Raw genomic sequence first — 230,686 nt, forward strand, 5'->3', positions numbered from 1 at the left:
GCGACGACGGCCTGAGTGCCGTCCCCACCGGCCACCCCCAGCAGGTCGGCGCCCTTGGCGATCGCCTCCCGCGCCAGCCCGGCCACGTCGACCGTGCCCGGCCCTTCCAGCAGCGCGACGTCTGCGCTCAGCGCCTCCGCTTTCTGCCGCAGTCCACAACGCTCGACCTTGCCGCCACCGGAACGCGGATTCATGATCAGGAAGGGCTGCCGTGGCGGGAAGGCGGGGTACTCCGGCATCGCGGCCGGCCGGTCTACGCGCACCAGCGCTGTCCGGGCGGCGACGACGGCGGACAACCACAGCACGGCCGACAGCACGGCGATCCATGTGACGTGGTGCCGCACGTACTGCACCAGCATCAGGGTCGGCGCGGCAACGGCCAGTACGACGGCGAGAATCCGCGGCACACCTCGATGCGTGAGGGCCCACCAGATGGCGGCCACCGTCACCACCACGCCGCTGGTCCCCACACCGATCAAAGCAAACGCCCTGAGCCCCGAGGACACGAGTAGCACGGTCACGGCCGCCGCTGCCGTCAGCAGCGACAGCCGTGCCCACACCGCTCCCCCGCTGCCGGCCGGGCCCTGGGCCCCGCGGGCTGTCCGCCCCGTGCCACGGCGCTCCGTGGTGACCAGGCAGTACCCCGTTGCCGAGCGATTCGGTGCCAAGCACTCATCAGCGCCTCCCCCCTGCTCCGCCCAGCTCGGCACGGAGCCCGCCGCGCGGCACCCTCCGCGATTCCCGGCACCGCCGCCTTTTTCCCGTCCGGCTATGGCCCCTTCCGTACAGTCGCCCTACTGTCAGCAACAGGGTGTCCCAGGACCGCGGCCGTGAAGACCGTACGCCGGCCGTCCGCCTTCGGAACGAACCCGCATACGTTCTTCCGCGCTGCATGTCCCTCTCACGGCTCCGCCACCGCCCCGCGCGGTCACACCGTTCCGGCGGGATGGGCGAGAGGAAGGAGAAGACCATGAGCGGTTCCGTCACCCTCGCGTACGACTATCCACTGCTCGGCGTTTTCTGGACCACGTTCTGGCTGTTCATGTGGATGCTGTGGTTCTTCCTGCTCTTCCGCGTCATCGGTGACGTCTTCCGCGACGACCGGCTGAACGGATGGGCCAAGGCGGGCTGGATCGTCTTCGTCCTCGTACTGCCCCTCATCGGTGTCCTCATCTACGTCCTCGCCAGGGGCCGCGGCATGGGCCGACGCGAAGTGAGCAGGGCGCAGGCTCAGCAGGAGGCGTTCGACGAGTACGTTCGCCGGACCGCGGCAACGGGCACGTCCCGCACCAGTCAGGCCGAGGAGCTGGCGAAACTGACCCGGATCAGGGACCGCGGCAACCTCACGGAGTCCGAGTTCCAGCAGGCGAAGGACAAGATCCTGCACTGACCGCACTGGCCGCACTGGTCTCGGTGGCATCGGTGACCACGCTGTCTTGATGGACCCTTCCGGACGGAGGCAGCCATGGCGGGAGAAGCATCAAGGCCGCGGACCGGTCCGTCCCGTGACGCAGCGGGCGCGGGTACCGCGCCGGTGAGCGAGAGCCCTGCTCAGCCACCGAGGTCCCGCAAGCACCGGGAACTGTTGTCCCTCACGCTCCCCGGCTGCTGGGGTGCGCTCCTGTTCGCCTGTCTCTCCTTCACCCCGTCGCTGCTGCCCCGCGGCGGCATCCTGCAAGGCTTGATCTGCGGCATCAACGCCGCCCTCGGTTACGGGGCCGGTGTACTCGCCGCATGGCTATGGCGCGCGTTCGCCGATCGCGAGCCACGGCCCGCACGGCGCAAGTCCTGGACGGTCTTCCTCCTCGGCGCGGTCTTCCTGTTCGGACTCTTCTTCGGCTTCGGGCAGTACTGGCAGCACCAGATCCGGCAGCTGATGGGCGTAACTCACTACAACGTCCCGCTCGCCGTGGTTTCGCCGCTGATCGCGGCGCTGGTCTTCTGCCTCCTGCTGCTGGCCGCACGCGGCATCCGCGCCTTGTACCGGCGCCTCGTGCGCCTGCTCAGGCGCTGGATCGGACCGCGCGCGGCGGCCGCCGTCGGCTGGGCCGCGGTCGCCGCCCTGGTCTGGGCGCTCGTCACCGGCCTGCTGCTCAACGGCCTCGTCACCCTCGCCAACGACGCGTTCTCACTACGCGACACCACCACCGAGGAGGGGGCCCACCGGCCCACGACGACCCTTCGCTCCGGCGGTCCCGGCTCGCTCGTGCCGTGGGACACCCTGGGCCTGCAAGGACGCAACTTCACCGGCACCGGCCCCTCGACGACACAGATCGAGCGGTTCACCGGCCGTGCGGCGCAGGAGCCGGTCCGGTCGTACGCCGGACTGGAGTCGGCCGACAGCGCGGAGGCCCGGGCCGCGAAGGCGGTCGACGACCTGACCCGGCAGGGCGGCTTCCAGCGCAAGAACCTGCTCGTGGTGACAACGACGGGAAGCGGCTGGGTGGATCCCGCGTGCGTGGATACCTTCGAGTACCTCAGTGGCGGCGACTCGGCCACCATAGCGATGCAGTACTCCTACCTGCCGTCGTGGCTCTCCTACCTGGTCGACCAGACCAAGGCCCGGGAGGCGGGCCGTGCCCTCTTCGACGCGGTCTACGACGACTGGTCGAAACTGCCGCCGCGCCACCGCCCGCGGCTGTTCGTCGCCGGTGAGAGCCTGGGGTCCTTCGGCGGGGAGACCGCCTTCAGCGGGGAGTACGACCTGCGCAACCGCACCGCGGGCACCCTGTTCGCCGGTCCGCCCGCCTTCAACACCCTGTTCCGGGAGTTCAGCGACCACCGTGATGCCGGCAGCCCCGAGATCCAGCCCGTCTACAAGGACGGCCGGACCGTACGGTTCGCCACCGATCCGGCCGCACAGATTCCGCCGTCGGACCGGCCTTGGAAGGGCAGTCGCGTCCTGTACCTCATGCACTCCTCCGACCCGATCGTCTGGTGGAGTCCGCGCCTCGTCCACAGCAAGCCGGACTGGATCGGCCAGCACCCGGGCGAGGACGTGCTCAAGCAAATGGTGTGGCTACCCCTCGTCACCTTCTGGCAGGTCACCGCGGACCTCCCCTTCGCCACCGGCGTACCCAGCGGCCACGGTCACACGTACACCACCGAATACGTCGACGCGTGGAACACCGTCATGCGGCCCCCGGACATGTCCGCCCACCAACTCGACCGGCTCAAGGACATCATCGCGGTCGGGAAGTGACGGGTCGATCACCGCAGCAGGAAACCGACCAGGTAGCCGAACGCGTTGACCGCCCAGTGCAGGCCCATCGGCGCCAGCAGACTGCCGCTACGACGGCGCAACTCGCAGAAGAGCACGCCGGCGGCCCCCGTGAACAGCACTGCGCCCACGACGGCAACCGTCGCACCGTAAGTGGAACTGCCCAACACCGAGGTCAGCACGGGTTTCACGCTCGCCAGGTGCAGCGACGGCAGAACATGCCACAGCCCGAACAGCACGCTCGACACGGTCGTCGCCCACACCGCACCCCGTGCCCTACGCACCAGGCCGTACAGCACACCCCGGAAGGCCACCTCCTCCAGCAGCACCGTGCCGAGCGGTACCGTCGCCAGGACCCGCAGCGCCACCTGACCACCCGTCAGCGCGCCGTACCGCTCGTCCGCGAACGAGCCCCGGGTCGCCGGCAACAGGGCCGCCCCCGCGTACACCACACCGACCAACGCGACCAGCAACACGGCCCAGCGCGCCCCACGCCCCAGCGTGGCAGGAGCCAGCCCCGCATCCGCCCAGGTGCCGCCGGCCAGAAAGAGCACTCCCAGCAGCACCGCACTGACCACCACGGCGGTCAGCATCCCGAACGACGGCCACCAGCGGTTGTTGGCCAGGTTGGTGACCGCCAGCACGGCGACGGTGACGCCCACGGCCGTGCCCGTACGCATCGCCCGCGGCGCGCGCCCGGTGTTTTCTGCTGTGTCAGTTCCCTCTCGGTGCATGAACCGCTCCAGGAGGAGTGTGCCGGCGGCCCGGCGTGGGCCCCGGTCGTTGCGGTCATCCTGTCCCCGACGCCCGCCGCGGTCCGCCGAACACCGGGTGGCCGAGCGATCGGCCGCATTCGCCGGGCCGCATCCGGGACGGGCCACGAGCCGGATACCCTCGGCACACCCGCTTCGAGGGGTGCCGAGCAAGCCGCACGCCGTGGGATGCTGGTGCTCGATGCAGGGGGGTGTCGGGCATGGTGTGTCAACTGCACCTTATCTGGCTCGTTGGACAGGGCGGTCCCGAGCCTCAAGGAGAGGTATGCAGGACCACCACCGCGAGCTGATCGAGGGGCGAGCAACTGTCCCCCGCGTCGGCTCCGTCGTCGGGCTGGAGACCAGGTCCCCCGGATACGCCGTCCTTGACACCTCCGGTGATGTCGTTGAGTCTGTCGTCTCGTTTCTGCGAGAGCTCGCGCTCGACGACAATCGGCCGCTCACGGGCCGCAGTTATGCCTACGACATACTGCGCTGGTTTGGCAGTGGCACTCCCGAATGAACAGATCGCCGTTGCGGAGGGCCGGTTCCCGAGGGGACGATGCGTGGAGGTGCCGGGCGGTCATCCCGGCGAAGTGTTGGAGGCGCTGCTTGTGAACACCGCACCGTGGTGCGCCTCGCTGTGCGCGCCAGACGCTGGCCACTTCGCTTCGCCCGCCGGCTGACGACACGTCGCGCGGGCGACGGTACTCGTGCGAGTAGCGTTTGATCGCCTCGCCGACCGTGGGGTCATAGACGATGGGCAGCAGTTCGGCCGGGTGGTCCCGCAGGATCTGCCGCCGTACAGCGTGGAACCGCGTGATGCGGGCACGGCAGGCCCGCATCACATCCTTCCGAGCGGCGGGGAACAGCAGGAGCCACCGCATGCCTGCCGGCAGGCACGAAGAGCTTGGCCCCGTCCCGTGAAACCGCAGGCACGGCCTGCCGCGGTCAGTCGGCCTCCACTGCCTCCTTGCCACGCAGGGAGGTGAAGGCCCACAGCGCCACGGCGAAGACGGTGACACCGAGGCCCGTGAGGCAGACTCCGGTCCACCCCGCCCGCGTCCACACGAACGACGCCACCGCCGAACCGAGCGCGCCGCCCAGGAAGTAGAAGGTCATGTAGATGCTGTTGATCCGGTTGCGCGCGGCCGCGTCGATGTCGTAGATGATCCGCTGGTTGAGCACATGCAGCCCCTGCACGCCGATGTCGAGGATCAGGATGCCGACCACGATGCCGACCAGGGTCCGGCCGGCGAACAGGAGCACCACGTACGCCAGGGCGATCAGGGCGACGGCGAGCGCGGTCGGCATGGGGTGGGTGTGCCGCTTCACGCGGCCGGTGAGGTTTGCGGCCATGGCGCCCGCCGCGCCCAGAAGCCCGAACAGGCCGATGACGGCGGGCGAGTAGTGGAACGGGGCCCGGCTGAGCTGCAGGGCGGCCGTGGACCAGAAGATGCTGAAGCCGGCGAAGCCCAGGGCGCCGTAGGCGGAGCGGACGCGGATCGCCGGGGTGGCGCGGTAGCTGCGGAGGGTGGAGCGCAACACCTCGCCGTACGGGGCGCGGTGCGGGATTTCGACGTCCATGGTGCGCAGGGCGCGGCGCAGAATGACGTTGACGATGCTCATCAGGACGGCGGCCGCGAGGAACAGCGGGCGCCAGCCGATGTATTCGGTCACCACGCCGGAAATGGTCCGCGCGAGCAGCATGCCGGTGAGCAGGCCGCTGATGACGGTCGCCACACCGGATCGCAGAAGGCCCCCCGGCCTCAGCGAGCAGGAATCAGCAAACGGTTCGGTTCCGCTCCGTCAAATGATCTACTGCGCGGAGCGCCGACCCACGAAGGGGTAGTCGACTGCGACAGCTATCCATGACACCCCATCAGGGAAGTCAGCAACAGGTCAGCATAAGCCCCGCCAAAGCCCGTCTCGGACCGCTAGGAAACGCCAAGATCAACAAAGCAGAAGATGGCTTGTGACCAGGGGAAACACAGGTAACAGCGGCAGTGCTACCACCACGGACCAGCACTCGTGAAGATGACGCACAACGGCATCGAGTACGCCGACATGCAGCTCATCGGCGAGGCGTACCAGCTGCTGCGCGACGTGGCCGGATACTCCACCGCGCAGATCGCGGACGTCTTCCGCACCTGGAACACCGGGCGCCTGGACTCCTACCTGATCGAGATCACCGCGGAAGTGCTGTCCCATGTGGACGAGGCGACGGGCAAGCCGTTCGTGGACGTGGTGCTCGACCGGGCGGAGCAGAAGGGCACCGGCCGCTGGACCGTGCAGATCGCCCTGGACCTGGGCGTTCCCGTCTCCGGCATCGCCGAGGCCGTCTTCGCCCGCTCCGTCTCCCTTCCACGAGATGGCCGCCGGCAGCGCGGAGTACGACTGGCACCTCGACCTCGGCAAGGTCGCCGCCATCTGGCGCGGCGGATGCATCATCCGGGCCGCCTTCCTCGACCGGATCACCCGCGCCTACGAGGCACAGCCCCAGCTGCCGAGCCTCCTCGCCGACAAGAGCTTCGCCGAGGAGATCGCCGCCGCGCAGGACGACTGGCGCGACGTGCTCGCCACCGCCGCCAGGCAGGGCGTTCCCACCCCCGCGTTCGCCGCCACCCTCGCCTACTACGACTCGTTGCGCGCCGAGCGCCTCCCCGCCGCCCTCACCCAGGGCCAGCGCGACTACTTCGGCGCACACACCTACCGCCGCACCGACCGCGACGGCGTCTTCCACACCCTCTGGGGCGGCGACAAGACCGAAGTCGACAGCTGACGGGCGTTCGGCTCGCAAGGGCCGACGCGGTCGGCGAGGGCCGGCACGCTGGTTCCTGCGCCGCCGCCGGAGCCGCCCGTACGGAGTACCGGGAGTACCGGGCCCTTCCGGGTGTGCGCGCCGTCCGGAAGGGCGGCGTGCGCACCGGCCGGCTTCGAGCGGCCGTAGGTCCAGGACGGCCGGTAGTGGGCGCACGCGATGGCCGCACGGCCCGAACGCTCTCGATGGCGCTGTCGGCCTCCTTACACTGGGCGCGTCCGCAAGCACGACGACCCGTGCAGCCGTGCTGACGCACCGGACATCCGGGCCGTGCACCCGCCCTGCTCCGCGTCATCGGCGCACATCCCACTGGAGGGCATCGTGTCCGTCTCGGTCGAGGAACTCTGTGCTGTCGCAAGCCATATCCTGCGCACCACTCGCTACATGACGCTGGGCACCGCTTCGACCGCAGGAGTTCCCATGGTGACTCCGCTGGCCCACGCCTGGGACGATCAGGACGCGTTCTACTGGTTCTCGGGAGCGGAATCCGTGCATTCCCTGAACATCGAGCGCAATCCGGTGGTCTCGATCGTCGTATTCGACTCCAATCCGCCCGACGGGGGCGGCCAGGGCCTCTACGCATGCGGCCGGGCCGAGGCGTTGCAGGGCGACGCGCTGGCCGAGGGATGCGAGATCTACTACTCCCGCCGTTACCCCGACCCGGCCGCGCGCTCCGAGCGGTACCGGCCGCCCGCGCAGTTCCGGGACCCCGCACCCAACCGGCTGTACCGGGCGCGGATCGAGTCGTACTCGGTACTGAGCCCCGAGGGCCACCCCGTGCACGGGGACACGGTCAGCCACCGGGTCGCCATCCCGTTCCGCACCGGGCTCCTCGCCGGGCCGAGGCCGTCCCGCCGACCGTGCCCGACCGGCTCTGACCATGGCGCAGCTGGAGGACCTCGCCCTCGATGAGGCGTGGCTCGCCCGGCGGTGAGCGGCCCCGCCTCTCAGGCGATCCAGTGGGGGCGTCGGCGGGCGGAGGTGGGACGCGCCAGGGCGGCGGGGAGGGCCGTGGCCAGGCGGTGTACGGCCTCGCGGAGGGTGTCCGGTGCGGTGGTGTACGGGATGCGGAGGCGTTGCTCGAAGAGGCCCGGGTCCGTGGCGAAGTGGGCGCCGCTCTCGATGCGTACGCCGTGTTCCCAGGCCCGTTCGGCGAGGGCCGTGGCGATCGGTTCACCCAGCTCGGCCCAGAGTGACAGGCCGCCGGGCGGCAGGTGCCAGCGCCACTGCGGGAGGTGTTCCGTCAACGCCTGCGCCAGTGCGGCCCGTTGGTCGCGGAGTTGGGCGAGGCGGTCCGGCAGGAGCGCGTCGGCCCGGTCGAGCAGGTCCAGCGCGAGGAGTTGGTCCAGCACCGAGCCGCCCATGTCGGTGGCGACGCGCTGACCGGCGAGTTCGGTGACGAGCTGGGCGGGCGCACGCAGCCAGCCGATGCGCAGCCCGGCCCAGTGGGTCTTGCTCATCGAACCGATGGTGATCAGGCGGCCGGTCCCGTAGCCCGCCGCTGCGTGGGAGGCGAAGGGCGGCGGAGCGGGCACGTCCAGGGCGAGTTCGGCCAGCGTTTCGTCGATGACCAGCCAAGTTCCGGAGCGTTCCGCGGCGCGCAGTACCCGGGCGCGTGCGTGCTCGGGCAGGAGGCAGCCGGTCGGATTGTGGAAGTCGGGGGTCAGGTAGGCGAGTCGGGGCACCGCCCGGTGGAACGTCGCTTCGGTGATCTCGATGTCCCAGCCGTCGTCGGTCACGGGGACGGACACGGTGCGCAGCCGGGCGCGGCGCATGGCGTCCAGCGCGTTCGGGTACGACGGGTTCTCGGTCATGATGCGGTCGCCGGGGCGGCAGAGGAGACCGAGGACGAGGGTGAGGGCGTGTTGCGCGCCGGCGGTCACCAGGATCTGTTCGGGCAGGGTGGGCAGGCCGCGTCGTACGAAGCGTTCGGCGACGGCGGCGCGCAGTTCCGGCAGGCCGTAGGGGTGGTAGCCGGGTGTGTGCAGCTGGGCGGCCAGGTGAGGTGCGATTCGGGCGAGTGCCTCGACGATGGTTCCCTCGGGCAGGCTCGGGGCAGCCCTGGCCAGGTCGATCGCGGTCTCCCGGGGCGCGAGGAGGCGCGCGACTCCCCTGGGCGTGCGGCCTTCCGGCAGCGTCGTCCACGTACCGGAGCCCTGCCGGCTGCGCGCGTAACCGCCCTCCCGCAGCAGGTCGTACACGGCGGTGACGGTGGGCCGGCTGACGTTCAGGGCCGCGGCCAGTTCGCGCTCGGCGGGGAGCCTGACGTGCAGTGCGATGCGTCCGTCCAGGATCAGCGCACCGATCGCTCGGGCGAGATGGCGGTAGACGGGCCTCTCCCCCGCCGGGTCGGGCAGCAGCGCGGCGAGTCGGTGCCCGCCGAGGGCGCGTTCCGCGCGGCCTGCCGTGTCCGCGCGGGGATACGTCCGGGGAGGGGTGCACCGATGCTCGGGGGAGTCGGCAGGTGCCTGCGAAGGCGGAGACGCGTCAGCCATACCATTCTTCCGGGATTGGCCATGGGAACGGAGCCGATCACTGTACAGAGTTGCCCGCAATGGCCGGCCACGAGGGCGCGGCGCACGAGACGCATTGCGGAGGCGGCAGGTATGGCACGGCAGCGGCAACGACGGGGGCAGCGACAGCGAGAGGGGCAGCGACAGCGGCGGGAGTTGCCCTCGCTCGGCTATCTCCCCCTGCGCGAGCGGCCGTTGCGTCGGCTGACCCAGCTGTTCGTCGGCCTCGCCCTGTACGGGTTCAGCCTCTCGGTGCTGGTGCGGGCCTCGTTGGGCGTCAATCCGTGGAGCGTGCTGTACGAGGGGGTGGCGGAGCGCACGTCCCTGAGTTTCGGCACGGTCAGCGCCGTACTGGGCGTCCTCGTACTGGCGTGGTGGATTCCGCTCGGGTTGCGGCCGACGTTCGGCACCGTCGCCAACATCGTCGTGCTGGCGTGCGCCGCCGACCTCGGCCTCCGGCTGCTCCCCGAGCACCTCGGGCTGGCGGTCCGGGTCGCCCTGCTGGTCGGCGGGGTGCTGCTCAACGGGCTGTCGGTGGCCGTCTACGTCGGTGCGCGCCTCGGCCCGGGGCCGCGGGACGGGCTGATGACCGGCACCGCCGCGGTGACCGGGCGCTCCCTGCGCCAGGTCCGCACGCTGATGGAGATCGTGGTGCTCGCGGTGGGCTGGCTGCTCGGCGGGACCGTCGGCGTCGGGACGGTGCTGTACGCGTGCGCGGTCGGTCCGGTCACGCAGTGCTGCGTGCCGTGGTTCGCGTACCGGGGCGCGGTCACACCTTCTGTACGGTCACGCCCGCGGCGATCAGGGCGTCCGTCTCCTCGTTCGGCGCCGACTCGTCGGTGACGACGGTGTGCAGGGCGGTGGCCGGCGCGACCAGGGCGAGCGCCGTTCGGGAGAACTTGTCCGCCTCGGCGACGGCGACGACGCGGCGGGCCGAGGCGATGGCGGCGCGCTTGACCGCGGCGTCCTCCAGGTCGTAGGCGGTCAGGCCGTTCGCCGCCGACAGTCCGCAGCAGCCGATGATCGCGGTGTCGAAGCGCAGGGCGGCGAGCGATGCCTCGGCCAGGGGGCCAGTCAGCGCCAGTTCGCCCGGTCTGGGGCGGCCGCCGGGGACGAGCAGGGTCAGTCGTGGCGCACCGGTCAGCGCGTTCACCGCGTGCAGGGACAGCGGCAGCACGGTCAGCCGCCGGGATTCCAGCGCGCGGGCGACCTCCAGGCAGGTGGTGCCGCTGTCGAGGACGATGGACTCGCCGTCGGCGAGCAGGTCGGCGACCGCGGCGGCGATCCGCCGCTTGGCGGCGACGCCCTCCTGGGCACGCAGTGCGAACGGCGGCTCCTCGCCGCGCAGCAGCAGGCTGCGGGCGCCGCCGCGGTAGCGCTCCAGGACGCCTTGGCCGGCGAGTGCTTCCAGGTCGCGGCGGATGGTCATCTCCGATGCACCGGTCAGCTCGGCCAGTTCGGCGACGCCCATCCGGCCGGCCTCGCGTACGGCCTCGGTGATGCGCCTCAGCCGGTCGGTGCTCGCTGTCGTGGTCACTCCCCGAGTGAACATCCGACATGTTCGGAAAGCAAGCTCACGCACGCAGTGGTGGTTCGGTACGTTCGCTGAGAGGTCCTGCCCCCGCTCAACCTCACCTGCGCGCTGCCCGCCGCCCTGTGCGCCGTCGCCGCCTGCACAGCCGCGGTACTGCGCACGCCGGCCCGGCAAACCGTCCGTGCGGAGGCCGGGCCGGTGTGGCGGCGGCCGGGCTCAGGCGGCCCGCTTCTCGTACCCCACGAGGCGGACGCAGACGGCGAGGCCCTCGATCGCCTGCTCCACCTCGGCCGGGCTCGGGTAGCTGGGGGCGATGCGGATGACCGCGTCGCGCGGGTCGTCGCCGTACGGGTGGGTGGCGCCGGCCGGGGTCAGCACGATGCCGGCCTCGGCAGCACGGCGTACGACCTCCTTGGCGCAGCCCTCCGGCACCTCCAGCGTCACGAAGTACCCGCCCTTGGGCGAGGTCCAGGTCGCGAGCCCGGTGCCGCCGAGCTCGGCCTCCAGGATCCGCCCGACCGCCTCGAACTTGGGCTTGAGCAGGGCGCACTGGCGCTCCATGTGGGCCCGCACCCCGTCGGCGTCCCGCAGGAACAGCACGTGGCGCAGCTGGTTGACCTTGTCCGGGCCGATCGACCGCTTGGCGTTGTGGGCGAGGAGCCAGCGCACGTTCTCCGGCGACGAGCCGAAGAAGGCGACGCCCGCGCCCGCCATGGTGATCTTGGAGGTGGAGCCGAACACGAACACCCGGTCCGGGTTGCCGGCCTCGGCGCAGGCCGCGAGCAGGTCCGCGATCTCGACGGGCTCGTCGGCGAGGTGGTGCGCGGCGTAGGCGTTGTCCCAGAAGATCCGGAAGTCGGGGGCCGCGGTGGGCATGGCGGCGAGCCGCGCCACGGTCGCGTCGCTGTAGCTGTCACCGGTGGGGTTGCTGTACTTCGGTACGCACCAGATGCCCTTCACCGCCGGGTCCTCGGCGACGAGCCGCTCCACGGCGTCCATGTCCGGACCCTCGGGCGTCATCGGCACCGGGATCATGTCGATGCCGAACCGCTCGCAGAGCGAGAAGTGCCGGTCGTAGCCGGGCGCCGGGCAGAGGAACGCGATGCGCTCCTGGTCCACCCACCGCGTCTCGGCGCCGGGGACCACGCTCAGCATGGCGTGCACGAGACAGTCGTGCATCAGCTCCAGGCTGGAGTTGCCGAGCGCGAGCAGCTGCGCGGCCGGCACCTGCAGCACCTCGGCGAACATCTCACGCAACTCGGGCAGGCCCTGCAGGCCGCCGTAGTTGCGTACGTCCGTACCGTCGGCCGCGGTGTGCCGCCCGTCGGGCAGGCTGAGCAGGTCTTCGGAGAGGTCGAGCTGCTCCGGTGCGGGCTTGCCGCGGGTGAGGTCGAGCGAGAGTCCGCGACCGACGAGGGCCTGGTAGTCCTGGCGGGCTCGTTCGAGGAGTCCGGTCAGGGCGTCGGGGCTGAGCTCGGTGGTCATGCGGTTTCCTCTCCCGGGTGGCGCGCTTGCTCACGGTGCGTGATCTTCGGCGGATGACGCCTGCCGAGGATACAAACCCGGGCGACGAACGACCGTGGCCCCCATCACCCGCACAACGTCCGGTGAGCGGTGTACCGGCCCTCCCGGCGCTCAGTACCTGCTCCTGGAGTAGACATGCCAATAGCGGGCGCCTCTTCGCCCGTGGCGGGGTGTTGAGGGCGATCAGTGAAGGGCATCTTGGTGTCTTCCGCCGTGTGGCTCTGTACGTGTCTCCGGGGCCGTTTCGAAGTGATCGAGGGAGTCGCTATCTGACCGGGGCTGTGATGTCGGTTTGTTCTGACGTCGCTCGGGGTCTTGCGGTGGAATGGTGAGGTGCGCTTGTCCGCCGGAGGGGCAACCGGCGCGCGGCGCTTTTCGCGATCCCCGCCCCGTCGTTCTTCCCGGCCGGGCTGGGCGCCATGGGCGGCAGGTCCTGGCCGCCTGATGCGGGTGCCGGGGTGGGCTGGAGCAAGGGGGGCAGTCGGGGTGGAGTTCTACAGGGCGGGCTGGGCGGCGGGTGAGGCGCCGGAGGAGACCACGAGTTTCGTCGGCCGGCGAACCGAGCTGCTCGGGACCGCCCGGGCGCTTCGGGAGGCCCGGCTGGTGACGTTGACCGGGGTGGGTGGGGTGGGCAAGACCCGGCTCGCGTTGCGCGCCGCCCGCGAGGTGCGCGCGGCCTTCCCCGACGGGGTGTGGCTGGTGGGGCTCTCCTCGCTGGCCCGCACCGAGCAGCACGCCAGCGAGCTGCTCGCTCTCACGGTCATGGAGGCCCTGCATCTGGCGGACCAGACCACCTGCCCGGCCGCCGAGGTGGTGTGCGAGTGGCTGGCCGACAAGCACCTGCTGCTCATCCTGGACTGCTGCGAACATCTCGCCCCCGCCTGCGCCCACCTGGCCGGGAACCTGCTGACCGCCGCGCCCGGGCTGCGCATTCTGGCCACCAGCCGCCAGCCGCTGGGCACCCGGGGCGAACGCGTGGTGGCGGTGCCCCCGCTGCCCGTTCCCGGGCAGGACCGCCCGCCGGCCGATGCGGAGGACGGGCAGGATGCGGTGGCGCTCTTCCTCCAGCGGGCCGCAGGCACCGCGCCCGGCCTGGCCGCCGACGCCGCAGCCCGTGAGGCGGTGGCCGAGATCTGTGCCCGCGTGGAGGGCATCCCCCTGGCGATCGAGCTGGCCGCCGCCCGGCTGCCCGACCTCACCCTCACCCAGCTCCGCGCCCACCTGAAGGCCCGTTTCGAGGTGCTCGCCACCGGCCCCGACGCGTGCGGCGCGGGCGAGCCGCGGCATCAGGCGCTGCGCACCACCATCGGCTGGAGCCACGAGCTGTGCGCCCCGCTGGAGCGGCTGCTGTGGGCCCGGCTGGCGGTGTTCGCGGACGGCTTCGGCCAAGAGGCGGCGCAGGCGGTGTGCGCGGGCGGGCCGCTGGCCGCCGCGGACGTGCCGCGGCTGCTGGACGCCCTGGTGGGCAAGTCGCTGCTGCAGCGGCGGGCGTACATGACGGGGTTGGTGCGGTACGCGATGCTGGACACGGTGCGCGAGTTCGGCGCCGACTGGCTGGCCGCCCTGGGTGAGGAGGAGGCCACCGCCCGCCGTCACTGTGACCACTTCCTGGGTCTGGCCCGGCGGGCCGCTGCCGCCTGGATCGGCCCCGGTCAGGTGGCCCGGTACGTGCGCACGGTCGCCGAGCACGCCAACTTCCGGGCCGCCCTGGACTTCTGCCTGACCCAGGACGAGCGGCAGGCCGCGCTGGAGCTGGGCGGGGCGCTGTGGTTCTTCTGGTTCGCCTGCGGATACGCGCGGGAGGGCCGCCACCACCTGGACCAGATCCTGGCCCGGTGGCCGGAGCCGGGGCCGGCCCGCAGCAAGGCGGTGTGGGCATGCGGTGCGGCCGCCATCGCCCAGGGCGACGCCGACACAACCCTACGGCGGGCCGGGGAGCTACGTGTCGCCGCCGAGACGGCGGACAGCCCGGCCATGCTCACCGCCGCCGCTTGGCTCAACGGCGCCGGCTTGTTGCTGCTCGGAAAGCACACGGAGGCCGCCGCGGTGTTCGACGCGGCCCCGGACACCCGGGATCACGGCAGCCCCTACGCCGGGGCCCGCCTGACGCTGCGGGTGGCCCGCGCGTTCGTCCACGCCGCGCTGGGGGAGTTCGCGGACGCCATCGCGGTGGCCGACACCTTGCGCGCGGAGTGCGACATACGGGGCGAGCTGTGGGCCAAGGCCTGGGCCGACTACATGCGGGCGCTGGCGGCGCGCGGACTCGGCCGGCCGGAGGAGGCCGACGTGCACGCCCGAGCCGCCCTGGAGGGCAAGGCCCTGCTCCACGACAGCCTCGGCATCGGCACGGCCCTCGACCTGCTGGCCTCGGTGGCCGCGGACAGCGGCCACGGGCAGCGGGCGGCCCGGCTGCTCGGCACGGCCCAGCAGGTCTGGGACACTCTTGGCCGGGCCCAGATTGGCGTGCCCGAGCTCGTGGCCGCCCGCGCCGCCTGCGAGCACCAGGTGCGGGAAGCCATCGGGGACGGCGCGTACGAGGCGGCCTTCCGCAAGGGCCTGGAAATCAGCATCAAAGACGGGCTCATCCATGCCCTGCGCCAGACCTGAAAGGCCGCAAGTGCCCTCGTTCGCCCATACATCGGTGTAAGCAGCCCCGACCACGCCTGTCCATGTCCACCTCGCCGGTTTCGACGGCGTGGGCGATCCAGTCGCAGGTGGCCCGCCGACGCTACCGGAATCGGCCCGGCGCACGCTCTTCCCCTCCCTCCTCAGGGAAACGGCCACCTGCTGGGAGTCGTGAACCTGTTCCATGCACGGCCCGGCCCGATAGCCGAGACACAGCTGGCGGCGGCGCAGGCTCTGGCAAACGCCGCCGTCATGGCACTGACGCAGCGCCGGAAGTACGAGACTGTCCGCCAGGAGAACGGGCAGATGCGGCAGGCCCTGTCCAGTCACGTAGTGATCGAGCAGGCCAAGGCGTGCTCTCGGCCCGCCTACAGATCCCCGTGGACGAGGCCTTCGCCGGCTGCGCGCCACGCCCGCTCCAGCCAGCAGAAGATCAACGCGCTGCCGGCCCAGATCACCGAAGGCTACCTTCCTGTTGAACTCCTAACGCAGTGATCAGCCACTCGCCGTTGGACCCGGTGATCCGCTCGTCGAGCCGGGGCCAGCAGCCGGTCGGCCCGGGCTGACGTCCCTGCGGAAGGGTGTTGTCATCCCCGCCAGAACGGCGTCATGCTGCCTGCACGCTGTTGCCCGGGCGTGGTACCGCCGCGGTGGGATAGGTGGTCCCGCGGGCCAGACGGCGGCTCATCAGCGTAATGACGGCGGTGTTCACCATCGCCTCGGCGTGGGCGGGGTTGCGCTCGTAGTCCCGGACCAGGCGCCGGGCGTGCATCCACCAGCTGATCGACCGCTCCACGATCCATCTCCGGGGCCCCCGCGCAAACGCCGTCTCATAGGACTCCAGGTGAGCGGGGTCGGCGGTGAAGAGGTAGCCGTCATCCCGGGTCCAGATCAGCGGCGGCCAGCCCATCTTGGTGATGATGTCCCGCAGCATGGCCAGCCCGTCCTCGCCTGGTGGCGGGAGAGCTCGCAGGCCCTCATCAGCTGCGGGAAGTGCAGGCCCGCAGGGCGGGCTTCCAGCAGAATCCGGCAGATGCACTCGGCATGCCGGCGGGCGGCGTCGCCCCGACTGCGTGAGCGTGGCATGGCCAGTCCCCCCGCAGCAGGCGGGCCAGCTCCTCGTCCATGTCGGTCTCGCCGGTGGACACCACGTGGGCCACCCAGTCACAGGCGGCCCGCACCCGGGAAAGGCTGGTGTCGATCACGGCTCGTGCGTCGTCCGACAGGTCCCGGTGACGGAACAGCGGCACCAGCCGGTTGACCGAGGCCACGAACTTGTGGCAGGTGCCCACCATGTCCAGGAACTCGATCGTGCGGTCGATCTGCCGTGTCAGCGGAGCCACCGGATTCTCCTCCCGGGTGAGCCCACCTGTCTCCATGATCTGGTTCGCCCGCTCGGTCTGAGCCTTGTTGAACAGGTGCCGGGCGGTGTCGTCATTCGCGGCACGGAAGGCGACCGCGGGCCGGCGCAGGAAGTCGGTCGCCACCCGCGCGGCCACCTGCTCATCGGCCGCCAGGTCGTGGATCGCCTCCACCTTCTCCTGGACCGACTGCGGGGTGTCCACCTGCCAGCCCACCTGCCGCTTCGCCGCATCATCGGTCCACCGGAACTGGCCGGTGCGGACGTGCCTGGGCGGATTCTTGATCCGCTCGAAGCGGTCCTCCAGCTTCTCCAGAATGCGGTGGATCTCAAACGGAACCCCCTCCCGCACGCTGCGCGGGCGGCCACTTGCTCGCCGTCTGCCGGGCGGTACGGACCTGGTTGTAGCTGACGCCGATGTCCTCGGCGAACATGCTCAGCGTCTCCTGGACGCTGAGCAGCTCCTCGCTGCCATTCGGCATCGAGCCGCCGTGCGGGCGCAGCGGCTCGATCTCCAAGGCGTCGTCCCGGATTTTGAACTGGATCTTCGAATCGTCCAGCACGAGCTGCTGGTCCTCGGCCACAAGCTCGTCGTACCGCTCACGCGTAACGCTGCCCACGTTGGTGGCACTTGCGGGCATGAGATCTACCCCCTGCGGCACGGGGCGTCGGCTCTCCTTGCCGGCAACAAGCCCCGGCCCCGCACCGAGCGTCGACCTGCTATCCGATCCACAGCAACCACTGGCCAAAGCTCACAAGATCAAAGGAACGGGTACTCAGGGCAGCAGGCGTTGTTCCTTGGCGACCGCGACGGCCCCGGCCCGGGTGTCGACGCCGAGCTTGTCGTAGATCCGGCCCAGGTGCGTCTTCACGGTGGCCTCACTGATGAAGAGGGCGCGCGCGATGTCGCGATTGCCGAGGCCGCGCGCGAGCTGCCCCAGAATGTCCAGCTCGCGTGCGGTGAGGACGGGGCGCGGGCTGCGCATACGGGCCATGACCCGGCCCGCGACGGGCGGCGACAGTGCGGTGCGTCCCTGCGCGGCGGAGTGGATCGCCGCGAACAGTTCCTCGGGCCGCTCGGCCTTGAGCAGGTAACCGGTGGCGCCGGCCTCGATGGCCCGGGTGATGTCCGCGTCGGTGTCGTACGTGGTGAGGACGAGCACGTACGGAGCGCCGTCCCGCGGAGCCGTGATGCGGCGGGTGGCCTCGACGCCGTCGATACCGGGGCCGAGCTGCAGGTCCATGAGGACCACATCCGGTACGAGCCGGCCGGCCAGCGCGACCGCCTCCGCACCGCTCCCCGCCTCGCCGACGACCTCGATGTCCGGCGCACTGCCCAGCAGGGCGAGCAGCCCGGCCCGTACGACGGCGTGGTCGTCGCAGATCAGCAGCCGTACGGGGGCCGACGGGGCGGTGGGTGAGGTGCTCACGGGCGCTCCGGAGGGTGCGGGGAGTTCGGGGAATTCGGGGGATGCGCGGAAGGCGAGGGGGCGAGGGGGATCGAGGCGGACAGGACGGTGCCCTCGCCGGGCGCCGACTCGATGGTCAGGGTGCCGCCGGCCTGCCGCAGGCGCGCCCGGATGGCGGGCAGCCCGTGCCCGCGCAGGCCGTCGCCGGGCGGCTGGTGGGCAGGCGCGGCTGCCCCGGTCGGGTTTGGTGCGAAGCCGCGGCCGTCGTCCGCCACGTCGAGCACGATCTGGTCGTCCAGGCAGGTCAGGGTGAGGGTGGCGGTCGTCGCGCGGGCGTGCTCGCGGACGTTGGCCAGGGCGCCCTGGGCGATGCGCAGCAGTGTGGCCTCGGTCCGTTCGGGCAGCGCGGCCGGTGTGCCCTCGATGTGGCAACGCACGGTCAGTGCGTCCGTGCTCTCCCGCGCGGCGAGCGTGCGCAGCGCTTCGGTGAGTGAGCCCCCGTCGCTCAGGTCGGCCGGTGCCAGGTCGTGGACGAAGCGCCGCGCCTCGGCGAGGTTGCGTTCGGCCACCGCTGCGGCCGCCCGGACATGACCGCGGGCCTGTTCCGACTCCGTGCGCCAGATCCGATCGGCGGCCTGGAGAAGCATGCGCTGGCTGGAGAGGCCCTGCGCGAGCGTGTCGTGGATCTCCATGGCGAGCCGCTGGCGCTCGGCGAGCGTGCCCTCGCGGCGTTCGGTGGCGGCCAGGTCGCGCCGCGTACGGACGAGGTCGTCGATCAGGGCGCGCTGGCGGGCCGACTGCCGCTGCATGTGGACGAAGACGGCGGTGGCGACCGCGGCCACGGCCGGCGGTGCGAGCAGCAGGTTCGGGTCGGTCCAGCCGGCCAGCTTCAGCTGGGCGGCGACCACGAACACGGTGAGCAGTGCGACCAGGGCGACGGCGGCACGCGTCGGCAGCGTGCGCAGTCCCGTGTACAGCAGCGGCACCGCGCACCACGCGAAGCTCGGCGCGAGCACCACCAGGACCACCCAGCCGCCGACGACGAGGGTCAGCCAGGTCAGCCGGGTCAGGCGGCGGGGCGCGAGGCGGTCCCGCAGCGCCGGTACGAGGACGTACAGCACGGCGAGTGCGGCCGACAGCGCGATGATCCACGGCGTGCGGGGCTCCCCCGGGTGCCGGATCAGGAACCGGACCAGCGAGGCGCCGAGCAGCACGAAGAACGCGGCGTGCATGACGGCGGCGAGCCAGCCGGCATCGGGATCGGGATCGGGATCGGCCACGGTGTGCCGCCGGTGCGGTACCGCCACCTCCGGGCCTCCTATCAGCAGGTCACACGCCCACGCGGACGTGCCGTACGTCCAGGGTGGCCCAGCAGGGCGGGGTGCGGGGTCAACCGATCGGATGACCCCGGTGTCCTCCGGTCCGCCCGGCGGGTGGAGCCGGTGGGCCGACGCCCTGCCGCGGGCCCCGAACCAGGATGGATGACGCCACCGCACCACACACCACTCCCCCTCACCTGCCATCCGCCACACACCGCACAACACACGAACACACACAACACACAACACACAACACACAACGGAGCCGTATCACCATGAAGCATGTGAAGACCGTTTCGAAGCGCACCCGCCTGGTCACCGGGGGTGCCGTCGCCGCCGCGCTGATCGCCGGTACCGCCGGCGCCGTCTCGGCCCAGGCCTCCCCCGCCTCCCCGGCCACCGCCGACCGGACCGCCGCCGACCGGACGGACGCCGCGAAGCCCGAGGCGAAGAGCGGTGGCCTGGTCAACTCCAGCCACCTGGGCATCGACGCCGCCGCGCGGGCGGCGCAGGGCGCGCTGAAGGCCGCGGAGAAGGAGAACCAGCACGTGTCCGTCGCGGTCGTCGACCGCAACGGCAACACCCTGGTCACCCTCCGCGGTGACGGTGCGGGACCGCAGTCCTACGAGGCGGCCGAGAAGAAGGCCTTCACCGCGGTCTCCTGGAACGCACCCACTTCCGAGCTGACCGAGCGCCTCCAGTCCGCGCCGACGCTCAAGGACATCCCCGGCACGCTGTTCCTCGCGGGCGGTGCCCCCATCGACGCGAAGAACGCCCCGGTGGCGGGCATCGGCGTCGCGGGTGCTCCCAGCGGCGACCTGGACGAGAAGTTCGCCGAGGCGGGGGCCGCCACGGTCGCCAAGTAGGCGAAAGTTACGGCCGGTTCGGCCCGGCCAGGTCGGGGGCGGACCCCTGGACCGGCAGGCCGGGCATCACGCGGTGGGGACGCCTGTCACACGGCGCTCGCCACCGTTGTGCTGCTGCCAGACCTTGAACACCTCGGTCGCGTCCTCGCGGGGCCGGTAGCGCATCGGCAGCCGCCGCTCGTCCCAGTTCTTGCCGAACTCGTCGTAGAACGTGGCGAGTTCGAAGTACTTGCGGTCGTCCACGTAGTGCGGCTCGTAGGCCTCGCGGGTGGTGAGGAAGACGACCTCGTCCGGGCTGCAGTAGTACAGCGCGCCCAGACACATCGGGCAGGGCTGCGCGAGGACGTGGATGACGGTGCCCGTCAGGTGCTCGGTGCCCAGCTTGGTGCAGGCCTCGCGGATGGCGAGGATCTCCGCGTGCGCGGTGGGGTCGTTGGTCTGCGCGACGCGGTTGGCGCTCTCGGCCAGGATTTCGCCGTCCTTGGCGATGACGGTCGCGAACGGGCGGCCCCCTTCCGCCACGTTCCGGCGGGCGACGTCGATGGTGCGCTGTACGAGGTCCACGGAGTCCTCCGGAGTGGTGGGGGCGGGTTCCGGGCGCGTACCGACCCGGGTGCCGGCCCTTTTCACTCTGCATGAGCAGCAGCTCCAGCGGCCGAGGCGCGCCATGCATCACTGCTGTCGGGGTCAGCCGTGCATCCGTACGGCCGGCCTGTAGCGAGCCGCCATGGGGGCCGGTACTGCGCCATCCGCGCCCCCGCCATCCGTCACCCGCTCGGCGCGCAACTGTTGAACCGCGCCGATGCCGGGTGTGCGGTGCCGCGTTCCGCCGAGGTAGCGGCTCAGTTCTCGGTCTCGCCGTGGCGTTGCCACGGGCGGACCAGGGTGAGCAGGCAGAGGGCCGCTGCGACCAGGGCGATCAGCATGATGAGGGCCATCGGGGCGGAGCTGCCCTCGCCGAAGGCGCCCACCAGGGGTGATGCGGCCGCGCCGAAGAGGAACTGGAGGCCGCCGAGGAGGGCGGAGGCCGCGCCGGGGGTCGCGCGTCCGAGGGTCTGGCCGAGGCTCATCGTCGCGGGGAAGGTCACGCCGATGCCGCCCAGCGTCAGGAAGAGGCAGATCCAGGTGCCGGCCAGCGTGGAGCCGATCGTGGCCAGCAGGAGGACCTGTACCAGCGCGCCCAGTCCGGCGACGCAGACGCCGGCGGTGAGCAGTGTGTTCAAGGGGACGTGGTGGCGGGCCAGCTTCCCGAAGACCGCACCGGCGATCAGCATGGCGATGGCGTTGCAGGCGAAGATCAGCGAGTAGACGGTGGCGGAGACGCCGTAGAGGTTCTCGAAGACGAAGCTCGACCCGCTGATGTAGGCGAACAGTGCCGCCGCACTGAAGCCGAGGACGAGCACGTACCCCATGAAGGCACGGTCGCCCAGCAGCGTGCCCATCGCGCGGAAGGTGCCGCCGATGCCGCCGCTGTGGCGGCGCTCGGGCGGCAGCGACTCCGGCACCTCGGCCACCACGGAGAGCAGCAGGAGCGCGCCGATGACGGCCAGGACGACGAAGACGGCGCGCCAGGTGGAGACGGACAGGATGGCGCCGCCGACGACGGGCGCCGCGACGGGTGCGACGCCGAGGATCTGGGACAGCAGGGCGAAGTAGCGCGGGATGTCGGGGCCGTGGAAGCGGTCGGTGAGGACCGCGCGGGCCAGCACCATGCCCGCGGCTCCGCATACGCCTTGCAGGAACCGGGCCGTGGTCAGCACCTCGACGTTCGGCGCGACGGCGCAGGCCAGGGAGAGCACGGTGAAGCCGATGCCGCCCCATATCAGCAGTCCGCGCCGCCCCAGGCCGTCGCTGATCGGGCCCACCAGTACCTGCCCGACGACGAGGCCGGCCAGGAACGCGGTCATGGTGAGCTGGACGGCGGAGCTGCTCGCGTGCAGGGTCTCGCCCATGGCGGGGAAGCCCGGTACGTACATGTCGGTGGCGAGCGGGGCGATGCCGGTCAGCGCGCCGAGGACCGCGATCAGTGCGCCCGTGCGCTTGCGCGGCTGGCCCGCGGCGTCGGGCGCCTGGGCGGTTGCCGCGACAGCACCCGCGTCGGTGGCGTGCGGGGACTCGCTGGAAGTATGAGGCGGAGATACCATCCGCAAAAGGTAACCAATAGTTCACCGGTTTACAAAGGAGCGTCCGTGACCCTCCCCCCGCATGCCGTGCGCGAGCAGTGGGCCGTCCACAACCCCGGTCTGGACACCTCGCCCATGGAGGTGGTGGCCCTGGCCAAGCGCATCATCGCCCTCTTCGACCAGGCGGTCGAGCCGCTGTACGACGGCGCTCCGCTGACCGCGCCCGAGCTGGACGTGCTGGTGCCGCTGCGGTACGCCGACGAACCGTCGATCGCCCGCCGCCTGGCCGCCAACATGGGCGTCTCACGGGCAGGCATGAGCAAGGCACTGGCCAAGCTGGAGAAGCGCGGCTTCATCGAGCGCGTACCCAATCCGGCCGACCGCCGGGCCGCCCTCGTCACCGTCACCCCGGCCGGTGAAGAAGCCATCGACGCGCTCTTCCCGCGCCAGCTCGCCGTCGAGGCCGAGCTGCTCGCCGGGCTGGGCGAGGACCGGGACCGGGTCGTGACCGCGATGAGCCGGCTCGCCGAGGTCATGGAGCGCCGCATGGCCGAGGGCTCCCCCGCCGTACCGGGCGGCACGCGGACCGCGCCCGTCGCACCGACCGCATGAACCGCCCCGTGCTCCACTAGCCTCGGCTCCATGCGGCACGGCGACGAGGAAGCCGGCACGGACGGACGGCCGCGGGTCGGGGTGGTGGCCTCGTTCGACTTCACCCGGCAGGCGGAGCTGTTGCGGTGGATGCCGGACGAGGTGACGTGCGCGCTGGCCTTCACGCGGCCGGTGCCGTACGAGGACAACTGGCAACTGGTGTCCCGGCTCGGCCGGCCGGCAGTGCTCGCGGAGCCGCTGCGGGAGTTGCGGAGCTCCGCCGACGGCATGCCGGAGGCCGTGGCGTACCTCTGCACGGCCTGCAGTTTTGTGGGCGGCGTGGCCGGCGAGGCGGCACTGCGGGCGGCGATGACGGAGCACGGGGTGCCGCACGCCCTGACGACGAGCGGCGCCGCCGTCGCCGCGCTGCGGGCGGTCGGCGCCCGCCGGGTCGCCGTGGTGCATCCGTACCAGGCGCCCGTGGACCGCGCGCTGGCCCGCTATCTCGAAGCGTCCGGGTGCGAGGTGGCCGGCCTGACCGCGTTGGGTTTGGAGTCGGTCGACGAGGTGTACGGCGTGCGGGCCGAGCGGGTCGAGCAGGCCGTGGCCGCCGGCGACCGGCCGGGAGCCGACGCGGTGTTCGTGAGTTGTACCGCGCTGCCGACGTACGACGTGCTCCCGGCGCTGGAGAGGCGGCTCGGCAAGCCCGTGATCAGCGCGAACCAGGCGACGGTGTGGGCGCTGTCGCGTGCTGTCGGGATGCGGGCGCGCGGTCCGGGGCAGCGGCTGCCGGCGCACTGACGACTGTCCGAGGCCGAGAACCGCACGAACCGCGTGAACAGCGCGAATACCGCTCTGCCCCCGCTCTGCCCCCGCTCTGCCCCCGCTCTGCCCGCGCTCTGTCTCCGCCCCGCCTGCTCTCTGCCTCCGCCCCGCTTCCGCTCTCCTGCTGCTAGTTGAGAACTTTTGTTTTGTTCATTGACATATCTCAACAGGAGTCGACAGACTCAGCGCGTTCGGCTGCCTCGTCACCCTCACGGATCACCGGAAGGCACACATGGCCATCTCACGACGCGCGGTTCTGGGCGGAGCCGGCGCCTCCCTCGGCGGAGTCCTCGGCGCACAACTGGCGATGGGCGCCGCGGCCTCGGCGGCCGGGCGGGCGGCGCCGGTGGCGGACGAGGCGCCGGGTGCACGACGGGAGACCGACCTCCGCCACGGGTGGCGGTTCGCGCTCGTCAACACCACGGGGGCGGAGGCGCCTCGGCCCGCGGACGACGATCCGGCCTGGCGCGAGGTGGACGTGCCGCACGACTGGAGCATCGGCCTGGACCCCGTCAAGGACGAGCGCACCACCGCCGGCTCCGGCTACCTCCCCGGCGGGCTCGGCTGGTACACCAAGACCTTCCCCCTGCCCGCGAATACCGCGGGGAAGCGCATCTCCGTCGAGTTCGACGGCGTCTACATGGACGCGCAGGTGCACTTCAACGGGAAGCCGGTGGCCACCCACCCGTACGGCTACACCGGGTTCGCCGTGGACCTCACCGACCTGGCGCACACCGACGGCCGGACGGCGAACACCCTCTCCGTACGCGCACGCAATCAGGTGCCCAGCAGCCGCTGGTACTCCGGCAGCGGCATCCACCGGGACGTCCGGCTGGTCGTCACCGACCCGGTGCACATCGTCCGGCACGGCGTCACGGTCACCACGCCGGACCTGGCGCGGAAGGCCGCGGCGGGCCACGCCGCCGTGCACGTGGCGGTGGCCGCCGTCAGCGCGGTACGGAAGTCCGTACGGGCGGAGGTCACGGCGACGGTACGGGACGCGGACGGACGACGGATCGCGTCGGGGGCAACGCCCGCGACGCTGGGCGGCGACCCGGCGACGGTCTCGCTCGACCTGCGGATCGACAGGCCCCGGCTCTGGTCGGTGCGGCGGCCCTACCTCTACACGGTCGACATCCGGGTCACCGTCGACGGCCGGACCGTGGACGAGACGAGCACGCCGTTCGGGCTGCGGTGGACCGCCTTGGACCCCGACCACGGCTTCATGCTCAACGGGGAGCGGATGAAGCTGCAGGGCGTCAACCTCCACCACGACCTGGGGGCGCTGGGCGCCGCCTTCCACCCCGCCGCGGCCCGCCGGCAGCTGGAGATCATGCGGGAGATGGGCGTCAACGCGCTGCGCACCTCGCACAATCCGCCGGCGCCCCAGGTGGTCTCGCTCTGCGACGAGCTGGGCATTCTGCTGCTGGTCGAGGCGTTCGACTGCTGGCGCACGCCGAAGAACCCGTACGACTACGGCCGGTTCTTCGACGAGCACAGCGACGCCGACATCAAGGAAATGGTGCACGCGGCCAAGAACTCGCCCGCCGTGGTGATGTGGTCGATCGGCAACGAGATCCCGGACAGCACCGCCGAGGCCGGGGTGGGCATGGCCGAGCGGCTGATCGAGGCCGTGCGGTCGGTCGACCCGACGAGGCCGGTGGTGATCGGCTCGGACAAGTACCGCGGTGTGCCGAAGGACGGTTCGCCACAGGACCGCATCCTGCGCATGCTCGACGGCGTCGGGCTCAACTACAACTCGGCCGCCTCCGTCGACGCACTGCACGCCAAGTACCCCGACACCTTCTTCTTCGAGTCCGAGAGCTCGTCGAGCACCTCGACCCGTGGCGTGTACGAGAGCCCCGGACAGCTCAACACCGGTGAGAACTACACGCCCGGGCGCCGCGGCGCCTCGTCCTACGACAACAACCTGGAGTCGTGGACGATGAGCGGCGAGTACGCCCTGAAGAAGGACCGCGACCGGGAGTGGTTCGGCGGCCAGTTCCTGTGGACCGGCATCGACTACATCGGTGAGCCGACACCGTACGACGACGTCTTCCCGGTGAAGTCCTCGTTCTTCGGCGCCGTCGACACCGCGGGCTTCCCCAAGGACCAGTTCTCGCTGTTCCGCAGCCAGTGGAGCACCACGCCGATGGTGCACCTGGTGCCCATGGACTGGACGGACCACCGCCCCAAGGACGTGGTGACGGTGTGGGCGTACACCAACGCCGACAGTGTGGAACTGTTCCTCAACGGCCGGTCGGTGGGGGCCCGCCGCTTCGACCGCAAGAAGACGGCGGACGGGCGGGCGTACCTGGAGACGACCGAGGCCACCGGCGACGACAAGACCGTCACCACGGGCCCGTACCCGGGCAGCTACACCAGCCCCAACGGGAGCGCCGGCCGGCTCCACCTCACCTGGCAGGTGCCCTTCGAGCCGGGCAAGCTCGTCGCCGTGGCGCGGCGGAACGGGCGGGAGGTCGCCCGCGACACGCTGCGCACGGCGGGCGAGGCCGCGGCGGTGCGGCTGACGCCGGACCGGAAGGAGGTGGCAGCCGACGGCAGTGCGCTGCTCTTCGTCACCGCGGAGGTGACCGACTCCCGGGGCGTCCTCGTGCCCGGCGCCGACCACGCCCTGACCTTCCGGGTGACCGGCGGCCACCTGCTCGGCCTCGACAACGGGCAGCAGGAGAGCGCCGAGAACTACCACGCGCCCGTGCGCGCCGCCTTCCACGGCAAGGCCCTCGCGATCGTACGGCCGACCGGGGGCGCCTCGGCGGTCACGGTCACCGCACGGGCCGCAGGCCTGCACTCCGGTGAGGCGCGGATCGCCGTCACGGGCGGCCGATCGGGCGCCTCCGGGGCCGTGGCGCCGACAGCGGCAGCGGTGCCGGGCGGGCAGGAGACCGCCACCGGCGGCACGTCCGCGGACGCGAGCTTCTCCGGGGCGCCGGACACCGTGCCGGCCCGGATGCTCGACGGCGACCCGGACACCGGCTGGTCGAACCACTACCGCATGGCGGCGACCGGTCTGCTGCCCGCCGTCAGCGCGGCGCGGGCCGCGGACCGGGTATCGGTGACCTGGTCGCGCCGCCGCCGGGTCGCGGGTGTCGAGGCGTCGTTCACGACGGACGACGCCACGTACGCACTGCCCGCTGCGATCGCCGTCAGCTACTGGGACGGCAGGGAGTACGTGCCGGCGGACCGCGTGCGCATCGAGTGGGCGGACGCCTCGGACTCCCCCACCCGCGTCACCTTCGATGCGGTGCGTACGACGCGGATCAGACTGGACCTGACGAGCCGTCACCCCGGCCAGGAGAACGGGTCCCTCCGTATCGTCCGGCTCGCCGCCACCGACGCGCTCCAGCCGGTGCGCCGCGTCCCGCGGTCCCGTCCCTCCCGGTAGAGGTCCGCCAGCAGGGCGACCGCGGCGTGTGTCGCCGGGTGGGGGTCGTGGCGCCGCCATATGAGGTGGACCGTGACGGGCGGGGCGTGCCGCAGCAGGCGGAAGACGACGCCATCGCGGCGGTACTGGCCGGCCGTGCTCTCGGGGGTGATGCCGATGCCGCGTCCGGCGGCGATCGCCGCGAGCCAGTCGTCGACGTCCCGGGTGTGCTCGATGACGGGACGGCCGCCCTCCGGCCACAGCTCGGCGGTGGTGGTGCCGGTGCGCCGGTCGGCGAGCACGGTGCGGGTGGCGGCGTCGGCCAGCGGGATGGCGCGGCGGGTGGCCCACGGGTCGTCCGCCGCCAGTGCGCAGTAGCGCCGCTCCTCGCCGACGGCGGCGCTCGCGAAGCGGTCGGCGTCGAACGGTTTGCGCACGACCGCCAGGTCGCACAGCCCCTCGGCCAGTCCGCCGGTGGGCGAATTGGTGCGGATCAGGTGCAGTTCGATGTCGGGGTGCAGGGCGGCCCAGCGCCGCTGGTACGCGGTGGTGTGCCGGCCCATCGCCGACCACGCGTGGCCGATGCGGAGCCGGGTGTGGCCGGTGGTGGCCTCGCGCAGCAGGTTGTCGGCGTCGGCGAGCAGCTGGCGCGCGCGGGCCAGCACCTGCACACCGGCGGTGGTGGGGGTGACGTTCCGGCTGGTGCGGTGGAGCAGCCGCACCCCGAGGACGCCTTCGAGCGCGCCGAGGGTGCGGGACACGGCGGCCTGGGAGATGCCGAGCTCGATGGCGGCGTCGGTGAAGCTCCCGGCGTCGACGATGGCCACCAGGCACCGCAGGTGGCGCAGTTCCATATCCATGACTCCAGCGTATGGATAAGACCTCGCATGCATTTTGCGTATGCGGGAGGGCGGCGCATCCTGCCGTGCATGACGCTCAGCCACAGTGGAGAGGACGTGTCCCGCGCCGCCGCCGGGAGCCCCGCAGCGCCGTCCCCGACCGGGCCTGACCGCCTGGTGGGAGCGGCGCTGATGACCGGCAGCGGACTGGCCAACCAGGTCGGCGCCGCGACCGCGGCGCTCGCCTTCCCCGTCATCGGCCCGGCCGGCGTGGTCGCCGTGCGGCAGTGGGTGGCCGGTGTCCTGCTGCTCGCGGTGGGCCGGCCGAAGCTGCGGGCCTTCACCTGGCGGCAGTGGTGGCCGGTGCTCTGCCTGGCGGTGGCCTTCGCCACCATGAACCTGTCCCTCTACACCGCGATCGACCGGATCGGGCTGGGGCTGGCGGTGACGCTGGAGTTCTGCGGCCCGCTGGCGGTGGCGCTGTCCGGGTCCCGCCGGCTGACCGACGGCCTGTGCGCCCTCGCCGCGGGGGCCGCGGTGGTCGCGCTGACCCGCCCCCGGCCGAGTACGGACTACGCCGGCATCGTGCTCGGCCTGCTCGCGGCCGCGTGCTGGGCCTCCTACATCCTGCTCAACCGGACGGTCGGCGCCCGGCTGCCGGGTACGGAGGGGTCGGCGGCGGCAGCGGGCGTGTCGGCCCTGCTGTACGTGCCGGTCGGCATCGCCGTGCTGGCGCACCGGCCGCCCGCGGCCGGTGCGGTGGCGTACGCGGCGGCGGCCGGGGTGCTGTCCTCGGCCGTGCCGATGCTGGCGGACCTGTTCTCGCTGCGCCGGGTGACGGCCCGGTTCTTCGGGATCTTCATGAGCGTCAATCCGGTGCTGGCCGCGCTGGTGGGCTGGGTCGTGCTCGGCCAGGCCCTGCACTGGATCGACTGGCTGACGATCGGCGCGATCGTGGCGGCGAACGGGGTCGGCGTGCTGACGTCCTCCCGGCCGTGAACGCGGTCACCGGCCCCCTCGCGGCAGCGGGGCCGGTGCACGCGGTGTCAGCGCCTCATGGCGCGGCCGTCAGGCCGAGCGGGTGCCGGCCGTCAGCTGGTCGGAGCTGAGGACGTCCTCACCGTAGAGGTCCTGCAGCCAGTTGGTCTGGTAGATGGTGTCGAGGTAGCGCTCACCGAGGTCAGGGGCGATGGCCACCGCGGTCAGGTCGCTGTCGTCGTGGCGCGCCAGCCATTCGGTCGCGCCGCTGACCACCGTGCCGGTGGAGCCGCCGAACAGGAAGCCGGCGCGGGCGAGGCGGTGGCAGGCGCGGACGGTGTCCGCCTCCTCCACCTGGACCACCTCGTCCACGTACGACTCGTCCAGCAGCGCCGGGCGGACACTGGTGCCCAGGCCCGGGATCATCCGCCGGCCGGGAGGGCCGCCGAAGGTGACCGAGCCGACGCTGTCGACGGCGACCACCCGCACCCTGCGGTGGTACTCCCAGAAGTAGCGCGCGCAGCCCATCAGGGTGCCGGTGGTGCCGGCCCCGACGAAGAGCACGTCCAGGTCGGGGAACTGGCGGGCGATGGCGGGCGCGGTGGTGCGGTAGTGCGCCTTCCAGTTGTCCGGGTTGGCGTGCTGGTTGAGCCACACGTACCGGTCGTCGGAGGCGCAGAGCTGGCGGACGTAGCCCAGCCGGGCACCCAGGTACCCGCTCTCGGGGTCCGGTTCGGTGACGATGTGCACCTCGCTGCCCAGCGCCTCCATCATGCGGCGGGTGGAGAGGTTGCACCGTGGATCGGTCACGCACAGGAACCGGTAGCCCTTGCTCGCCGCGATCATGCTCAATGCCACGCCCAGATTCCCGGACGAGGACTCGATGATGACCGACCCCGGCAGCAGGGTCCCCCTGCGCTCGGCTGCCGCGACCATCTCCGCCGCGGCCTTCAGCTTGATCGATCCGGCGAAGTTGAAACCCTCGCACTTCAGGAACAGTGGCTGTCCGAAGGTCGACCGCAGGTCGACGTAGAGCTCTTCCTCATTGAACTCCAGGGGAACGGATATGACTGGCACGATGACCCCCTCATTTGATGACCCCCCATGTGCGGCCGGCTGACCCGACCGCTCATCCGTACCGGCGCAGCTCGGCGAAGAAGCCGTCGATGACGTGCAGTTCTCCCGAGCGGGCCACTTCGTCGTAGACGTACTTGCCGACCGCCAGGTCCAGGACCCCCAGTCCGAACGGCGAGAAGACCAGCGGGCGGCCGGCCGGCGGCCGCGCCTTCCCCGACATCACCTCGGCCAGCGTTCCGTGCAGGAAGTCCCTGCTGCCGGAGAGCTGTTCGGCCAGGTGCGGTGAGGTGTCGGCCTTCAGGCAGTGCTCGACGTCGTCGACGATGTTGGCAGCGGCGAGCACGATCTGCGGCGCGAGGTCGCGCAGCGAGATGTGCAGCACCAGCGGATGGTGTGCGAACCACGACACGTCGCTCACGTGCGGCCGGCCGGCGACGGTGGCGAAGATGACCAGGTCGCTCAGGCGGATCAGCTGCTCGGCGCTGTCGTGGACGGTGATGTGGCCCTTGGTTCCGGACTGTTCCAGGTACGTGCGGAAGCCCGCCGCGCTGTCGGCGGACACGTCGTGCACGCCGATCTCCTCGAATTCCCAGCCGGTGGCGGCCAGGAAGGTGTGGATGTAGCGGGCGATCAGGCCCGTACCGAAGAACCCGACGCGTGTCGGGCGCGGCCGGCCGCGGCTGAGCCGGTCGGCGGCCAGCGCCGCCGAGGCGGCCGTACGGGTGGCGGAGATGATCGAGCTCTCCAGGCACGCGAACGGGTAGCCGGTGTCGTGGTCGTTCAGGATCAGGACCGCCGAGGCCCGCGGGATGCCGGCCGCCACGTTCTCGGGGAAGCTGGAGATCCACTTCAGGCCGTCCACCCGCGACGGGCCGCCCACCGAGGCCGGCAGCGCGATGATCCGGGAGGACGGGCGGTCCGGGAACCGCAGGAAGTACGAGGGCGGGTTGACCGTTTCGCCGGCGTCGTGCAGCCGGTAGGTGGCCTCCACCAGGTCGACGATCTGCCGCTCGCGTCCCTGCAGGGCGCGCTGGACCTGGGAACCGGAGATCACCGCGAACGGCGGCACGCCCGTCGGTTCCTGCCCTTCGGGCCGGGCGGCGGCGGAGTCGATGGTCGTCATCGGGCCGTCACCTCGACCGTCGGCGAGCAGTCGGCGAGCCGAACCCCGTCGGCCATCGCCACCAGCACCTCGCGCGGTCCTTCGAAGGGCTCCCTGCTGTGCGCGGTGCGGACGTTGTCCACCAGCAGCAGATCGCCGGCCTGCCACGGCTCCCGGGCGGTGTGCTTCTCGTAGACCTCGTTGAGCAGTTGCACGATGTCCTCTCCGATGGGATCGCCGCTGCCGAAGCGGGTGTTGAACGGCAGTCCGTCCTCGCCGTACTCATCCACCATGAATTCGTGCACGTCCGGATCCATCGTCCATTCGTTCAGGAAGGCGACCTGGTTGAACCAGCAGCGCCGGCCGGTGACCGGGTGGCGTACCACAGCGCTGCGACGCTGCCGGGTGCGCAGGCCGTTGTCCTTCTGCCACGCGAAGTCGATGGCGTTCGCGTAGCAGTACCGCTCGACCTCCTTGGGATTGTCGGTGCCGAACGCCTCGGCCCAGGAAGCGCCGATCTCGTCGTTGTAACTGCGGGTGAGCAGCCAGCCCTCCCGCTCGAACTTCGCGACCAGTTGGGCGGGCAGCGCGTCGAGCACCGCGGCCGCGTCCGCCACCGCGGTCGCCCCGCCCTCGGCCGGCGCCGTCAGGCAGGCGAACATCATCAGGCCGGGGAAGGTGAGGGTGTAACTGAGCTCGTGGTGCATGCACATCTGCTGGTTCGGCGGCCACTTGGTGGAGGAGTACACCCCGTCGGCGTACTTCCGCCGCGGCGCGAACGGCTCCTGCTCGCTCAGCAGGTCGTCGGCCAGCCGCCGGAAGACGGTTCCGGCCCCGGGTGCGTCCCCCAGGCCCAGTCCGCGGACGAGCAGCGAGCCGTGTTCGGCAACGGCGGCGCGCAGCGCGTCGCGGTGCTCGGCCACCCAGCTCGTCGCGTCGCCGTCGGGCTCGACCCGCAGCATCGGGGGCCTGCCGGGCTGCCGCTCCACATCGAGCAGGGACGCCGGGAATGACGACATTTCAGGGGTTCCTTTCGTTACGGTCCTCAAGAAGAAGCCAACAAAGCGGCGGCGGCCTGTACGGCTTCCGCCGCCCGTTCCGGGCGGGTGCGCAGGAAGTAGTGGCCCCCCTCGGTCAGTTCGTGCAGCTGGACGTCGTCGGCCAGCAGCTGCCATGCGGTGTGGCGGTCCCGGGCCTCGGCCGTGGCCGGGTCGTCGGCGGCCACGACGACGGTGACCGGCGCGGCCAGCTTCTCGGCGGGCGGTTCGGCCAACAGACCGGCGAAGTACCGGTGTGCGGCGACGCAGTCGTGGCGGTAGGCGGCGCCGACGTGTTCGGCACGCCGGTCGTCCAGCTCACCGAGTTCGGTGTAACCGCCCTCCGCGCTCAGCCGTGCGGCGATCTCCGCGTTGCCGAGGCCGGTCAGCTCGGTGACGGCGGCCTGCCGCGTGGCGGCGTCGCCGGGCAGTTGCGCGGCGAGGAAGAGTCGCTGCACGGTGACGCCCCGCCGCTCCAGCCGCCGGGCCGTCTCGGCGGCGAAGGCGGTGCCCGAGGAGTGGCCCCACAGCAGGACGTCGCTCAGGCCGCGCCGGACGATCTCCTCGACGGTCTGCTCGACCACCTCGTCCATCGGCGCGAACGCTTCGGTGGTCGCGGTCAGGTCGTGGCCGGGCAGCTCCACGGCGTACACCGCGCGTCCGGTGCCGCGCAGGGCGCGGGCCAGCGGCTGGAAGTTCACCGCGTTGCCGCCGGCGTACGGGAAGCAGACCAGCGCCCCGGCCGTGCTGCCGCCCGGTTCGGCGAGGGCGTGCAGCAGTCCGTCGCGGCGTACGGAGCGGCCGTCGACCACGTCGGCCAGGTCGGCCAGTACGGGGTGCCGGGTGACGTCCTTCAGGGAGACGGCGCGCTTGAGGGTGACCGCGAGCTTGACGGCCGAGAGGCTGGTGCCGCCCCGGTCGAAGAAGTGGTCGCGGCGGCCGATGCGGTCCTGCGGGATGCCCAGGACGGCCGACCAGGCGGCGGCCAGCCGCTGTTCGGTGGCGGTGCGCGGCGCGTGGTACTCCTCCTCGGCCGCGCCCGGCCGGCCGGCCAGCGCGGTGAGCGCCTTCCGGTCGATCTTGCTGTTGGCGGTCAGCGGAAGGGCCTCCAGCCAGTGGAAAGCGGCGGGCACCATGTAGCCGGGCAGCGACTCCCCCAGGCTCTGGCGCAGCGTCGTGACGTCCAGCTCGCGACCGGAGTAGAAGGCGACCAGGTGCTTGCTGCGGTCGGCCGCCTCGGCGACCACCACGGCGCCGTCGCGCACGCCGTCCGTGCGCAGCAGGGCGTTCTCGATCTCGCCGATCTCGATGCGGAAGCCGCGGATCTTGACCTGGGTGTCCCGGCGGCCGAGGAACTCCAGCTTGCCCTCGGCCTGCCAGCGGCCCCGGTCGCCGCTGCGGTAGAGCCGCTCGCCGGCGCGGTGCGGGTCGGGCAGGAACGCCTTGCGGGTGCGTTCCGGGTCGTTGATGTAGCCGCGGCCGACGCAGACGCCGGAGAAGACGATCTCGCCGGGGGCGCCGAGCGGCACGGGGGCGAGGTGGTCGTCGACGACGTAGACCCGCACGTTCTGCACGGCGGGGCCGAGGGGCACGCGGTCGCCCTCGGGCGCCTTGAGCATGACCTCGTGGTTGGTGTCGTCGGAGGTCTCGGTGAGGCCGTAGGCGTTGACCAGCTTGATCGCGGGCTGGGCCGTGAACCAGCGCTGGGCGAGCTCCTTCTTCAGCGCCTCGCCGGTGACCGACACGCACCGCAGGTCCGGCAGGTCGCGGGGCGCCGCTTCCAGGGCCGAGAGCACCACTTCGAGGTAGGACGGGACGACCTGGAGGACGCCCACCCGGCCCTCGACGACGGTGTCGACGAACCGCTGGACGTCCAGCACCGCGTCCTGTCCGATCAGCAGGGTCCGGCCGCCGACCAGCAGCGCGGAGACCAGCTGCCACAGCGAGATGTCGAAGCACTGCGGCGCGGTCTGGGCGACCACCTGGCCCTCTTCGATGCCCAGGTCGTGGATCTTGGCGTAGAGGTGGTTGAGCATGCCGGCGTGCTCGCACATCGCGCCCTTGGGCTCGCCGGTGGAGCCCGAGGTGAAGTAGATGTACGCGAGCTGGTCCGGCGTCACGGCGATGCCGAGGTCGTCCTCGGCGTGGCCCTCCTCGTACGCGGCGCCGATGAAGACCCGGCGGGCGCCGGGCACGGTGGCCAGTGCCTCGTCGAGGGTGCCGGTGCTGGCGGGCTCGGTCAGTACGAGTGTGCACTCGGCGCGGTTGAGGGTGGTGGCGATGCGGTCCGCGGGGAAGTGCGGTTCGATGGGCAGGTAGACGCCGCCGGCCTTGAAGACCGCGAGAACGGCGGCCATCCAGTCCAGGTTGCGTTCGGTGACCACCGCGACGGCGTCCTCGCGGCGCAGCCCGCGGGCCAGCAGGGCGCGGCCCAACTGGTTGGCGTGGGCGTTGAGTTCGCGGTACGTCCACCGCCGGGTGCCCTGTACGGCGGCGACGGCGTCCGGGTGGGCGCGCACGCGCTGCTCGAACAGTTCGTGGAAGCGGGCGTCGGGCAGCTCGCGGTGCGGCCCGGCGAGCCCTTCGAGCTGGAAGCGGAGCTCGTCGGCGGACAGCAGGCTCTGCCGTTCGTGCTCGGCGTCGGGCCCGGCGGCCAGCAGCGCCAGCGCGCGGCGGTGGTAGCCGGCGATCCGGGCCGCGCACCCGGCGTCCAGCACCTCGGTGCGGTACCGCAGCCGCAGTACCAGTTCCTCGCCGCGGGCCTCCGCGCCCAGCCGCAGCACGGTGCTCCCGGTCGGCTCACCGTCCCCGCCGGTCGGGTCCCACACGGTCTCGTACTCCGGCCCCGCCACGTCCAGTTCGCGCCGGAGCTCCTCCACCGGGAACTCACGGTGCGTCAGGACGGCGGCGGCCGCGCGGTCGGCATCGTATACCGCGGCGCGCCAGGTGACGCCGTCGGTCGTCAGCGGGCAGGGCAGTGGGCGGCCGCCCCGTTCGGTGACCAGACCGGTCACCACGTCCCGTTCGCCCGCCAGTGCCGCGAGGGCCTTGGCGTGCGCGGTCAGCAACAGGGAGTCGAACGGCACCGCCAGCTCCGCCGCCAGCCGGCGCAACGCCGTCACCACCTCAGCCGGAACGCTCGCCACGTGCTCGGCGACGCCCGGTACCGGTCGCCGGGTCCACCGCGGGAGTGCGGTGACGCCGCCTCCCACGAGCACCCCCCGCCAGAAGTCCCGACCGGTCTCTGCTGGCATTGCCATGGATTTCTCCCCCTCCGTGCACCGTTGCCCCGGTGCTGCGCGCCCCTGTCCGGCGCGGCGCGGTAGTAGTTCTGGATGTGGTGGCCGATGCTCCGGCCGGCCGCGGTGACCGGGCCGTGTCAGGTGCCGGCAGCGGCGGCCCTGCCGCCCTCTCCGCGTTCAAGGGCCGCTTCCCGGTCCCGTTCGGTGTGCTGCGTCGCGGTTCGTCCGGCATGCTCGGTGGCCTCTGCGTCACGCGCTCCGCTGTGGTACGGCGCGTGCCTCCGTGGCCGGGTTGCCGACCCACCGGGCCCGCTGCGGGACCTCCTCCCCCTTCATGAGGAAGGAGTCGGGTGCGATCACCGCGCCGTCGCCCACGGTCACGCCGTAGTGGACCATGGCTCCGATGCCCAGCGTGGCGCCGGCGCCGATGCTGCTGCGGTCGGATTTGAAGGTGCCGTCCTCCTGCGAGTGGCACTGGATCTTGCTGCCTATGTTGAGCGTGGCGTCGTCGCCGATCGTGGTGAGCGTCCGTTCCGTGAGGTAGCAGCCGTCGTCGAAGACGCGCCGGCCGATCCGGACGCCCATCAGGCGCCACAGCAGGTTCTTGAACGGCGTGCCGTTGAACACCATGAAGTGGGTGTCGGGCACCTTCCACAGCCGCTCGTGCCACCAGAAGTACTGCTCGTAGATGGAGCACAGCTGCGGCCGCAGCGGGCGGAACCGCAGGATGACCCGTTCCACCAGGGCGAAGTAGACGGCGGTGAAGGCGATGCTCAGCGCCATGTAGGCGGCGACGAGCAACTGCTCGGCCACGCCGTACAGTTCGATCGCCGTGAGCGCCAGCACGGTGAGCACGAAGACGTGCACCCACCGCAGGAGCAGGAAGAGGCCCATCGTCGCGATGTTGCTGCGGTTCTTCGCGGCCAGGCGCCGGCGGAACTCCTCCCCGGTGCGCAGGTGGTCGAAGCGGGTGTCGCGCTCCACCGTGCGGGGGATCTCGAAGCTCGGCGAGCCGAGCAGGCCCACGTTCTCGCGGATCTTGCCGTCGAGCGGGATCATCACCTTGGTCGCGAGGAGGCAGTTCTCCCCGGTCCGGCCGCCTGCCGGGTAGGCGATGAAGTTGCCGAGGAAGCTGTGGGCGCCGATTTCCGCTCGGGAGACCCGGAAGGAGGTGCTGGAGAAGTCGGCGTTGAGGACCGACAGCCCGTCGGCGACCATCGTGCCGCTGCCGACCTTGCTCAGGAACGGCGTCTCGTGTGCCACGCCCGTACCGAAGTTGGACCCGGTCTGTTCGACCTTGGACAGGTCGTACCCGAGGCAGCGCAGGTAGTGGACGATGTAGGAGCTGTCGCCGAAGAGCCACTTGAAGAACTTGATGTTGGTCATCCGCGCGATCGCCCGGTGCACGGAGTAGTGGAAGCCGTACAGCGGATAGACCCGGTCCGGCCGGATCAGCAGGTTCAGCAGGCGCGGGACGGTGAACAGCCAGACCATGCCCAGCAGGGTGAAGCCGAAGAACACCACGACGGAGACGAGCAGCGCGTCGGTGTAGAGCTCCGCCGAGGTGAGCCCTTCGATGCCGGGGCCGAGCCACCTGCCCAGTGCGGGCACCTCGGTCAGCAGCATGTACGCGGCGCCGACGGTCAGCGGCAGGTAGACCAGGCACACCTGCACCAGGGTGAGGAAGCCGTACCCGAAGCGGCGCAGTGTGCCGCAGGCGGTCGGCGCCACACGTACGTAGTCCAGCTCGGTCCGTTGCGCGGGCGACCCGTGCCACCGCTGTCCGGCGGGCACCGCCTCGCCGCTCTGCAGCGCGGAGGCGTGCCCGAGCTGGGCGCCGTCCCCCATCGACGTCTTGATGTCCAGCACGGTGCGTTCGCCGATGAAGACGTCCCGGCCGAGGGTGACGGGGCCGGTCTGGATCCGCCCGGCGTGCGCCCGGTAGCAGAGGAAGTACGCCTCCTTGCGGATGACCGTGCCGGCCCCGATCGTCAGCAGGTCGGTGCAGACGGGCACGGAGGGCGAGAGGATCGTGACGTTCTTCCCGATGCGCGCACCGAGCGCCCGCAGGTACAGCACGTACAGCGGGTTGCCGACGAAGAGCCGCATCGGGTTGGCGTGGATCAGCGCCTTGACCGTCCAGAAGCGCAGGTAGGCCAGGCTCCACACCGGGAATTCCGTGGTGCGCCACCGGCCGACGAGAAGCCATTTCGCCACCACCGGGAAGAGGCACAGTCCAACGAATCCGGCGCTGCCGAACAGGGCCGACCGCAGGTAGACGTCGGCGAGTCCGGAGCCGGCGGAGACCCAGGTGTAGCCGCGGATCATGACCAGGCCGGCCACGTAGGAGTAACCGAGGAAGATCAGCAGTTGCAGCGTGCCGCACAGTACGTACCGCGGCGTGCTGCCGACGGGCGCGGGCTCCTCGACGACGGCCTGCACCTGCGGTCCGGCCGCTGCGGACGGAGTGGCCGGCAGCGCGGCCGCCAGGCCGCGGACGGTGGGGTGGCGGTAGACATCCTTCATGGAGACCGAGGGAAGGTCGTCGCGCTTCCTGACCCGCGCACAGAACTGCGCCATGAGCAGGGAATTGGCACCGAGGTCGTCGAAGAAATGACCGTCGACCGGCACCCGGTCGGCTTTCAGCACACCGGCCAGCACCTCGGCGAACATGCGCTCGGTGCTGCTCGTCGGTACGGTGCCCCCATTGTTAATAGTTGAAGATTCAACCAGATCCGCTGTCGAAACCTCGACAGGTTTTCCCACCACGTGAGCTCCTTGTAAGTCAATGTCGATAGCTGTGCGCGAATTCAACGCATGCGTTCCGCGCGGTGGGGGGACTGGTGCGACGCCCGCTGCGGCCGCCACCCGGGGCAGGGCAAGGCAGCACTGCGAGGCACGAGAAGAAGGGGCTCACGACAGCCACGCGCTGCACGGCCCACCGCGAAGGCGGGCGCGGTACGCGGCCCGGTGCGCTCGTGGTGATCGCTTTCGCCGTCGTCCTCGGCGTGGCCCGGGCTCTCTGTGGGGTGACCCGGTTCCTCGGTGCGGTGGTTCAGGGCCGGAACGGCGTCCGGACCCTGCGGCGCCTCCGGGTCGGCCACCCGGCCGGTGAGTCCGGCCCTGAGCGCTGCCCGGTCGAGATATCCGCACGCCGTGAAGGAGCTGCTGCGGGCCGAAGCGGGCCCGCGGGCACACCGGCCCGCCGCACCCGCACGCCCGGCAGGCGTGGCGGCACAGGACCGGCGGTACCGGAAACGGTTCGGCGGCGCGATCGCCGTGCACGCCCCCGCGGCGCGCACGGCCGGAGCCGGCCGCTCCGACGATGTGTGATGGAGAGACACCCCCCGTTCCTTGCCTGCGCCCGGGCCCCCCGCCCTTGGCGCTTCCCCCCTACCGACCAGCTTGTCGTAACCCTGCATCGACGTCATGAGCACGGCTCCCCCTCGAGACGCGCATAGGTGGTGACAGCAGGTTAGGCACGCCTCGACTCGGGGAACCATCCGGTGGCCGAACTCGGCGAGAAGCGGTTCACCCACAGGTGTTCGTGCAGGTAGCACAAGGAAACAACGGAACCGCACGACCTCACACGCCACGGCCCGGCGGGGGCGGAGAGACACTCCTGAAGCGCACTCCCGCGTGCGCCGCTCGGTGTCAACCCCGGAGTGCGCCCCACCGCCCGCCCTCAAAAGTGCCGCGAGGGACGGTGCGCATGTCCCGGTGCTGGATCCTTCAAAGTGCGACCTTCGGACGGTGTGTGATTTAGCCGACTCCCCGCCCGAGGGAACCGAGCCGACCGAGCGGGACTCGGTCCGCACGACGAGGTGGACCCGGCCGCGGTGTGCGGTTCCGGCCGTCTTCCGCGCCGGCGCCGGCCCTCGGCCCGCCGCCACATTCCGTGGCCATTGCAGGCGTTCCTCGTCGTGGAGGAGGGGTTGCCCCCGCGGAAGGTTGTACCGCCGGACGCACTCGGCCGGAACCGTCCGCACGACGGTCGGACGGTGCCCCCTTCCCGCCGATTCCGGTGCGCACCGGAGACGGAGTCCAGCCCGTGACCGCACCGCGTACGGCATGGGATGCGCTGCTCGCGGCAGGTACCGGACGCCATCGTGACCGTGTTGCGGTGTGGCGTGTTCGCCCCTCCTACGGCAGCACCAACCGGCCGTACCGTGCGGAACCGGGGCTACCTGGGACCGCGCATTCCGGCCCCGGTCCCGCTGGCCGGATCGGCTGGCGGCGGGGGCGGGCCGCGGGCCGCGGCCGGCGAGCCGCGCCCCGCGGTACGACCTCCGGTGGGACCCGACGGCAGCACCGTGGGAGCGCTACAGCGATGACTGGAACGTGTCCCACCGGGGCATGCATCGTTGGCCTGGTACGGGTGGTGGCCATCCGGGGACCGGATTCCGCTCCCGGTGGCCGCCGGTCGTCCACCATCGCTGAGGGCAGGCGGACCGGCTACACAGGAGGGGCCTATGACAGCGGACCGGCACGGGTACCGGATGAGCCACACCGGCGCCGATGCCCTCGTCCACTACGAACAGGCCCTGGATGACCTGCTGTTCTTCCGTCCGGACGTGGCCGACTCGACCCGCGCCGCGCTCGACGCGGCACCGCGGTCGGTGATGGCCCAGGTGCTGGCCGCCTACCTCGGCGTGCTGGGCACCGAGGAGAAGGACGCGGTGGCGGCGCGCGACGCCTTCCTCCGCTTCCGCTCCGGACTGGACGAGGAGGTCCTCACCGCCCGCGAGCGGATGCACCTCGCCGCCGCCGACGCCTGGCTCGGCGGGGAGATGCACCGCGCCGGACGGCTGCTCGGCGACCTCACCGTCGCCCATCCCCGCGATGTGCTGGCGCTGTTCGCCGGGCATCAGCACGACTTCCTCACCGGGGACGCCCAGCGCCTGCGCGACCGTATCGGCGGTGCGCTGGGCGCCTGGCAGCCGGACGACCCGCACCGCGGGCCGCTGCTGGGCATGTACGCCTTCGGCCTGGAGGAGTCGGGGCACTACGAGCGCGCGGAGGAGACGGGGCTCGAAGCGCTCGCCCACCACCCGCGGGACGTGTGGGCGATCCACGGCGTGGTGCACACGTACGAGATGCGCGGCCGCTTCACCGACGGCATGCGCTTCCTCGACGCCCGTACCGACGACTGGTCGGACGGCACCCTGCTCACGGTGCACAACTGGTGGCACTACGCGCTGTACGCGATGGAACTGGGCGACGCGGACCGCGTGCTGGAGATCTACAACGCGGCGCTGCACCACGAGGAGTCGGCGGGCGTCGCGATGCAACTGCTGGACGCCGCGGCGTTGTTGTGGCGGCTGTACCTCGCGGGCGCGGACCAGGGCGTGCGGTGGGCGCGGCTCGCCGACGCCTGGGAGCGCCGCGACGACGGCGCGCACTACGCCTTCAACGACGCGCACGCGGTGATGGCGTACGTGGGCGCGGGCCGCATCGGACCGGCCGAGCGGCTGGTGGCGGACCGGGAGCGGTGGCTGGCGGGGGCGGCGCCGGCGGTGACCAACCGCGCGATGACCGCCGACATCGGACTGCCGGTGTGCCGGGCGCTGATCGCCTACGGCCGGCAGGAGTACGGCCGCGCCACCGACCTGCTGCTGCCGGTCCGGCACCGGCTGCACGAATTCGGCGGCAGCCACGCCCAGCGGGACGCCGTGCAGCGCACCCTCGTCGAGGCGGCGCTGCGGGCGAAGCGGACGGACCTGGCGCGCACGCTGCTGAGCGAGCGCATTCAACTGCGCCCGGTCTGCCCGTACAACTGGTCGGCGCAGGCCCGGCTGGAGGAGCAGCTCGGTGCTCCGGCGCGGGCCGCCGCGGCACGCCAAAAGGCCGCGGCACAGGCGGCGTGGTGAACGACGAACGACGGCGAGGGTTCCGGCCAGCGGCGAGGACCGGTCGGTAGCCCTCCGGCACCGCGCGGCACGGCCCCTGATCCAGGTCAGCGCGGCGGAGCCGACCTCCGCCGCGCGCTGCCGAGGAGTCGGCAGGGACGGACGTGACAAGGGATTCCGCCCGGTACGCCGAAATACCCGATTCCACGCGTCTCATTACGGATCCCGGCGCGCGCGCCGGCGCTTGCCTATTCAGGACAACCTGGTGAATTCGCTGACCAGGACCCGCGGGCGGCGAAAACGCTTGTCATGCCTTGGCGCCGGGCCCGGCGCCGTGGTGTGCGCCCGGCTCACGCACCGGAGTTCCGGCCTGCCGGTTTTCCGCTCCGCGCAGTGCTTTTCCGCAGGACAATGACGCTCTCCACCCCGGAGTGGAACCGGGCATGCGGAATTCAGGGCTCACGGCAATTTCCTGCCCTCTCAGTAAGTCGGCTTCTGTACTGTCCGTCCCGATGAGTGCAGAGTGCGACAGGGCACTCAGACCGTCACGCAGTCGTACCAGGGCCGTTTCCGGCGGAGGATGCATACATGCTGATCAGGCAGGGGGGCCTGACACACCCGGCAGCACCGCCCCGTACGGGCGCACCGGAATGCGCGGGCCCGTCCCGGGCGACATCGCTCCGACGACCGTGACCGCGGACCGGTTCCCTCCGGCCCGCAATCTTTCCGTTAGCAGTTTTGGCGTCGCGCTCAGCACGCACATCCACCAGGAGGGGACAGCACCATGGCACGTATTTTCATCGTGGGTTCCGGTGTCGTCGGCACAGCCACCGGTAAGGGCTTTTTACACGCCGGGCACGAGGTGACCTTCATCGACATCTCGCCCCAGCGGATCGAATACCTGCGGTCGCAGGACCTGGATGCGCGCGACGTGCTCGACCTTCGCAATGAACCGGACGGTTTCATTTTCCTCACGCTGCCCACGCCCAACGTCGGGCACCGCTACGACCTGTCCGCTTTCGAGGACGGTACCGCGTCGGTGGGCGCGGCCCTGGCCGACGCCACCGGCGACCACACCGTGGTCGTGCGGTCCACCGTGCCGCCGGGCACCACCGAGGGTCTCGTCCAGACGCTGCTGGAGAAGCACTCGGGGAAGAACGTCGGTGACGGCTTCGCGCTCGCCGGCAACCCCGAGTTCCTGCGCGCCGCCACCGCGCTGGAGGACTTCCGGCACCCGTGGATGACCGTGATCGCCTCCCGCAGCCAGCGCACGGTGGAGCGGCTGACCGAGCTGCTGGCGCCGTTCGGCGGGGAGCTGCGTACCTTCTCCAACCCGGCGGCGGCCGAGCTGGTGAAGTGCGCACACAACATCTACAACGCCACGAAGATCAGCTTCTGGAACGAGATGTGGCTGGTCAGCCAGACCCTCGGCCTGGACCTGGACCCGATCGCGCAGACCGTCGCGCGCTCCGCCGAGGGTTCCTACAACCCGCTGTACGGCATCCGCGGCGGTGCGCCGTACGGCGGTGTGTGCCTGCCCAAGGACACCCAGGGTTTCCTGGGGCTCGCCGCTTCGCTGGGCCTGGACATGCCGCTGCTCAAGGCCGTCGTGCAGGTCAACGACACGCTGATCGAGCGGGCTGACCGCGAAGCGGACGAGCTGGCCGCCGAACTCGCCTGACCCGCTCGGACACCCCCCTCAGAAGCCCCACTCCCCCCTCTGCCCGGCCTCGGCACCTTCGTGAACGAGAACGGAACCATGAGTGCCCTACTAGACACCACGCTCTATGACTTCCGGTATTACCTGGTCTACCTGCCCCTGGGCATCCTGGGGCTGGTGCGCTGGGGCTGCTGGCTCGTGCGCCGTGCGCCGGCCGCGCTGTACCGCCCGGTGCGCAACGACTTCCGGCTGCCGCTGAGCATCGTCGTCCCGGTGTACCAGGAAGACCCCGAGATCTTCGCGCACGCGATCGAGTCCTGGCTGGCCAACGACGTCGAGGAGGTCGTCCTCGTCATCGACGTCACCGACCACGCGTGCCAGGAAGTCGCGGCCCGCTACCCGGTGACCGTCGTCATCACCGACGTCCCCGGCAAGCGCGATGCGCTGCGGCGCGGTTGGGAGGCGTGCAAGACCGACCTGGTCGCGCTGGTGGACTCCGACACCATCTGGGCGGAGGACGTGGCGGCCGAGGTCTGCAAGCCGTTCGCCGATCCGGAGGTCGGCGGCGTCGGCACCCGGCAGAACGTCTACAACCCGCGCGGCTTCCTCCAGCGGGTGAACGACATGTACCTGGACTACCGGTACTTCGACGAGAACGCCGCCCAGACCGCGGTGGGCCGGGCCGTCTCGTGCCTGTCCGGCCGGACGGCGGTCTACCGGCGGGAACTGCTGCTGGAGATATCGGATGAGTTCATGCACGAGACGTTCATGGGCGTGCCGTGCATGTCCGGTGACGACAAGCGGCTGACGACGCTCACGCTGGCGCGCGGCCACCGCACGTACATGCAGCGCTCCGCGCGGGTGTGGTCGACGTTCCCGGGCACCTGGCGGATCTTCATGAAGCAGCGGCTGCGCTGGTCCCGCAACACCTGGAGATCAGATCTCAGAGCGCTGTCGTCCCGCTGGATCCGGCGCCACCCGTTCCTGGCGTTCACCATGGCAGACAAGGCGGTGAGCAGTTTCACCCTGCTGGTCGCGCCGTTCTTCATGACCTACGCGATCATTCGGCAGGACTGGTTCTTCGTGGCGTGCCTGGCCGCCTGGTGGTGGATCAGCCGGGCGATGAAGATGCTCCCGCACCTGGTCCGCAGGCCGTCCTCGTTCTTCCTCGTGCCCGGCTTCGTGCTGGTGTCGTTCGTGATGGCCGGCGTGAAGATCTGCGCACTGCTGACCATCCGCAGGCAGCGCTGGCTGACCCGGCAGGTGTCCGTCGTCAACGGTGTCGCGGTGCGGACCTCGCCGCAGGCCGCCGGTTCGGAGGCAGGAGCATGAAAACGGCATACCGCTTCGGGGCGGCGGCAGCCGCCCTCTCGGCCGTCCTGGCGCTCGGCATCGAAGCCGCGCCGCCGGCGGCGGCCATCGGTGCTCCGGAGGACACGGCCGCCTGGGAACGCACCGGGCGGCCCGACCGGCTGATCGTGCTGCGGCCGCGCAGCGTGAGCCTGCTGAGCGGCGGGTCCCTGGTGCGCCGGCTGTACCCGGGGACGCCGTCCGTGTCCCTGAGCTGGCTGGCCGCCAACGCGGGCCGGGAGTGGATCTCGCACGAGTCCGGCGCGCCGTCCACGGTGCGGGTCCACACGGCGATCCTGCTCGCCCCCGACACCATCCTGCGTATCGACGACCGCACCAAGAAGGTGCTGCTGAGCGCCGGTCGCGACGCCCGGTCGGGGACGTGGATCAGCGGCAGCCGGGCCTCGCTCGACGTCGACAGCACCACGCTGACATCGGTCGCGGCGGACGGTGCCGGCCCGGCGCCCGCCAACGCGCCGGGTCGGCCGTACGTGTCGATGGGTGCGGGCGGCCGGATGGACTTCCGCAACGCCACCGTCAGCGGGCTGGGCCGCGTCGGCGAGACCACCACCGCCGATCAGTCGGGGGTCACCTGGGCCCGGGGCAGCACCGGTTCGGCCACCGGCTCGACGTTCGAGGGGAACTACACCGGGCTGCGGCTGGCCGGTTCCAAGGACGTCACGCTGAAGAACGTCACGGCGTCGGGGGCCACCGAGGACGGCGTCGTACTGAAGGGCGACCAAGGCACCAAGGTGAGCGAGCTGTCCGCCGACTCCAACGGCCGTACCGGCATCGCCCTCGGCGGTACCGACGACCGCACGCTGACCGGCCTGACCACCCATGACAACGACGGCGCCGGCATCAAGGCGACCCTGCAGAGCGGCCTGGAGCTGAACTCCCCCACCTCCCGCTTCGACCAGGGCGGCGGCATCGACCTGACCTCCTGCCGGCAGTGCATCGTGCGGAAGGCCTCCGTGGAGAGCTCGTCGCGGGCCGCGGTGCGGGTGTCCGGCGGCGAGAGCACGGTCTCCGTCAGGGACTCCGAGCTGACCGGGCACAACGGCAGCGAGCCGGGGATCCTGCTGGGCGAGGGCATCGAGAGTGCCACGGTCTCCGGCGGTTCGGTCAGCGGCTTCGACCGCGGCATCGGCATCACCGGCTCCGGGGTGCGCATCGAACACACCTCGTTGTCCGGCAACCGCACCGGCATCGCCATCGGTGGCGACGCCGACCAGGTCGCGCTGCACGACGTGCGGGTGGACGGTGGCGAGACCGGGGTGCTCGCCTCCGCCACCACCCGCCACATCAGGCTCACCGACGTCCGGGTCACCGAGGCCAACCGCAAGGGGTTGGCCTCCAGCTCGCCCGGGCTGCGGGTCTCCGGCGGCACTCTGGCCGGCGGGACCACCGCCGTCGACCTGGGCGCGTCGGCCCACCTGGAGAAGGTGGCGGTCGGCAGTTCCCACCGCGGCATGCACCTCGCGCAGAACGTCCGCGCCACCGGTACCTCCGTGGACGTGCTGGCCGAGCGGCAGGGTGTCGTCGCCGATGCCGGGTCCCGGCTGGACCTCACCGATTCCCGTGTCCGGGCCCCGGTCGCGCTCGACGGGGACGGCGAGGTCAAGCGGCACGGCAAGACGGAGATCACGATGCCGCCGTTCCCCTGGCTGGGCTTCGCGGCGCTGGTGGCGCTCGCCCTGGCCGTCGTCCTGCAGACCCTCCACCACGTCCGGCACCGCGGCACCCCACGGCCGAAGGTCGCCGGGCACGTCGAGAACACGGCCTGACCCCACGTCAGCCGTTCCACCGATACCGGCCGCCGCCCCTCAGGGACGGCGGCCGGAGAAGGAGTGCACACCATGACCCACCGTTCAACCGGCGCCGGTCGCCGGCCCGAATCCCCGGCCGGCGGCGAACCGGTCTCGCCCGGCGACCGCACGGTACGCGGGCCCATCAGAGCCTTGCGTGCCGGCACCGTCCTGCTGTCGGCGGGAGCGCTGGTCACCGGCCTGACCGGCGTACTTGCCCCGCCCGCGCAGGCCGCCGCCTGCAGCGGCCAGGTGCGGTACGCGTCCAGCACCAACACGGTCTACCTCACGTCCGGCACGGCGACGCTCTCCGACATCGCCCGGCAGTGCGCCAGCGCACCGCTGTACGAGGTCGACGGCTCGCCCGGCACCTGGCAGCTGGACGCCAACGTGGTCGTCCAGAACGGCGCCACTCTGAGCCTGCACTCCGCCGCCAAGGGCGGGGACGTGGACAGGCTGCGGCTGAACAGCCCGGCGAGCAACAAACCCACCGAGGTCGTGTCCGTCACCGCGCAGTACGGCACCGTCGACATCGACGACGTGGACATCACCTCCTGGGACGCGGAGGCGAACGGCCCGGACACCGATGTGTCGGCCGGCGCCGGGGAACGCGGCCGGGCCTTCATACGGGTGCTGTCCTTCCTGGACACCGACGGCACGCCCCGCCAGTCCACGATGAACATCAAGGACAGCGACATCGGCTACCTCGGCTACTACGCGGCCGAGAGCTACGGCGTGGCGTACAAGGCTCGGGGCTGCGACATCGACCACCAGGACGTCTGCGACAAGCTGGACGTGCTCGGCGAGCAGACCGGCAGCCGCTTCCACGACAACTACATGGGCACCTACACCTTCGGTGCCAACGGGATGACGTTCGACCGCAACGAGTACGACCACAACATCACGTACGGTCTCGACCCGCACGACGACTCCGACCACCTGACCATCACCAACAACCACGCGCACCACAACGGCAATCACGGGATCATCTGCTCCCAGCGGTGCGACCACCTGGAGATCGTCGGCAACGAGAGCGACCACAACGGCATCCCGCCCCACGTGCCGCCGGGCGACGACGACCCGTCCGACAACCAGGTGCACGGCATCATGCTGCACCGCGGCGTCACCGACACCGTCGTGCGCGACAACAACGTCCACGACCAGCCCAACGGCGCCGGCATCGCGATCTTCGACAGCAGCAACGACGTCATCGAGGACAACACCATCACACGTGCGAAGTACGGACTGCGCTACAGCGTCGGCTCCCAGGACATCACCGCGTCGGGCAACACCGTCACCGACAGCGGGCTGTACGCCGTCTTCACGTACCAGGGCTCGGACAAGCCCATGTACACCAACGACACCGGCCGGCCCGAACGGCTGGAGTTCACCGGCAACACCTTCGACGGCTCCGCCGGCAACGTCGCCAAGCTCAACCAGAGTGACGACCTGACCTTCTCGGAGAACACCTTCACCGGTTCCCTCGCCTCCGGTGTGCTCACCCAGGGGACCGCCGGCACGGTCTTCGCGAAGAACACCGCGCCGGCCGACCTGACGCACTCGGTCAAGAGTGACGCCTCGACCTCCGGGACGATCGCCTTCCGCGACCAGAACCCCGTCAAGGTGCAGCTGGACCCGGCCAGTTCGGCGGTGTTCACCGCGAATGGCCTGAAAGCGGGCGCTTCGTACAAACTCCTCGCCGACGGTCGTACTGTGGCCACCGGCAAGGCGGACGCCAAGGGCAGTGTGACCCTGCACGCCAGGCCGACCAGCACCGCGGCAATGACGTACCGCATCAGCGCCGCCTGATCCGGACCGCCCCGCCGCCGGCCTCGCGGCGGGGCGGCCGAAGCGCCCGGGCGCAGGAAAGGAGCAACGGCTCATGGACCGAAGGAAGTTGATCGCCGCGGGAGCGGCAGCCGGCCTCGCCACACTCCTCGCCTCGTGTTCCGGATCGGACGACAAACCGCCGCCGCCCCCGCACCACACGGACGAGCCCTCCTCCCCCGGCTCCACCCTGGACTGGGACACCGTCGCCGTGGCCCGCTTCTTCGGCTCCGGCGTGCGGCCGCGGGAGGAGGGCTCCTTCGGCCTGGACCGGACCGTGCTGCGGCACCACCCGGTGTACGGGCCCGTGCTGCGGGTGCGCTACCCGGCCCGCTCCGCCAGCCCCACCGTGGCCCGCCGCTTCAACCGCCCCGAAGGCGGCGCGCAGCTGTACCTGCCGCTGCGCTCGGGCCCGACCGACTCCCTCCACCTGCGCTACTACCTGCGGTTCCCGCACGGCTTCGACTTCGTCAAGGGCGGCAAGCTGCCCGGTCTGTACGGCGGTACGGTCACCGGCGGCCGGCGCATCCCCGACGGCGAGAACGGCCTGTCCACCCGGTACATGTGGCGGAGCAAGGGCCGCGGCGAGGTGTACGCGTACCTGCCGACCTCCGTGGAGCACGGCACCTCGCTCGGACGCGGCAAGTGGAAGTGGCCGGTCGGCCGCTGGACCTGCGTGGAACAGTCGGTACGGCTCAACCATCCGGGCGAGGAGGACGGTTCGGTCGAGGTGTTCCTCGACGGCCGCCGGGTGCTGCGCGAGGACGAGCTGGAGTTCCGGACCTCGAAGAAGCTGCAGATCGAGGGCGTGTTCTTCTCCACCTTCTTCGGCGGCTCCGACCCGAGCTGGGCCACCCCGGAGTCGGACTACGCGGACTTTGCGGCGTTCGCGGTCTCGCACGAGCGCATCGGGCCCATCAGGCGCGCCTGAGCGCCGGCCCGGGGCCGCCGCGTGCCGGTCCTCAGGAGGACTCGCGCACCACCAGTTCCGTGGGCAGGGTGATGCGCTGCCGCGGGGTGTCGGGGTCGGCGATCTCGGCCAGCAGGATGCGGGCGATGGTGGTGCCCAGCTCCTCGACGGGCTGACGTACGGTCGTCAGCGGCGGGCTGGTGTGCCGGGCGATGAAGGAGTCGTCGAAGCCGACGACCGCCACGTCCTCGGGGACCCGCCGCCCGTGCGCCCGCAGCTCGGCCAGCGCGCCCACCGCCATCACGTCGGAGGCCACGAAGAGGGCGTCCAGCTCCGGGGCGCGCGCCAGGAGCGCGCGCACGGCCGTCCGGCCGCCCTCCTCGGTGAAGTCCGACCGGGCCACCAGCCGTTCGCCGGGCCGCGCCCCGGCCTCGCGCAGCGCGTTCTGCCAGCCCTGGAGCCGGCCGCGGCCGACGTCCATGTCCATCGGTCCGGTGACCGTGGCGATGGCGGTGCGACCGCGGTCCAGCAGGTGCCGTACGGCCGCGCGGGCGCCTCCGACGTTGTCGGCGTGGGCGTGGCTGAGCGACTCCTCGGGCGAGCGGCGCCCGGCGAGCACGGTGGGCAGGCCCATGCCCTCCAGCAGCGCCGGCAGCGGATCGTCCTCGTGCACCGAGGCCAGCAGCACGCCGTCCACCCGCCGCTCCGCGACGGATTCGGTGAGCCGGTCGCGTTCGCCCTGGTCACGGACCAGGATCAGTTGGAGTTGGGTCCGGGTGTCGGCGAGGCCTGTACTGACGCCGCGGATCACGGCGGCGAAGTACGGCTCGGCGCCCAGCCGGGACTCCGACTCCGGGATGACCAGGGCGACGGAGTTGGTCCGGCTGGTGACCAGGCCGCGGGCGACGGAGTTCGGGACGTACTTCAGCTCGTCGATGGCGGCGAGGACCGCGGCCCTGGCCTCGTCGCTGACAAGCGTCGAGCCGTTGATGACCCGAGAGACCGTGGTGCGGCCGACGCCGGCGCGCGCCGCCACGGTCTTTATGGTCGGCCGCTGTCCGCCCGCCATCGCGCCTCCCCCGCCGTTGCCCGTCCTCGCGCCCGACACTGGGCTGTCACTGGGCTGTCACCAGCGCATTGTGCCAGACCCTGCGGGGTGCGCATACGGGCTTCGGGTGTCCCGCGAGCGGAGGGCCAACTGCCGTATGTGTTCAAGTCATTGACACGGGCGCCGACTGCGGCCAGTCTTCCGGAACATCGATGGGCACGTTCCCAGCGGCTGGTTGCCGCGAATGGGAACGTACCCACTTCGACATGAACCCGGGAGGGGAACGATGGCGAGCGTTCGGAAAACGATGGCAAGGAGATCCCTGGCCGCGGTCGCGGCCACCGCCGCGCTGGGCCTGGTCGCCGCGTGCGGCGCAAGCGACGACGGCGGCACCGGCGGCGGTGTGAAGGACGGCAAGGTCACCATCACCATGGGCCTGTACGGCGTCATGGGCTTCAAGGAGACCGGCCTGCTGGAGCGTTACGAGAAGGAGCACCCGAACGTCACGATCAAGGCCGAGATAGCCGGCGACGAGCAGACGTACTACACCGCCCTGCAGACCCACCTCGCCGCGGGCAGCGGCCTCAAGGACATCCAGGGCATCGAAGTCGGCCGGGCCAAGGAGCTCGCGGACACCCGCGCCGACAAGTTCGCCGACCTCGCCAAGGTCCCCGGAACCAGCCATTTCCTGCCGTGGAAGCAGAACCAGGTGACCGCGGCGGACAAGAAGGTCATCGGCCTGGGCACCGACATCGGTCCGATGGCCGTCTGCTACCGCAAGGACATGTTCGCCAAGGCGGGGCTGCCCACCGATCGCGAGAAGGTCGCCCAGCTGTGGGCGGGTGACTGGTCGAAGTACGTCGACGCCGGGCGGAAGTTCAAGGCCGGCTACAAGGGCGACGGCGTGGCTTTCATGGACAGCTCCAGCGGTCTGTTCAACGCCATGATCTACGGCAGCTCGCAGCAGTTCTACGACACCAAGGGCGAGCTGATCTACAAGAACAACCCGGTGGTCACCGGCGCCTGGGACTTGGCGGCCGAGGCCGGTTCCTCGGGCCTTACGGCCAAGCTGCGCCAGTTCCAGCCCGGCTGGGACCCCGGCCTGGCCAACAGCACGTTCGCCACGACCGTGTGCCCGGCCTGGATGCTGGCCCACATCAGCGAGAAGGCAGGCCCGCAGAACAAGGGCAAGTGGGACGTGGCCAAGGCGCCCAAGGGCGCGAACTGGGGCGGCTCCTTCCTCGGCGTCATGGAGCAGAGTCCGGTCAAGGAGGAGGCGAAGAAGCTGATCGCCTGGCTCACCGCCCCGGAGCAGCAGGCCTACATCTTCGAGAAGCTCGGCAACTTCCCGTCGTCGGAGAAGGCGCTGAAGGCCTCTGAGGTGGCGAAGGCGAAGTCGGACTACTTCAGCGGCGCGCCCATCGGCCAGATCTTCGGCGACGCCGCCCGGGAGATCCCCGACAAGCAGGTGCTCGGCCGCAAGGACGGCACGATCAAGGACATCTTCCAGCAGGGCCTGTCGCTCATCGAGGAGCAGGGCAAGAGCAAGGACGCGGCCTGGAAGACCACCGGCGAACGCATTGAGAAGGCCGCCGGCTGACCGCCGGGTACCCGACCGACACAGGAGGATCCCGGTGGCCCTGCAGACCTTCCGGCGGAGTACGTTCTGGCACCGGCTGGACGTGCGCGGCGCTCCGTACGCCTTCGTCGCCCCGTTCTTCGTCGTCTTCGCCGCGTTCAGCTTCTATCCCCTGCTCTACACCGCGTGGATCTCGCTGCACCGGGTGGAGCTGTCCTCCATGGACCTCATGGAGTGGGTGGGCTTCGACAACTACGTGGCGTTGTGGGAGGACGAGCGCTTCTGGAACGCGCTCGCCAACACCTTCACGCTCGGCGTGGTCTCCACCGTCCCGCAGCTGCTGATGGCGCTGGGGCTGGCGCATCTGCTGCACTACCGGCTGCGCGGCTCGGTGTTCTTCCGGGTCGCGGCGCTGACGCCGTACGCGACGTCGGTGGGTGCGGCGGCGCTGGTCTTCACGATGCTCTTCGAGCGCGACTTCGGCATGATCAACTGGCTGCTGGAGCTGGTCGGTCTGTCCCCGGTCAACTGGGAGAACGACAAGTGGGCGGCGCAGCTCGCCATCTCCGCGATCGTCATCTGGCGCTGGACGGGCTACAACGCGCTGCTGTACCTGGCGGCGATGCAGGCGGTGCCGGGGGAACGGTACGAGGCCGCCGCGCTGGACGGTGCCTCGCGCTGGCAGCAGTTCCGCATGGTCACCATTCCCGGCATCCGGTCCACGGTCGTCTTCACCATCGTGCTGTCCACGATCGGCGCGACCCAGCTCTTCGGTGAGCCGCTGATCTTCGGCCAGGGCCCGAACGGCATCACGGGCGGCGCCGACAACCAGTACCAGACCCTGGGCCTGCTGCTGTACGAGGAGGGCTGGAAGAACTACCAGATGGGGCGGGCCGCGACCATCGCCTGGGCGATGTTCCTGCTGCTGGTCCTGATCTTCGTCGTCCAGCGCGTCGTCCGGCGCCTCACCGCGCGCCCGGCCGGTGCCCGGCGCGTCCTCTCCAGGAGCGGCCAGTCATGACCACCGACAGTCTCCAGGTCCCCGCGCCGGAGCGGCGCCCGGCCGCACCCGCCGACCGAGTACGCCGTCCCGTCCGCCGCCGGCTGTCCCTGCGGCCCGGGGCCGGACGCCAGCACCACGCCGGGCCCGTCGCCTACGCGCTACTGATCATCGCCACGCTCGCGTCGCTGTTCCCGCTGTACTGGACGATGGTGGCGGCCTCCAGCGACAACAGCCGGGTCTCCCGGACGCCGCCGCCGTTCCTGCCGGGTCCGCATCTCTTCGAGAACCTGGGCAAGGCGTGGCAGGACGCGGCGCTGGGCAAGGCGATGACGAACAGCCTGATCGTGGCCGGTGTCATCGCGCTGTCGACCGTGCTGTTCGCGACCCTCGCCGGCTTCGCCTTCGCCAAGCTCCGCTTCCGCGGCCGCAATGTCCTGCTGATGCTGGTCATCGGCACGATGATGGTGCCGCCGCAGCTGGGCGTGGTGCCGCTGTTCATGATGATGAGCGACCTGGGCTGGGGCCAGCAGCTGCCGGCGGTCATCTTCCCCACCCTGGTCAGCGCGGTCGGCGTGTTCTTCATGCGGCAGTACCTGGGCGAGGCGCTGCCCGACGAGCTGGTCGAGGCGGGCCGGGTGGACGGCGCGCACTCGCTCCGCATCTTCTGGAGCATCGTGCTGCCGGTCGCCCGGCCCGCCATGGCCGTCCTCTTCATGATCACGTTCGTGCACGCGTGGAACGACTTCTTCTGGCCGTTCATCGCGCTGGACATGACCAACCCGACGGTCCCGGTCGCGTTGACCCAGCTGAGCGCGGGCTACGTCCGCGACCAGTCGCTCATCATGGCGGGCGCGCTGCTCGGGACGCTGCCCCTGCTGGCGATGTTCGTCGTCTTCGGCCGCCAGATCGTGGGCGGCATCATGCAGGGCGCGGTGAAGGGATGACCGCCGGCCCGCCGCCCGCTCCCGCCGACTCCCCTGCTTCCGCTTCCGCTTCCGTCCCGGAAAGGACTCCCTTGACCACCGCATCGCACACCGTCGCCCCCGCCGCGCTGCCCACCGCAGCGCGCACCTTCCCGCCCGGCTTCCTCTGGGGCACGGCGACCGCCGCGTACCAGATCGAGGGCGCGGCGGCCGAGGACGGTCGCACCCCGTCCATCTGGGACACCTTCGCGCGCACGCCCGGCAAGGTGCGCAACGGTGACACCGGCGACGTCGCCACGGACCACTACCACCGCTGGCGCGAGGACGTCGCCCTGATGGCCGACCTGGGGGTGGGCGCGTACCGCTTCTCGCTGTCCTGGCCCCGCATCCAGCCCACCGGACGCGGCCCGGCCGTACAGAAGGGCCTGGACTTCTACCGCCGGCTCACCGACGAACTGCTGGCGAAGGGCATCCGGCCGGTCGCCACGCTCTACCACTGGGACCTGCCGCAGGAGCTGGAGGACGCCGGCGGCTGGCCGGAGCGGGCCACCACCGACCGGTTCGCGGAGTACGCGGCGCTGGCCGTCGAGGCGCTGGGCGACCGGGTCCACACCTGGACCACGCTCAACGAGCCCTGGTGCAGCGCCTTCCTCGGCCACGCCTCCGGGGTGCACGCGCCCGGACGTACCGATCCGGTGGCCGCGCTGCGGGCCGCGCACCACCTCAACCTCGCGCACGGCAAGGCCGTCCAGGCGCTGCGTGCGGGGCTGCCGGACGAGGCGGACGTCTCCATCACGCTCAACCTCCACCACGTACGGGCCCGCACCGACAGCCCGCAGGACGCGGACGCGGCGCGCCGCATCGACGCCCTGGCCAACCGGGTGTTCACCGGCCCGCTGCTGTCCGGCGCCTACCCCGCCGACCTGCTGACCGACACGGCGCGACTGACGGACTGGTCCTTCGTGCGGGACGGTGACACCGCCACGATCCGCCAGCGGCTGGACTTCCTGGGGGTGAACTACTACACGCCGACGCTGGTGTCGGCGGCGGACGGCACGACGGCGGACCACTCCTTCGACGGCCACGGCGCCAGCGGGCACAGCCCGTGGCCGGGCGCCGACGACGTGGTCTTCCACCGGCCGCCGGGCAGCACGACGGCGATGGGCTGGGCGGTCGACCCGAGTGGCCTGCACGACCTGCTGCTGCGGCTGAAGGCGGAGGTGCCGGACCTGCCGCTGATGATCACCGAGAACGGGGTGGCGTGCGACGACTACGTCGATCCCAGCGGAACGGTGCACGACCCGGACCGGATCGCGTACCTGCACGGCCACCTGGCGGCCGTGCACCGCGCGATCGAGGCCGGCGTCGATGTCCGCGGCTACTTCCTGTGGTCGTTGCTGGACAACTTCGAGTGGGGCTACGGCTACAGCAAGCGCTTCGGCGCGGTGTACGTGGACTATCCGACCGGGCAGCGCATCCCGAAGGCGAGCGCGCGCTGGTACGCGGAGGTGGCCCGCGCGAACGCACTGCCGGAGGCGGCGGAAGGGGTGTAAAGGCCGAGCCGACCGCGCCCGCACGTCATGGCCTCGAAGGCATCCGCCGTTCCCGCGAAAGAGCCGAGCGCATGCCATGTTCCCACGCGGGGGCGGGGCGTCGTGGCCGAAGAGCCTCATCTCCCGGTGGTGGCACGGTGTTCTGCTGACACCGTGCCACCCCTGGCGTGGGGCGCGGCGGAGCGGAGAGGGGATGGCCGGAAGTGAGGCACGAGCGACGGATGGGGAACTTGAAGGAGCTGGGTGCGGAGTGCGCCCGGTGCGGTGACACCTGGGCACCGGCGTACGGTGACCACGTGCGTGCGCCGGCCGCACCGGGGCCGGGGCGGCCGTCGCTGCCGGGCTCGCGCACGCCCTCACGTCAGGAGGGCCAGCAGGTGGGCGCAGGCGGCCGCTTCGTCCGGGTGGCGGGTGATGACCTCGTACGCACCGCGCTCGTAGGCGCCGGTCTCCCACGCCCCGTCCGGTGTCCTGCGCAGGAAGAGGAAGTCGGGCGGCGTGGGGGCCGGTTCGTGGACGCCTTCGATGCGGTAGTGGCCGTCGGCGACCCCGGCCGCGCGCAGCGCGGACCGCAGCTCCTGCCGGTCCATGGCGTCCTTCCTGCCGTCCGCTCCGGTCAGGCGTCGGCGCGGGCGAGGTACTTGTGGTCCACCAGCCACTTCACGTTGAGCCGTTGGCCCGCGCCGGGGTCGAGGAACACCGCGTCCAGCTTGATCTGTTGACCGCCGCCCGGCTGCTCGAACCAGGGGGCTGTGCTGCCCTGCCACACCCAGAACGGCTTGCTGACCTTGTAGGTGTGGTAGTCGCACGGTGCGGCCGGCTCGCGGGTGTTGAGGTTCTGCGGGGGCAGCGCGCGCTCGGCGTACGGGTCGCCTGCCGGCGCCAGGTAGCCGCCGAACTCGGAGCCGAAGCGGTCCAGTCGCCGGCCGGTGCGCAGCTTGGTGGGCTCCTTGTCCACCTCGCCGTTGACCTCGGCGAACCCGTCGTTGGGCGGGTACTTCCAGCTGCCCGAGTCCGCCGGGCCCACCCAGTACTTCTTGAGGAAGGCGCCGGGCGAGAGGGCGCCGGTCCGTTGGTACCCCTTGAGCAGCGGGCCGACCGGTGCCAGCCGCTTGTTCGGCAGCCACTTGGGGCCGAGCCGCGCGTCGTCGTGGAACTTTCCGGTGCAGGCCTGCGGCCGGGCGGCAGCGGCGGGGCGCTCGTCCTGCTGCTGCGGGGCCGCGCTCGCGGCAGGGGCGGCCGCCAGCCCGACGGCCAGGCCGAGTGCGCCGAACACGGTGCGGAGACGGGTCACGCGTCCGCACGGTAGCCGGTCGATCGCGCCGGGCGGTAGCGGTCCGCGCCCGTTTTCGGCCACACGCATGGGGGGGCACGGGCACGGGCGCGGGCATGCGGCAGGGGGCCGCCGTCCGGTCGGCCCCCTGCCGCGGGTGTTCTTCGGTTCGTACGGGCGTTGCGCGTGCCGGCCGGTGCCGGCGGGCCGTCAGAGGCCCAGCAGCCCCAGACCCAGGAGGCCGCCCCTGCCGCTCTGGCCGAGGAGGCCGTTGTTGCCCTTCTGCGGCGTTTCGCCCTTGGTGGCGTCGTCCTTGGTGACGTCGCCCTTGGTGACGTCGCCCTTGGTGGCGTCGCCCTGTGCCGGCCGACCCTGGTCGGCGCCCGGCTGGAGGCCCGGCTCGGCGGGCTGCTTCTCGCCCGGGAAGGCGCCCTGTGGCTGGGGCTGCGGGTCACCCGGCACGTTCGCCGGGGCGTTGACGGGGTCCTCGTCGCCGGGGTCGGCGGCCTGGACGGTGCCGGCGGTGGATGCCGGCGCGTGGGCGGCGACCACGGGGGCGCCGAAGAGGACGATCATGGAGGCGGCGGCTGCCGCACCTGCCGCGAGTCGGGTTCGCACGGTGCTCTCTCCCTCGCATCAAGGATGTGACGTGACCGACCTTCCGTGCGACGGCGCGGGGCTAACGGAGCTTCACTCGACTACCGGGGCCCGGGTCACTGAAACGCACGGAGTCCGAGGTGATGGCCGGGATGTTTGTCATACGACTGCGTGAGGTGGCTCACGGGAAAGAGGGGGCGTTGTGCGGTTGGGGCTGGGTACGAGGCCCCGAGATCGCCGAGCGGGATACCGGTATGAAAGGGTGGAATCTCGGCGAAAGCAACGCGAGAAAGGAGCCGTCATGTCGTCCAAGCGCCGCCGCAAGAAGAAGGCACGTCGCAAGAACGGTGCCAATCACGGCAGCCGTCCCCAGTCCTGAAGGACGGGATGCCGAGAAAGGCCGGTGGCGCCATGGTCCACCGGCCTTTCCGCTGTCCGGCGCCGGCTCCGGCCGGCCCCGGACGTCAGTCCAGGTCGTACTCGAAGGTGTACGGGATGGACGATTCCCCGCGCACGGCGGTGAAGGACCCGGTGCCTCGCAGCCCGGTCAGCTCGCCGGTGGCGGTTCCCGGCACGACCTCGAAGGTGCAGCGCACGGTCCCGTCCGCCCCGAACGAGCCGCGCTCCTCCACCACGAAGGTGCCCGCACGCCCGTCGAGGCTGCCGGCCAGCAGTTCCATGCCGGTGAACGTCCCGGTCTCCGCCGTCCCGTAGCCGATCGTGTACTCGCAGGTGGTCCGGGCCGCTTCGATGCCGCCGGTGAAGGAGTTGGCGACGGAGGCGTGCGCGAGTTTCGGGTGGTCCGCACCCGGACCGACGGCGCGCTCCGTCCAGTCGGCGTAGGTGAAGTGGCCGGAGGTCTGTACGGGCATGGCCGCCCTCTCGATCGGTCGCACGGCTCGTTCCGCGCGGTGTGCGACCAGCCTGGCGGCGGTACCTGACACCTTCTGTCAGGTACCGCGACAATGTCGGCCATGCGCGCCGACCGCCTGCTCTCCCTGCTCCTGCTGCTCCAGAACCGCGGGCGGATGACGGCGCCCGAGCTGGCCGCCGAGCTGGAGGTGTCCGTCCGCACCGTCTACCGGGACATCGAGGCGCTCGGCGCGTCGGGCGTCCCGGTGTACGCGGACCGCGGCCCGGCCGGGGGCTACCGCCTGGTCGACGGGTACCGCACGCGGCTGACCGGGCTCACCGACGCCGAGGCCGATTCACTCTTCCTCGCCGGGGCACCCGGCCCCGCGCGCGAGCTGGGCCTCGGCGCGGTCCTGGCCACCGCCCAGCTGAAGTTGCAGGCCGCCCTGCCGGCCGGGCCGGCCGACCGTGCGCGGCGCATCCAGGAGCGGTTCCATCTCGACGCGCCCGCCTGGTTCCGGGCCGCCGACCCCGTGCCGCACCTGGCCGCGGTGGCGCAGGCGGTGTGGGAACAGCAGGTGCTGCACGTGCACTACCGGCGGTGGGGCGGCGAGGACCGCCAGGTGGTGCTGCACCCGCTGGGCCTCGTACTCAAGAGCGGGATCTGGTACTTGGTGGCGTCGGCGGACAACACGCCGCGGACGTACCGTATTTCGCGCCTCCGCTCCGTAACGACCGCCGGGCAGCCCTTCGAGCGGCCCGACGGGTTCGACCTGGCCGCCTACTGGACGGAGTCCGCCCGCCGTCTGGAGAGCGCGCTGTACAAGGGCACCGCGCGATTGCGCATCGCGCCCCGGGCCCGGCGGATGCTCCCGATGCAGTTCGGTGCGGCGGGCACCCGCGCGCTGGAGACGGCCGGGCCGCCCGACGACGAGGGCTGGGTGGAGGTGCGGATGCCGGTCGAGACGACGGCCGTTGCGGTCTCCGACCTGCTGCGACTCGGCGCGGATGCGGAGGTGCTCGGCCCGCCCGAACTGCGCGCCGCCGTGGCCCGGACCGTGGCCGAACTGGCACGGCGGTACGCGGACACGCCCTGACCGCCGTCCTGCGGGCGGGGCTCAGCCGGCCGGGCTGGTGGCGTCCTCGATGAGGCGGTGGGCCGCGGCGTCGATGCGGTCGGTGTCGCCGGTGACCAGCCGGTCCTGGCACAGGCCGCGCAGGCCGGAGACCAGGAGCGTGGCCCGGACCCGGGCGTCCCGCTCCGCGTGCCCGAGCCGGACGTACGCGGCGGCGATCGGGCCGACCATGACCTCGACGGCGTCGGCCGCCAACGCCCCGTAGGGCTCCGGCTGCGTGGTGGCCAGGCTGAGCAGTTGCAGCAGCATGCGGACCAGCCCGCGCTGCCTGCCGACCGTGATGGCCTCCCACAGCGCACGGGCGGCGCTGTGCAGCCCGGCGGCGTCGTGGACGGTGCCGAACATGGCCTCGGCGTCGGGCCGGCTGGCCGCGAGGGCCTGCGCGAGGAGGTTCTCGCGGCTGCCGAAGTAGTAGAGCAGCATGCGTTTGCTGGTCCCCACCGCTTCCGCGAGCGGGCTCAGGGACAGGCCGGCCAGCCCGTGGTGTTCGAGGTGGTGCACCACCTTGTCCAGTAGTTCTGTCCGTTTTCCGGGATCGGTCGCACGAGGCACCCCTTGACTGTACCGATCGGTACATCTATGGTCCAACGCGTTCCGTTGATGTACCGATCGGTACATCAAAAAAGCGAGACGAGGAGGCAGGGCATGGGCGCAAGTGGCCCGGACATCGCGATCGTGGGGGCCGGCATCGGCGGGCTCACCCTGGCCCTCGCCCTGCGGGCCCGCGGCATCGACGCCGAGATCCACGAGCAGGCCCCGGAGTTGCGGGAGGTGGGCGCGGCGGTGGCGCTGTCGGCCAACGCGACCCGGCTGCTCGCCCGGCTCGGCCTGGACGAGCAGCTGACGGCGGCCGGTGCCGAGCCGACCGAGCTGATCCACCGGCACTGGAAGGACGGCCGCCGCATCGCCGCGCACCCGGTCGGCGCCTCGTACCGCGAGCGGTTCGGCGGGCCCTACCTGGGCGTCCACCGGGCGGCGTTCCAGCGCATCCTGGGCGACGCGTGGGGCAGCGAGCGGCTGCACCTCGGCGCGGCGGTCAGCGGCGTGACCGAGGACCCCACCGGTGCGGGCCCCACGGGCGGGGACGGCGGCCGGGTACGCCTGGAGTTCGCCGACGGCCGCAGCGCGCGGGCCGACCTGGTCGTCGGCGCGGACGGCGTGCACTCCGCGGTGCGGCGGCGGGTCACGGACGAGGACGTCACCGTGTACTCCGGCACCAGCGGCTTCCGCGGCCTCGTGCCGGCCGAGGCGATGCCGTCGCTGCCCGACCCCGGCGCCATCCAGTTCTGGATGGGCCCCGGCGCCCATGTGCTGCACTACCCCATCGACAGTGCCGGCACGGTCAACTTCCTCGCGGTGGTGGAAGGACCGCAGCGGTGGAGCGAGGACACCTGGCGGGCCGAGGCGGCACCCGGCGAACTGCTCGCCGCGTTCGACGGCTGGCACCCGGCGATCATCGAGATGCTGTCGGGCGCCCCGCAGAGCGCCCGGTGGGGGCTGTTCGGACAGGCACCGTTGCGGCGGTGGAGCCGCGGGCGCGCGGTGCTGGTCGGGGACGCGGCGCACGCGATGCTGCCGCACCACGGGCAGGGCGCGAACCAGACCGTCGAAGACGCCGTGACGCTGGCGGACTGTCTGGCCGGGGCGCGGGCGGCCGGCGGATCCGAGGCGTACGACGTGGCGCTGCGGCGGTACGAGCGGCTGCGCCGGGTGCGCACCCGGCAGGTGCAGCGCAGTTCCTGGGTCACCTCCGGCCTGCTGCACCTGCCCGACGGGCCGGCGGCCGAGCGACGGGACCGGAAGCTGGCCACGGTTCCGGCGGACTTCGGGTGGATCCACGCCCATGACGCCGGGCGGGCGGCGGCAGCCGCCGTGGCATCCTGACGCACTGTCAGCACAGGGCCGGTACGCCCTGAACGCACGAGCGGCGGTGCCGCACCCGCGTCGGTGCGGCACCGCCGCCGGACGGTACGGCGACTCAGCCGCCGCCCGGCCCGGTCAGTGGTTGGTGCCGGCGTCCATCTGTTCCATCCAGTAAGCGACGGCCCCGGCGTTGCCGAAGGTGGTGACGCCGTCGTGCCCACCGACGCTGATGGCGGTGGTCGCGGAGCCGCTGGCCATGCCGCTGCCGTCGTCGTCGTGCGCGGAGGCGATACCGCTCAGCGGGACGATGGCGGCCGAGGCGATGGCGAGGGCCGCGGCAGTGCGAGCGAAGGTCTTGCGCATGTCATACCTCTTCAGGTAGGTGGGTTGATCGGCCCCCATGCTTCCCCTCCGGGCCGCCGGGGGGAGGGCGACGCTCGGGTGATTGCCCCTGATGGCCGACCGAGGTCCATCAGGTCACCGAGTCGTCGGATTTTCACCCGGTACCGCCGGCCGGGTCGTACCGCGCGCCACCGCCCGGAACCGCTGCGGCGTACGGCCGTCCCGTTTGCGGAAGAACTTGGAGAAATCGCCGGGCTCGCGGAACCCCAGCCGGCGGGAGATCTCCGCGCCCGAGGCATCGGTGTGCACCAGCAGGCGCTTGGCCTCCAGGAGGATGCGCGCGTCGAGGTACTGCTTGGCGGTCAGCCCGGTGGCGGCCAGCGTGGCGCGGGTGAGGGTGCGGGTGTTGTAGCCCAGCGCGTCGGCGTAGTCGGAGACCCGGTGGGTGTCGGCGAAGTCGCGCTCGACGGCCGCGTGGTAGTGCGCGAAGGTACCGCCGGGCCGGTGCGCGGCGGGGGCCTCCGGACGGGCGTGGGCGAGCCGCAGCAGCAGCACGGTCAGCAGCAGCCGCACCGCCTCGATGTGCGCCGGGAGGGGGATGGACGCCAGGTCGGCGTACTCGTGGGTGAGGTGGCGCAGGGCGAGCTGGGTGGCGCGGAGGTGCGGCCCCTCCGGCACCAGCGGCGCCTGCTCGAAGGGGGCCTCGGCGTCGGCGAAGCCGGGCTGCCAGATGACGATGGTGCCGCGCGCCGTCGCCAGGTCCTCGGCGACGTACTGGTGGACCTGGCCCGGTCGGATCCACAGCCAGCTGCCGGGGCCCAGCGCGTACTCCGAGAAGTCCACGGTGTGCCGCAGGGTGCCGGCACCGACGTGGATCAGATGGTGGAAGCCGGGGCGCTGGGGCGTCGCGAGATCGATGCCGCGACGGTGACCGCGGGCCCGCAGTTCGGCGAAGTCCAGGACGTCCATGCCCAGCGGAGCACCGAGCGAGGGCCGGTAGGCGACGTCCGTGATCGAGAGCTGTCCGTTTTTCCCCATACCGAGTCCGTAGCGTACCGCTGCCTTCCGCTTACCTCCTCCTACGGTCGCAGAAGAGGCAGCGACGAGCCGGAAGCTGCCGGAGAGCAGAGGTGTGACGTGCGGCTGATCGTGGGAATGACGGGGGCGACCGGTGCGGTGTTCGGGATCCGGGTGCTGGAGCACCTGGCCGAGCTGCCGGAGGTGGAGACCCACCTCGTACTGAGCCGCTGGGCCCGGTCCACGATCGAGCTGGAGACCGGGCGGAGCGCCCGTGCGGTCGCCGAGCTGGCCGACGTGGTGCACAGCCCCGAGGACCAGGGCGCGTCGATCTCCTCCGGCTCGTTCCGGACCGATGGCATGATCATCGTGCCCTGCTCGATGAAGACGCTGGCCGGGATCCGGGCCGGTTACGCCGACGGGCTGGTCGGCCGCGCCGCCGACGTCGTGCTCAAGGAGCGCCGCAAGCTGGTGGTCGTCCCGCGGGAGACGCCGCTCAGCGAGATCCACCTGGAGAACATGCTGGCGCTGGCCCGGATGGGCGTGCAGATCGTGCCGCCGATGCCCGCCTTCTACAACCACCCCGCCTCGGTCGACGACATCGTCGACCACATCACGGCCCGCGTGATCGACCAGTTCGACCTGCCGGCGCCGGCCGCGAAGCGGTGGGAGGGCATGCGCGCGGCCCGCGCCGCCTGACGCCCGCCCCGCCCTCGCCTCCCCTCATCACAGGAGTACCCCCATGCCCTACGACGACCTGCGCAGCTTCCTGAACACCCTCGACAAGGAGGGGCAGCTGCTGCACATCACCGACGAGGTGCTGCCCGAGCCGGACCTGGCCGCCGCCGCCAACGCGGCGGGCCGCATCGGCGAAGGCGCGCCCGCCCTCTACTTCGACAACGTCACGGGCTTCACCGACGCCCGCATCGCGCTGAACGTGCACGGTTCCTGGCGCAACCACGCCCTCGCGCTCGGCCTGCCCGCCGCCACCTCGGTCAAGGACCAGGTCGAGGAGTTCGCGCGCCGCTGGGACGCGTTCCCCGTCACCCCCGAGCGCCGTGAGGACGCCCCCTGGCGCGAGAACACGGTGGAGGGCGCGGACGTCGACCTCTTCAAGGTGCTGCCGCTCTTCCGCCTGAACGACGGGGACGGCGGCTTCTACCTCGACAAGGCCGCGGTCGTCTCGCGCGACCCCGACGACCCGGACCACTTCGGCAAGCAGAACGTCGGCACGTACCGCCTGGAGGTCATCGGCCGCGACCGGCTGGCCATCCAGCCGGTGCCGGTGCACGACGTGGCCCTGCACCTCAAGGCGGCGGAGAGCCGCGACGAGGACCTGCCCATCGCAATCACGCTGGGGAACGACCCGGTGACGACCATCGTGGCGGGCATGCCGATGGGGTACGACCGTTCCGAGTACGAGATGGCCGGTGCGCTGCGCGGTGCGCCCGCGCCGATCGCCACCGCGCCGCTCACCGGCTTCGACGTGCCCTGGGGTTCGGAGGTCGTCATCGAGGGCGTGATCGAGGGGCGCAAGCGGCAGATCGAGGGGCCGTTCGGCGAGTTCACCGGCCACTACTCCGGCGGGCGCCGGATGCCCGTCGTCCGCATCGACCGGGTCTCGTACCGCACGAATCCGATCTTCGAGTCGCTGTACCTGGGCATGCCGTGGACCGAGGTGGACTACCTCGTCGGGCCGAACACCTGCGTACCGCTGCTGAAGCAGCTGCGTGCGGAGTTCCCGGAGGTGCAGGCGGTCAACGCCATGTACACGCACGGCCTGGCCGTGATCATCTCCACGAAGAAGCGGTACGGCGGCTTCGCCAAGGCGGTCGGCATGCGGGCGATGACCACGCCGCACGGCCTCGGCTACGTCGCCCAGGTGATCCTCGTCGACGAGGACGTGGATCCCTTCAACCTCCCGCAGGTGATGTGGGCGATGTCCTCGAAGGTGAACCCCAAGGACGACGTCGTCATCATCCCGAACCTGTCCGTCCTGGAACTGGCTCCGGCCGCCACCCCGGCCGGCATCACCAGCAAGATGATCATCGACGCGACCACCCCGGTCTCCCCCGACAACCGCGGCAACTTCAGCACCCCGGTCCGCGACCTGCCGGAGACCAAGGAGTGGATCGGCCGGCTGACGTCGATGCTGGCGAAGCGCTGACGCGCGGCGCGCCCGTCAGGAACGTCGCTTCATCGACTTACCCACTCATCGCCTCAGAGATCTACCGACCTGGAATGCTCATGATCTGCCCCCGCTGTGCGCACGACGCGCTCCACACCCTCGCCCACTCCCCCGTCCCCGGCGTCTGGGACGTACTCCAGTGCACCCGCTGCCTCTACACCTGGCGCACCACCGAACCCGACCGCCGCACCCGGCGCGAGGCCTACCCGGAGCAGTTCCGCCTCACCCAGGAGGACATCGACAACGCCATCGAGGTCCCGGCGGTGCCGCCGCTGAACGCCGGCTGACCTCCCCCGTCACGCGGCCGGACCCCGCCCTCTTGATGAGGAGCGGGGCCCGGCCGGCGGTACCCGGTCAGTCGCCGTCGAAGGCGAGGTCCTCGCCCATGCCGGTCTGGATGTAGACCGAGGTCGTGCCGCCGCCGTAGGCGTACGACCCGTCGTGCCCGGTGCCGCTGCCGTGCTGGTGCGACTGCGTGATGATGATCCGGCTCTTGAGGAAGTCGTCGTCGTCGTGCGCGGACGCGGTGCCGCCGGCGACAAGGACCAGTGCGGTGACGGGAACTGCGACCGCTGCCAAGCGCAGCGCGGTGCGGACCATCGGTACCTCCATCGGTTGCCACGGAAAGGGACGGTGCGTTCCCACCGCCCCACGGGTCGATCAGTAGCCGAGTCTGCGAAGCGGCACACGTACCACCACCCGAACGGCAGGGCCCCCGCCCAGCGATTTCGCGGTGTCACGGCCGTACCTGGATCTCCCCGACGCCGGTGCCGATGCCGCCGCAGCGGCCCGTCGACCGGCCGGTCCGCCCGGGGTCGAGCGTGACGCGCTCACCGTCCGCGTCGGGCGCCCAGCCGCAGACCAGATGCACCCAGAAGGTCTGCGGTGCGCTGCCGTTGTTGCGGCAGCGGGCGTAACCGGTGTATGCGTCGTCGGCGTGCTTGCCGGTGTCGCACGACAGGCCGGGCGGGGTGGCGGCGGCCGGGACGGCGAGCGCGGCCACCATGACGGCGGCGGCCGCCGTGACCTTCGTCCCTGTGGGCGTCGGCTTCATGGTCTCTCCTGGACGTTCTCGGGTCGGCCCCCGAACGCGCGGAGCGGTACGGAGTGCCGGTCGCATGCCGGACATGGCTCCCACCCGGCTGTCGGCGGAAAACCAGGGAGATCGTGACGCTGCGTGAGTGGCCGCGGCGCACGCACGCCGGGTGTCGGGCGACGAACCGTGCGCGGAGTAGTGTGTTCCGGTTACCTGCCGGCCACCGGCCTGAGTACCGATCAGCTCGTGCCAACCGTGGGCCGGGTGTCGAACAGTGAAGGAGTGTCGGGAATGGGGACGACCGGAGCCGGAAGCGCGGAGCCGACGGGGCCGGGCACGGCCGTGGTGACCGGGGCCTCCTCGGGCATCGGCACCCGGTACGCCGAACGGCTGGCCGAGGCCGGCTGGGACCTGGTGCTCGTGGCGCGGCGGGCGCAGCGGCTGGACGAGTTGGCCGGTCGGCTGCGGGAGTCGGCCGGGATCGCCGTCGAGACGCTCGTCGCCGACCTGGGCGTACCGGAGGACCTGGCGCGCACCGCCGAGCGGGTCACGGAGGACGACGTGGCGCTGCTGGTGAACAACGCGGGCATCAACGGCTACGGGTACTTCCACGAGGTCGACCCGGCGCTGCTGACGCGGGTGCTGAACGTCAACGTCACGGCGCTGACGGTGCTGTCCAGGGCCGCCGTGCCCGGCATGCTGGCGCGCGGCCGCGGCGCGGTGGTCAACGTCGCCTCCCGGCTGGCCTTCGCCGGTTCGCTGCCGCCGGACCCGCTCCCCCGACGCGCCGTCTACGGCGGCACGAAGGGGTACGTCGTGACCTTCACCCGCACCCTCGCGGCCGAACTGGCGGACTCGCCGCTGCGCATCCAGGTGCTGTGCCCCGGGCTCACCGCCACCGAGTTCCACCTGACGACGGGCGAGGAGTCGGTCGCGGGGCAGGAGCAGCAGGTGCACGCGGAGGGGGGCATGCCGGTGGACGAGGTGGTGACCGCCTCGCTGGCCGCGCTGGAGCGCGGCGACGTGGTCTGCGTACCCGGCCTTGCAAACCCCGAGGAGGCGCTGGAAAGGCTGGTCGACGCGGAGGTGGGGATGCGGGGCGTCCCCCGTCGCTGACCGTCGCCCGCCCGGCGGTGGGCCGGTCCGGGTGCGGCGGGTTTGCCCCGATCCGTCGTGGGTTACCTGTGCGCGTACAGCCCGGGCGATCGTGTGCCCGGCAACCGCGAACCCGAGGAGGCATGTCGTGACAGCGCAGGTCAGCAACGAGTTGTGGGACACGTTCCACTCCGTCGTCAACATGACGTCGCGTGAGCTGCACGAGTGGCTGAGCGTCCAGGCCGCGGGGCAGGACTCCGAGGTGGTCCCCGACCAGGCCGGCGCGCCCATCGGCCGGCACGTGGCGGAGATCCTCGGCAAGCGCCGTACCGACCTCACGGAGGAGGACGCGCAGGTCATGCGGCGGGTGTGCGAGATCGTGGAGAGTCAGCGGGCCGACCACCGCGACCCGCAGGCCGGTGGCGTGGACTGGCGGCACGGGCTGATGAACATCGGGCACGACCCGCTGAAGCCCGCCTGAGACCCGCGCCTGGGCTGACGTTGCGTCAGCCCAGGCGCCGGCAGCGCGTGGGGCGCTGCTCGTGCGGGCGGTTCCGGTGCCGAGTGTTGACATGCCTGGTTCAGACCTTTAGGTTCACCGACCATCGCGCCTGTCCATAGAGGCGATCACCGTTCACATACAAGGACGGAACCCCCACATGCCTGTGCAGAGACGCCCCCGCCACGCGGCACGTACCACCGGTACCGCGCTCCTCGCCGCCACCGCCCTGCTGGTCACCCTGGCCACCGCCCTGTCCGCCGGCCCCGCCACCGGTGCGCCCCGGTCCCTCTCCGCCGACCGGGCCGGGGCCGCCGCGCCGGCCGCCTTCACCCACCCCGGCGTCCTGGTCTCCAGCGGCCAGCTCGACTTCGTACGGGAGAAGGTCAACTCCGGGGCGCAGCCCTGGAAGAGCGCCTACGACCAGATGAAGGCGAGCAGGTACGCCTCGCTGGACCGCACGCCCAAGCCCCGCGCCATCGTCGAGTGCGGCTCCTACTCCGACCCCGACCACGGCTGCACCGACGAGCGCGAGGACGCGCTCGCCGCGTACACCGACGCGCTGATCTGGTACATCAGCCGGGACGAGCGGTACGCCGTGAAGGCGATCGCGCTGATGGACGCCTGGTCGGGCACCATCGAGGGCCACACCAACTCCAACGCCCCGCTGCAGACCGGCTGGGCGGGCTCCTCGTGGCCGCGGGCCGCCGAGATCATCCGGTACAGCTACCGGGGCTGGGCGCAGGACAAGGTCGACCGCTTCGAGACCATGCTGCGCGACGTCTACCTCCCGAAGGTCATCAAGGGCTCGAACTCCAACGGCAACTGGGAGTTGAGCATGATGGAGGCCGCCGTCGGCATCTCCGTCTTCCTCGACGACAAGGCGTCGTACGACAAGGCGATGGCGAAGTTCCGCGGCCGGGTGCCGGCGTACGTCTACCTCAGCGGCGACGGCGATCTGCCGAAGACGGCGCCGGGCAGCGGGCTCGACAGCCGCGACAAGATCATCAAGTACTGGCAGGGCCAGTCCACGTTCGTGAACGGCCTCACCCAGGAGACTTGCCGCGACCTCACCCACACCGGATACGGCATCTCCGCGATCTCGCACATCGCCGAGACCAGCCGCATCCAGGGCCAGGACCTCTACGGCACGGACGTCGGCGAGCGGCTGCGCTACGCGCTGGGCTTCCAGGCCAAGTACGAGCTGGGCGAGGCGCCGCCGAGCTGGCTGTGCGGCGGCAGCGTCAAGCGCGGCCTGGGCCCGGTCACCGAGGTCGGCTTCAACGCGCTGCACGGCCGGCTCGGCCAGGCCATGACCAACACGCAGAAGCTCACCGAGCAGGGCCGCCCGGCCGGCTCCAACAACCTCTTCGTCGCCTGGGAGACCCTCACGCACGCGGAGAACCCCCGATGAGCCGCGGCCTGCGGACCGCGACCGCGCCGCTGGCCGGCGCGCCCTACTTCCGCACCATCTTCGGCTGAGAACTTCTCACGCAACGTGGGTATGCGATGGTCTGCTCGATCACCCATCCCTTGGTGCCCAGGCCGAAATCGTGCTCGGTGCCGCGCCGGGCGATGAGGGCCTTGATGCCCTTGGCCCGCCCCTGGCGGCGGTAGCAGTCGTGGTCATAGCCGCGGTCGGCGTAGACCGCCAAGGGCCGGCGCCGGGGTCGGCCACGGGTGCCGCGGATCGGTGGGATGGCGTCGAGCGCGGTGGCGGTGGCGGCCGCACGAGTGCGGTGAGGCAATGAGCCCGTGGGCTGGGGCACGTGGGCGAGGGCCGGGCCGCGCGTGCCTTGTGCCGGTGCGCCGAGACATCAGGAGGGCAGTCCGCGTGGGAGCGTCTCGATCCGGAAGAGCTGACCGGACGCGCCGGTGCAGGGCTCTTCGCGGACGCGGCGGTCACTGGTGGGTGACCGCTCGCCGCTCAGGCCCACGCACAGGGCGCTGAAGGACAGCCGGAGGCGGTAACCGCACGGAGCGGACCCGCCGACGGGGTCGAAGCGGAACAACTGGGTGGACGGATCGCCTCCGCAGTCGGTCCGCGGCCGCAGCCGCCGCACCTGGCCGCTGCCGTGAGTGGCCGTGAGGCAGTCCGCCCTGCGCCCGGGGCGGTGCCACTGGATGTAGTACAGCCCGTCGCCGACGGGTTGCAGGTAGGTGCGAGGAGAGGTACGGGAGCAGGGTCCGAGCACGGCGGCCGGCCCCGATGAGGCATCCGGGCCGCGGCCCTCGGTGAGACACCCCCCGCTTCCGGTGACGCGTAGGCGCACCCAGCCGCCCGCCGGACCGAGGAAGGGCAGGCGGGGCGCGGTCGCAGCGTCCTCCCCCGGCGACCGCGAGACGGCCTCGACCCGGCGCCCGTGGTCGGCGGACTGATCGGCCCAGCTGCCGGACAGCACTGCCCAGACTCCGAAGGCCGCCAGGGCCGCCAGGGCCGGCAGCCACGCGAGCGCGATCAGCTGACGGGCGCCCAGGCGTAATCGGCGGCGCGGGGGGCGGGCCGCCGGCGCCCCCGGGACGCTCTTATGCACCCGGGCCTCGACCCGGCTTCTGGCGTCCAGCCACTCCTTGACCCGGCTGTCGTCGTCACAGGCGCGGACGAAGGCCGTCAGAAACTCCGGACGCGGTAATGCATCTTTGCGCAGAACATCGGACAGTGTGCTTCGGGCCAGCGAGTCCCCCCGGCTTTCGGCACGCTCAGCGAGTTGCCGATAAGTGCATCCCGACCGCTCTTTGAGAACTCGCATCAACGCAACGAACTCTCCGGCATCACGAGCCTCGTGAGGCCGTAATCGGCGGTATCCCATGCCATCAGCGTGTTCCCCGGATGTCGCGCCCGACAATGGACGATCGCGCCATACGCCGGCCGCGGTCCGGACAGCTGCCGGACAGCGGGCGGACATGGGTCCGCCATGCCCGTCCACCAGACCGGACAAAAATAACCGTCCGGGACAGCCGACCTCTGTTGCCACGTACCGGCGAACGCGCTCATTATCGGGACAGCGTCGCCACTCGACATTCCGATCTCACTTGGGAGGGCGGCATGTACCGACAGCTCCAAGCAATGGGCAACAGGCTGCTCGACAAACTCGTACCCCGGATCGACGCAGCGGCTGCCGAGACCAAACACTGCTGGTGGCAGTACAAGCACTGCGACTGGTGTCACGACGGCCACAAGTGCAAGAGGATGTGTTGTCGGGAGCACGGCCACACCGAGTGCGGTGAGTGGCAGTGCGTCCATCACTGACCGATCCGGTTTCCGGCGCTTCCGGCTCGTTCCGGCGCCAAGCCTGACCGGCGCCCGGAGCACCTGGCCGATGCCCGGAGCGACCTGGGCGGCTGTGGGCCGTGTGCCCGGCCGCCCAGGCCTGCGGGGCGGCCGGGCGGTGCCGGTGCGTCCCGTACGGCCCAGGACTTCACGACGCAGACGGCTCCGGTTCGTCCCGTACGGCCGAGGACTTCACGTCGTCAGGGGTCGGGGTGCCCGGAGGAGCACATGCTGTACCTGCTGCTGGGAATACGCGGTCTGCTCACGGTGGTGTTCCTGACCGCTTTCCTCGGAAAGGCGGCGAGCCGGTCCCGATTCACGGCGTTCGCTTCCTCGCTGCGCGGGATGCGTCTGCTGCCGACCGCACTGATACGGCCGACGGCGGTACTTGTGGTGGCCGCCGAACTGACGGTCGCTGCGCTGCTTTCCGTACCGTGGCGAGCGGCCTGGGCAAGCGGTCTGCTCCTCGCCGAATTGTTGCTGACTGCTTTCACCACGGCCATTGTGCTGTCGCTACGGCATGGTATTCACGTACCTTGCCGGTGCTTCGGTGCCGCGCGAACCGAACTCGGCCCCCGCCATGTCATACGGAACACCCTCCTCATGGCCGTTTCGGCCGGCGGGCTGGTCGCGGTTCTCCGCCAGGAGCCGGCGCACCAGTACGGGGCTGTCCCGGCGGTGACCGCCGGAATGCTCATCGGTCTGCTGATCGCCTTCTCGGACGCGTTTTTCCGGCTGTTCGACGAACTGTTCTCACCCGCCGGCCCGGCTCGTGGCGCCCGCATCACCCGTGGCGAGCGCCCGCGGCCGTCGGCGGGCCGTGCGCATCACAAGGAGACGGACCATGCCCTTCCTCATCGCAGCGGTCGTGCTCGTGGGCGTGCTCTGCGCGGCCGATCTGATCCTCACCGTCGGAGTGATCAGGCGGCTGCGCGACCACGCTGAGCGACTGGCGCTCCTGAGCGGCGAAGGCGGCATCGTCGTCGGCGACGAGGTCGGAGAGTTCTCCGTACCGACGGTGGACGGACGGCTGGTCGTCACCCGCGATGCCCTGAGTGAGGACGCCGGCGGAACCGTGGTGGCGTTCTTCTCCCCCGACTGCGAGCCGTGTGAGGAGACCCTGTCCCGCTTCGTGCCCTACGCGGCGGAGCTACGGGCCCGGGGCTGCCCCGTGCTGGCGGCGGTGGTCGGCGACCCCGGCGAGAAGACCGACGCGTTCGTCGCCGCTCTCTCCCCGGTGGCCCACGTCGTGACCGAGAGGCATCCCGACGGACCGCTGAGCGCTGCCTTCCGGATCGGGGCGGTCCCCACCGTCCTGCGCGTGGCACCGGACGCCACCGGCCGCGTCGTCGTCACGGACACCGCCGTGCGGCTGGACACGTCCACCGCGGCAGCGGCATGAGCGGGAGCCGTGTCCCAGCGGCAGCTTGCCGAACCACCGCCCACGGCGCTCCGGGAGATCCGCGGCCCCCCGCGCCCGCCCGTCGAACCGGCACCGTTGCCGCCCGCGTCCTCGCCGCTGCCGCGCTGGCGGTGAAGGCCGCGCCCGGCCTCCTGGTGCTGTACATGATGGTGGAGCTGGCGTCGGGCGGGCTCCCCGTGGTCATCGCCTGGCTGACCAAGGAAGTGCTCGACGGCCTTGTCGGCGGGGCGGCCACGAGCGCGCTGCTGCCGCTGGGCGCCGGCCTGGCCGGAGCCGGGGTACTGACCGGAACGCTGCCGCAGGCCGGCCAGTACCTGCAGGCGGAGACCGACCGCCGGGTCTCCGTACTCGCCCAGGACCGCCTCTTCACCTCCGTGGAAGGGTTCACCGGCCTCGGCCGCTTCGAGGACCCCCGCTTCCTCGACCGGCTCCGGCTCGCCCAGCAGTACGGCGGCACCGTCCCCAGCCGGGTCGTGGACGGCGCGCTGGGGACCGCCCGCGCGGTCATCATCATCGGCGGCTTCCTCGGCTCGCTGCTGCTGCTCAGTCCGCTGATGACCGCGCTGGTGCTGTTGTCGGCGCTGCCCGCGCTGGCCGGTGAGATCGTGCTGTCGCGGCAGCGGGCGCGGATGTTCTGGAAGACGGGGCCGATCGAGAGGCGGGAGTTCTTTTTCAGCGCTCTGCTGACCAGCGTGGAGGCGGCCAAGGAGATCCGGCTGTACGGCAGCGGTGCGTTCCTGCGCGGCCGGATGCTGGCCGAGCGGCGGACCGCGAACGCCGCCAAACGCGCCATGGACCGGCGCGAGTTCCTCGTGGAGAGCGGACTCGCGGCGTTCGCGGCGCTGGTGTCCGGCGGCGGGCTGGTGTGGGCGGTCTTCCAGGCGCGGACCGGAGCGCTGTCGGTAGGAGACGTCACCCTGTTCATCGCCGCTGTGGCCGGGGTGCAGAGCGCGCTGACACAGGTGGCGGCCAACGTCGCCCAGGCCCACCAGGCCCTGTTGATGTTCGAGCACTACCAGGTGGTGACGGCGGCGGGTCCGGACCTGCCGGTGCCCGCCGGACCGCGCGCCCTGCCGCCGTTGCGGCACGGGATCGAGTTGCGCGACGTATGGTTCCGCTACTCCGACGATCACCCCTGGGTGCTGCGCGGCGTCAACCTGCGCATCCCGTACGGCACCACGCTCGCGCTCGTCGGCCTCAACGGCGCCGGCAAGTCGACGCTGGTTAAGCTCGTGTGCCGGCTGTACGACCCGGTGCGCGGCGCCGTGCTGTGGGACGGCGTGAACATCAGGGACATCGACCCGGCCGAGCTGCGCCACCGGATCGGCGCGGTCTTCCAGGACTACATGCACTACGACATGACGGCGACGGAGAACATCGCGCTGGGCGATCTCAGCTCCCTCAATGACAGCGCGCGCCTCCAGGCAGCAGCGAAGCGGGCCGGCGTCCACGACAAGCTCGCCGGGCTGCCCCGAGGCTATGACACGCTGCTGTCCCGGACGTTCATGATGGAGACCGACAAGGAGGACCCGGCCACCGGTGTCGCACTCTCCGGCGGCCAGTGGCAACGCCTGGCCCTGGCCCGCGCGTTCCTGCGCGACCGGCGTGACCTGATGATCCTGGACGAGCCCTCGGCGGGCCTCGACGCAGAGGCCGAGCACGAGATCCACTCCTCCATCGCCGCGTACCGGGGCACACGGACCAGCCTGCTGATCTCCCACCGGCTCAACGCGGTGCGCGACGCCGACCGCATCGCCGTCCTCTCCGAGGGGCGGGTCGTGGAGGAGGGCACGCACGACGCACTCATGGCGCGCGGGCGCTGGTACGCCCGGCTGTTCACCCTCCAGTCGGCCGGCTACCGAAGCGACGCGGCGGACAGCGGCGCCCCGACGAACGGCAGCCGACCAACACAGTCACACGGGAGGAACCCCGGGGAGCGCGACTGACACACCACTCATGTGAGAAGCGCGAGGGTACGAGGGGGCCAGTACGGGATTCGGGAAGCGATCGCAAAACAAGCGGGCATGGCGAAGTGTCAGCATGAGCCCGTCGCCCCGGGCGAGCGGGCCGACACCTGGAGGGACCGATGGACACGGAGCTGATCCGGCTGGCCCCGGCCCTACTGCGACGCAGGCTGGTGGCTGTCACCGTCCGGGGCGCCAGCATGGAACCCGCCTTCCATGACGGCGACCGGGTGCTGGTCGACCGCGGGCGGGTGGCAGCGCCGGGACAGGTGGTCGTTGTCGAGCGGCCGCAAGAGGCGGTGCGGTGGGAAGCCCGGGTGCCGGAGGTGACGGAGCGGAACACCGCGGGCCCCATGGAGCCCGGCACCCGCCACCAGTGGCACACCACAAGTCCGCGAACCATCGAATGGGGCCGCCCACCGGTGCCGCCCGAGGCCGGAGCGGGCGCCCTCCGTCGCCGGGACTGGATGATCAAGCGCGTGGCCGCGATCCCCGGCGACCCGGTACCGCGTGACCGGGTGGCGGCGCTCACCGACGTGCCCGAGGATCAGGTGCCGCCGAATGAACTGGTTCTGCTGGGCGACAACCAGGACGTCAGCTTCGACTCCCGGTGTGTGGGCTACTTCCCCGCCGAACGCGTGCTGGGAACCATGGTCCGGCCCTTGCCATCCCCTCCCCGGCCTTCCCGTACCGCCCCTGTCAGCCCTTCGACCAGCTGACGCCACGGCTGATCCGCCAGACACTCATGCACCCATGCATTCATTCACCCAGGCGCCCAGGCACCAGATACCAGGTACCGCGCATGCCGCCGCGCATCACGCACTCCGCCGGGAATCAGGTATCCGATGGGCGGCCCCGGACCGTACGCACCGCGCAGCGCAGCGCGGCCACGACCGGCCGGTCCCGGCCCCCGGCCCGCCGGGCGAGCGCGGCGTGGCACGGCGAGAGGTCGGTGACCTCGGCGTACGCGACGCCGTACGGCTGGTAAGCCAGCGGGTCGGTGGCGGCCACCATCGCCCGGGTCTCCGGGAGGAGTTCACGCCCCGACGGGGTGAGCCTCGCCGTGGCGTGGTGCCACCCATGAAAATTCGCACGCTCCGCTGCGGGCGCGCTGTTAACGTCCGCGACCATGACGGACACCTTCGAGGACTTCACCCAGGTACAGCGCATCGACACCGACCCCGAGGTGGCGAAGCACCCGCTCATCGCGTTGGAGGACGGCCGGCACAGCTGGTACAGCGGCTACCACCACCGGGACGGCTTCGCCCGGCGGTTGCGATACGCGTTCGACGACCGTACGGAGTACGGCGCCAGCGGCATTCCCCTCGACCGGCTGCGGATCGGAAACTTCTGCCAGTTCGCCTCCGGCGTCACCTTCCTGCTGGGCGGCAACCACGGGCACGACACCCACCGCGACGCGGTGACGCCGTACGGCTTCAACTTCTTCGCGCACGAGCACGACGCCTGGGCGCCGGCCGGTGACACCGTCGTGGGACACGAGGTGTGGACCGGTTACGAGGCGGTCGTCCTGCCCGGCGTACGCATCGGCACCGGCACGATCATCGGGGCGCGCGCCACCGTGTCCAAGGACGTCGCCCCGTACTCCGTCGTGGTGGGCGACAACAGGGTCGTGCGGCACCGCTTCGACCCGCTGCGCCGCAAGCTGCTGTGGCGGATCGGCTGGTGGAACTGGAGCGACGAGCGGATCGCGGAAGCGCTCCCACTGCTCCAGGGGCGCGAGGTCGCGGCGTTGGCCCGGTATGCCGGCATCGCCCCGGAGGAGGTCGCCGACGACGTCGATCCGGCCACCATGACCGGCGACGACATCCTGGCGCACCACGTCTGACCTGCGCTTTTGTGCACGTGTCGAAATGACCGGCGCGGAGGGTGTGACATCTGTACATGGTGGGTGGAGCGAATTCTTCCTAGCGTCTGCGTAACGCAAGATCGAACCTCCGTGGCCGCCGGGTGATCCCCGGAGCCGCGGGGCCATCCCGGACGGCGGACCCCGGACGCCGGGCGTCCGCCCGTAGCGCCGCCGGCTCTCCGCCTCCCCACGCGACGCCCCCTCATCGCGGCCCGCCGCACCCGCGGCGCGTTGCACCCTGCTCCGCGCAGGGCTGGAACCCCACCGAATGCCGAGGACCGTATGAGCACGCAACCGACGACCGACGTGGCATCGTCGCCGCCCGCTCCGAGTGGTGGCGGACGCCCGTCGGACGGCCTGCAGGCCGGGCTCAAGAACCGCCACCTGTCCATGATCGCGATCGGCGGGGTGATCGGCGCCGGCCTCTTCGTCGGCTCCGGCTCCGGCATCGCCGCCGCCGGCCCCGCCATCCTCCTGTCCTACGCGCTGGTCGGCGCGCTGGTGGTCTGCGTGATGCGGATGCTGGGCGAGATGGCCGCCGCCTACCCCAGCTCCGGTTCGTTCTCCGCTTACGCGGACCGGGCGCTCGGCCGCTGGGCCGGCTTCTCCATCGGCTGGCTCTACTGGTTCTTCTGGGTCGTGGTGCTGGCCGTCGAGGCCACGGCGGGCGCCAAGATCCTGGAGGGCTGGATACCGGCCGTGCCGCAGTGGGGCTGGGCCCTGATCGTGATGCTGGTGCTCACCGCGACGAACCTGGCCTCGGTCGCCTCGTACGGCGAGTTCGAGTTCTGGTTCGCCGGGATCAAGGTCGTCGCCATCGCTGCCTTCGTCGTGATCGGCCTGCTGGCCGTCTTCGGCGTGCTGCCCGGCGCGCACAGCGACACCGCGGGCGTCGCGAACCTCACCGCGCACGGTGGATTCATGCCGCACGGACCCGGTTCCGTCCTCACCGGCATCCTGATGGTGGTCTTCTCCTTCATGGGCAGCGAGATCGTCACCCTCGCCGCCGGTGAGTCGGAGAACCCGCAGCGCGCGGTCTCCAAGGCGACCAACAGCGTCATCTGGCGGATCGCGGTCTTCTACCTCGGCTCGATCTTCATCGTGGTCAGCCTGCTGCCGTGGAACTCCCCCTCCATCGTCGACGACGGCAGCTACGTCGCGGCCCTGAACACCATCGGCATCCCGCACGCCGGCGAGGTCATGAACGTCATCGTGCTGACCGCGGTGCTCTCCTGTCTGAACTCCGGCCTCTACACCGCCTCCCGCATGGCCTTCTCGCTCGGCGAGCGGGGGGACGCGCCGAAGGCGTTCGCGCGGACCAGCGCCCGCGGCGTGCCGCGCGCCGCGATCCTCTCCTCCGTCCTCTTCGGCTTCATCGCGGTGTTCTTCAACTACAAGTGGCCCGACACCGTCTTCGCCTTCCTGCTGAACTCCTCCGGAGCCGTCGCACTGTTCGTATGGCTGGTCATCGCCTTCGCACAGCTGCGGATGCGCGCGATGATCCTGCGCGACGACCCGTCGAAGCTGGTCGTACGGATGTGGCTGTTCCCGTACCTGACCTGGGCGACGATCGGGATGATCTCCTTCGTGCTGGTCTACATGCTGACCGACCCCGACGGCCGGCAGCAGGTCACCCTGTCGTTGCTGGCCGCCGCCGTGGTGGTGGGCATCGCCCTGGTGCGGGACCGGCTGCGGGCGAGCCGGCCGGCCACGGCGTCCGCGGGCGCGGTACGCGATTCAGCGGAGGGCGAAGAAAGCCTTCCGACAGGCTCGTAGCCAATATTGCTGGTGACGCGGTGGGCCCATCCGTACCAGGATGGGCCCATGTCCGAACCCAACGCTTCCACCGGTCGGGCCGGCTCCGACGCCGAGCCGCTGCCCCGCCGGATCGCCGACGAGTACGTCGACGCCCTCATCGCCCTCGACCCCATCACCGGCACCTTCCTCGGCGTACCGGAGAGCTCCGGCAAGCTGCCCGACTTCTCCCCCACGGGGCAGGAGGCGCTGGCCCAGTTGGCCCGCACCACGCTCGACCGGCTGGCCGCCGCCGAGGCCCGGCCGGGCGCCGACAGCGACAACGAACGGCGCTGCGCCCGGCTGCTGCGCGAGCGGCTGACCGCCGAGCTCGCCGTGCACGAAGCCGGCGAGGGACTACGGGCCGTCAGCAACCTCAGCTCGCCGCTGCACTCGGTGCGCCAGGTCTTCACCATCATGCCGACCGAGACGGACGAGGACTGGGCGGCCGTCGAGCAGCGGCTGCGCGCGGTGCCGGCCGCCCTGGAGGGCTACCGGGCCGCGCTCGGCGAGGGCCTGCGGCGCGGGCTGCCGGCCGGTCCCCGGCAGGTGCGGACGGTGCTCGGGCAGCTCGCCGAGTGGATCGGCGAGGACGGTGGCTGGTTCGCCGGCTTCGCCGCCGCCGGGCCGGAGAGCCGGCGCAAGGAGCTGGGCGAGGCGGCCCGCTTCGCCACCGCCGCGCTGACCGAGCTCCGCGACTGGCTGCGCGACACCTACGCACCGGCCGTCGAGGGCTCCCCCGACGTGGTGGGCCGCGAGCGGTACGCCCGCCTCGCCCGCTACTACAACGGCACCGACCTCGACCTCGACGAGGCGTACGCGTACGGCTGGGCCGAGTTCCACCGGCTGCTCGCCGAGATGGAGACGGAGGCCGAGAAGGTCCTGCCGGGCGCGAAGACCCCCTGGGAGGCGCTGGCCTGGCTCGACGACAACGGCGAGAAGGTCGAGGGCGTCGAGGAGACCCAGCGCTGGCTCCAGTCGCTGATGGACCAGGCCATCGAGGACCTGGACGGCACGCACTTCGAACTGGCCGAGCGGGTCAAGCGCGTGGAGTCGCGGATCGCGCCCGCGGGCTCCGCCGCCGCGCCGTACTACACCGGCCCCTCGCTGGACTTCTCACGTCCGGGCCGCACCTGGCTGCCGACCATGGGCGAGACCAGCTTCCCGGTGTACGACCTGGTCTCCACCTGGTACCACGAGGGCGTGCCGGGCCACCACCTCCAGCTCGCGCAGTGGGCGCACGTCAGCGATCAGCTGTCCCGCTACCAGACCACGGTCGGCATGGTCAGCGCGAACGCCGAGGGCTGGGCGCTGTACGCCGAGCGGCTGATGGACGAGCTGGGCTACCTCACCAACGCGGAACGCCGGTTGGGGTACCTCGACGCGCAGATGATGCGCGCGATCCGCGTGATCATCGACATCGGCATGCACCTGGAGCTGGAGATCCCGAAGGACTCGCCGTTCCATCCGGGCGAGCGCTGGACACCGGAGCTGGCGCAGGAGTTCATGGACGCGCACTGCGGCCGACCGTCCGACTTCGTGGAGAGCGAGATCATCCGGTACCAGGGCATGGCCGGCCAGGCGATCGGCTACAAGCTGGGCGAGCGCGCCTGGCTGAACGGCCGCGCGGCGGCCCGCCGCCGCCACGGCGACGCCTTCGACCCCAAGAAGTGGCACATGGCGGCCCTCTCCCAGGGGTCGCTGGGCCTGGACGACCTCGAAAGCGAACTGTCGGCGCTGTAGGCGTACCGGACGGAAGGGGGCGGCGGTCCGACCGGGCCGCCGCCCCCTCGCGTGCTCCCGCGGGAAATACGTGGCGCGCGGAACCGGCGGTCCGTAGGGTCCACCTCCATGACCATCCTCTTCCTGCTTCCCGGTGACCCGTCACGGCCGGGGCATGTCGATCCGGGCCATGAACGGGAGGCGCGGGCCGCCCGCGCGGCGGGGGCGCAGGTCGCGGCCACCGACCACGAGGCGCTGTGCGCGGGCGAGTCGGCGCGGGCCGTCTCCGGTGTGCCGGCCGGTCCGGAGCCGGTCTGGTACCGCGGCGGGCCGCTGACCGCCACGCAGTACGCCGGGCTGGCGGCAGCGCTCGCGGACCGCGGCCGCACACTGCTCACCGGCCCCGAGGAGTACCGGTCGGCCCGGGAAACTCCCCCGGACGCCACTCCGTCGGCGCGGGTCTGGTGGGTGGACGGCGTACCGGTGTTGACGACCGCGCACGCGGATGCCCCTGACGCAGCGCCCCGCCCCACCACCGCCGCGTTGGCCGAAGCGGCCAAGGAAGTCGGGAAGTCGGGGAACCGCTTCGTCACCACCGACCTCGCGCCGGACGCCGCGGGGACCTGGCGGACGCTCGCGGTCGGCGACGGGCAGACCGGCGGCCTGGGCCCGGTCACGGACGCGGAGACGGCGCGGCTCTTCGAGGCACTGACCGCCGCCGGGTCCGGCTTCCCGCTCGCGCTCACCGCCGGCCGGCTGACGCTGCGGGCCCTGCCGCCGACCGAGTGCGCCCGGCTCGCGGACGGCGGTACGGCCGGGCTGGACTGGGTGGACGGCGCGCCGCCGGAGGGCACCGTGGCGGGCGCCGGCATCATGGTGCAGCTCGCGGCGGCCGGACTGTACCGGCCGGGCTGGGGCACGTACGCCATCACCCGCACCGAGGACGGCGTGGCCCTGGGCGGCATCGGCTTCCACGGCCCGCCCGACGAGACCGGCACGGCCGAGCTGGGGTACGACCTGTCCCCCTCGGCCCGCGGCGCCGGCTGGGCGACGGACGCGGTGCGCCTGCTCGCCTCGTGGGCGGCCTCCCGCCCCGAGATACGCACCCTGCGGGCCACCACGGAGCCGGCGAACCTGCCGTCCCAGCGTGTGCTGTTGCGAGCCGGCTTCGCGCACACGGGCGAGAAGGAGGGGATGCCCGCATTCGAGTACGCGGGGAACGACGCCGGGAGCGGTGCCGCGGCCGGCACGGCGGAGCCGGTGGGCGAAGGCGGCCCGGCGACTCCCTGACACCCGGACCGCCCGGCGCTGACCGTCGTCGGCCGCCCGAGCTGCCCCTTGTCGACCACACCGGGAAACACACCGGGAAACACACCGGGAAAGAGGCCCCGTCATGCCCCCGCTCCTCCCCGCCGACCCGACCGTGCTGCACCCGGTCCCCGGACAGCCGCGGGTCGTGTTGCTCAAGCCGCTGGTCAGCTCGCCGCTGATCGAGGTGGGCGAGTTCTCCTACTACGACGATCCGGACGACCCGACCGCTTTCGAGACCCGCAACGTGCTGTATCACTACGGCCCTGAGCGGCTGGTCATCGGGAAGTTCTGCGCGCTGGGCGAGGGGGTGCGGTTCCTGATGAACGGCGCCAACCACCGGATGGACGGCCCGTCCACCTTCCCCTTTCCGATCATGGGTGGCTCGTGGGCCGAGCACTTCGACCTGATCACGGGGCTCCCGGGGCGCGGGGACACCGTGGTCGGGAACGACGTGTGGTTCGGCTACCGCTCGACGGTGATGCCGGGCGTACGCATCGGCCACGGCGCGATCGTCGCCTCGGGCTCGGTGGTCGTCGACGACGTGCCCGACTACGGCGTCGTGGGCGGCAATCCGGCCCGCCTCCTCCGGCTACGCCACGACCCGGCGGACGTCGCCCGCCTGCTCGACCTCGCCTGGTGGGACTGGCCGCTGGACCACCTCACCCGGCACCTCCGCACGGTCATGTCCGGCAGTGTGGACGAGCTGGCGGCGGCAGCTCCCGGGCGCGAGTAGCCCGCCGAGGCCCGACAGCCGCGGTTTCCCTGGTGGAACCATTGATCCACCGGGGATTTCGCTGCTAGACAGCGGGTATGACGAGTTCTCCCGCGTACTCCCCCGACGCCACCGACTGGCGGATACTGCGTGCCCTCCAGGAGAACGGGCGGGCGGGCTATGCCGTGCTCGCGCGGGAGGTGAACATGTCCGCCAGCGCCGTCACCGAGCGGGTGCGGCGGCTGGAGGAGACCGGGGTGATCCGCGGGTACGCGGCCGTGGTCGACGCCGAGCGGGTCGGGCTGCCGGTCCTGGCCTTCGTACGGCTGCAGTGCCCGAACGGCGACTACGCGCCGTTCCACGACCTGTTGGACACCACGCCGGAGATCCTTGAGGCGCACCACGTCACCGGCGACGACTGTTTCATCATCAAGGTGGCGGCGCGGTCGATGCGGCACCTGGAAGAGGTGGCGGGGCGGATCGGCGCGCTCGGCTCGGTCACGACGAACGTCGTGTACTCGTCCCCGCTCGCCGGCCGCCCCGTCAGCCCCTGAGGCACCGCTTCCGGACGCCGCTCAGCCCGCGTCGCCGGCGACGCGGAGCCGTACGGACGAGCCGGACCGGTGCTTGCGGACCTCCAGCTGGGCGGGGATGCGGCGGCGCAGGTCGGCGACGTGGCTGACGATGCCGACGCTGCGGTCCCGTTCGCGGAGGGAGTCCAGCACGTCCAGGACCTCGTCGAGGGTCTGTTCGTCGAGGCTGCCGAAGCCCTCGTCGATGAAGAGGGTGTCCAGGCGGGTGCCGCCGGCCTCGTCGGTGACCACGTCGGCGAGGCCCAGGGCCAGGGAGAGCGAGGCGAAGAACGTCTCGCCACCCGAGAGGCCCGCGGTGTCGCGCTCCTGGCCGGTCCACGCGTCGACGACGTGCAGGCCGAGGCCGGAACGGCGGGCGCCGCCGGCCCGTTCGTCGGAGTGCACGAGGGTGTAGCGCCCCGCCGACATGCGGGCGAGGCGCGCGCTGGCGGCGGCCGCGACCTGTTCGAGGCGGGCGGCCAGGACGTAGGACTCCAGGCGCATCTTGCGTTCGTTCTCCGCCGAGGTGCCCGCGGTGAGCGACGCGAGGCGGGCGACGCGGTCGAACTCCTCGCGCAGCGGGGCCAGTTCGCGCGCGTCGGCCTCGGCGCGGGCCGACAGCCGGTCCAGCTCGGCGCAGCGGTCCTGCGCCGTGGCCCGGTCGGTGGCGGCCTCGCGCAGCCGGCGGGCCGCGGCCTCCGAGACGGCGCGGGCCCGGTCGGTGTCGACGGGCGGCAGGGCGGCGGCGTCGGCGACGCGCGGGTCGGCGAGCTCGGCCGTGACCGCGGTCTCCTCGGCCTGCCAGGCGTCCAACTGCCCCTGGACGTCCCGCCACTCGTCATCGCCGAGCAGGGCGGCCTCGGCCTCCCGCGGTGTGTCGAAGCCGGCCTTGTACGCGGCGTCGGCGAGCGCCGCGTCGGCTTCCTTGAGGCGTTCGGCGGCGGTCTCGGCGGCCCGTACCGCGGTGACCGCCTCGGCGAGCAGTGCGACCTGCCGCTCCAGGCGGTGGGCGCGTTCGGCGACGCTCGCGCTGTCTCCGCGGGCCCGGCGCAGTCCCTCGGACAGCGCCTGCTCCTCGCGGTCCAGCGCGTCGCGGCGGGAGTCGCGGGCCGCGGTGCGCTGCTGGGCGGCCTGCTGTTGCGAGCGGCGCTGCTCGTACTCGCGCTCGGCGCGGGCGAGGGCCTCGCGGGCGGCGTGCAGCCCGGCGCCGGTGGCGTGCGCGTCGGCGTACTCCGAGCGCAGCTCCGCCAGCTCCCGGGTGAGGTCGGTGACCGGTGCGTCGCCGGCGCCGGCGGTCGCGGCGGCCAGCTCCTCCTTGACGGTCTGCCGCGTGCGCTCGGCCGCCTCGCGGGCGGTCACGGCGCGCTCGTAGTCGGCGAACGCGCCCTCCTCCCGCTCGCGGTCCACATGGCCGGCTTCCGTACGGGCGGGGGCCGGGTGGCCGGTCGCGCCGCAGACGGCGCACGGCTCGCCGTCCCTGAGGTCCTGGGCGAGTTCGGCGGCGATGCCCGCCAGCCGGGCTTCCTTGAGCTTCAGCCAGTCCTCGTGCGCCTGGTTCGCGGCCTCCTGCGCGCGGAGCACCGCTCGCTCGGCGTCGGCCAGTTCGGCGGTGGCGCGGTCGCGGCGGCGGGCGGCGGCCAGCCGGGCCTCGGCGGGTTCGACGCGGGCGCCGAGCTGTTCGGCGCGGGCCGCCGCTTCCTGGGCGGCGTCGATGCGGTGCTGGTGGGCGGCGCGGGTGGTGTCCCAGCCGGCCAGCCAGTCCGCGGTGTCCAGCAGGGTCTGCTCGTCGTCGCGGGCCTCGCGCTCCAGTGCGGTGCGTTCGGTGGCGATGTCGGCGGCGCGCCGCTCGTCGCGGCGGGCTGCCTCCAGGGAGCCCAGTTCGCCGCGGAGGTGGTGTTCGAGGGCGGCCAGCTGGTCGCCGCCGGCGTCGACGAGGTCGGTACGCAGCAGGTCGCGGCAGCGGCGCTCGGTGGTGCGCGCGGCCTCGTGGTCGCGCCAGGCGGCCTCGCGCAGCGCGAGTTCGGGGGCGACGCGCTGGGCCCTGCGGGCGCGGTCCAGCCGCTGCCGGGCCCGGTCGCGGTCGGCGGCCTGCGCTTCGAGTACTTCGGCCCGGCGGCGGGCCTCGGCGTGGCGCTGCTGGAGCCGGGCGCGTTCGAGGGCGTCCTCCAGTGCGCGCGCCGCGTCGGCCGCGGCGCCCTCGGCGGTGGCGGCGGCCGCGGCGGCGATGTCCAGCCGTTCGCGGGCTCCGGAGCGGGCGACCGCCGCCCGGGCCAGGACGGTGGCGGCGAAGCCGGGCTCGCCGGGCGCCGGGGTGCTGCCCGTACGGCTTGCCGTCTTCTTCGTACGGGTGCGGGCACCCTTGCCGGTGCCGGTGGCGGGCTCTTCCGCGCGGCCCGGCGCCGGGACGGAGCCGTCGGTGAGGTCGGGGGTGTCACCCGCCGCCTGTGCCATCCGGTGGGCGAGCGCGAGGAGCCGGTCGTCGGCGGCGGTGACCCGGTCGGCGGCCGCCTTGCGCACCATCGCGAGCCGTTCTTCCAGCGCGGCGAACCGGCGGGTGTCGAAGAGCCGGCCGAGCAGCTTGGCGCGGGCCTCGGCGTCGGCCCGCAGGAACTTCGCGAACTCGCCCTGCGGCAACAGCACGACCTGGCAGAACTGCTCCTTGCTCATGCCGAGCAGCTGCTGTATCTCCTCGCCGATCTCCTGGTGGGAGCGGCTGAGCGCCGCCCACGCCCCCGCCACCGGGTCGTACTCGCGCAGCGCGCTGTACGCCTTCTCCATGGTCGTGCCCGTGCCGCGCTTCTTGGCGCGGGGCTGTTCGGGCCGCCGGGTGATCTCCAGCCGGCGGCCGCCGACGGTGAGGTCCAGGACGACCTGGGTGGCCGTGCCGGGCGCGGCGAGCGCACTGCGCAGGAACTGGCCGCCGGGCCGGGCGCCGGGCACGGAGCCGTACAGCGCGAAGCAGACGGCGTCCAGGACGGAGGTCTTGCCGGCGCCGGTCGGGCCGTGCAGCAGGAAGAGCCCGGCGCCGGAGAGGGCGTCGAAGTCGACGGTCTGGGCACCGCCGAACGGCCCGAAGGCGGCGAGCGTCAGCTTGTGCAGTTTCATGCCGATTCCCTCGCCGCTTCGTCCGTGCGTACCTCGTCGATCGCGGAGCGCAGCACGGCCCGTTCGGCGGTGTCGGCGGCGCGGCCCGGCCGCACGTGGGCCACGAAGTCCTCGGCGATCTCCTGGTCGGTGCGGCCGCGCAGCCGTTGGGCGTACGAGATGCCGGAGCCGTCCTCGCGTGCCTCGGGCTCGAAGGAGAGGGCGAGGACGTGTGGGAAGCGTTGGGCGAGCCGCGCCATCGGCTCGTGCGGACGCGCGGTGTCGGTGAGGGTGGCCTCGACCCAGGAATTCTCGTGTCGGGCGAGGTCCGGGTCGGCCAGCAGGTCTTCCAGGCGACCGCGGAGCCGGGCGAGCGGGCGCGGCACGGGGCAGGGCAGCCGCTCGGCGGCCGGCACGCCGTCCGGGCCCAGGTCCACGAGCCACATCGACTTGCGGTGGTTGACCTCGGAGAAGGAGTACGCGAGCGGGGAGCCGGAGTACCGCACCCGGTCGGTGATCCGCTGGCAGCCGTGCAGGTGGCCCAGGGCCGCGTAGTCCACGCCGTCGAAGACCTCGGCCGGTACGGAGGCGACGCCGCCGATGGTGATGTCCCGCTCGCTGTCGCTGGGCGCGCCGCCGGTGACGAAGGCATGGGCGAGGACGACGGAGCGGGTGCCGGCGGGGCGCTCGGCGAGGTCGGCCCGTACCCGGTCCATGGCCGCGCGCAGTACCGGGGCGTGGCGCGCCTTCTCGGCGCCGAGGGTGTCGCGTACCAGTGCCGGTTCGAGGTACGGCAGGCCGTAGAAGGCCACGTCACCGTGGTCGTCGGCGAGCACGACGGGAGTGCCGCAGCCGGCCGGGTCGGTGCGCAGGTGGATGCCGGCCTTGGCCATGAGGCGGGCGCCGACGCCGAGCCGGCGCGCGGAGTCGTGGTTGCCGGAGATCATGACGGTGGGCACGCCGAGGTCGGCGAGGCGGTGCAGCGCGTCGTCGAACAGCTCGATGGCGGCCAGCGGCGGCACGGCACGGTCGTAGACGTCACCCGCGACCACCACGGCGTCGACCTCGTGGGTACGGACGGTCTCGATGAGGTGGTCGAGGAAGGCGCGCTGGTGGTCGAGCATGTTCACACGGTGGAACGAGCGACCCAGATGCCAGTCGGAGGTGTGCAAGATTCTCAACAGACTGCTCCGACCTGCATGCTTTCCTTCCTCCCCGTCATGCGCCCGCGTCCGGCCGGCGGCCGGTGGTCAACGGCAGGCACCACGCTAGCGCGCCTGTGCCCCCGGTTTCCCACGGACCTCGGTTTTCGTCGTCCGGGCCGGCATCGAGCGGCTAGCGCCCGGCGCGTCTCCGGCGCCGGACCACGGCCCTGCGGACGAGGAAGCCGACGAGGACGAAGGGGGCCAGCAGGACGGCGAAGGTCACCGGCTCCCGCATCGTCCGGCTGAGGATGGGCGTGAGCACGAGCGCCAGCAGGATGAGGGCGACGAGCATGCGGTTCGACAGCCGCTTCCGTGCGGGCGGGGTGGCGACCTGCTGAGCGCCGTCCGGAACCTGCGGGGGCAGCGGTGTCGGCATGGAGTACACGGAGTACGGGGCCTGCGCCCCTCCCTGCGCCGGGACGGAGACCGATGCGGGCGCCGCGGCCGGCGGCTGCGCGGAGAACGGCTGCCCGGGCGGCGGTGCCATGGTCGGCGGCGGGCCGAAGCCCGGCTGTCCGGCGGCGCCCGGCCCGGCGCTCTGCCGCGGCGCGGAGGCGCTGTCGGACAGTGCGCGCAGCGTGCGTTCGCGGGCGGCCAGCTCCTCGGCGAGTGCGGCGGGCACCACGTGCTGCCACTGGCCCACGTGGGCACCCAGCTGCCCCAGCCGCTCTCCCAGCCCGCTCGCCGTGGGCCGTTGCTCCGGCTCCTTGACGAGGCAGGACGCCAGCAGCGGCCGCAGCGCCTCCGGTACGCCGTCGAGGTCGGGCTCCTCGTGGACGATGCGGTACAGCAGTACGGGCGCAGAGGCGTTCTCCGCGGGCCGGGCGAACGGGCCGCGTCCGGTCGCGGCGTGGGCCAGGACGGCGGCCAGCGAGAAGACGTCGGCGGGCGCTTCGGTTCCGGTCCCGGTGGCCTGCTCGGGCGCGAGGAAGCCGGGTGAGCCGATCATGCCGCCGGTGTGGGTGTGCCGGGAGTCGTCGGCGGCGCGGGCGATGCCGAAGTCGATCAGCCGCGGATGGTCACCGGCCAGCAGGACGTTACCGGGCTTGACGTCGCGGTGCGCAAGACCGGTGTCGTGCACCGCTTGGAGCGCCGCGCACAGTTCGGCGGCCAGGCCGAGCAGGGCCGGTTCGGGGAGCGGGCCGTGCTGCTCGACCCATTCACCGAGCGACGGCGCCGGTACGTACTCGGTGGCCAGCCATTGCGGCCGCTGCCCGACGGCGCTGTGGTCCACCACGGCCACGGACCAGGGGGAACGGACCTGGTCGCTGTTGCGGATCTCCCGGTCGAAGCGCGCTTCGAATCCCAGCTCGGCACCGAGGTCGGGCCGGACCGTCTTGAGCGCCAGCGGCAGTCCGGTGTGCGTCCGGGCCAGGTAGACCTGCCCCATGCCGCCCGCGCCGAGCCTGGCAAGCAGCGGATAACCGCCCAGGGCCGGCGGATCCGCGGTTTCGAGACCGTGCATGGAAGTGTTCGTCCCCCTCGCTTCTTCTCTCACGCCCTGTGGACGCACCGCGGCGACCAACGGTTGATCAGCAGCGTAGAGGGTGGTCCTCCGCTTGCGGGCACGGGGGACCGGGCCCGCAAGCGGGGTTGCCCGAACGGTCCGCCGCCGGGGCCTCCCGGTCAGTCCGCACGGCCCTTTCGGGCACTTTCGGGCACGACCTTGCCGGGGTTGAGGATGCCCTGAGGGTCCAGCGCCGCCTTGATCGCGTGGTGCATGGCGAGGACGGGCGCGGGCAGTTCCTGGGCCAGGCCGTCGCGCTTGAGGAGGCCGACGCCGTGCTCGCCGGTGACCGTGCCGCCGAGGGCCAGGGCGTCCGCGATGATCTCGTGGAAGGCGGCCTGGGCGCGCTCCCGGGCGGCGGCGTCGCCGGGCGGGGTGATCAGCAGGGGGTGCAGATTGCCGTCGCCGGCGTGCGCGATGTTGGCGATGAGCGTGTCGTGCCGGGCGGCCGTCGCCTCGATGCGGGCGAGCATCTCGGGGACGGCGGCCTTGGGGACGCAGACGTCCTCGGTGAGGACCGGGCCGAGGCGTTCCAGCGCCGGGTAGGCCAGCCGTCGGGCGGCGAACAGCGCGTCGGCCTCCTCCTGGTCGGTGGATTGCGCGGCCCAGGTGGCGCCCGCCTCCTCGAAGCAGGCCAGCATGCGTGCCGCCTCCTGCTCCCCGGCGAGCCCCGGCGCGTCCGTCCGGCCGAGCAGGACCACGTCCGCGTCGACGGACAGGCCCATGTTCTTCCACTTGTCGACGGCGGCCAGGCAGTGCCGGTCGATCAGCTCCAGCGCCGAGGGGGTGAGCCCGGCGGCGCCGACCGCGGCGACGGCGCGGCCCGCGTCCACCACGGAGGAGAAGTATCCGGCGACCGTGCGCTCCGGCTCGCGCAGCGGCCGCAGCCGTACGGTGATCTCGGTGATCACCCCGAGCGTGCCCTCGGAGCCGACCATCAGCCCGGCGAGGTCGTACCCGGCGACGCCCTTGGCGGTGCGCCGGCCCAGCCGGACGAGCTCGCCGGTGCCGGTGACGACTTCGAGGCCGAGGACGTAGTCCCGGGTGACGCCGTACTTCACGCAGCACAGGCCGCCGGCGTTGGTGGCGACGTTGCCGCCGATGGTCGACCAGGGGGCGCTGGCCGGGTCCGGCGGGTACCACAGGCCGTGCTCGGCGCAGGCGGCCCGCAGGTCGTCGTTGACGACGCCGGGCCCGACGACCGCGAGCCGTTCGACGGGGTCGATCTCGCGGATCGCGTTCATGTGCTCGGTGGAGAGCACGACGCAGCCCTCGACGGCGTTGGCGCCGCCGGAGAGGCCGGTGCCGGCGCCGCGCGTGACGAGCGGGACGCCGTGTCGCAGACAGGCCCGGACCACCGTGCGCACTTCCTCCGCGGTGCGCGGTCGGACGACCGCCAGGGGCGTGCCGTGCGGCGCCCACTCGGCCTCGTCGTGGACGAAGCCCGCGGCGACCTCCGCATCCTCGATCAGCCGTCCGTCCGGCAGCTCCTGCCGCAGCTCATCGATCAGCACGCGCGATCACCTGCCTCTTCTTCGAACCTGTCTGCCATGTCCGCACGGTATCCGCGCCCCGCGGGCCGATGATCACCGCCCTGGGAGCCGCGGGCCGCGCCGCCTGTGGAGGCCGACCGGCGGAGCCCTCGGATGCGGGTCCGCTCCGCAGGCGGCACGGTGGACGCATGAGCACCGCCCGGATCGTCGTCCAGCCGCCCTCCCCCGCCGGCGGGCGGCACGTGCACGTCGACGGGGAGAACCTGGGCCTGGCCCAGAGCGACATGGACGTCGTGGAGTTCCTGCGCCGGAGCGGGCTGCCCGACGCCGAACCCCTGCTCGACGATCCGGCGTGGGTCGAGTGGCGCGGCGCCCCGCCCCACGACTACGGCGGTCCCAGCCGCAGCAGCGCGTGAGCGCGGGGCTCCGCTTCAGGGCCGTTCAGGCCGTTCAGGGCCGGGAGAGCTGTCTGCTGATGACCAGGCGCTGGATCTGGTTGGTGCCCTCGAAGATCTGCATGATCTTGGCTTCGCGCATGTAGCGCTCGACGGGGAAGTCGCGGGTGTAGCCGTAGCCGCCGTAGACCTGGACCGCGTCCGTGGTGACCTTCATGGCGGCGTCGGTGGCGATGAGCTTGGCGACGCTGGCCTGGCGGCTGTAGGGACGGCCCGCGTCGCGGCGGCGGGCCGCGTCGAGGTAGGTGGCGCGGGCCGAGTCGACGGCGGCCGCCATGTCGGCGAGGACGAAGCCGAGGCCCTGGTGGTCGATGATCTTCCGGCCGAAGGCGGTGCGCTCGTTGGCGTACGCCACGGCCGCGTCCAGGGCCGCCTGCGCGACGCCGGTGGCGCAGGCGGCGATGCCCAGGCGGCCGGAGTCCAGCGCGGAGAGGGCGATCTGCAGGCCCTGGCCCTCGCTGCCGATCAGCCGGTCGGCGTCGACGAGCGCGCCGTCCCAGTGGGCCGCCGTGGTCGGGATCGCGTGCAGGCCCATCTTCTCCTCGGGCCGGCCGAAGGTCAGGCCCTCGGTGGCGCCGGGCGCGAGGAAGCAGGAGATGCCGCGGCTGCCGGCGGAGGTGCGGGCGAACAGGGTGTAGAAGTCGGCCTTGCCGCCGTGGGTGATCCACGCCTTGCTGCCGGTGATCCGGTAGCCGGCCGTCTCCCGCACCGCCTTGCAGGTCAGCGCGGCGGCGTCCGAGCCGGCCTGCGGTTCGGAGAGACTGTAGCCGCCGACCAGGCCGCCGCCGAGGATGTCCGGCGCCCAGCGTTGCCGCTGCTCCTCGGTGCCGTACGTCATCAGCGCGTACGCCGACATGGTGTGCACGCTGGTGGCCACCGCGACGGCCGCCCAGCGGGCCGCCAGCTCCTCGATGACCTGGAGGTAGACCTCGTAGGGCTGGCCGCCGCCGTCGTACTCCTCCGGGTAGGGCAGGCCGAGCAGCCCGGCCTCGCCCAGCGTCTTGAAGAGGCCTTCGGGGTACAGCTCTTCGCGTTCGTGCTTGTCGACGAGGGGGGCGAGCTCCTTGTCGGCGATCTCGCGGGTGAGGCCGAGCAGGTCCTCGGCCTCCTGGGTCGGCAGCAGCCGGTCGACGGTCATCGTGCCTCCGTGGTGGTGCTGAGAGCGCTGGTGGTGCTCGTGCCGAGGGCCGCGAGGGCGGTACGGGCCCGGGTGCGGAAGTCCGCGACGCGGGCCAGCTTGATGTCCTCGTAGCCGCGGATCAGGTCGGGGAGTTCGACGACTTCGCGTACGGCGTCGGCGCTCTCCGGGGTGAGGTGGGCGAGCGCCTCGCGCACCAGTTGACGGTACTCGCCGATCAGGGCGCGCTCCACGCGGCGGACCTCGGCGTATCCGAAGAGGTCCAGCGAGGTGCCGCGCAGTACGCGGCCGGCGCGCAGGGCCCGGAAGGCGGCCGGCGCGGTACGGCGCAGCCGGATCTTGCGCCGCATGCCGAGGGCGCGCAGGACGGGCGGGTGCAGGAGGACGGAGACCGTGGAGCCGGCGCCGAACTCGTCGCGCAGCCGCTCCTGTTCGGTGGCGTCCAGGTGCAGCCGGGCCACCTCGTACTCGTCCTTGTACGCCATGAGTTTGTGCAGGCCGCGCGCGTAGGCGAGGGCGATGGCGGTACCGGCCTCGGTGCCGCCGCGTTCCTGGGCGAGGGCCGCGACGCGGGCGACGTCGTCGGCGTAGCGGCGGGCGTACCGCTCGTTCTGGTAGCCGATGAGGTCGGCGGTGCGGGTGGCGACCACGGTCCGCAGCTCCTCGTCGGCCGGCTGCCCTGCGGTGATCGCCGCGGCGGCCGGGGTGACCTGGACGGCGGGGCGTTCGGGGGCGGCGAGCGCGGCGGTGACGGCGGCGCGGTCGAGCACCGCGGCGCGGCCCCAGCGGAAGGCGGCGAGGTTCTTCTGCACGGCGGCGCCGTTGAGGTGGATGGCACGCTCGATGGCGTCCGCGCTCATCGGGAGGCAGCCGTGCTGGTAGGCGGCGCCGATGAGCACCATGTTGGCCGGCATGTGGTCGGCGAAGAGGGCTTCGGACAGGCCCTGCGCGTCGAGGTAGAGGTTGTCCGCGCGGCGGGTGACCGATTCGATGCGCTCCAGGGCGTCGTCGGGCGAGCCGGGCAGGACGACGCGCCCGGTGACCATGGCGGCGGTCGGTACGACGGCGGTGTTGACGACGGCGACGGTGTGGCCGGCGCGGGCGACGGCCAGGTTGGTGTCGGCGGCCGTGCCGAGCAGGTCGAAGCCGACCAGCACGTCGGCGGTGGAGCGGGAGGCGCGCAGCGCGCCGGTCACCGGCGACTTGGCGATCCGCAGGTCGCTGAGGACGGGGCCGCCCTTCTGCGCGAGTCCGGTCTGCTCCAGCCCGGCGGCGTACAGGCCGTCGAGCCGGGCCGCCATCTGCAGGATCTGGGAGACGGTGACCACGCCGGTGCCGCCGACGCCGGGCATCCGCAGGAGGGTGCCGTCCGGGCCGACCCGGCGGTCCGGTTCGCGCAGGGCGACGGGCAGTTCAGGGATCTTCCGCGGTTCCTTGCGGCCCGGCTCGACGAGCAGGAAGGACGGGCAGTCGCCCTTGAGGCAGCTGAGGTCGGTGTTGCAGGAGGCCTGGTGGATGCGGGTCTTGCGGCCGAACTCGGTCTCGACGGGCTGGACGGACAGACATGTCGACTTGTCGCCGCAGTCCCCGCAGCCTTCGCAGACCCGCTCGTTGATCGCGACCTTCTCCACCGGGGTGGGCAGCTGACCGCGCTTGCGCAGCCGCCGCTCCTCCGCGGCGCAGCGGTCGTCGTGGAGCAGGACGGTGACGCCTTCGGTGGCCGCCAGTTCGCGTTCGACGTCGGCGAATTCGTCGCGGTGCCGTACGGTCGCGATCGGGTCCAGCCGCACGCCGCGGTAGCTGCCCGGCTCCGCGGTGGTGACGACGACCTTGCGCACGCCTTCGATGGCGAGCAGCCGGATGACGGCGGGGATGTCGAGGCGGCCCTCGGCGCGCTGACCGCCGGTCATGGCGACGGCGTCGTTGTAGAGCAGCTTGTACGTCATGGTGACGCCGGCGGCGACGGCGGCGCGGACGGCGAGCGAGCCGGAGTGGTGGAACGTGCCGTCGCCGAGGTTCTGCACGAAGTGCGGGTCGTCGGTGAAGGGCGCGAGGCCGATCCACTGCGCGCCCTCGCCGCCCATCTGGGTCAGGCCGACCTGGGTGCCGCGCCCGGCGCCGTCCAGCGCGATCATCGCGTGGCAGCCGATGCCGACGCCGACCAGTGTGTCGTCGGCGGTGCGGGTGGAGGTGTTGTGCGGGCAGCCGGAGCAGAAGTACGGGGTGCGGGCCGCGACGGTGGGCAGGTTGATGCGGGTGGGCCGGGCGGGCGCGAGCGCTTCGAGGTGCGCGCCGGCCCGCGCGGGCAGCCGGTCGGCGCCGATGCGGCGGGCCAGTGCGCGGGCGACGTCCTCGGCACCCAGCGTGGAGCGGGCGGTGAGCAGCGGGCGGCCGGTCTCGTCGCGGCGGCCGACGACGACGGGCGCGTCCGCGGTCCGGTACAGCGCCTCCTTCAGCGCTCCTTCGAGGAACGGCACCTTGTCCTCGACGACGAGGACCTGCTCCAGGTCTCCGGTCATGGCGACCAGATCCTCGTCCGCGACGGGGAAGGGCATGCCGATGCGGATGATCCGGAGGCCCAGCTCCGCCATCGCCGCCTCGTCCAGGCCGAGGTCGTCCAGGGCGCGTTGGACGACGGCGTAGGAGGTGCCGGAGGCGAGGATGCCGAGGGTGGCGCGGCGGGCGCTGAAGGCGACCTTGTTGAGTCCGGCGGTGCGGGCGTACGCGCGGGCGAGGTCGAGGCGGCGGGTGAGCATGTCGTGCTCGGCGTCCAGCGCGGCGGGGCCGACCAGGGCGGGCGAGGCGGCGCGGCCGGTGCGGTCCGGTTCCGGGATGCCCTGGCGCAGCGCGTCGAAGTCCACGGTCGCCGAGGCGTCGGCGATGTCGGCGACGATCTTCAGGCCGGTCCACAGGCCGCTGGCGCGGGACAGCGCGACGGCGTGCAGCCCGAACTCGATGATCTCCTCGACCGATCCGGGCGCGAGGACGGGCATCGCCAGGCTCTGGCACATCCGCTCGCAGGAGCTGGGCACGGTGGAGGACTTGCAGCCGGGGTCGTCGCCGATCCAGGCGACCGCTCCGCCGAGGGGGGCGGTGCCGGCGAGGTTGCCGTGCCGGATGGCGTCGGCGGCGCGGTCCAGGCCGGGGTTCTTGCCGTACCAGTAGCCGGTGACGCCCGCGTGCCGGCGCCCGGGCACCTGGCCGAGCATCTGGGTGCCGGCCACCGCCGTGGCGGCCAGCTCCTCGTTGACCCCCGCCTTGAAGACGACACCGGCCTCGTCGAGGAAACGGGCCGCACGCCCCATCTCCATGTCGACCCCGCCCAGCGGCGACCCCTGGTAGCCGCTCACGAAGGCCCGGGTGTCGAGCCCGCGGGCCTCGTCCAGCCGGCGCTGCTCCAGCGTCAGCCGTACCAGGGCCTGGACGCCCGAGATCAGCGCGCGGCCGTCGGTGGCCGTGTACTTGTCGCCGAGCGATACCGCGGCGGGTGGGGTGCTCACGCAAGCCTCCTCGACATCGTTGTGAAGGATCTTGGGGTGGGGGGTGGTGACGAACGGCACACAGCACAGCAACGGGAAGCGGAACGCACAAGCATCCGGCGGGAAATCCCTGGCAAGGCGCAAAGTATTTACGCGCAGGGCCGGTCGACGTACATTCCTTTGCATGCCTGAGGTCGACGACATCGATCACCGTCTGCTGCGCCTGCTGCGCGAGGACGGCCGCCGTACGTTCTCCGAGATGTCCACCGAGGTGGGCCTGTCGGTGGCCGCGGTCAAGCGGCGCGTGGACCGGCTCAAGGACATCGGGGTGATCACCGGCTTCGCCGCGCAGATCGACCAGGCCAAGCTCGGCTGGGGCATCGAGGCGTTCGTGGAGCTGCGGTACCCGGGGACCACGCGGGTCAACGAGATCGTGCGGTCGGCCTACAACGTCCCCGAGGTACAGGCCGTCTTCACCATCGCCGGCGACCCGGACGCGCTCATCCAGGTACGGGTCCGCGACATCGCCCACCTCCAGCAGGTCATCGACGGCCTGCGCAGCGCCGGGCGGGTCACCGGCACCAAGACGCTCATGGTGCTGGGTTCCTGGAGCCGCACCTGAGGGCCCGTGCACGGAACGGGTGGGCTACGGTGCCGGACACGCCCCGCCGCCGAGCCGGCGTACGGCGTCCTGCGCGCACCGTGCCGCCTCGCGGGCTCCCTCGGCCCGGCGCCGGTACGCCTCGTTCTCCGGCTGTTCCTCGGCGAGGCGGCCGTAATGGGCGGCCCGCTCGTCCGCCGCGCGGGCCAAGTCGGCCCCGGCCGCGAGGAACCGCCCCCGCAACCGGGCCAGCCGCTCGTCCGGGTCCGGCTCCGGCAGCCCCGCACCGGCCGCTGCCAGCCGCTCGGTCGTCGCCCTCTCCCGGTCGATCTCCTGCTGTTCCCTGGTGTCGCTCGCGTCCTCGCGCAGCAGTTGCTCGTCGGCTCTGTCGAACCGGGCCTCGGCAGCATCCAACGCGGCCCGTGCCCGCTGCAACCGCTCGGCCTTCCGCTGCCGACCGTGGGACGGTATGCCACTGGCCGGCGGTGCTTGCGTATCGAGCCGGGTCTCCCACTCGTCCAGCCGTTCCGTCCGCCGGTCGGCCTGGGCCTCCCGCTCGTCGGCGAGCCGCTCCCGCCGGTCCGCCAGGCGCTCCCGGTCGCCCGCCAGGCGCTCGCGGTGGTCCGCGGCCCGGTCCCGGTCGTCGGCGAGGCGTGCGCGCTCGTCACCCGGGCCGGTGGCCCTGTCCTCCGGGTCCTCCGGGTTCTCCGGGTTCTCCGGGTTCTCCGGGTTCTCCGGGTTCTCCGGGTTCTCCGGGTTCTCCGGGTTCTCCGGCAGGTTCGCCGAGTTGTCCGGCAGCTCGTTTTCCATGCCCACAGTATGCGGCGCCGCCGTACCTCCGCCGCCGTGTCGCATGGGGCGTCCGCACGGCAGAGCGCTCCACGGGAACCCTGCGGCAACGCCGCCGGACGGGCTATCCGGGCTGATTGACGTCACTCGGTCGCGGGAAGCCGTGGGACATGGCACAGGATCACACGCAGGCCCCGGTTCTCGAAGCGCTCGCCGACTACCGCGACCTCGGGCGACTCTCCTTCACCCCGCCCGGGCACAAGCAGGCCCGCGGCGCCGATCCCCAGGTCCGCGAGGTGCTGGGCGACGCCGTCTTCCACGGCGACCTCCTTGCCAGCGGTGGCCTGGACGACCGGCGCACCAAGGGCCGGGTCCTGGAGCGCGCCGAGAATCTGATGGCCGACGCCGTGCACGCCTCGCACACCTTCTTCTCCACCTGCGGCAGCTCCCTGTCGGTGAAGGCGGCGATGCTGGCCGCCGCGGGGCCGCACGAGAAGCTGCTCGTCGGACGGGACGCGCACAAGTCCGTGGTGTCCGGACTGATCGTCTCGGGCATCAACCCGATCTGGATCGACCCGCAGTGGGACGCCGACCGGCACCTCGCGCACCCGCCGTCGGCCGAGGCGTACGAAGCGGCCTTCGACGCCCACCCGGACGCCCGCGGCGCGCTGGTGACCAGCCCGACGCCGTACGGCAGCTGCGCCGACATCGCGGGCATCGCGGAGGTGTGCCACCGCCGCGGCCGGCCGCTGATCGTGGACGAGGCCTGGGGCGCGCACCTGCCCTTCCACCCCGACCTGCCCTCGTGGGCCATGGACGCGGGCGCCGACGTCTGCGTGACCAGCATCCACAAGATGGGCAGCGGTCTGGAGCAGGGCTCGGTCTTCCACCTGGGCGGCGACCTGATCGACCCGGCGCTGCTGAAGTCCCGCGCCGACCTGCTCGGCACGACCAGCCCGTCGGTCCTGCTCTACGCGGGCATGGACGGCTGGCGGCGGCAGATGATGCTGCACGGCAAGGAGCTGCTCACGCACGCGCTCGATCTCGCCGCCGAGGTACGCGGCGAGATCGAGAAGATCGACGGGCTGCACGTGAACGACCGCGCCGACTTCTGCGGCCCGGGGCTCGGCGTCGACTTCGACCCGCTGCCCGTGATCATCGACGTCAGCGAGCTGGGAACGACCGGCTACGCCGCGGCGGACTGGCTGCGCTCCCACCGCCACCTCGACGCCCACCTCTCCGACCACCGCCGGATCAGCGCGCAGCTCACGCACGCCGACGACCGCGGCACGGCCGACCGGCTGCTCGCCGCGCTGCGCGACCTCTCCCGGGCCGCCCCGGAGCTGCGCCCGGCGCCGAACGTCGAGGTCCCGTCGCCGGCCGAGCTGCGGCTGGAGCAGAGCTGTCTGCCACGGGACGGGTTCTTCGGCGCGACGGAGGACGTGCCGGTGGACGAGGCGGCCGGGCGGATCACGGCGGAGATGCTGACGCCGTACCCGCCGGGCATCCCGGCCGCGCTGCCCGGCGAACGGCTCACCGCGCCCGTGCTGACCTACCTGCGGTCCGGCATCGAGGCGGGCATGAACCTCCCCGACGCCACGGACACCACGCTCGGCACGGTCCGGGTGCTGATCGAGGAGACCCACCCGTAGCAGGCCCACCAGGCCCACCCGTAGGCGGCGTACCCGTAGCAGGCCCCCGGTGCTCGGGTCCCTTCGGTGCTCAGATGCCCTCGGTGACCGTGAAGAGGCCGCCGTCCGGGTCGCGGAGCGCGCAGCGGTGGCCGCCGCCCTCGGTCTCCACCGGCGGGGAGACCACCGCACCGCCGGTGGCGACGGCTGCCTCGGCCGCCGCCTGCACGTCCGGTACGCAGAAGTGGACGTGCCAGCGGGGTCGGACGTGCGGGTCCGGCGCCGCCTCGATCGCTCCGCCGCGCAGCTCGGCCACCGTGTGGTCGCCCTCCCGCACGATGACCCGCTCCTGCTCGTACGCGACGTCGCAGCCCTTGCCCTCTTCGGTGGCCCAGTGCAGGACCTCCGCGTAGAAGATGGCGGCGTCGAACGCGTCTCGGGTGCGCAGCTCCAGCCAGGCCGGTGCGCTGCCCTGGCCGACGGACCAGCCGGCGGGGACCCGCCCCGCCCAGATCCCGAAGCTGGCGCCGTCCCGGTCGGCGGAGATCGCGGCGCGGCCCGGCCCGAAGGCGCGGGGGCCGACGGCGACGGTGCCGCCGCGTTCCCGGATCCGCGCTGCGGCCTCGTCGGCGCTCGCGACGGCGAAGTACGGCGTCCAGGAGACGGCGACGTGCAGGGCCCCGGCGAGTTCGGCGAGGCCCGCGACCGGGTTGCCGTCCAGGTAGGCGACCGAGAACTCCTCGCCCAGCGCCCCGGGCCGGAAGGACCAGCCCAGCACCGCGCCGTAGAACTCCTCGGCCGCTTTCAGGTCACGCGCGCTCAGGCTGACCCAGCACGGAACTCCTGGCACAGGTTCGGTCGACGCCATGCTGGACGTCACTCCTTTCGCTCGCCCCGGCCCGCCTTCGCGGCGGTTGCCCGTCGCGCGGCGCGCGAGCCCGGGCCCGGCCTGATCCACTCGCCCCACAGTGTCATCCGTGAGTCGGGGACACACGTGGAGACACCCCGGTACCCGGCGGCGAAACCACCGGAGTACGGACCGGTGGCCTGCCCGCGGCCCGGCCGGTCAGCCCACCGACACTCCCGAGGCTACGCCCGGCAGCGGGAAGTGGCAGGCCACCCGGTGTCCGGGCGTCGCCGGCTCGGCGGGCGGCGGCTCGGTGGTCGCGCACACCTCCCGCGCGAGGGGGCAGCGGGTGCGGAACCGGCACCCGGAGGGCGGCTCGGCGGCCGACGGGGTCTCGCCGCCGAGCGGCGCGGCCGCGGGCGCGACACGGGGGTCGGGCACGTTGACCGTGTCGAGCAGGCCGCGCGTGTAGGGGTGCAGTGGCCGGGCGAGCACGGCTTCGGCGGGGCCGGTCTCCACGAGCTTGCCGAGGTACATCACGCCGACGGTGTCGGCCAGGTGCCGCACGACGGCCAGGTCGTGGGAGATGAAGAGGTAGCCGATGCCCTTCTCGCGCTGGAGGTCGCGCATCAGGTTGAGGATCTGTGCCTGTACGGAGACGTCCAGCGCGGAGACCGGCTCGTCCGCGACGATCAGCGCTGGATTAAGGGCGAGGGCACGGGCCAGGCCGAGACGCTGGCGCTGCCCGCCGGAGAACTCGTGCGGGTAGCGGTCGGCCGCGCCGCGCGGCAGTCCCACGTCGTCCAGCAGCCGGGCGGTCCGGTCGCGCCGCGCGGCGCGGTCGCCGATGCCCTGGACGGCGAGTGGTTCGCGCAGGAGGGCGCCCACCCGCATCCGCGGGTCCATGGCGGCGTAGGAGTCCTGGAACATCAGCTGGATGTCGCGGCGGTGGGCCCGCAGCTCCCGGCCGCGCAGTGCGGTGATGTCGCGGCCGGCGAAGCTGATGGTGCCGGAGGTGGGCGCCTCCATGCCGACGACGAGCCGGCCGAGAGTGGACTTGCCGCAGCCGGACTCGCCCACGATGCCGTACGTCTCGCCGCGCCGGACGGTCAGCGAGATCCCGGCCACGGCGCTGACCTGCCGCGCGGCGCTGCCGCGGCGGCGCGCGAAGGGCCCGGCGCGCAGCGGGTAGTCCTTGACGACATCGGTGAGGCGGAGCAGCGTCCCCTCGTCCTTGCGCGCCGCGGGCCTGGGCGACGGCAGCGGTACGGGCTCCGTCCGGGCGTCGTCGTCCGGGGCGGGCCCGGCGGGGTGGAAGCACGCGAAGACGTGGCCGGGCGCGGTGCCGCCGCTCCTGCTGAGCCGCGGTTCGCGCTCCTGGCACTCCTCCGTCGCGAAGCCGCAGCGCGGCGCGAAGCGGCAGCCGGTGGTACGGGTGTCCAGGGCGGGCGGCAGCCCCGGGATGGTGGCGAGCGGCCGGTCGCGGCCCGCGGCCCGTTCCGGGAGCGCCGCGAAGAGGGCCTGGGTGTAGCGGTGCCGGGGCGCGGTGAACAGTTCGTGGACGGGGGCCTGTTCGGCGACCTTGCCGCCGTACATCACGGCGACCCGGTCGACGCGCCGGGCGATCACGCCGAGGTCGTGGGTGACCAGGATCATCGCCATGCCGAGGCGGGCGCGCAGCTCGTCGATGAGTTCCAGGATCTGGTGCTGGGTGGTGACGTCGAGCGCGGTGGTGGGTTCGTCGGCGATCAGCAGCCGGGGCTCGCAGATCAGCGCCATGGCGATGGCGACGCGTTGCCGCATGCCGCCGCTGAGCTGGTGCGGGTGGTGCGACATCCGCTCGGCGGGGCGTGGCATGCCGACCAGCCGCAGCATGTCCTCCGCCTTCTCCCTGGCCGCTGCCCGGCTCGCGCCGGTGTGCAGCAGGAGCGGCTCGGCGACCTGGGCGCCGATGGTCATGGTGGGGTTCAGGGAGGTGAGCGGGTCCTGGAAGACCATGCCGATGGTGTGGCCGCGAACGTCGCGCAGCGTGCGTTCGGGCGCGGCGGCCAGGTCCGTGCCGTCGAAGCGGATGCGTCCGCCGGTGATCCGCCCGCCGCCGGGGAGGAGGCCCAGGACGGACAGCGCGGTCATGGTCTTGCCGCAGCCGGATTCGCCGACGATGCCGAGGGCCTCGCCCGGCGCGAGGTCGAGGCTGACCCGCTCCAGGGCCTGCACGGTGCGACCACGGCCGGTGATCTCTACGCTGAGGTCCTCGATGCTGAGCAGGGGAGTCGTCATGACGGTTCCTCAGTCCTTCCGGAGTCGCACGTCGAAGGCGTCCCGCAGGCCGTCGCCGATGAAGTTGAAGGCGGCGACGACGAGGACGATGGCGATGCCCGGCGGGAAGATCAGCCACCAGTGGCCGACCTGGGTGTAGGTGATGCCGGCGGAGAGCATCGAGCCCCAGTCGGCGGCGGGCGGCGGGATCGACAGGCCCAGGAAGGACAGGTACGCGACGTAGAGGATGGCGTCGGCGATCTGGAAGGTGGCGTTGACGACGACGGTGCCGAGGGCGTTGGGGACGATGTGCCGGAAGACCGCTCGGCCGCCGCCCCCGCCCATCAGGCGCATGGCGTGCACGTAGTCGCGGCTGCGCAGGGCCAGCGCCTCGCCGCGGATCAGGCGGGCCGGGGAGAGCCAGGCGACGGAGGCGATGACGAGGATGAGGACGGGTTTGCTCGGGGTGACGATGGCGGCGACCACGACCAGCAGGAAGAGCGCGGGGATGGCGAGCGCGGCGTCGGTGATGCGCATCATCGCGGCGTCCAGCCAGCCGCCGAAGTAGCCGGCGACCGCTCCGTAGACGGTGCCGAAGAGGGTGGCGAGCAGCCCGGCCGCGAGCCCGACCTCCAGCGAGGTCCGGCCGCCGTACATCAGCCGGCCGAGCATGTCGTAGCCCAGGTCGGTGGTGCCGAGGAGGTGGCCGCCGGTGCCGGGCGCGAGGTTGGCCCGGGCGAGGTCGGTGTGCACCTGGTCGGTGGGGTGGAACAGCGGGCCGAGGAAGCAGAGGGCGAGGAGCCCGGCGAGGACGACGGTGCCGGCGAGCGCGAGCTTGTTGCGGGCGAAGACGGCGGCGGTGCGGCGGGCGAGGGAGGGCGTGGCGGTGGCCGCGCCGGTCCCGCCGCCGGGTACGGGAAGTTCGGCGGCGGTCATGCGACGCTCCTGATGCGCGGGTCGAGCACGGCGTACGCGATGTCGGTGAGCAGCGAGCCGAGGACGGTCGCGACGCCGACGACGAGGGTGACGCCCAGCAGGATCGGGAAGTCGCTGCCCTGTGCGGCGCTCCAGAACAGCAGGCCCATGCCGGGGTAGTTGAACATGGACTCGACGACGAGGGTGCCGCTGAAGAGGGTCGGGAGGTAGAGCCCGAGGAGCGTGGCGAGCGGGATGAGGGCGTTGCGCAGCACGTGCCGGACCATGATGCGGGCGCCGGACTGGCCCTTGGCGCGTGCGGTGCGTACGTACTCCTCGCCGAGGTTGTCCAGGACGGCGGAGCGCATGTAGCGGCTGAACGCGGCGACGATGCCGAGCGCCGTGGTCACGACGGGCAGGACGAGCGCGCGTGGCTCGGCGAGGATGCCGCTCACGGTGTCCGCCTGCGGGGCCTGCGCGGGGAAGAGGGGGATCTGCTGGCTGAAGAGGAGGACGAGGACCAGGCCGAGGAAGAAGACAGGGGTGGCGTAGGCGAGGAAGGCGGCGCCGGTGAGGACGTGGTCGGCGGCCTTGCCGCGGCGCACGGCCTGCAGGATGCCGAGCGGTACGGCGAGGACGGCCGCGAGCGCGATCGCCAGGCCCGCGAGGAGTGCGGTGCGGGGCAGCCGCTCGGCGAGCAGCGAGGCGACGGACTGGTTGAGCTTGTAGGACTCGCCGAGGTCGCCGCTGAACAGCCGGCCGAGGTACAGCGCGTACTGCTCGGGCAGCGAACGGTCGTAGCCCTGTTGGTGGTTGAAGTGCGCCACGGCCTGCGGGGTGGCCTGGACGCCGAGGATGGCGCGGGCCGGTCCGCCGGGCAGCATGTGCAGCAGGACGAAGACGATGACGGAGACGAGGAGGAGGACGACGGCGGCCTGCGCGAGCCGCTTGATCAGGAAGCGGGCCAATTCTCCCGACCCCCCTTCCGCACGAAGTACCAGTCCTGGGGAGCCAGGGTGAGGGTCGGGTTCTGGTCGATGCCGCGCAGGTCGTTGCGGATGACGGAGACCTGGTAGGCGGGGTTGGGCGTCCAGAGCACCGGTAGTTGTGCGGCGACGCGGTGCCCGTAGTCGCGCAGGGCGCCGGGGTCGTCGGAGAACTCCGTCGCCTTGATCAGCCAGTCCGTCTCCGGGTCGGACCAGTTGCCCATGTTGGAGGGGGCGCCGGTGGCGAAGAGCTGCTCACCGCTGGGGTTCACCGGGAAGTACCAGCTGCCCTGGGTGCCGAAGAAGCCCACCTGCCAGGCCGAGCAGACGGGCTCGGTGCTCTTGCAGGGGACGGTGGTGCCGAGGACGGTGTTGAGCGTCTGCTGCCGGATGTCGAGGGCGACGCCCGCCCTGCCGAAGGAGGACTTGATCTCCTGCATGGTGTTGGAGGTCTCGGTGGAGCCGGACTGCGTGAGCAGTTCGAGCCGCAGCTCCTGGCCGCGCGCGATGTCCTTGCCGCACTCCCCCGGGCCGGTTCCGGCGCGCGCGCACCGCAGGACTCCGTCCCGGTCACCCGCCGGCGCCCGCCAGCCGTGCCGTGCGAGGAGCCGCTTCGCCGCCGCCGGGTCGTAGGGGTAGGGGTCGCGGTCGAGCAGGCTGGCGGGTACGGGGCCGAGGGTCGGGTCGGCGCTGCCGTGCCAGATGACGCGGGAGATGGATTCCTGGTCGATGAGGTGTTGGAGGGCCTGGCGGAGGTAGCCCTGACGGAGCATCGGGCCGGCAACGGGGTGGTGGAAGTTGAGGACGAGGTAGGTGATCGCCCAGCCTTCCCAGGGGTCGATCCGGTAGCCCAACTCCTCGAACGTGTCGGACCGTTCCATCACGGACGGTGGGATGTAGCCGTAGTCGACGCCGCCCGCGCGCAACACATTGAACTCCGACTCGGACGTGGTGAACGGCTTGAGGACGACGCGGTCGAGGTGCGGCTTGTCGGGGCCCCGGTACTTCTTGTTGGGGACCAGGGTGACCTGCCCGGAGGTGTTCCACTTCGCGAGGGTCCAGGGGCCGTCGACGGTCTTCCACAGGGGGTCGGTGGCGAACTGCGACAGCCGCTCGGCGTGTTGCACCAGCCGCGCGAACACGGCCTTCGGGCTCTCGTCGTGGGGGTTCCAGGCGTGTGCGGGCAGTGCGGTGAAGTTCTGCAGCTCGTTGGCGGTGAACCAGGCGGGGTTGTACGCGCGGGAGAGCCGCAGCCGGAAGGTGCGCTCGCCGATGACGTCGAACCGCTCGACGTCGTCGGGCAGCAGGCCGGGTGAGTAGCCGGCCCACTCCTTCTTGTTGTGCTTGATGAGGTCGAACCAGAACGCGACGTCGCGGGCGGTGACGGGCTCGCCGTCGGACCACTCGTACCCGGGTTTGAGGGTGATGGTCACGGTCTTGTTGCCGTCGCTGTACCGGGGCTGCCGGGCGAGGTTGCGCGGGCTGTCCATGGTGAGCGCGTCGCCCTTGGGCTCGGGCGTGTAGAGCGGCAGGAACAGCAGGTTCTGGATGGCGCTGTTGTAGGAGGCGAGGTAGCCGGGGGCGGCGATCGGGAAGATCCAGTTGGGGGTGGCGGCGGGCGGCAGCGCCATCACGGCGGTACCGCCCTCGACTCTCGTACCGCCGGTGGCGCCGACGTCGGTCACCTTGCCGGTCTTCACGGCGCAGCCCGCGAGCACGGCGAGGGCGAGCAGGGCCGCGCCGACGGCCGTCAGTGGGGTGCGTATGCGGGTGGAACGCGACCCCATGCTGCCTCCGTTGTGGTCGACCGGCCGAAGATAGCGAGCAAAGTACGGACGGCCACCAAAAGAAGTCAAGGGTCTGGCGAGAACCCTCGTAACTCCTGTCTACTGTCGGGGAATCAGCAACCCCACTTCCTTCGGGCATCGAAGGAAGTGACGATCCGAAAGGCGCCATCATGACCGCCGCCGAGGAGCAGCCCGGATCCGCCGCGCACGTCCTCGAACTCGTCGCGAACGGCTCCGCCGCCTCCCGCGCCGACCTCGTACGGGAGCTGGGGCTCGCCGCCTCGACCGTCTCGGCCCGCGTCCAGGAGCTGGTCGACGCGGGCCTGTTGGCCGAGGACGGCGAGGGTGCCTCCCGCGGCGGCCGTCGCCCGCGCAGGCTGCGCGTCCCGGCGAGCGGTGCCGTCGCGCTCGCCGCCGACCTGGGCAGCCACCACATCCGCACCGGCGCGGTGGGCCTGACCGGCGCGGCCTTCGACGTCGAGGAACGGGCGCACGACCTGACGGCCGGGCCGGAGCCCGCCGTCGAGGCGATCGTGGGACGCCTTGCGGATCTCGCGGAGCGACAACGGGCGGCCGGCCGGCCGGTACGCGGCGTGGGCATCGGCTTCCCCGGCCCCGTCGACCCGGCCACCGGGCGGATCGTCGCGCCGGCCCGGATGCCCGGCTGGCATCTGTACGAACTGCGTGCCACGCTCGCCGACCGCCTCGGCCTCCCCGTCGTCGTCGACAACGACGCCAACGCCCTCGCACTGGGGGAACACCGCGCGGCGCACGCCTCGTTGCGCCACCTCGTCGTGGTCAAGGCGGGCCGCGGCATCGGCTCCGGCGTCGTCAGCCACGGCCGGATCTACCGGGGTGCCCGCGGCTCCGCCGGGGACATCAGCCACGTCCGGGTGGACGCGGCCGACGGGCGGCCCTGTTCCTGCGGCAACGTCGGCTGTCTGGAGACCGTCGCCAGCGGTGCCGCGATCGCCGCCGCGTTGCGTGCCGACGGCATCGCGGCGGACTCGGCCGCCGACATCCTGCGGCTGGTCGAGCACTGCGAGCCGCGCGCGACGACGCTGGTCCGGCAGGCCGGCCGGCACATCGGCGCGGTGCTCTCCGTCGTGGTGAACTTCTTCAACCCCGAGGCGGTGGTGCTCGGCGGCGCGCTCTCCGGGGCCGAACCGCTGGTCGCGGCGGTACGCGGCGTCCTGTACGAGCGCTGCCTGCCGATGGCGACCAGCGAACTGACCATCACGGCGGCCTCGGGTGGCCCGGACGCCGGCCTCACCGGAGCCGGTCTGGCGGCCCTGCAGTCCGCCGCGCCCGCCCCCTGACCACTCCCCCGTTCCCCGCTCCCCCGGCCGCCCTCATCCTCCATCCTCCGCCCTCCGCCCTCCGCCCTCCGCACGGAAAGCGAGTCAGCATGCTCACCCCGACCGGCCGCCGCCTGCGCATCGGCATCGGCGGTATGGCCATCGAGTCCAGCCAGTTCTGCCCGCACCGCACCGCGTACGAGGACTTCCGCGTCACCCGCGACGGCGAACTGCTGGACCGCTACGACTGGACGCAGCCCGAGAGCGACCTGGCGGACCTGGTGGAGTGGGTGCCACTCGTGCACGCCGTCTCGCTGCCCGGCGGCCCGGTCGAGCGGGCCACGTACGACCGCATCAAGACCGAGCTGACGGAGCGCATCGAGGAGGCGGGGCCGCTCGACGGCCTGGTCTACGACATCCACGGCGCGATGAGCGTCGTCGGGCTGGACGACGCCGAGGCCGACCTGACCACCGCCGTCCGCGCGGCCCTCGGCCCGGACGCGCTGATCTCCGCCGCGATGGACCTGCACGGCAACGTCTCGCGCGCCTTCGCCGAACCGCTCGACCTGCTCACCGCGCACCGGCTGGCCCCGCACGAGGACGCATGGGAGACCCGCGAGCGCGCGGCACGCAAGCTCGTCGAGCGACTGGCGGCCGGCCTCGGCCGCCCGCACCGGGCCTGGGTGCAGGTCCCCGTGCTGCTGCCCGGCGAGAAGACCAGCACCCGGCTGGAGCCCGCGAAGTCCCTGTACGGGCGGCTGGCTGCCGTGGAGGCGCTGGACGGTGTGGTCGACGCGGCGGTGTGGGTGGGTTACGCGTGGGCCGACGAGCCGCGCTGCCGGGCCGCGGTCGTGGTCGCGGCGGACGCCCCGGAGCTCGCCCGCGACCAGGCCCGTTCGCTCGCCCGGCACTACTGGGACGTGCGCCGGGACTTCGGCTTCGTCGGGCCGACCGACGACGCCGACGGCTGCGTCCGGCGCGCCGTGGCCGCCACGGCACGCCCGTTCCTGATCAGCGATTCCGGGGACAACCCGACGGCGGGCGGGGCCGGCGACCTCGCGTACATGCTCGGCCGGCTGCTCGCGAACGAGGATCTCGCCGGCGGCCGGGTCACCGCGCTGCACCCGGGGATCACCGACCCGGAGGCGGTCGCCGCGTGCTTCGCCGCGGGCGCGGGTGCGGAGGTGACGCTGTCGGTGGGCGGCCGCTTCAGTGCGGGCACCGGCCCGCACGCCGCGCCGTACGCACTGACCGGCACGGTCACCGCGCTGGAGGGCCCGGCCGAGGCCCCGGAGGGGGCCCTGCGGGGCAATCCGGCGTACGCGCAAGGCGGTCGCCGGGCGGCCGTCACCCGTGGCGGGGTCACCGTCGTACTGACCGAGCGGCGCACGCCGTTCCACACCCGCGCCGACTTCGGCACGCTGGATCCGACGGCGTACGACCTGGTCGTGGTCAAGATCGGCTACCTGGAGCCCTATCTGCACGACATCGCGGCGGACTGGCTGCTCGCCCTCACCCCGGGCGGCGTCGATCAGGACCTGCTCCGGCTGGGCCACCACCGCGTCGAGCGACCGCTCTACCCCTTCGACGACGAGGGCTTCGAGGAGCCGGACCTGACGCCGGTGTTGCTGTCCTGAGACGGCTGTCCGGTGGCGGCCGGTGCGCCGCGGGCCGGTTCGTCGTTCACGGCTCGCGCGTGCCGTGGTGCCGGGCCGCACTGTGGCGCGCGTACATCGGGAGCACGAACCAGCAGAGGACGAACCACATCAGCATGCCGCCGACCAACCACAGCGCGCCGGAGCCGTGCACCGCGACGCGCAGGATGAGCAGCATGGCCGACACCATCGTGCACAGCAGGAGCACCAGTCCGAGCACGGTGAGCCGGGAGGCCCAGGTGACGGTCTCCGGCTTGAGCCGGCGCCCCGTCACGAGGCGGTGCAGCGAGACCGGGGCGACCAGGGCGCCGGTCGTCGCCGCACCCAGGGCGACGGTGACGACGTAGATGTCGCGGCCGAGGTCGTCGAGCTCGTCGAAGCCGGGCTGGAAGACGACGGTGAGGAGGAAGCCGAACAGGATCTGCACGCCGGTCTGGGCCACGCGCACCTCTTGCAGCAGCTCTCCCCACCGCCGGTCCGCGCGTTCCTCGGCCGTCTCGTGTCTGCCGCGCGCCAGATCGCTCATCGTCCCCTCACCAGTGGGTCAGTCCGGCGGCTCCACTGCCGGAGTGCCGGGCGGGCCGTCCGGCTGCTCTTCCGGAGGCGCGTCGGGACCGCCGGGGCCGGGCGTGGCGGGCCCCGGTTCCTCGGGCGCCTTCCCGGGCGTCTCCGGGTCACGTGGCGTCGGCCCCGGGTCGTCGGGAGCGGAACCGGGCGGGTGCCCGTAGCCGCCGGAGTTCGGTGCAGCGGTGCTGGTCATCGCACCTCCTCACGCATCGGGGTGGGCCGGTGAGCGGCGTCCTGCGCGCGCCTCACCGCCATAACCGTGGTAACAGTCGGTAACCGAGGCGGACGAAGAAGATCGCTCGCCCCGTCTGTGTCCGGTTACCCCGCACCACGGGGCTCAATCAGGCCGACGCCGTACGGCTAGCCCGCGCCGTACGCCTCGCCGCCCAGCTCCAGGGTGGCCGTGCCGGCGGTGGTGTCGGCGAGCCAGGCCCGGAAGGCCGGCAGCTCGCTCTCCGGGAGGCCGATCTCGATGCTGACGGCCTCGGCGTACCGGACGTCGCGGACGTCCCGCCCGGTGGCCCGCAGGTCGTTCTCGACCTTGCCGGCCCGCTGGTGGTCGACGGTGACGGTGGCCAGCCGGAAGCGGCGGCGGGTGACGGTGCCCAGCGTGTCGAGGGCCTCCCCGACCGCGCCGCCGTAGGCCCGGATCAGTCCGCCGGCGCCGAGCTTGATGCCGCCGAAGTAGCGGGTGACGACGGCGACGACGTACCGCATCTCGCGCCGGACCAGCATCTGCAGCATGGGGACGCCCGCCGTGCCGCCCGGCTCGCCGTCGTCGCTGGCCTTCTGGACGGAGCCGTCGGCCCCGAGGACGTACGCGAAGCAGTGGTGCCGGGCGGTCGGGTGCTCCTTGCGGATGCGCGCGATGAACTCCTGGGCCTCGGCCTCGGTCGCCACCGGCGCGAGCGCGCAGATGAAGCGAGACTTGTTGATCTCGATCTCGTGGACGCCCTCGGCGGCGACGGTGCGGTACTGCTCCTGCATCACGCCAGCCTAATCGGCGGCCGGCCCGCGCCTCGCGGCGGTGCCGGAGACCCTGGGCGGCCGGCCGGTGGGCGGCACGGGTGGCGGGCCGCTCGGGCCGAGCACCGCGGCCACGACCGGGCCGGTCCCCGCCATCGCCTCGCCGATGAAGCGGGCCCGGCGTACGCCCAGCCGGCGCAGTGCTGCCCCGTGGTCCAGCGCGACGAAGCCTGTCGCCCCCAGCATGAGCAGGCGCCAGCCCGCCATCGTCAGCACCCGCGGCGGGCGCCCGGGCAGCGCGTCGAGGGAGGCGCGCAGCCGGCGGCAGTGGAACGGGATGTGCCGCCGCTCGTCGGCCAGTATCCGGCCCGCGACCTCGGAGACCAGGGGGTCGGCGGCGCCGTCCCGCACCACCCGGTAGTACGCCACGGCCACCAGCTCGGCGACCATCAGGACCAGCAGTTCCGTGCGGAGCCCGAGCAGCCTCCGCAGCTTCACGAAGGCCCGGTCGCTCCAGCACGTCGCGAGGGTCGGCCGGCCCCCGGCGGCCAGCAGCCGGGCGAGCAGCCGCGCGTGGTTCTGTTCCTCGGCGACGAACAGCCGTACCGCGGCGGCGTAGTCGGCGTCCCCGGCCGCATCGGCCTTGCCGATCAGGTTCGCGCCGTCGCCGTCCTCGCCCACCTGGAACTTCTGCAGGCTGCGCCAGACGGCCTCCGGTGCCCGCGCGCCCCGCGCCCAGTCGGGGTCGCCGACGCGCTGCCGCCGCTCCGCCTCGGCCGTGAAGTGCCGCGTCCATGCGGCGAATTGGTCGGTCACCATCTGCCGGTCGCCCCCGTTCCCCGTACCCGGTGCATCAGGCGTCACAGTAGTGCCCGACGTACCGGCTGAGCAGGAATCCGGTACGGGCGGTCGGCGTGCTCGGCGGATGGTTACAGGCGCACGGGCAGGGCGATCAGCCGCCAGCTGCCCGGTACCGCCGCGCGCCGGAGGTCGGCCGGGTCGACGGCGAGGGACAGCCCGGGGTGGCGCGCGAACAGCCGGCCGAAGGCGACCTCGCCCTCCTGCCGGGCCAGCGAGGCGCCCAGGCAGTAGTGCATGCCGTGGCCGAAGCCGACGTGGTTCTCGGCCTTCCCCGCCGGGTGGCGGGTCAGGTCGAGCCGGTCGGGGTCGTCGTAGTGGCGGGGGTCGCGGTTGGCGGCGACCAGCAGCAGCTGCACGGCCTCGCCCCTGCGGATGGGGGTCCCGCCGATCTCGGTGTCCTCGGCGGCGAACCGCAGCTGGGTCATGTGCACCGGGCCGGCCCAGCGCATGAGCTCGTGCACGGCGGACGGGAGCAGTGCCGGGTCGTTTCGCAGCAGGGCCAGCTGGTCGGGGTGGGTGAGCAGGGCGGCGGTGCCGTTGGTGATGAGGTGCGCCGTCGTCTCGTGTCCGGCCAGCACCAGGGTGAGGATCATGGTGACCAGTTCGACGTCGCTGAGCCGGCCGCCGTCGTCGTCGTGCGCCCGGATCAGCTCGCTCAGCAGGTCGTCGGTGAGCGCGGAGCGCCGTTCGTCCACCAGCGCGTGGATGTGCTCGATCATGGCGGGGAAGGTCCTGGCCAGCCGCTCCGGCTCCATCGTGACGAGGTCCGCGCCCCAGGCCCGCCACTGCGGGCGGTCCTCCTCGGCGATGCCGACCAGCTCGCAGATGACCGTGATCGGCAGCGGGTAGGCGAAGTGCGGGAGCAGGTCGACGACGCCGTCCTCCGCGTGTTCCGGGAGCCGGGCGAGCAGGTCGTCGGCTATCTCCTCGACCCGCGGCCGCAGGTCGTTGATCTTGCGGGCGGTGAAGGCCCGGGAGACCAGGCGGCGGAGCCGGGTGTGGTCGGGGGCGTCGTTGTTGAGGATGGAGCCGCGCATGTAGACGTGGAAGTGCTCCGGCATGCCCAGCATGTCCAGCCACCGGGTCAGCGGGTCCTCGCGCGAGCCCTCCGCGGTCACCGCCGCCGGGTTGTTCACGAAGCGCTGGTCCCGGAGGACTTCGCGGACCTCGTCGAAGCGGGTCACGAACCACACGGGCGAGTCGTCCACGAACCGGCCGCGGACGACGGGCCCCTGTTCGCGCAGCGCACCGTAGCCGCCGAAGGGGTCGGCGAGGAGGGCCGGGTCGGCGACGTTCGGCTCGCCAGGGTGCTTGCCTATGTAGGCGGTGAGCGGGCTGGCAGGTGCTTCGGTCATGGTGCGTTCTCCTCCAGGTCGTGGGGGCGGGACGTCACTCGCGCAGTTGCCGGTGCATCTCCCGCTCGCTGAGTTCCGCCAGGCGCTCGAAGGCGGGGATGATGTCCGGCGCGGCGGCGGCCGCGGCCTCGCGGGTGCGAGCTGCGGCCGGGCCGGTGCCCGGGTCGGGGTCGGCCGAGGTCTCCAGCGCGCCCCGTACCGTACGGGCGAGAACGGTGGACCGCTCCTCCGCGCTCTGCGGGGCGCGATCGTGGAGCAGGGCTTCGGAGAGGAAGAAGCCGGAGGCCGTGGCCAGCAGGGCGTACTGCTGCTGCTCGACCGTCATGTCCGCGCGTACCAGCCCGTGTGCGCGCAGCACTTCGAGGTAGTGCCGGACCACCTCGTTGCTGTACGCGCTGAGTTCGGCGAGCTCCTTCTTGGCGATGTCGGTGAAGCGGCCGAGGATGTCGGCGTCGTCGTGGTACAGGGCGCGCAGTACGGGGTCGGCGAGGAAGTCCAGATACGCGCCGCTCATCATCCGGCTCGGCAGGACCGCCAGCGGGTCGGTGCGCATGCGGGCCAGCTGGGAACGGTGGCTGCGGAGTTTGGACCGCAGGACGACGGCCAGGAAGAGCGCGTCCTTGGTCTTCCAGTGCAGGTAGACCGTGCCCTTGCCGACCCGGGCACGGCGGGCGATCTCGTCGATGGTGACGCGTCGGTACCCCCACGCGACCAGCAGCTCCCCCGCCGCCTCCAGAATCCGCTCGCCACGCTCCACCCGCTCCGCCCTCCGGCTCCCTTGATCCGGCCGACCTTCTGACTCCGTGACCAGATTCGAAATCTGGTCACGAAGTCAACGTAGGACGGCCGAGGGCGGCCCATAAGACGGTTTTCGGCCAGGGGCGGCCGAGGCGCTACAGGGGGCGGACTGTCTCAGTGCTCCTGGGCGGTGGGCCGCACCGTGAGCTCGTTGACGGCCATGTGCGCCGGCTGCGTCACCATGAAGCCGACGCACCGCGCGATGTCCTCCGCCACCAGCCAGTCCTCCCGCGGCAACCCGCGGGCCGAGGACGCCTGACTGCCGGCGGTCATCTCCGTCACCACCACCCCCGGCTCGACCAGCCCGACCCGCACGCCGCGCCCGGTCACCTCCTGCCGCAGCGCTTCGCTGAAGCTGCACACCGCGTGCTTGCTCGCCGAGTAGACGCTGTTGTTCTTGCGCGGCACCCGGCCGGCGGCCGAGCTGATGTTGACCAGGTCGGCAACGCCGCGCGGGCCGTCCGCCGCCGCGCGCAGCAGGTGCGGCAGCGCGGCGTGCGACATCCGCAGCAACGCCTTCACGTTCAGGTCGAGCATGCGGTCCCAGTCCTCGGGGTCGCTGTCCTCGAACGGGCTGCGCGCCCCGTAACCGGCGTTGTTCACCAGCACGTCGAGCCGGCCGAAGTGGTCGACGGTCTCGGCGACCACGCGGGCGGACTGCGACGCGTCGCCGAGGTCGGCGGCGAGGGAGAGCGGTTCCGGGCCGCCCGCCTTCCCGATCCGCGCGGTGAGGTCCGCCAGCCGTTCGGCCCGGCGGGCGACCAGCGCGACGGCGCACCCCTCCTGCGCGAGCGCCAGCGCCGTCGCGGCCCCGATCCCGCTGGAGGCACCGGTCACCAGTGCCACACTGCCGCTCAGGGCCTGCTGTCCGTTGTCACGATCTGCGGTGTCCATGAGGGGCACTGTGCCCCGAGCGACGGCCCGGCACACGGGGACGCGCCACGTCGGCGCCGGTCGGGGCATACCGTGGGGAGCAGGACCCATCACAGGAGGCTGAATCGATGTACGGCGACCCGGCGACCATCCGCAAGATCCTGACGGAGCTCGGCGACACCTGGGCCGTCGTGGGCCTGTCCTCGAACCAGGGCCGTGCGGCGTACGGCGTCGCGAACGTGCTGCAGCGGTTCGGCAAGCGCATCGTCCCCGTGCACCCCAAGGCCGAGACGGTGCACGGGGAGCAGGGCTACCCCTCCCTCGACGCGATCCCCTTCGAGGTCGACGTCGTCGATGTGTTCGTGAACAGCGCGCTGGCGGGCCAGGTCGCCGACGAGGCCGTGGCCATCGGCGCCAAGGCGGTCTGGTTCCAGCTCGGCGTCATCGACGAGGCGGCGTACGAGCGGACCCGCGCCGCCGGACTGGAGATGGTCATGGACCGCTGCCCGGCGATCGAGATTCCCCGACTGGGCTGACAGCTGTTCGCGGCTTCTGCCTGGCGCCACCCCGCCGACCCGCGCCGACGCGCTGGGCCGACCCGCGCGCCATGGGCGTTCTCGCGCCGCTGTCACCGGCCGGTGACGTTGTGGAGCTCCTTCGAGGGGATCACCTGTGCCGGGGTGTCCCACCACAGATGCTGGCCGTGCGCAGTGACTGTCAGGCCGAAGCATGGGGTGTCCGGCCGGCCGCGGGTCGCGTACTCCGCCTCGACCGCTGCGATCTCCGCCCACAGGTCCCGCGGCCCGTACACCGTCACCGTCCCGCCGCCGGCCACGGCCGCCGAGCCGTCCTCGGCCTGTAGCCACACGGTCCGGACGTCCTGGTGGAAGCCGTGGGTCATCCGTACGCCCGGCAGCCGGGCGCTGCCGTACAGGGCGAAGCCCAGCGGGTGGAGCCGCTCCGGGGCCAGGCCGGTGTCCCGGCGCCGCGCCGTGGTGGCGTCGGGCGGCCCCAGCTTCTCCAGCCGGTGGGAGCGCATCGGCATGTACGTGGCACCGTGGAAGAACCGGCCGGAGAGGTCTCCGCTCTCCTGGCGGGCCAGGCGGACCGTGGCACCGCCGTAGAAGACATCGGTCATCGGGGTGACCAGGACGCCATCCGGCGCGAGCTGGCCGGTCAGCGACGGCGGTACCCGGCGCAGCGCGCAGGTGGACAGGATCCGGTCGTACGGAGCGTGAGCGGACAGGCCCGACTCCCCGTCGGCAACCGCCGTCGTCGGGTGCAGCCCCTCCGCGGCCAGGTTGGCTCGCGCCTGCGCGGCGAGCACGCCGTCGATCTCGACCGTGAAGACATTCTCCTCGCCCACCCGCCGGCACAGCAGCGCGGACACGTATCCCGTGGCCGTGCCGATCTCCAAGACGCGATGCCCGGGCCGTACGTCCAGAGCCCTGAGCTGCCGGGCGACCATCGAGGGCATGGAGTTGGAGGACGTGGCGATGCCAGGTCCGCCCCCCTCCCCGTTGTCCCCGTTGTCCAGCTGCGTGACCACCGGCTCATCGGAGTAGATCAGGTCCATCCGCTCCTGACCGGTGACCAGCTCGCAGGAGCGCCGCAACTGCCGCCAGGCCGGGTCCGGGACGAAGCGGTGCCGCGGTGTCTGCTCCCAGATCTCGCGCCACTCCGCGGAGAGCAGACCGCCCTTGGCCAGTTCCCTGACGAGCGCGGCCTGTTCCGGATGGACCGATGAAGGGTGAGTGGTCACGTGGTGAGTTCCTGGGGGCGGCTGCCATCGGGGCTGGGTTCTTCATCGGGCACCGGCCAGGGCTGGTCATCCGGCGGACCACCGTGCTTGCCGCCGTCGGCTGCGGTCACGACCATGCGGAGATCGCGCATGACGTCCTCCTCTGCGGATCCGGTACGTCGCTGCTCGCGACGTTAAGGCAGCCGGCCGTAGGCAGGCAGGGCGCACGGGGGCAGGCCACCCGAAAGCGCGGTCCTGCGCCCGGCATCCGGGGCAGGACCGCGGCTTCACGTGGAGCGCGCGGCCGATGAACTGTCCCGAAATGAGAGCGCTGCAAGCGCAGTCTCCGCGGGGGCGGAGCACCACTTGGTACCGATATGCCCTCATTGTTCGCGAGATTCTCTCGGAATTATGAGTTCACTTTCCGTTGACGCGGTCACGGGCAACACCTAGTTTGCAAGCGCTGCAAAAAGCGGCAACAGCGACCTGGGGCTGCGATGTTGAGATCCAACCATCGCCTTGTATTCGCTGTTCAGAGCCCACGTACGGGTTAGCTGAACACAGCGTGACCTCGCCCTTCCGGGGCACGCGCGTGGCCAGGTACGGGACGCCATGCGCTGCGCAGAGAATTTTGATCTTGAACTCATGAACTCTGTGGGACGCCGCTTGCTTTCAAGTGGTGTCTCTTGGCGGCTCTTGCCGAGGAGAAACGTTGACGAGACCAGTGGTCAAGGCCGTTCTGACGGCGTCCATCGCCACAGCCCTGGCGGCCACCATGCCGTCCGCGCCGGCCGTGCCGGCCCAGGCAGCCACCGGCACCGCGGTTGCCGGCGACGCACGGTGCGCCGTCCCCGAGAAGCCGGGACGCTTCAAGGACGGCACCGGTTCGGCCACCGTGTCGGTCACCGACGTCGACGCGGACTGCCTGCGCACGTACAAGCTGGTCAGCTCCGTCGCCGGCGAGCGGGTCATCAAGGAGGCACCGGGCAAGCCGACGCTGCGATCCGGGTCCGTGCTGCTGGACGGCCTGTACGCGATGGCTCATGACGACGCGGAGCTGAACAGGACCGACCGGCTGACCGACGGCTCGTACAACGACGGCAAGCCGATCGACTGTCCGGGCGGCTGCTACCAGACCGGCAAGCTCTGGACGTACGTCTGGACGCGGGACGTGGCGTACTCCGCCGACCTCGGCCTGACCACGGCAGACCCCGAACGGATGCGCAACACGCTCGCGTTCAAGCTGAGCGAGCGGCGCGACGGGTCCGGGGACACCCAGATCATCCAGGACACCGGCACCGGCGGCAGCTACCCCAGCTCCACCGACCGGGTCGTGTGGGCGCTCGGCGCGAGCGAGATCATCAACTGGCTCCCCGACGGCAGGCGGCAGGCGTTCGCGGACAAGGCGTACGAGGCGATACGCAACACCATCGAGCACGACCGCAAGGTCGTCTTCGACCGCGGCGACGGCCTCTACCTCGGCGAGCACTCCTTCCTGGACTGGCGCGAGCAGAGTTACGCGGACTGGACCAAGGACGATGTGGCCACCATCGCCACCTCGCGCTCGCTGTCCACGAACGTCACCCATTGGGCAGCCATCGACGCGGCCGCCCGTCTCGCTGCCGACGCGGGTGACAAGAGCGCAGCTGCCAAGTACCGGGGCTGGGCCGACGACTTGATGCAGGCTGTCCGGGAGAAGTTCTGGCTGCCCGAGAAGGGCCAGTTCTCCCAAATGCTCAGCACCGAGAAGGACACCTCTCCGGTCAACCGTTACGACGCCCTGGGCACCTCGCTGGCCGTGCTCACCGGCGTCGCCACACCGGAGCAGGCCAAGCAGGCCGTTGCGAACTACCCGCAGACTCCCTACGGCCCGTCGGTGCTCTGGCCGCAACAGCAGGACGTGCCCTCGTACCACAACAACGCGGTGTGGCCGTTCGTGACCGCCTACATGATGCGGGCCGCCGCCAAGACCGGCAACGATGCCGTGGCCACGCAGCAGGCCCGCTCCCTGATCCGCGGCGGAGCGCTGTTCGCCACCAACAAGGAGAACATCAACATCCTGGACGGCAGCACCAAGACGGCCCTCAACTCCGACCGTCAGCTGTGGAGCGTCGCCGGCATGATGTCGATGGTCCAGCAGAGCATCTTCGGTATCGATGCCCGTGAGGACGGCCTGCACATCGATCCGTTCCTGCCCGCCCAACTGCGCGAAACCTACTTCCCCGGCGGCGAGCGGGCGGTGCTGAACGACCTCGACTACCGGGGCCACAAGCTGAACGTCGCGCTCGACATCCCGGCGGGCAAGGCCGGTGAGGGCGCATACCAGGTGGAGTCGCTGACCCTCGACGGCAAGAAGATGCCGGCCGGTACGCCGATCACCGAGAAGATGCTCGGCGACGGCGAGTCGGGCGAGTCCACCGTGGTCGTCAAGCTCGCCGAGCCCGCGGCCGGCTCGGGGCAGAAGGCGCCGAAGCCGGTGGACCTCTCCTCCAAGGAAGCCCTCTACGGGCCCACCACTCCGGACATCAGGAACGTCACCGTCAAGGACGGCCGGACGCAACTGTCCCTCGACATCGGCGACGAGGACCCCGCCAAGGTCACCATGGACGTCCTCCGCGACGGCAAGGTGATCGCCGAGAACGTGGCGGTCGGTGCCGGTGAGCAGACGTGGACCGACAGGACCGCGCGGCCGGACGAAGTCTCGCACTGCTACAGCGTCCGCCTGACCTACACCTCCAGCGGGAACACCTCCCAGCACGCCGAGCCCGAGTGCTACTGGGGACCGGACGATGACCGCGTGCTCAAGGTCACCGGCGAGGACTTCGAAGCGACCGGCGGCAAGAAGACCACCGGCGACAACGGCGTGTACTACGCCGACTGGGGCACCGATCCGGGCGACAAGCTCGCCGCCCGCATCACTCCGAAGGCCACCGGCGAGTACCTGCTGCAGGCCGATGCCGCGGTCGGCGGGCCGATCAACACCGGGGTCTCCAGCGGCATGAAGATGCTGCGTGTCCACGACGACGCCACCGGCGAACTCGTCACCGAACGCGTCATCGCCATGCCCAACACGGGCAGTTGGACGACGGTGCGGGGCTCGACCTTCGCCAAGGCCGAGCTCACCAAAGGCAAGACCTACCGCATCGAACTCGTCCAGGACCCGCTCGCGGTCAACATGAGCTACTTCCAGCACAACGCGCTCTACAAGGACACCCGCGAGGGCCCCTCCAACTACAGCGACGTGTACGCCATCAAGGCACTGCTGAAGCGCGCGACCACAGCGGGCTCGAAGCGGTGAGCGAGCCCGCACCGGCCCTCCACGAGCCTTCATCCCGCTCCTCGAAGGAGAACGAGTGACCCGCACACGGAAGCTGACAGCAGCCATCGGGGCCGCCCTCGCCCTGACGGTGGGATCGTCGCTGACGCCGCAGTGGACACCGGCGACGGCGGCCGAATCCGATGAGGCCCCCGGCGCGCCCGGGGCCGCCCCGTCGACGGCCCGTCCGCCCGCGGACAAGACCGGTTTCGGTACGAGTTACGGAACGTCCGGCAAGACGTGGTTCACCCTTCAGGGCGGACGCCTGGGAGAGGTGTACTACCCGACCCTGGACATGCCCAACGTGCGCGAGCTCGGCTTCGTGATCACGGACGGGAAGGGCTTCGCCGTCCGTGCCGACGAGGCATCCCGCAAGGTCACCCGGCTCTCCGATCCGCAGAGCCCGACCTACCGGACCGTGGCCACGGACAAGGACGGCCGCTGGCGGCTGACGACCACCTACGTCACCGACCCCGACCGTTCCGCCGTCCAGGCCGATGTCGAGTTCGAGTCGCTGACCGGCCGTCCGTACCAGGTGTACGCGCTCTACGATCCGGCCCTGAGCAACTACGGTGCCGACGACTCCGGCCGTACGGAGGGCGGCGCTCTGGTCGCCTCCGACGACCGGACCGCCAGCGCACTGGTGGCCTCCACGGGCTTCACCGCCACCTCCAGCGGCTACCTGGGGGCCAGCGACGGCTGGACGGACCTGCTGCGGGACCGGCGGATGGACTGGACGTACGGCTCCGCGTCGAAGGGCAATGTCGTCCAGACCGGCCGGACCACGCTCACCGGACTCGGCGACCGCCGCCGCACCACCCTCGCCCTCGGCTTCGGCCCGGACGCCACCCGGGCGTTGAGGACGGCGAACACCTCGGCCGGCACCGGGTTCGAGCGCGTTTCGGCAGCCTATGCGGCCGGCTGGCACCGCTACTTGTCCGGGTTGCGCCGCCCGCCGGAGGCCCTGCGTACCGAGCGGGAACGGCAGGCGTACCGGGTGTCGGCGATGGTGCTGGCGGCGACCGAGGACAAGACCCACCGCGGCGCGTTCGTCGCCTCGCCCTCCATGCCGTGGTCGGGCAAGGAGGAACCGGACACCAGCGGCTACAACGCGGTCTGGGCGCGCGACCTGTACCAGGTGGGCACCGCCCTGATCGCCGTCGGGGACCGGGCGGGGGCCGAGCGGGCGCTGGACTTCCTCTTCGAGAAGCAGCAGAGGCAGGACGGCTCCTTCCCGCAGAAGTCCGCGACCGACGGCACGCCCATCTGGACGGGCATCCAGCTCGACCAGGTCGCCTTCCCGGTCCTCCTCGCCGACCAGCTCGGCCGTACCGACGCGAAGACCTGGTCGCATGTGAAGCGGGCCGCGGACTTCATCGTGGGCTATTCCAAGGACGGACACACCGCTCCCTGGTCGGAGCAGGAGCGGTGGGAGAACCAGAGCGGCTACTCGCCGGCCACCATCGCCAGTGAGATCGCCGGCCTGGTCACCGCCGCGAAAATCGCCGAAGCCAACGGCGACACCGACTCCGCGCAGCGGTATCTGGACACCGCCGACGCCTGGCAGCGCAAGGTCAAGGACTGGACGGTGACGCACAACGGCCCGTACTCCACCAAGCCGTACTTCCTGCAGCTGACCAAGGACGGCAATCCCGACGCCGGCACCACGTACGACGTGAGCAACGGCGGCCCCGCCGACGCCGATCAGCGCACCATCGTCGACCCCAGCTTCCTGGAACTCGTACGGCTGGGCGTGCTGCCGGCCGACGACCCGGACATCGTCCACAGCCTGAAGGTCGTCGACGAGCAGCTCGGCTTCGACACCCCGAACGGCCGCTTCTGGTACCGCGGTTCCTTCGACGGCTACGGCGAGACCGCCGACGGCAGCCCGTGGTTCATCTCCCAGCCGGGCGACGGCCGCACCCACGGCCGCGGCTGGCCACTCCTCAACGGTGAACGCGGCGAGTACGACCTGGTCGCCGACGACCCGGCCGGGGCGCGCGAACAGCTCGCCGCGATGGCACGTACCACGAACTCCGGCTATCTGATGGCCGAACAGGTCTGGGACGACAAGGCCCCCGCCGGCTTCACCCCCGGGACCGGCACCACCTCCGCGACGCCCCTGGCCTGGACGCACGCCCAGTACCTCCGGCTCGCCGTCAACCTCGCCGACGGCCACCTCACCGAGCAGCCGCCCCTCGTCGCCTGCCGCTACACCGACCGCTGCGACTGACTCACCGGAGACCTCGGGCGTTCGCTGTGGAGTGACGGGACAACGCGTGGTCCAGGGTGGTGCGTCGTCCCTCCGCCTGTCCGACGGGCAGGCGGAGGGACGACGTTGACCGTCCCGTTCCGTATCCGGACGCCGCCGGTCTGCTGAACCGGCTACTCGTTCGGCGCCCCGGCCGCCACCACGTTCTGAGTGGTGAGATCGACACGCAGCTCCCCGGAGCCGGCCTCCGGCTCGAACTCGGACTGCAGTATGTCCAGCTTTCCTTTGTCCAGCCCTTCATCCACCACCGCGAACACTTCTTCCCGTGTACACGGCCGGGTGGCACCACTCGTCGCGTCATACGTCTCGTGCACATGCACAACGCGACCGTTTTCCTTGTCGTAGACGAAGTACCTCGGCATTGGTTTCCTTTTCAAGCGTCATGGATTGGTGATGACAATGCCGCAACCCATGGCGTCAATGTCAGGTCCGAATGTGCGCATCCTGAAGGTGACAGTCCGGCCGAAGCGAACGATTGCTGAATCGTGGACGTTGCTGAAGGCACCGGATGCCCCCCAGTGGTCACCTCCGAAAACCTGAGTGTTCGTTCGATTTCCGTCGATAAAAGGTATGTCGATCACGACGGCGTTGTCCCGGTCGAATTGAATTCGCGGGTCGAGCATCGTGATCGAACCCCATGCCACGAATGTGGTGGCTGCCCCCAGGTCGATGGTGACGGACCTGCTGGCTGGTGAGTTCACGAACAGTTGCCTGGTCGCGGCCGCCATTCTTGCCTCCCCTGAGCTGTAGGGCCAGAAGGGCCCGAAGCTGATGGATTCCGTGTCGTCATGGGTTGGGCACGGTTCGGCGAACGTACATACGAACACCCTCCCCGGGCCATGCGACGGCTATCGGCGCTGCGGAATCGACGGCACACGCGTTCCCGGCAAGCCGAAAATCACCGTGCTGGAAGGCTGCTCCTCCCTCTCCGAAAAGTCAACGGCATCGAGTGAGGTATGAGCGACCCCGCCGAATACGGAATTAAATCTTCTGCCTGCCGCCTGTGAGGGAAGTGACGTGAATTACCAGTTATTCGTGGCACAGCACGGCATACCGCGTACGCCGCCGGCCGGGCGGGAGGCTCCGCCCATGTCGCCGCGCGCGAACTCATCTGTACGTCGCGACGGCGCCCTGCAATGGGTGATCGATGAGGCGGCCAGGGCGTCAGGGGCTACCGCAGCGTGACCCGCCAGCAGGAGGCCACCGCACCGGGCGCGCCGCGTGAGGTGGATCTCCCGTGGATGTGCCTCGTCGGCTACGTCGCCAACGATGCTGAACACGTGCGGGAGCCCCCGGCAACCGCGGCCACGAACGCATCGCGCTCGGCAGTCCTGACCGTCACCCGCAGCGCCTGACGCAGAAGCCCCGCCTCAGGCGTCCCGGTTGTCGGTTTCGATGTTCCGTGACTCTCCGACGGGCGGGTGGCCGCAGCTCCGTCGAAGACGGGTCATGCTCGCCGGCCGCTCCGCCGGGACATGGAACACCGCAAAGAGGGAAACTCCCTCGGGCCCGCAGGGGATGCCGGATGCCCCGGTCATCGAGATTCCCGCCCTGCGCCAGCGCGGCGCCCGGCCCTCCCGTCGGCGCGGACCACGCTCCGGGAGCGGTAGACGACGTACGGGCGGACGAGGTAGCCCAGGGGCGCGCTGAAGGCGTGGACGAGGCGGCTGAACGGCCACAGTGCGAACAGCGCCATCGCGAGTACGGCGTGCAGTTGGTAGATGACCGGGGCGTGCGCCATCGCGGGCACGTCCGGTTCGAGGAAGAACAGGCTGCGGAACCACACCGACACCCCGCGTCGGTAGTCGTAGGAGTCCGCCGCGGCCCCGCTGACGGTGGCGGCCAGGCCGGCCAGCAGGACGAGGGTGAGCAGGGGGTGGACGATGCGGTCGCTGCGGCTGGTGGCCTGGCGCACCGCGCGGACCCGCAGCCTGCGGAAGAGGAGGACGGCCAGTCCGGCCGTGGTGGCGATGCCGGCCGCGCCGCCGACCAGCAGGGCGTTGGCGTGGTAGAGCTCGTGGCTGACGTGCAGCCGGTCGGTGAGGCTCTCGGGAACGAGCAGGCCGGCGACGTGTCCGGCGGCGACGAAGAACAGGCCGTAGTGGAAGAGCGGCCCGCCGATGCCCAGCAGGCGGCTCTCGTGGAGCTGGCTGGAGCGGGTGGTGAAGCCGAAGCGGTCGTAGTGGTAGCGCCATGCGGTGCCGGCGATCAGGACGACGAGGACGAGGTAGGGGCAGACGCCCCACAGGGCGATGTTCAGGTGGGTCACCGGCGGGTTCCTTGGGTGACGTGGCCGTGCTGGGCGGGGAAGGGTTCCAGGCCGACGGTCTCGGCCGGCGGCCCGTTGCGGGCGATCCTGAGCGCTTCTTCGCGGCTGGCGGGAGACGGCCCGGGCAGGGTGCCGCAGACGGCCTCCAGGACGTCGGCGTACGGGCTGCGGTGGGCGATGAGCGCGTAGCGGAGCACCTCGATGGCGGGCCGGTGGGCGGCGAGCAGACGCAGGCCGGGCTCGGGGCTGCGCGCGGCGAATTCCAGCATCAGCGGCAGGAAGTCCGGCAGCTCGTCCTCCGGTGGCAGCCAGCCGTGGGCGCGGTAGTGGTCCTTGAGGCGGGCCAGGGAGGCGCCGCGGCGGCGGGTGTCGCCGTCGGTGTAGTAGGTCAGGTGGAGGGAGCGGCGGCGGCTGCGGTCGAAGGTGGCGACGTATTGCGTGGCCAGTGCGAGCGGTTCGGCGGACCGCAGCGTGCCGCAGCAGCGCGCGAGCAGTGCGCTCTCGGCGCCCCGGACGTGGCGTACGGCGTCGTGGACGGTTGCCAGGCGGTGCGGCCAGTCGTCGCCGGGGTAGCACAGCAGCAGGGAGGCGGCCTGGTGGACGACGGGTGCGGTCACTGTTCCTGCCCTCCGGCCCGCTTCGGGAAGAGGCCTGCGGGGCGGCCCTTGCCGTTCCAGTTGAGCAGGTTGACCCGGCCGGCCGTGGCGCTGCCGGCGGGGGTGGGTCCGGTGTCCGGCGGGGCGTGGAAGGAGTCGGGGTCGTAGCCGCCGGGCATCATGCCGGGCCCGCCCTCGGCTTCCAGGCTGCAGCCGCCGAGGTCCACGTCTCCGGGCGCCGGAGCCTGGTAGCTGGTGGGGATGACGTAGCGCTCGTCGTACTTGGCCAGCGCCAGCAGCCGGTACATCGCGGTCAGGGAGCGTTCGTCCATGCCGACGGCGCGGGCGATGCCGGGGTCCGGTTCCTCGCCGAGGTTGCTGCGCCGCATGTGGGCGCGCATGGCCGCCAGCCGGCACAGCGCGGCCTCGACGGGCGCGTGATCGCCGGCGGTGAAGAGTTCGGCGAGGTAGCCGAGCGGGATGCGCAGCGAGTCGATGGCGCCGAACAGGGCCGCCGGGTCCTCGCCGTCGTGGCCGGTGGTGGTGAGGGCGTCGACGATCGGTGAGAGGGGCGGGATGTACCAGACCATCGGGAGGGTGCGGTACTCCGGGTGCAGCGGCAGGGCCACCTTGTACCGGCTGATCAGGTCGCGTACCGGGGAGCGCCGGGCGGCCTCGATCCAGTCGTGCGGGATGCCGGACTCCTCCGCCGCGCGCACCACCTCGGGGTCCTCGGGATCGAGGAAGCAGCCCAACTGCGCCTCGTAGAGGTCCCGTTCATCGGCGACGGCCGCGGCGGCGCCCGCCTTCTCGGGGTCGTAGAGCATGACGCCGAGGTAGCGCAGCCGGCCCACGCAGGTCTCCGAGCAGACGGTCGGCTCGCCCGCCTCGATGCGGGGGTAGCAGAAGGTGCACTTCTCGGCCTTGCCGGTGCGGTGGTTGAAGTAGACCTTCTTGTACGGGCAGCCGGACACGCACATCCGCCAGCCGCGGCAACGGTCCTGGTCGACGAGGACGATGCCGTCCTCGATGCGCTTGTAGAGCGCCCCGGACGGGCAGACGGCGACACACGACGGGTTGAGGCAGTGCTCGCAGATCCGGGGCAGGTAAAACATGAACGCCTGCTCGTACTCCAGCCGCACGGTGTCGTTCATCTTGCGCAGGACCGGGTCGTCGGCGAGGTGCTCGGGGCCGCCGCCGAGGTCGTCGTCCCAGTTGGGCCCCCAGGTGATGTCGGTGGGCGCGCCGTCGACGAGGGAGCGGGGCGGCGCGGTCGGCAGGTCGTCGCCGAGCGGGGCGGTGGTGAGGTTCTCGTAGTCGTAGGTCCAGGGTTGGTAGTAGTCGTCGAGGGTCGGCAGTTCAGGGTTGGCGAAGAGGCGGGCCAGCCGGCGGGCGCGGCCGCCGGTGCGCGGGACCAGGCGCCCGTGTTTGAGCTTCCAGCCGCCCTGCCATTTCTCCTGGTCCTCGTAACCGCGGGGGTATCCCTGGCCGGGCCGGGTCTCGACGTTGTTGAACCAGACGTATTCGGTACCGGTGCGGTTGGTCCAGGTCTGTTTGCAGGTGACCGAGCAGGTGTGGCAGCCGATGCACTTGTCGAGGTTCATCACCATGGCCACCTGGGCCATGACGCGCTGGGGGGTGGCGTTGCCGCGGGGCATGTCAGGACTCCACGTCGAGGGGACGTCGTCGGTGGGGCGGGTCGTCAGTAGGTCACGTGCTGGGAGCGGCGGCGGATCGTGGTCACCGCGTCGCGCTGGTTCCCGGTCGGGCCGTGGTAGTTGGGGGCGAAGGACTGCTGGGCGTAGCCGCCGATGAGGTGGGTCGGCTTGATGAGCAGCTTGGTCAGGGCGTTGTGCACGCCGCCGCGCCGGCCGGTCGCCTCGGACTTGGGCACGTTCACCAGACGCTCCTGCACGTGGTACATGAAGACCGTGCCGGCCGGCATCCGGTGCGAGACGACGGCGCGGGCGACGACCACGCCGTTGGCGTTGACGGCCTCGATCCAGTCGTTGTCCGCGACGCCGATGGCGGCGGCGTCCTCCACGCCGAGCCAGATGACCGGGCCGCCGCGGGCGAGGGTCTGCATCAGCAGGTTCTCCTGGTACTCGGAGTGGATGGACCACTTCGAGTGCGGGGTGAGGTAGCGGACGGTGACGGCGCGTCCGTCTCCCTCGGTGTCGGCGGCGGTGGGCTCTCCCAGGGCCGCCAGGTTCAACGGTGGTCGGTAGACGGGGAGTTGCTCGCCGAACTCGGCCATCCAGTCGTGGTCGAGGTAGAAGTGCTGGCGACCGGTGAGGGTGTGCCAGGGCTTCTTGTGCTCGGTGTTGACGGTGAACGGCGAGTAGCGGCGGTCGGGCGCCTCCTTGCCGGACCATTCGAAGCTGGTGCCGACCTGGACGGGCCGGTCCTGGGTGTCGGAGAAGACCACCCGGCGTTCGGAGGCCGTCAGGCCCAGCTCCGCGAGGCCGGAGCCCGGGCCGCAACGGTCGGCGAGCCGGTCGAATCCCTCGGCGGCGAGCCGGCCGTTGGTGGTGCCGGACAGGGCGAGGATCGCCTCGCAGAACTTGACGTCGGTGTCGAGCAGCGGCCGGCCGTCCGCCACTCCCCCGTCGGCGGTTCCGCACCGCGTGGCCAGCCAGTCGGCCTCCGGCCCCGGGTGCACGGTGACGCCCTTGACGCTCATGCCGTGTTCCTCGGCGAGCGGTCCGAGGGTGGCGATGCGCTCGCCGAGGGCGGTGTAGTCGCGTTCGACGAGGGTCACCTTCGGTGCGTTGACGCCCGGTTGCGGTGGTGGTCCGCCGGCCCGCCAGTCGGCGGCGCGCCCGCCGGGCTGGGCGGCTTCGTCCGGAGTGTCGTGCGCCAGCGCGGTGGCGACCAGGTCGTACGCGGTGTCCAGCCGGCCCTTCGCGAGCTCGGCGACCTTGCGGGCCAGGCCGTGGAAGATCTCGAAGTCGGTGCGGGCCTGCCAGGGCGGGCTGATCGCGGGTGTGAAGGCGTGCACGTAGGGGTGCATGTCGGTGCTGGAGAGGTCGTGCTTCTCGTACCAGGTGGCGGCCGGCAGGACGAGGTCGGCGAAGAGCGTGGTGGAGGTCATCCGGAAGTCGAGGGCGAGCAGCAGGTCGAGCTTGCCGCGCGGCGCCTCCTCGCGCCAGGTCAGCTCGCGGGGGCGGTCCTCGGCCGCCGCCTCTTCGGCGCCGGCGTTGTCGCGGGCTCCCAGCAGATGGCGCAGGAAGTATTCGTTGCCCTTGGCCGAGGAGCCGATGAGGTTGGCCCGCCAGACGGTGAGGACGCGTGGCCAGTTTGCGGGGTCGTCGGGGTCCTCGCAGGCGAATTGCAGCTCTCCGGAGGCGAGCCGGCCGGCCACCCAGCGGTCGGGTTCCTGTCCGCTCTCGCGCACCGCGCGGCCCAGGTCGAGCGGGTTGGCGCCGAAGGTGGGCGCTGACGGCAGCCAGCCCTGCCGCGCCGACCGGGCGACCAGGTCGGCGGTGTGCCGTCCGGCAAAGGTGCCGCGACCGGTGGGCGAGGCCAGTGCGTCGGCCGGGTAGGACTCGTAGCGCCACTGGTCGGCGTGCAGGTACCAGTACGGCGTGCCGGCCATCTGCCGGGACGGGCGCACCCAGTCGGCGGCCGTCGCGAGCTGCTGCCAGCCGGTGTACGGGCGGACCTTCTCCTGGCCGACGTAGTGGGCCCAGCCGCCGCCGTTGACGCCCTGGCAGCCGGTCAGGATGAGCAGGGAGAGGAAGGCACGGTAGATGGTGTCGGAGTGGAACCAGTGGTTGGTGCCGGCGCCCATCACGATCATCGAGCGGCCGCGGGTCTGCTCGGCGGTGCGCGCGAACTCCCGCGCCACGCGCTCCGCCGCCGCGGCCGGCACCGAGGTGATCTCCTCCTGCCAGGCCGGGGTGCAGGGCTGCGAGGCGTCGTCGTAGCCGGTGGGCCACTGCCCCGGCAGGCCCTCGCGGCCGACGCCGTAGCGGGCCAGCAGCAGGTCGAAGACGGTGGTGACCGGGCGACCGCCGATCTCCCGGGTCGGCACGCCGCGCACCACCGTGCCGTTCGGTGTGTCGAAGCGGGGCAGGACGACTTCCGCGTCCGGGCCGCCGTGCCGGTGGAAGGAGAGCAGCGGGTCGACGCCGTCCAGGTCCAGGTTCCAGCGGCCCTCGCCGCCCTTGGCCCAGCGGTCGCCGAGGGTGCCCTTCGGTGCGACGACGTCGTCGGTGTCGGCATCGACCAGTACCGGCATCCAGGCCCGTACCTCCGGCACGGCGTCGGTGGCGATGCCCAGGTCGGCCGCGGTGACGAACTTGCCCGGGACGTACCGGCCGTCCTCGTGCTCCTCCAGCGCGACCAGGAAGGGCAGGTCGGTGAACTGCTTGACGTACTCGGTGAAGTAGGGCACCTGCCGGCGGACGAAGAACTCGGTGAGCACGACGTGGCCCATCGCCATGGCCAGCGCGCCGTCGGTGCCGGGGTGCGGATGCATCCACTCGTCGGCGAACTTGGTGGCGTCCGAATAGTCCGGGGAGATCACCACGACCTTCTGGCCGCGGTAGCGCGCCTCGGCCATCCAGTGCGCGTCCGGCGTCCGCGTCACCGGCACGTTCGAGCCCCACAGCATCAGGTAGGCCGCGTCCCACCAGTCGCCGGACTCGGGTACGTCGGTCTGGTCGCCGAAGACCTGCGGGGAGGCGACCGGCAGGTCCGCGTACCAGTCGTAGAACGAGATCATGGGCGCGCCGATCAGCGACATGAAGCGCGCGCCGACGGCGTGCGAGGCCATCGACATCGCGGGGATCGGCGAGAAGCCGGCCACCCGGTCGGGGCCGTAGGCGCCGATGGTGTGCACGTGCGCGGCGGCGGCGATCTCCAGCGCCTCGTCCCAGCCGGCGCGGACCAGTCCGCCGCGGCCGCGTGCCTCCTGGTAGGCGCGCCGGCGTTCGGGGTCGGAGGTGACGTCCGCCCAGGCCGCGACCGGGTCGCCACCGAGCCGCGCCTTGGCCCGGCGGTACATGTCCAACAGGACGCCGCGCACCATGGGGTACCGCACCCGGGTCGGCGAGTACGTGTACCAGGAGAAGGAGGCGCCCCGGGGGCAGCCGCGCGGTTCGTACTCGGGGCGGTCGGGGCCGACGGACGGGTAGTCGGTCTGCTGGGTCTCCCAGGTGATCAGCCCGTCCTTGACGTAGACCTTCCACGAACACGAGCCGGTGCAGTTCACGCCGTGGGTGGAGCGCACGACTTTGTCATGCGCCCAGCGATTCCGGTACGGCGTGTCATTGACGGGCTGATCGGTGCGGTAGACGGCCCGCAGATCGGCGGTGCCGGGAGCTTTCCGCAGTAGCTGACCGGCCCGGAGCAATTGTTCGGCCGCCCTCGCCGCCGCCCGTTCCGCTTCCGCCCGCGCCCTACGTCGCACCAGCCGTCAACCTTTCACGAGCACCTCCGGACGGCACGGCCCGGCGGCGCAGGAGTGTTCCGTTTGCGCCGCCAGCATCCCGTCGCCCACCAGGCCACACGCACAGATTTCTGGCCACTTGGAAATACCTGGAACAGTTTTTCCCCGGTCATTGCCATGGTTTCTTCATGCATATCATTCACGACAAGAATTATTCGGCCACGCCCCGATGACCAGGAACGAACCGTCACACGACCGGCCCTCGGGCGGCGATTAGGGCGAACCATTGCCGCCGCGCCGCCGATAAGGCCGCCGGGCGTTTCGCAACACGACCGATTTCCCCCTCGCGCCGCTGCCGGTCGACGTCTCCACCGTCCGTCCGGCGCCGACCGGATGTGCCGAACGCATAATCGCTGACCAGGAGTTGCGCCGCACTTGTCCAAGGTCTGGCCAAGCCCTTCACGAGCCCGAGCGGCCCCCTCGACGCCCCTCCACGGCCCGCCCTGTCATCCGCCCGGCGGGATCACATCGACCACCAGGGCATACAACTGACGCTCAAGCACCTGGCGCCACGAACGCATCACAGACACCAACCATGGGCCACGACACCACCGGTGGCCGGATCTGCACACCGTCGCCCGGCAACGACCGCCCGCGCACGCCGAACGGACCCGACCGGCTCCAGCCCCGGGATACGGACGGCTTTACAGGCCCCGGCCGGGCCGACCGGGGCCGCCGCCCTGAGGGGTGTCACGGGTGGTCGGGGCGCTCCTCGGCGGGTACACCGCCGCCGGGGCCGCCGCCCTTGTTCCCCTTGTCCGTGCCGTGCGCGTGCTCGGCACCGCCGGGGCCGACCTTCCGGTCGGAGCCCGCCTTGGCATCGGCCGCGTCCTGGACGGCCGCGCTCTTGCCGCTGCGGCGGAGTTCGTTCGACTGCGGGTTCTTGCTGCTGCTCACAGCGCACTCCTCTCCTGATGGCCGACACGGGCCGGTCCCACGACCGGCACGGGTCACTGTTCTCACGAACCGTGCTGGTCGTCGCGCTCGTTGCGCTGTCCCTTCGGGCCCAGCCCACGCTCGGTGCGGGGGCCGTGGGTCTGCCAGTGCGGGTCGCCCTCCAGCCTCTCCTTGGCCTCCTCGTTCGCGTGCTTGTCCGGGACCCCGTGGTCCTCGGCCTCCCGGCGGAGCTGCGCCCGCCGCCTGTCGAACTTCTTGCTTCCTGGTTCGGGCATACCTTCCACACCTCCACTGAACCGGTTGCCCACTCCCAGGGTCGCAAATCACCCGATAAGCCGCTAACGCGCCACGCCCACCCCGAATACATGGCCATGCCATGGAAATTCTCGGCCCGCGGAAACTGTCCTGCGATAGCGTCCCGACGTGATCGAGATACGCCAGGCGGACCCCGAGGACGCCGAAGAACTGGTACGTCTGCGCCGGCTGATGTTCGCCGCGATGGACGGTGCCGACCAGCCGGGAGACTGGGAAGCGGAGGCCGTGGACATCGCGCGGCGACAACTGTCGGGCCCCGATCCGGTCCTCGGCGCCTTCGTGGTCGACGCGGACGCCGGTAGCGGTCGTCGGCTGGCCGCGTGTGCCGTGGGGACGGTCGAGCAGCGGCTTCCCGCGCCGCAGCACCCCACGGGCCGGTTCGCCTTCATCTTCAACGTGTGCACGGATCCGGAGTACCGCGGGCGCGGCTACGCCCGTGCGACCACCGAAGCGCTGCTGGAGTGGCTGGCCGGGCAGGGCGTGTCCCGGATCGACCTGCACGCGACGGACGAGGCGGAGGGGCTGTACCGCAGCCTCGGCTTCACCGAGCACTCGACGCCGCTGTCCTTGGACGCCCGCAGCTTCCGCCGACGTCCGGCACCGGACCCCATCTGACCCACCTGCCCCACCGGGGCGACCGGGGCGACCGGAGTGACCACGGCGACCGGGCCGACCGGGCGGCCGGAGTGACCGGGGCGGCCGGAGTGACCGGGGCGGCCGGTTCCACCCGACGCGCCTGACCAGGGAATTCGGCCATACACTGCCAGCCGGTTCTGACCCCGCACGAAGGGAACCGCCACCGTGGCCGACGCCGCCGTCCCCGCCCCCTCCGGCTTTTCCGGCACCTCCGCCGAGGAGGCACACCGCACCTCCGTCGTCATCATCGGCGCCGGCCCCGCCGGGCTCACGCTCGCGAACGTCCTGCATGCCGCCGGCGTCGGCTGCGTCGTACTGGAGGCGGAGAGCCGGGAGTTCATCGAGCAGCGGCCGCGGGCCGGCTTCATCGAGGAGTGGGTGGTCCGCGCCCTGGAGCGGCACGGGCTGGCCGACCGGCTGCTGGAACGGGCCGAGCGCCAGCGGGCGTTCGAGTTCCGCTGGGGCGGGGAGCGGCATGTGGTGGAACCCGGCCGGTTCTCCGGGCAGAGCCATTTCGTCTATCCGCAGCCGCTGTTGGTGACCGATCTGGCGGCCGCCTACGTGGACGCGGCGGGCGGCGACATCCGCTTCCGCGTGCGGGACGTACGCCCCGAGGGCATCGACACCGACCGGCCCTCCGTGTCGTACACCGATCCGGAGACGGGCGTGCGGCACCGCATCGACTGCGCGTACATAGCCGGGTGCGACGGTGCCCGCAGCGTGGCGCGCGCGGCGATACCCGCCGACGAACTCCGCATCTCCCGCTTGGACTACGGCATCGGCTGGCTGGCGCTGCTCGCGGAGGCCCCGCCGTCCGCCGAGGGCGTCGTCTTCGGCCTGCACGAGCGCGGGTTCAGCGCCCACATGGCACGCACACCCGAGGTCACCCGCTACTACCTGGAGTGCCCGCCGGGCGACGACCCGGCGAACTGGTCGCACGACCGGATCTGGCGCGAGCTGCGTGCGCGTCTGGCCGCGACCGGCGCGCAGCCGCTCGCCGAGGGCCGGATCATCGAGAAGACGGTTCTCGACATGCACAACTACGTCGTCGAGCCGATGGGGTACGGCCGCCTGTACCTGGCCGGCGAGTCCGCCCACCTGGTCGCACCGATCGCGGCCAAGGGCATGAACCTGGCGATCCACGACGCGCTGCTGCTCGGCCGGGCGCTCGGCACCGCCTGCACGACCGGGGACGAGGACGGGCTCGCCCGCTACTCGGACGCCTGCCTGCGGAAGGTCTGGCAGTACCAGGAGTTCTCCCAGTGGCTGTCCGACGTGATGCACGGCGCGTCGTCCGGCGACCGGTTCCGCGCGGGCACGGCGGAGGCCCGGCTGCGCCAGTTGTTCGCCTCGGACGCGGCGGCCGCCGCCTTCGGCGAGACGTACCTCGGCACGGCGACGGACATCGAAACGCTCTGACCGGCAGCCGGGCGTTCGGCGGTCGGCACCTGGCGTCCGGCCTCCGCGCGTGCTCAGCCCGCGGCGCGGCCCAGCCCCTCCAGTACGCGGGCGCCCGGCAGGGCAGCGAGGGCCTTGCCCGGGACGATGAGCTTGCCGCGCCGGGCGCCGCTGCCGATCAGCACGTACGGCGTGTCCGCGACGGCCGCGTCCACCAGCAGCGGCCAGTCGGCGGGCAGCCCGATGGGGGTGATGCCGCCGTACTCCATGCCGCTGCCGCCGATCGCGGCGTCCATGGGCGCGAAGGACGCCTTGCGGGCACCGAGTTCGCGCCGTACGACGCCGTTGACGTCCACGCGGGTGGTGGAGAGGACGACGCAGCCGGCGAGGGTGATGTTGTCGCCGCGCTTGCCCGCCGCCACGACGCAGTTCGCGGACAGGTCGAGCAGCCAGGAGCCGTAGTGCTCGACGAGGAGGGCGGTGTCGGCGATGGCCGGGGCGGTGTCGACGTACCGGAGCTGCTGGACGTCCATCGGTCCCTGCCAGTCACGGAGCGCGGCGGCGACGGGCTCGGGCAGCAGTTCCACGCAGTCGATGGCGGGCCGGTGGTCTTCGAAGGCGTCCATGGGCGTGCGCGAGGGAGTGGGTGTCGACATGTCCGTCAAGCTAACAGCAACACGAGCCCAGTTGACTCCTGTCTCGGCTCTCGGACTCAGCGCCCCGCCGGGACGCTCACCGACATGACCATCTCCACGGTCTCCTCGCCGTCGTTGCGGTACTCGTGCGGGACGGCGGCCTCGAAGGCGGCCGAGGCGCCCGCCGGAACCGCATGGGCGGTGCCGCCGAGGACGAGCGTCAGCTCCCCCGCGCGTACGTGGATCAGCTCCTTCGTCCCTTGCGGATGCGGGTCCGACTCGCTGCGGTCCCCCGGCATCAGCCGCCAGTCCCACAGCTCGAACGGGCCGGGCGCCTCCGTGCCGACGAGCAACGAGGTGTGGCTGCCGGCCTCGGTCGACCACAGCCGGACGGCCTCGCCGGGCCCGACGAGACGCAGCTGCGGACCCTGGTCGTACTCCAGCAGCCTGGTGATGCTGATGCCGAGGGCGTCAGCGATCTTCACGGTCGTCCCCACGCTCGGGTTCGTCCGGGCCTGCTCGATCTGAATGATCATGCCGCGGCTCACGCCCGCGCGGGCGGCGAGGGCGTCGAGCGTGTAGCCCCGTTGGCCGCGCCAGTGCTTGAGGTTGCGCGCCAGCGACTGCGTGAGCTGATCGAGATCCGTCACGTTCCATCCAGTTCAGTCCGGTCGGGCCCGTTTCCCGAAGGCCGAGCGAGAGCCGGGTGGAGGTCGGGTGGCGACCTCGCCCGGTTCAAAATACCCGATTCGCAGTACAGTTCCCTGCACTGCGCTCCCATGCAGTCCCTCGCACTCCAGCGTTCAGCACACTGTACTTGCGAGGCTCCCCGTCCAGGCACTGACCGTCCTCAAGGAGCGGCTGCGCGCCTCCCGGACGGCGGGCGCGTCACCGGCCCTCGCCGGTTCGGCGCTGCTCGCCGCCGGCGGCTGACGCCGGGACCTGGGCCCCCGCTTCCCACTCCGCGAGGGCGAGCAACTGCTCCGGGGTGACGCCCTCCGGGATCGGCTTCGGCGGCGGCGTACGCAGCGGGGGCTGCCAGCCCGCCGCCGGGTCCCAGGTGCGGACGACCTTGGCGGGCGCCCCGGCGACCACGGCATGGTCGGGCACCTCGCCGCGCACCACCGCGCCCGCCGCGACCACGACGTTCCGCCCCAGCCGCGCGCCCGGCAGGATCACCGCGCCGGCACCCAGCCAGGAGCCGGTGCCGATCTCGACGGGCGCGGTCCGCGGCCACTGCTTGCCCACGGGCTGCGCGGGGTCGTCGTACGAATGGTTGTCGCTGGTGATGTAGACGTACGGGCCGCAGTAGACCTCGTCGCCGATGACGACGGTCTGCGAGGCCACCACATGGCTGCCGCGGCCGAGCACGACACCGTTGCCCAGCCGCAGCACCGACTGCGGGCCGAGGTCGAGACCCGGCATCATGCCGGCGGTCAGCGTGACCTGTTCGCCGATGATGCAGTGCTCGCCGAGCTCGATCCACTGCTCGCCGAAGACCGTGCCCTGCGGGAAGGCGAGCCGCGTGCCGCCCCCGATGCGGCGGAAGCGGTACGGTCCGGGGCACTCGGCGGTCACCGCGCCGGCCTCTTGTACCCAGCGCACGCCTCGGTGCACGACCCACGAGGCGACCCGGCGCCGCGCGGCACCGAGGGATGAGAACACGTTCTTCTTCGCACGCACCCGCTTACCGTACTCACCGGTAGACCGAACGCACCCCACCGCGTCCTGTGATCTTCACCCCACGGTTACCCGCCGCCCGCCCCGGAGTCCCGGAGTCCCGGACCGGCCGTGCGACGGATTTCGCGGGGGTCGGTGCGGGAAGCGGCGGCCGGGATGTGGCACGGTTCAGGTGCGTCTCGTGGTCCGCTCCGGATCCCGCCCGTACGGCCCGCCGTACGGTCCACCGCCGGTGGCCGGGCCGTACGACGCGCACGCACGCGAACGAGGAGGAGAAGAGTCCATGTCGAACCCGCCGCTTCCCGAGGCCGCCGTCGCCATGCTGAGCAAGGCGAACCCGGCCGTCATCACCACCCTCCGGTCCGACGGCCAGCCGGTGTCCACGGCCACCTGGTACCTCTGGGACGACGGCCGGGTGCTGGTCAACATGGACGAGGGCCGCAAGCGGCTGAACCATCTGCGCCGGGACCCCCGTGTCACGCTCACCGTCCTCGACGAGGAGAGCTGGTACACGCACATCAGCATCATCGGCCGGGTCGTCGAGTTCCGTGACGACGAGGGCCTGGCCGACATCGACCGGCTCGCCCAGCACTACATGGGCAAGGAGTACCCGCAGCGCGACCGCGCGCGGGTCAGCGCCTGGATCGAGATCGACCGCTGGCACGGCTGGGGCACCCTGAAGGACAACGACCAGCCCGGCTGAGCACCGCCGTTCGCACGACGTGGCCGCCTCCGCACGGAGGCGGCCACGCCCGTCTCAGTCGCCGCTCCGCACGGTCTCCCGGTGGCGGGCGGCCAGGTCCACGTAGACCGCGGCGTTCAGCTTGATGGACTCGCGCTCCTCGTCCGTGAGCTCGCGCTTGACCTTCGCCGGTACGCCGGCCACCAGCGAACCGGGCGGCACCTCCATGCCCTGCGGGACCAGCGCCTGCGCGGCGACCAGCGAGCCGGCACCGATCCGGGCCCCGTTCAGGACCGTGGCGCCCATGCCGACCAGCACGTCGTCCTCGATGGTGCAACCGTGCAGCACGGCGTTGTGCCCGACCGACACCCGCTCGCCGACGGTGACCGGGAAGCCCGGGTCGACGTGGACGGTGCAGTTGTCCTGGATGTTGCTCTCCGCGCCGATGTCGATGGGACCGCCGTCGGCCCGCAGGACGCTCTGGTACCAGACGCTCGACCCTGCAGCCATGGTGACCTCGCCCAGTACGACGGAGGTGGGCGCGGTGAACGCCTCGGGAGCGATCTTCGGCTCCGGCCCGCCGACCCCGGAAATCAATGCCTGTCCCGCCATCGCTGTCTCCTTCTCACGTCTCGTGAGCACGCCGTGATCACGTCTCGTCGCCATGGCCTGCCGCCATGTCCGGTCATCGCGCCGAGAGCACCGTAGGCGACGTACGGGCGCGATCCGCCCCCGCTGGGGTGAAGATCACAAGGAGAAGAAGCACCAAGAAGAAGCGGGGCGGGGCTACTCGGCGGCCGCGGAGGCCGCCGGCTGCTCCTGCTTCCCCTGCTGCTCCTCATGGGCCGCGGCGGCCTTGGCCGCCCGGCGCTTCATGACGACCAGGGAGCCGAGGCCGAAGAGGACCGCGGCGACCAGGCCCAGCCACGAGAAGCGCTTCAACCAGGGCTCGGCGACGATGCCGACGCTGTAGATCAGGGCGGTGGTGCCGCCGGCCCAGACGACGCCGCCCAGCACGTTGGCGATCAGGAACTTCCAGTACGGCATCCGCAGCACGCCCGACAGCGGGCCGGCGAAGATCCGCAGCAGCGCGATGAAGCGGCCGAAGAACACCGCCCACATGCCCCACTTGGCGAACTTCTCCTCGGCCATCGCGACGTGCTCGGGCCCGAAGTGGCGCGGGAACTTCCGCCCGGCCCAGTCCAGCAGCGGCTGGCCGCCCTTGCGGCCGATGAGGTAGCCGATGGAGTCACCGACGATGGCGCCGACCGTCGCGCACGCGCCCAGCACGAAGGGGTTGATGTGGTCCTGCGTGGCGGCCAGCAGCGACGCGCTGACGAGCACGATCTCGCCCGGCAGCGGAATGCCCAGGCTCTCCAGCCCGATGACAACCCCCACCAGGAGATAGACGCTCACCGCGGGTACGGACTCGAGCCACTCCTGGACGTGCAACGCGCCGTTCCTCCACCTCGTATCGGGCCCACCGTGCGGGCCGCCCCCTGACGCGCGGTACCGCGCGTCCGGGAAGCGTACTAGATCTGCTGGTCACGGCCGCCGTCGTCGCACACGGCGCGCGACAGCCGGTCAGCCGTTCCCTCTTCAGGAAGTGGGACGCGAGCCAGAGCCCATCAGTTGCCCGCGACCTCGACCGAATCGCGCGGGACCACGGTCGTATGGACGAGGCCGCGGCGTACGTACCGAGCGCTGCCGTATCTCCGCCGTAGGGGCACCGCCCGCTGAACAGGGGATTCTCGGTACTGCTGACGGAACTGCTGTTCGGTGTCGCCGGGCGGCTCCGCCCCGGCTCGTGACCGAAGGCAGGCCCCCGAGGGGAACCGCATGGCAATAAGCGGCACCGGCCCGTCCGGAACCAGCGATCCGCTGGCGTCGGTCCGCGCGCTCGGGCCGCGGCAGCGCAAAGCGACGTTGGACACCTTTTCGGGTGCGCTGCAAAATCGGCGAAAAAACCACCCGAGGAGAGGTCATGCCAAAAGGCCCGCAGCGTTATCCCGGCGCATCCACCCGGCATTGGTTTCAAAACAAATTTCCCGGAAATGTCCAGCAGGTCAATACGATCGTGCTGCACACCACAGAGGGCACCGCGGTACCGTCGTACGCCGGCGGATCGCAGGCCCCGAATTTCACGCTCCTACCGGATCCGCGCAGCAAGCGGATCGTCGCCTACCAGCACTTCGATTTCGATCGCTCCAGTCGGGCGCTCGCCAACAAACCCGGTGGCGTACAGACGAACACCCTCAACGTCACACAGGTGGAACTGGTGGGCACCTGCGACCCCTCGACGCACGACAAGTGGACCGAAGCGAACCGAGCACACGTCTTCTGGCCGCAAGCCCCCGGCTGGGCGCTGGAAGGCCTGGTGGAACTGCTCGTGTGGGCCCACCGGGAGCACGGCGTCCCGCTGACGGGGCCGAATTCCTGGAAGCCCTACCCCGCTTCCTACGGCGCCACCAGCACCCGCATGTCGGCCTCGCAGTGGAACGGTTTCCGTGGCATCTGCGGCCATCAGCACGTACCCGAGAACGATCACGGCGACCCCGGCTCCCTGGACTTCCGGCGCGTGCTGGAGCTGGCCAAGAAAAAGTTCGGGAGCAACTCGTGACCGCCCCGGAGAACGTCGCAACCAGAGTCGTTCAGGAATGCTTGGTGAGCGAATTCCCGGACGCCGGCTACGGAGCCGAGTACGGCAAGTTCTGGGGACCGGGAACGCGGAAGGTCTACGGTCGCTGGCAACGGGGGCTGGGCCTCTCCGGCGCCGACGCCGACGGCGTACCCGGGAAATTCTCGCTGACCGAGCTGGCCAAGAAGCACGGGATGGAAATTCGCGGCAGGTTCGCCGAGGACTGTGTCGACCCGATCCACACCGGCCAGATCGATTTCTCCGGACGCGGCGCGTGGCCCGCCGGCCGCGCCGCGTGCGAGAAGCACATCCGCAAGGCGCTGGACATCATGGGCCTGCCCGAGCGGTACTGGCTGCCGGGGCTGTTGACGATCGCCTCGCGCGAGAGCGCGTACAACGCCTCGAAGCACCAGATCAACACCCATGACGACAACGCCAGGAACGTCCCCGATCTGTTCGGCGGGCGGAACGCGCCGGACGGCTTCAAGGGCATGTGTTCACGCGGCATGCTGCAGACCGTTCCGCAGACCTTCGCGCGGTTCCACGCCACGGGAACCAGTCGGAAGATCTACGATCCCGTGTCCTCGGCAGCCGCCGCGAACAACTACATCATGTCCCGTTACAAGGTGGCGCGGGACGGCCACGACCTCGCCGCGAAGGTGCGGCAGGCCGATCCGAACCGGCGCGGCGGAGGCTACTGACCTCAGTACGGTGCAGACTGTCGAGGCCGGTAGCGGGCCCCGGCCGTGGCGACGACGACGCCGGCCGGGGAGCGCACGCTGTTTCCTGCACCCTCAGCTGTTCAACCGTTTCCTGCACCTTCAGCTGTTCAACCGCAGCGTCCAGACAACCGTCATCTCACCCGTGACGGCCTCGTCCTCGCGCTGAATGGCGATGCTCACCGGAAATTCCGGCCGCCCGCCCGCGTCGAGCTCGGCGACGACCTCGGCCACCGGGCGGCCGAGGGTCGCCGTGGCGGTCACGGGCCCCTTGGCCACCTTCTTGTAGTCGATCTCGGCGCGCACCGCGAGCGGCACCGCACGCGAGAGCTGATCACCGAAGGCCTTGAGCACGATGGCACCGCTGGCCGACTCGGCCAGCGTGAACATGGCGCCCGCGTGGGGACCGCCGATGTGATTGTGGAAGTCCGACTGGTCCGGCAAACGGAGCACCGCACGCTCCGAGGTGACCTCGATGAACTCCAGATTCAGGGTCCGCACCATCGGGACCGCGGCGGCCAGCATTTCACCCATCGAGGCGCTCTCAACTGTCATGCGGATGATGTTACTGCTGAGTAGATCAACTGGCCACCACTCGCCCGCGAGGCGCCCCCAAGTGGCGAGCGGCGCGGTCGGCCGGCGACACCGCGGCGCGGTGCCGAAGTCACCCGAAGCGCCACGAAGCGCATGCGAAAGTCAGAGTTCTGTCACGCTCACCGGGGCAGCTGTGACACCTCCCACCTCGGCCCTTTATCGTTAGCGCCCATGTGGCCAGGACAGCAGCCGCCCGGGGGCGAGCAGAACCCGCAGGGGCAGAACCCGCAGGGACCGACCCCTCAGGGGCACAACCCTTATCAGCAGCCGGGGTACCAACAGCCGAATCCGTACCAGCAGCAGGGTTATCAGCAGCCGGGTTACCAGCAGCCCAACCCCTACCAGCAGCACCCGACGCAGCCGCAGTGGCAGGGGCCGGGCGGGCCGCAGCCGCCCAAGAACAACGGCAGCAACGAGAAGAAGACCACCGTGACGATCGCCATCGTCGCGGCGGTAGCGGTCGTGGCGGCCGCCGTGGTCACCGGCGTCGTCGTCCTCCAGGGCGGCGAGAAGAAGCCCGTCGCCCATGGCAACACCGAGCCCAGCAAGTCCGCGACGGCCGAGCCCTCGGAGTCGTCGGACGACGGGAGTGCGGGCGGCGGTCCCGGCGGCGACCCGAACGCGCCCGACCAGCCCGTGATCAAGGGCTGGCAGACGGTGATCAACAGCAAGCGGCACGTCGCCTTCGACGTCCCCACCAAGGACTGGACGACCACCTCGGCGGACACTTGGGGCAGCTTCCTGATCGCCGACAAGAAGGACAAGGACTACGGCAAGCCGATCGTCACCATGACCGCTCCTGCCTACCTCAAGGAGAACTGGTGCACGGTCAAGGACAAGGACGGCAACGAGCACACCTCCGCGCTGGCCGGCACCGGCGTCAAGGGCGCCCAGGGTGCCAAGAGCCAGGGCGACGCCGCCCACAACGAGTCCCTGAACTGGGTCCTCGCGGGATACGACCAGAAGCAGACCGGCACCCGTAAGGACACCAAGTCCGTACCCTTCAAGAGCGACCACGGCATCACGGGGAAACTGGCCACCTCGACCGTGACCGGCGTGAAGAAGCACGACAAGTGCGACTCGGACGGCAAGGCGTACGCGATCACGTACACCGACACCACCGGCGAGTACGCCACCTGGGTCCTGTACGCCGCCAAGGGCGTCAAGGGCGAGCTCGACGAGGCCACGATCAAGAAGATCATGAGCTCCCTGCGGCCGCTCGACGAATAATCCAGTGACGCCTTCGGGCAAGAACGCGATGCTGTTGTGATGACGATGAAGCGTCCCGTGTGGGCGGGGCGCAATTACACGCTGCTGACGGCCGCCGCCGTGGTCACCGGTCTCGGAAGTTCCGGGGCCCTGATCGCGGCGGCGTTCGCCGTGCTCCAAGCCGGCGGATCGGCGACCGACGTGGGCCTGGTCGCCGCGGCCCGCACCATCCCCCTGGTGATCTTCCTCCTCATCGGAGGCGCGCTCGCCGACCGGCTGCCGCGGCACCGCGTGATGGTCGCCGCCAACGCTCTGAACTGCGTGTCCCAGGGCGCCTTCGCGGTGTTGGTACTCACCGGGGAACCCCGCCTGTGGCAGATGGCGCTGCTGTCCGCGCTCGGCGGCACCGGGCAGGCCTTCTTCGCGCCGGCCGCCGAGGGCATGGTGCTGGCCAGCGTCTCCGGCGAGCACTCGGGCCGCGCCTTCGCCGTCTTCCGCATGGGCATGAACGGCGCGAACATCGGTGGCGCCGCACTGGGCGGCGCGCTGATCGCGGCCGTCGGCCCCGGCTGGGTGCTGGCGGTCGACGCCGCCGCCTTCGCCCTCGCCGGCCTGCTGCGCGCCTTCCTCGACGTACGGGGCGTGCCACCGCGAGAACCGGGGCACGGCCTGCTCACCGATCTGAGGGACGGCTGGCGGGAGGTCGTCTCGCGGCCGTGGCTGTGGTCGATCGTCCTGCAGTTCGCGATCGTCAATGCCGTCGTGGCGGCTGCCGAGGCGGTGTACGGGCCGCTGGTCGCGCAGGAGCACTTGGGCGGCCCGGGGCCGTGGGGGCTGGCGTTGGCGGCGTTCGGTGCCGGTACGGTCGGCGGCGCGCTGCTGATGACCCGGTACAAGCCTCGGTACCTGCTGCGCGTGGGCGCGCTGTGCGTCTTCCCGCTCGCTCTGCCGTCCGCCGCGCTGGCCGTGCCGGTGCCGGCCGGTGCGCTGGCGGCCGTGATGTTCGGCGCGGGCATCGCGGTCGAGGTGTTCGCGGTGACGTGGATGATGGCGCTGCACCAGGAGATACCGGAGGAGAAGTTCTCCCGGGTCTCCTCGTACGACTGGCTCGGCTCGCTCGCCATGGTACCGCTGGCCACCGCCCTCGCGGGCCCCGTCCAGGACCTGATCGGCCGCACCTCCGCCCTGTGGGCGTGCTCGGCGCTGATCGCACTGCTGACGGCGGCCGTGCTGTGCGTTCGGGACGTTCGGCAGCTGCGGCGCCGGCCGGACACGACGACGGTGGCCGCCGAGGCGGCACCCGCGTCGGACGCCGCCGAGCCCTCTCAGGGGACCGCCGAGGTCCCCGGCCAAGTCCCGGTGACCGGCCTCCCGGCCTCCGCCGCGGCCGACGACGTCACGCCGCACTGAGAAGCTGCCCCACGGAGCCATCACCCACGGAACACCCTACGAAGCTGTCAACCCATGAAGCTGTCACCCACGAAGGTGTCAGACACGAAGCTGTCAGCCACGAAGGTGTCAGCCCACGCTGAACGCTCCGGCGGGTGGCGCGGGTGAGGGGACGGCGTCCTCGTCCCGCACCGGCTGCGCGTCGCCGATGAGCTGCCGCAGCCGCGGGCCGTGTTCGACCCGGGCGGGGAAGGCGTCGGCCGCCACCCGCCGGGCGATCTCCGGCAGCGGCAGCTCCTCCTGGGAGGCGACGAGGACCGCGTTCCCGAAGCGCCGTCCGCGCAGCACCGCCGGCTCCGCGATCAGGCAGAGCCGCGCGAAGACCGCCGCGTAGTTGGCGAGCTGGCCACGCAGGAAGGTGAAGGGCGCGCTGTCGGCCAGGTTCGCCACGTAGCAGCCACCGGGGCGCAGCGCCCGGCCGGCGGCCCGCGCGTACTCCGCCGACGTCAGGTGCGCCGGCACCCGCGACCCGCCGAAGACGTCCGCCACGACGATGTCGGCAGCGGCCTCCGGCGCCGACTCCAACGCGGCACGGGCATCCGCGGCCTGTACGGATATGCCGCTGTCGGGCGGCAGTGGGAGATGCTCGCGTACGAGGTCGAGCAGGCCGCGGTCGGCCTCGACCACCTGCTGCCGGGAGCCGGGCCGGGTCGCGCCGAGGTAGCGCGGCAGGGCCAGCGCACCGCCTCCGAGGTGCAGCGCATCCAGCGGACGGCCCGGCTCGGCCACCGCGTCCAGGACGTGCCCGATCCTGCGGGCGTACTCGAACTCCAGGTACGTCGGCTCGTCCAGATCCACGTACGACTGCGGAGCACCGTCCACGGTCAGCAGCGCGGCACGCGGCCTGTCCACGTCCGGCAGCAACTTGGCCGTGCCGCAGTCCACTTCCCGCGTGACGGGTACGAGGGCCGAACCGAAGTCGGGGCCGGGGCCGGGGCCGAGGCCGGTGCCGGGGTCGGAAGTTGTCGGGTCGCCGACGGCTGCCGGCGCGTCGTTTCGCTCTGCCACCGTCTTATTGTGCGGTGCGCAGGGCGACTTCCGTACCCGCCCGCCCGGCGGGGGGCGGGTGGCGTACGGCCGGGCTTCGGGTCAGCGGTCCGCTCCGCCCGCCCATACCCGGGCCGCCTCCGATGCGTGCGCGGCGGCCTGGACGCGGCCGGCGCGGGCCGCGGCGGCGCGCTTGGAAGGGTCCAGAACGTTACGGCCGAAGGCCGCCCGCGCGGCGCGGTCCGGCGTGACGACCAGTACCTCCGCACCGTCCGCCGCGAGCCGCGCGGCCTGCGCGCGAGGCGTCGCGACGGGGCCGCCGCCCGACGCCATGGGGGCGATCACGACGACGCGCCCGTACCCGGCGGCGAGGTCCGCGTTCGCGCACGAGTGGACGCCGCCGTCGATCCACCGCCGGTCCCCGATCGTCACGGGCGGCCAGACACCCGGCACCGCGCAGCTCGCGGCCACCGCATCGGCGAGCTTCACGCCGCTGCCTCCGTCGAAGGCGCTGCGCTCGCCCGTGTACGCGTCCACTGCCGTGATCATCAGCCGCCGGGCCGGCCACTCCTGGGACAGCAGCCGTCCGGCGATCACCGCGCGCTGGGTGTTCTCCGGCCCCGTACGAGCGGCCAGCGCGAGCCGCCCCATCCGCGCGCCGAAGGTCACCGCGTCCCGCGACCGCAGCGCGATGGCCGCGAACCGGGCCATCGACACGGCCCCCATCCGGGCCGGCGCGCCGCCACCTTGTGCGATGCCCACAGCACCTGCGGATGCACCGACCGAAGGGCCGCTCGAAGGCCCGGCCAGCTGTCGTTCGTACAGCTCCTCCAACGTCAGCTGCCCGGAGGTGAGCTGGGCGCCGACCAGGGACCCCGCGGACGTGCCGATGACGACATCGGCCGAGCAGAGGTCCACCCCCGCCTCGGCCAGTCCGGCGAGCATCCCGATCTCCCAGCCGATGCCCGTGAGTCCGCCACCGCCCAGCACCAACGCCGTACCCGCCATGCGTGCCGCTCTCCCGATTCTCGATGGTCCGTCATTCATCAGTCGTCCGGCGTTTCCGGCGCTCCGGGCATCCGGTGCTCCAAGGGTCCGCCGGACGTGCAGTCTTCCATCGAGAACGCGCCGCCGACAGGCCCCATCCGGACCCGGCGCGCACGCCCGGGCACTTGCGCTCCCGCACAAGAAACTGCACGTGAACACGGGTGTGCAGGTGCACGTGTCGGCGCACGGTACGGCGCGGCGGAAGCTCCTCCAGGGGCGTGCCGAGACCCCGTTCCGGAGCTTCGGCACGCCCCGCTCTCAACGCGCGTCCGGCAGCACGCTCCGGATCGCCCCGGCACCCACCGTGCGGCCGCCCTCGCGGATGGCGAAGCCGAGGCCGGGCTCCACGGGGGTGCCGCGGCCCAGCCGCACGGTGACGTGGACGGTCTCGCCCGGCCGGGCGGTGCCGCGCTCCCCGAGGTCCAGCTCGCCGACCACGTCGGCCGTGCGGAGGTAGAACTGCGGCCGGTACCCGGTCGACAGCGGCGTCCGACGGCCGCCCTCCTCCGCGGACAGCACATACACATCGGCGGTGAACGCACGGTACGGGGTGACGCTGCCCGGCGCCGCGATCACCTGACCGCGGCGGACCGCGTTCCGGGCCACGCCGCGCAGCAGCAGCGCCACGTTGTCGCCGGCCTCCGCGTACTCCATCGGCTTGCCGAAGGTCTCCAGGCCGGTGACCACGGACAGGGTGCCGGCGCCCGAGGCCGTACCCGCCCCGTGCCCCGTCGCCCGCGCCGCGTCCACCGCGCCCAGGATCTCCACGTGGTCGCCCTTGCGTACGCGGCCGCGCTCGACCGCTCCGGTGACGACCGTGCCGCGGCCGGTGATCGTCAGCACGTTCTCCACCGGGAGCAGGAACGGCGCGTCCACGTACCGCTCGGGAGTGGGCACGTACGTGTCCACCGCGTCCAGCAGCGCTTCGATGGCCGCCGTCCAGCGCGGGTCGCCCTCCAGGGCACGCAGGCCGGAGACGCGGACGACGGGTACGCGCTCGCCGTCGTACCCGTTGGCGACCAGCAGCTCGCGGACCTCCAGCTCCACCAGGTCGGTGAGTTCGGGGTCGCCGGCGTCGGCCTTGTTGAGGGCCACGACCAGGTGGCGCACGCCGACCTGACGGGCCAGCAGTACGTGCTCGGCGGTCTGCGGCATGACCCCGTCGAGCGCGGAGACGACGAGGATCGCGCCGTCGAGCTGGGCGGCACCGGTGACCATGTTCTTGATGAAGTCGGCGTGGCCGGGCATGTCGACGTGCGCGTAGTGCCTGGTGCTCGTCTCGTACTCGACGTGCGCGATGTTGATGGTGATGCCGCGGGCGCTCTCCTCGGGGGCCCGGTCGATGCGGTCGAACGGCACGTACGTACCGCTGCCGCGCTCGCTCAGGACCTTGGTGAGGGCGGCGGTCAGCGTGGTCTTGCCGTGGTCGACGTGGCCGATCGTGCCGATGTTGAGGTGCGGCTTGGTGCGCAGGTAGGCCGACTTGGCGCCGGGGGCCGCGCCGCGGGCGCGAGCGGGGGAAGGAGTGCGGGAAGGAATGCGGGAAGGAGTGCTCGACATGGGTACGTGATCTCCTCACGCGCCGGGCAGGCGTGACGACGCCGCGGTGGCGCGGTGCTGCGGTGAGACGGCGGCTCGGCCGCCGTACGGACCCCCTGGCCTGGCCGACCCTCCCCCTGCGGGGCCCGCCGGACTGTCCGGGAAGGGTCAGCTTCGGACGCCGCCGAGTGCGGCGCAGGAGACTGCTGCCACGGCAGCGAGGTGCGGAACGGCGGCAGTGGCGTGCGGAACGGCCTCGGTGACGTGCGGAATCGCGTCGGTGGCGTGCGGCCTGACGGCGGTGGCGTGAGGAACGACGTCGGTGGCGTGCGGCCTGACGGCAGTGACGGCAGCCTTCGGCGCGTCCGCGGCAGCGGACCTGAGCGCGTGGAAGGCGAACCGGGTCATGGACAAAGGATCGCGGGCGGACGCGGCCACGTCGACTTATTTTTGCGCTGCACGAGTCCGCGGCGCCGACGCCGTCCTGTGGCCGTCTCCTCCGCCTCGTTGCTCACGGACGGTCACCCGTACACAGTTATTACACCGTTCTGACACCCGGTTCGGTTACGCTCCCCTGATGCTCGAATCCGCTACCCCGCCCGACGCCTTCGCCGTGCGCTGTACGCGGCTCCTCCTGTCGCCGTGGTCCCGGCTGGGGCTGCTGGTCGCTCTGCTGGCCTGCGCCGCGACCGCCGTGGTCGTATGGCAACCGCAGCGCATGCTCGCTCACGGGTGGCCGCCGCAATTCTCCGGCGGCACGGCCGTGGTGCTGTTCACGGTCGCCTACGGCCTGTGCACCACGGCGTTCGTCCCGCGCCCCGTGCTGAACGCCGCGGCGGGGGCGCTCTTCGGCGCTCAGACAGGTACCCCGGCAGCGCTGATCGGCACGGTGCTCGGCTCCGGGCTCGCCTTCGGCCTGGGCCGGCTGCTGGGCCAGGACGCGCTGCGCCCGCTGCTCCGCGCCCGCTGGCTGACCGCGGCCGATCGCCAGCTGAGCCGGCACGGCTTCCGTTCGATGCTGGCCATCCGGCTCTTTCCCGGCCTGCCCTTCGCCGCCACCAACTACTGCGCGGCGGTGTCCCGTATGCGGTGGCCCGCCTTCCTGCTCGCCACCGCGCTCGGCAGCATCCCGAACACCGCCGCATATGTCGTGGCCGGCGCGCAGGCGTCCACGCCCACGTCGCCCGCGTTCCTGATCTCGATGGGCTTCATCGCCGTCACGGGGCTGGCGGCGGTCGCCGTGGCGTGGTGGAAGCGCGGTGCATTGCGCGGCACTTCGGATTCGTGACCCGGGAACAGGACGGGTGACGTGTACCGCACGCACGTGCACCTACTCGTGCAACTGCATCCGCATTCGTTTCCCGCATCATCTCCTGCATCGACATCTGCAATTCCTTTGTCGCAATGGGCAGACGACTCATCGCCGTGATGAACAGATAGCCCTGCAGATGCCAATGCGCCCCTGAATGCGCCCCCTATTGCCCCCGTCGGCGACAAGAAGTGACAAGTCGGCGACGGTGAACAGCATTCCCCCAGGATTTCGTTCAGTTCCGGTCAATCGTCAACACGGTACGCGCCATTCCCCTTTTCGCCACCGCTCCCTCAGACGCATCGGAGAGGGACCCTGGCGCCGGCCATCTGCGTGGCCGTGCTGCCTCCTGACACCTGCCGCGTGCCCGTACGCGGCACCCGGCCGACCGGGATCTCCGCCCAACACCGCTTGCCCGTCGGCGTCCGCTCGGCACCATGGTTGGCGGACAGCGCCGCGACGAGGAACAGCCCACGCCCGCCCTCGTCGTCCAGGTCCGCGAAGCCCGCGCTCGGCAGCTCAGCGCTGGTGTCGAAGACCTCGACCAGCAGGACCTCGCCGTGCAACCGGGCACTGACGGCGACGAGGTCACCGCCCGCGTGCTGGACCGCGTTGGTGATCAATTCGCTGGTTACCAGTTCGACGTTCTGGAGTGACTGGGCGTCGAACTGCACGCTCCAGCTCCGTAAGTCGCTCATTACCCGGCGCCGCGCTGCTGCCGCGGCGGCGGGCGTACCAGGCACGGAGAAGCTGAGCCCGTGCGCTTGCATGAGTGGCCTCCTGACTGAGTGGGCAACTCAGGCAAGCAGCGATGCGACCGCTGTGGCCAGATCGGACGTCGGCGATGCATCACTTATGCAGGAGTTGCATCACTCTCGATTATGGTTTCATTACGCTCGGTTGAGCAGTCAGGATCGGCGGCGGCAAAGGGGCCGTGGCACACATGGTCGACGCACAAAGTGAAGCGAAGCGGCTGGGCGAAGTGATCCGCCGGGCGCGAGTGCTGAAGAAGCGCTCGCAAGCGGATGTCGCCAAAGCCCTTGGCTATCACCAGTCGAAAGTGAGCCGCCTGGAAGGCGGCCGGGGCACCGAGGACACCCGATTGTTGCGTGAAGTCGCACAGGTACTCGGTATTCCGCTGGACAGTCTCGGCCTTGCTGCCTCCCCGGATGCAAGCACCGCCGACCCTGAGGCAGAGGACATGTACCGCCGCACCTTCCTCGCCGCGAGCATCGCTGCGCTCGCGACGCCCGACGTACCGGCCCCCGTCGCCCATGACGAACTGGTCCGTTCGCTTCTCCCCGGCCCGGGCAGGACGCCCACCAAGCCGGCACTGAAACTCGCCGAGCTCAAGGAACGGGTGAGCGCCGTCCGCCGGCTGTTCAGCACCTGCAGTTACAAGGAACTGGAGGGCACGATCCCCGGCGTGATCGCCGATCTGCGGAACGCGGCCGACCACAATTCGGCCGAGATTCCGCACCTTTCCGGCCTCCTTGCCACGGCGTACCAGACCGCGGCGGGCCTGCTGCTCAAGCAGAGCGACCACGGGAACGCCTGGCTCGCGGTCGGCCGCGCGATGGCGGAGGCCGAGCGCTCGGGGGACCCGGTGGTACTCGCCTCCAGCGTCCGCGTCCAGGCCCACGTCCTGGTACGCGAGAAGCACGCCGCGCAGGCCGTGACGATCGTCCGGCACACCGCGGAGCAGCTCTGCGGGTCCTACGACCGGCGTTCGTCGCAGTATCTGGCCGCCGTCGGACTGATGTTGCTGCGCGGCGTCACCGCGGCCAGCAGCAGCGGCGACCGGGCGGCCACCCGCGAGTTGCTCGACGAGGCGCGCGAGGTCGCCCGGTACGTCTCCCACGACCGGCCGGACGCCTGGGCCAACTTCAGCCCCACCAACGTCGAGCTGCACACCGTCAGCGCGTCCGTCTCGCTCGGCGACGCGGGGCAGGCGCTGGAGGCCGCACGCCCCCTCATGCGCCGGAACATCCCCGTGCCGGAGCGTCGCGCGGGGCTGTGGGTGGACGTGGCCCGCGCATACAGCCAGCAGGGCAAGCTCGCCGACGCCTTCCAGGCGCTGCGGATCGCCGAGCGCTGCGCGTCCCAGGACATCCGCCGGCCCGCGGTACGCGAAATGGTCGCCGACATGGCCGCCCGCGACCGCCACCGCGCCCTCCCGGAGCTGCACCTCTTCAGCCGCCGCCTAGGAGCCCCGGCGTGATCTGCCAGGACAGCCGCGCAAGCGGCACGGCGGAGACGAACGGGGGCGACGGCCGAGGCGAGGGCGACCTCGGGAGCCGTACGGCGGGCAAGGCCGTCCCCGGGGGTCGCGCGGCGGGCGAGGCCGGACCCGGGGGCCGTACGGAGAGCGAGGGCGGCCTCGGGGGCCGTACGGAGAGCGAGGGCGGGGCCGGGAGCCGTACGGAAAGCGAGGGCGGGGCCGGGAGCCGTACGGAAAGCGAGGGCGGGGCCGGCGACCGCGCGGGGGCGGAAGGCGGGCCCGGCGACCGAGCCGGGGCCGAGGACGGGGGCGAGCGCGGGGGTGTGTCACCGACGGTCGGTGGCAGTCGCCTGGCCGACGACTTGGCGCCGTCGACCTCTTCGACCACGCCGGCCGTCCCTACGGTCACGCCGGCCGGCCCTGCGACCGTTCCGGCCTCCCCCACCATCACTCCGGCCGTCCCCGCGACCACGTCGGCCCTCCCCGCGATCACTCCGGCTCTTCCCGCGGCTCGTACCCCCGCCCCGGCCGCCGCGGGCCGGCGGCCGTTCCTGTACGTGGTCCTCTGTGCCGCGGGCATCGCCGACGACGTCAGCAAGCTGATCGCGACCGCGCAGCAGCGCACCTGGCGCGTCGGCGTCATCGCCACGCCGCGCGGCCGGGAGTGCGTCGATGCCGCCGCCATCGAGGCCCAGACCGGTTACCCCGTGCGGTCGGCATGGCGCATGCCGGGCGAGCCACGCCCGTTACCGCCCGCCGACGCGATCGCGGTCGCCCCCGCGACGTTCAACACGATCAACAAGTGGGCCCAGGGCATCGCCGACACCCTCGCCCTGGCCATCCTGTGCGAGGCCCACGGCATCGGCATCCCCATCGCGGCGCTGCCCTACCTGAACGCCGCGCAGGCCGCGCACCCCGCCTACGCGCAGAGCCTGGCCCGGCTGCGCCGCATGGGCGTCCTGCTGGGCGACTACGCCCCGCACCAGCCCCGCACGGGCGGCGGCCGCCGCAGCTTCCGCTGGGAGCAGGCCCTCGACCTGCTGGCGCCGGCTCTGGAACGGCTGTAGCCGACGCCGGGGGGCCGGCCCCGAGGCCGGCCACCGGCGACAGCCACCCCTCGGGGCTACAAGGCCCGGACGGAGAACTGCGCAAGACCCGACGTTCGGCGAGACCGGCGCCGGTGGCTGCCCCGGCCGGTCAAGTCGGAGCGGCGCTGCGCCGGTGGCTGCCCCGGCCGGTCAAGTCGAAGCGGCGCTACGCCGGTGGCTGCCCCGGCCGGTCAAGTCGAAGCGGCGCTACGCCGGTCCAAGTTACTTGCGGTACGCCCTGCCGCGGGCGGGCGGCCGTCGCAGCTCCCGCCCCCCCTGCGCGGCCTTCGCCGCATCCGGGCCCCGCCACCCCGCCCCGCGCGGGACCGGGCCGATCGCCTGCCGGACACTTCGGGGCGCTACGCTGCCCTACGACCGGCGCAAGATCGCGCCGCAGCCCGCCCACGAGCCACCCGAAGAACAGCTGTGCCATCAGTGACCCGCACGTGCGTCTGCACGATCCGCGCTCCGCGTCCCATGTCGCGCTCGCGTCCCGTGCCACGCACCGAGGTCACCTGATACGACATCAGCCCCGCCAGCAAAGGGCCAGCCTGAGGACGACCACCACGACCCACTTCCCCGAACCGGCACGCTCAGCGGCCGCACGGACGACGGCCGCACCCCGACTTCACCGCCGACCTGCACGTTTGCCGGTCACGGCACGATCACCTTCCGGATGGCGTACTACCCATGTCTTGGTTTGAATCATTCATCCTTGGGCTTGTCCAAGGTCTGACCGAATTCCTTCCGATCTCCTCCAGTGCGCACCTGCGCCTGACCGCGGCCTTCGCCGGCTGGCACGACCCCGGCGCCGCGTTCACCGCGATCACCCAGATCGGTACCGAGACGGCCGTACTGATCTACTTCCGGAAGGACATCGTCCGCATCATCTCGGCCTGGGCCCGCTCGCTGGGCAACAAGGCGATGCGCCAGGACCACGACGCCCAGATGGGCTGGCTGGTAATCATCGGCTCCATCCCGATCGGCGTGCTCGGCGTCACCCTCAAGGACGCGATCGAGGGCCCGTTCCGTGACCTCCGCCTGATCGCCACCACCCTCATCGTGCTGGGCATCGTCCTCGGCGTCGCCGACCGACTGGCCGCGCGCGACGAGACCGGCGGCCGGCACCGCGCCGCCAAGCAGCGCAAGACGCTCACCGACCTCGGCGTCAAGGACGGCCTGCTCTTCGGGGTCTGCCAGGCGATGGCCCTGATCCCCGGCGTCTCGCGCTCGGGCGCCACGATCAGCGGCGGTCTGCTCATGGGGTACACACGCGAATCCGCCGCCCGGTACTCCTTCCTGCTCGCCATCCCCGCCGTACTGGCCTCCGGCGTCTACGAGCTCAAGGACGCAGGCGGGGGCCACGTCGCCTGGCCCCCGACCATCTTCGCCACGATCATCGCCTTCGTCGTCGGCTACGCGGTCATCGCCTGGTTCATGAAGTTCATCACCACCAAGTCCTTCATGCCCTTCGTCATCTACCGCGTCCTGCTCGGCATCGCACTGTTCGCCCTGATCGCGGCCGGCGTGCTCAGCCCCCACGCGGGCGAATCAGCGGGCTGAGGCCCGTCCCGACCCCAGGCTCCCGACCCTGGGCAGGCGGCCGGAATACCGCTCCGCTTCCGGCCGCCCCACGGCTCACCTCTTCAGGTACGCCGACATCGCCATGAACGCGGCGGTGGCGATGGTCAGAGCCGGGATGAGCGCCGGGTGTGCCACGGCGATCATTCCGGCGACGGTCGCGACCACGAGGGCCAGGCGAGGGCGAGGTTGCCGCGGTCGTCGGACACGTTGCCTCCTGCTCGGGAGAGACTCCCGCCGTCCCGACCGGAGCCGGGAGGCGCTGGTAATGTCCCGGCGGCAGCAGGCCGACAGCCGGCACCGTCCCGGCGGGTAGACAGCCCCCTTCGAGCGAGGCGACAGATCTCGTTCGCCGGCCCCGCCGGAGCACATATCGACATCGCCCACTAAGAGAACTTTCATCATCTGATCAGGCCAACTACAGGTTTCCGCGCCTAGCATCGACGCATGGCCACCGACCCCGCCGCCCAGGCGAATGAGGCGATCCGCGCCTTCATGCGCCGACGCGAGGGCCGGCCGCTGTGGCCGGATGAGCGAGCGGAGTACGAGAAGTTGCTGGAGGCGTGGGTCATCGCCATCCGCGACATCGCCGCCGCCGAGACGGCCCAGAGGCACCCCGACGACACCTCGTCGCCCCGCACGGCCGTGCCCCCCGCCCCGGGCCCGATGGAGCCGGCGTGCTCCCGAGGCAGCGCAGGCGCGCACCCGTAGCTCACCGTGGAGCAGCACTCGCCATCGCCCCACAACAGTCACCGTCGACCAGCACTCACCGTGGAGCAGTACTCACCGGCATGTGCCCGTGTCGGCGTCACGGGGCAAGCTTGTGAGCGACACCGTCACTCCTCGGGAGGGACCCGATGACCGAGCTCACGGACCGGCCGCCCATCGCCGCGGCGGTGGTCGTACGCAATGATCGTGTCCTGCTGATCCGCTGTCACAGCGCCCAAGGCCCGCTGGCCTGGCAGTTCCCGGCCGGCAAGATCGGGGCGGGTGAGACACCGGAGTCGGCGGCGGTGCGGGAGACCCTGGAGGAGACCGGTCTGCGCTCGCGGGCGGTGAGAGTGCTGGGCAGGCGGTTCCACCCTGAAACCGGCCGGCTGCTGTCGTACGTCGCGTGCACCGCGGTCGCGGGCGAGGCACACGTCGCGGAGCCGGACGAGCTGTCAGCCGTGGCCTGGGTCGCCCACGCGGACATTCCGCGGTATGTGCCGCAGGGCCTGTTCGTGCCGGTACAGCAGTACCTCGACGGCGCCCTCGTCCATTGAGACCTCCCCCTTCTTCCCCGTACCGCGCCGACTCCGCCCTGGTCGATCCGGGCGCTTCCCGCCGGCCGTTCCCGGTGGTCCCGCTCCCCGCGCTGTCAGGGAGCGGGACCGGTCCGAGTAGCGCCAGCAGCTCGGATAGGAACATTGCTCACCGTAGCGGGAGCCACTGACAACCGCCGTCGCCCCGACGACGACACTCCGCCCCCGGACGGCCGAGCCACCACCCTCACCTGCGCTTACGCCTCCTCCACCCCCGACGCTTCGCCCGTTCGAGTGAACCCGTCGAGCGCCCACCGTCCTTGACGACTCCACCCCGCTCAGGAACCGTGACCATCCATCCGTGACCATCCATTCGGAGCGATCTCCCGGGCCGGCACCGCGCCCGGGGGCGACCGTCCGGACCGGTATCCAGGAGTGCGTGACCGTGACCCTCCTGGCCGATCACCAAGGAGCGCCGTGGGCGAGAACAAGGACCGCATGCTGGCCGGTGACTGGTACATCGCGGACGATCCGGAGCTCATGGCGGACACCGAGCGCCGCATCGAACTGTGTGCCGCCTTCAATGCTGCCGGTGGTCACACGCCCGGCACGTACGACGCCGACCGGCGCGACGCGCTGCTGCAGAAGCTCCTCGGCTCGGTCGGTGCCGACGTACGGATCCGCCCGCCCTTCCACTGCGACTACGGGTACCTCATCAGCATCGGCTCCGGTACGTTCATCAACTTCGGGGCCGTCTTCCTCGATGCCGCGCCCATCACCATCGGTGAACACGTCCAGATCGGCCCCAACGTCCAGCTGCTCACCCCCAGCCATGAACTCGACGCGGAGCGACGCCGGGCCGGTTGGGAGAAGGGCGTGCCGGTGACCATCGGCGACAACGTCTGGCTCGGCGGCGGAGTGATCGTCTGCCCCGGCGTGACCATCGGCGAGAACACCGTGGTGGGCGCCGGCTCGGTCGTCACCAAGGACCTCCCGGCGAACGTCCTGGCCGTCGGCAACCCGGCCCGCGTCGTGCGCGAGTTGGAGGGCACCCCCTGACAGCTTTCCGTGCGTGGTTGCTCCCCATCGATAACTCACGGTCGATTGTCAGTCCCTCCCCCTAACATGTGTCTCATGTCCGCAACCCCCGCAACTGAGCCTCTTACGGGTCAAGTCCGCCCTTCTGCCGCCGAAGCGAACGACTCCATACGGCAGTTCGTCCGGGCTCGGCGCGGTTGCGCCTGGACGGCGGAGGACCGCGCGGAGTACACCCGTCTCCTCACGGCCTGGACGTCGGCCATGCGGAACGAGATCGTCACAGCGGCCTGAGCGAGGAAGCGGCCCCCCGCCGCTCGCCGTGCCGCGCGCCCGGCGACGCTTCGGGGCAGACTGGCCTCATGTGCCGCAGTATCAAGACCCTCCGCCCACCGACCACCCCTGATGTGACAGAGGAGGACATGCACGCGGCGGCCTTGCAGTACGTGCGCAAGGTTTCCGGGTTCCGCGCGCCCGCCGCGCACAACCGCGAGGTCTTCGACCAGGCCGTCGACGCCATCACCGCCGCGACCCGCGATCTGCTGGCCGGCCTCCACGTACGAGGCAGCAGCACCCCCTGACCCGCCGCCGCTCCTCGCGCCCTGCTCCTCACGCGGCTGCCCCCTCGCCCCTCCCTACCACTCCAGCAGGGCCTGCACCGGCAGGTGATCACTGGGGTACTGCCCGCCCTGTGCGAAGACATTGATCTCGGCCCGCAGCGTGCGCACGGACGGCGAGGTGAGCAGCCAGTCCACGCGGTCACCGTCCGGCACGAGCGGCCGGTAGCCGTGGAAGGTGGCGTACTGCGCGCTGCGCGCCTCGGCGACGTCCCAGGAATCCACGAGCGAGCCACCGCGCAGCATCGTCTCGTACACCGGGTTCTTGTGCGCCGCGACGTTGAAGTCACCGGTCACGACCCGTGGCAGCGCCGCGTCCATGGCACGCAATCGCTCGGTGATGAGCGCGGCGGACCGTTCACGCGAGCCCTGGTGCGCATGGTCGAGGTGGGTGTTGAGGGCGTAGAACTCTCCGCCGCGCGCCAGGTCGCGGAAGCGCACCCAGGTGACCATGCGAATGACGGTGTTGCCCCAGGTTGCCGAGCCGATCAGGTACGGCGTATCGGACAGCCAGAAATGGTCGTACTCGACAGGCCGAAGTCGTCGCGTGTCGTAAAAGATCGCCGCGAACTCATCACGACTGCCACCGGCCCGCCCGGTCCCCAGCCAGGCGTACCGCACTCCAAGATCGTTTGCGATGTCCCGCAACTGCCCGTAGAGCCCCTCCTGCGTACCCAGCAGATGCGGCGCCTCCCGCCGCAGCAGCTCGCGCATGACCGGACGCCGCTGGGCCCAGGAGTTCGGCCGCTCGTCCGAGGCGTACCGCAGATTGAACGTCATCGTCCGCAACCGCCGACCGGCCCGCCCCTGCTCTCCCACCCCCGTACCGGTGGCCATGGCAGCAGCCTGGGCAGTGCCCCCGCCCGCCATCGGCACGGTAGCGGCAACGGCCACGCCCGCCACTCGCAACGCCAGCCGCCGGCTGATCCGGCCGCCACCCACCTGCTCACTCACCTCCGCACGCGCATCGGCAGCCCTGTCCGCACACGTATCGGCACCCCTCCCCGCAGACGCACCGGCTTCCCTCCCCGCAGACGCATCAGCGAGTGCATCCGTCCGTACGGCTTCCGCAACAGCCACGTCGTCTCCCGACAGCCACGTGTCTCCCCCCGCACGCATCCTGCGAGGCACAGAGAGTGCGCTCAGAGAGTGCGCTCAGAGAGTGCGCTCAGAGAGTGTCAGCCCACTCCCCCACACAGAAGTGACCACCACGCTGCCCCCACCGAAACACGCCATGACGCCCCTGCCCGCTCAGCCCAACTCGGCGCCCCCTGCCCGCTGCGCAGCCCCCCACCTCCCGCACATCGGCCGTTACCGTGCCGCCCGTTCACCACGCCCCACCACGCCCCACTACGCCCCACTACGCCCCAGCAACCTTCACCGCGCTCCGGCACACTCACCGCGCCTCACCCCCGCTCCTCAACGGCCCGTCCCAGTCCGCGTACCGGATGCGGGAGATCTCCCGCACCTCCCCCACCGTGCCCCACTCGTCCTTCCCCAGCCGGGACAGCGGACGCAGCTTGCGAATGTCCGGATGCCCGTCCGCCATGACGTCCTCGGCCACCGCCGCGTGCACGACCCGCCCGAAGACGACCGTGGAGTCGCCGAACCGCAACGTACTGTGCAGCTCACACTCCAGCGCCACCGGTGACGCAGCCACCCGCGGTGGCTTCACGAACCGGCTCGGCTCCGTGGCAATCCCCACCGCCTCGAACTCGCTCACACCGTGCGGGAAGTCCGTCGCCGTGTCATTGATCTGCTCGAACAACTCCTCCGGCGCGAGGTTCACGACGAACTCCCCACTCGCCTCCACGTTCCGCAATGAGTCCTTCCGCCCCACGGACGTGAACTGCACGATCGGCGGCGACACGGCAGAGATGGTGAAGAACGAATGCGGGGCCAGGTTCGCCGCCGCGCCGTCTCGCCCGACCGTCGACACCCAGGCGATCGGCCGCGGCACCACCGTCGCCGTCAGAAGCCGGTAGAAGTCGTTGCGGGACACCTTCTGTGGATCGATCTCCATACGCATGATCCCCAGTATCCACACAGGCCGGCCGAGGATCTGGTTCAGCTCGCCGCCGAAGACGGCATCGGCCAGGGTGGTCAGGACCGCGCCGGCGTCCCACTGCGCGGTGCGCGGCCGGGCGCCGGCGCGCTCGGCGACGCATCGGTGACCTTCGCGGCTTCAGCCTGGTTGCGGTATTCAGCCTGGTTGCGGTATTCGCCGAGCTCGCGTACACGAACAAGGAACTCGTGGTGCTGCATCGTCTCGTCACCTCCGCTTACGCAACATGCGTGGCGGCTCGGATGCGATGCCCTCTTTCCTGGCGCCCCGGCAGGCGCACGGGCCTGCGTGTCGGGCACGGCTGTCAGCTCCGCCCGGTCGGCAAGGGCGGCTTGTCCGCCGGGGCCGAGGACAGCCGGATGTCTTGCTCCCGCCCCGGGCCACTCCTCGCGGGCGGGGCCGGCCCGGTGACCTCTACGGTGGCCGGGCGCAGCAGGTGGTCGCCGAGCCGGTAGCCGGGGCTGAGCACCGCCGAGCACACCAGGTGGTCTGCGCCCGGGGAGACGTGGTGGGGCGAGGGCCTCGTGGCAGGCAGGGTCGAACGCATCGCCCACCTCGCCCAGCGAGGTGACGCCGAGCGTTCCGAGGGGTTTCCGCAGGCTGTCGGCGATGTCCTTCAGGCCCGGGGTCAGCGGCTCGTGCGTGCATGCCCGGTCCACGGCGGCCACGACCGGCAGCAGCGTCCGCGACGTTGGCCGCTGCGATCTCCCGCACGGCCAGGCGGTCCCGCCGGACCCGCTTACGGTAATTGTCGTACTCGGCCTTCACCCGCTGCAGGTCGGCGGTCCGCTCTCGCACCAGGCGCCGCAGCCGTGCCAGTTCGGTGCCCTGCGGCCCACTCGCCGTCATCGCCGGCCGGCCTCCGGCTTGTCGTCGTCGACGATCTCTGCGTCCACCACGTCGTCCTCGGCCCCGGCGCCGGTGCCGCCCCCGCCGATGCCCCGGCCGCGCCGGTCGCCTGTTCGGTCCGCGACTTCTCGTACAGGGCCGTGCCGATCTTCTGTGCGGCCTGTTCCGTGCGGTCGATCGCCTGCCGGATTGCGGCGGTGTCCTCGCCCTTCAGCGTCTCCTTCAAGTCGCCCAGGGCCGCCTTGTCTCGGACTTCGCCTTCGCCGGAATGTGCTCGGCGTTGTCCTTGATCAGCTTTTCGGTGGTGTGGAGAAGCTGTTCGCCCCGGTTGCGGGTTTCCGCCGCCTCGCGCCGCCGACGGTCCTCCTCGGCGTACTGCTCGGCCTCGCGGACCATGCGGTCGATGTCGCCCTTAGGGCAGTGCGGAGCCGCCGGTGACGGTCATCTTCTGCTCCCTGCCCGTGCCCAGGTCCTTCGCGGTCACGTGCATGATGCCGTTGGCATCAGAAGCGAGCTGGCAGTGCTGCGCCGGGGGTGTCCATCCGGCCTGACGGGCTGAGCGCGCCCGCTTTCAGGCGTGGGCGTGCAGCGGCTTGCCCGCCATGGCCAGCAGGGCCTCGCCCAGGGCTTCGTTCTGGGTGGGGTGGGCGTGAACGAGGGACGCCAGGTCCTTGGCGGTCGCGCCGGTGCCGAGGATGACCTGGGCCTCGCCGATCAGTTCGCCGACGCGGTCACCCACCATGGTCACGCCGACGATCGCGCCGTGCGGGGCCCTGATCAGCTTGATGCCGCCGGAGGCGCCGAGGATCTGGGATCTGCCGTTGCCGGCCAGGTCGTAGGTGACGGTCTCGACCGTGCCGTACGCGTCGGTGGCCGCGTGTTCGGTCAGGCCGATCGAGGCCACCTCCGGGGTGCAGTAGGTGACGCGAGGGATCGCCGTGTCCTGGACGGGGCTCGGGTCGAGACCGGCGATGTCCTCGGCGACGAAGATGCCGTGCTGGAAGCCACGGTGGGCGAGTTGGGGGCCGCTGACGAGGTCGCCGACGGCACGGACGCCCGGGAGGCTGGTGCGGAGGCGGTCGTCGGTGACCACGAAGCCGCGGTCCAGGGCCACGCCGCTCTCCTCGTACCCGTGCCCCACCGTGTTCGGGGCGCGGCCGACGGCGATCAGGAGGAGGTCGGCGGAGAGGACGTCGCCGGATTCGAGGGTGACCGATACGCCGTCGGGTGCCGTCCGGTCCACCGTGGCGACTCGTGCCTTCGTCTTCACCTTGATGCCGCGGCGGCGGAAGGCCCGGGCGAGCTGCTTGGCGGCGTAGGTGTCCTCGGTGGCCAGCAGGCCGGGGAGGGCCTCGACGATCGTGACCTCCGCGCCGAACGAGCGCCAGAGGCTGGTGAATTCGACGCCGATGACGCCGCCGCCCAGGACGATGACACGATCCGGTACGGAGGTGAGGGCGAGGGCCTGGTCGCTGGTGACGACCGGGCCGCCGGGGTCCACGCCCGGCAGGGACCTGGCGTACGAACCGGTGGCCAGGACGACATGACGGCCGGCACAGCGGCGCCCGTCGACCTCGACCGTACCGGGGGCGACCAGCGCGCCGGTGCCCTTGACGAAGGTGATGCGGTGGGCGTCGGCCAGGCTCCGCAGGCCCTGGCGGAGGCGGTCCACCACCGAATCCTTGTAGGCGCCCACGGCCCCGAGGTCGATGCCGGCGAGCGAGGACTTCACTCCTATCCGGACGCCCTCGCGCGCGGTGTCGGCGACCTCGGCGGTGTGCAGCAGCGCCTTGGTCGGGATGCAGCCGCGGTGCAGACAGGTCCCGCCGAGCTTGTCCCGCTCCACGAGGACGACGGAGAGGCCGAGTTGGGCGGCGCGGAAGGCGCAGGCATAGCCGCCCGGTCCGCCGCCGAGGATGACGAGGTCGGTGCCGTTCACGAGGACTCCACTCGGTGCTCGGTGTGCGTGCGGAAGGCGACCGCCCGGGCGTGCAGGCGTCCGGCGCGGTAGGAGGAGCGGACCAGCGGGCCGGACATGACCCCGGCGAAGCCGATCGCTTCGGCCGTTTCGCGGTGGTGGACGAACTCCGCGGGCTTCACCCAGCGTTGGACGGGGAGGTGACGCGGGGAGGGCCGGAGGTACTGGGTGATCGTGACCAGTTCGCACCCCGCCGAGTACAGGTCACGCAGCGCCGGCGCGACTTCCCCCGGCTCCTCCCCCATGCCCAGGATGAGGTTGGACTTGGCGACCAGTCCGGCCGCGCGGGCGGCCGTCAGGACGGCGAGGGACCGCTCGTAGCGGAAGCCGGGGCGGACGCGCTTGAAGAGGCGGGGGACGGTCTCCAGGTTGTGGGCCAGGACTTCCGGCCGGGCGGAGAAAACCTCGTTGAGGCGGTCAGGGCGGGCATGGAAATCGGGAATGAGGATCTCCACCGCCGTACCGGGACTGTGCGCGTGGATCTGCCGGACCGTCTCGGCGTACAGCCACGCGCCGCCGTCGGCGAGATCGTCCCTGGCCACTCCGGTGACCGTGGCGTAGCGCAGCCCCATGGCGCGCACGCTCTCGGCCACTCGGCGCGGCTCGTCGCGGTCCAGCGCCTGCGGCTTGCCGGTGTCGATCTGACAGAAGTCGCAGCGCCGGGTGCACTGGTCGCCGCCGATGAGGAAGGTCGCCTCGCGGTCCTCCCAGCACTCGAAGATGTTGGGGCAGGCAGCCTCCTGGCAGACCGTGTGCAGGTTCTCGCGGACGACCAGGTCCTGGAGTGCGGTGTACTGCGGGCCCTGGCGTGCCCTGGCCCGGATCCAGGACGGTTTGTCTTCGATGGGCACACGGCTGTTGCGGGACTCGATCCGCAGCAGTCTGCGCCCTTCCGGTGCGACGGTCATGGCGGGTCCTTGGGAGAGCGGCAGCCTCGATGAAGGCAGCCTTGAGGGACGGTCTTGAGGGACGGTCTTGAGGGACGGTTGCGGGGCCGGCGAGGCCGGTGACCGGGCGGTGCCGAAGGGCGCGCGTCAGCCCCGGTCGTGCGTGGAGTGCGACGGCGGCTGCGGCATCGCGCGCAGTCGGCACACGCCCGGCGCCGTCGAGTGCGGCAGCAGCGCGCCCGGATCCGCAGGACGCAGGACGTCGACGGCCACGCCGTCGGCGAAGCGGTACGGGAGGTGCTGGAGCAGCCCGGCCAGCCGGCGGCGCAACCGGGAGACCTCGGCCCGCACGGTCACCGTGCGGTTCCGCTCGCCGAACAGGTCCTCGGCGAGGTCGGCGGCCGAGCGGCCCCCCGGGTGCGCGGCCAGGACGAGCAGCAGTTCGGCGTGGCGCGGGCTGAGATCGTGGCTCCACTTGCCGCTGGGGCCCTCTACGGTGAGCACCGCCTGACGCGGGTGCCGGACATCCAGCACGGCCCGCAACGGCGCCGCGGCCTCCTCCTCGATCACCCGCAGCAGCCAGCCCCCCGGCAGCGGCTCGGCCGTGCACCGGCCCAGCGCGGGGAGCCAGACCTGCGCGTCGCACACCCGGCTGGGCAGCAGCAGCCGGTCCAACGGCGCGAGTCCGGATACGGCGGCCACCCAGCCGTGCCGGTCGGTGACCACCGCGCGCCCGGTGATCCGGGCGAGCAGCGGCGCAGCGACCGCTCGCAGCCGCTCCAGCTCGCGCACGTGGGCGGTGCGCAACTGTGCCTCGGCCAGCTTCCCGACCGCGTCGACCAGGGCGAGGGTGCTGGGGTGCACCGTGGTGGCGGGCCCGCTCACATCGACCACACCCAGCAGCCGGCCGTCCTTGGGGTCCCGGATCGGGGCCGCCGCACAGGTCCAGGCATGGTGCGTACGGACGAAGTGCTCGGCGGAGTGGATCTGCACCGGGCGGCGGGCCACCAGAGCGGTACCGATGGCGTTCGTCCCGACGGCCTCCTCCGACCAGCATGCGCCCTCGACGAAGCCGAGGTCGTAGGCCCTGGCCAGCACGGCCTTGCTGCCGCCGCGCCACAGCACCCGGCCCTCGCTGTCGGCGACCACGAGGATGTGCCGGGCCGCGTCCGCGACGGAGAGCAGGCCGTCGCGGAGGGTTTCCAGCGCGTCGCTCAAACCGCAGGCGCGGCGTTGTCGCTCCACCTCCTCGGCGCTGAGGGGCCCGACGTCCCCGCCGTGGTCCGGGTCCACGCCCCTGCCGGCCACGCGCTCCCAGGACTGCATGATCACCGGGCGTGGTGGGGTGGACGGCCGCTCGCCGCTGAGGACGGCCTCGTGGGCGCGGGTGAGCATGCGGGCGTACTGCCTGGGGTCGGTGCCTCCGGGCGGTATCGCCGGGTCGAGATGCACGTTCCGCACGCGTTTCTCCAGTCGTCCCTGGCCGGTACGGCGGCCGGCGGGGCCACCGGCCCCTTCCATGGTGCGCCGCGGGTGCGGTGGGGTAAATCCCTCGCCACGGAGCAGACGGAGCGCCTGGTGCGGCCGGGAGAGCGTCAGGGGCTCGGTAGGCACGGCGTTACCACCTCACGGGTCGACGGGAACGTTGATCACAGGTCGACGAGGACCTTCATCTTGGCCCCGGCGTGCAGGGCTGCGAATCCCTCCTCGTACAGCGCGTCCAGCGGGATGTGGCTGACCCATCCCGCGGTGTCGTAGTGGCCCGCGGCCATCAGGTCGATCACCCGGCGGTAGTCCTGCGCGGTGTAGCAGAGCGAGCCCTGGATCCGGGTCTCGGAAAGGACGAGTTTGAGCAGGTCGGTGGTGAGCGGGCGCTCGTACACCGCGACCGACACCAGCGGCCGGTGGGCGCCCAGGCAGCCGAGCGCCGAGTCCACCGCGGCCGCCACGCCCGCCGCGTCGTAGGCCGCCGCGGCCCCCGCGCCCTTCGTCCGCCGCATGACGTGCCGCGCCGGGTCGGTCTCCCGCGGATCGATCACATCCGCCGCGCCGAGCGCTGCGATGGCGGCCCGGCGCTCGGCGGACGGCTCGACGACGGTGATGTCCTCGACGCCCTCGCCGCGCAGCGCGAACCACACCCCGATACCGATCGGGCCGGCGCCGAAGATCACCGCGTGGTCGCCGGGGCCGACCTCCCCCAGGCGGGCCGCGTGGTACGCGACCGCCATCGGCTCGACCATCGCGCCCAGCTCCCAGCTCACCTCGTCCGGCAACGGGTGCAGCATGCGCTCCGGTACGACGGTGTACTCCGCCATGCCGCCGTGCGCCATCAGCCCGTGGAAGCCGATCTGCCGGCAGACGTTGTAGCGCCCCGCGCGGCACGGCGCGCAGCTGCCGCACACGTACAGCGGCTCGGCCGTGACCCGGTCGCCGGGCGCGGCGTTGCGGACGCCCTCGCCCGCCTCGACCACCGTGCCGGCGAACTCGTGCCCCATGACCAGCGGCAGCGTGGCACCGGTGAGCGGATGCGGCTCGGTGGGGAAGAAGATCGGTCCGGCGTAGTACTCGTGGAGATCCGTGCCGCAGATCCCGTTGTGCGCGACCCGCAGTTTGACGTGTCCGGGCGGGCAGTCCGGCTCCGGCACATCGGTGATCTCGACCTTGCCACGGCCTCGGTACAGAGCAGCGCGCATGATCCCGTTCCTGGTTGTCGGAGTGTGTGCGGTGGGCCCGCCGCACGGCGGGGCGGGCCGTTGGTGGCCGCCGGCGCGGAGCGGTGCGGGCGCGATCTTCTGCGCGCTCCGCGCCGGCGGCGGTTCAGGCGCGGCCGGCGGCCTGTTCGCCGGCCTTCTGTACGGCTTCCTGTACGGCCGAGACCACGGCCGCCGGGGTTTCCATCTGGGCCATGTGCCCCGCCTCGTCGACCACATGGACGGTCGCGTGCTGCTTGAGGGCGTCGGACGACTCGGCGTTGGACACCGGGATCACCTGGTCAGCGCGTCCCCAGACCACGACCGTGGGGACGGTCGTCCGCGCGAGCAGCGGTGCCACGTCCAGCGCCGGCTCGTCGCCGTCCAGGAGCGTGCCGAGCAGTGTCCGCAGCGCACCGTCCACTCCGTCCAGGCGCTTGTACTTCAGCAAGTCGTCCACGAGCTGCCGGTTGACCAGGCCCGGGTCGGCGAACAGCTTCAGCAGGTGCGGCTTGAGCTCGCGCCGGGATGCGGCGGAGGCGAAGCCGCGCAGGTAGGAGGCGTCGATCTCCGGGCCGTACCCGGCGGGCGAGACCAGGGTCAGCGATCGTACGCGTTCGGGTGCGGCGGCCGCGGCGGCAGTGACGACCGCGCCGCCCATGGAGTGGCCGACCAGATGGGCCCGCTGCACGCCCAGCGCGTCCAGGAAGCCGGTCACGGTGTCCGCGAGGGTGGCCAGGCTGCCGTCGCCGACGTCCTTGGCCGAGTCGCCGTGCCCCGGCAGGTCCAGCGCGTGCACCGTACGGCCCTCGGACAGCGGTTCCTGCACGAACAGCCAGGAGTTCTTGTCGCCGCCGTAGCCGTGGACCAGGACGATCGCCTCGTCCTCGCCGTCGCCGTCACCGTCGCCGGAGCCCTCACCCAGGGTCGTGTACGAGATGGTGCGGCCCGCCACCTCCACGGTCTGCTGCCGCGGCCCTTCCTCGCCCTCGGCGACTCCACGTGCCAGCTGCTCCTCGGCCTCCTTGACGACCGCGTCGATCTCGGAGTCCGGCACGTCCTCGGGGGCCACGACCGCGATGGTGCAGCCGACCGGCGCATCCGAGCCCGCCTCGACGAGGACGCGCCGCAGGACGCCCTCGTGGTCGCTCTCCAGCGTGCCGGCGATCTTGTCGGTGTCGATCTCGGCGAGGTCGTCGCCCCTCTCGACCTCGTCACCGACCTCGACAACCCATTCCATGATCTTGCCGGTCTTCATCGACAGGCCCCACTTGGGCATCGTCACGCGGCCGATGCGCTCCTCGGTCGTACGCTCGTCAGGCATGATCAACGCTCCCAGCCGGTGACGGTCTTGACCGCGTTGACGACCCGCTGCGCGTCCGGCACGTACAGATCCTCCAGTACGGGGCTGAACGGCACCGGCGTGTGCGGCGCGGTCACCATCTCGATCGGCGCGCGCAACGAACCGAACGCCTCCTTGGCGACCAGCGAGGAGACGTCGGAGGCCATGGAGCAGCGCGGCGTGGACTCGTCCACGACCACGAGACGCCCGGTGTTCGCCACGCTCTCGATGATCGTGTCCGCGTCCAGCGGGCTGGTCGTCCGCGGGTCGATGACCTCGCAGCCCACCCCGGACTTCGCCAGTTCGTCGGCGGCCTGTGCGGCGACGGACACCATCCGCCCGAAGGCAACAATCGTCACATCGTCGCCCTCGCGCACCACATTGGCCTCGCCGAAGGGGATCGTGTAGCTCTCGGCCGGCACCTCACCGGTGGTGTCGTACATCGCCTTGTGCTCGCAGAAGATCACCGGGTCGTCGTCCCGGATCGATTGGATCATCAGGCCCTTGGCCTCGTACGGGGACGAGGGGATGACGACCTTGAGCCCCGGGATGTTGGTGAACAGCGGGTACAGGGCTTGTGAGTGCTGGGCCGCGGCTCGCAGTCCGGCCCCGTACATGGCGCGGATGACGACCGGGGTGACCGCCTTGCCGCCGAACATGTACCGGAACTTCGCGGCCTGGTTGAAGATCTGATCGAAACAGACGCCCATGAAGTCGATGAACATCAGCTCGGCAACCGGACGGAAGCCACGGGTCGCGGCGCCGACCGCCGCGCCCACGAACGCGGACTCCGAGATCGGCGTGTCCAGCACCCGCCCCGGGAACTTGCCGTACAGGCCCTTCGTCACGCCCAGGACGCCGCCCCAGGCATCCGGCTCGCCGGGCGCGCCCGCCCCGCCCGCATTGTCCTCGCCCATCACGATGACCGATGCGTCCCGCTCCATCTCCTGCATCAGCGCCTCGTTGAGCGCCTCGCGATAACTGATCGTGCGTGCCACGGTTCTGCCTCCCTGGGTATGTCGGTGCTGGAGCGGTCAGTACGAGATGTACACATCGGTGTCGAGGTCGGCACGGGTCGGCTGCGGCGCTGCCTTGGCCTCCTCCACCGCCTCGTCGATCAGCCGGGCGACCTCGGCGTCCACCTGGTCCAGCTGCCCGTCGGTCAGCTGCCCCGACCCGGTCACTGTGCGGCGGAACCGCTTGAGGCAGTCCAGCTTTTCCCTGGCCTCTGCCACCTCCGTGGACCGGTAGGTCTGCTGATCACCCTCGAAGTGGCCGTAGTACCGCGTGAGTTTGACCTCGATGAGGGTCGGGCCCCCGCCGTTCCTGGCCCGTTCCACGGCCTGGGCCGCCGCCTCGTGCACGGCGAAGAAGTCGAAGCCGTCGACGATCACGCCAGGCATGCCGAAGGCCGCGGCGCGGTTGGCGATGTCGCCTCCGCCCACGGACCACGCGGCCGAGGTGGCCTCCGCATAACCGTTGTTCTCCGCGACGAAGACGGCCGGCAGGTTCCACACCGACGCCAGGTTCAGCGACTCCAGCGTCGTTCCCTGGTTGCTGCCGCCGTCGCCGAAGAAGGCGACGCCCACGCCGCCGTCGCCGCGCAGCTTGGCAGCGAGCGCAGTGCCGCAGATCAGCGGCGGCCCGCCACCGACGATGCCGTTCGCGCCGAGCATGCCCTTGCTCAGGTCGGCGATGTGCATGGAGCCGCCCTTGCCGTGACAGGACCCTGTGGTACGTCCGTAGATCTCGGCCATCATCTCCTTCACGTCCACGCCCTTGGCGATGCAGTGGCCGTGCCCGCGGTGGGTGCTGGAGATGGAGTCCCGGTCGTCGTCGAGGTTCGAACACACTCCGGTGGCGGACGCCTCTTCGCCCGCGTACAGGTGGACGAAGCCGGGGATCTCACCGGTCGCGAACTCGTCGTGCAGCCGCTCTTCGAAGTCGCGGATCGTCCGCATCGTCCGGTACGCCCTGAGCAGGGACTTGTCGTCCAGCCCGGCGGCCGGCCGGCTGGTGAATGTCTCAGTCATGCGGATCTCCTCGGCTGAGAGTTCGGGATGTCGGGTACGGCGGTACTTCGGTACGTGGTGGGGGCGTACGGCGAGGTACGGCGAACGGGGCGTACGGTGAGCGGTACGACGGGGAGTGCGCGGGAAGGGTGCGCCCGACGCGGTGCGCAGCTCTCGTGTGTCGGCGGCGTTATCGCGGTGCTACGTGCGGATGACCTCGGTGTGGCCAATCTGCTGGCTGTGGCGAGAACCGACAAGAGTTGCAGGGAGTTGCGGCCGCCGGCGCAACCCGTGCGCAACGGTGGCGGCCGCCGTATCGCGGCTGGTCGGTGCGGTGACTACGCCGCGAAACCGGCGAGAGTGTCCTGCGGCTACGAACGCCGCCGGGAAAGCGGCAACGCCGCATTCCGAGGCTCTCTGGGAAGCCGTGCGGCCAGCCCGGCGCCGGCCAGCGCGAAGAGGCCCATGGCCACCATGGCGGCGGTCAGGCCGTCCTCGCGAGCCAGGGTGTTGATGCGTACCAGTTCGTCGGCGGGCGGCCCGCTGACGCCTTGCCTGTCCAGCGCCGTCCGGAGCTGCTCGTCGCTCACCGCGGTCGCCTGGACGCCGTGCTCCAACGTGTGTTCCGCAGTGGCCTTCTGGCCACCGGTAAGGACGGTGCTGGTGCGCACCGAGTCCAGCGCCGTACCGAGCAGGACGCCGATCATCAGGGCGCCGGCCAGCGCGATCCCCAGCGACTGGCCCAGGTAGGAGAAACTGCGGGAGAGGCCCGCGACATCGCTGACCCGGTCCTCGGCGGCCGAGGACTGGACCAGGTCCGCCAGCAGAGTGCACAGGCCGAGCCCGAGGCCTGCCATGGCGAGCCCAGGAGCGATCCGCAGGCCGGAGGCGTCCGGCCCGAAGACGAAGGCGATGAGTGCCGTACCGGCGGCGATGAGCAGGAACCCGAGGATGATGAGCGGCCTGCGGGTCGCGCGTCCCCGGCCGACGGCACGAGTGCCGACCGCCGCGCCAACGACCAGCAACACCGTCGCGGGGAGCAGCGTCACTCCACTTTCCAGGGCGTCGTAGGCCAGTGTGGTCTGTACGAACACCGGCACCAGGAAGAACACCCCTGCCAAGACGAGATATTGCAGCCCCAGGGAGAGCGACCCCACGCGTGTGGTGCGGTCGCGCAGCACTACGGGACGGACGAGTGGATCGCGTCCTGTGCATGCGCGGTGGTGTTCCCACCAAGCGAAGAGCGCCAGCATCACGACACCGCACAGTGCGAGCAGCACCGTGGGCGAGACCGCACCTTCACCCAGTACGGTCCGGCCGAACAGGACGACGTCCGAACGGGTGATCAGCAGCCCGTAGCGACTGGCCAGCAGAGTGCCCAGCACAATCAGCCCGAAGCCCAGAGCCGACAGGACGGCGCCCAGGACGTCGAACGACGGCTGCCGGGCGGCCTCCGGGCGAGGCACCCGGCGCCGGTGCCGGACGAGGAGGACAACGACCGCCGCGGTCACAGCGGCTTCCATGAGGAAGGAGACCCGCCAGGACAGGTAGCGCGTGATCAGACCGCCGAGGAGGGGTCCGAGCGCGGCGCCCACTCCTGCCGCCGCGCCGACGAGGGCGAGCGCGCGCGTACGTCGAGCGCCCGTGAAGGCCAGGGTGGCGATGGACAGGATCGCCGGGAAGATCAGCACCGCGCCAACGCCTTCGAGCAACGACCAGCCGAGGAGCATGACCGGCAGGCCGGGGCTCAGCGCGGTGACCAGGGCGCCGCATCCATAGACAGCGGCCCCCAGCGTGAACACGCGCACGTGTCCGACCCGGCTGCCGAGTTTGCTACCGGTGATCATCAGCGCGGCCATGACCAGTGCGTAGAGCGAGATCGCGGACTGCACCCCGGTCAGCGTGGTGCCGAGGTCGGTGACGATGTCGGAGACCGCGACATTCATGGCGGTCGAGTCGTACGCCATGAGCAGCTGCTGGGTCACGAGAACGGCGAGCATCGTCCGGGCCGCTGCAGGGCCCGCAGCGGCCCGGACGCCGCCCGGCCCTTCGGCCGACCGGCGTTCACCCACGGTACGGCTCGGCCGCGAAGAGAGACTCCCGCCGGGCTTCCAGACCGACGAGACGTCCTGTACCGGTGGGCTCCTCACTGGAGCGCTGATACCAATGACCGTCCACGATGCGGATCGACCGCGTCTGTGAACGGACCGGTTCGCGCCACGGCATCGTGCCGGGGAGCCTGGCCATCGCAACGGCGATTTGGGTGAAAGCCCCTGTGGCGTCATAGAAGCCACTGAGGCCGTCCTTCCCCCGGCAGTAGGCGCGCATCAGTGCACGCTTGCGCGGGAAGGGGAACCACCCGTCTGCCGGCTCGCTGCGACTCTCCCGGACCGTGCCCCACCGCCGTTCACCGGGATACGGGCTCCACAACCGCCACCGCCCGCCCGCCTCGTAACCCGTATCGGCATGTTGCGCCTGCGCCACACAGGTCATTCGTACTCCCCCTCACCGCAGGACTCCGGACGCCGCCGGTTTCGCGGCGCTCCCCGGCCATGCCTTGCCTGCTTCGCGCGAGAGCGACGGCTCCGACCTCGAAGGCGTTTGCAGCCGTTCCGGCACTTGCAGCTACGGCGACCAAGCACGCGCCGGGAATGTTAGGGGCGCCTCGTACCCGTGCCAAGGCCGCCGAAGTGACGCACAGCCCCAGCCATGGGCAATAGGAGTCGCTGCCGACGGCGACGACACCGCCGCACGCAGAGCCCTTCGGCGATATCAGTGTGTCGGCCCAGCCATGTGCACGGCACGTGGCGTACGTAGTCCGGGCTGCACCGACATGCTCGACCATCGATACCTCCGTCCGTCGAATCACGCAGGTCACCAGGCCCCACCGGCCAGGGCCAACGTGCAATGTGCCGGCTTAGGCCGCTACTCGATACGACACCGGCTGGGAGCCTCATGGCATCGCTTGTCGCGTAGTTCTGATGGGTTCATGAGGCACGCAGTACGCGGAACCCAGGCGCGTCGATTGCGTCAGGAACGTGCCCTCGTCTCTGCCAGACATCGACCGAGTCGCTTCACGCTGCCACTGCTCGCGCCTCTATGTGGTTCCGACGGGGTTGCCGTCCCGTCCAATCCGTTGCTGAATGATGTGCAGGGCCTACAGGGGAGGCGGCACGATGACCGGAACCGGGCCCCTACAGCTGTTGGCAGTCGTCCTCGGTCCGGAAGCAACGTCCGAGAGGCAGGCCATCGAGGAGGCGAGGCCACCGCCGGCGTGCTTCTGTACGACCAACAGGCCCAGGACGAGTAGTTGGCCCGTGGCGGATGTTCCGTCCAGCGAAGCCGTGATGTGGCTCAGCGACAGCGACCAGCTCTCGCGTGAGGAGCTGCTCGACCTGGAGGACGCCGCCCTGGCCTGGCGGACGCAGAACGGCAAGGTGCACGTGCAGCAATCGGGCCGAGTGCGAGAAGCGCTGCGCCGCTACCACCTCACGGTGTTGCGCACCTCGCTCGCCAAGGAGCCCGAGACGACCTCGTCGCCGCCCTCCACGGAGTCTGACCGGGGAACGTGCCACGTTCTTGCGGGGGCGCGTCGTTTCGCACAGCGCAGTCCTTGTGTCACGTACCGGTGCTCCGCGCGGGCCGGAGGTGTCCATGAACGGATCGTTGTCCCGTCCCACCGCCATACTGACCTGCGTCGCTCTCGCCACTGTCCTGGTCGCGGGCTGCGGTGACGACCACGAGCCCGACCCCGAACGCGGACAGCAGTGGGCGCTGGACGCACTGAAACTGCCGGAGGCGTGGCAGACAGCGCGAGGAGACGACACGGTGATCGCCGTGGTGGACACCGGTGTCGACCTCGACCACCCGGACCTCAAGAGCCGGCTGGTGCGTGGCACCGATGTGGTCGACGGTGACAGCGACCCGATGGACCACAACGGTCACGGCACCCATGTCGCCGGCATCGCTGCCGCAGCCACCGACAACGGCGTGGGCATCGCAGGAGGAGCACCCGGTGCCAAGATCATGCCGGTGCGGGTCCTGACCGCCGCCGGTTCCGGGGCCAAGGAGGACATCACCCACGGCATCGTGTGGGCGGCGGAGCACGGCGCCGATGTCGTCAACCTCTCGCTCGGCGAGTCCGGGCTCATGTCGAAACTGCTGCGCGGCGGAACCCTCAACCGCGCCATCACCACCGCCCACGACGAAGGGGCGGTGGTGGTGGCTGCGGCGGGCAACGAGGGAGCCGAGACGCAGCCGTACCGGCTGACCACCCCCGTACTCGTCGTCGGCGCCAGCGATCAGCACGGCAAGCCGGCGAGCTTCTCCAACTTCGGCGCCCAGGGAGCCGTCACCGCTCCCGGCGTGGGCATCCTGTCCACCCTGCCCACGTACACCACGCCGCTGACGCGGGACAACACCTCCGGGTACGGCAAGCTGGACGGCACGTCCATGGCCACGCCCTACGTCTCCGCCGTGGCGGCCCTCCTGCACCAGCAGGGCCGCACCCCCGACCAGATCATCGCCGATATCAAGGAGACTGCACGCAACCCCGATCACCTGTCCGAACTGGGGCTCGGCATCGTGAACGCGCAGGCAGCGGTCACGCACAAGAAGTAGCACGGCGGCCTACGGACCCCTGGTCGGAAACACAAGGTGACCGTCCCGCCCGTCGGCCGCATCCACCACCCACCGCCGCTACCACACCGATCAGGGCAATTGCCCTGAGCCCCGCTGCGACCGCCACCACCAAGCCCGCCTTCCCTCGTTGGTGTTGGTGCTACGAGCCCGCTGCACGATGACCTCTCGAAACGCCCGGGCCGCCTGAGCTCCCGCAGAGACCGAGGCCCGCGCGGTGCGCTGGCGCCACGAACGGCCAGTGAGGTGTCGGTCCACCCCTGTTGCGGAGGCCCTGCGATCAGAGGCGCTGCCACAGGGCCGGTACGGCCGGGGGCTGCCAGCCGGGCTGGGCCTGGTGGTCCTGGAGGCAGCGGTAGGTGACGCCGCCGTAGGTCACCGTGTCGCCGGCGCTGTAGACCGTGCCCGCCGACCAGGTGCCGCTCGGGTCTCCAGGGTCACCCGGGTCACCCGGGTCGCCGGGTCCGCTGCCGCTCGTCGTCAGGGTGAGGCCGTAGGTCTGCAGGATCGGGTTGACGGGCTGGAAGTAAGTCGTCCCGCCGCTCGTGCAGTTGCCCGAACCGCCCGAGGTGACGCCCTGCGCCTGGCTGCCGGAGATGAACGAGCCGCCCGAGTCACCGGGTTCGGCGCACACCGAGGTGCGGGTGACGCCGCTGACGGTGCCCTCCTGGTAGGTCACGCTCGTGTTCAGCTGCTGGACCGTGCCGCAGTGCCAACCGGTGGTCGAGCCGGAGCGGCACACCGAGGCGCCCATCACGGCCTGCGTGGACCCGGCGACCTGTGCGCTGGAACCGTTGACGTACGGGGTCGCCGTCCAGTTGGTATTCGTGGCCACCCACGCCATGTCGTTGCCCGGGAAGACCGACGCCTGGAAGGTGCCCTGGGCCACCCTGTTGGAACCGGTGGTGGTGTTGCCGGACCGGCCGCAGTGGCCTGCCGTGACGAATGCTTGCTGGGAGCTGCGGGTGACGGGGAAGCCGATCGAGCACCGGCTGCCGCTGCCGATGTAGTAGGCGTCGCCGCCGCGCAGGTCGTACAGGGGCCGGGGGCGCTCGGCGGACTTCATCGATCGTACGAGAGCCGGGTCGACTCCGGCCGCCGCGAGCAGGGGACGTACGGCCGCCGGGCGCACCGCCTGTATCACCAGGGAGTTGGACCGGACGTCGACGTACCAGACCGGGGTGTCGGTGGTCGCGTGCCGGGCCGCGGCGCGGTCCAGCCGGGCCTTGGCCGCGTCCAGCGAGGCCAGCGAATGGTGCACGACGGCCGCCCGCGCCCCGCGGGCCCGTATCGCCGGTACGTCGCGTGCGTCGGTCGTCGCCACCGTGAGCGTGCCGGACTCGGCGCCCCGCACCCAGGCGCCGGCGAAGTCCGCGCCCAGGTCCGCGCGCAGCCGACCCGCCGTGGCCCCTGCTTCCGCCTCGTTCACCAGCCGGTGTGCTGCCTGCTGCCGGTCCAGTTCCAGGTCCCGCTCCATCGCGTCCAGCAGGGCGGCCGGAGCGTCGGCGGTGCGCAGAGTCTGCGCGGCGGTGAGCGTGTCCGGGGCAGCCGCACGGCCATTGGCGTTCGCCGAGCCGCTGAGCCCGGCCACGAGCAGCGTGCCCGCGGCCGCCAATGCGGCACAGGCGGCTGCGGCAGGTCTTTGGAGCATGGGACTCTCCTCGGGTTTCGGTGGGGTGGGTGAGGTGCCGATACCGTAAGGAAGGCCGATCGGACTGCGTAAGGTGTCAGCCGACCCCCTGCCCCGGTGTTATGGAACGCGCTTGCCGCGAGGGCGCGGTCAGCTCGGCCCGAGGCTCTGAGCCGTGTGTTCACCGTGTGCCGCCAGCCAGGGACGGTAGCTGTCGCTGCCTTCCGCCGTCCTGGCGTGCGCGCCGCGCGCCTCGGCCAGCACGGTGGCCGTGCGGTCCGGCTGCTGGAGGGTGGGGTGCCAGCCGAGCACGTGCCGCCACAGCAGTGGAGTGCCGGCGAGCGGCCGGGTGATGATGCCGGGTGTCGTCGGGAACGAGGCGCGGCACAGTCCCACCGCCCGCCCGACCTGTACCAGGTGCACGCAGGACGCGGTATCCGTCTCGTACATGCGCCGGGGGCTGAATCCGGCCCGGGCGCAGGCCGCGGTGAAGCAGTCCGCGAAGCAGCCGTCGCCGGGCACGCAGGCCCATTCCTCATCGGCCAGTGCGGACAGCCGGACTTCGGCGCACGAGGCGAGTGGGTGGCTGTCGGGCAGCATCACGAACACAGGGTCCACCGCGATCTCCCGCCAGGCCAGCCGCGTGGCGTCGGGCGGAGCGGTGGATCCGCAGGTGCCGGCCAGCGCGAAGTCCAACCCGCCTTCGGCCAGCAGCACGGCCAGCTCCCGCTCGGACCACGACACGTACGTGGTCACGATCGCGTCGGGCACGGCCTGCGTCAGCCGGTCCAGCAGCGCGCCGAGGAGCGGACCGTGCGTGCCGCCGAGCCGAAGCCGCTCCGGTCCGCGCCAGGAGCGGGCGAACCTGACGGCTTCCTGCTGCAGTTCACTCACTGCCGGCAGCACGATCCGGGTGCGCTCCAGCACCAGTTCCCCCAGTGCGGTGACCCGCACGCCGCGCCGTCCCCGCTCGAACAGCGCGCCGCCCAGCGCAGCCTCGATCCGTCTGAGTTGTGCGCTCAGTGCGGGCTGCGCGAGACCGAGCACCGTGGCCGCCCTGGTGAGACTGCCTTCCTCCGCGATCGTTCGGATGGTTCTCAGATGTCGCAATTCCAGCTCCATGGGGGGATATTGCGGCGCATGGGAGAAGGAGGGCAAGAGACAGGTACGGACCAATGGGCGGCCCGGATGCGGGCCAGGGAGCCCGGAGGTGGCGTTCACAGTCGTACCACTCCGGGAACGTGACCCACCGAAAGCTATTGGTCTGTACCTGCTCCGAGGAGAAGTGATGCGCAGCACCACTGTCCTGCGAGGCACGCCCTGCATCGCCCCGCCGGCGGGAGAACCACCTCTGCACCGACTGGAGTTACCCGAACCTGACGCAGCTCCGTTCGCCGCGGGCTCCTTCGAAGAGATGGGCCCGCTGTCGTGGACCGACCACCCGCACCGCCACACCTTCTACGAGATCATTCATCTCACCGCGGGTTCGGGCGCTCATGTCATCGATTTCGCCCGGTGGCCGGTGCGACCACCACACCTGGCCGTCATCCTGCCCGGGCAGATCCACCACTGGCAGGGCGACCGTGACGTCGACGGGACGCTCGCGCTGTTCACCGAGGACTTTCTGGTGGATCACCCCGGCGACCGGGAAGTGCTGCGGCAGCTCGCACGAGCCGGCTGGTTCACCCTGGACGCCGAGGACGACGCACGGATCGGCCGGCTCATGGCCGACCTGGCCGCGGAGCACCGGCAGCGCGCTGCCGGGCACGAGACCGTGTCACGGGCCCTGCTGCACGTCCTCGTCGTACGCGCTGCGCGGCTGCCGGAGCACAGTGGCGGCACCGGGCCGACGCAGGCCACCGGCCCGGTGGAGGCAGCCGGGACGTCGCAGATCACCGGCCCGGCGGGGGCAGCCGGGACGTCGCAGATCACCGGCCCGGCGGGGGCAGCCGGCCCGGTCCGGTCCCCCGCCCGGTCCGGTGCGCTGGCCGAGGCATTCACCCGGCTGACTGCCCGGCGGGAGGCGGTGGCCTGGTCGGTACGCGAGTGCGCCGACCGGCTCGGGGTGTCCCCCGGCCACCTCACCCAGGCGGTGCGTGCGGCCACCGGCCGCAGCCCGGGTCAGCTGCTGATCGCGGCCCGCGTGTACCGGGCTCAGCAACTGCTCGCCCACACCGAGCTGCCGGTACGGCAGGTCGCCGCTCGCCTCGGATTCGCCGATCCCGCCTACTTCTGCCGGTTCTTCCGGCGGGAGACCGGCAGCAGCCCCGGCGACTTCCGAAAACACCACAGACGCCACCACCAGTCCATCGCAACGGCGCAGACACACGCCTAGGTTCGTCAGCGATCCGACGCCCCACGTGCCCCCACATGCCCTCACATGCCCCCACGTGCCTCCACATGTCCCACTCAAGGAGCAGGTATGGACAACGAGAGACCGTCCCCGTCCACCGAGTCGCCCCGGCTCGTGCGCCGCAAGACCCTCTTACGTACGGCGCTCGCGGCCGGCGCCGCGGTACCGGTTGCCCTCATCGGCGGCCCGGCCCTGGCCCGCACCCTCAGCCCCACCGGCGCCGCCGCGCCCCTCACTCCGGCATGCGACGACGGCGACGACCCCACGCCCGAGCAGATGGAAGGCCCGTACTTCAAACCCCACTCTCCCCAGCGCACCGATCTGCTGGAGCCCGGCATGCCCGGTACCCGGCTGACCGTGAGCGGCTACGTCTTCGGCGGCGCCTGCCTCCCGGTCTCCGGCGCCCTGCTCGACTTCTGGCAGGCGGACGACAACGGCGACTACGACAACACCGGCTTCCGACTGCGCGGGCACCAGTACACCGATTCCCGCGGTGCGTTCACGCTGACCACCATCGTCCCGGGGCTCTACCCCGGCCGTACCCGGCACCTCCACGTCAAGGTGCAGGCCCCCGGCCGCCCGGTCCTCACCACGCAGCTGTACTTCCCGAACGAACCGCGCAACAACACCGACATGCTCTTCGACGCCCGCCTGCTGATGAACGTGCGCAACGGCAACGGCGGCCGTGAGGCGGCCTTCGATTTCGTGCTGGACGTCCCGCAGGGCCCCGGCCCGTCGCCCACCAACCCCCCACCGTCGGGCAGCGCTTGGGCCACGGGCACCGCCTACCGGGCCGGGGACCGGGTGACGCACGCGGGCCGGGCCTATGTGTGCCTCCAGGCCCACACGGCGCAGCCCGGCTGGGAGCCCCCGACGGCTCCAGCCCTGTGGCGAGCCGTCTGAACTCCATCTGCACGCCATCTGAATGCCGTCCGGACAAGGGCGCCGCCGGTGCTGCATGGGAGGCCCTACAGGGCGCCCCATGCAGCACCGGCTCCGCACTGCCGCCCGGACATCCCACAGCCCGCAGGTACCGGCCCGCCGCCCGCACGTGCCGGCGCCGCGCGCTCCACCGCAGCCATACCCGCTCCCCCAGCGCCCCGGCCCCCCACGGCGGCCGCACCGCCGACACCCGCCACCTCTCGACGCCTCTCGACGCCCCGCATTCGCAGGCGCCCCTCTTGAACGTCCCGCCCGCCCTTCAATCACCAATGGGCGGGACTTTGCGTATCAGGCCGGCTCAGCCGTGCCTTGGAACCTCCACTGCTCGCCGTTCCACGGGGCGACCGGTCCCGGGCCTCCAGGTCGAGGCAGGGCAGCAGGAGCGGACGGCTCGCTGGCTGCGCGCCCGGCCGACCAGGACCTCGTCCTGGTCGTGAGCCCGCGCGCGCAATCAGTTAATCAATCAAGAGAACGCCATCACAGCAGAGCTCAAGTAGTGAAGGCATGCAGGCAGAGCAACCGCGCCGACCACAACTGGGAACGATTCCAATATCGCCACGGCGGGTTCCGCGGTCAAGAGGGTTGCACTTTGTTTGAAGTGTCGAACGAGCCATCTGAGAAAGAAGCTGTGCGACCTCTGTTGCTTGAAGCCTCTTGGCGGTACCTTCCGGAAACGGAAACATCAGTGGGAACGATTCCACCAGTCGGCACATGCGCCCCACACCGCATCCGAGCTGCAAGGAGTCGCTCATGCGACACCCCCCTCGCCTGTTCCTTCTGCTCTCCTCCCTCCTGGTCACAGCGGTACTCGCGACGACGAGCACGGCAACGGCAAGCACCACCGGGCCGCCCGTCGCCGCGGAGCCCGGCCCACGGGCTGCCGCCGAAGCTCCGCCCGAACTCCACGTGGACGGCGGCCGTTTGACCGATGCCACCGGCGCCACCCACCGCCTGCTCGGAGTCAATCGCTCCGGCGGTGAGTTCATGTGCGTCCAGGGCCGCGGCATCTTCGACGGTCCGGTCGACGACGCGGCCATCGCGGCCATCGCGGATTGGCAGGCCAACACGGTCCGCATACCGCTCAACGAACAGTGCTGGCTGGGTACGGACAACATCGACCCCGCTTACCGCGGCACCAACTACATCGACGCGGTGCGGCAGTTGGCGGCACGCGTCGAGTCGCACGGCATGACGCCGGTGCTCGAACTCCACTGGAGCTGGGGCCAGTACACCGGCAACTCCGCGGGCTGCTCGGACACCAATGCCAGCTGCCAGAAGCCGATGCCCAACGCCCGCTACAGTCCCGCGTTCTGGACCTCGGTGGCGAACGCCTTCAAAGGCGACCTCCGGGTGGTCTTCGACCTCTTCAACGAGCCCTACCCGGACCGTGCCACCGCGACCACGACACAAGCGTGGACCTGCTGGCGGGACGGCGGCAACTGCCCCGGCATCGGCTACGAGGTCGCCGGCATGCAGGACCTGCTGGACGCGGTGCGGGCCACCGGTGCCCGCAATCTCGTCCTGGCCGGCGGCCTCGCGTACGCCAACGACCTCAGCCAATGGCTCCGGTACGCGCCGAGCGATCCGGCCGGAAACCTCGCCGCCGCCTGGCACATCTACAACTTCAACGCCTGTGCGAACGAGTCCTGCTGGGATTCCACGCTGGCACCGATCGCCGCCCGCGTCCCCCTCGTGGCGGGTGAGATCGGCGAGAACACCTGCGGACACGGCTTCGTGGATCGCGTCATGAAGTGGTTCGACGACCGCGGGCTCTCCTATCTCGGCTGGACCTGGAACACCTGGGACTGCTCCACCGGCCCGGCCCTGATCAGCGACTACAACGGCACACCGACCGCCTACGGCACCGGGCTGCGCGACCATTTGCGCGCCCTCGACACAGAAGGACGGACGTCATGAGCCGCATCTCCCCCACCCGGCCGCCCCGGCGGCGTACCGCACTGTTCGCCGCCTGCGCCCTGCTCGCGGCCGGTACCGGCACGGCCACGGCCTTGAGTCCGGCAGCGAGCGCCGCGGCACCCGGCTGTACCACTGCCCACCGCGCAGGGCAGCCGTTACCCGCAGCCGCCGAGTCGGGCAGAGCCTTCTGCCCGACCGCAACGGCAGCCGCCAAGGCCGACAACCCGTACGCCGGCGCCAAGGTGTACGTGAACCCCGAGTGGTCCGCGAAAGCCGCAGCCGAACCCGGCGGCAGCAAGGTCGCCAACCAGCCGACCGGTGTCTGGCTCGACCGCATCGCCGCCATCAACGGCGTGAACGGCGGCATGGGGCTGCGCGACCACCTGGACGAGGCCCTGAAACAGAAGGGCGACGGCGAACTCGTCGTCCAGCTGGTGATCTACAACCTCCCGGGACGCGATTGCTCCGCACTCGCCTCCAACGGCGAACTGGGCCCGACCGAGATCGACAAGTACAAGACGCAGTACATCGACCCGATCGCGTCGATCCTCGCCGACAGCAAGTACGCCGGACTGCGCATCGTCACCACCGTCGAGATCGACTCCCTGCCGAACCTGGTCACCAACGTCAGCGGGCGGCCGACCCAGACCCCGCAGTGTGACGTGATGAAGGCCAACGGCAACTACATCAAGGGCGTCGGCTACGCCCTGAACAAGCTGGGCTCCGTCCCCAACGTCTACAACTACCTCGACGCCGGGCACCACGGCTGGATCGGCTGGGACGACAACCTCGGGCCCTCCGCCGAGCTGTTCAAGCAGGCGGCGACCGCCGAGGGCAGCACGCTCGACAAGGTCCACGGATTCATCGCCAACACCGCCAACTACAGTGCCCTCAAGGAGGACCATTTCTCGATCAACGACTCGGTGAACGGCGTATCGGTGCGCCAGTCCAAGTGGGTGGACTGGAACCGGTACGTGGACGAGCAGTCCTTCGCGCAGGGCTTCCGCGACAAGCTGGTCTCCGTGGGCTTCGACCCCGGCATCGGCATGCTGATCGACACCTCCCGCAACGGCTGGGGCGGAACGGCACGGCCCACCGCGCCGGGCGCGAAGACCAGCGTGGACGCCTACGTCGACGGCGGCCGCTACGACCGCCGCATCCACCCGGGCAACTGGTGCAATCAGGCGGGCGCGGGGCTGGGCGAACGCCCTCAGGCCGCACCCGCCGCGGGCATCGACGCCTACGTGTGGATGAAGCCGCCGGGCGAGTCCGACGGGGCCAGCAAGGAAATCCCGAACGACGAGGGCAAGGGCTTCGACCGGATGTGTGACCCGACGTACACGGGCAACGCACGCAACGGATACCACATGTCCGGCGCCCTGCCCGACGCCCCGCTCGCCGGGAAATGGTTCTCGGCACAGTTCCAGGAACTGCTGAAGAACGCGTACCCCGCGCTGTAGGACGGCCGCGCTGGGCGGTATCGGAAGCACGGCGATGCCGGCGGCCGGCCCCGCCTTCCGTCACCATGCCGGGGTCGAACTCAGGATGGCCGGATCGGGTTCACCCACTGGGGCGCACTTGGAGGCCGGACGTTTCAGGGCAGTCCACTGAAGGACAGCTACTCCCCAAATACCTCACAGTGAAAGGGAGTTGCGTCATGTCACGTCGTCTGCGCGGCATGCTGGTGGTCCTGGGAGTCCTCTTGGGCGTGCTCGGTCCCGTCTCCGCGGCCGGTGCTCGGCCGGTATCCGCCGCGGCGCCGGCCGGCATCAGCTGCCCTGTGGGCAGTCAGGTCGGCACTTACACCCCGGGCCTTACGTACGAGCCTCGCGATGTCGCCTTCCAGGCGAGCGGCAACGTGTCCGGTTGTGTGGACCTCAGCGGCAACGGCATTTCCGGCGCGTCCTTCTCGGCCACCGGCCATGGGACGGCGAGCTGCCTGGCGGGGAGCGTTTCCAACACGGCGACATACCACTGGAGCAACGGGCAGACCAGCACCGTCACGGGCACCGGCGCGATCAACCTCAAACCCAATGGGGTCACGGTCCTGGTGCTGACGGGCACGGTGACCTCCGGACTGTTCACCGGAGCGACTGTTGTCCAGACGAAGGTTCTGCTCAACTCCGAACTGACCGCGTGCGCGAGCCCCGGCGGGCTGACCTCTGTCGGGGGCCCGATCAGCCTGACTGTGGCCCTGTAGGAGCGGGAAAGAGCCGATGGCATCAGCCTGATTCCCCCCACCCGGAGGAGAGGCTCGGCGTCGTCCTGCCGCTCCTTGCGTCAGCGCCGCCTGCGGAACGCCCCGCGTGTGCCTTCGGTCCGGTCGGCGTTGTAGCGTTTCGCGCAACCGTTCGGCTCTCGTCGTCCGTCGTGGCCACCTACTGATGACGAGCCGGAAGGAACCGCACGCGTAAGGAGCACAAAGTAATGGCACGACCGGAGTCCGGTAAGACCGGTAGGACCAGTAAGACCGGCAAGACCGGCAAGACCGGCAAGACCGGTAAGAGCAGCATGGGTTGGGCTGCCGCGGCCACGTTGCTGGCGGCGGCGCCGCTCGTCGCTGCGTGCTCGGGCACCACCTCGCACTCCTCTTCCGCCTCACACAGCAGCAGCCCCGCTCCCTCGGGCAGCGCGTCGGACAACTCCGGCGCCTCGTCGGGCGATGACTCCGGCGCACAGGAGGGCGGCCGGCCCACCGTGTCCTCCGCGGTCGGCGCCTGGGTCGGCGCGGTCATCGAAAAGGATGCGAAGCAGGTGTGCCTGCTCTCCGTGGTGCCGGACAGCGGCTCGTCCCCGAAGGCCGCCACTCCCGAGACCTGCGACGCGTCGGCGATGGAGAAGATGGCCCCCGGTCTGAAGTCCATGAGCACGGCGTTCTCGCCGCAGAACGCCTCCGGCAAGCCGACGGTGAAGGTCGACGCGCCCACCCCCGAGGGTGACAAGGCAGTCGTTCCGACGGCCAAGATCACTGTCGATGGAAAGCCCCTGCGGGCCATCATGCTGTCCCGCTCGCACGGCGTGGACCCGAAGTCCTTCACGGCCAAGGTGGAAACCCTCAAGATCGACGACAAGTGGTACATCGGCGACTTCGACATGGACAGCGGTCATCAGACGCTCCGGCCTCAAGAGCAGTAACTGAGGCCTGGCGTGCTCTCCCGCCCCGTCCGGGAACGCGTTGGCAGGCGCCGCGGCCCGCGACGGAGGCGGATGGGGGCGCAGGGACCAAGGCGATACTTCCAGTGAACCGGGCAAGGTCGCCGACGTTGCCCGACCGCCTCAGGTCGTTGGACTGCCGGGGGGGCGCACTGGTGCGTGAAGCACGTTTTCGTCACGTGCCTCGATCGCCCGATGAGTACACTCGCCCACCATGCGTAAGGCCAGTCGGTACCCAAGACGGCAGAAAATACCTGTTCATCAGCCATGCGCCGGCGCTTCCGCAGGGGGCGGATCCGTGTGCGGCGGAGCGGCTCGAAGACGCCCTCGACGGGTCGCGGTGACCGGCAGTTCGGCCGGGCCGTGAGGCGCCGCTCACAACGGGGCCGGCACGCTCAGTCCCGTGATCCGCGCGGGCACTGGCTGCTGTTGATCCTCGTACTCCCCGTGCTGTTCGGCTCCCTGCTCTTCGAGGGCTGGACCACCCACGAGGTCGATGCCGCGAAAACCCGGCGCGACTGCACCACGCCCGTGCCGCGGGCCGTGGCCGAGGGCGGCCCGGTGGTGCGCATCAACGGCGGTACGGCGGAGTCCGCCGCGATGCCCGCCCGTACAGTGGCACTCACCTACGACGGCGGCCCCGATCCCGTATGGACCCCGCGCCTGCTCGACCTGTTGCGCCGCCATCATGCGCACGCCACCTTCTTCCTGCGCGGCGCCGAGGCGGCCGAACGCCCGGACCTGGTACGGCGGATACGCGCCGAAGGCCATGAGATCGGCTCGAACACCTACACCGGCGCCGCCATGGGCGAGGCATCGCCGCTCCGTGCCCATCTGGAGCTGTCGCTCACGCAGAAGGCGCTGGCCGGCTCGGCGGGCATCCACACCCGGCTGCTGCGCGCGCCGCTGACCAGCGCGGTGGACACGATGTGCGGTCCCGAATGGCGGGCGGCACGGGACGCGGCCGGGCAGGGGTACACGCTGGTCGCCGCCGACCGGTGGTTCCGCAAGCCGGCGCAGGGCGTGGTCCGGCAGTACGCGCAGACCCGTACCGCGTACGAGGGAACGGAGAAGCTGCTTGGCGACCGGAATGTGAAGGAGTTCACCACTGTGACGGCCGGGGCCGGGCTGCCCCGGGCAGAGCGGCCGGTCTCCGTCCTGGAACGGTGGCAGGGCACGGGCCTGATCTGGGCCCAGGCCATCGGCCACGCGCTGGTGAGCATCATGACCTGGGTCCTGGGCATCGCCGGCGCGCTGGGTGTGCTGCGGCTGGCACTGCTCGTCCTCTTCGCCCGGGCACACGTCCGGCGTCTGACCCGGTTCCGCCCGGGCGCGCCCTGGCTGCGGGAGGTCACGGACCCGGTGACCGTCCTCGTGCCGGCCTACAACGAAGAGGCGGGCATCGAGTCCACCGTCCGGTCGCTGCTCGCCTCCTCGTACCGGCAGCTGCAGATCATCGTGATCGACGACGGGTCGACCGACCGGACGGCGGACCTCGCCACGTGGATCGACGATCCCCGCGTGCAGGTGATCCGCCAGGCCAACGCGGGGAAGGCCGCCGCGCTCAACACGGGCCTGACCCATGCGATGTACGACATCGTGGTCATGGTCGACGCCGACACCGTCTTCGAGCCGGATGCCGTCCACCGGCTCATCCAGCCGCTCGCGCACCCGGCCGTCGGTGCGGTCAGTGGTAACACCAAGGTCGGCAACCGGCGTGGCCTGCTGGGCAGGTGGCAGCACCTGGAGTACGTCTTCGGGTTCAACCTGGACCGCCGGATGTTCGAGGTGCTGGAGTGCATGCCGACGGTGCCCGGCGCCATCGGCGCCTTCCGCCGGGACGCGCTGTTGGGCGTCGGCGGGGTCAGCGAGGACACTCTCGCCGAGGACACCGACCTCACCATGGCGCTGTGGGAGGCCGGCTGGCGGGTGGTCTACGAGGAGAACGCCATCGCCTGGACCGAGGTGCCCACCTCGCTGCGCCAGCTGTGGCGGCAGCGGTACCGCTGGTGTTACGGCACGTTGCAGGCCATGTGGAAGCACCGCCGTGCGACGGTCGAGGTGGGCCCCGCCGGGCGGTTCGGCCGCCGTGGGCTGAGCTACCTGACGCTCTTCCAGGTGGTGCTGCCACTGCTCGCGCCGGCCGTCGATGTGTTCGCGCTGTACGGGGCGCTGTTCCGCAGCCCCGTGCAGTCGGCCGGGGTGTGGCTCGGCTTCCTCGCCCTCCAGCTGGCCGTCGCGGGGTACGCGCTGCGGCTGGACGGTGAGCGGGTGCGGGCACTGTGGTCGATGCCGTTCCAGCTGTTCGTCTACCGGCAGTTGATGTACCTGGTGGTCATTCAGTCCGTGGTGGCGTTCCTTCTCGGTACCCGGCTGAAGTGGCAGCGCATGCACCGCTCGGGCACCGCCGCCGAGCAGATCGGGCAGCCGGTCGCGTACGGGAGCCTGCCATCGCGGTGACCGGGAACGCCGGGACCGGGAACTCCGGGGCCTGGAACGCCGGGGGCCGGGAACGCCGGGGCCGGGTGCCCCCGTGACGCCCGGCCCCGGTGGTGCGCATGCGCCGTAGCACAACCACCGTGTCATTCCGGGAAGATCTCCGGAAGAGCCGGTGCGGAGCGGCGGAAGGTGCACACTGCCCTCCATGAACGATCGGTTGGGCGGGTGGCCCGACGAGAACCAGTACGTGGGCACAGCGGAGACGGCGCACGTCAGCACCGGGCAGATATGGCTCCAGGCCGAGTACGCGCCTGAGTCGCATCCGAACCCGCACCACATAGCCGGCGGTGGTGTCGTCGGCGCCGGGATACGCCCTGGGGGCCACGCTCCCATGGCCCCCAGTGCCGCCAGGGCTCCCATGGCTCCCGGAGCCGCCAGGGCTCCCATGGCTCGCGGAGCCGCCAGGGCTCCCAGAGGAAGGCCGGCCCCGGCCCACCTCGGTCGCCGGCGCCGGCTCGCGCGGACGACCGCCTTCCTGGCCGGCATGCTGCTCCTGACGGCCTGCGGTACGTACATCTGGGCCGACACCAGGCTGAGCCGCGAGGTCGACCTCGACAGGATCGCGGACCGCCCGCCGCAGGGCCGGGGAACCAACTACCTGATCGTGGGCTCCGACAGCCGTTCGGGCCTGACCGACCGGGCCAAGCAGGAGCTGCACACCGGCGGTTCGGCCGACGCGGGCCGCCGCACCGACTCGATGATCCTTCTGCACACCGGCGCGCACGGCACCACGATGATGAGCCTGCCACGCGACTCGTGGGTGACCATCCCGCCGTACATCCGCCCCGATACGGGCAAGCACTACCGCGCGTCGAAGAACAAGCTCAACGCGGCGTTCTCGTTCGGCGGCCCCGACCTCCTCGTCCGGACCATCGAGCACAACACGGGTCTGCGCATCGACCACTACACGGAGATCGGCTTCGCGGGTTTCGTGGGCATCGTGGATGCGGTCGGCGGTGTACGGATGTGCGTGGATCGGAACATCAAGGACGAGAAGTCGGGGCTGGACCTGAAGGCGGGCTGCCATACGCTCGACGGCCGCAAGGCCCTCGCGTTCGTCCGCCAGCGCCACCAGGAAGCCCAGGGCGACCTGGGGCGCAGCCGGAACCAGCAGAAGTTCCTGTCCGCGTTGGCCGACAAGACCGCCACCCCGGACACTCTCCTCGACCCGTCGAAGGTCTACCCGACCATGAGGGCGGGACTGGACACACTCGTCGTGGACAAGAACACGGACCTGCGGACCCTCACCGCACTGTTCGAGGCGATGAAGGGCGTCACGGCCGGCAACGGCAGGCGCCTCAATGTCCCGGTGTCCAGCCTCGGCTTCCACACCTCCAAGGGCAGCGCCGTGCAGTGGAACCTGCCGCAGGCGAGGAAACTCTTCGGCGAGCTGCGGGACGACCGGCCGGTGACCGTCGACAGCGGGCGCTGAGTCGACCGGCCGGGCAGGCGGGGCCTGTCGAACGATGGGCCGGCGTGCCCGTTGTCGCCGGGCTCGAAGGCGAACTTGACCTTCTTTCCCCTTCTCGCACGACGGCACGGTGGCACCCGACCGCAAAGACCGGGGAATAGCGGCACGGGCCGGTCGGTTGCCGGAAGCACAAGATCAATACGCGAGCTCGGGAGGGGCTATGGCAGTTCACGGCACGGTGGCCGCCGGTTTCGAGGGAGTGCGGGAGGAGTTCGCCGCCTTCCTCGCGGGCGAGGAGCACGCGCCGGGCGCGCAACTGGTGGTGCAGCGGGGCGGCGAGCGGGTGGTCGACCTGTGGTCGGACGGGGTGACCGGGGCGTCGCTGCTCGGCGTCTTCTCGTCCACCAAGGGCGCGGCATACCTGGTGACCGCGCTCCTGGTCCAGGACGGTGTGCTGGACCTGGACCGCACCGTGGCCTCGTACTGGCCGGACTTCGCCGCCGAGGGCAAGGGCGGCATCACCCTGCGCGAGCTGCTCGCCCACCGGGCCGGGGTGGTCGGCCTGGACGACGGCTTCACCCCGGACGAGATGTACGACGACCGGGCGATCGCGGCCCGTCTGGCCGGGCAGCGCCCGTTCTGGCAGCCAGGACGGTTCTTCGGTTACCACGGGCTCGTGATCGGCGCGCTGGTCGGCGAGGTGGTGTTCCGGGCCACCGGGCGCACCCTGCAGGAATGGTTCGAGGAGCGGGTCCGTGCCCCGTACGGCCTGGACCTGTGGCTGGGCCTCCCGGAGTCCGAGGAGCCGCGATTCCTCACCACCCTCCCGATGCTCCCGACGCCGGAGCAGCAGGCCGAACTGGAGGCCGCCGCGCACAGCCCGTACAGCCTGGGCGGCATCGCGTTCAACGAGCACGCCGCCGGCAACGGTGAGCTGTACGCCTTCCCGAACTCCCGCACCACCCGCGCGAGCGGCCAGGCGTCTGCGGGCGGAATCGGCTCCGCGCGCGGGCTGGCCGGCATGTACGCGGCTGCCGCCTTCGGCCTGGACGGGGACGGCCCGCTCCTGAAGCCGGACACGGCCGCCGAGTTCGCCCGGATCCACTCCGAGGGCAAGGACCTGGTGAGCGACCAGCCGCAGGCGTTCGGCCTGGGCTTCCAGACCTACGGCAGCCACTTCCGCTCCATCGGCGCCGGCACCTTCGGCCACAGCGGCGCCGCGGGCTCCCTCGCCCTCGCCGACCCGCGGCAGGGCTACGCCTACGCCTACACCCGCCGCCGGTTCGCCTTCCCGGGCGGCGCGGCCCCGGAGAACGAGCGCCTCCTGTGGTCGGTGGCGCGGGCGCTCGCCTGACGACAGTGGGGCGCGGGCGGAAGAACCGGACCGCGCCCCACCCCGTCGTACGGGCGTGCCGAAGCCGCCCGCCGTACCGTCTCCGCCGTCTCCACACCGTCTCCACCGTCTCCACCTGGCCGGAGCGGACGAAGACCAGGAGCCGCACGACGACGAGAAGCCCGTCGGCGCGGACCGGGCGGCGACGGCCCTGCACGGCTCATGGATGTTCACCACCTTCCACGACTGCGAGGGCATCGACGTCACGGCCTTCACCCGGCCGGTGGCCGACGAGGAGACGTTCTCCTTCCCCGTCACCGACCATCGACCGATCACCTCGTCGCCCACCCCACAGTGAAGGAATGCAGATGGCTTTCTCCCTCGGCATCGTCGGCGCCGGGCAGTTCTCCGGCGCGTTCGCCACGCTGTTCCAGGCCCACCCCGGAGTCGGCGAGGTGCACGTCACCGACCTGTTGCCGGAGCGCGCCGAGGCCCTGGCCGCCGACCAGGGGCTGGCCGGGACGTTCCCCTCTTTCGAGGCGATGCTCGACTCGGATCTGGACGCGGTGGCCATCTTCACCCAGCGCTGGACCCACGGGCCGCTCGTCGTCCAGGCCCTGCGGGCCGGCAAGCATGTGTACTCGGCGGTGCCGATGGCGGTCACTCAGGAGGAGATAGCGGCCATCATCGACGCGGTACGCGAGACAGGGCTGACGTACATGATGGGCGAGACCAGCCAGTACAACCCGGCGACGGTCTACGCCCGCAACCAGATCGCCGACGGTGCCTTCGGCCGCCTCTTCTACGCCGAGGGCGACTACGTCCACGACATGGACCTCGGCTTCTACGCGGCGTACCAGTACAGCGGCGGCGAGAACTGGAAGGCCACCGCCAGCTACCCGCCGCTCCTCTACCCGACCCACGCCATCGGCGGCGTCCTGGGCGCCTGGCGAACGCACGCGGTGAGCGTCTCCGCGATCGGGGTCACCGACGAACGAGGGGACGGCGTCTTCGACAAGGAGGTCAGCCAGTTCGGCAACGACATCTCGAACGCCACCGCGCTGTTCGAGGTGGCGGGCGGTGGTTCGTTCCGCACCAACGAATTCCGGCGGGTCGGTTACCCGTCGCACATCCGGGAATCGCGCTTCCGATTCTTCGGTACGGACGGCAGCTTCGAGCAGCTGGCCACCTTCAGCACCTGGCAGGACAAGAAGGGCGTCACCGACGTCTCCGAGCTGCTCCGGCCCAAGCCCACCCTGTCGCCCGACGACCCCGCGCTACGGAACGTGGCGCCCGACCTGCGCGCTGCCTTCACCTCCGGCTCCGCGCCCGTGCACGACCGGGCCCGGCTGCCGCGGGAGTTCGACACCCTGCACAACGGCCATGAGGGCAGCCACCACTTCCTCGTCGACGACTTCGTCACCGCCGTCAACGGCCGCTCCCTGCCGACCGTGAACGCCTGGGTGGCCGCCCGCTACACCCTGCCGGGCATCATCGCCCACGAGTCCGCGCGGCGCGGCGGGGAGCGGCTGTCGATCCCGGACTTCGGCGACGCGCCCGAGGCCTGACGGCGGCCGAGGCCTGACGGCGGCCGGGGCGTGACGGCGGCCGGGGCGTGCGAGTCGATCCGGATTATTTTTCCGGGGTGTTGACGGAAATAGACAGGCCTTCGCATGCTGTGCGTCATGCCATCCCACGAGGCAACACGCCCCGGACGACGAAGAAGGGCGCGCAACTGATGACGACTTCCCACGACGGGCCCCGCGTCGGGCGGCGATCCCTACTGGCCGGTGTCGCGGGCTCCTTGGCCGTGACAGCGGCACTGCCCGCGACAGCGGCACGAGCCGCGCAAGCAGCGCCGGCCGCGCCAGCCGCGCCGCTCCCACCGAGAAAGGGCGGGGCGCTGCGACGGTATCCGTCGAACCGGCCCGACCTCACCCCGTAAGGACTCGCGGACCATGACATGGATCTGTGGCCGCGAAAGGACAACTCCTTCATCCTGCCGTTGGAACTGCGCCCTCGTGACAAGGAGCGCGGGCAGGTGTGGATGCGGGACACCTACGTCAACTGCTTCGTCGTCGACGGCCGTCCGCTCTACGTGGCGACCGGCACCACCCGCGTCCCCGGGCTGGCGGCCGCCGGCCCATGGAATGACGGCATCTTCCTGTGGACCTCCCGGTCCCTGCAGGGGCCGTGGCGGCTGGCCGACACCACCCGCATCCGGCCGGGTGCCGAGCGGGGCAAGGTGTGGTCGCCCGAGTTCGTCGGCGAGAACCGGCCCGGACGCACGGTGGTGGCGCCCTGGCAGGAGTACTGGCACGACGACCGGTTCGGCAAGCGCGGCCAGGCCTGGGCCCCGGAGGTGCACTTCTTCCGCGGCAAGTGGTACATCGTCGCGTGCATGGGCGACCACTCGCAGAAGGTCGGCTCGTTCCTGCTGGTGAGCGAGGGTGGCGTCGAGGGGCCTTACCGGCTCGCCCGGGGCAACCTCGACAAGCCCTTCGGCGAGTCCTTCATCGGAGGGCCGGACTTCATCGAGCCCGGTGCGTACTTCCACATCGACGGCGGCCTCTACAGCGAGGGCGACGATGCGTGGCTGGTGCTGCACAACGACCTGTACGCGAAGTTCCGCGACGACATGGAGGACATCGTCACGACGACGAACCTCCCCCGCTTCCGGCAGCAGCCCTACTCCCCCGAGCCGTACCTCGAAGGCGCGTACGTGTTCAAGTACGGCGGCAAGTACTTCCTGATGCACGCCGCGTGGGACCGGACGTCGATCAGCGCCGACGGCACCCCGCGGTACGCGTACGACCCGCCCGGGGCCGGCCGCGTGCAGTACCAGTACGACGCGATCGTGGCCGTCTCGGACCGCTTCGAGGGGCCGTACTCCGAGCGGTGGACCATGGGTGTCGGCGCCGGACACAACAACTTCTTCGAGGACCACACAGGCCGGCTCTGGGCGACGTTCTTCCGCAACCCGAACTTCGGCTACTGGTCCAACGCGTCCCGCGTCGACGACTCCGCCGTAGCCGGTGTCGTACGGGTGGAGTGGACCGGCCCGCGCGGCAACCGGCTGTACGTCCAGCGGCCGGATCGGGGCGCATGACCTGCGGTTGACCGACGGCTGACCCGACCGAGGGCTGACCGGCCGGCCGGGGAACGGGGCGGCCGGTCAGCTGCGGGCGACGTCGTCGGCGCACGCACGAACCACCCGGAAGCCGAGGTTTCCCGTGGTGCTGTCCGGGGTGTTGGCGGTGCGTGCGGCGACGCGGTAGCGGTTGCAGTAGGAGGCGTGGCACAGGTACGAGCCGCCGCGCATCGCCCGCAGCCCCGGCTGGTCCGGGTGCCAGGTGTCGGCCGTCCACTCCCAGACGTTGCCCGCGACGTTGAACAGCCCGTACCCGTTGGGTTGGTAGGCGTGCACCGGTGCGGTGCCGGCGTAGCCGTCGTCTGCGGTGTTCTTCACCGGGAAGGTGCCCTGCCAGATGTTGCAGCGGTGGGTTCCGCCGGGGGTGAGTTCGTCGCCCCACGGGTAGCGGGCCTGGTCGAGGCCGCCGCGGGCGGCGTACTCCCATTCCGCCTCGGTCGGCAGCCGCCCGCCGTCCCAGGCGCAGAAGGCGGCGGCGTCCGCCCAGCTGAGGTGGACGGCCGGGTGGTCCCAGCGTCCCTCCAGCCCGCTGCCGGGTCCCTCCGGCGCGTCCCAGCGGGCCCCTTCCACGCCACACCACCACGGGGTGGCGTCCGGGCGCGGTGAGACCTTCCGCACCGCCCCGGGCAGGAACTTCGCGAAGACGTAGCTCCAGCCGAAGCGTTCGGCGTCGGTACGGTGGCCGGTGGCCGCGACGAAGGCGGCGAAGCGCGCGTTGGTCACGGCGTACGCGTCCACGGCGAACGGGGCGACGGTGACTTCGCGTACCGGCCCTTCGGCATCCCCGGCGTTCGCCTCGTCGTCCTCGTTGCCCATCCGAAACGTCCCGCCGGGCAGGTCGACGGTGGTCCGGTACGCCTGCGCCGCGTCGGCCGGCGTGCCGGGGCCGACCGCCCCGGGAGCCGGCGCCGTGCCGGGAGCCGTGGCGTCCGGCGGTGTGGTCGTGGCGTCGGACGCCCTTCGGGCGGGTGCGCAGCAGGGACGGGCCGCGGTCTCGGAGTGCGCCGGGTTCACGGGCGCTCCTGTCCCGCCCGTCCCGGCACGGGGGCGGTGCCGGGCTCGCTCTCGAATGCCGAGAGCGTGGTGTCGTAGTCGGTCTCCACGTCGTACATCGGTGTCATCCAGTGGAAGAAGTTGTCGCCCCGCTCGCGCAGCAGGTCGTAGAGGGTGCGGGTCAGCTCGGCGCGGACGTCCCGCAGTTCCGGGTGATCATAACGGTTGTGCAGTTCGTCGGGGTCGGTGTGCAGGTCGTACAGCTCGTTGTGCGACTCGGGGTTGACCACCAGCTTGTAGCGGCGGGTGCGCAGCATGCGCTGGGGGTACGGGAAGTGGTGACCGTGGAACTCGGCGAGGTGGTGCTCGGGCCAGTCGGGCCGCTCGCCGGCGGCCAGGGGCAGCAGGCTGCGGCTGTCCACGGCGGGTTCGGTGTCACTGCCGGCGAGGTCGAGGATGGTGGCGGTGCAGTCGGTGAGCGAGACGAACTCGTCGCGGACCTGACCGGCAGGCGCCCCGGGGACCTTGAGGATGCCGGGTATGCGGTAGATGTCCTCGTACATCGCCGGGCCCTTGTCGTGCAGCCGGTGGGCGCCGGTGAACTCGCCGTGGTCGGCGGTGAAGAACACCGCGGTGCGCTCCGCCAGCCCCAGTTCACGCACGGCGTCGAGGATGCGGCCGATCTGCTCGTCGATGAGGGTGACGTAACCCCAGTAGACGGCGATCAGCTTGCGGGACTCCGCCAGCGGCATCGTGTCGAAGGCCCACAGCTTGCTGTAGTTGCGCTGCACCGGCGGCTTGGCCGCGAACGTCTCGCTGATGGAGGCGGGGAGTTCGACGAGTTCCGGGTCGTACATGTCGTAGTACTCGTCCGGGAGGATGTACGGCAGGTGCGGGCCGAAGAAGTGGGTCGCCAGGAAGAAGGGCTCGCCGTCCCCGCCCCGCCCGTCTTCCGTCCAGCGGCGCAGCATCTCGATGGTGCGGGTGGCGAGGTAGTGCTCGAAGGTGGCCTCGACGGGTTGGTGGAGCCGTGCGGCGAGGAGGTTGCCGGGGCTGCCGTTGGGTGTGGTGCCGCGTACGAGGTCGGTGATGCGGTACGGCGGGAGGCCGTGCTCCTTCAGGTAGGCGAGGTAGTCGGGGTGGTCGACGGGGTTGTGCCAGCCGGCCAGGTCCGGGCCTTCGAAGCCGTAGTCGGCAGCGGTGCGCCGCACTCCCCCGTGCCACTTGCCCAGCAGGCCCAACCGGTAGCCTTCCGCGCGCAGTTGGCCGGCGAAGGTGAACTGGTCGTCGGCGAGGTCCTCCAGGTAGCCGACGTTGCGTTCGTAGTTGGCCAGCAGCTTGTGGCGGAAGGGCGCGGCGCCGGTGAGCAGGCTGGCGCGGGCCGGGGTGCAGATGGCGGTGGGGGTGTAGCAGCTGTCGAAGCGGGTGCCTTCGGCCGCGAGCCGGTCCAGGTGGGGGGTGCGGACGTGCGGGTTGCCGTAGGCACCGAGGGTGTCCACGCGGTGCTGGTCGGTCATGAGGAACAGCATGTTGGAGCGCACGGGGAGCCTTTCGGTTCGGTCGTCCTGGTCGGGGGGAGCGGCCGGGCGGCGCGGCGGCGGAGCGGCGGAGCGTCGGGGGTCTCGACCGGCGCCGTGCGAGGAATGGTCGGCCTCGCGCCAGGTTTATGTCAATGATGTGAACATAAATCTGCCACCGCCCACCGTATCCGCAGCCCGCCGAAGCAGGAAGGCCAGCAACGACGGGGTGACGGCGGGCCGGGCTCGCCGTCGCGGCCCGAGAACCTTTTTGTTCCGGCTCATTGACGAAAAACCGTCCGGCTCTCCATGCTGTGCGGCATGCAGGCACACGACGGTCCCCTGACACGGCTGCGCAAGAGCCACGAGCAGTCCGTGCTGGACCTCCTCCGCAAGCACGGTCCGCTCAGCCGGGCCGAGCTCGGCGCGCACAGCGGCCTGTCCCGCACCACCCTGTACGACATCGTCGCCGGCCTCGTGGAGGGCGGCGCGGTGGTGGCCGCCACCCCGCAGGCGGAGGTGCGCAGGCGCGGTCGGCCGGTCGAGAAGCTCAGCCTCAACCCGCACGCCGGAGAGGCCGTCGGCATCGACTTCGCCCGCCGCGCCGTCCATGTGTCCGCGATCAACGTGGCCCACGAGATGATCGGCTCCGCCAGTGAGGCGCACGCACCCGGCCTCACCTGGAACCAGCGCGCCGACATCGCCGAACGCCTCCTCGGCTCACTCGGCGGCGCGCCCCCGCGCGGCGCCGCCGCACACGGTTCCGCCCCGCGCGGTGCGTCCGCCGGCCGCGCTCCGCGGCGCGGCACACTCCGGCTCGGTGCGCTCAGCGCGATCGGGGTCGGTGTGGTCGGCCCCCTGATCGACGCCGGCGGTACGGACGCCCGCGAGCGCAGCCTCGACGGGCTGCCCGGCCTGCTGCACGAGCGGTTCGGCGTCCCGGTGCTGCTCGACAACAACACCCGGCTCGCCGCCCTGGCCGAGGCCGTGTGGGGCGCGGCCGCCGACAGCGGTGACGTCCTGTACGTACGGCTGTCCCACGGCGTGGGCGGCGGGCTGGTCGTCGGCGGCTCGCTGCACCGCGGGATGTACGGCATGTCGGGCGAGTTCGGGCACGTCACCGTCGACCCCGACGGCGTACCGTGCCAGTGCGGTGGCACCGGCTGTCTGGAGACGGTCGCCTCGATCGACGCCGTACTGCGGCGTTATCGCGCGGCCGGCGGCCGGGCCGAGGACGTCACCGCGTTCCTGGCCGCCGCCGCGTCCGGTGACGACACCGCCCACGCGGTACTGGCGCGGGTGGGCACCGCCGTCGGCACGGTACTGGCCGCGGTGTGCAACGCGGTCGGCCCGGGCGTCATCGTCATCGGCGGTGAACTCGCGGAAGCCGGCGCCGCGTTGATCGAGCCCGTCGAGCGGGCCCTGCACACCCATGTGATGCCGCTGGCCCGCGACCGCGTGCGAGTGCGGCGCGCCACCCTCGGCGAAGCCGGCAGCGCGCTGGGCGGCATCGCCCTCGTACTCCACGAATCCCCCCTGCTCTCCCGCTATCCGCAGCCCGCCACCGAGGAGCATGCGTGAATCCAGTGAGGCATCCATGGCCGTGATCGTCCCGCCCGAGAAGACCGCCGTGGCACAGGCCCCACGGCGTACCGCGCGCCGCTCCCGCCGACGGCCGCTCGTCCTCAACGTCCTCGCCCTGGTGACCGGCCTCCTCCTCTGGGCGGTCGTGGCAGCGCTCGGCCTGGTCGAGAACCTGCCGACGCCACTCGCCGTGGCGCGCAAGGCCGGCGGCATGCTCACTGACGGCACCCTGGCGACCGACACGCTCGCCAGCCTGCGCCGGGTCTTCCTCGGTTATGCGCTCGGCGTGGTCCTGGCCGTGCCCGTCGGCTTCCTGATGGGCTGGTACGTGACGGTCCGCGCCCTGATCGAGCCCTACGTCCAGTTCTTCCGCACCATCCCGCCGCTCGCGCTCATCCCCCTGACGGTGGTACTGCTGGGCATCGGCGAGGTCCCGAAAATCGCGGTGATCGGCCTCGCCTCCTTCATGGCCTGCGTCGTCGCCTCCTTCCAGGGCGTCATCGACGTGGACCGCACCCTCATCAACGCCGCCCGCGTCCTGGGCGCCTCGGACCGGATCATCTTCGCCAAGGTGGTCGTGCCGGCCGCCACACCGTTCATCCTCGTCGGCATGCGCATCGGGCTCGGCGCCTCCTGGGCCACGGTGGTCGCGGCCGAGCTGATCGGCGCCCAGGAGGGGCTGGGCTACCGCATGCAGAAGGCGTCCACCTGGTTCGAGATGGACACGATCTTCGTGTCCCTGATCACCATCGGCGTGCTCGGGCTGCTCATGGACCGGCTGCTGCTGCTCGCCGAACGGCGACTCACCGGCTGGCAGGAGCGACGATGACCAACGGGACCGGGATGAACAACAAGATCAGCTTTCAGGGCGTGGCGAAGACCTTCCCGATGAAGGGGACCGACTTCACGGCCCTCGACGGGGTGTCCCTGGACATCGCCGACCAGGAGTTCGTCACCGTCGTCGGGCCCTCCGGCTGCGGCAAGAGCACCCTGATGAGCATGGCGGCGGGACTGGAAGCGCCCACCGCCGGCCGGGTGCTGGTGGACGGCAGACCGGTGACCGGCCCCGGCCCCGACCGGGGCGTGATCTTCCAGCAGTACGCGCTGTTCCCGTGGCTGACGGTACGTCAGAACGTGGAGTTCGGCCTCAAGCTCGCCTCGGTACCCGCCGAGGAGCGACACCGCCGGGCCGACCGGGCCATCGCCCTGGTCGGACTCGACGAGTTCGCGGACGCACTGCCGAAGACGCTGTCGGGCGGCATGAAGCAGCGCTGCGCCATCGCCCGTGCGTACGCGGTGGACCCACAAGTCCTGCTCATGGACGAACCGTTCGGGGCCCTCGACGCCCTCACCCGCGTCCAGTTGCAGGACCAGCTGCTGGCGACCTGGAGCCGCGAGAAGCGCACCGTACTGTTCATCACCCATGACGTCGACGAAGCGGTGTACCTGGCCAGCCGGGTAGTGGTCATGGCCGCCAGGCCCGGCCGCGTCCACCGCATCATCGACGTGGACCTGCCGTATCCCCGTACCGAGGACATCCGACTCTCCGCGGAGTTCCGGCAGATCCGCAACGAGGTGTGGACGTCCGTGTACCACCAGCAGCCGGCGGCACCGGCCGCGTAGCGCACCACCGCCCGCGGTCGCCCGGCGCACCGCCTTCTCCCCTCTCCCCCTCCGATAGGACCTTCGCCATGCCCGGAAGCACTCTGCGCCGCACCCTCTCGACGCTCTTCTCCGTCACGGTCCTCACGGTCGCCATGAACGCGTGTTCCAGCGGCGCTTCCGACGACGACCGCACCGTCGACTTCGGTTACATAGGCGACTACAACGGCGCGAGCCTGCTGGCCATCGCCGAGCAGCAGGGGCTGTGGAAGAAGCAGGGCCTCACCGCGCACACCAAAGTGTTCAACAACGGGCCGGTGCAGATCCAGGCGCTCGGCTCCGGCGACCTCGACTACGGCTACATCGGTCCGGGCGCGATGTGGCTGCCCGCCTCCGGCAAGGCGAAGGTCATCGCGATCGATACGTTCACCTACGCCGACCGCGTCATCGCCCAGCCAGGGATCAAGACGATGAAGGAGCTGAAGGGCAGGCGGGTCGGGGTGCCCGAGGGCACCTCCGGCGACATGATCCTGAACATCGCGCTGGCGAAGGCCGGGATGACCACGAAGGACATACAGAAGATCGCCATGGATCCGTCCACCGTCGTGTCGTCCTTCACCTCCGGGAAGATCGACGGTGCCGGAATCTTCTACCCCGCCATCGACACCATCAAGGAAAAGGTCCCGAAGACGGAGGAGGTGGCCAGCACCAAGGACACCGGGGACATCTTCCCGACCGCCTTCGTCGCCGGGAACAACGTGCCGGAGTCGAAGAACCAGAAGGTGATCAAGGTACTGCAGCAGGCCAACGACTGGCGCAAGCAGCACCCGGCGGAGACCCTCGCCCTCACGGCCAAAATGCTGCACGTCAGCGAGGCGCAGGCGAAGTCCGACGCCTCACACGTCGAAACGCTCTCCACCGACGACCTGGTGGCGAAATCCAAGAGCGGCGAGATCGACCGCTGGCTGAAAAAGCTCGGCGAGTTCTTCGTCCGCAACAAGCAGCTCGACAAGAACCCCGCCCCGTCCGATTACTACTCCAGCGACCTTTACGAGAAGGTCCACGGCGGGTGACTCGACCGGGTGAGCGGCCCCGGGCAGCGCGACCCTGCGGGACCGTCGGACCGGCTTCCGAACCGGGGCGCTCACCCGTCCGCGATGGGGCGCGCGGCTGTCCGCGCTCGGCTTGATTCCGCTTCTCCGACGCGATCCGACCGGCGCACGGACCTCGTGTCGGAGACCCGTGGTGCGCCGGCGCGCGGTGATCACATGAGATGGGAGGCAATTCTCCTGCGAGGTGGGGGGGTTCGTGGGTGTGATGTGTTGCGGGTGGCTGCGTCGGGTCATGCCCAGCCGAGTGCTTGACGTCCGTGGCATGCGCGGGTGGTGCGCTCCGTGTCGTATGTGTGCTGTTGAAGCAGCGGTGACCTTTTTCGCGGTCAATGCGCTCGTGTTCCGCTTTCGGGGGCGGGAAGACACAACCTACCCAGCCGAAGGTGGTGTGGCCTGTGCTGCCGGGGACGAGTCGGTACGAATGAGCGGAGGGTGCTGTGACTGCGGAAACCAGCCCGCAGGCTTCTGTGGCTGTCCTCGGTGGTGCGCGGCTCGGGGCGCGAATTGCCGGCCTGGGCGCCTATCGGCCCTCTCGTGTCATCGCCAATGAGCAGGCCGCCGAAGCGGCGGGGGTGAGCGTCGAGTGGATCGTGCAGCGGAGCGGTGTGCGGGAACGCCGGCATGCCGCACCGACCGAGACCGTGGTGGCCATGGCGGTGGAGGCGGGGAAGGAAGCCCTGACCGAAGCCGGCGCGGATCCCGGTGATGTGGATGCGGTGGTGTTGGCGACCTGTTCGATGCCGTCACCGATGCCCAACGGAGCCGCTCAGGTGGTCGACCGTCTGGGCTGCGGCCCGGCTGCCGGATTCGATCTCAACGCTGCCTGTTCCGGGTTCAGTCATGCCTTGGCCGTGGCGGACGCGCTGGTACGGGCCGGCACGGTGCGAAGCGTGCTGGTGGTCGCCTCGGAGCGGATGAGTGACCGGGTGGCGGCACACGATCGCAACACCGGGCCGATCTTCGCCGACGGTGCGGCCGCAGCGCTGGTACAGCCCGCCGAAACGCCGTCGATCTTCCCGGTCGCGTGGGGCAGCGACGGGAGCCAGGCAGACCTCATCGCCATCTCTCCCGTGTCCGGGCAGATGGAAATGGCCGGCCGCAAGGTGTTCCGTTGGACCACCAGCGCGCTCCGAGGGGTGATCGAGACGGCGTGCGACCGAGCCGGCCTGGCTTCGACGGCGTTGCGGGCTTTCGTCCCTCACCAGGCCAATCTCCGCATCATCGACGCCCTCGTCCGCACCATCGACGCCCCGCATCTGGCGGTCGCCACCGATCTGGTGGACGCCGGCAACACCTGTGCCGCCTCCGTACCGCTGGCGCTGCATGCGTTGCGCCGGCGCGGCGCCGTCAGCACCGGTGACCCGGTCCTGCTGTTCGGCTTCGGGGCAGGCCTGACCTACGCGGCCCAGGTCGTGCTCTCCCCCTGACCGGCTGCCTGTTCCACGCCACCATTTTGGAGTGCTCGTGCCCATGGATCCGAACGTTTTGACCCAGGTGAAGGACATCGTGGCGGCCCTCGTCGAGCGTCCTGCGGATCAGGTGCATGCAGGCGACCTGCTGATCGAGGACCTCGAACTCGACTCCCTGCAAATCACCGAGCTCGCCCAGAAGGTCGAGAACCGGACGGGAACGCCCATCGACGAGGACGTGCTCAATGCGCGCGGCATCACCGTCGAACGGTGTGCCGAGCTCGCCTCCGCATCCTGACTCGCAAGGACCCTGCCGCGACCCGCCGCCCGATGAGGGGAGGACACCATGAGCATCACCACGGACCCGGCAGGTCTCTTCGCCACCCACACCTGTGCCGAGATCACGCTCGACATCTTGCGCGCGGTCCGCCCCCAGGCGGCCGTACATCCGTGCCGGAGCTGCCCACGGTTGGCGGGCGACGGCACCCCGCCCCCTTACCCGGTCGAGGGCGACCCGGACATGGATCCGTACACGCCGGAATGCACCCCCGGTCCGCGCGCCGTCCGACGGGCAGCAGCCCCCGGCACGTCCCGGGCGGGCACGGGCCACGCACACGGCAAGGTGATCCTGCTGGGGGAGCATGCCGCCGTCTACGGTGCGCCTGCCGTCGCCGTTCCGGTACCCGACCTCCAGGTGCGGGCAGTGGCGACGCCTAGCCGCCGTCCTGGGCGCGGCCTGCAGGCCTACGGCGTGCGATTCCACTTCCCACACCAGGACACCACCGCAGGTCACCCCTCGCCGTCCGTCGAAGGCGCTGCCGAGGCGCTGCGGGCGTTGGTGGATGCTGTGCTGCAGCGGGCCGAGTCGCACCCGGTGCGCGCCGTGGACATCCAGGTGGAGAGCAACATCCCCACAGGACGCGGGTTGGGCGCCAGCGCGGCATGCGCTCGCGCGGCCACCCACGCGCTCGCCGACCTGCTGGATCTTCGTCTGAGTCCGGCCGAGGTGTTCGATCTGGTGCAGGTGGCCGAGACGGCCGCACACGGTCGGGCGAGTGGCATCGATGCGTGGGCGACCGGCAGTGCGTCGTGTGTGTTGTTGGTCCACGGTCGGGTGAGCGGCGTGTCGGTCGGGGGCCCGGCATGGTTGGTGGTCGCCGACAGTGGGGAAAGCGGCAGCACCCGGCATGCCGTCGAGATGTTGCGTACCGCCTTCTCCCGGGACCCGATGCGCAGGCAGGCGTTCCTGCGCCGCTCGACCGCCCTGACGCAGCAGGCTCTCGATGCTCTGGCGCGGGGCGAGTCGGCCGCCGCAGGACGGTTCCTCACCGAGTGCCATCAGCTGCTCGCCTCCCTCGGGCTGACCACTGCCCGGGTCCGGCACCTGGTCGAGGTGGCTCTCCACCAGGGCGCTCTGGGCGCCAAGATGAGCGGCGGCGGGCTGGGCGGATGCATCGTCGCCCTGACCGACAGCGCTGCGGGAGCCCGTACCCTCAGCAGTCGTCTGGCCGCCCGAGGTGCGGAGCACACCTGGGTCGTCGCCTTGGACGAGGGGAGGCGGCGATGACTTCACTGTTGCCGGCGACGGCTGTCGCGCACCCCAACATCGCGCTGGTCAAGTACTGGGGGAAGCGCGATGAGCACCTCATGCTCCCGTGTGCGGACAGTGTGTCCATGACTCTGGACGTGTACCCGACCACGACCACAGTGCAGTTGCGGCCGGACGCGACCAGCGACGTTGTGATCATGGACGGCCGCTTCCTGCGAGGCGAGTCCTCGCAACGTGTGACGCGCTTCCTGGACCTCGTCCGCACGCAGGCCGACAGCCGGGACCGAGTGCTGGTCGACAGCCGTAACACCGCACCGGTCGGGGCCGGTCTCGCCTCCTCCGCTGCCGGGTTCGCCGCACTCGCGCTCGCCGCCTCGAAGGCCTTTCAACTGAGCCTGGATCACCGGGCCTTGTCGCGGCTGGCCCGCCGCGGGTCCGGGTCCGCCGCCCGCTCCGTCTTCGGCGGCTTCGTCCACTGGCATGCCGGCAGTGACCACGCGCCCGACCCCGACTTCGCCTCTTACGCCGAACCGGTCACCGACACCCGCCTCGACCTCGCACTGCTCGCGGTCCTGCTGGACACCGCGCCCAAACCCGTCTCCAGCCGGGAGGCGATGCGGCGCACCATGACCACCTCGCCCGCCTTTCACCGATGGCTGGCGGCCACTCGTACCGACACCGCCCTGATGCGTGACGCGCTACGGGCCGGCGACGTGCAGGCCGTGGGGGAGATAGCCGAGCGCAACGCGATGGGTATGCACGCCGCCATGGAGGCAGCCGTCCCACCCGTCGTCTACCGCACGTCCGCCTCCCACCACGTGCTGCGGCAGGTACGCCGGTTGCGCGCAGCCGGTGAGCGGATGTGGGCCACGATGGACGCCGGCCCCAACGTGAAGGTGCTCTGTCTGCCCGGCGACGCGGCGCGGTTGGCCGACCAGTTGCGCCGCTTGAGCCATCGGCCCGTCCTCGTCGCCCGCTCCGGGCCGGGCGCCACGCTGCACCGTGGGGAGGTGCGATGACCGACTCCGTCACGGTCGAAGCCCCGGGCAAGCTGATGATCGCCGGCGAGTACGCCGTGCTCACTCCCGGGCAGCCCGCGATCGTCACTGCCGTCGACCGCTGTGTCACCGTCACCGCCACCCGACCGCAGCACACCGGAAGCGACGTCGAGCTGGTCACTGACCTCTGCGATCGCCCCGTGCCACTGCGTCGCACCCGAGACGGCCTGTGTGCCGTGCAGCAGTGTGACAACGCGCACCTGGCCGGCCCGCTGGCCCATCTGGTGCGCGTCGTGGAGACCGTCGACGCGCTGCACACCGAGCTCGCGCGGCCTCCGGCGCGGGTACGTCTCGAGGCGTGCAGCGCCCTGCACCGCGACGGGCGCAAGCTCGGGCTGGGGTCCAGTGGCGCCGTCACCGTCGCCGCCACCCGCGCCCTGCTGGCCTTCGTCGGCATGCCGATGACCGCCGAGGCCCACTTCCGTATCGCGCTGCTCGCGTCCATCTCCGTCGATCACGGCCCCTCGGGCGCGGATCTGGCGGCGAGTACCTGGCCGGACGGGTGGGTGCACTACAGCCCGCCCGACCGCACCGCGCTCCTGCGGTACCGGCGCGAGCACGGCGTCCTTGCCACCCTGCACGCGCCGTGGTCCGGGCTGTCCGTACGCGTCCTGCCGCCACCGTCCACGCTGACCTTGGTGGCCGGCTGGTCCCGCGCGCCCGCCTCCACGACCGGCAGGGTCCGCCAACTGCGTGACTGCTGCTGGTGGCAGTCCCACTCCCGCCGGTGTTTCCAGCACCGTAGCGCCATCGGGGTCGACGCCATGGCGCATGCGTTGGAGCAGCACGACGACGCGCACGTACTGAGTGCGTTCCGCGACAGTGGGACGGTGCTGGCCGGCCTCGACAGGGAAGTCGGCCTGCGCATCTTCACCCCCGCTCTGACCGCACTGTGCGAGGCGGCCCGGAAGTGTGGCGCGCCCGCCAAGCCCTCAGGGGCCGGCGGTGGCGACTGCGGTATCGCCCTCCTCCCTGCCGGCACCGACCGTGAGGCGCTCCAGCGCCTCTGGGCACAAGCCGGTATCACCCCACTCGCCCTGCGGCCCGCCGCCGACGCCCGTCCCGCCTCCGCACCGATGTCCCAGCCGATCGGTCCGCGGCCGTCCGACGGCCTACGCCGGGCGTTCACCGCCCCCACCGTGAGGAATGCGTGATGACTGCCCCTCCCCCGCCCCACAGCAGCGCCACCCCGCGCAGTGGCCCCGAACACGACGTGACGCACGTACCGCTGCGCTGGGTCGGCCCCCTGCGGGTTTCCGGGAACACCGCCACCGGCGAGGTAGAGGTGCCGCTGGCCACCTACGAGTCGCCGCTGTGGCCCTCGGTGGGGCGCGGCGCACGCATCTCCCGCCTCGTCGAGAGCGGCATCCGGGCCACCCTGCTCGACGAACGCATGACTCGCTCCGTGCTGGTGGAGGCCTCCGACGCCGCCACCGCCCGGACGGCGGCGCTGGCCGTCGACGGGCGCATCGACGAACTGCGTGAGGTCACCCGCACCACCAGCCGGTACGCGCAACTCCTCGCCGTACGGCACGAGGTCTGCGGGCCCTTGCTGTTCCTGCGCTTCGAGTTCTCCACCGGCGACGCCTCCGGACACAACATGGTCACCCTGGCCGCCGACAGGCTCCTGGCCCACCTGCTCGACACGGTCCCCGGCATCCGTTACGGCTCGGTCTCCGCGAACTACTGCACCGACAAGAAGCCCAGCGCGATCAACGGCATCCTGGGTCGCGGGAAGAACGTCAGCGCCGAGATCCTCGTCCCGCGGCAGGTCGTCGGCGACCGCCTGCACACCACCGCGGCCCGGATCGAACGGCTCAACATCGACAAGAACCTGGTGGGAACGTTGCTGGCCGGCGGTGTCCGATCCGCCAACGCGCACTACGCCAACATGCTGCTCGCCTTCTACCTGGCCACGGGACAGGATGCCGCCAACATCGTCGAAGGCTCGCAAGGTGTCACCTACGTCCAGGACCGTGACGGCGACCTGTACTTCTCCTGCACCCTGCCCAACCTCATCCTCGGGACGACGGGCAGCGGCAAGAACCTCGGCACCGCCACCCGAGCACTCGAGCGTCTGGGGTGCCGCGAAGAACGCCCCACGGGAGACAACGCCCGGCGCCTGGCGGTACTGGCCGCCGCCACGGTGTTGTGCGGCGAGCTGTCGCTGCTGGCAGCTCAGACCAACCCCGGTGAACTGATGAGGGCCCACACCGGCATCGAGCGCGCCGGCGGAGCCCGCCATGCCCACTGACGGCCCGGTCGGGATCCACGACCTGACCTTCCGTACCGCCGGTCTCGTGCTGCCCCACACCGAACTCGCCCGGCACACCGGCGCCTGCGTGACCAAGTACCACCAGGGGATCGGCCAGCAGGCGATGAGTATCCCGGCAACCGACGAAGACATCGTCACCATGGCGGCTGAGGCCGCTGCGGCTCTCATGGAACGTCACGGCGCCGACCGGCTCCGCACTCTCCTGTTCGCCACCGAGACAGGCATCGATCAGTCCAAGGCCGCCGGTGTCTACGTCCACCAACTCCTGGGGTTCGGCCCGCACATGCGCGTTGTGGAACTCAAGCAGGCCTGTTACGGCGCCACCGCGGCCCTCCAGCTCGCCACGGCCCTGGTACGCCGCGACCCCGGCCAACACGTCCTCGTCCTGGCCAGCGACGTCGCCCGCTACGACCTGGACAGTCCCGGCGAGGCCACCCAAGGGGCCGCCGCGGCCGCCATGCTCATCGCTGCCGACCCTGCCCTGGTCACCATCCACCCCACATCCGGTTTGTACACGCATGACGTCATGGACTTCTGGCGCCCGAACTACCGCGCCACCGCCCTCGTCGACGGCAAGAAGTCCCTCGCCGCCTACCTCCAGGCCCTGCGGGGCGCCTGGCGCGACTACCGGCACCGTGGTGGGCTCGACGTGGCGCAACTGCACACCGTCTGCTACCACCAACCGTTCACCCGCATGGCACACAAAGCCCACGCTCAGCTCCTGCAGGAGGCCGAAGCCCCGGCCACGGCCGCAGAGATCGCCCGCGCCCTCGCGCCGACCACCTCGTACAACGAGCTGGTCGGCAACAGCTACACCGCATCGCTGTATCTCGCGCTCGCCGCTCTGCTGGACAGCGACCAGCAACTGGACGGGCGGTCGGTGGGGTTCTTCAGCTACGGCTCGGGAAGCGTCGCCGAATTCTTCTCCGGAACCGTCCGCACCGGCTACCGGCACCTGTTGCGCACGGAGGAGCACCTCGAAGCCGTCCAGCGGCGGCACCCCATCGACTACGACACGTACCGCCGCCTCCACCGCATGCACCGCCTCCCCCGCCAGGAGCTGCCCGTCAACGGGGCCCAGCACGATCTCCCGCACGGCGTGTCGGGCCGCTACCGGCTCGCCGGCTTCCACGACCACCAGCGCATTTACGAGTGCGTTTCGCCACCACCGCTGTTCCCGCAGCCCTGAGCGCAGCCGCACCCCGTGAGCGTGTCCAGGGCACGGAGGCCGGGGCCAACCGATGTCGGTGCGGGCCCCGCCCTCGACCGCATGGCCCGGTCGTCTCGTGATGGTGCGAGTCCGGGCGCGTGGCGGCGCGAGCCGGGCACCGTGGTGCGCCGTGCAGCGGCAGTGCCGGAGGGGGCGGCGGCGTTCGCGATACGCACCGGCTCGCATCTCCCCGGCATCCCCACGGAGTGGGGACCGCACACGCATCCAGGACACGACTGGACAGAACACGACCGGGCACGACGCGACCGGGCAAGAGGCGCACTGCGAGCAGGAGTGGCGCGCCGTACTGCAACGCGCCTCGCGGACGGATGCCGAACGGGCCGGCGTCCCAAGGGTAAGAAGGAGCCGGGATTCGGCGTCCTGGACTTCTCGCCCGGAACGCCGAGACCCGGCGCGTACGCACGTGCGATGGTCACCGGACCTTCACACTCGGCAGCCGATGAACCGGACCGCTGGGGGAACTCGGTGTCGGGTCGGCTGAGGGGAGGCCCCGAAGTGATCGCCATCGCTTTTTCACTGCTTCCGGTCATGGCGGTACTGCTGTACACGATGGATCGCATCGAGGACTGGCTGCGCGACGGGTCGCCGAGGGTGCGTCACGCGCGAGGCGGGCAACTGCATCTGCGCCTGGTGCACAGCGTCGGCGCTGCGGCGACGCGTCGGCATGCCGGTGGCCGCCGTGGCGGGGTACGTATGCGCAACACCGACGTCGCTTGATCCGGCTTCACCGCGAGGCGAAAACCCCGAGCGGACCGGTTGTCGCCCTGCAGCTCGCCCACAACGTCCCGCACTGCACGCCCTCGCGCGCCCCTTCGCGTATCGAGATGCGCTCCGGAGCGCGCCCTTGGCCGTGAGGTGATGCGTAGGACTCCTCGTTGCTTCCCCGTGCGTCATGCACCTCGTTGCGCGCCGGTAGGGCGGTGGGCAGACGCCCTACGGGGTAGAGCGAGAGGACGTGGTTCTGTGACGCCGGCGGTTCCTCAGGTGACCGGATGGTGAGGCCGGTGTCGACCGCGCTGTCGCCGCTCGGCCCGGGCCTGCTGGGTACTCGGGAGGCGGTCGATACCGTACTGGCCGACTTCCTGCACGCCAAGGCCCGGTCCGCAGTCGACGGCCGGCTTCCCGGCGAGATCACCCAGGTACTGCGTGAGTTCGTCTTCGCCGGCGGCAAACGGCTCCGACCGCTGTTGTGCGCTCTGGGGTGGCACGCCGCCCACGGTGTCGGCGGCATCGGCCCGCTGATCCGCACGGCCGCGTCCTTGGAGATGTTCCACGCTTTCGCCCTCATCCACGACGACCTCATGGACCGCTCGGCCACCCGCCGAGGCCGGCCGACCGTCCACCGCGCCCTGGCCGACCGCCACCGTTCCTCTCCCCGTCACGACGGTGGCGAGCACCTCGGAACCAGCGCCGCCATCCTGGTCGGGGACCTGGCGCTGGCCTGGTCCGACGAACTGCTGCACACCGCCGGCCTGTGCCCCACCCGACTGGCCGCGGTCCTGCCGGTGATCGACGCCATGCGCACCGAGGTCATGTACGGGCAGTACCTCGACCTCCTGGCCACCGGCCGGCCGAGCGGTGCGACCGACGTGCCGTTGGCGGTCATCCGCCACAAGACCGCCAAGTACACCTGTGAGCGCCCGTTGCACGTCGGTGCCGCCGTCGCCGGTGCGCCTTCCGGACTCCTCACGGGGCTCAGCGCTTTCGCCCTTCCCCTCGGCGAGGCGTTCCAACTGCGCGACGATCTCCTCGGCGTCTGGGGCCGGCCCGACCAGACGGGCAAGCCGGCCCTCGATGACATGCGGGAGGGCAAGCACACCGTCCTCATCGCCCTGGCGCTTCAGGCCGCGGACGAGCAGCAGACGCGCCTGCTACGCACCCACTACGGCAATCCGGACCTCGACGAGGTCAACGCCGAGGCCGTGCGCGCGATTCTGCAGGCAACCGGCGCCGACCTGGCGGTCGAGCGCATGATCACCGAACGGTACGAGCAGACCCTGGCCGCCCTCGCCGATCTGCCCCTCCCTGACGGCACGCGCCACCACCTGCGGCAGCTGGCGGAGCAGTCCGTATGGAGAGCGGCCTGACCGGCGAAGCGCCGACGAAGCACCGGCGTACTGCCCCGCCGGCCCATCGGCCCATCGAGACCTGCTCACCGCGGGCCCGGCTGACCGTGCAACTGTGCCGACAATTCCGCCGTGACGGACAGCCCGCGACGATCTGGACCGACTTCCACCGCCCCGTCGCGGAAGCGCTGGTCCTGCCGACCCAAGCCGTCCTCGGCGGACGACGGCCCGCGCGGCCCGCTCGGCTCGCATGCCCGTATGCCCTCCGCTCGACGGCGTACGTGCGGTTGTCCGGGCCCCGACAGGTGGGGGGTCTTTGTGGGTGCCGATAGGGCCGTTCGGCACTGTTCGTCCTCCGCCGGTGGTGCAACTCTCGGCTCACGGCACTACGGGCGGACACGTCCGGTCCGCCTGACGGCAGAGCAGGAGGAGGCTGCCATGACCACGGCACGGGACATCATGCACCAGGGTGCCGAGTGCGTCGGTGAGCAGGAGACACTGGTGAACGTGGCGAAGCGGATGGTGCGGCACGGCATCGGTTCGATGCTGGTCTGTGACGCGGACCAGCGGATGCGCGGCATCATCACGGACCGGGACATCGTGGTGAAGTGCCTGGCGGAGGGCCATGACCCGCAGAGCATGACCGCCGGCGAGCTCGCACAGGGCACTCCGATCGCCGTCCCGCCCGATGCCGACGTGCGGCACGTACTGCAGACCATGGAGGACCACCAGATCCGCAGGCTGCCCGTGGTGGAGGAAGACCGACCCGTCGGCGTCATCAGCGAGGCCGACCTCGCCCGCCATGTCAGTGAGGCCCAGATGGGCCACTTCGTCGAGGCGATCGCCACGGCAAGGTGATGCGGCGGACGTACGCCGCACCGAACGGTGTCTGGTGGGAGGGTTGCTCGGCCCCCCACCAGAGCGTTCGCTCACCACCGCCGCAGTGTTGGCGGAGGGAGGGGCGAAGCCCGGCAGGTGCCCGGCGGAAACGGGGCGCCCGGCGTCCGATGAGTACGGCATTCGGCACCGTCCGGCGGCGCCGCCCGGGGGACGAGAGAAGGCCGGCCGATGGGCACGAAGAAGTGGATGTGGCGCTGGCGGAGCAGTCCGCTCAGACGGCCCTCCGACGTGCTGGAATCGCTCGTCGTGCTGCTTGCCGTGCTGCTCGTGCTGCTCGGCACACCGACAGTCGCCGTCATGGCGAGCCGGGCCGCCCAGGACACCGTGCAGGAGCAGCGGCGGGACCGGCACTCCGCCACTGCCGTACTGGTGGAGGACGCGCCCGAGCAGGCACCGGCCACCGGGTACAGCGGCGCGGACAACGACAAGGTGAGCGTCGCCGTGCGCTGGCGGGACACGCAGGGCTCCGTCCGTACGGGAACAGCACCATCCGAACCGGGCCGCAAGGCCGGGACGGCGGTCGCGATCTGGCTCGACGATCGGGGGCGGCTCACCAAACAGCCACTCGGTTCCGTGGACGGTGCCGTCACCGTGGGGATGACGGGCATCGCGGCCGCCCTCGGCTGGAGCGTCGCAGTGTTGTCCGCCGCCTGGGGCACGCGTCTGGGCCTTGACCGTCGGCGCGCCCGGCAGTGGGGCCGCGAATGGGCCCAGATCGGACCGCGATGGGGACAGAAGCAGAAGTGACGCGGCACTCCACGGGCCGGAGGGGGCCGACAGGCACTCTCCGGCCGCCGTGACTGCCGGTCACACCACCGCACGAAGGAGGATCCGCCGTGTCCGGAATCGGCGATGACGACATACGGCTGGCCGTGAAGGAGTGGAAGCTCCGCCTGTACCTGTACGAGACGGGCCCCAAGACCACGGCGTGGGTGGTGCTCGACACCGGTGACAACGTGCTCGAAGAACGGGCCCGTGCCCATCGGAACCCCCACGACGTGGCAGTGCCCGAGATCGGTGACGAACTCGCGGCAGGCCGCGCGCTGGTGGCCTTGGGGCAACAGCTGATCGACTGCGCGACCACGGACGTCGAAGGGGTGGGTGCCGGACGCATCGACTCGCACGACTGATCCGGAGGGCAGGAAGGCGGGAAGGCGGGAAGGTCGGAGGGCCGGAGGCCGGACGGGTCCGAAGGCAACCGTTGCGGGGTACCTACCGGATCAAACGGCTTCCGTCGGCACGCCTCGTCCCGGCACTTCTCCGCCCTCGCCAACCACCCTCTCGCCGCCCGTGGCCCGCTACGCGGGGCCCGAAGAAGCAGAACTCCTCGGTGCCACACGACGGGCCGACCGGCGTCGCGGGAGGGACGGATGGCCCATGGCCGCCGAGGCGGTGGTGGACGCACGCTGTTGGCGATTTCTCCGGAGGTGAGTGACGTGATGTACGGATACGGATACGGCATGAACGGCTGGGGCTATGCCGCGTTGGTCATCCAAGTCCTCTTCTGGGCGCTCCTGGTCGTGGGAGTGGCGTTCCTCATCCGGTATCTGGCACGCGGCCGCCACGAGACACCCGCTCCGCCGCCCGCGCCGCAGGCGCATCAGGGGCCCGAGCAGATACTGGCGGGGCGCTTCGCTCGTGGCGAGATCGACGAAGAGGAGTACCACCGCCGTCTCACGACTCTCCGGAGCGGCTGATCCCTGCCGGCGCCGAAAGGAGCACGACACACCGCGGCAGCTACAGGCACTTTGCGGGAGAGGGAATCATGAACGTCACGCCGGGGCCCGGTGACGGCGAGCCCATCAAGATCTTCCTGTTGGACGACCACGAGGTCGTCCGCCGCGGACTGCGCGATCTCCTCGACACCGAGCCGGACATGACGGTGGTGGGAGACGCGGCGGACGCCCGTCAGGCGCTCGCGCGTGTCCCCGCGCTCCGACCCGATGTGGCCGTACTCGACGTCCGGCTGGGCTCTGCCGAGGAACACGGAGATGCCGAAGGCATCATGGTCTGCCGGGAGTTACGCGCCCGGCTTCCTGGGCTCGCCTGTCTGATGCTGACCTCCTTCGACGACGACGAGGCGCTCTTCGACGCCATCATGGCCGGCGCCGACGGTTATGTCCTCAAGCAGATCAAGGGGTCCGATCTGGTGGTCGCCGTGCGGACAGTGGCCGCGGGCAAATCCATGCTCTCCCCCGAGGTGACAGCCCGTGTTCTGACGCGTGTCCGAGGCCCGGCGGCGCCCGTCGGACCGCCTGAGCTCGCTCGTTTGACCCCGCGGGAACGGGAGATTCTGGACCTGGTGGGCGAGGGGCTGACCAACCGCCAGATCGCCGATCGTCTCTACCTCGCCGAGAAGAGCGTGAAGAACCGGATCTCCACCATTCTGTCGAAGCTCAAGGTGGAGCGGCGCATCCAGGCCGCGGTGATCGCGGAGCGCGTGCGCGAGCGGGAGGACCCGCCGCACCACCCTTGACGTCAGTGCCGGTCGTTCAGTGCTGGTCGTTCAGTGCTGGACGACCCGTGCCGGTCGTTCAGTGCTCGACGGCCAGCGCTGTTAGCGTGTCCTCAAGGGCGCTGCGGGGTGTCCAGAGGGACCTGCCATACGATGCGCGTGCCGCCTTCGGCCGGTGTCTCCAAGGTCATGCCACCGCCCAGCAGTTCCGCGCGGCTCCGCATGTTGGTCAACCCGCTCCCGTCTCTCGCCACGCATTCCAGTCCGACCCCGTCGTCCGTGACGGTGAGCACCACCTCGTCCGCCACGGACAGCGTCACGTCCGCACGTCGAGCACGCGCGTGCCGGGCCGTATTGCTCAGCGCCTCGGTCAGTACGGCGAGGACGTGTTCGGCGATCTCAGTGGGAATGTCGGTGTCGACCGGCCCGTCCATCCGCAGCGAGGGGGTGAATCCGAGGGCCTCGCCGGCCTTGGCGACCACGTCGAGGGTGCGTCGCCGCAGCCCCGCCTCGTCCCGTGGCTGGGCCGAGGTGCGCAGGCCGAAGATGGTGGAGCGGATGATCTTAATGGTCTCGTCGAGGTCGTCGACGGCCCGCCCGACGCGCAATGCCGCTTCCGGCCGCTCGATCAGCCGGGTGGCACTCTGCAGCGTCATCCCGGTGGCGAACAACCGTTGAACGGCGAGGTCATGGAGATCACGGGCGATCCTGTCGCGCTCCCGCAACGCCTCCAGCTGCTCCGACTCCCGCCGCCTGCGATCCAGCTCCAGGGCGAGCGCGGCCTGTTCGGCGAAGCCGGAGAGCAACGTGACGTCGTGCTCGGCGAAGGCCGGGCGCCCCTGCACACGACTCAACCGGATCGAGCCCGCGTCCTGCTGGTCCCTCAGCAGCGGCACGGCGACCGCCGGACCGGTGACCTCCGACTCCGCGGTTGCGGTGCAATCCCGTGAGTCGGCGCCGAGGTCGCCGGTGACCGCCGGCTCCCCCGTACGGGCCGCCAGCCCCACGAGTGAACCGTTGCGCGGCACGACGGCGTCGGCAAGATGGGCGGCATCCGCCCCGTGCACCACCACTGCCCGTAGCCCTCCCGTATCCGCATCCGGCAGGAAGACGGCCACGCAGTCCGCGTCGGCCAGCTCCCCACTGCGGCGGGCGATCAGCCCGAGCGCCTCCTTGGTGTCGGCTCCGGACAGCAGGGCCCGGGTGATCTCGCCGAGTACCTCCAGCCACCGTTCGCGCGTCCGACTCTCGTGATACAGCCGTGCGTTGTCGATGGCCACTCCGGCAGCCACCGCGAGCATCGTCAGCACGGCCTCGTCGTCGGCGTCGAACTGCGCCCCGCCCCGTTTCTCGGTGAGGTAGAGGTTGCCGAAGATCTCGTCACGGACCCGAATCGGTACGCCGAGGAACGTACGCATCGGTGGGTGGTTCGGCGGAAAGCCGTAACTGCTGGGGTGTTCGGCGAGATCGGTCAGCCGCAACGGTTCGGGGTGACGGATCAGCTCCCCGAGGATGCCGTGCCCCGATGGCAACGCACCTATTTTTGCGGCTAGTTGCTCCGATATTCCCACCGGAAGGAAACGGGACAGCCGTTGTCCGTCCTCGACCACTCCGAGCGCACCGTATTCCGCGTCCGCCAGCACGACGCCTGCCTCGACGATGTGCTTCAGCACTTGTTCGACGTCCAGATCGCTGCCGACGCTGACCACCGCCTCCAGCAGGCTCTGCATGCGCTCGTGTGTGGCTCGGGCGCTGTCCAGGCGAAACTGCAACTCGTCGAGCAACTGTTCCAGACGCAACTGCGGCAGCGCAGAGCGACGCTGGTGGCCCACCGAGTCCGGCATGGAGTGTGCCTCCCCGCTCCCTCGCGACCGATTAGCTCCCCTCTCCGCAGAGTAGCCCGAAGGCGGTGTTTTGCCTCCCATTGACACAGAACGCTTCGAGCCGGTGGACGAAGGATCGGACACGGCTCAGCTCTCCGGTACGACCGCTACCGGGCACCGTGCGTGGTGCGGCACCGTATGGTTCACCGGGCCGTGTTGCAGGCCGGCACGCCCTTGGTGGCGACGAGCACCCACGTAGTCAAGTGACCGGTGTGTGGCCCCTCTGCTGCCGATCGGCACAGGTCCCGGGCCGTTCGGCCGCCGTCGTGTCCCACGGGTCCCGGGCCGTTCGGCCGCCGTCGTGTCCCACGGGACCCCTGCGGCCGTTGCCGGAAGCACCGCACGATAGAAGCGTGAGCAAGCCGGCAATGCAGGGGAGGTGGGCGGACGAACGGCGTACTCACCGCGCTGGTACCCACCACAATCGCCGCGGCGACCGGTGAGGATGCCGTACGTGCCCTTCTTCGGACGTGCAGGCTCCCAGGGTCTGCCGGTCGTCGCGGTGCCGCCGGTTCAGGCCGTCCAGCAGCTGCCCCGTCGCGCCTCCGTAACAGGACAGCACCGTTTCAGCGGCGTGGCCCCCGGGCGACGGCCAGTTCCGTCAGGAGCGCCTTGTGCGAGTCGAGCTCCTGCCAGGTTCCGTGCCAGGACAGCAGGGCGATCGTGGCGGTCGGGAACTTGTCCCGGACCTGCTGGAGTTTGCCGTCGACCGCATCGCCGGCCGTCACCAGGATCGTGTCGCGCAGGCTGGGATTGTGGCCGACCACCAACACCGTGGACATGTACGCCGATGCCTCCCGTACGACCGCCAGCAGCACCGGTACCGGCGGATGGTAGAGCCGGGACTCACAGCGCATCAACGGCAGTCCGGCCAGTTCCCCCGCGGCCAGCTCCCAGGTCTCCCTCGCCCGGCGGGCGGTGGAACACAACACCAGGTCCGGTAGCCAATCGGCTTCCGCCATCAGTCGCCCCACGGCCCGTGCGTCACGGCGGCCACGCGCAGACAGCGGCCGCTCATGGTCTTCCGTCCCTGAGGGACGGGCCGCTTTGGCGTGCCGTAACAGCAGCAAGCGCCGTAGAGGAGCGGTCGTCATGCCGGGACCCCCACGTCGAGATGCGCACGTCGTCGGTGAACGGGCGTCCTGGCGGTTGCGTGGTCGCCAGGACGTGGACGGTGGACGGCGAGCAGTGCGTCCGAGTGCTTGTCGGCACACAGTACGCGGAGAACGGGCGGCACGATCCCTGCCGGGAGGCGCCGTCACGTCTTTCGGACAACGATCGGATCGGTGGTCCGCGCGCTGCCGCCCGCCCGCGCCGGCCGTTCACCCGTTACGGGGGATGCCGTCCCACGCAATCTGCTGCTCAATACGGGCACCCCCTACAGAGGGAGGTACGTCATGACCGAGACCGGGCCCATACAGCTGTTGGCGATCGCCTTCGGCCCGGACGCGGCATTCGAGGGGCGGATCATCGAGGAGCTGGAAGAGCTCACGGCCACGGGTCAGGTACTCGTCCTGGACCTGTTGGTCGTACAGAAGGAGACCGGTGGTGATCTCGTCGCTCTCGACTATCAGGCGGAAGGGATGGGTGAAACGATCAGCGCACTGCTCGGACTCCGGCCGGGCAGCATGCGGGGAGCGGAGAAGACGTTCCCCTCGCTGGCGCCGGGGCGTGCCTTCGGGCTCGCCGCGGACGACATAAGGGAGCTCGGAGAGGCGTTGGCTCCGGGTACCACAGCAGGCTTCATGCTTCTCGAACATCGGTGGGCGAGGAAGCTGCGGGGTGCGGTCCGCGAGCAGGGTGGCGTTCCGCTCGCGGAGGGGTTCCTCACCGAGGAGGTGATGGCCCCCGTAGCTGCTGAGCTGCTCGCAGCCGCCGCGCGAGTCGGCGAAGGGGCGCCAGAAGGCACCACGACGGACCAGGCGACAGCGGTACCCGCAGGCGGAACCGCCGTCGACACCGCGGAAGAAACCCACCGGGCCGACGACCGGCCCGTTGCCCAGGAGGTTCCCATGACCGGACTGGTGGTGCTCGGCTTCTCCGACAAGGAGCAGGCGGAAGCCGTCATGCGACTCAGCCGCGATCTCTCCCGTGAGGAACTGCTCGACCTGGAAGATGCCGCGCTGGCCTGGCGGAGCCAGGACGGCAAGGTGCACGTCCAGCAGACCCACAACACCACCACCAAGGGAGCGGCGACGGGTGCCCTGTGGGGAACGCTGTTCGGCATGCTCTTCCTGATGCCTGTCTTCGGCGCCGCGGCGGGTGCGGCCACCGGCGCGGTCGCCGGTAAGCTCCGGGACGTCGGCCTGAACGACGCGTTCATCAAGGAGACGGCCGGTGCCCTGGAACCCGGGCGTGCCGCGGTCTTCGCACTCGTACGCCGCTCCACTCCCGACCGGGTGCGAGACGCACTGCGCCCCTTCCACCCCACGGTCCTGCACACCTCGCTCACCAAGGAGCGGGAGGACGAACTCATCGCCGCCCTGCACGGAGTCTGACCGGCACATCGGAGGCCGACGGGACGTCGGGGCGTCGTGGCGTCGGGGCGCACACGAGACACGATCACACGCAGCGCCGACGGGCGACCACGGCGGTACCGCGGCCGGCGACAGAAGGGGAAAAAGCATGAGCGGTTCCGTGACTCTCGCGTACGACTACCCGCTCCTCGGGGTTTTCTGGACCACGTTCTGGCTGTTCATGTGGATGCTGTGGTTCTTCCTGCTCTTCCGCGTCATCGGCGATGTCTTCCGCGACGACGGGTTGAACGGGTGGGCCAAGGCAGGCTGGATCATCTTCGTGCTCGTGCTGCCGCTCATCGGCGTCCTGATCTACGTGCTCGTTCGGGGCCGCGGTATGGGGCGCCGCGAAGTGCACAAGGCACAGGCGCAGCAGGAGGCCTTCGACGACTACGTGCGCAGGACCGCGGCGACCGGCACGGTTCGTACCAGTCAGGCCGACGAGCTGGCGAAGCTCTCCCGGATCAAGGAACGCGGCGACATCTCGGACGACGAGTTCCAGCGGGCGAAGGACAAGATCCTGCACTGATCACGGTCGGCCGGGCTCAGGCGTGGGCCGTGGCCGGTGTCGGCCGGCGGCCGGCGGCGGTTGGCGGCGGTGCAACGCTGAAGGGATTCTGCCCGGCCGGTAGGTGACGGGAGGGACAGGCATGGAGATCACACCGCAGGCGATGGTCATCCCCAAGGACACCGGCCATCTCGAACAGGGGAAGTACGGGCCGGTCTTCCCGAAGACGCCCGCGTGTTACGGCTTCACGATCATCGCCGATGTGCAGCCGGGCCGGGCCGAGGCCATACGCGAGCACGGCCACGCCCTGGCCAAGGCGCTGGAGAGCGACCCGTATCTCCTCGCGCCGCTGAAGCTGCACTATCTGCGCTGGGTGCTCTTCGACGACGACACGCGCTTCATGTACCAGGGCATCTTCGACACCGATTTCGACAAGTACACCGAGGACGCAGTTGCGCTCTTCAGCAAGGCGGGGGTCAGCACGGCCTTCGAGAACCTCCAGGGGTTCCCGGAGGACTGGAAAACCAACCCCGAGGCGTTCATCAGGTTCGTGCGGGCGCACCAATGCCCGAGTTTCCTCGAGTACGGGGAGTACCCCTACGTCACGGCCGACGAGATCAAGAAGGCGCTGCGGATGAAGAGCGCACTGTCGGAGATGCTCGACCAACTGCAGTGACTCGACCAGTTGCAGTGACTCGGCCAGTCGCAGTGACAGGCGCCTCGGCCCGCGCTGAAGCACGGGCCGATCCGCCGTGGGCCCACTGCTGAGGGAGGCGGACATGACCGAAGTCGCCACCGCCCGCACCTACAACCAGCGGCACGTTCCGCGCGCCCCCACGCGGGGCCGGCGGCGGGTGAGCATCTACGTCTCGTGGAGTTATCCGGCCGAGGCGGGTCGGGACCCGGCCGGGCTGGACAACCGGTTCTCCACGATGACGGAGGTCCGGCGGGCGGCCTGGCCCGCCTACGAGGACCCGAAGTGGTCGGACCCACTGCGGTTCCAGCAGGGCGTGGCGGGGTCGCTGGAGTTGTTCTTCCTGGCCTGGGTGCCCTTCCAGCAGTTCGTTCAGGAGGTCACGGGTCACCCGGTTCCGGTGTATCAACGCATCGACCAGGCCGGTTTCCACACCCCGCTCGATGAGCGAGTGCTGGCCGACACCGACACACTGTTCGTCTTCGGCCTGGACCACATGGTCACCGGGCAGGAGGCGGCACCGGCGGAGGTCGAGGCGCTGCAGGCGTTCCTGACCCGGGAGGATGCCCGCCTGGTACTGGGACCCCACCACGAGGTGGGGGTGTCGGAGGACCTGAAGGTGCGGGAGGTCGAGTACCGCCACCACGGCGATCCGCTGGTCCCCCGGCAGCAGCGTTTCGCCGGATACCTGCGCGGGGTGCTGCACGGTCTCGGTGTACCGGTGGAGAACCGCTACGGACTGCGGCCCGCCGTACGGGAACACCACAGGATCGCCCCGTTCGCCGCGGTGCGGGACCTGGATGCCAAGGGCTGGCTGGAGGGGGTGACCCACTTCAACTTCCACCAGCACTTGCCGCATTACGCCGTGACGGCCGAGGAGGCGGCTGCCGTGCATGTCCTGGCCCGGCAACCGATCGACACCTCCCGGCCGCACCCGTTCACCGAAGCGGGCAACACCACGTTCAACATGTTCCTGTGGGTGCCGCCTGCAGATGAGCGGGGTGGCGACATCCTGTTCGCCGACTCCACGATCTTCAGTTCCCTGTTCGGCGGTGACGAGAGTCTGCGTACCTTCTGGCGCAACCTCGTCACCAAGTAGCGCCCGGGCCACCGCGGCAGCGGCGCGGAGGTGATGCCCGTGAACCGAACTCCGGCCACACTGGAGCTCGACGACATCCAGCGCGGGGTGCTCAGCCCCCGGCCGACCCCGTACGCGGCGGTCTACCTGGCCTTCCGCATCGATGACCGCGCACACGGACGGGAGTTGATGCGGCGCGCGAGCGCGGTGGTGCCCTCGGCCGCCGACTCGGCCGGCCCGCTGGGCGAGACCTGGGTGAGCGTGGCGGTGACCTGTCACGGACTGGCGGCGCTGGGCGTGCCGCGCTCCTCCCTGGCGACCTTCGCGTGGGAGTTCCGGCAGGGCATGGCCGCCCGTGCCGAGGCGTTGGGCGACACCGGCACCAGCGGCCCCGAGCACTGGGAGGCACCGTTGGGCACGCCGGAGGTGCATGTGGTGCTCACCGCGGTCGCACCCGACGTCTCTCGACTGCAGGCGGCCATCGACCGGGCCCGCCCCGCCTACGACCGGCTCACCGGAGTGACCGCGATCTGGCGGCAGGACTGCTACGCACTGCCGAGCGAGACCGAACACTTCGGTTACCGCGACGGCGTCAGCCACCCAGCCGTCGAAGGCAGCGGCATCGCCGGATCCAACCGACTGGAGGCGCCGCTGAAGGCCGGTGAGTTCATCCTCGGCCAGCCGGACGAACTCGGCGGCATCCACCTCCCCCAGCCGGAGGTACTGGGACGCAACGGCAGCTACGTGGCCTTCCGCAAACTGCACCAGGACGTCGCCGCGTACCGCCGCTACCTGCGCCGGGCCGCCACCGACCCCGAGGACGAGGAACTGCTGGCGGCCAAGATCATGGGCCGCTGGCGCAGCGGCGCGCCCCTGGCTCTGAGCCCTCAGCGCGACGACCCCGCCCTGGGCGCGGACCCCGACCGGCGCAACACGTTCCTGTACGCGCGGCACGATGCGGCGGGGTTCACCACACCCGGCGGGTGCCACATCCGGCGGGCCAATCCGCGCGACGCCTCCGTGGCCGGCAAGGTACGGCTGCACCGCATGATCAGACGCGGTACCGCCTACGGCCCTCCCCTGCCCGGCGACGCGCCGGCCGACGACGGGGCGGACCGGGGCCTGATGTTCGCCTTCATCGGGGCCCACCTGGGGCGGCAGTTCGAGTTCGTCCAGTCCCAGTGGATGAACGACAGTGTGTTCTTCGGCGCGGGCGACACGCACGCCAGGGACCCGGTGGCCGGGTCCCCCGAGGGCGACGGCTTCGTCATCCCCCGGCGGCCGGTGCGCCGGCGCCTGCCCCCGCTGCCGCGCTTCGTCCTCACCCGCGGCGGCGAGTACTGCTTCCTACCGGGCCTGCGCGCCCTGCGCTGGCTGGGTGGCCTGCGGCACTGACGAGCGCACCGACGCACCGACGCACTGACACACCAGCACACCAACGCACCGACACACCAGCGCACCAGCACGCCGCGGACGACTCCGCAACGATTCCGTTCCGCCTCCCTCCTCCTCCCCCCCCCCGCAACGCCCACAGCCCAAGGGGATTCGCCTCATGGAGACACTGCAGCCACTGTTCACCGCCATCACGGTGATCTTCATCGCGGCCACCATGTTCGCCGCCGGGCTGGGAACCACCGCCGCGGCCTTGCGGAGCGCCCTCACCAACCTCCCCCTGCTCCTACTGGCCCTGCTCACCAACCTGGTCATCGTCCCGCTGCTGGGCTGGGGCGTCGGCGCGCTGTTCAGCCTGCCCACCGCCGCGTTCATCGCCCTCGTCCTCGTCGCCTCCTCACCCGGCGGACCGTTCGGAGCGAAGCTGGCCATGGTGCAGAACGGCGATGTCGTCACCGGCGCGGCCATGCAGGTCCTCCTCGCCACCGTCGGCAGCCTCACCTTCGCCCCCACCGCCAACGCCATCCTCAGCTCCACCGACATCGGCCAGGCCGTCTCCCTCGATGTCGCGACGCTGGTGGCGACCGTGGCCCTGCTGCAGCTCCTGCCCTTCACGGTCGGCCTACTGCTGCGCCATTACGCCGCACCCACGGCGCAGGCGTGGCACCCGCCGGCCGGCAGGGTCTCCAACGTCACCTTCCTGATCGTGCTGGCAGGCATGCTCCTGGGGAACTGGCGCGACGTCCTCGCCCTGCTCGGCTCGCGCACGCTGCTCGCCGGCCTCATCCTCGCAACCGCCGCCTTCGCCGCGGGCACCCTCTTCGCCACCGGTCCTCCGGCCCGCCGCACCACCATGGGAGGCGTCGCCGCCGTACGCAACGCCGGTCCCGCACTGGCCGCGATCGGCCTCGCCTTCGCCAACCAGCCCGCCATCCTCGGTGCCCTCGCCGCGATCCTGCTCAGCGGCCTGGCCGCCGCCCTCCCCATCGTCGCCGTGCTCAACCACCGCAGGAGCCGTCCCACGGCGAGCGAGCAGAGCACCGACCAGGACACCGCCGTCCGGTAGCTGTCCCATCACGGCCTGATCGCGGGCTGATCGCACCCCGGTCATGCGCGCGCGTAGGTGCTTGTGCGCACTGGTCACCGGTAGCGGCTGAGGCAGCGGACGCGGCTCTGGTCCTGCTGTGGTCCACTCTTCGCCGCGGCACCGTCTTCCCAACGTTGGCGCCGCTCGGCGAGGGACTGTTCCCACCGAGGAGTGCCGCGTTCGCCGAGCGCCACCTTCGCCGTGTGCACCCGGCTCCGGGCCAGCGCCTCGGCCGCCCCGCCACCTGTCACGCCTGCTCCCACTCCGATTCCGACTCCGACGGGAGGTGCTCGGCGCTCGACAGGCGGGGCGCCTCCGACTTCCGTTCCGCCTCCGCGGCTTCCTCCGTCTGCTCCAGGATCCGGCCGCGGAACTCGTAGCCGCGGGGTTTCGCCGCGGCCGCCACCTGCTCCAGCGCGGCGCCGGTCAGCCAGTCGGGCGCCCGCCACCGGAACATCTCGCCGTGCGAGCCGGACGCCACCACGCGGTAGCCGTACTGCGCGCCGATCGTGGCGTTGGCCGCGTCGAACGCCATCTGGCAGGCGCCGCACGCCTTCTTGACGCCGCCCATCGTCACGTCCTTGATCTTGCCCTTGCCCAGCGGCCACGGGTTCTTCTTCCAGTGCGCGATCTGCTCGCCGAGCAGCGTCATCTCGCCGTGCACGGAGGCGTCCTTCTTGTCGTGCACGGGCCCGCCGTTCCAGGTGCCTCGGGAGGATCGCAGCGACTTGGTGGTGGCCGCGAGGTCCGGGTCGTCCTTGTGCACCGTCTCGTAGTCCCCCGAGTGCGCCGCCCGCAGCTTGAGCTGGTCCTTGCGGCGGCGCGGGTCGTCCGACAGCGGCGCGGCCGGGTCCTTCGCGGCGTCCACCGATGCGAGCCCCGCTTCCTGCTTCGCCTCGGACAGTTTCTTCTGGCCCGAGTTGGAGGAGTACCGGATCCCCTCGCCCGGGACGTGCGTGACCGCCACGTGCGGCGTCTTCCGGGCGTTCGGTGCGTGTGCCTCCCGCGCCAGTCGGTCCTGCAGCCGCAGGTCCGCCGGCCGGGTGCCCTCCTTGCTCGGCTTCACCTGCCGGTAGCGCGGCCCGTCGTGCTCCTTCTCGTCGTCCGCCGCCCGCTGTACCTGGGGGGCCTCGACCTCCGCCGCGCCTCCGGTCGTCGCCTGGGGTCCGGGCGCCGCCTCGGCCACCGGCGGGGCCTGCGACATCACCCGGGTCGCGTTCTCCTCGGCCTCCCGCTCGAAACGGTCACCGGGGTCCGACACCCGCAGCCCCGCGCCGTTGTCGGTGCCCGCCACCGGGCCCTGCCGCTGCTGGATCACATGCGTCAGCTCGTGGGCCAGGGTGTGCTTGTCGCCGCCGCCCTCTCCGAGGACGACATGCGTACCCGAGGTGTACGCGCGCGCCCCGATCTCCCCCGCCGATCGCTGCGCGGCCGCGTCCCGGTGCACCCGTACGTCGGAGAAGTCCGCCCCGAGCCGGGCCTCCATCTCCTGCCGCACGGACGTCTCCAGCGGACTGCCCGCCCCGCGCAGCACCTCATGGACCGCCGACCGCTGCACCGCGGTCTCGGACTCCTGCGCATGGCCGCACCCGGGCCCGTGCGTGTGACGCTCCTGCTCCATCGCCCGGAGCACGGCGGCGTTGCCCGCGGCGCGCTGCAACGACAACAACGCCTCGGCGGCCGGCGTACCGGGCAACGGTGCGGCACTCTCGGGACGCCGCGCGGGCCCCCGCCGGTTCCTCCCCGACGATCGCTCCGCCTCGTGTGCGTGCATGGCGCTCCCTCATTCCGTACGACTCGCCGTCTCCGACGGGCCAGGGTGCCACGCCCCACACTCTGCAAGAAGGGACGGGAGGGCAGACCAGGAGGCAGCCACCGGTGCCCCGACCGCCCCTCGCCGGGCAGCCTGCTCAGCCCGCCAGGCTTCGCCGCCCCGGCGGTCGGACACGCTCCCGACGGTCAGGCACGCCCCGGTTCGGTCGCGAAGAGGTGCGCTCCCCAAGCGTCCAGATCGACGAAGAGCCCGGGGTCGGCCAGCTCTCCGGCGGAGCGTTCGTACCGCGAGTCGGCCAGCAGGTCGGTCAGCCGCACCTGGCTGTCGGCCGGTCCGCTCCACGGTAGCCGAACCCTGGCCTGGGAGCGGTGTCCGGAGAAGTTGACGACGACCACGAACCGGCCGGTCTCCGCCGTCCAGCACCAGGCGAGCAGGGCGCGGTGAGTGGGGTTGTCGGGCCAGCCCTCGCACTCCAGGAGACGCCAGTGGCCGGCACGCATGCCGCTCCCGTGCACGGCGTTGAGAAGCCGCTCGTGGAAGGCCCGCAGTTCGGCGTCGGGCGGCTCCTCGGGGCGCCGGGTCAGGAAGACCGGGAGGTGTGTGCGGCGCCCTGTGAACTGGCCTTCGTGCCACAGCGTCGCGCCGGGCAGCGTGGCGATCATGACGGCTGCGGCACGCTCCTGCCACGGGTCGAGGTGTGCTGCCACCCTCGGTTCGTCGTGGTTCTCCAGGAACCGTACGAGCCGGCGCTGGTAGTCCTCGTCCGCCTGCAAGTGCGCGCGCACGGTCTCCGCGGTCTCGTGCAGAACCCGGTCGTACAGGCGCTTGTCGTAGCAGAAGTCGAAGCCCTGCTGCTGCAGGGGCCACTCCAGGTCCCAGTACGCCTCGGCGACGAACGTCATGCCGGGGCTCCGCTGCCGTACGCCGGTCAGGACGGCGGGCCAGAAGTCCTCCTCCGGCGGCGGGCCCGCATGGCGTTCCCAGGTCTTGGCGAAGACATCGTTCATCAGCAGCATGGCCATGTCGCAACGGACGCCGTCACAGAGCTGGCCGATCCGGGCGAGTACGTCCGTGGTGGCCGCGCGCATCTCCGGTGCGAACGCGTTGAGCTGGACGACGTCCGGCCAGGGCGGGAAGAAGGGGTCCCGTCCGCGGGCGACGACCCGGTCCCCGACCTCCAGGTAAGCGGCCGGGTCGTGGCGCATGTCCTCGCCGGTGCCCTGGATGAAGTACTCGGGGTGTTCGCCCACCCAGGGGCTGTCCGGCGCCACGTGGTTCGGTACGTAGTCGAGCAGCAGGCCGATGCCCCGACGGTCCAGCTCGGCGCGGGCCGAGGCGAGTCCCGCGGCGCCGCCCAGCATCTCGTCCACGACGTAGCGGCGGATGCAGTACGGCGATCCGGCGATGTCCTCCTCCGTCACATCGGGCAGTGCCTGCGTGAAGGCGCTGCGCAGCGCCCGGTCCCGCAGGGCGAGGTCCCGGCCCACGTCGCTGCGTTCCCACACGCCCATGAGCCAGACGGTGTCGATGCCCGGTGGGGTGAGCTCGTCCCAGGCGTACCCAGGTACGTCGCCGAGGCCGACCGGACGCCCGAGGCGGGTCTGGAGTTCACGCAGCCACACGCGCGTGTTGACCTCGTGTATGACGGGCTGCGCCGGGAGTTTGGTCATGGTGTCCGCCTCCGGGCGGGGTCGGCCTGGAAGTCCTCGGGGGTGAGGTTCCCGAAGACGCTCATCAAGGTGGCGACCAGGCCCGTCCAGCCGGTCTGGTGAGCGGCGCCGATGCCCGCGCCGTTGTCGCCGTGGAAGTACTCGTGGAAGGAGATCAGGTCCCGCCAGTACGGGTCGTGCTGGAATTTCTCCTGGCCGCCGTACACGGGCCTGCGGCCGTCCGCGTCGCGCAGGAAGAGGCGGCTGAGCCGGTCGGAGATGTCCTTGGCGACCTCGTAGAGGTTCTTGCGAACGCCGGAGCCGGTGGGGCATTCGACGGTGAAGTCGTCGCCGTAGAACGCGTACAGGTTGAGCAGCCCGCGGATGATGAGTGCGTTCATCGGGAACCAGACGGGGCCGCGCCAGTTGGAGTTGCCGCCGAACATCCCGGTGTCGGATTCGGCGGGCAGATAGCCGACCCGGAATTCCTGGCCGTGCACCCAGAAGGAGTACGGGTGCTCGGCGTGGTGGCGGGAGAGGGACCTGATGCCGTGCGGGCTCAGGAACTCGTCTTCGGAGAGGAGGTGCGCCAGGACCCGCAGCAACTTCTTCTCATCGACGACGGAGAGCAGCCGGGGACCGCCGGGTACGCCGCTCTGGGCCGTGGCCAGGGTGACCGTGAGAGAAGGGTGTCGGTCGGCGAAGCGGCGCAGCCGGTCTCCCAACCCGCTCACCTTCGCCAGCTGGACAGGGCGGAACACGGTGGCGGCGCACAACGGGAGCAGGCCCACCATCGACCGGACCTTCAGCCGGACCGCCCCGCCGTCCGGCAGCCGCAGGACGTCGTAGAAGAACCCGTCCTCCTCGTCCCACAGTTCGTCCGGCAGGTCGCCGGTGCGGTCCATGGCCGCGGAGATCCACAGGAAGTGCTCGACGAACTTGAGGACGTGCTCTTCATAGACGGCCGGGTTGTGCTCGACCAGCTCCGCGGCGATCTGCAGCATGGCCTGGCAGTACAGGGCCATCCAGGCGGTGCCGTCGGCCTGTTCGAGCTGTCCGCCGGTGGGGAGCGGCGCGCTTCGGTCGAACACGCCGATGTTGTCCAGGCCGAGGAAGCCGCCCTGGAACACATTGCGGCCCGCGGGGTCCTTCCGGTTGACCCACCAGGTGAAATTGGTCAGCAGCTTCTGGAAGACGCGCTCCAGGAAGTCCCGGTCGGTCCGGCCGGTGCGGCGCTGTTCCAGGACGTGGATGAAGTACGCGGCCCAGGCGTGGACCGGCGGATTGACGTCGGTGAAGTTCCATTCGTACGCAGGGATCTGGCCGTTGGGGTGCAGGTGGGTGTCGCGCAGCAGCAGTTCGAGCTGCTCCTTGGCGAAGTCGGTGTCCACCAGAGCCAGCCCAACGGCGTGGAAGGCCAGGTCCCAGGCGGCGAACCAGGGGTACTCCCACTTGTCGGGCATCGCCACGATGTCGTCGCTGACCAGGTGGAACCACTCGTGATTGCGTATCTGTCGTCGCGTCACGCCCCACAGCTCCTGGCCGTGCTCGGCGAGCCAGGTGTCCACGTCGAAGAAGTAGTACTGCTTGCTCCACAGCATGCCGGCCCAGGCCTGGCGCAGCACGCGCGCCTCGTCCTCGGTCGCACCGTGCGGGGTCAGGCTGCGGTAGAAGGCGTCCGCCTCGGCCTGCCGGTCGCGGAAGACCCGGTCGAAGTCGCGGGCCAGCGGCATCGAGGAGCCGGTGGGCGCGAGCCGCAGTCGCACCGTCTCCGCGCCGCCGGGCGGGAGGGTGAGGACGTAGTGGGCCGCGGCCTTGGTGCCCTCACGCGCGGGATTGACCGCCTCGGTCTCGCCGCCCACGACGTACCGTCCGATGCCGTCCTTGACGTACGGCGAGGTGTTGGGCGATCCGAAGAGCCGCTCGTTGTTCGTCTCGTTCTCGGTGCACAGCAGCGGTACCTGGCCACCGCACCGCAGGTCGTAGCTGCCCAGGTCGGGATGGACGGCCCGGATCGCGGTCGTGCCGCGCGGGCTGTCGACGGCGGCCAGTCCCGGCTTGCCGGCACCGGCCCTCTCCCGCCAGGACCAGGTGTTGCGGAACCAGAGCGTGGGCAACAGGTGCAGCGTCGCCTCGTCCGGTCCGCGGTTCTCGACGGTGATCCGGATCAGGACGTCCTCCGGCGCGCCCTTGGCGTACTCCACGGTGACGTCGAAGTACCGGTCGTCGTCGAAGATTCCGGTGTCCAGCAGCTCGTACTCGAACTCCTGGCGGCTGCGGGCCCGGTTGGTGGCCACCAGGTCGTTGTAGGGGAACTCGCCCTGCGGATACTTGTAGAGGTACCGCAGGTACGAGTGGCTGGGCGTGCTGTCGAGATAGAAGTAGTACTCCTTCAGGTCCTCGCCGTGATTGCCCTCGCTGTTGGTCAGCCCGAACGCCCGCTCCTTGAGGATCGGATCGCGCCCGTTCCACAACGTGACCGCGAAGCACAACCGCTGCTTGTCGTCGCAGATGCCACCGAGCCCGTCCTCCCCCCAACGGTAGGCACGCGAGCGCGCGTGGTCGTGCGGGAAGGCGGACCAGGCGTCCCCCGACTCGCTGTAGTCCTCCCGGACCGTGCCCCACTGCCGTTCGCTGAGGTACGGCCCCCACAGCCGCCACTTCCCGCTCGCCTCGGTGGCCGCTCCGGTCTGCTGCGCCTTCGTCGTCATCCGCGCACTCCCTCACCCTCCCGGTGGGACTTCGGGACAGCGTCAGTCTCGCCATGATCCGCCGGCCACGCCTCACATGCTGCGGGTGAGTCGCGGCCCACGGCACGAAGGATTCCGGCTCAGTTCCGGACAGCACACGGCGGTTCGTACGGCAACTCCGGCACGAACTTCCGCCAGATCGCCGGTGTCAGGACGCCGTCGGTGGTGGCACAGATACGGTCCACAGCGTGCTGTACCGACAGGTTCAGCACCCGTACCGTGAATTCCCCGTCACCGGTGAACAGTGTGCGTCCGTCCGGGGAGAAGACCACCGCGTTGACCCAGTTGGTGGAGCCGGTCAGCGGGTCACCGTACGGTCGGGTGTGGTTCCGGTCGTGCGTGTCCCAGAGGCGCACCGTACGGTCGAAACTCGTGCTGGCGAGGCGCTGATCATCAGGGCTGAAAGCAAGGGCGTAGACGGTGCCCCCATGGCCGGTCAGCGGTGGGCCGAGCCGCTTCGGGCGGGAGGGCTGCGTCACGTCCCACAACCTGATCGTGCCGTCCGAGCCTCCGACGGCCACGGTGCGACCGTCACGGCTGAACGCGAGGGCGAACGCGATGTTGTCCTGTCCGGCCAACGGCGGCGCCGGTGCGGTCGGTCGGGTCGGCCGGGAGAGGTCCCAGAGGCGGAGCTTGCCGTCGGCACCGGCGCTGGCCAGGACGGTGTGGCCCCGGGCGGTGCCGAAGGCCACCCGAGTCGCCCAGTAGCCCTTGTGCGCCTTGATCGGGGGCGCGAGAACCCTGACGCGGTGCGGATCGGAGACGTCCCACAGTCGGACGGTGGAGTCCCCGTTGGCGCCGGCCAGCATGCGCCCGTCCGGGCTGAAGGACACGGAGAGGTAGTTGTTCACCGGGTTGTACGGAAGGAGCGCGAGCGTCGAGGGTGCCCTCGGCTCGGTGACGTCCCAGAGCTCGATGTATCCGCCGGCGGCCACCGCCAGGACGGTGCCGTCCGGGCTGAACGCGACCGCGTTGACGTAGCTGGCACGCCCTTTGATGCTGCTGCTCAGTACGTGCGCCCGAGCGGGATCGCCGACGTCCCAGAGACGGACCGTGGTGTCCGCGGATCCGGACGCCAGGACATGGCCGTCGGCACTGACCGCCAGGGTGTCCACATAGCCTTTGTGGCCGGTCAGGGTCGTTCGGGGCAGGCTCCACAGCCGGACCGTGTGGTCCGTGCCCGCGCTGGCCAGCGCGTACCCGTCCCGGCTGAAGGCGACGGCCAGGACGGGGCCGGTGTGTCCTGCCAGCGGTGCCGTCAGAGGAAAGACGGCAGCCGGTTTGGAGACGTTGCTGAGGTGGACGGTGTTGTCATCGCTTCCGGATGCCATGGCTCCGGTCGGCGAGAAGCTGACACTGTTGACGATGTTCTCGCTCAGCACGCCGTCGAGGGCCTTCGGTCGGGCCGGGTGCGTGATGTTCCACAAGTGGGTCAGGTGGTCGCTGCCGGCGGCGGCCAGGGTACGGCTGTCGGGGCTGAAGGCCACCGACTGTACGAACGCGGGACGACCGGCCCGGAAGGCGACCTTGCCCGGTGCCGCCCCGAGAGGGACGGGGTGCCGGGTGTCGGTGACCCGCCAGAGGCGTGTGGTCGCATCGCCGCTGCCACTGGCCAGCAGCTTCCCGTCGGGGCTGAAGGCAACGGTCGCCACCGGCCCTGAGTGGCCGGTCAACGGCGTGCCCAGGGCGGCCGGGCGTCGGGGGTCGGACACGTCCCACAAGCGGACGCTCTTCCCCTCCCCCGCGCTGGCCAGCGTGTGTCCGTCCGGCGCGAAGGCGACGGCGCGGACGGCGCCCTTGCGCTCGGCCTGCCACCTGCGCAACACCTGCGGATGACGCGGGTCGCGCATGTCCCACAGTCCTACCGTGCTGTCCGCGGCGGCGCTTGCCAGCAGGTCCCCGTCGGCGCTGAAGGCGATATTGTGCACCCTGGCCCGCCCTGGCAAGGGACGGCCCCACGCGTGTGGCCGGCTCCCGGCCGTGCTCCACAGCCGGATCGATCCGTCGCTGCCCGCGCTGGCCAGGATGTTGCCGTGCGGGCGGAACGCCACGGTGTCGACCTGGTCGGTGTGTCCCTTCAACACGGCGGCCAGCGGTGTGCGGTCCGTGCTGAGCAGGTCCGTCTCGGTGGCCGCGGAGGGCGACAGCCGATGGGCGAGCAGGGTGAGCTGAGCTGCCAGGGACGTATCGGTGGATCGTAGGTCGTCGGCCTGGTCCATCAGTTGCCGGTAGAGCGCCGTGTTCCGTTGGTCCTGCGCCGTGTCGCGCTGGTTCAGGGCCAGCACCGCAGCGCCCGATGTCAGGAGTGCCAGTGCTGCCAGGATGCTGATGACCATGCGACGGAGTCTCCTGCTGCGGCACCGTTGACGCCTGGAAGCCGTGAGGAAGTCGTACACCGCGGCGGTGGGTTTCTCGGCGTGTGGCGCGTCGGCCCAGGCACATGCATCTTCGAGGCGGCTGCCGCGGTAGAGGAGAGCGGCATCGTGTCCGCCGCGCTCCCAGAGGGTGGCCGCGTCTTCGAGTTGCTGACCGACCAGGTAGTCGGCCCGGTACGTTTCGATCCACTGTCGCAATCGCGGCCAGGCCCGTAGCAGCACCTCGTGGGTGATGCGGACGCTGTTGCGTTCCTTCGTCAGCAGCCGGCCACGCGTGAACATCTCGATCACCATGTCGGCCGTGGTGGCGTCCTGCCCGGCCTTGAGCAGACGGGCGTAAGGAACCGGGCGGCGGGTGTCTTCCGTACTGTCCCCGAACTGGATCAGGCGCAGGAACATCCTCCGGGCCGCTGCCTGCCCCTCCGGGGTGAGCGCCTCGAAGAGACGGTCTGCCGTGGCCGTGATCGCGTCCGCGATGCCGCCGGTCGCCTCGTAGCCGTCCACCGTCAGGCTGCTGCCCTGCCGTCGCAACCAGGTCGCCCGCAGCGCGTGCGCCAGCAAGGGCAGTCGGCCGGCCTCGTAGCTGCCACCTGCCGGCTCGTCGGGAGGATCGAGGCCCAGGTGTCCGTGCGGTGCCGCGGCCGCCACGCCGAGGTCCCTCAACAACACCTCGACCAGGCCCGGTTCCACGTCCAGGCCGACCGAGCGAGCGGGATGGAGGATCGCCTCACGCACTCCGGTCTCCGACAGCGGGCCGACCAGGATCTGATCGTGCTCAACGGCGTGACGCAACCGCGCGTGGTCGGCGCACGGCGTGTAGAAGTCCGACCGCAGCCCGAAGACCACCAGTCCCAACGGGCCGCCGCCACCGGGGCGCAGCTCCGCGATGTCGAACAGGACGTCGAGGAAAGCACGTCGCTCCTGCCCGTCGGGGCAGAGCGTGAAGAGCTCTTCCAGCTGATCGACCACGAGAACGAAAGGCGGCGAGGCGCTGGCTCCGGCGGCGCCCACCGACCGGACGGCGGTGCGCAACGCGGCACCACGAGCCACCGGATCGCCTGCCGGCGCCGTCGCGCTCGTCCGTCGGTCGAGGCCGACCTCGGCAAGCGCCGTGGACAGGGCCGACAGCGGATGCGATGTCGGGGTCAGCCAGGCACGAGGCAGGGCGGAACCCGACAGCAGGCCGCGGTCGAGCTCGGGCAGCAGCCCGGCCCTGAGCAGTGAGGTCTTGCCTGCTCCCGAAGGGGCCACGACGACCACCGCACCGCCCCGTTGCAGACACGCGTCCAGCCGGACCAAGAGCTTGGCCACCAACTCGTCACGCCCGAAGAACCAGGCTGCCTGTTTCTCGCCGAACGCCGCGAGGCCAGGGTACGGACACTCGGCCTGACCACTGGCCATCTCGACCCTGCGCGCCGTACGCACCCCGTCCTCGTAGTGCAGGTGGAGGTCGCGCTCGCAGGCGTACAGATCTCTGCGTGCCTGATAGATACGGGCACGACCGGTCGCATGAGCCTGCGGGCCATGGCCTTCTCCACCTGTCGGCCTGCGCCGTTCGGAGATCCCCATCGCCACCCCCTGTGTCTCCCCAGGCGACTACTGGACAGACTAGGAGGCCGCCCATTACTGGCAACGCCTCACTCTTTTCAGTTCGATACAGAGGCACTCTCTTTCACTTGTGCACGCCACAGCTTCGAAGCTGCCCCTCTCGTGCACGCTTCCGACAGGTGCAGCGTCGGCTCCGAAAGGGGGCGAATCGCGGTGAACTCACGAGGAGCCGTGCTGCGGATCGGCACGCATACGCCCGTCCTTACTCAATGGTGGCTCCATGAGGTACGGAAGATAGTGGCGGAAGAAGAGTTCGCCGGTCAGCTCACGACGACTGCGCACACCGGCCTTGTCGAATATGTGCCGCAAATGGTCCTGCACCGTGTAGGTGGAAATATGCAGAGTCTCGGCCACCTGCGAAGTGGAGCGCCCGATGAGGACCAACTGAGCGATCTCCCGTTCCCGTGCGGTCAGGCCGTATGCGTCGAGAACTATTGCGGTGAGTTCTCCGGGATGCGAGGGACCTATCGAGATGTAGGTCAGCGGCTCGCACCGCGACGTGCCGCTGTTCGAGCATTCAGCCGCCCCGTCGCGTGGCACCGAACGCCAGGCCCGACAGGTCAGCCAGTGTCCCGTACTGCTGCGGAGGCGCGATGTCACCTGATGCCCGGGAGGCACACCGCGGGCTCCGGCAGCGATGGCGCCTACGGCCAACGGTAATGACCGCGAGGTCGTATGGCGCTCCGGGACGGTGCCGAGCCAGCGTTCGGCGGTCGGACTCACGTAACGCATCTGGTGGTCGCCGTCGAGAATCAACAGGCCCGGAGCGTCCGGGACATCCGCCCGGTCGATACCCGAGAGCAGAAAGGAACCGCGCAACGACCGCGCGGCCGGCGCGCTCAATGCCGCGGCAAGCCGCACATCCGCCGCGGTGAACGGCGCAGAACCGCACGCGCGGCACAGGACGATCAGCCCCCGGATACGGCGGCCATCGCGAAGGACCACCCGTAATTCGTCGGCGAGTCCCTCAGGTCGCAGCACGTCCTGGTAGTAGATGTTGGCCCCCAGCTCCCCTTTCATGGTCCGACTCAGCAGGCTGGCGGGGAGGGGGCGACGTGCGAGGACACGGATATTGTCCGCGCCGGCCTGCTCGGCGTGTTCAATCTCGAACAGGCGCGGCATGACACCTTCGGGAAAACCGTGTTCGTGCTGTCCTCCGGTGTCCAGCATGGTCGCCGGATCCAGGAGTACGGCACACCAGACATCTGCCGGGACCATGGCGATAAGGGATTGCGCGGCGGCATCCAGAACGGCGAGCGAGCGCAAGGTGTCCGGACCATCCAGAGCTCTGAGTCTGCGGTCGAATGTTTCGACCATCAACCGTTGCCGGACAACCAGCGGGCGCGCACGTCCCTGCGCCGGGAAGTTTCCCGAATCCTTCTCCATACCGGAATATTAGGAACCACCCCAGAAATCTGGGATAGGCCTGACGTCCTTGTTCTCGTTACCTTTCCCCTGCCTGACGGCGCCACGCCTCAGGAGAGTTGTACGCGCAGGGCGGTCGGCTGCGGAAAAGCGCTGGGTCCGATCGCCCGGTAAGTCCGTGCCTGTAGTGCGACGAGATGAGGTCGTCATGGCCAGTGCGCATCATCACGAACACAAGTCCCAACTGGAATCCGCACTCATTGCCGTACCCGATCACGTCACCGGGTCCGGCCCCGCCGAGGTGGACAGCGCGCCCGAAGCAGCGCCGGAATTCGCGTTACGCCCGTGGGGAGCACCTGCCGTGGCCCGCGCTCCGCTCCCGGTCTTCCTGCGTCGGATGACCCGTTGGCAAGCGGACCTGCACCGTGCGGAGTTGGCGACTCTGCACCTCGTCGGGAACACGCGGCGGCACGGCACCGCATACGACGAGTACCGGAATTTCCTCACCCGGTTGTCCGAGCACGCGGGGCTGACCGGCTTCGACCTGATATTGGCGGAGAACACGGAGACCGTCGGCATGGCATACGGCGCCCGACTCGATCGGTCGGGGGCTTTCTGGCGCCACTTCGCCGATGACCTCCCGGACGCGTTGGACGTTCTCACCGCGCAGGGGCAGGTGTTCGCCGTCCTGGAGCTCATGGTGCTGCCCGCGTACCGGCGGCAGGGTATAGCCCGGCGCTTGCTGTCCTCATTGCTCGACAGAAGTGGATCGGAGCTGGCGACCGCGCTGGTGAGCCCGGACAACGAGGCCGGCCACGCCGCCTATCTGGCCTGGGGGTGGGCCAGGATCGGCCGACTCGGTCCGCCCGACGGCACGTCCCCGTACGACGTCCTGGTGGCCCAGGTGCCGCGAAAGTCGCCGGACGCGGCGCCGTATGAGCTCACGCCATGAGCGAATGACACATACCTCGTTGGTGGTGGTCGGCGATCTGTCGGTGGTGGTCGGTTACCTGTCGACGGTGGTCGGCGATCTGTCGGTAGTGGTCGGTGATCTGTCGGCAGTGGTTGGTGATCTGTCGGTGGTCTGTCCGTGGTCTGTCGATGGCTGCCGCGATATTGGAGCGGGTCGGCGCCGGGATCAGCGGCGCCGACCACCGATGTCGCATCGTCCCGACTCACTGGAACGGCGCCCCGGCACATCCTGCGGGCGCCCGCCCGGGTCCACAGACAAGGAAGCCTCATGACCCCTGACGTCACCATCATCGGCGCCGGACTCGGCGGCCTCATGCTCGCCCGCGTCCTGCACCTCCATGGCATACCGGCCACGGTCTACGAAGCGGAGCCCTCCCCGACGGCGCGTTCGCAGGGCGGGATGCTCGACATCCACGACTACAACGGCCAACTCGCTCTGCACGACGCTGATTTGATGACGGAGTTCCGTGGCATCATCCTGCCGGGCCGCCAGGCGATGCGGTTCCTCGACCCGGACGGCACCGTCCTGCACGAGATGGCCGACGACGGCGCAGGGGGACGCCCCGAGGTGCAGCGTGGCGAGCTGCGACGCATCCTGCTCGACTCACTCCCGGCCGACACCGTCCGGTGGGGGCACAAGGTCAGCAGCGCCCGTACCCTCGGCGAGGGGCGGCACGAGGTGACGTTCGCCGACGGCAGCACCGTTGTCACCGGCCTGCTGGTCGGCGCGGACGGCGCGTGGTCACGGGTCCGCCCGCTGCTCTCCGCCGCCACGCCCGAGTACACCGGCAAGTCGATCGTCGAGACCTACCTGTTCGACGCCGGCACACGGCACCCCGCCGCCGCGAAAACGGTCGGCGGCGGGTCGATGATCGCGTTCCGGCCGGGCCGGGAGATCTTCGCGCACCGGGAAGACAACGACACACTGCACGCCTACGTGGGGCTGGCCGAGCCGCAGGACTGGTTCGCCGCCATCGACTTCGCCGATGCCGCCGCTGCCACCGAGCGGATCACGCGGGAGTTCGAAGGCTGGGCGCCGGAGCTCACCGCGCTGATCACCGACAGCGACCTCGCACCGACCCTGCGCCCCCTCTACGCCCTGCCGACCGGACACCGGTGGGACATGGTGCCGGGGGTCACCCTGCTCGGCGACGCCGCCCACCTCTCGGCCCCGAACGGCGAAGGCGCCAACCTGGCCATGCTCGACGGCGCCGAACTCGGCAAGGCCCTCGCCGCACACCCCGACGACACCGAGGCCGCGCTCACGGCATACGAGCAGGACATGTTCCGCCGCAGCGTCGAGGTGGTCGTCTTCGAAGGCGCCGAGGCCCACGGGGCCGACTCCGACCTGCACACGCCCCAGGACCTGATTGCGGCATTCCTCCAGCTCCAGCAGTCCCACGAGCAGTACGAGCAGCACGACCAGCACGACCAGCACGAGCAGTCCCACAATGGGCCACGGAACACCCCGAACAAGGGGTGAGCGCACTCGCCCGGGTACCGGCCTGTCCGGGAGGGGGGCGGACCTGC

General features: G+C 71.3%; 197 protein-coding genes and 8 pseudogenes (1 of these 205 cut by a window edge). 106 read left to right on the forward strand and 99 right to left on the reverse strand.

Annotated features, from left to right (window positions below; genetic code table 11):
* Positions 1–359 (reverse strand): annotated as a pseudogene (locus IF20_RS40645) (diacylglycerol kinase family protein); its annotated part reaches 37 nt to the left of the window's first position; the annotation flags it as partial.
* Positions 360–970: 611 nt separating this feature from the next.
* Between IF20_RS40645 and IF20_RS00540 the strand changes: the two are divergent.
* Both IF20_RS00540 and IF20_RS00545 read left to right on the forward strand, forming a co-directional pair.
* Entirely contained in the window at positions 971–1,390 is a 420-nt protein-coding gene (locus tag IF20_RS00540) for an SHOCT domain-containing protein (RefSeq protein ID WP_052862885.1), read from the forward strand.
* 195 nt (positions 1,391–1,585) lie between these two features.
* Entirely contained in the window at positions 1,586–3,202 is a 1,617-nt protein-coding gene (locus tag IF20_RS00545; protein ID WP_052862886.1) for an alpha/beta hydrolase, read from the forward strand.
* A gap of 8 nt (positions 3,203–3,210) precedes the next feature.
* Here the strand turns inward: IF20_RS00545 and IF20_RS00550 are convergent, their stop codons facing one another.
* On the reverse strand, positions 3,211–3,882 hold the full coding sequence (locus tag IF20_RS00550; RefSeq protein ID WP_110943762.1) for a CPBP family intramembrane glutamic endopeptidase: 672 nt from the start codon (positions 3,880–3,882) through the stop codon (positions 3,211–3,213).
* 376 nt (positions 3,883–4,258) lie between these two features.
* Between IF20_RS00550 and IF20_RS38845 the strand changes: the two genes are divergently transcribed.
* On the forward strand, positions 4,259–4,495 hold the full coding sequence (locus IF20_RS38845) for a hypothetical protein (protein WP_052862888.1): 237 nt from the start codon (positions 4,259–4,261) through the stop codon (positions 4,493–4,495).
* Positions 4,496–4,637: 142 nt separating this feature from the next.
* Here the strand turns inward: IF20_RS38845 and IF20_RS40825 are convergent.
* Positions 4,638–4,769: pseudogene (locus IF20_RS40825) on the reverse strand (hypothetical protein); the annotation flags it as partial.
* A gap of 154 nt (positions 4,770–4,923) precedes the next feature.
* Complete coding sequence (locus IF20_RS00560) at positions 4,924–5,715, reverse strand: MFS transporter (RefSeq protein ID WP_052862889.1); 792 nt, start codon at positions 5,713–5,715, stop codon at positions 4,924–4,926.
* Between the two features lie 270 nt (positions 5,716–5,985).
* Here IF20_RS00560 and IF20_RS00565 point away from each other — a divergent pair.
* A pseudogene (locus IF20_RS00565) lies at positions 5,986–6,754 on the forward strand (NADP-dependent phosphogluconate dehydrogenase); the annotation flags it as partial.
* 198 nt (positions 6,755–6,952) lie between these two features.
* Positions 6,953–7,705, forward strand: a complete 753-nt coding sequence (locus tag IF20_RS00570) for a pyridoxamine 5'-phosphate oxidase family protein (protein ID WP_110943658.1) — start codon at positions 6,953–6,955, stop codon at positions 7,703–7,705.
* 35 nt (positions 7,706–7,740) lie between these two features.
* Here IF20_RS00570 and yczR read toward each other — a convergent pair whose 3' ends face one another.
* Positions 7,741–9,288 carry a MocR-like transcription factor YczR gene (gene yczR, locus IF20_RS00575; protein WP_110943659.1) on the reverse strand — a complete coding sequence of 516 codons (1,548 nt, stop codon included), beginning with the start codon at positions 9,286–9,288 and terminating at the stop codon, positions 7,741–7,743.
* Positions 9,289–9,399: 111 nt separating this feature from the next.
* On the opposite strand from yczR, the gene yczE reads away from it, so the two are divergent.
* Entirely contained in the window at positions 9,400–10,149 is a 750-nt protein-coding gene (yczE, locus tag IF20_RS00580; RefSeq protein WP_234426436.1) for a membrane protein YczE, read from the forward strand.
* Here yczE and IF20_RS00585 read toward each other — a convergent pair.
* Together IF20_RS00585 and IF20_RS00590 are read right to left on the reverse strand one after the other, a co-directional pair.
* Positions 10,076–10,843: a DeoR/GlpR family DNA-binding transcription regulator gene (locus IF20_RS00585; protein WP_267881113.1), complete on the reverse strand. Its 768-nt coding sequence runs from the start codon at positions 10,841–10,843 to the stop codon at positions 10,076–10,078. The two genes, yczE and IF20_RS00585, sit on opposite strands and share 74 nt — an antisense overlap.
* Before the next feature lie 213 nt (positions 10,844–11,056).
* Positions 11,057–12,325, reverse strand: coding sequence for an aminotransferase class I/II-fold pyridoxal phosphate-dependent enzyme (locus tag IF20_RS00590; protein ID WP_052862893.1), 1,269 nt, complete (start codon positions 12,323–12,325; stop codon positions 11,057–11,059).
* Between the two features lie 525 nt (positions 12,326–12,850).
* On the opposite strand from IF20_RS00590, the gene IF20_RS00595 reads away from it, so the two are divergent.
* Positions 12,851–14,971 (forward strand): ATP-binding protein, encoded by a 2,121-nt coding sequence (locus IF20_RS00595; protein ID WP_052862894.1) that lies wholly within the window; start codon positions 12,851–12,853, stop codon positions 14,969–14,971.
* Between the two features lie 189 nt (positions 14,972–15,160).
* Positions 15,161–15,484 (forward strand): hypothetical protein, encoded by a 324-nt coding sequence (locus tag IF20_RS00600; protein ID WP_052862895.1) that lies wholly within the window; start codon positions 15,161–15,163, stop codon positions 15,482–15,484.
* A 112-nt stretch (positions 15,485–15,596) separates the two neighbouring features.
* On the opposite strand, the gene IF20_RS40650 is transcribed toward IF20_RS00600, so the two are convergent.
* From IF20_RS40650 to IF20_RS00620, 5 genes are all read right to left on the reverse strand, one after another.
* Positions 15,597–15,923, reverse strand: a complete 327-nt coding sequence (locus IF20_RS40650; protein ID WP_052862896.1) for a transposase — start codon at positions 15,921–15,923, stop codon at positions 15,597–15,599.
* Between the two features lie 46 nt (positions 15,924–15,969).
* Positions 15,970–16,701, reverse strand: a complete 732-nt coding sequence (locus IF20_RS40655; RefSeq protein ID WP_324605541.1) for a DUF6192 family protein — start codon at positions 16,699–16,701, stop codon at positions 15,970–15,972.
* The gene (locus IF20_RS40660; RefSeq protein WP_324605542.1) at positions 16,679–16,990 is read right to left on the reverse strand and encodes a hypothetical protein; all 312 of its coding nucleotides are present in this window, start codon (positions 16,988–16,990) and stop codon (positions 16,679–16,681) included. The genes IF20_RS40655 and IF20_RS40660 overlap by 23 nt, the downstream gene beginning before the upstream one ends.
* A gap of 135 nt (positions 16,991–17,125) precedes the next feature.
* Complete coding sequence (locus IF20_RS00615; RefSeq protein ID WP_052862897.1) at positions 17,126–17,779, reverse strand: response regulator; 654 nt, start codon at positions 17,777–17,779, stop codon at positions 17,126–17,128.
* Positions 17,776–18,990: a sensor histidine kinase gene (locus IF20_RS00620; protein WP_234426475.1), complete on the reverse strand. Its 1,215-nt coding sequence runs from the start codon at positions 18,988–18,990 to the stop codon at positions 17,776–17,778. Before IF20_RS00620 ends, IF20_RS00615 begins: the two co-directional genes overlap by 4 nt.
* A 362-nt stretch (positions 18,991–19,352) precedes the next feature.
* Between IF20_RS00620 and IF20_RS00625 the strand changes: the two genes are divergently transcribed.
* Positions 19,353–19,943, forward strand: a complete 591-nt coding sequence (locus IF20_RS00625; RefSeq protein WP_052862898.1) for a GlcG/HbpS family heme-binding protein — start codon at positions 19,353–19,355, stop codon at positions 19,941–19,943.
* A gap of 66 nt (positions 19,944–20,009) precedes the next feature.
* Here the strand turns inward: IF20_RS00625 and IF20_RS00630 are convergent, their stop codons facing one another.
* Both IF20_RS00630 and IF20_RS00635 read right to left on the reverse strand, forming a co-directional pair.
* Positions 20,010–20,507 carry a nucleoside deaminase gene (locus IF20_RS00630; protein WP_052862899.1) on the reverse strand — a complete coding sequence of 166 codons (498 nt, stop codon included), beginning with the start codon at positions 20,505–20,507 and terminating at the stop codon, positions 20,010–20,012.
* A gap of 278 nt (positions 20,508–20,785) precedes the next feature.
* Positions 20,786–22,087, reverse strand: a complete 1,302-nt coding sequence (locus IF20_RS00635; RefSeq protein WP_052862900.1) for a multidrug effflux MFS transporter — start codon at positions 22,085–22,087, stop codon at positions 20,786–20,788.
* 45 nt (positions 22,088–22,132) lie between these two features.
* Here IF20_RS00635 and IF20_RS00640 point away from each other — a divergent pair, with 45 nt between their 5' ends.
* The 3 genes from IF20_RS00640 (at position 22,133) to IF20_RS00650 (ending at position 26,888) form a co-directional block, all read left to right on the forward strand.
* The gene (locus tag IF20_RS00640) at positions 22,133–22,678 is read left to right on the forward strand and encodes a MarR family winged helix-turn-helix transcriptional regulator (RefSeq protein WP_052862901.1); all 546 of its coding nucleotides are present in this window, start codon (positions 22,133–22,135) and stop codon (positions 22,676–22,678) included.
* Positions 22,679–22,708: 30 nt separating this feature from the next.
* Positions 22,709–23,458, forward strand: a complete 750-nt coding sequence (locus tag IF20_RS00645) for a maleate cis-trans isomerase family protein (RefSeq protein ID WP_052862902.1) — start codon at positions 22,709–22,711, stop codon at positions 23,456–23,458.
* 256 nt (positions 23,459–23,714) lie between these two features.
* A complete protein-coding gene (locus tag IF20_RS00650; protein WP_052862903.1) occupies positions 23,715–26,888 on the forward strand; it encodes a glycoside hydrolase family 2 TIM barrel-domain containing protein in 3,174 nt (1,057 codons plus the stop codon).
* On the opposite strand, the gene IF20_RS00655 is transcribed toward IF20_RS00650, so the two are convergent.
* On the reverse strand, positions 26,786–27,727 hold the full coding sequence (locus tag IF20_RS00655) for a LysR family transcriptional regulator (protein ID WP_110943661.1): 942 nt from the start codon (positions 27,725–27,727) through the stop codon (positions 26,786–26,788). The two genes, IF20_RS00650 and IF20_RS00655, sit on opposite strands and share 103 nt — an antisense overlap.
* A 69-nt stretch (positions 27,728–27,796) precedes the next feature.
* Here IF20_RS00655 and IF20_RS00660 point away from each other — a divergent pair, with 69 nt between their 5' ends.
* On the forward strand, positions 27,797–28,705 hold the full coding sequence (locus tag IF20_RS00660) for an EamA family transporter (RefSeq protein WP_052862904.1): 909 nt from the start codon (positions 27,797–27,799) through the stop codon (positions 28,703–28,705).
* A gap of 69 nt (positions 28,706–28,774) precedes the next feature.
* On the opposite strand, the gene sbnA is transcribed toward IF20_RS00660, so the two are convergent.
* The 5 genes from sbnA to IF20_RS00685 all read right to left on the reverse strand — a co-directional run bounded on the left by sbnA (position 28,775) and on the right by IF20_RS00685 (position 37,815).
* The gene (gene sbnA, locus IF20_RS00665) at positions 28,775–29,761 is read right to left on the reverse strand and encodes a 2,3-diaminopropionate biosynthesis protein SbnA (RefSeq protein ID WP_052862905.1); all 987 of its coding nucleotides are present in this window, start codon (positions 29,759–29,761) and stop codon (positions 28,775–28,777) included.
* Positions 29,762–29,813: 52 nt separating this feature from the next.
* Positions 29,814–30,884: a 2,3-diaminopropionate biosynthesis protein SbnB gene (sbnB, locus tag IF20_RS00670; RefSeq protein ID WP_052862906.1), complete on the reverse strand. Its 1,071-nt coding sequence runs from the start codon at positions 30,882–30,884 to the stop codon at positions 29,814–29,816.
* Complete coding sequence (locus IF20_RS00675; RefSeq protein WP_052862907.1) at positions 30,881–31,882, reverse strand: TauD/TfdA family dioxygenase; 1,002 nt, start codon at positions 31,880–31,882, stop codon at positions 30,881–30,883. The genes sbnB and IF20_RS00675 overlap by 4 nt, the downstream gene beginning before the upstream one ends.
* 26 nt (positions 31,883–31,908) lie before the next feature.
* Complete coding sequence (locus tag IF20_RS00680) at positions 31,909–35,160, reverse strand: non-ribosomal peptide synthetase (RefSeq protein ID WP_052862908.1); 3,252 nt, start codon at positions 35,158–35,160, stop codon at positions 31,909–31,911.
* 231 nt (positions 35,161–35,391) lie between these two features.
* Positions 35,392–37,815, reverse strand: coding sequence for a Pls/PosA family non-ribosomal peptide synthetase (locus tag IF20_RS00685; protein ID WP_052862909.1), 2,424 nt, complete (start codon positions 37,813–37,815; stop codon positions 35,392–35,394).
* Positions 37,816–38,298: 483 nt separating this feature from the next.
* Here IF20_RS00685 and IF20_RS38860 point away from each other — a divergent pair, with 483 nt between their 5' ends.
* From IF20_RS38860 to IF20_RS00715, 7 genes are all read left to right on the forward strand, one after another.
* Positions 38,299–38,475: a hypothetical protein gene (locus IF20_RS38860; RefSeq protein ID WP_199896424.1), complete on the forward strand. Its 177-nt coding sequence runs from the start codon at positions 38,299–38,301 to the stop codon at positions 38,473–38,475.
* A 1,139-nt stretch (positions 38,476–39,614) separates the two neighbouring features.
* A complete protein-coding gene (locus tag IF20_RS00690; RefSeq protein ID WP_052862910.1) occupies positions 39,615–41,012 on the forward strand; it encodes a tetratricopeptide repeat protein in 1,398 nt (465 codons plus the stop codon).
* A 763-nt stretch (positions 41,013–41,775) separates the two neighbouring features.
* Positions 41,776–42,672 (forward strand): 2-dehydropantoate 2-reductase N-terminal domain-containing protein, encoded by an 897-nt coding sequence (locus IF20_RS00695; RefSeq protein WP_052862911.1) that lies wholly within the window; start codon positions 41,776–41,778, stop codon positions 42,670–42,672.
* A gap of 78 nt (positions 42,673–42,750) precedes the next feature.
* Positions 42,751–43,983, forward strand: a complete 1,233-nt coding sequence (locus tag IF20_RS00700; protein WP_052862912.1) for a glycosyltransferase — start codon at positions 42,751–42,753, stop codon at positions 43,981–43,983.
* A complete protein-coding gene (locus IF20_RS00705) occupies positions 43,980–45,788 on the forward strand; it encodes a right-handed parallel beta-helix repeat-containing protein (protein ID WP_052862913.1) in 1,809 nt (602 codons plus the stop codon). The genes IF20_RS00700 and IF20_RS00705 overlap by 4 nt, the downstream gene beginning before the upstream one ends.
* Before the next feature lie 72 nt (positions 45,789–45,860).
* Positions 45,861–47,618 carry a right-handed parallel beta-helix repeat-containing protein gene (locus IF20_RS00710; protein WP_052862914.1) on the forward strand — a complete coding sequence of 586 codons (1,758 nt, stop codon included), beginning with the start codon at positions 45,861–45,863 and terminating at the stop codon, positions 47,616–47,618.
* Positions 47,619–47,691: 73 nt separating this feature from the next.
* Positions 47,692–48,567 carry a polysaccharide lyase gene (locus IF20_RS00715; RefSeq protein ID WP_052862915.1) on the forward strand — a complete coding sequence of 292 codons (876 nt, stop codon included), beginning with the start codon at positions 47,692–47,694 and terminating at the stop codon, positions 48,565–48,567.
* A gap of 31 nt (positions 48,568–48,598) precedes the next feature.
* Here IF20_RS00715 and IF20_RS00720 read toward each other — a convergent pair whose 3' ends face one another.
* Positions 48,599–49,615 (reverse strand): LacI family DNA-binding transcriptional regulator, encoded by a 1,017-nt coding sequence (locus tag IF20_RS00720; protein WP_052862916.1) that lies wholly within the window; start codon positions 49,613–49,615, stop codon positions 48,599–48,601.
* 265 nt (positions 49,616–49,880) lie between these two features.
* On the opposite strand from IF20_RS00720, the gene IF20_RS00725 reads away from it, so the two are divergent.
* From IF20_RS00725 to IF20_RS00740, 4 genes are all read left to right on the forward strand, one after another.
* A complete protein-coding gene (locus IF20_RS00725; RefSeq protein WP_052862917.1) occupies positions 49,881–51,194 on the forward strand; it encodes an ABC transporter substrate-binding protein in 1,314 nt (437 codons plus the stop codon).
* A gap of 28 nt (positions 51,195–51,222) precedes the next feature.
* The gene (locus IF20_RS00730) at positions 51,223–52,194 is read left to right on the forward strand and encodes a carbohydrate ABC transporter permease (protein ID WP_052863444.1); all 972 of its coding nucleotides are present in this window, start codon (positions 51,223–51,225) and stop codon (positions 52,192–52,194) included.
* Positions 52,191–53,120: a carbohydrate ABC transporter permease gene (locus IF20_RS00735; RefSeq protein WP_052862918.1), complete on the forward strand. Its 930-nt coding sequence runs from the start codon at positions 52,191–52,193 to the stop codon at positions 53,118–53,120. The genes IF20_RS00730 and IF20_RS00735 overlap by 4 nt, the downstream gene beginning before the upstream one ends.
* A gap of 71 nt (positions 53,121–53,191) precedes the next feature.
* Positions 53,192–54,652: a GH1 family beta-glucosidase gene (locus IF20_RS00740; RefSeq protein ID WP_052862919.1), complete on the forward strand. Its 1,461-nt coding sequence runs from the start codon at positions 53,192–53,194 to the stop codon at positions 54,650–54,652.
* Positions 54,653–55,008: 356 nt separating this feature from the next.
* On the opposite strand, the gene IF20_RS00745 is transcribed toward IF20_RS00740, so the two are convergent.
* The 3 genes from IF20_RS00745 to IF20_RS00755 all read right to left on the reverse strand — a co-directional run bounded on the left by IF20_RS00745 (position 55,009) and on the right by IF20_RS00755 (position 56,543).
* Positions 55,009–55,242: a hypothetical protein gene (locus tag IF20_RS00745; RefSeq protein WP_052862920.1), complete on the reverse strand. Its 234-nt coding sequence runs from the start codon at positions 55,240–55,242 to the stop codon at positions 55,009–55,011.
* Positions 55,243–55,268: 26 nt separating this feature from the next.
* The gene (locus tag IF20_RS00750) at positions 55,269–55,946 is read right to left on the reverse strand and encodes a TNT domain-containing protein (RefSeq protein ID WP_052862921.1); all 678 of its coding nucleotides are present in this window, start codon (positions 55,944–55,946) and stop codon (positions 55,269–55,271) included.
* 189 nt (positions 55,947–56,135) lie between these two features.
* Entirely contained in the window at positions 56,136–56,543 is a 408-nt protein-coding gene (locus IF20_RS00755) for a hypothetical protein (RefSeq protein WP_199896425.1), read from the reverse strand.
* Between the two features lie 280 nt (positions 56,544–56,823).
* On the opposite strand from IF20_RS00755, the gene IF20_RS40830 reads away from it, so the two are divergent.
* Positions 56,824–56,901, forward strand: coding sequence for a 50S ribosomal protein bL37 (locus IF20_RS40830; protein WP_370443954.1), 78 nt, complete (start codon positions 56,824–56,826; stop codon positions 56,899–56,901).
* Positions 56,902–56,986: 85 nt separating this feature from the next.
* On the opposite strand, the gene IF20_RS00760 is transcribed toward IF20_RS40830, so the two are convergent.
* Complete coding sequence (locus tag IF20_RS00760) at positions 56,987–57,394, reverse strand: DUF3224 domain-containing protein (protein WP_052862923.1); 408 nt, start codon at positions 57,392–57,394, stop codon at positions 56,987–56,989.
* Between the two features lie 102 nt (positions 57,395–57,496).
* On the opposite strand from IF20_RS00760, the gene IF20_RS00765 reads away from it, so the two are divergent.
* Positions 57,497–58,471: a helix-turn-helix transcriptional regulator gene (locus IF20_RS00765; protein ID WP_199896426.1), complete on the forward strand. Its 975-nt coding sequence runs from the start codon at positions 57,497–57,499 to the stop codon at positions 58,469–58,471.
* Between the two features lie 21 nt (positions 58,472–58,492).
* On the opposite strand, the gene IF20_RS00770 is transcribed toward IF20_RS00765, so the two are convergent.
* Positions 58,493–59,062 carry a TetR family transcriptional regulator gene (locus IF20_RS00770; RefSeq protein WP_052862925.1) on the reverse strand — a complete coding sequence of 190 codons (570 nt, stop codon included), beginning with the start codon at positions 59,060–59,062 and terminating at the stop codon, positions 58,493–58,495.
* Positions 59,063–59,155: 93 nt separating this feature from the next.
* On the opposite strand from IF20_RS00770, the gene IF20_RS00775 reads away from it, so the two are divergent.
* Positions 59,156–60,394, forward strand: a complete 1,239-nt coding sequence (locus IF20_RS00775) for an FAD-dependent monooxygenase (RefSeq protein WP_052862926.1) — start codon at positions 59,156–59,158, stop codon at positions 60,392–60,394.
* 114 nt (positions 60,395–60,508) lie between these two features.
* Here the strand turns inward: IF20_RS00775 and IF20_RS00780 are convergent, their stop codons facing one another.
* Positions 60,509–60,775, reverse strand: coding sequence for a hypothetical protein (locus IF20_RS00780; RefSeq protein ID WP_052862927.1), 267 nt, complete (start codon positions 60,773–60,775; stop codon positions 60,509–60,511).
* Between the two features lie 75 nt (positions 60,776–60,850).
* A complete protein-coding gene (locus IF20_RS00785; protein ID WP_234426438.1) occupies positions 60,851–61,753 on the reverse strand; it encodes a helix-turn-helix domain-containing protein in 903 nt (300 codons plus the stop codon).
* Positions 61,754–61,852: 99 nt separating this feature from the next.
* Here IF20_RS00785 and IF20_RS00790 point away from each other — a divergent pair, with 99 nt between their 5' ends.
* From IF20_RS00790 to IF20_RS00800, 3 genes are all read left to right on the forward strand, one after another.
* On the forward strand, positions 61,853–62,431 hold the full coding sequence (locus IF20_RS00790; RefSeq protein WP_052862928.1) for a non-oxidative hydroxyarylic acid decarboxylases subunit B: 579 nt from the start codon (positions 61,853–61,855) through the stop codon (positions 62,429–62,431).
* Between the two features lie 43 nt (positions 62,432–62,474).
* Positions 62,475–63,899: a non-oxidative hydroxyarylic acid decarboxylases subunit C gene (locus IF20_RS00795; RefSeq protein ID WP_052862929.1), complete on the forward strand. Its 1,425-nt coding sequence runs from the start codon at positions 62,475–62,477 to the stop codon at positions 63,897–63,899.
* Between the two features lie 80 nt (positions 63,900–63,979).
* Positions 63,980–64,207: a non-oxidative hydroxyarylic acid decarboxylases subunit D gene (locus tag IF20_RS00800; protein ID WP_199896470.1), complete on the forward strand. Its 228-nt coding sequence runs from the start codon at positions 63,980–63,982 to the stop codon at positions 64,205–64,207.
* Between the two features lie 67 nt (positions 64,208–64,274).
* Here the strand turns inward: IF20_RS00800 and IF20_RS00805 are convergent, their stop codons facing one another.
* Positions 64,275–64,520 (reverse strand): hypothetical protein, encoded by a 246-nt coding sequence (locus IF20_RS00805; RefSeq protein WP_052862931.1) that lies wholly within the window; start codon positions 64,518–64,520, stop codon positions 64,275–64,277.
* Positions 64,521–64,656: 136 nt separating this feature from the next.
* Positions 64,657–64,974 (reverse strand): hypothetical protein, encoded by a 318-nt coding sequence (locus IF20_RS00810; RefSeq protein ID WP_052862932.1) that lies wholly within the window; start codon positions 64,972–64,974, stop codon positions 64,657–64,659.
* Between the two features lie 273 nt (positions 64,975–65,247).
* Here IF20_RS00810 and IF20_RS00815 point away from each other — a divergent pair, with 273 nt between their 5' ends.
* The 3 genes from IF20_RS00815 (at position 65,248) to IF20_RS00825 (ending at position 67,964) form a co-directional block, all read left to right on the forward strand.
* Positions 65,248–66,072, forward strand: a complete 825-nt coding sequence (locus IF20_RS00815; RefSeq protein WP_052862933.1) for an SDR family NAD(P)-dependent oxidoreductase — start codon at positions 65,248–65,250, stop codon at positions 66,070–66,072.
* Between the two features lie 127 nt (positions 66,073–66,199).
* Entirely contained in the window at positions 66,200–66,532 is a 333-nt protein-coding gene (locus IF20_RS00820) for a DUF3140 domain-containing protein (protein WP_110943667.1), read from the forward strand.
* Positions 66,533–66,710: 178 nt separating this feature from the next.
* Complete coding sequence (locus IF20_RS00825) at positions 66,711–67,964, forward strand: alginate lyase family protein (RefSeq protein WP_052862934.1); 1,254 nt, start codon at positions 66,711–66,713, stop codon at positions 67,962–67,964.
* Positions 67,965–68,061: 97 nt separating this feature from the next.
* On the opposite strand, the pseudogene IF20_RS37150 reads toward IF20_RS00825, so the two are convergent.
* From IF20_RS37150 to IF20_RS40835, 3 genes and pseudogenes are all read right to left on the reverse strand, one after another.
* A pseudogene (locus IF20_RS37150) lies at positions 68,062–68,259 on the reverse strand (IS5/IS1182 family transposase); the annotation flags it as partial.
* 108 nt (positions 68,260–68,367) lie between these two features.
* A complete protein-coding gene (locus tag IF20_RS00835) occupies positions 68,368–69,084 on the reverse strand; it encodes an RICIN domain-containing protein (protein ID WP_052862935.1) in 717 nt (238 codons plus the stop codon).
* Between the two features lie 66 nt (positions 69,085–69,150).
* Positions 69,151–69,456 (reverse strand): annotated as a pseudogene (locus tag IF20_RS40835) (helix-turn-helix domain-containing protein); the annotation flags it as partial.
* Positions 69,457–70,049: 593 nt separating this feature from the next.
* On the opposite strand from IF20_RS40835, the gene IF20_RS37155 reads away from it, so the two are divergent.
* From IF20_RS37155 to IF20_RS38865, 4 genes are all read left to right on the forward strand, one after another.
* Positions 70,050–70,766 (forward strand): MauE/DoxX family redox-associated membrane protein, encoded by a 717-nt coding sequence (locus IF20_RS37155; RefSeq protein WP_110943764.1) that lies wholly within the window; start codon positions 70,050–70,052, stop codon positions 70,764–70,766.
* Positions 70,666–71,223 (forward strand): redoxin domain-containing protein, encoded by a 558-nt coding sequence (locus IF20_RS00840; RefSeq protein ID WP_052862936.1) that lies wholly within the window; start codon positions 70,666–70,668, stop codon positions 71,221–71,223. The genes IF20_RS37155 and IF20_RS00840 overlap by 101 nt, the downstream gene beginning before the upstream one ends.
* On the forward strand, positions 71,220–73,190 hold the full coding sequence (locus IF20_RS00845; protein ID WP_110943669.1) for an ABC transporter ATP-binding protein: 1,971 nt from the start codon (positions 71,220–71,222) through the stop codon (positions 73,188–73,190). Before IF20_RS00840 ends, IF20_RS00845 begins: the two co-directional genes overlap by 4 nt.
* Positions 73,191–73,330: 140 nt before the next feature.
* Positions 73,331–73,927, forward strand: coding sequence for a S26 family signal peptidase (locus tag IF20_RS38865; protein WP_052862937.1), 597 nt, complete (start codon positions 73,331–73,333; stop codon positions 73,925–73,927).
* A gap of 115 nt (positions 73,928–74,042) precedes the next feature.
* Here IF20_RS38865 and IF20_RS00855 read toward each other — a convergent pair whose 3' ends face one another.
* The gene (locus IF20_RS00855) at positions 74,043–74,222 is read right to left on the reverse strand and encodes a hypothetical protein (protein WP_052862938.1); all 180 of its coding nucleotides are present in this window, start codon (positions 74,220–74,222) and stop codon (positions 74,043–74,045) included.
* Positions 74,223–74,337: 115 nt separating this feature from the next.
* On the opposite strand from IF20_RS00855, the gene IF20_RS00860 reads away from it, so the two are divergent.
* From IF20_RS00860 to IF20_RS00885, 6 genes are all read left to right on the forward strand, one after another.
* Positions 74,338–75,054: a CatB-related O-acetyltransferase gene (locus IF20_RS00860; protein ID WP_052862939.1), complete on the forward strand. Its 717-nt coding sequence runs from the start codon at positions 74,338–74,340 to the stop codon at positions 75,052–75,054.
* A 303-nt stretch (positions 75,055–75,357) separates the two neighbouring features.
* Positions 75,358–76,851, forward strand: coding sequence for an amino acid permease (locus IF20_RS00865; RefSeq protein WP_110943670.1), 1,494 nt, complete (start codon positions 75,358–75,360; stop codon positions 76,849–76,851).
* Positions 76,852–76,899: 48 nt separating this feature from the next.
* On the forward strand, positions 76,900–78,612 hold the full coding sequence (locus IF20_RS00870; protein ID WP_052862940.1) for a DUF885 domain-containing protein: 1,713 nt from the start codon (positions 76,900–76,902) through the stop codon (positions 78,610–78,612).
* Positions 78,613–78,720: 108 nt separating this feature from the next.
* The gene (locus IF20_RS37165) at positions 78,721–79,881 is read left to right on the forward strand and encodes a GNAT family N-acetyltransferase (protein ID WP_110943671.1); all 1,161 of its coding nucleotides are present in this window, start codon (positions 78,721–78,723) and stop codon (positions 79,879–79,881) included.
* Between the two features lie 103 nt (positions 79,882–79,984).
* The gene (locus tag IF20_RS00880) at positions 79,985–80,635 is read left to right on the forward strand and encodes a CatB-related O-acetyltransferase (RefSeq protein WP_052862941.1); all 651 of its coding nucleotides are present in this window, start codon (positions 79,985–79,987) and stop codon (positions 80,633–80,635) included.
* Between the two features lie 77 nt (positions 80,636–80,712).
* Positions 80,713–81,168, forward strand: a complete 456-nt coding sequence (locus IF20_RS00885; RefSeq protein ID WP_052862942.1) for an Lrp/AsnC family transcriptional regulator — start codon at positions 80,713–80,715, stop codon at positions 81,166–81,168.
* A 21-nt stretch (positions 81,169–81,189) separates the two neighbouring features.
* On the opposite strand, the gene IF20_RS00890 is transcribed toward IF20_RS00885, so the two are convergent.
* The 4 genes from IF20_RS00890 to IF20_RS00905 form a co-directional block, all read right to left on the reverse strand.
* Positions 81,190–84,291 carry an AAA family ATPase gene (locus IF20_RS00890; RefSeq protein WP_052862943.1) on the reverse strand — a complete coding sequence of 1,034 codons (3,102 nt, stop codon included), beginning with the start codon at positions 84,289–84,291 and terminating at the stop codon, positions 81,190–81,192.
* Positions 84,288–85,451 carry an exonuclease SbcCD subunit D gene (locus IF20_RS00895; RefSeq protein ID WP_052862944.1) on the reverse strand — a complete coding sequence of 388 codons (1,164 nt, stop codon included), beginning with the start codon at positions 85,449–85,451 and terminating at the stop codon, positions 84,288–84,290. The genes IF20_RS00890 and IF20_RS00895 overlap by 4 nt, the downstream gene beginning before the upstream one ends.
* A gap of 154 nt (positions 85,452–85,605) precedes the next feature.
* Positions 85,606–86,940, reverse strand: a complete 1,335-nt coding sequence (locus IF20_RS00900; RefSeq protein ID WP_052862945.1) for a serine/threonine-protein kinase — start codon at positions 86,938–86,940, stop codon at positions 85,606–85,608.
* 161 nt (positions 86,941–87,101) lie between these two features.
* Positions 87,102–88,481, reverse strand: a complete 1,380-nt coding sequence (locus IF20_RS00905; protein ID WP_234426477.1) for an FAD-binding oxidoreductase — start codon at positions 88,479–88,481, stop codon at positions 87,102–87,104.
* A 182-nt stretch (positions 88,482–88,663) separates the two neighbouring features.
* Here IF20_RS00905 and IF20_RS00910 point away from each other — a divergent pair, with 182 nt between their 5' ends.
* Positions 88,664–88,891, forward strand: coding sequence for a hypothetical protein (locus IF20_RS00910; protein ID WP_052862947.1), 228 nt, complete (start codon positions 88,664–88,666; stop codon positions 88,889–88,891).
* Between the two features lie 34 nt (positions 88,892–88,925).
* On the opposite strand, the gene IF20_RS00915 is transcribed toward IF20_RS00910, so the two are convergent.
* Positions 88,926–90,068 (reverse strand): acyl-CoA dehydrogenase family protein, encoded by a 1,143-nt coding sequence (locus IF20_RS00915; protein ID WP_052862948.1) that lies wholly within the window; start codon positions 90,066–90,068, stop codon positions 88,926–88,928.
* On the reverse strand, positions 90,065–93,568 hold the full coding sequence (locus IF20_RS00920) for an indolepyruvate ferredoxin oxidoreductase family protein (RefSeq protein WP_052862949.1): 3,504 nt from the start codon (positions 93,566–93,568) through the stop codon (positions 90,065–90,067). Before IF20_RS00920 ends, IF20_RS00915 begins: the two co-directional genes overlap by 4 nt.
* A 163-nt stretch (positions 93,569–93,731) precedes the next feature.
* Here IF20_RS00920 and IF20_RS00925 point away from each other — a divergent pair, with 163 nt between their 5' ends.
* Complete coding sequence (locus IF20_RS00925) at positions 93,732–94,169, forward strand: Lrp/AsnC family transcriptional regulator (protein ID WP_052862950.1); 438 nt, start codon at positions 93,732–93,734, stop codon at positions 94,167–94,169.
* 24 nt (positions 94,170–94,193) lie between these two features.
* On the opposite strand, the gene IF20_RS00930 is transcribed toward IF20_RS00925, so the two are convergent.
* Positions 94,194–94,958, reverse strand: a complete 765-nt coding sequence (locus IF20_RS00930; RefSeq protein WP_052862951.1) for a hypothetical protein — start codon at positions 94,956–94,958, stop codon at positions 94,194–94,196.
* 149 nt (positions 94,959–95,107) lie between these two features.
* Here IF20_RS00930 and IF20_RS00935 point away from each other — a divergent pair, with 149 nt between their 5' ends.
* Positions 95,108–96,589, forward strand: a complete 1,482-nt coding sequence (locus IF20_RS00935) for an aminotransferase class I/II-fold pyridoxal phosphate-dependent enzyme (RefSeq protein WP_052862952.1) — start codon at positions 95,108–95,110, stop codon at positions 96,587–96,589.
* Positions 96,590–96,659: 70 nt separating this feature from the next.
* Here the strand turns inward: IF20_RS00935 and IF20_RS00940 are convergent, their stop codons facing one another.
* The 5 genes from IF20_RS00940 to IF20_RS00960 all read right to left on the reverse strand — a co-directional run bounded on the left by IF20_RS00940 (position 96,660) and on the right by IF20_RS00960 (position 103,362).
* The gene (locus IF20_RS00940) at positions 96,660–97,436 is read right to left on the reverse strand and encodes a VOC family protein (RefSeq protein WP_199896428.1); all 777 of its coding nucleotides are present in this window, start codon (positions 97,434–97,436) and stop codon (positions 96,660–96,662) included.
* 198 nt (positions 97,437–97,634) lie between these two features.
* Entirely contained in the window at positions 97,635–99,695 is a 2,061-nt protein-coding gene (locus IF20_RS00945) for an ABC transporter ATP-binding protein (RefSeq protein WP_052862954.1), read from the reverse strand.
* A 9-nt stretch (positions 99,696–99,704) separates the two neighbouring features.
* On the reverse strand, positions 99,705–100,610 hold the full coding sequence (locus IF20_RS00950) for an ABC transporter permease (RefSeq protein WP_052862955.1): 906 nt from the start codon (positions 100,608–100,610) through the stop codon (positions 99,705–99,707).
* Complete coding sequence (locus tag IF20_RS00955; RefSeq protein WP_052862956.1) at positions 100,607–101,557, reverse strand: ABC transporter permease; 951 nt, start codon at positions 101,555–101,557, stop codon at positions 100,607–100,609. The genes IF20_RS00950 and IF20_RS00955 overlap by 4 nt, the downstream gene beginning before the upstream one ends.
* Positions 101,542–103,362, reverse strand: coding sequence for a peptide ABC transporter substrate-binding protein (locus IF20_RS00960; RefSeq protein WP_052862957.1), 1,821 nt, complete (start codon positions 103,360–103,362; stop codon positions 101,542–101,544). Before IF20_RS00960 ends, IF20_RS00955 begins: the two co-directional genes overlap by 16 nt.
* Before the next feature lie 170 nt (positions 103,363–103,532).
* On the opposite strand from IF20_RS00960, the gene IF20_RS00965 reads away from it, so the two are divergent.
* Both IF20_RS00965 and IF20_RS00970 read left to right on the forward strand, forming a co-directional pair.
* On the forward strand, positions 103,533–104,681 hold the full coding sequence (locus IF20_RS00965) for an ROK family transcriptional regulator (protein ID WP_052862958.1): 1,149 nt from the start codon (positions 103,533–103,535) through the stop codon (positions 104,679–104,681).
* Between the two features lie 89 nt (positions 104,682–104,770).
* The gene (locus tag IF20_RS00970; RefSeq protein WP_052862959.1) at positions 104,771–106,297 is read left to right on the forward strand and encodes a M81 family metallopeptidase; all 1,527 of its coding nucleotides are present in this window, start codon (positions 104,771–104,773) and stop codon (positions 106,295–106,297) included.
* A 46-nt stretch (positions 106,298–106,343) separates the two neighbouring features.
* On the opposite strand, the gene IF20_RS00975 is transcribed toward IF20_RS00970, so the two are convergent.
* The 7 genes from IF20_RS00975 to IF20_RS01005 all read right to left on the reverse strand — a co-directional run bounded on the left by IF20_RS00975 (position 106,344) and on the right by IF20_RS01005 (position 111,756).
* Positions 106,344–106,841: a DUF6328 family protein gene (locus IF20_RS00975; RefSeq protein WP_052862960.1), complete on the reverse strand. Its 498-nt coding sequence runs from the start codon at positions 106,839–106,841 to the stop codon at positions 106,344–106,346.
* Positions 106,842–106,859: 18 nt separating this feature from the next.
* On the reverse strand, positions 106,860–107,075 hold the full coding sequence (locus tag IF20_RS38870) for a hypothetical protein (RefSeq protein WP_052862961.1): 216 nt from the start codon (positions 107,073–107,075) through the stop codon (positions 106,860–106,862).
* A 167-nt stretch (positions 107,076–107,242) separates the two neighbouring features.
* Entirely contained in the window at positions 107,243–107,869 is a 627-nt protein-coding gene (locus tag IF20_RS00985; protein WP_052862962.1) for a YigZ family protein, read from the reverse strand.
* Positions 107,870–107,878: 9 nt separating this feature from the next.
* Positions 107,879–108,667, reverse strand: a complete 789-nt coding sequence (locus IF20_RS00990) for a ferritin-like domain-containing protein (protein WP_234426440.1) — start codon at positions 108,665–108,667, stop codon at positions 107,879–107,881.
* Between the two features lie 110 nt (positions 108,668–108,777).
* Positions 108,778–110,064 carry a cytochrome P450 family protein gene (locus IF20_RS00995; protein WP_052862963.1) on the reverse strand — a complete coding sequence of 429 codons (1,287 nt, stop codon included), beginning with the start codon at positions 110,062–110,064 and terminating at the stop codon, positions 108,778–108,780.
* A 34-nt stretch (positions 110,065–110,098) separates the two neighbouring features.
* Positions 110,099–110,821 carry a TetR/AcrR family transcriptional regulator gene (locus IF20_RS01000; RefSeq protein ID WP_234426441.1) on the reverse strand — a complete coding sequence of 241 codons (723 nt, stop codon included), beginning with the start codon at positions 110,819–110,821 and terminating at the stop codon, positions 110,099–110,101.
* 155 nt (positions 110,822–110,976) lie between these two features.
* Positions 110,977–111,756 carry an SDR family oxidoreductase gene (locus IF20_RS01005; protein ID WP_052862965.1) on the reverse strand — a complete coding sequence of 260 codons (780 nt, stop codon included), beginning with the start codon at positions 111,754–111,756 and terminating at the stop codon, positions 110,977–110,979.
* A gap of 107 nt (positions 111,757–111,863) precedes the next feature.
* Here IF20_RS01005 and IF20_RS01010 point away from each other — a divergent pair, with 107 nt between their 5' ends.
* On the forward strand, positions 111,864–112,271 hold the full coding sequence (locus tag IF20_RS01010) for a CoA-binding protein (protein WP_052862966.1): 408 nt from the start codon (positions 111,864–111,866) through the stop codon (positions 112,269–112,271).
* Positions 112,272–112,363: 92 nt separating this feature from the next.
* On the opposite strand, the gene IF20_RS01015 is transcribed toward IF20_RS01010, so the two are convergent.
* On the reverse strand, positions 112,364–113,497 hold the full coding sequence (locus tag IF20_RS01015) for a methyltransferase domain-containing protein (protein ID WP_052862967.1): 1,134 nt from the start codon (positions 113,495–113,497) through the stop codon (positions 112,364–112,366).
* Complete coding sequence (locus tag IF20_RS40405; RefSeq protein WP_267881114.1) at positions 113,494–113,628, reverse strand: hypothetical protein; 135 nt, start codon at positions 113,626–113,628, stop codon at positions 113,494–113,496. Before IF20_RS40405 ends, IF20_RS01015 begins: the two co-directional genes overlap by 4 nt.
* A 560-nt stretch (positions 113,629–114,188) precedes the next feature.
* Here IF20_RS40405 and IF20_RS01020 point away from each other — a divergent pair.
* Both IF20_RS01020 and IF20_RS01025 read left to right on the forward strand, forming a co-directional pair.
* A complete protein-coding gene (locus IF20_RS01020) occupies positions 114,189–116,774 on the forward strand; it encodes an MGH1-like glycoside hydrolase domain-containing protein (RefSeq protein WP_199896429.1) in 2,586 nt (861 codons plus the stop codon).
* Between the two features lie 55 nt (positions 116,775–116,829).
* Positions 116,830–119,025 carry a glycoside hydrolase family 15 protein gene (locus IF20_RS01025; protein WP_110943674.1) on the forward strand — a complete coding sequence of 732 codons (2,196 nt, stop codon included), beginning with the start codon at positions 116,830–116,832 and terminating at the stop codon, positions 119,023–119,025.
* 152 nt (positions 119,026–119,177) lie between these two features.
* Here IF20_RS01025 and IF20_RS38875 read toward each other — a convergent pair whose 3' ends face one another.
* Complete coding sequence (locus IF20_RS38875; protein ID WP_199896430.1) at positions 119,178–119,426, reverse strand: hypothetical protein; 249 nt, start codon at positions 119,424–119,426, stop codon at positions 119,178–119,180.
* 18 nt (positions 119,427–119,444) lie between these two features.
* Positions 119,445–119,792, reverse strand: a complete 348-nt coding sequence (locus tag IF20_RS38880) for a hypothetical protein (RefSeq protein WP_199896431.1) — start codon at positions 119,790–119,792, stop codon at positions 119,445–119,447.
* Between the two features lie 453 nt (positions 119,793–120,245).
* On the opposite strand from IF20_RS38880, the gene IF20_RS38885 reads away from it, so the two are divergent.
* Positions 120,246–120,419 carry a hypothetical protein gene (locus IF20_RS38885; RefSeq protein ID WP_199896432.1) on the forward strand — a complete coding sequence of 58 codons (174 nt, stop codon included), beginning with the start codon at positions 120,246–120,248 and terminating at the stop codon, positions 120,417–120,419.
* A 179-nt stretch (positions 120,420–120,598) separates the two neighbouring features.
* On the opposite strand, the gene narI is transcribed toward IF20_RS38885, so the two are convergent.
* From narI to IF20_RS01055, 6 genes are all read right to left on the reverse strand, one after another.
* Complete coding sequence (gene narI, locus IF20_RS01030; RefSeq protein ID WP_052862969.1) at positions 120,599–121,333, reverse strand: respiratory nitrate reductase subunit gamma; 735 nt, start codon at positions 121,331–121,333, stop codon at positions 120,599–120,601.
* Complete coding sequence (gene narJ / locus IF20_RS01035) at positions 121,330–121,950, reverse strand: nitrate reductase molybdenum cofactor assembly chaperone (protein ID WP_052862970.1); 621 nt, start codon at positions 121,948–121,950, stop codon at positions 121,330–121,332. Before narJ ends, narI begins: the two co-directional genes overlap by 4 nt.
* On the reverse strand, positions 121,947–123,587 hold the full coding sequence (gene narH / locus IF20_RS01040) for a nitrate reductase subunit beta (protein WP_052862971.1): 1,641 nt from the start codon (positions 123,585–123,587) through the stop codon (positions 121,947–121,949). Before narH ends, narJ begins: the two co-directional genes overlap by 4 nt.
* A 44-nt stretch (positions 123,588–123,631) precedes the next feature.
* On the reverse strand, positions 123,632–127,345 hold the full coding sequence (locus tag IF20_RS01045) for a nitrate reductase subunit alpha (RefSeq protein WP_110943675.1): 3,714 nt from the start codon (positions 127,343–127,345) through the stop codon (positions 123,632–123,634).
* A 729-nt stretch (positions 127,346–128,074) separates the two neighbouring features.
* Entirely contained in the window at positions 128,075–128,281 is a 207-nt protein-coding gene (locus IF20_RS01050) for a hypothetical protein (protein WP_052862973.1), read from the reverse strand.
* Between the two features lie 62 nt (positions 128,282–128,343).
* The gene (locus IF20_RS01055) at positions 128,344–128,556 is read right to left on the reverse strand and encodes a hypothetical protein (RefSeq protein WP_052862974.1); all 213 of its coding nucleotides are present in this window, start codon (positions 128,554–128,556) and stop codon (positions 128,344–128,346) included.
* Positions 128,557–128,704: 148 nt separating this feature from the next.
* Here IF20_RS01055 and IF20_RS01060 point away from each other — a divergent pair, with 148 nt between their 5' ends.
* Entirely contained in the window at positions 128,705–129,211 is a 507-nt protein-coding gene (locus IF20_RS01060) for a GNAT family N-acetyltransferase (protein ID WP_052862975.1), read from the forward strand.
* A 186-nt stretch (positions 129,212–129,397) separates the two neighbouring features.
* Positions 129,398–130,651, forward strand: a complete 1,254-nt coding sequence (locus tag IF20_RS01065) for a 4-hydroxybenzoate 3-monooxygenase (RefSeq protein ID WP_052862976.1) — start codon at positions 129,398–129,400, stop codon at positions 130,649–130,651.
* 53 nt (positions 130,652–130,704) lie between these two features.
* Here IF20_RS01065 and IF20_RS01070 read toward each other — a convergent pair whose 3' ends face one another.
* The 3 genes from IF20_RS01070 to IF20_RS01080 all read right to left on the reverse strand — a co-directional run bounded on the left by IF20_RS01070 (position 130,705) and on the right by IF20_RS01080 (position 132,948).
* A complete protein-coding gene (locus IF20_RS01070) occupies positions 130,705–131,256 on the reverse strand; it encodes a YbaK/EbsC family protein (protein ID WP_052862977.1) in 552 nt (183 codons plus the stop codon).
* Positions 131,257–131,342: 86 nt separating this feature from the next.
* Positions 131,343–131,915 carry a helix-turn-helix domain-containing protein gene (locus tag IF20_RS01075; RefSeq protein WP_052862978.1) on the reverse strand — a complete coding sequence of 191 codons (573 nt, stop codon included), beginning with the start codon at positions 131,913–131,915 and terminating at the stop codon, positions 131,343–131,345.
* A gap of 238 nt (positions 131,916–132,153) precedes the next feature.
* Positions 132,154–132,948, reverse strand: a complete 795-nt coding sequence (locus tag IF20_RS01080) for an acyltransferase (RefSeq protein ID WP_052862979.1) — start codon at positions 132,946–132,948, stop codon at positions 132,154–132,156.
* A 280-nt stretch (positions 132,949–133,228) separates the two neighbouring features.
* Here IF20_RS01080 and IF20_RS01085 point away from each other — a divergent pair, with 280 nt between their 5' ends.
* The gene (locus IF20_RS01085; RefSeq protein ID WP_052862980.1) at positions 133,229–133,648 is read left to right on the forward strand and encodes a PPOX class F420-dependent oxidoreductase; all 420 of its coding nucleotides are present in this window, start codon (positions 133,229–133,231) and stop codon (positions 133,646–133,648) included.
* Between the two features lie 54 nt (positions 133,649–133,702).
* On the opposite strand, the gene IF20_RS01090 is transcribed toward IF20_RS01085, so the two are convergent.
* Entirely contained in the window at positions 133,703–134,239 is a 537-nt protein-coding gene (locus IF20_RS01090) for a gamma carbonic anhydrase family protein (protein ID WP_052862981.1), read from the reverse strand.
* Positions 134,240–134,413: 174 nt separating this feature from the next.
* Positions 134,414–135,079, reverse strand: a complete 666-nt coding sequence (locus IF20_RS01095; protein WP_052862982.1) for a DedA family protein — start codon at positions 135,077–135,079, stop codon at positions 134,414–134,416.
* Positions 135,080–135,611: 532 nt separating this feature from the next.
* On the opposite strand from IF20_RS01095, the gene IF20_RS01100 reads away from it, so the two are divergent.
* Both IF20_RS01100 and IF20_RS01105 read left to right on the forward strand, forming a co-directional pair.
* On the forward strand, positions 135,612–136,247 hold the full coding sequence (locus IF20_RS01100) for a hypothetical protein (protein ID WP_052862983.1): 636 nt from the start codon (positions 135,612–135,614) through the stop codon (positions 136,245–136,247).
* A complete protein-coding gene (locus IF20_RS01105) occupies positions 136,244–136,966 on the forward strand; it encodes a transglycosylase SLT domain-containing protein (protein ID WP_199896433.1) in 723 nt (240 codons plus the stop codon). The genes IF20_RS01100 and IF20_RS01105 overlap by 4 nt, the downstream gene beginning before the upstream one ends.
* A 120-nt stretch (positions 136,967–137,086) precedes the next feature.
* Here IF20_RS01105 and IF20_RS01110 read toward each other — a convergent pair whose 3' ends face one another.
* Complete coding sequence (locus tag IF20_RS01110; protein WP_052862985.1) at positions 137,087–137,539, reverse strand: DUF4442 domain-containing protein; 453 nt, start codon at positions 137,537–137,539, stop codon at positions 137,087–137,089.
* Between the two features lie 210 nt (positions 137,540–137,749).
* Between IF20_RS01110 and IF20_RS01115 the strand changes: the two genes are divergently transcribed.
* Both IF20_RS01115 and IF20_RS01120 read left to right on the forward strand, forming a co-directional pair.
* Positions 137,750–138,808 carry a hypothetical protein gene (locus tag IF20_RS01115; RefSeq protein ID WP_052862986.1) on the forward strand — a complete coding sequence of 353 codons (1,059 nt, stop codon included), beginning with the start codon at positions 137,750–137,752 and terminating at the stop codon, positions 138,806–138,808.
* Positions 138,809–138,847: 39 nt separating this feature from the next.
* Complete coding sequence (locus tag IF20_RS01120) at positions 138,848–140,197, forward strand: MFS transporter (RefSeq protein WP_052862987.1); 1,350 nt, start codon at positions 138,848–138,850, stop codon at positions 140,195–140,197.
* Positions 140,198–140,305: 108 nt separating this feature from the next.
* Here IF20_RS01120 and IF20_RS01125 read toward each other — a convergent pair whose 3' ends face one another.
* The 4 genes from IF20_RS01125 to IF20_RS01140 all read right to left on the reverse strand — a co-directional run bounded on the left by IF20_RS01125 (position 140,306) and on the right by IF20_RS01140 (position 144,217).
* On the reverse strand, positions 140,306–141,121 hold the full coding sequence (locus IF20_RS01125; protein ID WP_052863450.1) for a spermidine synthase: 816 nt from the start codon (positions 141,119–141,121) through the stop codon (positions 140,306–140,308).
* A 204-nt stretch (positions 141,122–141,325) separates the two neighbouring features.
* Entirely contained in the window at positions 141,326–142,231 is a 906-nt protein-coding gene (locus IF20_RS01130) for a patatin-like phospholipase family protein (RefSeq protein ID WP_052862988.1), read from the reverse strand.
* Positions 142,232–142,528: 297 nt separating this feature from the next.
* Positions 142,529–143,830 carry an elongation factor Tu gene (gene tuf / locus IF20_RS01135; protein WP_110943678.1) on the reverse strand — a complete coding sequence of 434 codons (1,302 nt, stop codon included), beginning with the start codon at positions 143,828–143,830 and terminating at the stop codon, positions 142,529–142,531.
* 147 nt (positions 143,831–143,977) lie between these two features.
* Entirely contained in the window at positions 143,978–144,217 is a 240-nt protein-coding gene (locus tag IF20_RS01140; RefSeq protein WP_052862989.1) for a hypothetical protein, read from the reverse strand.
* Positions 144,218–144,386: 169 nt separating this feature from the next.
* Between IF20_RS01140 and IF20_RS01145 the strand changes: the two genes are divergently transcribed.
* Positions 144,387–145,097, forward strand: a complete 711-nt coding sequence (locus IF20_RS01145; protein WP_052862990.1) for a TVP38/TMEM64 family protein — start codon at positions 144,387–144,389, stop codon at positions 145,095–145,097.
* 314 nt (positions 145,098–145,411) lie between these two features.
* On the opposite strand, the gene IF20_RS01150 is transcribed toward IF20_RS01145, so the two are convergent.
* Complete coding sequence (locus IF20_RS01150) at positions 145,412–145,888, reverse strand: ATP-binding protein (protein ID WP_052862991.1); 477 nt, start codon at positions 145,886–145,888, stop codon at positions 145,412–145,414.
* 173 nt (positions 145,889–146,061) lie between these two features.
* On the opposite strand from IF20_RS01150, the gene IF20_RS01155 reads away from it, so the two are divergent.
* The 7 genes from IF20_RS01155 (at position 146,062) to IF20_RS01185 (ending at position 152,868) form a co-directional block, all read left to right on the forward strand.
* A complete protein-coding gene (locus IF20_RS01155; RefSeq protein ID WP_110943679.1) occupies positions 146,062–147,339 on the forward strand; it encodes a helix-turn-helix domain-containing protein in 1,278 nt (425 codons plus the stop codon).
* Positions 147,340–147,827: 488 nt separating this feature from the next.
* Positions 147,828–148,406 carry a flavoprotein gene (locus IF20_RS01160; protein WP_052863453.1) on the forward strand — a complete coding sequence of 193 codons (579 nt, stop codon included), beginning with the start codon at positions 147,828–147,830 and terminating at the stop codon, positions 148,404–148,406.
* Positions 148,407–149,117: 711 nt separating this feature from the next.
* The gene (locus tag IF20_RS01165) at positions 149,118–149,990 is read left to right on the forward strand and encodes an undecaprenyl-diphosphate phosphatase (RefSeq protein ID WP_052862992.1); all 873 of its coding nucleotides are present in this window, start codon (positions 149,118–149,120) and stop codon (positions 149,988–149,990) included.
* 465 nt (positions 149,991–150,455) lie between these two features.
* Complete coding sequence (locus tag IF20_RS01170) at positions 150,456–150,719, forward strand: hypothetical protein (protein WP_052862993.1); 264 nt, start codon at positions 150,456–150,458, stop codon at positions 150,717–150,719.
* 146 nt (positions 150,720–150,865) lie between these two features.
* Positions 150,866–151,273, forward strand: coding sequence for an NUDIX hydrolase (locus IF20_RS01175; RefSeq protein WP_052862994.1), 408 nt, complete (start codon positions 150,866–150,868; stop codon positions 151,271–151,273).
* A gap of 456 nt (positions 151,274–151,729) precedes the next feature.
* A complete protein-coding gene (locus tag IF20_RS01180; RefSeq protein WP_052862995.1) occupies positions 151,730–152,311 on the forward strand; it encodes a sugar O-acetyltransferase in 582 nt (193 codons plus the stop codon).
* A gap of 338 nt (positions 152,312–152,649) precedes the next feature.
* Positions 152,650–152,868, forward strand: coding sequence for a DUF2277 domain-containing protein (locus IF20_RS01185; protein ID WP_052862996.1), 219 nt, complete (start codon positions 152,650–152,652; stop codon positions 152,866–152,868).
* A 54-nt stretch (positions 152,869–152,922) separates the two neighbouring features.
* Here IF20_RS01185 and IF20_RS01190 read toward each other — a convergent pair whose 3' ends face one another.
* The 13 genes and pseudogenes from IF20_RS01190 to IF20_RS01240 all read right to left on the reverse strand — a co-directional run bounded on the left by IF20_RS01190 (position 152,923) and on the right by IF20_RS01240 (position 166,712).
* Entirely contained in the window at positions 152,923–153,774 is an 852-nt protein-coding gene (locus tag IF20_RS01190; protein WP_110943681.1) for an endonuclease/exonuclease/phosphatase family protein, read from the reverse strand.
* Between the two features lie 526 nt (positions 153,775–154,300).
* The gene (locus tag IF20_RS01195) at positions 154,301–154,933 is read right to left on the reverse strand and encodes a flavin reductase family protein (RefSeq protein ID WP_052863454.1); all 633 of its coding nucleotides are present in this window, start codon (positions 154,931–154,933) and stop codon (positions 154,301–154,303) included.
* Positions 154,934–154,954: 21 nt separating this feature from the next.
* A pseudogene (locus IF20_RS40840) lies at positions 154,955–155,083 on the reverse strand (DUF2267 domain-containing protein); the annotation flags it as partial.
* Between the two features lie 190 nt (positions 155,084–155,273).
* Positions 155,274–155,516, reverse strand: coding sequence for a nucleotide exchange factor GrpE (locus IF20_RS39715; protein ID WP_234426444.1), 243 nt, complete (start codon positions 155,514–155,516; stop codon positions 155,274–155,276).
* Between the two features lie 298 nt (positions 155,517–155,814).
* Positions 155,815–156,323, reverse strand: a pseudogene (locus tag IF20_RS37195) (Hsp70 family protein); the annotation flags it as partial.
* A 66-nt stretch (positions 156,324–156,389) separates the two neighbouring features.
* Positions 156,390–157,757 carry a dihydrolipoyl dehydrogenase gene (lpdA, locus tag IF20_RS01205; RefSeq protein ID WP_052862998.1) on the reverse strand — a complete coding sequence of 456 codons (1,368 nt, stop codon included), beginning with the start codon at positions 157,755–157,757 and terminating at the stop codon, positions 156,390–156,392.
* Positions 157,754–158,704, reverse strand: a complete 951-nt coding sequence (gene lipA / locus IF20_RS01210; RefSeq protein WP_052862999.1) for a lipoyl synthase — start codon at positions 158,702–158,704, stop codon at positions 157,754–157,756. The genes lpdA and lipA overlap by 4 nt, the downstream gene beginning before the upstream one ends.
* Positions 158,705–158,830: 126 nt before the next feature.
* On the reverse strand, positions 158,831–160,144 hold the full coding sequence (locus tag IF20_RS01215) for a GAF domain-containing protein (protein WP_052863455.1): 1,314 nt from the start codon (positions 160,142–160,144) through the stop codon (positions 158,831–158,833).
* A gap of 188 nt (positions 160,145–160,332) precedes the next feature.
* Positions 160,333–161,376: a 2,3-butanediol dehydrogenase gene (locus IF20_RS01220; RefSeq protein WP_052863000.1), complete on the reverse strand. Its 1,044-nt coding sequence runs from the start codon at positions 161,374–161,376 to the stop codon at positions 160,333–160,335.
* Between the two features lie 124 nt (positions 161,377–161,500).
* Entirely contained in the window at positions 161,501–162,697 is a 1,197-nt protein-coding gene (locus tag IF20_RS01225) for an acetoin dehydrogenase dihydrolipoyllysine-residue acetyltransferase subunit (protein ID WP_052863001.1), read from the reverse strand.
* 2 nt (positions 162,698–162,699) lie between these two features.
* Positions 162,700–163,713 (reverse strand): alpha-ketoacid dehydrogenase subunit beta, encoded by a 1,014-nt coding sequence (locus IF20_RS01230; protein ID WP_052863002.1) that lies wholly within the window; start codon positions 163,711–163,713, stop codon positions 162,700–162,702.
* Between the two features lie 36 nt (positions 163,714–163,749).
* Positions 163,750–164,748, reverse strand: coding sequence for a thiamine pyrophosphate-dependent dehydrogenase E1 component subunit alpha (locus tag IF20_RS01235; RefSeq protein WP_052863003.1), 999 nt, complete (start codon positions 164,746–164,748; stop codon positions 163,750–163,752).
* Positions 164,749–165,098: 350 nt separating this feature from the next.
* Positions 165,099–166,712 carry an MFS transporter gene (locus IF20_RS01240; protein ID WP_199896435.1) on the reverse strand — a complete coding sequence of 538 codons (1,614 nt, stop codon included), beginning with the start codon at positions 166,710–166,712 and terminating at the stop codon, positions 165,099–165,101.
* Between the two features lie 1,669 nt (positions 166,713–168,381).
* Between IF20_RS01240 and IF20_RS01250 the strand changes: the two genes are divergently transcribed.
* Positions 168,382–169,347, forward strand: coding sequence for a S8 family serine peptidase (locus IF20_RS01250; protein WP_052863006.1), 966 nt, complete (start codon positions 168,382–168,384; stop codon positions 169,345–169,347).
* Positions 169,348–169,645: 298 nt separating this feature from the next.
* Here the strand turns inward: IF20_RS01250 and IF20_RS01255 are convergent, their stop codons facing one another.
* Entirely contained in the window at positions 169,646–171,016 is a 1,371-nt protein-coding gene (locus tag IF20_RS01255) for an alpha-lytic protease prodomain-containing protein (protein WP_052863007.1), read from the reverse strand.
* 129 nt (positions 171,017–171,145) lie between these two features.
* Entirely contained in the window at positions 171,146–172,117 is a 972-nt protein-coding gene (locus IF20_RS01260) for a LysR family transcriptional regulator (RefSeq protein WP_052863008.1), read from the reverse strand.
* A gap of 166 nt (positions 172,118–172,283) precedes the next feature.
* On the opposite strand from IF20_RS01260, the gene IF20_RS01265 reads away from it, so the two are divergent.
* The 12 genes and pseudogenes from IF20_RS01265 to IF20_RS01325 all read left to right on the forward strand — a co-directional run bounded on the left by IF20_RS01265 (position 172,284) and on the right by IF20_RS01325 (position 187,712).
* On the forward strand, positions 172,284–173,330 hold the full coding sequence (locus tag IF20_RS01265) for an AraC family transcriptional regulator (protein WP_052863009.1): 1,047 nt from the start codon (positions 172,284–172,286) through the stop codon (positions 173,328–173,330).
* A gap of 87 nt (positions 173,331–173,417) precedes the next feature.
* A complete protein-coding gene (locus IF20_RS01270; RefSeq protein ID WP_199896436.1) occupies positions 173,418–174,251 on the forward strand; it encodes a dioxygenase family protein in 834 nt (277 codons plus the stop codon).
* 789 nt (positions 174,252–175,040) lie between these two features.
* Positions 175,041–176,207, forward strand: a complete 1,167-nt coding sequence (locus tag IF20_RS01275; RefSeq protein WP_110943684.1) for a glycoside hydrolase family 5 protein — start codon at positions 175,041–175,043, stop codon at positions 176,205–176,207.
* On the forward strand, positions 176,204–177,667 hold the full coding sequence (locus IF20_RS01280) for a glycoside hydrolase family 6 protein (protein ID WP_110943685.1): 1,464 nt from the start codon (positions 176,204–176,206) through the stop codon (positions 177,665–177,667). The genes IF20_RS01275 and IF20_RS01280 overlap by 4 nt, the downstream gene beginning before the upstream one ends.
* 197 nt (positions 177,668–177,864) lie before the next feature.
* The gene (locus IF20_RS01285; RefSeq protein WP_199896437.1) at positions 177,865–178,407 is read left to right on the forward strand and encodes a hypothetical protein; all 543 of its coding nucleotides are present in this window, start codon (positions 177,865–177,867) and stop codon (positions 178,405–178,407) included.
* 227 nt (positions 178,408–178,634) lie between these two features.
* Positions 178,635–179,342, forward strand: a complete 708-nt coding sequence (locus IF20_RS38895) for a hypothetical protein (protein WP_199896438.1) — start codon at positions 178,635–178,637, stop codon at positions 179,340–179,342.
* A gap of 381 nt (positions 179,343–179,723) precedes the next feature.
* On the forward strand, positions 179,724–181,820 hold the full coding sequence (locus IF20_RS01300) for a bifunctional polysaccharide deacetylase/glycosyltransferase family 2 protein (protein ID WP_052863458.1): 2,097 nt from the start codon (positions 179,724–179,726) through the stop codon (positions 181,818–181,820).
* A 523-nt stretch (positions 181,821–182,343) separates the two neighbouring features.
* Positions 182,344–183,291 (forward strand): LCP family protein, encoded by a 948-nt coding sequence (locus IF20_RS01305; RefSeq protein WP_407702426.1) that lies wholly within the window; start codon positions 182,344–182,346, stop codon positions 183,289–183,291.
* Positions 183,292–183,490: 199 nt separating this feature from the next.
* The gene (locus IF20_RS01310; RefSeq protein WP_052863014.1) at positions 183,491–184,624 is read left to right on the forward strand and encodes a serine hydrolase domain-containing protein; all 1,134 of its coding nucleotides are present in this window, start codon (positions 183,491–183,493) and stop codon (positions 184,622–184,624) included.
* 55 nt (positions 184,625–184,679) lie between these two features.
* Entirely contained in the window at positions 184,680–184,961 is a 282-nt protein-coding gene (locus tag IF20_RS01315; protein ID WP_052863015.1) for a hypothetical protein, read from the forward strand.
* Positions 184,962–184,971: 10 nt separating this feature from the next.
* Positions 184,972–186,171 (forward strand): Gfo/Idh/MocA family protein, encoded by a 1,200-nt coding sequence (locus IF20_RS01320; protein WP_052863016.1) that lies wholly within the window; start codon positions 184,972–184,974, stop codon positions 186,169–186,171.
* Positions 186,172–186,341: 170 nt separating this feature from the next.
* A pseudogene (locus tag IF20_RS01325) lies at positions 186,342–187,712 on the forward strand (family 43 glycosylhydrolase).
* A 66-nt stretch (positions 187,713–187,778) separates the two neighbouring features.
* Here IF20_RS01325 and IF20_RS01330 read toward each other — a convergent pair.
* Both IF20_RS01330 and IF20_RS01335 read right to left on the reverse strand, forming a co-directional pair.
* Complete coding sequence (locus IF20_RS01330; protein WP_052863017.1) at positions 187,779–188,768, reverse strand: formylglycine-generating enzyme family protein; 990 nt, start codon at positions 188,766–188,768, stop codon at positions 187,779–187,781.
* Positions 188,765–190,264 carry a sulfatase-like hydrolase/transferase gene (locus IF20_RS01335; protein WP_407702427.1) on the reverse strand — a complete coding sequence of 500 codons (1,500 nt, stop codon included), beginning with the start codon at positions 190,262–190,264 and terminating at the stop codon, positions 188,765–188,767. Before IF20_RS01335 ends, IF20_RS01330 begins: the two co-directional genes overlap by 4 nt.
* Positions 190,265–190,573: 309 nt before the next feature.
* Here IF20_RS01335 and IF20_RS01340 point away from each other — a divergent pair, with 309 nt between their 5' ends.
* The 18 genes from IF20_RS01340 to IF20_RS01425 all read left to right on the forward strand — a co-directional run bounded on the left by IF20_RS01340 (position 190,574) and on the right by IF20_RS01425 (position 207,526).
* Positions 190,574–191,845 (forward strand): ROK family transcriptional regulator, encoded by a 1,272-nt coding sequence (locus IF20_RS01340; protein ID WP_052863018.1) that lies wholly within the window; start codon positions 190,574–190,576, stop codon positions 191,843–191,845.
* Between the two features lie 16 nt (positions 191,846–191,861).
* Positions 191,862–192,677 (forward strand): ABC transporter permease, encoded by an 816-nt coding sequence (locus IF20_RS01345; protein ID WP_052863019.1) that lies wholly within the window; start codon positions 191,862–191,864, stop codon positions 192,675–192,677.
* Between the two features lie 14 nt (positions 192,678–192,691).
* Entirely contained in the window at positions 192,692–193,471 is a 780-nt protein-coding gene (locus IF20_RS01350; protein WP_052863460.1) for an ABC transporter ATP-binding protein, read from the forward strand.
* Positions 193,472–193,539: 68 nt separating this feature from the next.
* Positions 193,540–194,523, forward strand: coding sequence for an aliphatic sulfonate ABC transporter substrate-binding protein (locus tag IF20_RS01355; RefSeq protein ID WP_052863020.1), 984 nt, complete (start codon positions 193,540–193,542; stop codon positions 194,521–194,523).
* A gap of 476 nt (positions 194,524–194,999) precedes the next feature.
* Entirely contained in the window at positions 195,000–195,989 is a 990-nt protein-coding gene (locus IF20_RS01360) for a beta-ketoacyl-ACP synthase 3 (RefSeq protein WP_234426445.1), read from the forward strand.
* A gap of 31 nt (positions 195,990–196,020) precedes the next feature.
* On the forward strand, positions 196,021–196,269 hold the full coding sequence (locus tag IF20_RS01365; RefSeq protein ID WP_199896439.1) for an acyl carrier protein: 249 nt from the start codon (positions 196,021–196,023) through the stop codon (positions 196,267–196,269).
* Between the two features lie 48 nt (positions 196,270–196,317).
* The gene (gene mvk, locus IF20_RS01370; RefSeq protein ID WP_052863023.1) at positions 196,318–197,538 is read left to right on the forward strand and encodes a mevalonate kinase; all 1,221 of its coding nucleotides are present in this window, start codon (positions 196,318–196,320) and stop codon (positions 197,536–197,538) included.
* The gene (mvaD, locus tag IF20_RS01375; protein WP_052863024.1) at positions 197,535–198,539 is read left to right on the forward strand and encodes a diphosphomevalonate decarboxylase; all 1,005 of its coding nucleotides are present in this window, start codon (positions 197,535–197,537) and stop codon (positions 198,537–198,539) included. Before mvk ends, mvaD begins: the two co-directional genes overlap by 4 nt.
* Positions 198,536–199,732, forward strand: a complete 1,197-nt coding sequence (locus tag IF20_RS01380; protein ID WP_052863025.1) for a phosphomevalonate kinase — start codon at positions 198,536–198,538, stop codon at positions 199,730–199,732. The genes mvaD and IF20_RS01380 overlap by 4 nt, the downstream gene beginning before the upstream one ends.
* Positions 199,732–200,832: a hydroxymethylglutaryl-CoA reductase gene (locus IF20_RS01385; protein WP_110943688.1), complete on the forward strand. Its 1,101-nt coding sequence runs from the start codon at positions 199,732–199,734 to the stop codon at positions 200,830–200,832. Before IF20_RS01380 ends, IF20_RS01385 begins: the two co-directional genes overlap by 1 nt.
* On the forward strand, positions 200,822–202,042 hold the full coding sequence (locus IF20_RS01390) for a hydroxymethylglutaryl-CoA synthase (protein ID WP_052863026.1): 1,221 nt from the start codon (positions 200,822–200,824) through the stop codon (positions 202,040–202,042). The genes IF20_RS01385 and IF20_RS01390 overlap by 11 nt, the downstream gene beginning before the upstream one ends.
* A gap of 537 nt (positions 202,043–202,579) precedes the next feature.
* Positions 202,580–202,801 carry a hypothetical protein gene (locus IF20_RS01395; RefSeq protein WP_052863027.1) on the forward strand — a complete coding sequence of 74 codons (222 nt, stop codon included), beginning with the start codon at positions 202,580–202,582 and terminating at the stop codon, positions 202,799–202,801.
* A gap of 287 nt (positions 202,802–203,088) precedes the next feature.
* Entirely contained in the window at positions 203,089–204,171 is a 1,083-nt protein-coding gene (locus tag IF20_RS01400) for a polyprenyl synthetase family protein (protein WP_234426446.1), read from the forward strand.
* A gap of 417 nt (positions 204,172–204,588) precedes the next feature.
* Complete coding sequence (locus IF20_RS01405; RefSeq protein ID WP_052863029.1) at positions 204,589–205,008, forward strand: CBS domain-containing protein; 420 nt, start codon at positions 204,589–204,591, stop codon at positions 205,006–205,008.
* A gap of 210 nt (positions 205,009–205,218) precedes the next feature.
* Positions 205,219–205,797: an Rv1733c family protein gene (locus IF20_RS01410; protein WP_052863030.1), complete on the forward strand. Its 579-nt coding sequence runs from the start codon at positions 205,219–205,221 to the stop codon at positions 205,795–205,797.
* An 89-nt stretch (positions 205,798–205,886) separates the two neighbouring features.
* Positions 205,887–206,180: a dsRBD fold-containing protein gene (locus IF20_RS01415; RefSeq protein ID WP_234426447.1), complete on the forward strand. Its 294-nt coding sequence runs from the start codon at positions 205,887–205,889 to the stop codon at positions 206,178–206,180.
* A gap of 309 nt (positions 206,181–206,489) precedes the next feature.
* Positions 206,490–206,747 (forward strand): SHOCT domain-containing protein, encoded by a 258-nt coding sequence (locus IF20_RS01420; RefSeq protein ID WP_052863463.1) that lies wholly within the window; start codon positions 206,490–206,492, stop codon positions 206,745–206,747.
* A 68-nt stretch (positions 206,748–206,815) separates the two neighbouring features.
* Positions 206,816–207,526 carry a response regulator gene (locus IF20_RS01425; protein ID WP_052863031.1) on the forward strand — a complete coding sequence of 237 codons (711 nt, stop codon included), beginning with the start codon at positions 206,816–206,818 and terminating at the stop codon, positions 207,524–207,526.
* A 92-nt stretch (positions 207,527–207,618) separates the two neighbouring features.
* Here the strand turns inward: IF20_RS01425 and IF20_RS01430 are convergent, their stop codons facing one another.
* Both IF20_RS01430 and IF20_RS01435 read right to left on the reverse strand, forming a co-directional pair.
* On the reverse strand, positions 207,619–209,349 hold the full coding sequence (locus tag IF20_RS01430) for a sensor histidine kinase (protein ID WP_052863032.1): 1,731 nt from the start codon (positions 209,347–209,349) through the stop codon (positions 207,619–207,621).
* Positions 209,350–209,954: 605 nt separating this feature from the next.
* Positions 209,955–210,482 carry a SixA phosphatase family protein gene (locus IF20_RS01435; RefSeq protein WP_052863033.1) on the reverse strand — a complete coding sequence of 176 codons (528 nt, stop codon included), beginning with the start codon at positions 210,480–210,482 and terminating at the stop codon, positions 209,955–209,957.
* A gap of 303 nt (positions 210,483–210,785) precedes the next feature.
* On the opposite strand from IF20_RS01435, the gene IF20_RS39725 reads away from it, so the two are divergent.
* From IF20_RS39725 to IF20_RS01470, 6 genes are all read left to right on the forward strand, one after another.
* Positions 210,786–211,886: a DUF1269 domain-containing protein gene (locus IF20_RS39725; protein ID WP_234426448.1), complete on the forward strand. Its 1,101-nt coding sequence runs from the start codon at positions 210,786–210,788 to the stop codon at positions 211,884–211,886.
* 127 nt (positions 211,887–212,013) lie between these two features.
* Positions 212,014–212,433: an SHOCT domain-containing protein gene (locus tag IF20_RS01450; RefSeq protein ID WP_052863034.1), complete on the forward strand. Its 420-nt coding sequence runs from the start codon at positions 212,014–212,016 to the stop codon at positions 212,431–212,433.
* A 121-nt stretch (positions 212,434–212,554) separates the two neighbouring features.
* A complete protein-coding gene (locus IF20_RS01455) occupies positions 212,555–213,088 on the forward strand; it encodes a hypothetical protein (RefSeq protein ID WP_052863035.1) in 534 nt (177 codons plus the stop codon).
* A gap of 103 nt (positions 213,089–213,191) precedes the next feature.
* Positions 213,192–214,205, forward strand: a complete 1,014-nt coding sequence (locus tag IF20_RS01460) for a hypothetical protein (RefSeq protein ID WP_199896440.1) — start codon at positions 213,192–213,194, stop codon at positions 214,203–214,205.
* Positions 214,206–214,244: 39 nt separating this feature from the next.
* Positions 214,245–215,579: a Dyp-type peroxidase gene (locus IF20_RS01465; RefSeq protein WP_407702428.1), complete on the forward strand. Its 1,335-nt coding sequence runs from the start codon at positions 214,245–214,247 to the stop codon at positions 215,577–215,579.
* A 157-nt stretch (positions 215,580–215,736) separates the two neighbouring features.
* Complete coding sequence (locus tag IF20_RS01470; RefSeq protein WP_052863037.1) at positions 215,737–216,642, forward strand: bile acid:sodium symporter; 906 nt, start codon at positions 215,737–215,739, stop codon at positions 216,640–216,642.
* A gap of 74 nt (positions 216,643–216,716) precedes the next feature.
* On the opposite strand, the gene IF20_RS37215 is transcribed toward IF20_RS01470, so the two are convergent.
* The 6 genes from IF20_RS37215 to IF20_RS01495 all read right to left on the reverse strand — a co-directional run bounded on the left by IF20_RS37215 (position 216,717) and on the right by IF20_RS01495 (position 228,205).
* A complete protein-coding gene (locus IF20_RS37215; protein ID WP_234426449.1) occupies positions 216,717–216,914 on the reverse strand; it encodes a hypothetical protein in 198 nt (65 codons plus the stop codon).
* Positions 216,911–218,437: an eCIS core domain-containing protein gene (locus tag IF20_RS01475; protein ID WP_052863038.1), complete on the reverse strand. Its 1,527-nt coding sequence runs from the start codon at positions 218,435–218,437 to the stop codon at positions 216,911–216,913. The genes IF20_RS37215 and IF20_RS01475 overlap by 4 nt, the downstream gene beginning before the upstream one ends.
* Before the next feature lie 185 nt (positions 218,438–218,622).
* Complete coding sequence (locus tag IF20_RS01480; RefSeq protein WP_052863039.1) at positions 218,623–220,107, reverse strand: alpha-amylase family protein; 1,485 nt, start codon at positions 220,105–220,107, stop codon at positions 218,623–218,625.
* Complete coding sequence (locus IF20_RS01485; protein WP_052863040.1) at positions 220,104–222,797, reverse strand: MGH1-like glycoside hydrolase domain-containing protein; 2,694 nt, start codon at positions 222,795–222,797, stop codon at positions 220,104–220,106. Before IF20_RS01485 ends, IF20_RS01480 begins: the two co-directional genes overlap by 4 nt.
* A gap of 119 nt (positions 222,798–222,916) precedes the next feature.
* Complete coding sequence (locus IF20_RS01490; protein WP_110943691.1) at positions 222,917–226,780, reverse strand: nSTAND1 domain-containing NTPase; 3,864 nt, start codon at positions 226,778–226,780, stop codon at positions 222,917–222,919.
* 198 nt (positions 226,781–226,978) lie between these two features.
* Positions 226,979–228,205, reverse strand: a complete 1,227-nt coding sequence (locus tag IF20_RS01495; RefSeq protein WP_110943692.1) for a helix-turn-helix transcriptional regulator — start codon at positions 228,203–228,205, stop codon at positions 226,979–226,981.
* A gap of 376 nt (positions 228,206–228,581) precedes the next feature.
* Here IF20_RS01495 and IF20_RS01500 point away from each other — a divergent pair, with 376 nt between their 5' ends.
* Positions 228,582–229,136: a GNAT family N-acetyltransferase gene (locus tag IF20_RS01500; RefSeq protein WP_199896441.1), complete on the forward strand. Its 555-nt coding sequence runs from the start codon at positions 228,582–228,584 to the stop codon at positions 229,134–229,136.
* Between the two features lie 288 nt (positions 229,137–229,424).
* Positions 229,425–230,639, forward strand: coding sequence for an FAD-dependent oxidoreductase (locus IF20_RS01505; RefSeq protein ID WP_110943694.1), 1,215 nt, complete (start codon positions 229,425–229,427; stop codon positions 230,637–230,639).
* The last annotated feature ends 47 nt before the right edge of the window (positions 230,640–230,686 follow it).

The organism is Streptomyces niger, assembly GCF_000718305.1.
Classification (GTDB): Bacteria; Actinomycetota; Actinomycetes; order Streptomycetales; family Streptomycetaceae; genus Streptomyces; species Streptomyces niger.

Excerpts from the sequence above, each read along its gene's own strand:
- IF20_RS00540 (WP_052862885.1), top strand. The coding sequence starts at position 971 with ATGAGCGGTTCCGTCACCCTCGCGTACGACTATCCACTGCTCGGCGTT.
- IF20_RS38845 (WP_052862888.1), top strand. The coding sequence starts at position 4,259 with ATGCAGGACCACCACCGCGAGCTGATCGAGGGGCGAGCAACTGTCCCC.
- IF20_RS00570 (WP_110943658.1), top strand. The coding sequence starts at position 6,953 with ATGGCCGCACGGCCCGAACGCTCTCGATGGCGCTGTCGGCCTCCTTAC.
- yczR (WP_110943659.1), bottom strand. The coding sequence starts at position 9,288 with ATGGCTGACGCGTCTCCGCCTTCGCAGGCACCTGCCGACTCCCCCGAG.
- yczE (WP_234426436.1), top strand. The coding sequence starts at position 9,400 with ATGGCACGGCAGCGGCAACGACGGGGGCAGCGACAGCGAGAGGGGCAG.
- IF20_RS00590 (WP_052862893.1), bottom strand. The coding sequence starts at position 12,325 with ATGACCACCGAGCTCAGCCCCGACGCCCTGACCGGACTCCTCGAACGA.
- IF20_RS40650 (WP_052862896.1), bottom strand. The coding sequence starts at position 15,923 with ATGCTGCGGGACATCATCACCAAGATGGGCTGGCCGCCGCTGATCTGG.
- IF20_RS40660 (WP_324605542.1), bottom strand. The coding sequence starts at position 16,990 with ATGCCCGCAAGTGCCACCAACGTGGGCAGCGTTACGCGTGAGCGGTAC.
- IF20_RS00620 (WP_234426475.1), bottom strand. The coding sequence starts at position 18,990 with ATGCACGCCGCGTTCTTCGTGCTGCTCGGCGCCTCGCTGGTCCGGTTC.
- IF20_RS00625 (WP_052862898.1), top strand. The coding sequence starts at position 19,353 with ATGAAGCATGTGAAGACCGTTTCGAAGCGCACCCGCCTGGTCACCGGG.
- IF20_RS00635 (WP_052862900.1), bottom strand. The coding sequence starts at position 22,087 with ATGGTATCTCCGCCTCATACTTCCAGCGAGTCCCCGCACGCCACCGAC.
- IF20_RS00645 (WP_052862902.1), top strand. The coding sequence starts at position 22,709 with ATGCGGCACGGCGACGAGGAAGCCGGCACGGACGGACGGCCGCGGGTC.
- IF20_RS00650 (WP_052862903.1), top strand. The coding sequence starts at position 23,715 with ATGGCCATCTCACGACGCGCGGTTCTGGGCGGAGCCGGCGCCTCCCTC.
- IF20_RS00655 (WP_110943661.1), bottom strand. The coding sequence starts at position 27,727 with ATGGATATGGAACTGCGCCACCTGCGGTGCCTGGTGGCCATCGTCGAC.
- IF20_RS00660 (WP_052862904.1), top strand. The coding sequence starts at position 27,797 with ATGACGCTCAGCCACAGTGGAGAGGACGTGTCCCGCGCCGCCGCCGGG.
- sbnB (WP_052862906.1), bottom strand. The coding sequence starts at position 30,884 with ATGACGACCATCGACTCCGCCGCCGCCCGGCCCGAAGGGCAGGAACCG.
- IF20_RS00675 (WP_052862907.1), bottom strand. The coding sequence starts at position 31,882 with ATGTCGTCATTCCCGGCGTCCCTGCTCGATGTGGAGCGGCAGCCCGGC.
- IF20_RS00680 (WP_052862908.1), bottom strand. The coding sequence starts at position 35,160 with ATGGCAATGCCAGCAGAGACCGGTCGGGACTTCTGGCGGGGGGTGCTC.
- IF20_RS00685 (WP_052862909.1), bottom strand. The coding sequence starts at position 37,815 with ATGTTCGCCGAGGTGCTGGCCGGTGTGCTGAAAGCCGACCGGGTGCCG.
- IF20_RS00690 (WP_052862910.1), top strand. The coding sequence starts at position 39,615 with ATGACAGCGGACCGGCACGGGTACCGGATGAGCCACACCGGCGCCGAT.
- IF20_RS00695 (WP_052862911.1), top strand. The coding sequence starts at position 41,776 with ATGGCACGTATTTTCATCGTGGGTTCCGGTGTCGTCGGCACAGCCACC.
- IF20_RS00700 (WP_052862912.1), top strand. The coding sequence starts at position 42,751 with ATGAGTGCCCTACTAGACACCACGCTCTATGACTTCCGGTATTACCTG.
- IF20_RS00705 (WP_052862913.1), top strand. The coding sequence starts at position 43,980 with ATGAAAACGGCATACCGCTTCGGGGCGGCGGCAGCCGCCCTCTCGGCC.
- IF20_RS00710 (WP_052862914.1), top strand. The coding sequence starts at position 45,861 with ATGACCCACCGTTCAACCGGCGCCGGTCGCCGGCCCGAATCCCCGGCC.
- IF20_RS00715 (WP_052862915.1), top strand. The coding sequence starts at position 47,692 with ATGGACCGAAGGAAGTTGATCGCCGCGGGAGCGGCAGCCGGCCTCGCC.
- IF20_RS00720 (WP_052862916.1), bottom strand. The coding sequence starts at position 49,615 with ATGGCGGGCGGACAGCGGCCGACCATAAAGACCGTGGCGGCGCGCGCC.
- IF20_RS00725 (WP_052862917.1), top strand. The coding sequence starts at position 49,881 with ATGGCGAGCGTTCGGAAAACGATGGCAAGGAGATCCCTGGCCGCGGTC.
- IF20_RS00735 (WP_052862918.1), top strand. The coding sequence starts at position 52,191 with ATGACCACCGACAGTCTCCAGGTCCCCGCGCCGGAGCGGCGCCCGGCC.
- IF20_RS00745 (WP_052862920.1), bottom strand. The coding sequence starts at position 55,242 with ATGGACCGGCAGGAGCTGCGGTCCGCGCTGCGCGCGGCCGGGGTCGCC.
- IF20_RS40830 (WP_370443954.1), top strand. The coding sequence starts at position 56,824 with ATGTCGTCCAAGCGCCGCCGCAAGAAGAAGGCACGTCGCAAGAACGGT.
- IF20_RS00760 (WP_052862923.1), bottom strand. The coding sequence starts at position 57,394 with ATGCCCGTACAGACCTCCGGCCACTTCACCTACGCCGACTGGACGGAG.
- IF20_RS00765 (WP_199896426.1), top strand. The coding sequence starts at position 57,497 with ATGCGCGCCGACCGCCTGCTCTCCCTGCTCCTGCTGCTCCAGAACCGC.
- IF20_RS00775 (WP_052862926.1), top strand. The coding sequence starts at position 59,156 with ATGGGCGCAAGTGGCCCGGACATCGCGATCGTGGGGGCCGGCATCGGC.
- IF20_RS00780 (WP_052862927.1), bottom strand. The coding sequence starts at position 60,775 with ATGGGGGCCGATCAACCCACCTACCTGAAGAGGTATGACATGCGCAAG.
- IF20_RS00785 (WP_234426438.1), bottom strand. The coding sequence starts at position 61,753 with ATGGGGAAAAACGGACAGCTCTCGATCACGGACGTCGCCTACCGGCCC.
- IF20_RS00795 (WP_052862929.1), top strand. The coding sequence starts at position 62,475 with ATGCCCTACGACGACCTGCGCAGCTTCCTGAACACCCTCGACAAGGAG.
- IF20_RS00800 (WP_199896470.1), top strand. The coding sequence starts at position 63,980 with ATGATCTGCCCCCGCTGTGCGCACGACGCGCTCCACACCCTCGCCCAC.
- IF20_RS00805 (WP_052862931.1), bottom strand. The coding sequence starts at position 64,520 with ATGGTCCGCACCGCGCTGCGCTTGGCAGCGGTCGCAGTTCCCGTCACC.
- IF20_RS00810 (WP_052862932.1), bottom strand. The coding sequence starts at position 64,974 with ATGAAGCCGACGCCCACAGGGACGAAGGTCACGGCGGCCGCCGCCGTC.
- IF20_RS00815 (WP_052862933.1), top strand. The coding sequence starts at position 65,248 with ATGGGGACGACCGGAGCCGGAAGCGCGGAGCCGACGGGGCCGGGCACG.
- IF20_RS00825 (WP_052862934.1), top strand. The coding sequence starts at position 66,711 with ATGCCTGTGCAGAGACGCCCCCGCCACGCGGCACGTACCACCGGTACC.
- IF20_RS37155 (WP_110943764.1), top strand. The coding sequence starts at position 70,050 with ATGCTGTACCTGCTGCTGGGAATACGCGGTCTGCTCACGGTGGTGTTC.
- IF20_RS00840 (WP_052862936.1), top strand. The coding sequence starts at position 70,666 with ATGCCCTTCCTCATCGCAGCGGTCGTGCTCGTGGGCGTGCTCTGCGCG.
- IF20_RS00845 (WP_110943669.1), top strand. The coding sequence starts at position 71,220 with ATGAGCGGGAGCCGTGTCCCAGCGGCAGCTTGCCGAACCACCGCCCAC.
- IF20_RS38865 (WP_052862937.1), top strand. The coding sequence starts at position 73,331 with ATGGACACGGAGCTGATCCGGCTGGCCCCGGCCCTACTGCGACGCAGG.
- IF20_RS00855 (WP_052862938.1), bottom strand. The coding sequence starts at position 74,222 with ATGGTGGCCGCCACCGACCCGCTGGCTTACCAGCCGTACGGCGTCGCG.
- IF20_RS00860 (WP_052862939.1), top strand. The coding sequence starts at position 74,338 with ATGACGGACACCTTCGAGGACTTCACCCAGGTACAGCGCATCGACACC.
- IF20_RS00865 (WP_110943670.1), top strand. The coding sequence starts at position 75,358 with ATGAGCACGCAACCGACGACCGACGTGGCATCGTCGCCGCCCGCTCCG.
- IF20_RS00870 (WP_052862940.1), top strand. The coding sequence starts at position 76,900 with ATGTCCGAACCCAACGCTTCCACCGGTCGGGCCGGCTCCGACGCCGAG.
- IF20_RS37165 (WP_110943671.1), top strand. The coding sequence starts at position 78,721 with ATGACCATCCTCTTCCTGCTTCCCGGTGACCCGTCACGGCCGGGGCAT.
- IF20_RS00880 (WP_052862941.1), top strand. The coding sequence starts at position 79,985 with ATGCCCCCGCTCCTCCCCGCCGACCCGACCGTGCTGCACCCGGTCCCC.
- IF20_RS00885 (WP_052862942.1), top strand. The coding sequence starts at position 80,713 with ATGACGAGTTCTCCCGCGTACTCCCCCGACGCCACCGACTGGCGGATA.
- IF20_RS00890 (WP_052862943.1), bottom strand. The coding sequence starts at position 84,291 with ATGAAACTGCACAAGCTGACGCTCGCCGCCTTCGGGCCGTTCGGCGGT.
- IF20_RS00900 (WP_052862945.1), bottom strand. The coding sequence starts at position 86,940 with ATGCACGGTCTCGAAACCGCGGATCCGCCGGCCCTGGGCGGTTATCCG.
- IF20_RS00910 (WP_052862947.1), top strand. The coding sequence starts at position 88,664 with ATGAGCACCGCCCGGATCGTCGTCCAGCCGCCCTCCCCCGCCGGCGGG.
- IF20_RS00915 (WP_052862948.1), bottom strand. The coding sequence starts at position 90,068 with ATGACCGTCGACCGGCTGCTGCCGACCCAGGAGGCCGAGGACCTGCTC.
- IF20_RS00925 (WP_052862950.1), top strand. The coding sequence starts at position 93,732 with ATGCCTGAGGTCGACGACATCGATCACCGTCTGCTGCGCCTGCTGCGC.
- IF20_RS00930 (WP_052862951.1), bottom strand. The coding sequence starts at position 94,958 with ATGGAAAACGAGCTGCCGGACAACTCGGCGAACCTGCCGGAGAACCCG.
- IF20_RS00935 (WP_052862952.1), top strand. The coding sequence starts at position 95,108 with ATGGCACAGGATCACACGCAGGCCCCGGTTCTCGAAGCGCTCGCCGAC.
- IF20_RS00940 (WP_199896428.1), bottom strand. The coding sequence starts at position 97,436 with ATGGCGTCGACCGAACCTGTGCCAGGAGTTCCGTGCTGGGTCAGCCTG.
- IF20_RS00945 (WP_052862954.1), bottom strand. The coding sequence starts at position 99,695 with ATGACGACTCCCCTGCTCAGCATCGAGGACCTCAGCGTAGAGATCACC.
- IF20_RS00950 (WP_052862955.1), bottom strand. The coding sequence starts at position 100,610 with ATGACCGCCGCCGAACTTCCCGTACCCGGCGGCGGGACCGGCGCGGCC.
- IF20_RS00960 (WP_052862957.1), bottom strand. The coding sequence starts at position 103,362 with ATGGGGTCGCGTTCCACCCGCATACGCACCCCACTGACGGCCGTCGGC.
- IF20_RS00965 (WP_052862958.1), top strand. The coding sequence starts at position 103,533 with ATGACCGCCGCCGAGGAGCAGCCCGGATCCGCCGCGCACGTCCTCGAA.
- IF20_RS00970 (WP_052862959.1), top strand. The coding sequence starts at position 104,771 with ATGCTCACCCCGACCGGCCGCCGCCTGCGCATCGGCATCGGCGGTATG.
- IF20_RS00975 (WP_052862960.1), bottom strand. The coding sequence starts at position 106,841 with ATGAGCGATCTGGCGCGCGGCAGACACGAGACGGCCGAGGAACGCGCG.
- IF20_RS38870 (WP_052862961.1), bottom strand. The coding sequence starts at position 107,075 with ATGACCAGCACCGCTGCACCGAACTCCGGCGGCTACGGGCACCCGCCC.
- IF20_RS00985 (WP_052862962.1), bottom strand. The coding sequence starts at position 107,869 with ATGCAGGAGCAGTACCGCACCGTCGCCGCCGAGGGCGTCCACGAGATC.
- IF20_RS00990 (WP_234426440.1), bottom strand. The coding sequence starts at position 108,667 with ATGGTGACCGACCAATTCGCCGCATGGACGCGGCACTTCACGGCCGAG.
- IF20_RS00995 (WP_052862963.1), bottom strand. The coding sequence starts at position 110,064 with ATGACCGAAGCACCTGCCAGCCCGCTCACCGCCTACATAGGCAAGCAC.
- IF20_RS01005 (WP_052862965.1), bottom strand. The coding sequence starts at position 111,756 with ATGGACACCGCAGATCGTGACAACGGACAGCAGGCCCTGAGCGGCAGT.
- IF20_RS01010 (WP_052862966.1), top strand. The coding sequence starts at position 111,864 with ATGTACGGCGACCCGGCGACCATCCGCAAGATCCTGACGGAGCTCGGC.
- IF20_RS40405 (WP_267881114.1), bottom strand. The coding sequence starts at position 113,628 with ATGCGCGATCTCCGCATGGTCGTGACCGCAGCCGACGGCGGCAAGCAC.
- IF20_RS38875 (WP_199896430.1), bottom strand. The coding sequence starts at position 119,426 with ATGCCGAGGTACTTCGTCTACGACAAGGAAAACGGTCGCGTTGTGCAT.
- IF20_RS38880 (WP_199896431.1), bottom strand. The coding sequence starts at position 119,792 with ATGGCGGCCGCGACCAGGCAACTGTTCGTGAACTCACCAGCCAGCAGG.
- narH (WP_052862971.1), bottom strand. The coding sequence starts at position 123,587 with ATGCCCCGCGGCAACGCCACCCCCCAGCGCGTCATGGCCCAGGTGGCC.
- IF20_RS01055 (WP_052862974.1), bottom strand. The coding sequence starts at position 128,556 with ATGCCCGAACCAGGAAGCAAGAAGTTCGACAGGCGGCGGGCGCAGCTC.
- IF20_RS01070 (WP_052862977.1), bottom strand. The coding sequence starts at position 131,256 with ATGGACGCCTTCGAAGACCACCGGCCCGCCATCGACTGCGTGGAACTG.
- IF20_RS01085 (WP_052862980.1), top strand. The coding sequence starts at position 133,229 with ATGTCGAACCCGCCGCTTCCCGAGGCCGCCGTCGCCATGCTGAGCAAG.
- IF20_RS01090 (WP_052862981.1), bottom strand. The coding sequence starts at position 134,239 with ATGGCGGGACAGGCATTGATTTCCGGGGTCGGCGGGCCGGAGCCGAAG.
- IF20_RS01100 (WP_052862983.1), top strand. The coding sequence starts at position 135,612 with ATGCCAAAAGGCCCGCAGCGTTATCCCGGCGCATCCACCCGGCATTGG.
- IF20_RS01110 (WP_052862985.1), bottom strand. The coding sequence starts at position 137,539 with ATGACAGTTGAGAGCGCCTCGATGGGTGAAATGCTGGCCGCCGCGGTC.
- IF20_RS01115 (WP_052862986.1), top strand. The coding sequence starts at position 137,750 with ATGTGGCCAGGACAGCAGCCGCCCGGGGGCGAGCAGAACCCGCAGGGG.
- IF20_RS01120 (WP_052862987.1), top strand. The coding sequence starts at position 138,848 with ATGACGATGAAGCGTCCCGTGTGGGCGGGGCGCAATTACACGCTGCTG.
- IF20_RS01130 (WP_052862988.1), bottom strand. The coding sequence starts at position 142,231 with ATGGCGGGTACGGCGTTGGTGCTGGGCGGTGGCGGACTCACGGGCATC.
- tuf (WP_110943678.1), bottom strand. The coding sequence starts at position 143,830 with ATGTCGAGCACTCCTTCCCGCATTCCTTCCCGCACTCCTTCCCCCGCT.
- IF20_RS01140 (WP_052862989.1), bottom strand. The coding sequence starts at position 144,217 with ATGACCCGGTTCGCCTTCCACGCGCTCAGGTCCGCTGCCGCGGACGCG.
- IF20_RS01145 (WP_052862990.1), top strand. The coding sequence starts at position 144,387 with ATGCTCGAATCCGCTACCCCGCCCGACGCCTTCGCCGTGCGCTGTACG.
- IF20_RS01150 (WP_052862991.1), bottom strand. The coding sequence starts at position 145,888 with ATGCAAGCGCACGGGCTCAGCTTCTCCGTGCCTGGTACGCCCGCCGCC.
- IF20_RS01155 (WP_110943679.1), top strand. The coding sequence starts at position 146,062 with ATGGTCGACGCACAAAGTGAAGCGAAGCGGCTGGGCGAAGTGATCCGC.
- IF20_RS01165 (WP_052862992.1), top strand. The coding sequence starts at position 149,118 with ATGTCTTGGTTTGAATCATTCATCCTTGGGCTTGTCCAAGGTCTGACC.
- IF20_RS01170 (WP_052862993.1), top strand. The coding sequence starts at position 150,456 with ATGGCCACCGACCCCGCCGCCCAGGCGAATGAGGCGATCCGCGCCTTC.
- IF20_RS01175 (WP_052862994.1), top strand. The coding sequence starts at position 150,866 with ATGACCGAGCTCACGGACCGGCCGCCCATCGCCGCGGCGGTGGTCGTA.
- IF20_RS01185 (WP_052862996.1), top strand. The coding sequence starts at position 152,650 with ATGTGCCGCAGTATCAAGACCCTCCGCCCACCGACCACCCCTGATGTG.
- IF20_RS01190 (WP_110943681.1), bottom strand. The coding sequence starts at position 153,774 with ATGGCGGGCGGGGGCACTGCCCAGGCTGCTGCCATGGCCACCGGTACG.
- IF20_RS01195 (WP_052863454.1), bottom strand. The coding sequence starts at position 154,933 with ATGCGTATGGAGATCGATCCACAGAAGGTGTCCCGCAACGACTTCTAC.
- IF20_RS39715 (WP_234426444.1), bottom strand. The coding sequence starts at position 155,516 with ATGCGTTCGACCCTGCCTGCCACGAGGCCCTCGCCCCACCACGTCTCC.
- lipA (WP_052862999.1), bottom strand. The coding sequence starts at position 158,704 with ATGACCGTCGCACCGGAAGGGCGCAGACTGCTGCGGATCGAGTCCCGC.
- IF20_RS01220 (WP_052863000.1), bottom strand. The coding sequence starts at position 161,376 with ATGCGCGCTGCTCTGTACCGAGGCCGTGGCAAGGTCGAGATCACCGAT.
- IF20_RS01225 (WP_052863001.1), bottom strand. The coding sequence starts at position 162,697 with ATGCCTGACGAGCGTACGACCGAGGAGCGCATCGGCCGCGTGACGATG.
- IF20_RS01235 (WP_052863003.1), bottom strand. The coding sequence starts at position 164,748 with ATGACTGAGACATTCACCAGCCGGCCGGCCGCCGGGCTGGACGACAAG.
- IF20_RS01250 (WP_052863006.1), top strand. The coding sequence starts at position 168,382 with ATGAACGGATCGTTGTCCCGTCCCACCGCCATACTGACCTGCGTCGCT.
- IF20_RS01255 (WP_052863007.1), bottom strand. The coding sequence starts at position 171,016 with ATGCTCCAAAGACCTGCCGCAGCCGCCTGTGCCGCATTGGCGGCCGCG.
- IF20_RS01260 (WP_052863008.1), bottom strand. The coding sequence starts at position 172,117 with ATGGAGCTGGAATTGCGACATCTGAGAACCATCCGAACGATCGCGGAG.
- IF20_RS01265 (WP_052863009.1), top strand. The coding sequence starts at position 172,284 with ATGCGCAGCACCACTGTCCTGCGAGGCACGCCCTGCATCGCCCCGCCG.
- IF20_RS01270 (WP_199896436.1), top strand. The coding sequence starts at position 173,418 with ATGGACAACGAGAGACCGTCCCCGTCCACCGAGTCGCCCCGGCTCGTG.
- IF20_RS01275 (WP_110943684.1), top strand. The coding sequence starts at position 175,041 with ATGCGACACCCCCCTCGCCTGTTCCTTCTGCTCTCCTCCCTCCTGGTC.
- IF20_RS01280 (WP_110943685.1), top strand. The coding sequence starts at position 176,204 with ATGAGCCGCATCTCCCCCACCCGGCCGCCCCGGCGGCGTACCGCACTG.
- IF20_RS01285 (WP_199896437.1), top strand. The coding sequence starts at position 177,865 with ATGTCACGTCGTCTGCGCGGCATGCTGGTGGTCCTGGGAGTCCTCTTG.
- IF20_RS38895 (WP_199896438.1), top strand. The coding sequence starts at position 178,635 with ATGGCACGACCGGAGTCCGGTAAGACCGGTAGGACCAGTAAGACCGGC.
- IF20_RS01305 (WP_407702426.1), top strand. The coding sequence starts at position 182,344 with ATGCTGCTCCTGACGGCCTGCGGTACGTACATCTGGGCCGACACCAGG.
- IF20_RS01310 (WP_052863014.1), top strand. The coding sequence starts at position 183,491 with ATGGCAGTTCACGGCACGGTGGCCGCCGGTTTCGAGGGAGTGCGGGAG.
- IF20_RS01320 (WP_052863016.1), top strand. The coding sequence starts at position 184,972 with ATGGCTTTCTCCCTCGGCATCGTCGGCGCCGGGCAGTTCTCCGGCGCG.
- IF20_RS01335 (WP_407702427.1), bottom strand. The coding sequence starts at position 190,264 with ATGACCGACCAGCACCGCGTGGACACCCTCGGTGCCTACGGCAACCCG.
- IF20_RS01340 (WP_052863018.1), top strand. The coding sequence starts at position 190,574 with ATGCTGTGCGGCATGCAGGCACACGACGGTCCCCTGACACGGCTGCGC.
- IF20_RS01345 (WP_052863019.1), top strand. The coding sequence starts at position 191,862 with ATGGCCGTGATCGTCCCGCCCGAGAAGACCGCCGTGGCACAGGCCCCA.
- IF20_RS01350 (WP_052863460.1), top strand. The coding sequence starts at position 192,692 with ATGAACAACAAGATCAGCTTTCAGGGCGTGGCGAAGACCTTCCCGATG.
- IF20_RS01355 (WP_052863020.1), top strand. The coding sequence starts at position 193,540 with ATGCCCGGAAGCACTCTGCGCCGCACCCTCTCGACGCTCTTCTCCGTC.
- mvk (WP_052863023.1), top strand. The coding sequence starts at position 196,318 with ATGAGCATCACCACGGACCCGGCAGGTCTCTTCGCCACCCACACCTGT.
- mvaD (WP_052863024.1), top strand. The coding sequence starts at position 197,535 with ATGACTTCACTGTTGCCGGCGACGGCTGTCGCGCACCCCAACATCGCG.
- IF20_RS01380 (WP_052863025.1), top strand. The coding sequence starts at position 198,536 with ATGACCGACTCCGTCACGGTCGAAGCCCCGGGCAAGCTGATGATCGCC.
- IF20_RS01385 (WP_110943688.1), top strand. The coding sequence starts at position 199,732 with ATGACTGCCCCTCCCCCGCCCCACAGCAGCGCCACCCCGCGCAGTGGC.
- IF20_RS01390 (WP_052863026.1), top strand. The coding sequence starts at position 200,822 with ATGCCCACTGACGGCCCGGTCGGGATCCACGACCTGACCTTCCGTACC.
- IF20_RS01405 (WP_052863029.1), top strand. The coding sequence starts at position 204,589 with ATGACCACGGCACGGGACATCATGCACCAGGGTGCCGAGTGCGTCGGT.
- IF20_RS01410 (WP_052863030.1), top strand. The coding sequence starts at position 205,219 with ATGGGCACGAAGAAGTGGATGTGGCGCTGGCGGAGCAGTCCGCTCAGA.
- IF20_RS01420 (WP_052863463.1), top strand. The coding sequence starts at position 206,490 with ATGTACGGATACGGATACGGCATGAACGGCTGGGGCTATGCCGCGTTG.
- IF20_RS01425 (WP_052863031.1), top strand. The coding sequence starts at position 206,816 with ATGAACGTCACGCCGGGGCCCGGTGACGGCGAGCCCATCAAGATCTTC.
- IF20_RS01430 (WP_052863032.1), bottom strand. The coding sequence starts at position 209,349 with ATGCCGGACTCGGTGGGCCACCAGCGTCGCTCTGCGCTGCCGCAGTTG.
- IF20_RS01435 (WP_052863033.1), bottom strand. The coding sequence starts at position 210,482 with ATGACGACCGCTCCTCTACGGCGCTTGCTGCTGTTACGGCACGCCAAA.
- IF20_RS39725 (WP_234426448.1), top strand. The coding sequence starts at position 210,786 with ATGACCGAGACCGGGCCCATACAGCTGTTGGCGATCGCCTTCGGCCCG.
- IF20_RS01450 (WP_052863034.1), top strand. The coding sequence starts at position 212,014 with ATGAGCGGTTCCGTGACTCTCGCGTACGACTACCCGCTCCTCGGGGTT.
- IF20_RS01455 (WP_052863035.1), top strand. The coding sequence starts at position 212,555 with ATGGAGATCACACCGCAGGCGATGGTCATCCCCAAGGACACCGGCCAT.
- IF20_RS01460 (WP_199896440.1), top strand. The coding sequence starts at position 213,192 with ATGACCGAAGTCGCCACCGCCCGCACCTACAACCAGCGGCACGTTCCG.
- IF20_RS01470 (WP_052863037.1), top strand. The coding sequence starts at position 215,737 with ATGGAGACACTGCAGCCACTGTTCACCGCCATCACGGTGATCTTCATC.
- IF20_RS01475 (WP_052863038.1), bottom strand. The coding sequence starts at position 218,437 with ATGCACGCACACGAGGCGGAGCGATCGTCGGGGAGGAACCGGCGGGGG.
- IF20_RS01480 (WP_052863039.1), bottom strand. The coding sequence starts at position 220,107 with ATGACCAAACTCCCGGCGCAGCCCGTCATACACGAGGTCAACACGCGC.
- IF20_RS01485 (WP_052863040.1), bottom strand. The coding sequence starts at position 222,797 with ATGACGACGAAGGCGCAGCAGACCGGAGCGGCCACCGAGGCGAGCGGG.
- IF20_RS01490 (WP_110943691.1), bottom strand. The coding sequence starts at position 226,780 with ATGGGGATCTCCGAACGGCGCAGGCCGACAGGTGGAGAAGGCCATGGC.
- IF20_RS01495 (WP_110943692.1), bottom strand. The coding sequence starts at position 228,205 with ATGGAGAAGGATTCGGGAAACTTCCCGGCGCAGGGACGTGCGCGCCCG.
- IF20_RS01500 (WP_199896441.1), top strand. The coding sequence starts at position 228,582 with ATGACCCGTTGGCAAGCGGACCTGCACCGTGCGGAGTTGGCGACTCTG.
- IF20_RS01505 (WP_110943694.1), top strand. The coding sequence starts at position 229,425 with ATGACCCCTGACGTCACCATCATCGGCGCCGGACTCGGCGGCCTCATG.